The organism is Luteibacter sp. dw_328 (genome assembly GCF_018449605.1).
GTDB lineage: Bacteria > Pseudomonadota > Gammaproteobacteria > Xanthomonadales > Rhodanobacteraceae > Luteibacter.
The window spans coordinates 1-230,686 of sequence record NZ_JAAVUW010000005.1 but is presented as its reverse complement, the minus strand read 5'-3'; the positions used below and the strand labels follow the sequence as shown (position 1 = coordinate 230,686).

The 230,686-nt window shown below is 64.7% G+C and carries 204 protein-coding genes, 2 tRNA genes, 3 pseudogenes and 1 riboswitch (1 of these 210 cut by a window edge); of the genes and pseudogenes, 102 read left to right on the top strand and 107 right to left on the bottom strand.

Going from position 1 to position 230,686, the window contains the following annotated elements; translation table 11 throughout:
• The 3 genes in view from HB634_RS13795 to HB634_RS13785 are tightly spaced (at most 25 nt apart) and all read right to left on the bottom strand, a layout consistent with a single transcriptional unit that may run on beyond the window.
• Positions 1–124: the 5' portion of a TonB-dependent receptor gene (locus HB634_RS13795; protein WP_213948958.1), read on the bottom strand. It extends 2,357 nt beyond the left edge of the window; only the first 124 of its 2,481 coding nucleotides appear in the window; its start codon is at positions 122–124; its stop codon lies beyond the left edge, outside the window.
• A gap of 25 nt (positions 125–149) precedes the next feature.
• Positions 150–1,163, bottom strand: a complete 1,014-nt coding sequence (locus tag HB634_RS13790) for a FecR domain-containing protein (RefSeq protein ID WP_213948957.1) — start codon at positions 1,161–1,163, stop codon at positions 150–152.
• Entirely contained in the window at positions 1,160–1,705 is a 546-nt protein-coding gene (locus tag HB634_RS13785; RefSeq protein ID WP_157504038.1) for a sigma-70 family RNA polymerase sigma factor, read from the bottom strand. The genes HB634_RS13790 and HB634_RS13785 overlap by 4 nt, the downstream gene beginning before the upstream one ends.
• A gap of 202 nt (positions 1,706–1,907) precedes the next feature.
• Between HB634_RS13785 and HB634_RS13780 the strand changes: the two genes are divergently transcribed.
• Positions 1,908–3,665 (top strand): glycosyltransferase family 39 protein, encoded by a 1,758-nt coding sequence (locus HB634_RS13780; protein WP_255548585.1) that lies wholly within the window; start codon positions 1,908–1,910, stop codon positions 3,663–3,665.
• Here the strand turns inward: HB634_RS13780 and HB634_RS13775 are convergent.
• Positions 3,662–4,282 (bottom strand): YrbL family protein, encoded by a 621-nt coding sequence (locus HB634_RS13775; RefSeq protein ID WP_063572064.1) that lies wholly within the window; start codon positions 4,280–4,282, stop codon positions 3,662–3,664. The genes HB634_RS13780 and HB634_RS13775 overlap by 4 nt on opposite strands.
• Before the next feature lie 103 nt (positions 4,283–4,385).
• Between HB634_RS13775 and HB634_RS13770 the strand changes: the two genes are divergently transcribed.
• Positions 4,386–6,296, top strand: a complete 1,911-nt coding sequence (locus HB634_RS13770; protein ID WP_213948956.1) for a sulfatase-like hydrolase/transferase — start codon at positions 4,386–4,388, stop codon at positions 6,294–6,296.
• A 37-nt stretch (positions 6,297–6,333) separates the two neighbouring features.
• Here HB634_RS13770 and HB634_RS13765 read toward each other — a convergent pair whose 3' ends face one another.
• The 11 genes from HB634_RS13765 to HB634_RS13715 form a co-directional block, all read right to left on the bottom strand.
• Positions 6,334–8,424 (bottom strand): PAS domain-containing sensor histidine kinase, encoded by a 2,091-nt coding sequence (locus HB634_RS13765; RefSeq protein ID WP_213948955.1) that lies wholly within the window; start codon positions 8,422–8,424, stop codon positions 6,334–6,336.
• 88 nt (positions 8,425–8,512) lie between these two features.
• Positions 8,513–9,385, bottom strand: a complete 873-nt coding sequence (locus HB634_RS13760; protein ID WP_213948954.1) for a cobalamin-binding protein — start codon at positions 9,383–9,385, stop codon at positions 8,513–8,515.
• The gene (locus tag HB634_RS13755) at positions 9,382–10,170 is read right to left on the bottom strand and encodes an ABC transporter ATP-binding protein (protein ID WP_063572978.1); all 789 of its coding nucleotides are present in this window, start codon (positions 10,168–10,170) and stop codon (positions 9,382–9,384) included. Before HB634_RS13755 ends, HB634_RS13760 begins: the two co-directional genes overlap by 4 nt.
• Positions 10,167–11,168 carry an iron ABC transporter permease gene (locus HB634_RS13750; protein ID WP_213948953.1) on the bottom strand — a complete coding sequence of 334 codons (1,002 nt, stop codon included), beginning with the start codon at positions 11,166–11,168 and terminating at the stop codon, positions 10,167–10,169. The genes HB634_RS13755 and HB634_RS13750 overlap by 4 nt, the downstream gene beginning before the upstream one ends.
• A 29-nt stretch (positions 11,169–11,197) precedes the next feature.
• Positions 11,198–12,343 carry a Fic family protein gene (locus HB634_RS13745; protein WP_213948952.1) on the bottom strand — a complete coding sequence of 382 codons (1,146 nt, stop codon included), beginning with the start codon at positions 12,341–12,343 and terminating at the stop codon, positions 11,198–11,200.
• Between the two features lie 106 nt (positions 12,344–12,449).
• Complete coding sequence (mmsB, locus tag HB634_RS13740; protein WP_213948951.1) at positions 12,450–13,337, bottom strand: 3-hydroxyisobutyrate dehydrogenase; 888 nt, start codon at positions 13,335–13,337, stop codon at positions 12,450–12,452.
• Complete coding sequence (locus HB634_RS13735; protein ID WP_213948950.1) at positions 13,334–14,515, bottom strand: enoyl-CoA hydratase/isomerase family protein; 1,182 nt, start codon at positions 14,513–14,515, stop codon at positions 13,334–13,336. Before HB634_RS13735 ends, mmsB begins: the two co-directional genes overlap by 4 nt.
• Positions 14,512–15,306 carry an enoyl-CoA hydratase gene (locus tag HB634_RS13730; RefSeq protein ID WP_213948949.1) on the bottom strand — a complete coding sequence of 265 codons (795 nt, stop codon included), beginning with the start codon at positions 15,304–15,306 and terminating at the stop codon, positions 14,512–14,514. The genes HB634_RS13735 and HB634_RS13730 overlap by 4 nt, the downstream gene beginning before the upstream one ends.
• A complete protein-coding gene (locus tag HB634_RS13725) occupies positions 15,303–16,481 on the bottom strand; it encodes an acyl-CoA dehydrogenase family protein (RefSeq protein ID WP_231873993.1) in 1,179 nt (392 codons plus the stop codon). The genes HB634_RS13730 and HB634_RS13725 overlap by 4 nt, the downstream gene beginning before the upstream one ends.
• A gap of 11 nt (positions 16,482–16,492) precedes the next feature.
• Positions 16,493–18,016, bottom strand: a complete 1,524-nt coding sequence (locus HB634_RS13720; RefSeq protein ID WP_213948948.1) for a CoA-acylating methylmalonate-semialdehyde dehydrogenase — start codon at positions 18,014–18,016, stop codon at positions 16,493–16,495.
• Positions 18,017–18,138: 122 nt separating this feature from the next.
• Positions 18,139–18,358: riboswitch (cobalamin riboswitch) on the bottom strand.
• 40 nt (positions 18,359–18,398) lie between these two features.
• Entirely contained in the window at positions 18,399–19,382 is a 984-nt protein-coding gene (locus HB634_RS13715) for an aldo/keto reductase (RefSeq protein ID WP_213948947.1), read from the bottom strand.
• Between the two features lie 200 nt (positions 19,383–19,582).
• Here HB634_RS13715 and HB634_RS13710 point away from each other — a divergent pair, with 200 nt between their 5' ends.
• Positions 19,583–20,479 (top strand): LysR family transcriptional regulator, encoded by an 897-nt coding sequence (locus HB634_RS13710; protein ID WP_063574285.1) that lies wholly within the window; start codon positions 19,583–19,585, stop codon positions 20,477–20,479.
• 347 nt (positions 20,480–20,826) lie between these two features.
• On the opposite strand, the gene HB634_RS13705 is transcribed toward HB634_RS13710, so the two are convergent.
• Both HB634_RS13705 and HB634_RS13700 read right to left on the bottom strand, forming a co-directional pair.
• The gene (locus HB634_RS13705; RefSeq protein ID WP_213948946.1) at positions 20,827–22,143 is read right to left on the bottom strand and encodes a sorbosone dehydrogenase family protein; all 1,317 of its coding nucleotides are present in this window, start codon (positions 22,141–22,143) and stop codon (positions 20,827–20,829) included.
• Positions 22,136–22,579 carry a DUF2231 domain-containing protein gene (locus HB634_RS13700; protein WP_063570578.1) on the bottom strand — a complete coding sequence of 148 codons (444 nt, stop codon included), beginning with the start codon at positions 22,577–22,579 and terminating at the stop codon, positions 22,136–22,138. The genes HB634_RS13705 and HB634_RS13700 overlap by 8 nt, the downstream gene beginning before the upstream one ends.
• A 118-nt stretch (positions 22,580–22,697) precedes the next feature.
• On the opposite strand from HB634_RS13700, the gene HB634_RS13695 reads away from it, so the two are divergent.
• From HB634_RS13695 to HB634_RS13675, 5 genes are all read left to right on the top strand, one after another.
• Positions 22,698–23,249, top strand: coding sequence for a DUF2127 domain-containing protein (locus HB634_RS13695; RefSeq protein WP_331709604.1), 552 nt, complete (start codon positions 22,698–22,700; stop codon positions 23,247–23,249).
• Between the two features lie 125 nt (positions 23,250–23,374).
• Positions 23,375–24,076, top strand: coding sequence for a DUF3348 family protein (locus HB634_RS13690; RefSeq protein ID WP_213948945.1), 702 nt, complete (start codon positions 23,375–23,377; stop codon positions 24,074–24,076).
• A 10-nt stretch (positions 24,077–24,086) separates the two neighbouring features.
• Positions 24,087–26,183, top strand: a complete 2,097-nt coding sequence (locus HB634_RS13685) for a DUF802 domain-containing protein (protein WP_213948944.1) — start codon at positions 24,087–24,089, stop codon at positions 26,181–26,183.
• Positions 26,180–26,830, top strand: a complete 651-nt coding sequence (locus tag HB634_RS13680; protein ID WP_063570574.1) for an OmpA family protein — start codon at positions 26,180–26,182, stop codon at positions 26,828–26,830. Before HB634_RS13685 ends, HB634_RS13680 begins: the two co-directional genes overlap by 4 nt.
• Positions 26,820–27,200 (top strand): DUF2894 domain-containing protein, encoded by a 381-nt coding sequence (locus tag HB634_RS13675; protein ID WP_213948943.1) that lies wholly within the window; start codon positions 26,820–26,822, stop codon positions 27,198–27,200. The genes HB634_RS13680 and HB634_RS13675 overlap by 11 nt, the downstream gene beginning before the upstream one ends.
• Positions 27,201–27,215: 15 nt before the next feature.
• Here HB634_RS13675 and HB634_RS13670 read toward each other — a convergent pair whose 3' ends face one another.
• Positions 27,216–28,850: an alpha/beta hydrolase-fold protein gene (locus tag HB634_RS13670; RefSeq protein ID WP_255548584.1), complete on the bottom strand. Its 1,635-nt coding sequence runs from the start codon at positions 28,848–28,850 to the stop codon at positions 27,216–27,218.
• 352 nt (positions 28,851–29,202) lie between these two features.
• On the opposite strand from HB634_RS13670, the gene HB634_RS13665 reads away from it, so the two are divergent.
• Positions 29,203–30,783, top strand: a complete 1,581-nt coding sequence (locus HB634_RS13665; RefSeq protein WP_213948942.1) for a glycoside hydrolase family 30 beta sandwich domain-containing protein — start codon at positions 29,203–29,205, stop codon at positions 30,781–30,783.
• Here the strand turns inward: HB634_RS13665 and HB634_RS13660 are convergent.
• Together HB634_RS13660 and HB634_RS13655 are read right to left on the bottom strand one after the other, a co-directional pair.
• Positions 30,774–32,105 (bottom strand): type II toxin-antitoxin system HipA family toxin, encoded by a 1,332-nt coding sequence (locus HB634_RS13660; RefSeq protein ID WP_213948941.1) that lies wholly within the window; start codon positions 32,103–32,105, stop codon positions 30,774–30,776. The genes HB634_RS13665 and HB634_RS13660 overlap by 10 nt on opposite strands.
• Positions 32,102–32,356, bottom strand: a complete 255-nt coding sequence (locus HB634_RS13655) for a helix-turn-helix domain-containing protein (RefSeq protein ID WP_213948940.1) — start codon at positions 32,354–32,356, stop codon at positions 32,102–32,104. The genes HB634_RS13660 and HB634_RS13655 overlap by 4 nt, the downstream gene beginning before the upstream one ends.
• A gap of 195 nt (positions 32,357–32,551) precedes the next feature.
• On the opposite strand from HB634_RS13655, the gene HB634_RS13650 reads away from it, so the two are divergent.
• Entirely contained in the window at positions 32,552–33,664 is a 1,113-nt protein-coding gene (locus HB634_RS13650; protein ID WP_213948939.1) for a J domain-containing protein, read from the top strand.
• Between the two features lie 25 nt (positions 33,665–33,689).
• Here HB634_RS13650 and HB634_RS13645 read toward each other — a convergent pair whose 3' ends face one another.
• Both HB634_RS13645 and HB634_RS13640 read right to left on the bottom strand, forming a co-directional pair.
• Positions 33,690–35,927, bottom strand: a complete 2,238-nt coding sequence (locus HB634_RS13645; protein ID WP_213948938.1) for a hypothetical protein — start codon at positions 35,925–35,927, stop codon at positions 33,690–33,692.
• A 106-nt stretch (positions 35,928–36,033) separates the two neighbouring features.
• The gene (locus HB634_RS13640) at positions 36,034–36,582 is read right to left on the bottom strand and encodes an isochorismatase family protein (protein ID WP_063570566.1); all 549 of its coding nucleotides are present in this window, start codon (positions 36,580–36,582) and stop codon (positions 36,034–36,036) included.
• Positions 36,583–36,823: 241 nt separating this feature from the next.
• Between HB634_RS13640 and HB634_RS13635 the strand changes: the two genes are divergently transcribed.
• Positions 36,824–37,855 carry an SPFH domain-containing protein gene (locus HB634_RS13635; RefSeq protein ID WP_063570565.1) on the top strand — a complete coding sequence of 344 codons (1,032 nt, stop codon included), beginning with the start codon at positions 36,824–36,826 and terminating at the stop codon, positions 37,853–37,855.
• A 4-nt stretch (positions 37,856–37,859) separates the two neighbouring features.
• Entirely contained in the window at positions 37,860–38,798 is a 939-nt protein-coding gene (locus HB634_RS13630; protein ID WP_063570564.1) for a hypothetical protein, read from the top strand.
• 216 nt (positions 38,799–39,014) lie between these two features.
• On the opposite strand, the gene HB634_RS13625 is transcribed toward HB634_RS13630, so the two are convergent.
• The 5 genes from HB634_RS13625 to HB634_RS13605 all read right to left on the bottom strand — a co-directional run bounded on the left by HB634_RS13625 (position 39,015) and on the right by HB634_RS13605 (position 44,451).
• Entirely contained in the window at positions 39,015–39,446 is a 432-nt protein-coding gene (locus HB634_RS13625; RefSeq protein ID WP_213948937.1) for a DUF3617 family protein, read from the bottom strand.
• 75 nt (positions 39,447–39,521) lie between these two features.
• The gene (locus HB634_RS13620) at positions 39,522–41,558 is read right to left on the bottom strand and encodes an alkaline phosphatase family protein (protein ID WP_213948936.1); all 2,037 of its coding nucleotides are present in this window, start codon (positions 41,556–41,558) and stop codon (positions 39,522–39,524) included.
• Between the two features lie 202 nt (positions 41,559–41,760).
• The gene (locus HB634_RS13615; RefSeq protein ID WP_213948935.1) at positions 41,761–43,404 is read right to left on the bottom strand and encodes a multicopper oxidase domain-containing protein; all 1,644 of its coding nucleotides are present in this window, start codon (positions 43,402–43,404) and stop codon (positions 41,761–41,763) included.
• 77 nt (positions 43,405–43,481) lie between these two features.
• Positions 43,482–43,916 carry a hypothetical protein gene (locus HB634_RS13610; RefSeq protein ID WP_213948934.1) on the bottom strand — a complete coding sequence of 145 codons (435 nt, stop codon included), beginning with the start codon at positions 43,914–43,916 and terminating at the stop codon, positions 43,482–43,484.
• A gap of 459 nt (positions 43,917–44,375) precedes the next feature.
• Positions 44,376–44,451, bottom strand: a tRNA-Ile gene (locus tag HB634_RS13605).
• A 159-nt stretch (positions 44,452–44,610) separates the two neighbouring features.
• Here HB634_RS13605 and HB634_RS13600 point away from each other — a divergent pair.
• A complete protein-coding gene (locus HB634_RS13600) occupies positions 44,611–44,841 on the top strand; it encodes a hypothetical protein (RefSeq protein ID WP_213948933.1) in 231 nt (76 codons plus the stop codon).
• Between the two features lie 67 nt (positions 44,842–44,908).
• Here HB634_RS13600 and HB634_RS13595 read toward each other — a convergent pair whose 3' ends face one another.
• The 7 genes from HB634_RS13595 to dtd form a co-directional block, all read right to left on the bottom strand.
• On the bottom strand, positions 44,909–45,433 hold the full coding sequence (locus HB634_RS13595; RefSeq protein ID WP_213948932.1) for a hypothetical protein: 525 nt from the start codon (positions 45,431–45,433) through the stop codon (positions 44,909–44,911).
• An 83-nt stretch (positions 45,434–45,516) separates the two neighbouring features.
• Complete coding sequence (locus tag HB634_RS13590) at positions 45,517–46,032, bottom strand: hypothetical protein (RefSeq protein ID WP_063573991.1); 516 nt, start codon at positions 46,030–46,032, stop codon at positions 45,517–45,519.
• Positions 46,033–46,437: 405 nt separating this feature from the next.
• Positions 46,438–46,695, bottom strand: a complete 258-nt coding sequence (locus tag HB634_RS13585) for a hypothetical protein (RefSeq protein WP_063573990.1) — start codon at positions 46,693–46,695, stop codon at positions 46,438–46,440.
• A 117-nt stretch (positions 46,696–46,812) separates the two neighbouring features.
• Positions 46,813–47,688, bottom strand: coding sequence for a nucleotidyl transferase AbiEii/AbiGii toxin family protein (locus HB634_RS13580; RefSeq protein WP_213948931.1), 876 nt, complete (start codon positions 47,686–47,688; stop codon positions 46,813–46,815).
• A complete protein-coding gene (locus tag HB634_RS13575; RefSeq protein WP_063572389.1) occupies positions 47,681–48,739 on the bottom strand; it encodes a type IV toxin-antitoxin system AbiEi family antitoxin in 1,059 nt (352 codons plus the stop codon). Before HB634_RS13575 ends, HB634_RS13580 begins: the two co-directional genes overlap by 8 nt.
• Before the next feature lie 188 nt (positions 48,740–48,927).
• Positions 48,928–50,799 (bottom strand): RNA polymerase sigma factor RpoD, encoded by a 1,872-nt coding sequence (rpoD, locus tag HB634_RS13570; protein ID WP_046969008.1) that lies wholly within the window; start codon positions 50,797–50,799, stop codon positions 48,928–48,930.
• Positions 50,800–50,978: 179 nt separating this feature from the next.
• Positions 50,979–51,422: a D-aminoacyl-tRNA deacylase gene (gene dtd, locus HB634_RS13565; RefSeq protein ID WP_213948930.1), complete on the bottom strand. Its 444-nt coding sequence runs from the start codon at positions 51,420–51,422 to the stop codon at positions 50,979–50,981.
• A gap of 67 nt (positions 51,423–51,489) precedes the next feature.
• On the opposite strand from dtd, the gene HB634_RS13560 reads away from it, so the two are divergent.
• Positions 51,490–52,392, top strand: coding sequence for a lipid A biosynthesis acyltransferase (locus tag HB634_RS13560; protein ID WP_213948929.1), 903 nt, complete (start codon positions 51,490–51,492; stop codon positions 52,390–52,392).
• On the opposite strand, the gene HB634_RS13555 is transcribed toward HB634_RS13560, so the two are convergent.
• From HB634_RS13555 to HB634_RS13540, 4 genes are all read right to left on the bottom strand, one after another.
• Positions 52,367–52,690: a tetratricopeptide repeat protein gene (locus tag HB634_RS13555; protein ID WP_063572386.1), complete on the bottom strand. Its 324-nt coding sequence runs from the start codon at positions 52,688–52,690 to the stop codon at positions 52,367–52,369. The genes HB634_RS13560 and HB634_RS13555 overlap by 26 nt on opposite strands.
• On the bottom strand, positions 52,687–54,654 hold the full coding sequence (locus tag HB634_RS13550) for a glycosyltransferase family 39 protein (RefSeq protein ID WP_213949127.1): 1,968 nt from the start codon (positions 54,652–54,654) through the stop codon (positions 52,687–52,689). The genes HB634_RS13555 and HB634_RS13550 overlap by 4 nt, the downstream gene beginning before the upstream one ends.
• 109 nt (positions 54,655–54,763) lie before the next feature.
• On the bottom strand, positions 54,764–55,795 hold the full coding sequence (locus tag HB634_RS13545; RefSeq protein ID WP_213948928.1) for a CDP-glycerol glycerophosphotransferase family protein: 1,032 nt from the start codon (positions 55,793–55,795) through the stop codon (positions 54,764–54,766).
• Positions 55,792–56,625 carry a glycosyltransferase family 2 protein gene (locus HB634_RS13540; RefSeq protein WP_213948927.1) on the bottom strand — a complete coding sequence of 278 codons (834 nt, stop codon included), beginning with the start codon at positions 56,623–56,625 and terminating at the stop codon, positions 55,792–55,794. Before HB634_RS13540 ends, HB634_RS13545 begins: the two co-directional genes overlap by 4 nt.
• A 74-nt stretch (positions 56,626–56,699) precedes the next feature.
• Here HB634_RS13540 and HB634_RS13535 point away from each other — a divergent pair, with 74 nt between their 5' ends.
• Complete coding sequence (locus HB634_RS13535; protein ID WP_213948926.1) at positions 56,700–57,530, top strand: glycosyltransferase family 2 protein; 831 nt, start codon at positions 56,700–56,702, stop codon at positions 57,528–57,530.
• On the opposite strand, the gene HB634_RS13530 is transcribed toward HB634_RS13535, so the two are convergent.
• The 5 genes from HB634_RS13530 to def are packed head-to-tail and all read right to left on the bottom strand — an operon-like array spanning position 57,522 to position 62,554.
• Positions 57,522–58,490 carry a glycosyltransferase gene (locus tag HB634_RS13530; RefSeq protein WP_213948925.1) on the bottom strand — a complete coding sequence of 323 codons (969 nt, stop codon included), beginning with the start codon at positions 58,488–58,490 and terminating at the stop codon, positions 57,522–57,524. The genes HB634_RS13535 and HB634_RS13530 overlap by 9 nt on opposite strands.
• Positions 58,491–58,492: 2 nt before the next feature.
• Entirely contained in the window at positions 58,493–59,767 is a 1,275-nt protein-coding gene (locus HB634_RS13525; RefSeq protein ID WP_213948924.1) for an O-antigen ligase family protein, read from the bottom strand.
• A 35-nt stretch (positions 59,768–59,802) separates the two neighbouring features.
• A complete protein-coding gene (gene rsmB / locus HB634_RS13520; RefSeq protein ID WP_345777500.1) occupies positions 59,803–61,107 on the bottom strand; it encodes a 16S rRNA (cytosine(967)-C(5))-methyltransferase RsmB in 1,305 nt (434 codons plus the stop codon).
• A complete protein-coding gene (fmt, locus tag HB634_RS13515; protein WP_213949126.1) occupies positions 61,104–62,033 on the bottom strand; it encodes a methionyl-tRNA formyltransferase in 930 nt (309 codons plus the stop codon). Before fmt ends, rsmB begins: the two co-directional genes overlap by 4 nt.
• Before the next feature lie 17 nt (positions 62,034–62,050).
• Positions 62,051–62,554: a peptide deformylase gene (def, locus tag HB634_RS13510; protein ID WP_063574272.1), complete on the bottom strand. Its 504-nt coding sequence runs from the start codon at positions 62,552–62,554 to the stop codon at positions 62,051–62,053.
• Positions 62,555–62,760: 206 nt separating this feature from the next.
• On the opposite strand from def, the gene HB634_RS13505 reads away from it, so the two are divergent.
• From HB634_RS13505 to HB634_RS13475, 7 genes are all read left to right on the top strand, one after another.
• Entirely contained in the window at positions 62,761–63,918 is a 1,158-nt protein-coding gene (locus HB634_RS13505) for a LysM domain-containing protein (protein ID WP_213948923.1), read from the top strand.
• Between the two features lie 123 nt (positions 63,919–64,041).
• Positions 64,042–65,181 carry a DNA-processing protein DprA gene (dprA, locus tag HB634_RS13500; RefSeq protein WP_213948922.1) on the top strand — a complete coding sequence of 380 codons (1,140 nt, stop codon included), beginning with the start codon at positions 64,042–64,044 and terminating at the stop codon, positions 65,179–65,181.
• A gap of 100 nt (positions 65,182–65,281) precedes the next feature.
• Positions 65,282–67,795, top strand: coding sequence for a DNA topoisomerase I (locus tag HB634_RS13495; protein ID WP_213948921.1), 2,514 nt, complete (start codon positions 65,282–65,284; stop codon positions 67,793–67,795).
• Between the two features lies 1 nt (position 67,796).
• The gene (locus HB634_RS13490; RefSeq protein WP_213948920.1) at positions 67,797–68,366 is read left to right on the top strand and encodes a Sua5/YciO/YrdC/YwlC family protein; all 570 of its coding nucleotides are present in this window, start codon (positions 67,797–67,799) and stop codon (positions 68,364–68,366) included.
• Between the two features lie 22 nt (positions 68,367–68,388).
• A complete protein-coding gene (locus HB634_RS13485) occupies positions 68,389–69,747 on the top strand; it encodes an AMP-binding protein (protein ID WP_213949124.1) in 1,359 nt (452 codons plus the stop codon).
• Between the two features lie 55 nt (positions 69,748–69,802).
• Positions 69,803–71,086, top strand: coding sequence for a phosphoribosylamine--glycine ligase (purD, locus tag HB634_RS13480; protein WP_213948919.1), 1,284 nt, complete (start codon positions 69,803–69,805; stop codon positions 71,084–71,086).
• Positions 71,087–71,144: 58 nt separating this feature from the next.
• Complete coding sequence (locus tag HB634_RS13475) at positions 71,145–73,019, top strand: MFS transporter (protein WP_213948918.1); 1,875 nt, start codon at positions 71,145–71,147, stop codon at positions 73,017–73,019.
• Between the two features lies 1 nt (position 73,020).
• On the opposite strand, the gene HB634_RS13470 is transcribed toward HB634_RS13475, so the two are convergent.
• The 8 genes from HB634_RS13470 to HB634_RS13435 all read right to left on the bottom strand — a co-directional run bounded on the left by HB634_RS13470 (position 73,021) and on the right by HB634_RS13435 (position 78,033).
• Positions 73,021–73,887, bottom strand: a complete 867-nt coding sequence (locus HB634_RS13470; protein WP_213948917.1) for a beta-lactamase induction protein — start codon at positions 73,885–73,887, stop codon at positions 73,021–73,023.
• A gap of 41 nt (positions 73,888–73,928) precedes the next feature.
• Positions 73,929–74,918, bottom strand: coding sequence for an NAD(+) diphosphatase (gene nudC, locus HB634_RS13465; RefSeq protein ID WP_345777499.1), 990 nt, complete (start codon positions 74,916–74,918; stop codon positions 73,929–73,931).
• 13 nt (positions 74,919–74,931) lie between these two features.
• The gene (erpA, locus tag HB634_RS13460) at positions 74,932–75,309 is read right to left on the bottom strand and encodes an iron-sulfur cluster insertion protein ErpA (protein ID WP_078023462.1); all 378 of its coding nucleotides are present in this window, start codon (positions 75,307–75,309) and stop codon (positions 74,932–74,934) included.
• Between the two features lie 31 nt (positions 75,310–75,340).
• Positions 75,341–75,775, bottom strand: a complete 435-nt coding sequence (locus HB634_RS13455; protein ID WP_213948915.1) for a polymer-forming cytoskeletal protein — start codon at positions 75,773–75,775, stop codon at positions 75,341–75,343.
• Entirely contained in the window at positions 75,762–76,505 is a 744-nt protein-coding gene (locus HB634_RS13450) for a DUF6776 family protein (protein ID WP_213948914.1), read from the bottom strand. Before HB634_RS13450 ends, HB634_RS13455 begins: the two co-directional genes overlap by 14 nt.
• 124 nt (positions 76,506–76,629) lie before the next feature.
• Entirely contained in the window at positions 76,630–77,109 is a 480-nt protein-coding gene (gene bfr, locus HB634_RS13445) for a bacterioferritin (RefSeq protein ID WP_046966945.1), read from the bottom strand.
• A gap of 105 nt (positions 77,110–77,214) precedes the next feature.
• Positions 77,215–77,418, bottom strand: coding sequence for a (2Fe-2S)-binding protein (locus HB634_RS13440; RefSeq protein ID WP_063571184.1), 204 nt, complete (start codon positions 77,416–77,418; stop codon positions 77,215–77,217).
• A gap of 72 nt (positions 77,419–77,490) precedes the next feature.
• Positions 77,491–78,033 (bottom strand): RNA pyrophosphohydrolase, encoded by a 543-nt coding sequence (locus tag HB634_RS13435; RefSeq protein ID WP_107910717.1) that lies wholly within the window; start codon positions 78,031–78,033, stop codon positions 77,491–77,493.
• Positions 78,034–78,202: 169 nt separating this feature from the next.
• Here HB634_RS13435 and HB634_RS13430 point away from each other — a divergent pair.
• Positions 78,203–78,279, top strand: a tRNA-Met gene (locus HB634_RS13430).
• A 58-nt stretch (positions 78,280–78,337) separates the two neighbouring features.
• On the opposite strand, the gene HB634_RS23025 is transcribed toward HB634_RS13430, so the two are convergent.
• The gene (locus HB634_RS23025; protein WP_063571182.1) at positions 78,338–78,955 is read right to left on the bottom strand and encodes a LuxR family transcriptional regulator; all 618 of its coding nucleotides are present in this window, start codon (positions 78,953–78,955) and stop codon (positions 78,338–78,340) included.
• A 200-nt stretch (positions 78,956–79,155) separates the two neighbouring features.
• Between HB634_RS23025 and queD the strand changes: the two genes are divergently transcribed.
• The 13 genes from queD to glmU all read left to right on the top strand — a co-directional run bounded on the left by queD (position 79,156) and on the right by glmU (position 90,059).
• On the top strand, positions 79,156–79,518 hold the full coding sequence (gene queD / locus HB634_RS13420; RefSeq protein ID WP_213948913.1) for a 6-carboxytetrahydropterin synthase QueD: 363 nt from the start codon (positions 79,156–79,158) through the stop codon (positions 79,516–79,518).
• A gap of 112 nt (positions 79,519–79,630) precedes the next feature.
• On the top strand, positions 79,631–79,957 hold the full coding sequence (locus HB634_RS13415) for a phasin family protein (protein ID WP_063571180.1): 327 nt from the start codon (positions 79,631–79,633) through the stop codon (positions 79,955–79,957).
• A gap of 169 nt (positions 79,958–80,126) precedes the next feature.
• The gene (locus tag HB634_RS13410; protein WP_231873870.1) at positions 80,127–80,492 is read left to right on the top strand and encodes an ATP synthase subunit I; all 366 of its coding nucleotides are present in this window, start codon (positions 80,127–80,129) and stop codon (positions 80,490–80,492) included.
• A gap of 3 nt (positions 80,493–80,495) precedes the next feature.
• The gene (atpB, locus tag HB634_RS13405) at positions 80,496–81,335 is read left to right on the top strand and encodes a F0F1 ATP synthase subunit A (protein WP_213948912.1); all 840 of its coding nucleotides are present in this window, start codon (positions 80,496–80,498) and stop codon (positions 81,333–81,335) included.
• A gap of 77 nt (positions 81,336–81,412) precedes the next feature.
• Positions 81,413–81,700, top strand: a complete 288-nt coding sequence (gene atpE / locus HB634_RS13400) for a F0F1 ATP synthase subunit C (protein WP_063571178.1) — start codon at positions 81,413–81,415, stop codon at positions 81,698–81,700.
• Positions 81,701–81,781: 81 nt separating this feature from the next.
• Positions 81,782–82,252, top strand: coding sequence for a F0F1 ATP synthase subunit B (locus tag HB634_RS13395; protein ID WP_107910707.1), 471 nt, complete (start codon positions 81,782–81,784; stop codon positions 82,250–82,252).
• 2 nt (positions 82,253–82,254) lie between these two features.
• Complete coding sequence (locus tag HB634_RS13390) at positions 82,255–82,788, top strand: F0F1 ATP synthase subunit delta (protein ID WP_213948911.1); 534 nt, start codon at positions 82,255–82,257, stop codon at positions 82,786–82,788.
• 22 nt (positions 82,789–82,810) lie between these two features.
• Entirely contained in the window at positions 82,811–84,361 is a 1,551-nt protein-coding gene (gene atpA / locus HB634_RS13385) for a F0F1 ATP synthase subunit alpha (RefSeq protein ID WP_063571175.1), read from the top strand.
• A gap of 76 nt (positions 84,362–84,437) precedes the next feature.
• On the top strand, positions 84,438–85,346 hold the full coding sequence (gene atpG, locus HB634_RS13380) for a F0F1 ATP synthase subunit gamma (RefSeq protein ID WP_046966955.1): 909 nt from the start codon (positions 84,438–84,440) through the stop codon (positions 85,344–85,346).
• Between the two features lie 76 nt (positions 85,347–85,422).
• Positions 85,423–86,835 (top strand): F0F1 ATP synthase subunit beta, encoded by a 1,413-nt coding sequence (gene atpD, locus HB634_RS13375; protein WP_063571185.1) that lies wholly within the window; start codon positions 85,423–85,425, stop codon positions 86,833–86,835.
• A 40-nt stretch (positions 86,836–86,875) separates the two neighbouring features.
• Entirely contained in the window at positions 86,876–87,301 is a 426-nt protein-coding gene (locus HB634_RS13370) for a F0F1 ATP synthase subunit epsilon (protein WP_213948910.1), read from the top strand.
• 233 nt (positions 87,302–87,534) lie between these two features.
• Positions 87,535–88,611, top strand: coding sequence for a DUF748 domain-containing protein (locus tag HB634_RS13365; protein ID WP_213948909.1), 1,077 nt, complete (start codon positions 87,535–87,537; stop codon positions 88,609–88,611).
• Positions 88,612–88,679: 68 nt separating this feature from the next.
• Positions 88,680–90,059, top strand: coding sequence for a bifunctional UDP-N-acetylglucosamine diphosphorylase/glucosamine-1-phosphate N-acetyltransferase GlmU (gene glmU / locus HB634_RS13360; protein WP_213948908.1), 1,380 nt, complete (start codon positions 88,680–88,682; stop codon positions 90,057–90,059).
• Between the two features lie 26 nt (positions 90,060–90,085).
• On the opposite strand, the gene HB634_RS13355 is transcribed toward glmU, so the two are convergent.
• Positions 90,086–91,072 carry a pteridine-dependent deoxygenase gene (locus HB634_RS13355; protein ID WP_218625501.1) on the bottom strand — a complete coding sequence of 329 codons (987 nt, stop codon included), beginning with the start codon at positions 91,070–91,072 and terminating at the stop codon, positions 90,086–90,088.
• 177 nt (positions 91,073–91,249) lie between these two features.
• Between HB634_RS13355 and HB634_RS13350 the strand changes: the two genes are divergently transcribed.
• From HB634_RS13350 to HB634_RS13330, 5 genes are all read left to right on the top strand, one after another.
• Complete coding sequence (locus tag HB634_RS13350) at positions 91,250–91,522, top strand: phosphopantetheine-binding protein (RefSeq protein WP_063573251.1); 273 nt, start codon at positions 91,250–91,252, stop codon at positions 91,520–91,522.
• A gap of 102 nt (positions 91,523–91,624) precedes the next feature.
• Positions 91,625–91,939, top strand: coding sequence for a hydroxymyristoyl-ACP dehydratase (locus tag HB634_RS13345; RefSeq protein WP_231873994.1), 315 nt, complete (start codon positions 91,625–91,627; stop codon positions 91,937–91,939).
• Positions 91,936–92,889: an acyltransferase gene (locus tag HB634_RS13340; protein WP_063573250.1), complete on the top strand. Its 954-nt coding sequence runs from the start codon at positions 91,936–91,938 to the stop codon at positions 92,887–92,889. The genes HB634_RS13345 and HB634_RS13340 overlap by 4 nt, the downstream gene beginning before the upstream one ends.
• Positions 92,890–92,927: 38 nt before the next feature.
• The gene (locus HB634_RS13335) at positions 92,928–93,362 is read left to right on the top strand and encodes a hypothetical protein (RefSeq protein ID WP_063573252.1); all 435 of its coding nucleotides are present in this window, start codon (positions 92,928–92,930) and stop codon (positions 93,360–93,362) included.
• A gap of 116 nt (positions 93,363–93,478) precedes the next feature.
• Positions 93,479–93,943 carry a hypothetical protein gene (locus tag HB634_RS13330; protein WP_157504300.1) on the top strand — a complete coding sequence of 155 codons (465 nt, stop codon included), beginning with the start codon at positions 93,479–93,481 and terminating at the stop codon, positions 93,941–93,943.
• Positions 93,944–94,076: 133 nt separating this feature from the next.
• On the opposite strand, the gene HB634_RS13325 is transcribed toward HB634_RS13330, so the two are convergent.
• Genes HB634_RS13325 through HB634_RS13310 form a run of 4 tightly spaced genes read right to left on the bottom strand, consistent with a single transcriptional unit; the run spans position 94,077 to position 98,463 of the window.
• On the bottom strand, positions 94,077–95,675 hold the full coding sequence (locus tag HB634_RS13325) for a tryptophan 7-halogenase (RefSeq protein ID WP_213948907.1): 1,599 nt from the start codon (positions 95,673–95,675) through the stop codon (positions 94,077–94,079).
• A gap of 15 nt (positions 95,676–95,690) precedes the next feature.
• Positions 95,691–96,467: a glycosyltransferase gene (locus tag HB634_RS13320; protein ID WP_213948906.1), complete on the bottom strand. Its 777-nt coding sequence runs from the start codon at positions 96,465–96,467 to the stop codon at positions 95,691–95,693.
• The gene (locus tag HB634_RS13315) at positions 96,464–97,264 is read right to left on the bottom strand and encodes a beta-ketoacyl synthase chain length factor (protein WP_213948905.1); all 801 of its coding nucleotides are present in this window, start codon (positions 97,262–97,264) and stop codon (positions 96,464–96,466) included. The genes HB634_RS13320 and HB634_RS13315 overlap by 4 nt, the downstream gene beginning before the upstream one ends.
• The gene (locus HB634_RS13310) at positions 97,261–98,463 is read right to left on the bottom strand and encodes a beta-ketoacyl-[acyl-carrier-protein] synthase family protein (protein WP_255548577.1); all 1,203 of its coding nucleotides are present in this window, start codon (positions 98,461–98,463) and stop codon (positions 97,261–97,263) included. The genes HB634_RS13315 and HB634_RS13310 overlap by 4 nt, the downstream gene beginning before the upstream one ends.
• A gap of 81 nt (positions 98,464–98,544) precedes the next feature.
• Between HB634_RS13310 and HB634_RS13305 the strand changes: the two genes are divergently transcribed.
• Positions 98,545–99,288, top strand: a complete 744-nt coding sequence (locus HB634_RS13305; RefSeq protein ID WP_255548576.1) for a YdcF family protein — start codon at positions 98,545–98,547, stop codon at positions 99,286–99,288.
• A 94-nt stretch (positions 99,289–99,382) separates the two neighbouring features.
• The gene (gene hemF, locus HB634_RS13300) at positions 99,383–100,285 is read left to right on the top strand and encodes an oxygen-dependent coproporphyrinogen oxidase (RefSeq protein ID WP_213948904.1); all 903 of its coding nucleotides are present in this window, start codon (positions 99,383–99,385) and stop codon (positions 100,283–100,285) included.
• 113 nt (positions 100,286–100,398) lie between these two features.
• Here hemF and HB634_RS13295 read toward each other — a convergent pair whose 3' ends face one another.
• Entirely contained in the window at positions 100,399–101,049 is a 651-nt protein-coding gene (locus HB634_RS13295) for a hypothetical protein (RefSeq protein ID WP_063573027.1), read from the bottom strand.
• A gap of 154 nt (positions 101,050–101,203) precedes the next feature.
• Between HB634_RS13295 and gpmA the strand changes: the two genes are divergently transcribed.
• Positions 101,204–101,938: a 2,3-diphosphoglycerate-dependent phosphoglycerate mutase gene (gene gpmA, locus HB634_RS13290; protein ID WP_063573026.1), complete on the top strand. Its 735-nt coding sequence runs from the start codon at positions 101,204–101,206 to the stop codon at positions 101,936–101,938.
• A gap of 110 nt (positions 101,939–102,048) precedes the next feature.
• The gene (locus tag HB634_RS13285) at positions 102,049–102,579 is read left to right on the top strand and encodes a DUF1453 domain-containing protein (protein WP_213948903.1); all 531 of its coding nucleotides are present in this window, start codon (positions 102,049–102,051) and stop codon (positions 102,577–102,579) included.
• Positions 102,580–102,612: 33 nt separating this feature from the next.
• On the opposite strand, the gene glnK is transcribed toward HB634_RS13285, so the two are convergent.
• Positions 102,613–102,951: a P-II family nitrogen regulator gene (glnK, locus tag HB634_RS13280; RefSeq protein WP_046981907.1), complete on the bottom strand. Its 339-nt coding sequence runs from the start codon at positions 102,949–102,951 to the stop codon at positions 102,613–102,615.
• Between the two features lie 177 nt (positions 102,952–103,128).
• Here glnK and HB634_RS13275 point away from each other — a divergent pair, with 177 nt between their 5' ends.
• Both HB634_RS13275 and HB634_RS13270 read left to right on the top strand, forming a co-directional pair.
• Positions 103,129–103,383, top strand: coding sequence for an accessory factor UbiK family protein (locus HB634_RS13275; RefSeq protein WP_046981909.1), 255 nt, complete (start codon positions 103,129–103,131; stop codon positions 103,381–103,383).
• Between the two features lie 173 nt (positions 103,384–103,556).
• A complete protein-coding gene (locus HB634_RS13270; protein WP_213948902.1) occupies positions 103,557–105,059 on the top strand; it encodes a YifB family Mg chelatase-like AAA ATPase in 1,503 nt (500 codons plus the stop codon).
• A gap of 3 nt (positions 105,060–105,062) precedes the next feature.
• Here the strand turns inward: HB634_RS13270 and HB634_RS13265 are convergent, their stop codons facing one another.
• Positions 105,063–106,286, bottom strand: a complete 1,224-nt coding sequence (locus tag HB634_RS13265) for an FtsX-like permease family protein (protein ID WP_213948901.1) — start codon at positions 106,284–106,286, stop codon at positions 105,063–105,065.
• A 1-nt stretch (position 106,287) separates the two neighbouring features.
• Positions 106,288–107,607, bottom strand: a complete 1,320-nt coding sequence (locus tag HB634_RS13260) for an ABC transporter permease (protein ID WP_063573779.1) — start codon at positions 107,605–107,607, stop codon at positions 106,288–106,290.
• Positions 107,608–107,984: 377 nt separating this feature from the next.
• Here HB634_RS13260 and HB634_RS13255 point away from each other — a divergent pair, with 377 nt between their 5' ends.
• Both HB634_RS13255 and HB634_RS13250 read left to right on the top strand, forming a co-directional pair.
• Positions 107,985–109,772 (top strand): cation:proton antiporter, encoded by a 1,788-nt coding sequence (locus HB634_RS13255; RefSeq protein WP_213948900.1) that lies wholly within the window; start codon positions 107,985–107,987, stop codon positions 109,770–109,772.
• Positions 109,773–109,930: 158 nt separating this feature from the next.
• Positions 109,931–112,084 carry a TonB-dependent siderophore receptor gene (locus HB634_RS13250; RefSeq protein ID WP_213948899.1) on the top strand — a complete coding sequence of 718 codons (2,154 nt, stop codon included), beginning with the start codon at positions 109,931–109,933 and terminating at the stop codon, positions 112,082–112,084.
• A gap of 76 nt (positions 112,085–112,160) precedes the next feature.
• Here the strand turns inward: HB634_RS13250 and aceA are convergent, their stop codons facing one another.
• Both aceA and aceB read right to left on the bottom strand, forming a co-directional pair.
• On the bottom strand, positions 112,161–113,450 hold the full coding sequence (aceA, locus tag HB634_RS13245; RefSeq protein ID WP_213948898.1) for an isocitrate lyase: 1,290 nt from the start codon (positions 113,448–113,450) through the stop codon (positions 112,161–112,163).
• A 22-nt stretch (positions 113,451–113,472) separates the two neighbouring features.
• Positions 113,473–115,071 (bottom strand): malate synthase A, encoded by a 1,599-nt coding sequence (gene aceB / locus HB634_RS13240; protein ID WP_213948897.1) that lies wholly within the window; start codon positions 115,069–115,071, stop codon positions 113,473–113,475.
• A 193-nt stretch (positions 115,072–115,264) separates the two neighbouring features.
• Here aceB and HB634_RS13235 point away from each other — a divergent pair, with 193 nt between their 5' ends.
• Positions 115,265–116,239 (top strand): LysR family transcriptional regulator, encoded by a 975-nt coding sequence (locus HB634_RS13235; protein WP_255548568.1) that lies wholly within the window; start codon positions 115,265–115,267, stop codon positions 116,237–116,239.
• Here HB634_RS13235 and HB634_RS13230 read toward each other — a convergent pair whose 3' ends face one another.
• The 3 genes from HB634_RS13230 to arfB all read right to left on the bottom strand — a co-directional run bounded on the left by HB634_RS13230 (position 116,240) and on the right by arfB (position 118,359).
• On the bottom strand, positions 116,240–116,695 hold the full coding sequence (locus HB634_RS13230) for a hypothetical protein (RefSeq protein ID WP_213948895.1): 456 nt from the start codon (positions 116,693–116,695) through the stop codon (positions 116,240–116,242).
• 657 nt (positions 116,696–117,352) lie between these two features.
• Positions 117,353–117,940, bottom strand: a complete 588-nt coding sequence (locus tag HB634_RS13225) for a 1-acyl-sn-glycerol-3-phosphate acyltransferase (protein WP_255548567.1) — start codon at positions 117,938–117,940, stop codon at positions 117,353–117,355.
• On the bottom strand, positions 117,937–118,359 hold the full coding sequence (gene arfB, locus HB634_RS13220) for an alternative ribosome rescue aminoacyl-tRNA hydrolase ArfB (RefSeq protein WP_213948894.1): 423 nt from the start codon (positions 118,357–118,359) through the stop codon (positions 117,937–117,939). The genes HB634_RS13225 and arfB overlap by 4 nt, the downstream gene beginning before the upstream one ends.
• Before the next feature lie 228 nt (positions 118,360–118,587).
• Here arfB and HB634_RS13215 point away from each other — a divergent pair, with 228 nt between their 5' ends.
• Both HB634_RS13215 and HB634_RS13210 read left to right on the top strand, forming a co-directional pair.
• Positions 118,588–119,034 (top strand): hypothetical protein, encoded by a 447-nt coding sequence (locus tag HB634_RS13215; protein WP_213948893.1) that lies wholly within the window; start codon positions 118,588–118,590, stop codon positions 119,032–119,034.
• The gene (locus HB634_RS13210; protein ID WP_213948892.1) at positions 119,034–119,333 is read left to right on the top strand and encodes a type II toxin-antitoxin system RelE/ParE family toxin; all 300 of its coding nucleotides are present in this window, start codon (positions 119,034–119,036) and stop codon (positions 119,331–119,333) included. Before HB634_RS13215 ends, HB634_RS13210 begins: the two co-directional genes overlap by 1 nt.
• Positions 119,334–119,362: 29 nt before the next feature.
• Here HB634_RS13210 and HB634_RS13205 read toward each other — a convergent pair whose 3' ends face one another.
• From HB634_RS13205 to HB634_RS13185, 5 genes are read right to left on the bottom strand one after another with little or no spacing between them, the layout of a single operon-like run.
• Positions 119,363–120,094: a pseudouridine synthase gene (locus HB634_RS13205; RefSeq protein ID WP_213948891.1), complete on the bottom strand. Its 732-nt coding sequence runs from the start codon at positions 120,092–120,094 to the stop codon at positions 119,363–119,365.
• Between the two features lie 4 nt (positions 120,095–120,098).
• Complete coding sequence (ubiB, locus tag HB634_RS13200) at positions 120,099–121,748, bottom strand: ubiquinone biosynthesis regulatory protein kinase UbiB (RefSeq protein ID WP_213948890.1); 1,650 nt, start codon at positions 121,746–121,748, stop codon at positions 120,099–120,101.
• Positions 121,745–122,413, bottom strand: a complete 669-nt coding sequence (locus tag HB634_RS13195; RefSeq protein WP_063571273.1) for an SCP2 sterol-binding domain-containing protein — start codon at positions 122,411–122,413, stop codon at positions 121,745–121,747. Before HB634_RS13195 ends, ubiB begins: the two co-directional genes overlap by 4 nt.
• A 47-nt stretch (positions 122,414–122,460) precedes the next feature.
• Entirely contained in the window at positions 122,461–122,925 is a 465-nt protein-coding gene (locus HB634_RS13190; protein WP_063571270.1) for a tRNA (cytidine(34)-2'-O)-methyltransferase, read from the bottom strand.
• 7 nt (positions 122,926–122,932) lie between these two features.
• Entirely contained in the window at positions 122,933–123,127 is a 195-nt protein-coding gene (locus tag HB634_RS13185; RefSeq protein ID WP_063571271.1) for a hypothetical protein, read from the bottom strand.
• Between the two features lie 383 nt (positions 123,128–123,510).
• Between HB634_RS13185 and HB634_RS13180 the strand changes: the two are divergent.
• Together HB634_RS13180 and HB634_RS13175 are read left to right on the top strand one after the other, a co-directional pair.
• Positions 123,511–126,351: pseudogene (locus HB634_RS13180) on the top strand (pitrilysin family protein); the annotation flags it as partial.
• Positions 126,352–126,530: 179 nt separating this feature from the next.
• Entirely contained in the window at positions 126,531–126,944 is a 414-nt protein-coding gene (locus tag HB634_RS13175) for a DUF4156 domain-containing protein (RefSeq protein ID WP_063571272.1), read from the top strand.
• 22 nt (positions 126,945–126,966) lie between these two features.
• On the opposite strand, the gene HB634_RS13170 is transcribed toward HB634_RS13175, so the two are convergent.
• Positions 126,967–127,878: a LysR family transcriptional regulator gene (locus HB634_RS13170; protein ID WP_213948888.1), complete on the bottom strand. Its 912-nt coding sequence runs from the start codon at positions 127,876–127,878 to the stop codon at positions 126,967–126,969.
• Positions 127,879–127,990: 112 nt separating this feature from the next.
• Between HB634_RS13170 and HB634_RS13165 the strand changes: the two genes are divergently transcribed.
• The 6 genes from HB634_RS13165 (at position 127,991) to HB634_RS13140 (ending at position 133,638) form a co-directional block, all read left to right on the top strand.
• Positions 127,991–128,731 (top strand): SDR family oxidoreductase, encoded by a 741-nt coding sequence (locus tag HB634_RS13165; RefSeq protein WP_063573844.1) that lies wholly within the window; start codon positions 127,991–127,993, stop codon positions 128,729–128,731.
• A gap of 40 nt (positions 128,732–128,771) precedes the next feature.
• Positions 128,772–129,665: an SDR family oxidoreductase gene (locus HB634_RS13160; protein WP_213948887.1), complete on the top strand. Its 894-nt coding sequence runs from the start codon at positions 128,772–128,774 to the stop codon at positions 129,663–129,665.
• A gap of 124 nt (positions 129,666–129,789) precedes the next feature.
• Positions 129,790–130,281: a MarR family transcriptional regulator gene (locus tag HB634_RS13155; protein ID WP_213948886.1), complete on the top strand. Its 492-nt coding sequence runs from the start codon at positions 129,790–129,792 to the stop codon at positions 130,279–130,281.
• 12 nt (positions 130,282–130,293) lie between these two features.
• Entirely contained in the window at positions 130,294–132,420 is a 2,127-nt protein-coding gene (locus HB634_RS13150) for an FUSC family protein (protein ID WP_213948885.1), read from the top strand.
• Complete coding sequence (locus HB634_RS13145; RefSeq protein WP_063573218.1) at positions 132,410–132,607, top strand: DUF1656 domain-containing protein; 198 nt, start codon at positions 132,410–132,412, stop codon at positions 132,605–132,607. Before HB634_RS13150 ends, HB634_RS13145 begins: the two co-directional genes overlap by 11 nt.
• Positions 132,608–132,618: 11 nt before the next feature.
• Positions 132,619–133,638, top strand: coding sequence for an HlyD family secretion protein (locus tag HB634_RS13140; protein ID WP_213948884.1), 1,020 nt, complete (start codon positions 132,619–132,621; stop codon positions 133,636–133,638).
• Between the two features lie 27 nt (positions 133,639–133,665).
• Here HB634_RS13140 and HB634_RS13135 read toward each other — a convergent pair whose 3' ends face one another.
• Positions 133,666–134,262 (bottom strand): GNAT family protein, encoded by a 597-nt coding sequence (locus tag HB634_RS13135; RefSeq protein ID WP_213948883.1) that lies wholly within the window; start codon positions 134,260–134,262, stop codon positions 133,666–133,668.
• 10 nt (positions 134,263–134,272) lie between these two features.
• Entirely contained in the window at positions 134,273–134,479 is a 207-nt protein-coding gene (locus HB634_RS13130; RefSeq protein ID WP_063573419.1) for a DUF465 domain-containing protein, read from the bottom strand.
• A 101-nt stretch (positions 134,480–134,580) separates the two neighbouring features.
• Between HB634_RS13130 and ttcA the strand changes: the two genes are divergently transcribed.
• The 4 genes from ttcA (at position 134,581) to HB634_RS13110 (ending at position 138,501) form a co-directional block, all read left to right on the top strand.
• On the top strand, positions 134,581–135,453 hold the full coding sequence (ttcA, locus tag HB634_RS13125; RefSeq protein WP_063573420.1) for a tRNA 2-thiocytidine(32) synthetase TtcA: 873 nt from the start codon (positions 134,581–134,583) through the stop codon (positions 135,451–135,453).
• Between the two features lie 33 nt (positions 135,454–135,486).
• On the top strand, positions 135,487–136,674 hold the full coding sequence (locus tag HB634_RS13120; RefSeq protein WP_213948882.1) for an amino acid aminotransferase: 1,188 nt from the start codon (positions 135,487–135,489) through the stop codon (positions 136,672–136,674).
• A 75-nt stretch (positions 136,675–136,749) separates the two neighbouring features.
• Positions 136,750–137,658, top strand: coding sequence for a recombination-associated protein RdgC (locus HB634_RS13115; RefSeq protein ID WP_063573422.1), 909 nt, complete (start codon positions 136,750–136,752; stop codon positions 137,656–137,658).
• A 75-nt stretch (positions 137,659–137,733) separates the two neighbouring features.
• The gene (locus HB634_RS13110) at positions 137,734–138,501 is read left to right on the top strand and encodes a YgjP-like metallopeptidase domain-containing protein (RefSeq protein WP_213948881.1); all 768 of its coding nucleotides are present in this window, start codon (positions 137,734–137,736) and stop codon (positions 138,499–138,501) included.
• Positions 138,502–138,534: 33 nt separating this feature from the next.
• Here the strand turns inward: HB634_RS13110 and HB634_RS13105 are convergent, their stop codons facing one another.
• From HB634_RS13105 to HB634_RS13065, 9 genes are all read right to left on the bottom strand, one after another.
• A complete protein-coding gene (locus tag HB634_RS13105; RefSeq protein WP_255548566.1) occupies positions 138,535–139,533 on the bottom strand; it encodes an alpha/beta fold hydrolase in 999 nt (332 codons plus the stop codon).
• Between the two features lie 3 nt (positions 139,534–139,536).
• Positions 139,537–141,387 (bottom strand): M1 family metallopeptidase, encoded by a 1,851-nt coding sequence (locus HB634_RS13100; protein WP_213948880.1) that lies wholly within the window; start codon positions 141,385–141,387, stop codon positions 139,537–139,539.
• Positions 141,388–141,434: 47 nt separating this feature from the next.
• On the bottom strand, positions 141,435–142,184 hold the full coding sequence (gene ubiE / locus HB634_RS13095) for a bifunctional demethylmenaquinone methyltransferase/2-methoxy-6-polyprenyl-1,4-benzoquinol methylase UbiE (protein WP_213948879.1): 750 nt from the start codon (positions 142,182–142,184) through the stop codon (positions 141,435–141,437).
• Positions 142,185–142,235: 51 nt separating this feature from the next.
• Entirely contained in the window at positions 142,236–145,523 is a 3,288-nt protein-coding gene (locus tag HB634_RS13090) for a DUF6543 domain-containing protein (RefSeq protein ID WP_213948878.1), read from the bottom strand.
• Between the two features lie 23 nt (positions 145,524–145,546).
• On the bottom strand, positions 145,547–149,176 hold the full coding sequence (locus HB634_RS13085; RefSeq protein ID WP_213948877.1) for a DUF6543 domain-containing protein: 3,630 nt from the start codon (positions 149,174–149,176) through the stop codon (positions 145,547–145,549).
• Positions 149,177–149,254: 78 nt separating this feature from the next.
• Entirely contained in the window at positions 149,255–152,431 is a 3,177-nt protein-coding gene (locus HB634_RS13080) for a DUF6543 domain-containing protein (protein WP_213948876.1), read from the bottom strand.
• A 111-nt stretch (positions 152,432–152,542) separates the two neighbouring features.
• The gene (plsB, locus tag HB634_RS13075; RefSeq protein ID WP_213948875.1) at positions 152,543–155,137 is read right to left on the bottom strand and encodes a glycerol-3-phosphate 1-O-acyltransferase PlsB; all 2,595 of its coding nucleotides are present in this window, start codon (positions 155,135–155,137) and stop codon (positions 152,543–152,545) included.
• Positions 155,138–155,169: 32 nt separating this feature from the next.
• Entirely contained in the window at positions 155,170–156,150 is a 981-nt protein-coding gene (locus HB634_RS13070; protein ID WP_063573285.1) for a hypothetical protein, read from the bottom strand.
• 213 nt (positions 156,151–156,363) lie between these two features.
• Positions 156,364–157,272 (bottom strand): HAD family acid phosphatase, encoded by a 909-nt coding sequence (locus HB634_RS13065; protein ID WP_213948874.1) that lies wholly within the window; start codon positions 157,270–157,272, stop codon positions 156,364–156,366.
• A gap of 145 nt (positions 157,273–157,417) precedes the next feature.
• Between HB634_RS13065 and HB634_RS13060 the strand changes: the two genes are divergently transcribed.
• A complete protein-coding gene (locus HB634_RS13060; RefSeq protein ID WP_063572071.1) occupies positions 157,418–158,437 on the top strand; it encodes an AI-2E family transporter in 1,020 nt (339 codons plus the stop codon).
• Positions 158,438–158,486: 49 nt separating this feature from the next.
• On the top strand, positions 158,487–159,506 hold the full coding sequence (locus HB634_RS13055; protein ID WP_063572072.1) for an AI-2E family transporter: 1,020 nt from the start codon (positions 158,487–158,489) through the stop codon (positions 159,504–159,506).
• 9 nt (positions 159,507–159,515) lie between these two features.
• On the opposite strand, the gene HB634_RS13050 is transcribed toward HB634_RS13055, so the two are convergent.
• A complete protein-coding gene (locus HB634_RS13050) occupies positions 159,516–161,510 on the bottom strand; it encodes a UvrD-helicase domain-containing protein (RefSeq protein WP_063572073.1) in 1,995 nt (664 codons plus the stop codon).
• Between the two features lie 165 nt (positions 161,511–161,675).
• Here HB634_RS13050 and HB634_RS13045 point away from each other — a divergent pair, with 165 nt between their 5' ends.
• Both HB634_RS13045 and HB634_RS13040 read left to right on the top strand, forming a co-directional pair.
• On the top strand, positions 161,676–162,329 hold the full coding sequence (locus HB634_RS13045; RefSeq protein WP_063572074.1) for a thymidine kinase: 654 nt from the start codon (positions 161,676–161,678) through the stop codon (positions 162,327–162,329).
• Positions 162,326–163,099, top strand: a complete 774-nt coding sequence (locus tag HB634_RS13040; RefSeq protein ID WP_213948873.1) for a hypothetical protein — start codon at positions 162,326–162,328, stop codon at positions 163,097–163,099. Before HB634_RS13045 ends, HB634_RS13040 begins: the two co-directional genes overlap by 4 nt.
• Before the next feature lie 19 nt (positions 163,100–163,118).
• Here HB634_RS13040 and mutM read toward each other — a convergent pair whose 3' ends face one another.
• From mutM to HB634_RS13015, 5 genes are read right to left on the bottom strand one after another with little or no spacing between them, the layout of a single operon-like run.
• Entirely contained in the window at positions 163,119–163,931 is an 813-nt protein-coding gene (gene mutM, locus HB634_RS13035) for a bifunctional DNA-formamidopyrimidine glycosylase/DNA-(apurinic or apyrimidinic site) lyase (RefSeq protein ID WP_063572076.1), read from the bottom strand.
• Positions 163,932–163,982: 51 nt separating this feature from the next.
• Positions 163,983–164,474: a hypothetical protein gene (locus HB634_RS13030; RefSeq protein ID WP_213948872.1), complete on the bottom strand. Its 492-nt coding sequence runs from the start codon at positions 164,472–164,474 to the stop codon at positions 163,983–163,985.
• 1 nt (position 164,475) lies between these two features.
• The gene (locus HB634_RS13025) at positions 164,476–165,822 is read right to left on the bottom strand and encodes a DUF4350 domain-containing protein (protein ID WP_213948871.1); all 1,347 of its coding nucleotides are present in this window, start codon (positions 165,820–165,822) and stop codon (positions 164,476–164,478) included.
• Positions 165,822–166,577 (bottom strand): ABC transporter permease subunit, encoded by a 756-nt coding sequence (locus HB634_RS13020; RefSeq protein ID WP_063573774.1) that lies wholly within the window; start codon positions 166,575–166,577, stop codon positions 165,822–165,824. Before HB634_RS13020 ends, HB634_RS13025 begins: the two co-directional genes overlap by 1 nt.
• The gene (locus HB634_RS13015) at positions 166,574–167,305 is read right to left on the bottom strand and encodes an ABC transporter ATP-binding protein (protein ID WP_213948870.1); all 732 of its coding nucleotides are present in this window, start codon (positions 167,303–167,305) and stop codon (positions 166,574–166,576) included. Before HB634_RS13015 ends, HB634_RS13020 begins: the two co-directional genes overlap by 4 nt.
• 242 nt (positions 167,306–167,547) lie before the next feature.
• Here HB634_RS13015 and HB634_RS13010 point away from each other — a divergent pair, with 242 nt between their 5' ends.
• Positions 167,548–168,741 (top strand): fatty acid desaturase, encoded by a 1,194-nt coding sequence (locus HB634_RS13010; protein ID WP_213948869.1) that lies wholly within the window; start codon positions 167,548–167,550, stop codon positions 168,739–168,741.
• An 822-nt stretch (positions 168,742–169,563) separates the two neighbouring features.
• Here the strand turns inward: HB634_RS13010 and rpmG are convergent.
• Together rpmG and rpmB are read right to left on the bottom strand one after the other, a co-directional pair.
• Positions 169,564–169,728 carry a 50S ribosomal protein L33 gene (gene rpmG / locus HB634_RS13005; RefSeq protein ID WP_046966534.1) on the bottom strand — a complete coding sequence of 55 codons (165 nt, stop codon included), beginning with the start codon at positions 169,726–169,728 and terminating at the stop codon, positions 169,564–169,566.
• A gap of 11 nt (positions 169,729–169,739) precedes the next feature.
• Positions 169,740–169,976, bottom strand: coding sequence for a 50S ribosomal protein L28 (rpmB, locus tag HB634_RS13000; protein WP_046966535.1), 237 nt, complete (start codon positions 169,974–169,976; stop codon positions 169,740–169,742).
• 304 nt (positions 169,977–170,280) lie between these two features.
• Between rpmB and secB the strand changes: the two genes are divergently transcribed.
• The 5 genes and pseudogenes from secB (at position 170,281) to HB634_RS12975 (ending at position 175,642) form a co-directional block, all read left to right on the top strand.
• Positions 170,281–170,772 (top strand): protein-export chaperone SecB, encoded by a 492-nt coding sequence (gene secB / locus HB634_RS12995; protein ID WP_046966536.1) that lies wholly within the window; start codon positions 170,281–170,283, stop codon positions 170,770–170,772.
• Positions 170,773–170,775: 3 nt separating this feature from the next.
• On the top strand, positions 170,776–171,813 hold the full coding sequence (locus HB634_RS12990; RefSeq protein WP_063572504.1) for an NAD(P)H-dependent glycerol-3-phosphate dehydrogenase: 1,038 nt from the start codon (positions 170,776–170,778) through the stop codon (positions 171,811–171,813).
• Positions 171,814–171,934: 121 nt separating this feature from the next.
• Positions 171,935–174,946 (top strand): DEAD/DEAH box helicase, encoded by a 3,012-nt coding sequence (locus tag HB634_RS12985; RefSeq protein WP_213948868.1) that lies wholly within the window; start codon positions 171,935–171,937, stop codon positions 174,944–174,946.
• A 94-nt stretch (positions 174,947–175,040) separates the two neighbouring features.
• Positions 175,041–175,334 (top strand): annotated as a pseudogene (locus tag HB634_RS12980) (type II toxin-antitoxin system RelE/ParE family toxin); the annotation flags it as partial.
• A 23-nt stretch (positions 175,335–175,357) separates the two neighbouring features.
• The gene (locus tag HB634_RS12975) at positions 175,358–175,642 is read left to right on the top strand and encodes an addiction module antidote protein (protein ID WP_213948867.1); all 285 of its coding nucleotides are present in this window, start codon (positions 175,358–175,360) and stop codon (positions 175,640–175,642) included.
• Positions 175,643–175,651: 9 nt separating this feature from the next.
• Here HB634_RS12975 and glk read toward each other — a convergent pair whose 3' ends face one another.
• A complete protein-coding gene (gene glk, locus HB634_RS12970) occupies positions 175,652–176,692 on the bottom strand; it encodes a glucokinase (RefSeq protein WP_213948866.1) in 1,041 nt (346 codons plus the stop codon).
• A gap of 225 nt (positions 176,693–176,917) precedes the next feature.
• On the opposite strand from glk, the gene ugpC reads away from it, so the two are divergent.
• The 8 genes from ugpC (at position 176,918) to HB634_RS12930 (ending at position 187,352) form a co-directional block, all read left to right on the top strand.
• Entirely contained in the window at positions 176,918–178,015 is a 1,098-nt protein-coding gene (ugpC, locus tag HB634_RS12965; RefSeq protein WP_213948865.1) for a sn-glycerol-3-phosphate ABC transporter ATP-binding protein UgpC, read from the top strand.
• Between the two features lie 161 nt (positions 178,016–178,176).
• Positions 178,177–180,483 carry a TonB-dependent hemoglobin/transferrin/lactoferrin family receptor gene (locus HB634_RS12960; RefSeq protein ID WP_213948864.1) on the top strand — a complete coding sequence of 769 codons (2,307 nt, stop codon included), beginning with the start codon at positions 178,177–178,179 and terminating at the stop codon, positions 180,481–180,483.
• A gap of 13 nt (positions 180,484–180,496) precedes the next feature.
• Positions 180,497–181,570, top strand: coding sequence for a ChuX/HutX family heme-like substrate-binding protein (locus HB634_RS12955; protein ID WP_213948863.1), 1,074 nt, complete (start codon positions 180,497–180,499; stop codon positions 181,568–181,570).
• A 134-nt stretch (positions 181,571–181,704) separates the two neighbouring features.
• Complete coding sequence (locus HB634_RS12950) at positions 181,705–182,511, top strand: ABC transporter substrate-binding protein (protein ID WP_213948862.1); 807 nt, start codon at positions 181,705–181,707, stop codon at positions 182,509–182,511.
• Complete coding sequence (locus HB634_RS12945) at positions 182,508–183,545, top strand: iron ABC transporter permease (RefSeq protein WP_213948861.1); 1,038 nt, start codon at positions 182,508–182,510, stop codon at positions 183,543–183,545. The genes HB634_RS12950 and HB634_RS12945 overlap by 4 nt, the downstream gene beginning before the upstream one ends.
• On the top strand, positions 183,542–184,312 hold the full coding sequence (locus HB634_RS12940; protein ID WP_213948860.1) for a heme ABC transporter ATP-binding protein: 771 nt from the start codon (positions 183,542–183,544) through the stop codon (positions 184,310–184,312). Before HB634_RS12945 ends, HB634_RS12940 begins: the two co-directional genes overlap by 4 nt.
• 103 nt (positions 184,313–184,415) lie before the next feature.
• Positions 184,416–185,405: a porphobilinogen synthase gene (gene hemB / locus HB634_RS12935; RefSeq protein WP_063572911.1), complete on the top strand. Its 990-nt coding sequence runs from the start codon at positions 184,416–184,418 to the stop codon at positions 185,403–185,405.
• A 138-nt stretch (positions 185,406–185,543) separates the two neighbouring features.
• The gene (locus HB634_RS12930; protein ID WP_063572912.1) at positions 185,544–187,352 is read left to right on the top strand and encodes a monovalent cation:proton antiporter-2 (CPA2) family protein; all 1,809 of its coding nucleotides are present in this window, start codon (positions 185,544–185,546) and stop codon (positions 187,350–187,352) included.
• Between the two features lie 34 nt (positions 187,353–187,386).
• Here HB634_RS12930 and HB634_RS12925 read toward each other — a convergent pair whose 3' ends face one another.
• Both HB634_RS12925 and HB634_RS12920 read right to left on the bottom strand, forming a co-directional pair.
• On the bottom strand, positions 187,387–190,812 hold the full coding sequence (locus HB634_RS12925) for an ankyrin repeat domain-containing protein (protein WP_213948859.1): 3,426 nt from the start codon (positions 190,810–190,812) through the stop codon (positions 187,387–187,389).
• A 90-nt stretch (positions 190,813–190,902) separates the two neighbouring features.
• The gene (locus HB634_RS12920) at positions 190,903–191,205 is read right to left on the bottom strand and encodes a YcgL domain-containing protein (RefSeq protein WP_063573243.1); all 303 of its coding nucleotides are present in this window, start codon (positions 191,203–191,205) and stop codon (positions 190,903–190,905) included.
• 235 nt (positions 191,206–191,440) lie between these two features.
• On the opposite strand from HB634_RS12920, the gene HB634_RS12915 reads away from it, so the two are divergent.
• Positions 191,441–192,868 (top strand): outer membrane protein transport protein, encoded by a 1,428-nt coding sequence (locus tag HB634_RS12915; RefSeq protein WP_213948858.1) that lies wholly within the window; start codon positions 191,441–191,443, stop codon positions 192,866–192,868.
• A 130-nt stretch (positions 192,869–192,998) separates the two neighbouring features.
• Here HB634_RS12915 and HB634_RS12910 read toward each other — a convergent pair whose 3' ends face one another.
• Positions 192,999–193,721, bottom strand: coding sequence for a UPF0149 family protein (locus HB634_RS12910; protein WP_197478357.1), 723 nt, complete (start codon positions 193,719–193,721; stop codon positions 192,999–193,001).
• A complete protein-coding gene (locus HB634_RS12905; RefSeq protein ID WP_063572758.1) occupies positions 193,705–195,075 on the bottom strand; it encodes a glutamate--cysteine ligase in 1,371 nt (456 codons plus the stop codon). Before HB634_RS12905 ends, HB634_RS12910 begins: the two co-directional genes overlap by 17 nt.
• Positions 195,076–195,348: 273 nt before the next feature.
• On the opposite strand from HB634_RS12905, the gene HB634_RS12900 reads away from it, so the two are divergent.
• Positions 195,349–196,245, top strand: coding sequence for a DUF3800 domain-containing protein (locus HB634_RS12900; protein ID WP_213948857.1), 897 nt, complete (start codon positions 195,349–195,351; stop codon positions 196,243–196,245).
• A 203-nt stretch (positions 196,246–196,448) separates the two neighbouring features.
• On the opposite strand, the gene rho is transcribed toward HB634_RS12900, so the two are convergent.
• On the bottom strand, positions 196,449–198,374 hold the full coding sequence (gene rho / locus HB634_RS12895; protein ID WP_213948856.1) for a transcription termination factor Rho: 1,926 nt from the start codon (positions 198,372–198,374) through the stop codon (positions 196,449–196,451).
• A 158-nt stretch (positions 198,375–198,532) separates the two neighbouring features.
• Positions 198,533–198,910 carry a thioredoxin TrxA gene (gene trxA / locus HB634_RS12890; RefSeq protein ID WP_218625499.1) on the bottom strand — a complete coding sequence of 126 codons (378 nt, stop codon included), beginning with the start codon at positions 198,908–198,910 and terminating at the stop codon, positions 198,533–198,535.
• Between the two features lie 381 nt (positions 198,911–199,291).
• Here trxA and HB634_RS12885 point away from each other — a divergent pair, with 381 nt between their 5' ends.
• The 5 genes from HB634_RS12885 to ung all read left to right on the top strand — a co-directional run bounded on the left by HB634_RS12885 (position 199,292) and on the right by ung (position 204,496).
• Positions 199,292–201,082 carry a DEAD/DEAH box helicase gene (locus tag HB634_RS12885; protein ID WP_213948855.1) on the top strand — a complete coding sequence of 597 codons (1,791 nt, stop codon included), beginning with the start codon at positions 199,292–199,294 and terminating at the stop codon, positions 201,080–201,082.
• Positions 201,083–201,296: 214 nt separating this feature from the next.
• Positions 201,297–201,974 carry a cell division ATP-binding protein FtsE gene (gene ftsE, locus HB634_RS12880; RefSeq protein ID WP_213948854.1) on the top strand — a complete coding sequence of 226 codons (678 nt, stop codon included), beginning with the start codon at positions 201,297–201,299 and terminating at the stop codon, positions 201,972–201,974.
• Complete coding sequence (ftsX, locus tag HB634_RS12875; RefSeq protein ID WP_063571480.1) at positions 201,971–202,951, top strand: permease-like cell division protein FtsX; 981 nt, start codon at positions 201,971–201,973, stop codon at positions 202,949–202,951. The genes ftsE and ftsX overlap by 4 nt, the downstream gene beginning before the upstream one ends.
• A gap of 13 nt (positions 202,952–202,964) precedes the next feature.
• The gene (locus HB634_RS12870) at positions 202,965–203,804 is read left to right on the top strand and encodes a response regulator (protein WP_063571481.1); all 840 of its coding nucleotides are present in this window, start codon (positions 202,965–202,967) and stop codon (positions 203,802–203,804) included.
• Positions 203,801–204,496 (top strand): uracil-DNA glycosylase, encoded by a 696-nt coding sequence (ung, locus tag HB634_RS12865; protein WP_063571482.1) that lies wholly within the window; start codon positions 203,801–203,803, stop codon positions 204,494–204,496. The genes HB634_RS12870 and ung overlap by 4 nt, the downstream gene beginning before the upstream one ends.
• A gap of 212 nt (positions 204,497–204,708) precedes the next feature.
• Here the strand turns inward: ung and HB634_RS12860 are convergent, their stop codons facing one another.
• A complete protein-coding gene (locus HB634_RS12860) occupies positions 204,709–204,855 on the bottom strand; it encodes a hypothetical protein (RefSeq protein ID WP_213948853.1) in 147 nt (48 codons plus the stop codon).
• 418 nt (positions 204,856–205,273) lie between these two features.
• On the opposite strand from HB634_RS12860, the gene rpoH reads away from it, so the two are divergent.
• From rpoH to HB634_RS12825, 7 genes are all read left to right on the top strand, one after another.
• A complete protein-coding gene (rpoH, locus tag HB634_RS12855) occupies positions 205,274–206,134 on the top strand; it encodes an RNA polymerase sigma factor RpoH (protein ID WP_046968926.1) in 861 nt (286 codons plus the stop codon).
• A 78-nt stretch (positions 206,135–206,212) separates the two neighbouring features.
• Positions 206,213–206,893, top strand: a complete 681-nt coding sequence (locus HB634_RS12850) for a response regulator transcription factor (RefSeq protein ID WP_046968925.1) — start codon at positions 206,213–206,215, stop codon at positions 206,891–206,893.
• Positions 206,871–208,241: a HAMP domain-containing sensor histidine kinase gene (locus tag HB634_RS12845; protein ID WP_213948852.1), complete on the top strand. Its 1,371-nt coding sequence runs from the start codon at positions 206,871–206,873 to the stop codon at positions 208,239–208,241. Before HB634_RS12850 ends, HB634_RS12845 begins: the two co-directional genes overlap by 23 nt.
• Before the next feature lie 79 nt (positions 208,242–208,320).
• Positions 208,321–211,521 (top strand): efflux RND transporter permease subunit, encoded by a 3,201-nt coding sequence (locus tag HB634_RS12840; RefSeq protein WP_063571484.1) that lies wholly within the window; start codon positions 208,321–208,323, stop codon positions 211,519–211,521.
• A complete protein-coding gene (locus tag HB634_RS12835) occupies positions 211,511–212,689 on the top strand; it encodes an efflux RND transporter periplasmic adaptor subunit (RefSeq protein ID WP_213948851.1) in 1,179 nt (392 codons plus the stop codon). The genes HB634_RS12840 and HB634_RS12835 overlap by 11 nt, the downstream gene beginning before the upstream one ends.
• Entirely contained in the window at positions 212,673–214,118 is a 1,446-nt protein-coding gene (locus HB634_RS12830) for an efflux transporter outer membrane subunit (protein ID WP_213948850.1), read from the top strand. Before HB634_RS12835 ends, HB634_RS12830 begins: the two co-directional genes overlap by 17 nt.
• Before the next feature lie 83 nt (positions 214,119–214,201).
• Entirely contained in the window at positions 214,202–215,665 is a 1,464-nt protein-coding gene (locus HB634_RS12825; protein WP_255548558.1) for a coniferyl aldehyde dehydrogenase, read from the top strand.
• Positions 215,666–215,759: 94 nt separating this feature from the next.
• On the opposite strand, the gene tal is transcribed toward HB634_RS12825, so the two are convergent.
• The 3 genes from tal to HB634_RS12810 all read right to left on the bottom strand — a co-directional run bounded on the left by tal (position 215,760) and on the right by HB634_RS12810 (position 220,532).
• Positions 215,760–216,713 (bottom strand): transaldolase, encoded by a 954-nt coding sequence (gene tal / locus HB634_RS12820; RefSeq protein ID WP_063572621.1) that lies wholly within the window; start codon positions 216,711–216,713, stop codon positions 215,760–215,762.
• 97 nt (positions 216,714–216,810) lie between these two features.
• The gene (locus HB634_RS12815) at positions 216,811–218,985 is read right to left on the bottom strand and encodes a primosomal protein N' (protein WP_213948849.1); all 2,175 of its coding nucleotides are present in this window, start codon (positions 218,983–218,985) and stop codon (positions 216,811–216,813) included.
• 371 nt (positions 218,986–219,356) lie between these two features.
• Positions 219,357–220,532: a DUF3667 domain-containing protein gene (locus tag HB634_RS12810; protein WP_213948848.1), complete on the bottom strand. Its 1,176-nt coding sequence runs from the start codon at positions 220,530–220,532 to the stop codon at positions 219,357–219,359.
• A gap of 89 nt (positions 220,533–220,621) precedes the next feature.
• On the opposite strand from HB634_RS12810, the gene HB634_RS12805 reads away from it, so the two are divergent.
• Entirely contained in the window at positions 220,622–222,007 is a 1,386-nt protein-coding gene (locus HB634_RS12805; protein WP_213948847.1) for an MATE family efflux transporter, read from the top strand.
• A gap of 53 nt (positions 222,008–222,060) precedes the next feature.
• A complete protein-coding gene (gene sppA, locus HB634_RS12800; RefSeq protein WP_213948846.1) occupies positions 222,061–223,980 on the top strand; it encodes a signal peptide peptidase SppA in 1,920 nt (639 codons plus the stop codon).
• A 48-nt stretch (positions 223,981–224,028) separates the two neighbouring features.
• On the opposite strand, the gene HB634_RS12795 is transcribed toward sppA, so the two are convergent.
• Together HB634_RS12795 and HB634_RS12790 are read right to left on the bottom strand one after the other, a co-directional pair.
• Positions 224,029–224,247, bottom strand: a complete 219-nt coding sequence (locus HB634_RS12795; protein ID WP_213948845.1) for a hypothetical protein — start codon at positions 224,245–224,247, stop codon at positions 224,029–224,031.
• 47 nt (positions 224,248–224,294) lie between these two features.
• A complete protein-coding gene (locus HB634_RS12790) occupies positions 224,295–225,095 on the bottom strand; it encodes an ATP-binding cassette domain-containing protein (RefSeq protein WP_213948844.1) in 801 nt (266 codons plus the stop codon).
• Positions 225,096–225,185: 90 nt separating this feature from the next.
• On the opposite strand from HB634_RS12790, the gene HB634_RS12785 reads away from it, so the two are divergent.
• Together HB634_RS12785 and HB634_RS12780 are read left to right on the top strand one after the other, a co-directional pair.
• Complete coding sequence (locus tag HB634_RS12785; RefSeq protein WP_063572325.1) at positions 225,186–225,968, top strand: SDR family oxidoreductase; 783 nt, start codon at positions 225,186–225,188, stop codon at positions 225,966–225,968.
• A gap of 77 nt (positions 225,969–226,045) precedes the next feature.
• Positions 226,046–226,498, top strand: a complete 453-nt coding sequence (locus tag HB634_RS12780; RefSeq protein ID WP_213948843.1) for a GNAT family N-acetyltransferase — start codon at positions 226,046–226,048, stop codon at positions 226,496–226,498.
• 12 nt (positions 226,499–226,510) lie between these two features.
• Here the strand turns inward: HB634_RS12780 and HB634_RS12775 are convergent, their stop codons facing one another.
• Both HB634_RS12775 and HB634_RS12770 read right to left on the bottom strand, forming a co-directional pair.
• Complete coding sequence (locus HB634_RS12775; RefSeq protein WP_213948842.1) at positions 226,511–227,158, bottom strand: DUF4124 domain-containing protein; 648 nt, start codon at positions 227,156–227,158, stop codon at positions 226,511–226,513.
• A gap of 2 nt (positions 227,159–227,160) precedes the next feature.
• Entirely contained in the window at positions 227,161–228,105 is a 945-nt protein-coding gene (locus HB634_RS12770; RefSeq protein WP_063573849.1) for a DegV family protein, read from the bottom strand.
• A gap of 201 nt (positions 228,106–228,306) precedes the next feature.
• On the opposite strand from HB634_RS12770, the gene HB634_RS12765 reads away from it, so the two are divergent.
• Together HB634_RS12765 and HB634_RS12760 are read left to right on the top strand one after the other, a co-directional pair.
• Positions 228,307–229,095 (top strand): AMP nucleosidase, encoded by a 789-nt coding sequence (locus HB634_RS12765; RefSeq protein ID WP_213948841.1) that lies wholly within the window; start codon positions 228,307–228,309, stop codon positions 229,093–229,095.
• An 83-nt stretch (positions 229,096–229,178) separates the two neighbouring features.
• The gene (locus tag HB634_RS12760) at positions 229,179–230,066 is read left to right on the top strand and encodes an EamA family transporter (RefSeq protein WP_213948840.1); all 888 of its coding nucleotides are present in this window, start codon (positions 229,179–229,181) and stop codon (positions 230,064–230,066) included.
• Between the two features lie 170 nt (positions 230,067–230,236).
• Here the strand turns inward: HB634_RS12760 and HB634_RS12755 are convergent.
• A pseudogene (locus tag HB634_RS12755) lies at positions 230,237–230,686 on the bottom strand (Oar protein); the annotation flags it as partial.

Here is a 230,686-nt window from a genome sequence, read left to right as displayed (position 1 = left end):
ACGGGATGACGACATTCGTGGAACCGCCGCCGGAAGCGTCCGCGGCGCAGGCGACACGGATCGCCCACGCAAGCGCGAGAGCGCCGGTGAGTGCGCGCCGGCGCCCGCGAAGCGAGTACTGCAAGATCTGCCGTCCCAAAGGGTGAGTTTCAGCGCGGCTTCTGACTCCGCGTCATCGATGTCTGGCGAGCCAGCTCCAGCCGGTCGGCGTAGCTATCCACGCGAACCGGGAAGACCCGCGGTAACGCGGACACCCAACTGTCGATGGTATCGACCTCGACGGTACCGGTAAACGTCAGTCGGCCCAGGTCGGCGTCGGCCAGCCGGATCGGCCGTGCGCTATAGCGGTTCACATTCTCCACGACCGAGGCCAGGGGCTCGTTGACGAACTCCAGCCGGTGGCCGCGCCAGGCGGTCGCGGAGGCCGGGGTCACGTCGAGGATGCGCATGGCCTGCGTCTCGGGATCGAACGAGACTTCACGCCCTGCGCCAAGCTCCACGGTGGCCGCATCGCCATCGGTGGCGGAGGGCGATACCCGCACGCGGCCTTCCGTGACCGCCACGGTGACGCGGTTGCCCGTCCGGCGGACGTTGAAAGCGGTCCCCAGGTCGCGGATCCGCAGCGGGCCGGCCGTCACCACGAAGGGGCGCTCGGCATGGGCGACGCGAAAAAAGGCTTCGCCGGCCTCGAGGTCCACGGCACGTTCGTCGCGGCCGTACCTCGCGGTGATCGACGTCGCGCCGCCAAGCTCGATGCTCGAGCCATCAGGCAGCGCGATGTCGCGATGCCCGGCGCGCTCGCTGGCGTACTGGCGGGTCGATTCGGTGCCCGCAGGACGCAGGCCCACGTACAGCCCCGCGCCGAGCACGACGATGGCTACGCCCGCGGCCAGGCTGAGGGCAAGCCGCGGCGGCGACCGGCGGTGCGGCGTCGGCGGCACGTATCGCGCCACGAAAGCCTCGCGCGTGGCGCTATCCATGGCGGTCGCGCTTTCGGCGAGGTCGCACGCGCGGTCGAAGGCGGCGGCATGGCGCTTGTCGGCTTCGAGCCAATCGCTCCATTGCAGCATGGCCTGTTCGGGCAACGCGGGGTCGCGCAGGCGCGACCACCAGTCGGCGGCGGTGTTCTCGATATGACGATCGACGAAGGAAGCAGTGTTCATTGGGGGTTCTCCGCGCGATCGCGGCGTTCGCGGCAGTGCGCCAGGGCATTGGCCACGTGGTAGCGCACCATGCGCTCGCTCAGTTTCATGTCCCGGGCTATCGCGGCGAAGTCGCGTCCGTCGACGACATGCATGACGAAGGCCCGGCTGGTCTTCGGCGGCAGTTCGTCCAGGGACTGGCGGAGGACCTGCCATTGTTCGACCGCCGAGGCGTGCTGTTCGGGAATAGGCGTGACGTGCCAGTCGTCGTTGTCCGGATCCATCGGGGCAGAGGCACGCACGTTGCGCATGCGCAGGCGGTCCACGGCCAGGTTGGAGGCGGCGCGAAAGAGAAAAGCGCGGGGTGAGTCGATCCGGGTCGCCTCGTCCAGCGAGAGCAGCTTGAGATAAACCTCCTGCGCTACCTCCTGGGCATCGGCATGCGAATTCAGTCGCGCTCGCAGGAAAGCCACGAGCGCCGCATTGTGTTCACGGAAGAGGGCAACCACCTGCGCGGCACGTTTACCGCCCGCTGGCGTGCCCGCCGCCTGGGAGGGATCCATGGTGTGTCTGACCGCGTTCATGAGGCTGGGAGAGGGTCACTATAGGTTCGCACGGTGGGAAATCGACGCCCGTACGGGCAGAACGAGCGCCGATTTCCGCACCGGCGAACACCCTAGACGTTCCAGCTCCGGAAAAATGAAATGGAATCGACCAGCGGCCCTTCCCTCCGCTGTAAGGGACTTGTCAGCCGCCCCGATTAGCATGGCCGCCGACCTCGCCGTTTCCCCGTATCCGATGGCCCTCGACGAACGATCCTTTCGCCGTGAACTCGGCGGGTTCATGCTCTTCGCCCTGGTGGTTCTAGCGGCCGGCATCGGCATGCGTGATCCCTGGCCACCGGATGAGCCGCGTTTCGCCCTCGTCGCACGACAGATGCTCGAATCCGGCCAATGGCTGTTTCCGCACCGGGGCCTGGAGCTCTATGCGGACAAGCCGCCCATGCTCATGTGGACCGAGGCCGCCTGGATGGCGCTCACCAACGGCTGGCGCGGCGCCTTCCTGCTCACATCCCTGTTCTCCGGCCTGGGCACGTTGGCCCTGGTCGCCTGTCTCGGGCGTCGCCTGTGGAATCCGCGGGTCGGTCTGCACGCCGCAGCCATCGTGCTGACAACGATGACCTTCGTCGATGTCATCAAGCACGGCCAGATCGATCCCCTCTCCCTGTTCTGGATCACCCTGGCCAATACTGGCCTGTTGCTGCATTGCCTGCGTGGTCCGGACTGGAAGATGTACTGGCTCGGCTGCTTCGCGGCCGGCCTGGGAGTGATCACCAAGGGCGTGGGTGTCATCGCCCTGTTCATGCTCATTCCCTATGCCGTGATGCGGGCACGGCAGTGGCCCGGTCTCGCCCGGACACACGGCGACCGCTGGCGCTGGGCCGGCGGTGCCATTGCCTTCCTCCTCGCGATCTCCGTCTGGCTGCTGCCTATGCTGGTCACCGCTTATGGGTTCCGCACACCCGAGTACGTGGCCTACGTCCAGGACATCCTGTTCCACCAGACCGCCGACCGCTACGCCAACTCATGGCAGCACGAGGAGGCGCCGTGGTTCTTCCTGCTGGTGATCCTGCGCGTGTGGGCGCCGACCTGGCTGTTGATTCCCTTTCTCGTCCCTCGCTGGCGAGAGGCGCTGCGACGTCGCGAACCGCGCGTGTGGATGCCGCTGGCATGGTTCGTCCTTACCCTTGTGTTCTTTTCCATCCCGAGCGGCAAACGCGCGATCTACATCCTGCCGGGGCTGCCCATGCTGGCGCTGGCCATGGCGCCCTATCTCGGTGACCTCCTGAAGACGCGGTGGCTGCCGAGGCTCGCGTTCGGGCTCACCGTGGCATCCGGCGTGGTGTTCGTCGGTGTCGGTGCCTGGGCCTGGAAGGCCGCGCCGAAGGCGGCGCGGCGCATTGCCGAAGGTTATCAACTGGCCGATCACGGCCAGTCGCTGTGGCTGTGCGTCATCGCCCTGGGTGCCGCCTTCCTTGTGGCCGCCGCGGTATGCCGTCCGCGGCGTGGCGTGCTCGCGCTGGTGCTCGGTATCGGCCTGGCATGGATCGTCTGGCCGGTGACCACCTATCCGCTGCTCAACGCCAACCAGTCCGCGACCCAGTTGATGAGCGAGGCCGATGCACGGATCGGTCCCGGCGGCCAGCTCGGTCTGGTTTCGTGGCGAGAGGAAGTGCTCTATCAGGCGCGACGCCCGGTGACCGAGTTCGGCTTCGCGCGCGACGCCGCGTTGCAGATGGCGGATGCCCGCGTCTGGCAGCGGGCCGATCCCGCCCACCGATGGATCCTTCTGAACGAGGATGCACTGGACAGCTGCGTCATCCGCGAAAAGGTCGTGGATATGGGCGTGGCCAATCGCGTGCGGTCAGTGCTGCTGCCCGGCGACGGCAGCCGGGTGGGCTGTGTACCAGCCAGACAAAGCGAACCCAGCCCGGTAGGAGCCGATTCATCGGCGATGCTCTAACCCACAGGCGCCTCAGCCATCGTCCGCTTCACCATCCGCTCGTACTTCTTCTTCGTGCGTGACGCGTTATGCGCGCGATTCATCGAACAATGCGGCACGATATTCTTCTCGCCGAAGCCATCGATCATCACCAGTCGCGGGCCACCGCGCGAGTCCTCCCCATACACGACGTTCCATGCGTGCAGGTCGGCGGCGATGACGTTGTGGCTGAGCAGGCGTGCGTAGAACGCTTCGAGCTCAAGCCGCGTTTTCTCGGTAAAGCCTTCGGCCTGGACCCAGGCATGCAGCGTCGGCGCGAGCTGCCCATTCGGCTGCCGCACCTTCTCCACGATCTGCCCCATGCCGATATCGGTCATCTCCAGGCCGACGATGCGAGCGAGGGGCGAGGTCGCATAGGCGCCCACGTAGAGGCTCGTGACGTATTCCTTGAACTCGCGCACGAAGTCCTTGTACGGACCGCTGCGCGCGATACGGCGGTACCACGGCGCCTGGTTCCAGCGCTCCTCGATCGATGCGCTGGTGATCACTTTGATCAGCAGATCGGAGTCGTCCGGGTGCTGGTACACCTCGCGGATGTGCCCATGGGCGATCGGCTTGGCGTCGGCCAGTCTGAACATCGTCGGTCCTCGTTTGGCGCCTGAAAGGCTGCCGTAAGTCGTTCCTGGGGCGCACAGTGTAAAGTCTTCGGGTCGTTACCGCCCTGATACCGGATACTCCAACGTGCGCAAGCTCACCTGGCGTTTCATCCTTGCCGCCCTCGTCTTCCTGACGCTTTCCCGCGTCGGCCTGTCCGTGTGGCAATGGTCGCGCGTCCACAACGGTGGCGGCCTCTGGCCCGTGCTGATGGGTGGCTGGCGCATCGATCTCTCACTCATCGCGATGATCGTCGCCTTGCCGGCGCTGCTCTCGCCTTGGCTCGGCCATCGCGCATGGCCCACCCGTATAGCGGCCTGGTGGCTGCGCTTCTGGTGGCTGGCCTTCGTGTTGCTGGAAGTTTCGACCCCGCAATTCATCGTCGAATACGACACGCGCCCCAATCGCCTGTACTTCGAGTACCTGACCAGCCCGCATGAAGTGGCCTCCATGCTCTGGAACGGCTACAAGTTGTCCGTCGCAGCGGGCCTGGTGGTGTTCGCGCTGATCGGCTGGCTCGGTTTCCGCCTGCTGCCGACGCGTCAGCCGGATCGTGCACGCGTGCGCGGCTGGATGCGTCCCGTTGTCACCGTGGTCCTGTTCGCCGTGCTTTTCCTGGCCGGCCGCGGCACGCTGCAGCATCGTCCGCTCAACGCCTCGCAGGTCGCCTTCACCAACGACGCGATGGTCAACACGCTGCCGCTGAATTCACTTTACAACGTGCTCAATGCAGCGCTTGCGCTGGGCAACGAACGTTCTGCGTCGGCGGTCTACGGCAAGCTACCCGACGACGAAATGCAGGCGATCGTGCGTCAGGCCGCCGGCCTGGATGGTCCTCCACTGGACGCGACCTATCCCAGCCTGCATCGCCAGCAGGCGACCCGGAAAGGCGACAAGCCACTGAACCTGGTCATCATCCTCGAAGAAAGCCTCGGCGCGCAGTTCGTCGGCAGCCTGGGTGGCGACGGCTACACGCCCGAACTGGACAAGCTCTCCAACGAGGGATGGTGGCTGACCCGAACCTACGCGACGGGCACGCGCTCGGCGCGTGGACTGGAAGCCGTCACCACGGGCTTCCTGCCGACGCCGGCCGAGGCCGTGCTCAAGCTGCCGCGCAGCCAGCGCGACTTCTTCACCCTCGGCGCCTTGCTCGACACCTTCGGTTATCACACGCGCTTCCTCTACGGCGGTGAGGCGCACTTCGACAACATGCGTTCGTTCTTCTTCGGTAACGGCTTCAACGAAGTCGTCGACAGCGCGAGCTTCAAGACCAAGCCCGGATTCATCGGCTCCTGGGGCGCCTCCGACGAAGACATGTTCAACGAGCTGCACCAGCGCCTTCTCGATGACGGCGACAAGCCCACGCTTACCGTGGCCTTCTCCGTGTCGAACCACACGCCATGGGAATACCCGGCGGGCCGGATCACGCCCGAGGGCGAACCTGCCAGCAATGCCAACGCGGTACGTTATGCGGACTGGTCCATCGGCCGCTTCTTCGAGCGAGCCAAGCAGTCGCCGTACTGGAGCCACACGGTGTTCCTGATCGTCGCGGACCACGACGCGCGCGTGTTCGGTGCCAATCTCGTGCCCGTCACGCATTTCCACATCCCCGCGCTGATTCTCGGCGCGGGCGTGCCGGTGAAGAAAGACGATCACATCGTCAGCCAGGTCGATCTTGCGCCCACCCTCCTCTCGCTCATCGGTATCAGCAGTGAGCATCCGATGCTTGGTGCCGATCTGACCCAGCGTTATCCGGACCGCGCCATCATGCAGTACGGCGACAACTACGGTTATCTCAAGGGCGACCGCCTCATCGTCCTTCGGCCGAACCAGCCGGCGACGCAATATCACTATCTGATCGACGGCGAGAAGCTCGACCTGCAGCCGGTGGATTCCCAGTTGGAGAAAGAGGCGCTGGCGCACGCGTTGTGGCCGAGCTGGGCCTATAGCAAGCTGCGGTATCGCCTGCCGCCGGGTGCCGGCGACAAGAAGCCGTAGTACTCCGATCCCTCAGATCTCATCAGGCCACGCATGCTCAGCGTGGCCGCGACACGGTTCGATGCACGGCGTCGGCCAGCGTCGCCTGCGAGTAAGGCTTGGCCAGGCGGGGGATTTGCAGTTGCTGGCCGGCTGGCAGGTCGGCATAGCCCGTGGCCATGATCATGGGGAGATCCGGCCAGCGCTCGCGTATGCGTTCGGCGAGCTGGGTACCGGTCATCTGCGGCATGGCGTGGTCGGTGATGACGAGGTCCACGCAGGTCGCTTCAAGCACTTGCAGTGCCTCGTACCCCGAGCGCGCAGGGATGACCTGGTAGCCGAGGGCCTCCAGCATGTCGACCGTTGTCGTGCGAACCAGGTCGTCGTCGTCCACGGTAAGGATGCTGACGACGGTGTCTGGTGCGCAGCGTCCCAGGACTGGCGTAACGTGCGCCTCGCGTGACGCCGGTAGATCATGGACCTGTGCGGCGGGCAGCCAGATTTCGGCGGTGGTGCCTTCATCCACGCGGCTGCGGAGGATTAGCGTGCCACCGAGTTGCTCGGATAGGCCATGAACCATGGACAGGCCGAGCCCCGTGCCCTTGCCGACGCCCTTGGTGGTGAAGAACGGCTCGATGGCGCGCTTGAGCATGGCTTCATCCATGCCGGCACCCGAATCCGACACCGACAGGCGCACGTAGTGACCCGGGGAGAGCGTGGCGTGGCCCTCCTGCATCCAGTCTTCGTCCGTCGTGATGATCAACGTGCCCACGCCGTCCATGGCGTCACGTGCGTTGACGGCCAGATTGAGCAGGGCAGTCTCGAGTTGATTCGCATCGGCGCGGATGGTGGGGACGCGTGGCCCGAAGTACGTCTCCAGCACGATGGTGGGACCGAGCGACCGACGTAGCAGCTCGGTCATGCCTTCCACGAGCTGGCGCAGGTCGATGCTCTCGGTCGTGAGGTCCTGGCGTCGCGCGAAGGCGAGCATGCGTCGGGTCAAGGCGCTACCGCGTTCCGCGCCTGCGATGGCGGTGTCCGCCAGGCGCAGCAGCAGCGGCTCCTGCGGCATGCGTTCGCGAAGCAGGTCGAGACTTCCCTGCACGGCCATCAGCAGGTTGTTGAAGTCGTGCGCGATGCCGCCTGTGAGATTGCCGAGCGCCTCCATCTTCTGCACCTGCAGGAGGGTTTGCTCGGCCTTGATGCGCGCGGTCTTCTCGACTGCTTCGGGCACCATGGCTACCACATTGCCGGATTCATCCGTCACCGGGCGCATCGAAAAGTCGAACGAACGTACGCCCGTAGGCAGGTTCAATGCCATGCTCATGTGCTCGCTCTTTCCGGCGGCCGCTCTTCGGGTCGCCGCTTCGACAGCCTGTGGCATGCCGGGCGTGCCCCCGAACCACGGCGTAAGCCAGAACGGCAGTCCGATCACGTCGTCCAGCGTCGCTTCGACGCCGGCCAGCGCCGTGGCGTTCGCGTAGACCACGTTGCCATCGGGCGAGAGCAGGTACTGGTAGAGGTGCGAGGTCTCGAAAATGGTGCGCAGGTTGGCTTCACTGCGTTCGAGCGCGGCCGTGCGCTCGGCCACCATGGCCTCGAGGTGCTCGCGAAATCGCCGTTCGCCCTCGCGTACGTTCTGTTCTGCGCGGACACGGGCGGTGGTCTCCACCACGAAGGCGATGACGCCGCCGGGCATCCCGCTCTCATCGAGGACCGGCGAGTAATCCAGGTTCATCCACACCGGTTCGGGCTTTCCATTCCGTTCGAGCGTGAGCTGCTGGTCCTTGTACGCCAGCGTGCCGCCCGCAAGTCCTACCCGCATCACGTTGTCGTTGAAATCGGCGATCTCGGTCCAGCCCTTGCGCACCTCCGAACCCAGCAGTCGCGGATGCCGGGCGCCGGCGAAGATGGAGTACGCGTCGTTGTAGATCATGATGCCCTGCGGGCCCCACAACAGCACGATAGGAACGGGTGAGAGCAGCAGCATGGCGGTAATGGTGCGCAGGCTCTGCGACCACGTCTCGAGCGCGCCCAAGGGTGTGCGCGTCCAGTCGAATGCGCGAATCAGCGCACCGGCTTCACCACCGCGATCCAGCCACGAAAGGCCGTCGGTATCACCAGGCACGAAAGGGGGATGTGGGGTCATCGGGACCGGTCCGCAGGGCTCGTGGCGAGGATTCTAGAAAGCCATACGTGATGGCGACCACAAGACGGGGTCGCGGGCGCGCTACGGGTCAGCGCTGGTTTCGCGTACGGGCTTCGTCCAGCCGGCGGCACAGCACATCCACACTGGCGAGGATCGAGGGCGAGGGCGAGGCGAGTGTGGGGGTGTCGACGGTCATCACGTTATCGTGCTTCACCGCGCTCAGGAAACCACTCTGGCGCCATACGGCGAGGTCGTCGTGGCCGCCGCCGTCGCCGCTGATGATGACGTCGGGATCGCGCGCCAGCACGGCTTCGCGCGTGACGGTGGGCGCTGCCTGCGAGAGGTCGGCGAAGATGTTGTCACCACCGCAAAGGTCGAGCGCGTCATCGATGATCTGCGCACGGCCGATCGTCATCAGGGGACGGTCCCATATCTGGTAGAAGACCTTCAGACGCGCCTTGCCGGCATAGTCGCTGCGAAGCTTCGCCAGCGAGGCGTCGAAAGCCGCCGCGTTCCGATCGGCTACGTCCTGCGTGCCGGCGAGCGTCCCGAAACGTCGCGTGGCGGGTGCGACGTCGGCGAGACGCGTCGTCTCCGAATAGAGAATCGGAATGCCGAGCCGGCTGAGCTTCTCCACCTGTGCCGCCGGCGTGCCGCTTCGCCAGACGACGATGACGTCCGGCTTGAGACCGACGATCCGCTCCAGATCGATCATGGTGGCGTCGCCGATGATTGGCACCTTCTTCGCTTCGTCCGGATGATCGCTGAAGCGGGAGGTGCCCACGACGTAGGACCCTGCGCCGGCGGCGAAGAGTGCGTCGGTAATGTTCGGTGCGAGGCTGACGATGCGATGGGCGGGAGCCTTGAGCGTGACCGTGCGTCCCGCATCGTCGGTCACCGTCACGTCGGCGCTGGCGGCGCTGGCGATAAAAAGGGCGAGAAGGCCAAGGGCGCGAATCATGGGGAACGTCCGTTGAGGCGTCCGGCACGGAAGAACCGTTCGCCGTCGAGTGTTACGCCGTGGATGGGATGGTGGAAGGCAGCCGACAGATGTTCGCTGGTGATGACCTCGTCCTTGAAGCCGGCAAGCGCACCGCCACTGCCGTCCAGGAGCACGGCATGCGTCGCGTGCTGGAAAGCCAGGTTGATGTCGTGCACCGTATACACCACGGATTTTCCATCATGCGCCGCGGTGTGCAACAACTCGTGCAGGGTCTTCATCTGGTGATGCAGGTCCAGCGACGACAGAGGCTCGTCGAGGAGCATCACGTCGACATCCTGGGTGAAGAGTGCTGCGATGTTCACGCGTTGGCGCTCGCCACCGGAGAGGGTCGTCACGTCGCGCTCCGCCAACGATTCCAGTTCGAAGGTGCGCAGGGCACGCTGCGCCGGCTCGAGATCCTCGTCGCCCCATGCCCAGAACGGCAGCCGAGGGTGCCGTGCGGCGACCACCGCTTCCATCACGGTAAGACTGAAGGCGTCGACGATGGATTGCGGCAGGAAGCCACGCAGGCGGGCAAGCTCGATCGGCCGGTACGCCCGTATATCGCGGTCGCCCAGCAGCACGCGTCCCTGGTCGGGTTCGCGCAGGCCGGCAAGCGCACGCAGCAAGGTCGACTTGCCCGCCCCGTTCGGACCGAGCACGCACCAGACCTGGCCGGGTTCGACGCGCATGCTCAACTCGCGCACCAGCATGCGTTCTCGTACGGAGAGGCTGACGGCCTCAGTGGCGAGAACGCTGCTCATCGGCGTTTCACCAGCAGGAACATGAAGGTCGGTACGCCGATCACTGCCATGACGGCGCCGACGGGTAGCTGGATGGGATCGGCGACGATCCGCGAGATCGTGTCGGCCACGACGACAACGATGCCGCCACCGATCGCGCACGCGGGAATCAGCACGCGCTGGTCATTGCCGATGACACGGCGCAGCGCATGCGGAACCACCAGCCCGACGAAGCCCACGGTACCGGCGGTCGTCACCGCGACGGCGGTCGCCAGCGAAGCGATGACGAAGATCGCGGACTTCACTACGTTGGGGCGAACGCCAAGCGCGCTGGCGGACTCTTCGCCGCGACCGAGAAGGTTGAGCTGCCGCCCGAGCGGTACGACGCACAGCACGCCAAGCAACAGGCTGCCCACGGGGAGCAACGGATTGGCCGCGCCGCTGAGGTCGCCCATCATCCAGAACAGCATGCCGCGCAGGTTCTTGTCCGGCGCCAGCACCAGCATCATGCTGACGATGGCGCCGAAGCCGGACGCCAGCATCACGCCGATCAGGATCAGGTCGGTGGAGTCTTCGCGTTGCGCGGCACGCTGGCGGGACAACAGATCGCGATGGCCGAGCACGAACACGGCCAGGCAGGCGAGCAGCGCGCCTGACGCCGCGCCCGCGGCGATCAGCACGGCGCCAAGTCCCCCCAGCATGGCGCCCAGGGCGCCCACCGAGGCCCCGCCGGAAAGGCCGAGCGTATAGGGATCGGCCAGCGGGTTGCGTACCAGGATCTGCATCAGGCAGCCCGACATCGCGAGCAGGCCTCCCACGCCGTACGCCGCGATGGAGCGGGGCAGGCGCAGTTCCCAGATGATCGAATGCATGGGCGTATCCATCGACGACACGAGGCCCTGCCACGATGCGGCGACGGTCGAGTCCCCGCCGCCGATCAGCACGGACGCGAGTACCGCGATGACGGCAATGAGCAACATGCCAAGCCAGAGACGGATCGCGGATCCGAAGGTCGCCATGCGCGGTGCTTTCGCAGAGGGCCTCGTCGTCATCGCATCGAGCGCTCCGCCCAATCGATCTCGTAGCGCGTACTGCGGCCCCCGCCGGGGAGTCGGCGCAGTAGACCTTTTTCCGTGAGGTCGCCCAGGTGACGCGTCGCCGTGGCCTTCGAGACTTTTGCCACGGCCTGGTACTGCGAGGCGTTGATGCCATTGGCGAAGCCGCGTTCACCACCATCGAGCAGACGATTGATCACCTTGCGCTGTTCCGCCGTAAGCACGTGGTCTCCGTGCTCGCGCCAGAACCGCGCCTTGTCGAGCACGCGGTCGATGCGCAACAGTGCCTGCTCGAGGCTGTTCAGCAACGTCTGCAGGAACCAGACCAGCCATTCCGTGATGTCGAGGTCGCCCTTTTGGCTCTGTTCGAGCACGCGGTAGTAGCCGGAGCGGTCGGCAAGAATGCTGGCCGACATGGTGTAGAAGCGGATGGCCTGATGTTCCGCCTGGGCAAGTGCCAGATCGGTGATCGCGCGCGTAAGTCGCCCGTTGCCGTCGTCGAAGGGATGTAGCGTCACGAACCAGAAGTGGGCAATGCCGGCGCGCAGGAGTGGGTCGAGCGTCGATGTCCGCGCACTCGACTCGAACCATGCGAGAAAGGCGTTGACCTGGGTGTCCAGGCCCTCGCGTGGCGGGGCCTCGAAGTGCACGGTCGGCTTGTCGAGGCGGCCGGAAATGACTTGCATCGGCACGTCACCCCGGAGCTCACCGATACGGATGCGTACCGGAAGCCATGTCTCCCGCGCCGGAAACAACAGGTGGTGCCAATGAAACAGCCGCGGGAGGTCGAGCGGCTGCGTGTAGTGCTGGGTGGCGTCAAGCATCAGCTCGGCCAGGCCCTCGCTGCGCGGCGTGCTGCGTCCATCCACCTCACCCTGGAGGCCGAGTCGCCTTGCCAGCGATGACCGTACCGAGGCCGCGTTGAGTGGCTCGCCCTCGATGGCGGAGGACGTGATGATGTTCTGGAGGAGGGAATCCAATTCGGTTTCGAGACCCGCCTCGGCACCGGCCGAACCCACCGCGCCCAGTAGGCGTCCCTGAGCCAACTGGCACGCTCGCAAAAGGGCTGGCACACCGTCACCGTGCCAGCGAAAGGCCGGCCAGTCAGTGTGTTGCCAGATCCATTGGGGGTCGGTCATGTCGCCTCTCTCTGACCCGATGAGCCGAATACCGATGCTATTCGGCTCATCGAATGAGCCGAATATATCGTTTAATCGGCTCACATGCCACGCCAGCGCCCTGTCCTCAGGGCTTTGCGACGAGCTTCACGACGCTGGAGAAGTCCAGCCCGCCATGACCCGCCTGGCTGTTCATGGCGTAGAGATTGCGCGCGAGTTCGCCGAGCGGAATCGATGCGCCCACACCCATCGCCGCCTCTGCCGCGAGCCCGAGATCCTTGAGCATGAGGTCGTTGCCGAAGCCGCCGGTATAGCCGCGCGAGGCAGGTGCGTTCTCCAGAACGCCCGGCCAGGGATTGCAGACTTCGGTGGCCCAGCTGCGGGCCGTGCTCACGGCCATCATCTGCGACAACACGGCGGGGTCCAGTCCGTGGGCGACACCGAGCGCGATCGCCTCGCCGGTGACCGCCATGATGACCCCGAGCGCCATGTTGTTGCACAGCTTGGCCACCTGGCCCGCACCGCTGGCGCCGACGTGGAAGATGTTCTTGCCCATGTTGGCCAGCACGGGGCGCGCCCGCTCCAGCGCGTCCCTCTCGCCGCCCACGATGAAGGTGAGCGTGCCCGCTGCCGCACCCGCCGTGCCACCGGAAACCGGCGCATCGATCATGGTCAGCCCACGTTCGCCAGCCGCCCTGGCGACCTTCTGCGCCGACGCGGGAGCGATCGTGCTGCAGTCGATCACCAGTGCGCCATCGGCAATGTGCCGGAGCAGCCCGGACTCACCCAGGTACAGCCCTTCGACATGGCGACTGGCCGGCAGCATGGAGATCACGACCTCCGCGCCCTGCACGGCGTCCGTTGCCGTGTTCGCGGCGGTTGCGCCGTGGGATACGGCCTGTGCAACCGCCTCGGCGGCAAGGTCGAAAACATGCAGCGTGTGCCCGGCCTTGAGCAGGTTGGCAGCCATCGGGCCACCCATGTTGCCCAGGCCGATAAAGGCGATGCGGCTCATCGTTCATTCCTCGGAGCGGTGTCGTTGCCCAGGTCGCGCAGCGGATGCTCGCCGGCGTTCCAGGGCGCAATGAAGAAGGGTGCGACCCACGTCGGCGTCGCGTCGGCCAGGGTCGCCGGACGCCACCGCGGCGTGCGGTCCTTGTCGATCAGCAAGGCGCGGATGCCTTCGGCGAAGTCGCCGTGGGCGGCGCAGCGCAGGGAGACCACGTATTCGAGGCGGAAGGTGTCGGCCAGCGACAGATGCGAAGCGCGCTGCTGTAATTCAAAGGCCAGCCGTGCGGAACCGGGCGCACCCGCGTCCAGCGTCTGCCTCGCCGTGACCAGCCATAGATCGTCGCCTGGCATGGCCTGGATGGCGGCAACGACCATGCCGAGGTCGCCGTGTGCACAGGCAGACGCGATCGCGGCGCGGTGGTCCTGCAAAGGACCGGACGTCGGCGGCACGGCGAAGCGCCCGAGCACCTCCGTGAGCAGGTGCGCGTTGCGCTGGTTATCGTCCGACCATGCGGCAAGGAGCAGGGCGGCGTCGAGATGATCGCGACTGGCTGCCGGTAGCTGCACGTCAGCGAGGCCGGCATGAATGGCGTCGCCACTGTTCAGGGGCGCGCCTGTGAGCGCAAGGAAAATGCCCGCCTTTTCCGCCACCCGGTGCAGCAGGAAACTACCGCCGACGTCCGGATACAGGCCGATGGTGATCTCCGGGAATGCGAGGCGCGAGCGCTCCGTCACCACACGGTGGCTAGCGCCTGCCATCAAGCCGATGCCGCCGCCCATGACGATACCGTGGCCCCAGCAAAGGATGGGCTTCGGATATGTATGGATCAGGTAGTCGAGACAGTACTCCACCGAAAAGAAGTCACTGGCGTAGGCGTTGTTCCTCACGTCGCCGCTACCGCTGGCTTCGTAGTCGCGCATGGACCGATACAGGCTGTGCAGGTCGCCCCCCGCGCAGAACGCTTTCTCACCGGCGCCCTGCAGCACGACCAAGGCGACGGCCTCGTCGCCAGCCCAAGCGCGCAACCGCTCGTCGAGCAGCCGTGCCATGTCGAGTGAAAGACCGTTGAGGGTCTTCGGTGCGTTGAGCGTGGCAACGCCAATGCGTTTGCCGTTACCGGCAACACGTTCCTCGAAAAGCACCGGCGCTTCGGCCGAGGGCGGGAGAGTCACGTCGCTCATGCGTTCTTCCACGTCGGTGCGCGCTTTTCGAGAAAGGCGAGCACACCTTCCTTCTGGTCCTGGCTGTCGAACAGATCCACGAAGGCTTCGCGTTCGCTGACCAGGGCTGTGGCGTGGGTTTGCGTGCGCGTGGCCTGGACCAGCCGTTTGCATGCCGCGACGCTGGTCGGACTCTGCTTGCCGGCTTGCAGCGCCCAGGCGATGGCGCGAGCGCGCGATTCGCCTTTCGGCACGACGTCTTCGACCAGGCCGATGCGCAGTGCCGTTGCCGCATCCACTCGCTCACCCAGCAGGATCATTCGCTTGGCCCAGCCTTCGCCGACCAGACGCGCGAGGTTCTGCGTGCCACCCGCACACGGCAGTAATCCGACGCCAGCTTCGGGCAACGCCAGTTGAGCCTGTTCCTCGGCGATGCGCAGGTCGCAGGCGAGGGCGCATTCGAGACCGCCGCCCATGGCGTAACCGTTGATCGCTGCGATGCTCACCCCACGGAAGGCGGACAAGGCCTCGAACGCTTCGCCGAAGCGGCGAGCGGCTTCTCGCGCCACGGCCTTGTCGCCATCGGCGAACTGTTTGAGGTCGGCGCCGGCCGAGAAGAACTTCTCGCCTTCGCCCGTGACCACCAGCGCATAGATATCGCGGTTGGCGTCGAGGTCGTGGACGAGGTGGCGCAAGGCGACCAGGCTATCGCGGGTCCAGGCGTTGGCTGGGGCATTGGCCAGCGTGACGATGGCCACGTGGCCGTCGATCTCCAGCGTAAGCCCGGTGTAGCGCGTCGCGGTGTCGCTCATCGCAGTTCCTCTTCGGTATTGAGCAGGTGACGCGCGATGATAACGCGCATGATTTCGTTGGTACCCTCGAGGATCTGGTGCACGCGGGAATCGCGCAACAGCCGTTCGATCGGGTACTCGCGGATGTAGCCATAGCCGCCATGAATCTGTAGGGCATCGTTGCAGATGGTGAAACCGGCGTCCGTGGCGAAGCGCTTGGCCATCGCACACCATACGGTCGCATCGCTGCTGCCGGCATCCAGCTTGCGTGCCGCCGTATGCACCATCTGGCGTGCGGCGACGAGCTGCGTGGCCATGTCGGCAAGTTTGAACTGCAAGGCCTGGAATTCCCCCAGCTTCTTGCCGAACTGCTTGCGCTCGCCCATGTAGCGACGGGCTGCATCCAGTGCGCCCTGGGCGGCGCCGAGCGAGCATGCAGCGATGTTCAGGCGCCCGCCATCGAGCCCCTTCATCGCGATCTTGAAACCTTCGCCTTCGGCACCCAGCCGATGGTCCGCGGGAATACGCACGCCGTCGAAGCTCACGCTTCGCGTCGGTTGACTGTGCCAGCCCAGCTTCTCCTCATTGCGCCCATAGCCGATACCCTGAGAATACGCCGGCACCGCGAAGGCACTTATGCCGCGTGCGCCGCCTTCACTGGTGCGTGCCATCACCACCAGCATGTCCGTCGCTCCGGCGCCGGAGATAAACGCCTTGTTGCCGCTGATCACATACGAGTCACCGTCACGCTCGGCCCGGGTTTTCAATGACCCGGCATCCGAGCCGGCGCCCGGCTCGGTGAGGCAATACGACGCCAGCTTCGTGCCGCTGGCGAGAAGCGGTCCCCATGTGTCGCGTAGCGCCGGCGTCGCGTGTGCGGTAAGCATCCAGGTGGCCATGTTGTGGATGCTGATGAAGGCGGCCGTCGAGGGATCGATGGCAGCGAGTTCCTCGAAGACGATGGTCGCATCCAGGCGCGTGAGCCCCGTGCCACCGGCCTTTTCGTCAACGTAAAGGCCGCAGAAACCAAGGTCGCCAGCCCTGCTTATCGCCTCACGCGGGAACTCGCTCTCTGCGTCCCAGCGCGCCGCATGTGGCGCAAGCTCGGCCAGGGCGAAGGCGTGCGCGGCATCGCGAAACGCGAGCTGGTCTTCGCTCAGGTCCGTTTGTGGCGGTGGTGTCCGGGGAATATCCATGACCGCGGCCATCACTTGAGACTGATGGTGGTGTTGACGCCGACGTGCAGCGTGTCGTCGTCGAACCAGCGCTGTGTCACCGTCTTGGTCTGGGTATAGAACATGACGACCTGCTTGCCGTAGGGGCCGAGGTCGCCCAGCTTCGAGGCGCGCGAGCCGGTGAAGGAGAACAGCGGTACCGGGACGGGAATGGGCACGTTGATACCCACCTGGCCCACGTCGATGTCTTCCTGGAAGCGACGCGCAGCGGCACCGGACTGGGTGAACACGGCCGTGCCGTTACCGTTCGGATTGGCGTTGACCAGCGCGATCGCGTCGTCGAGCGAGTCGGCGGCGAGGATGACCAGCACCGGCCCGAAGATTTCCTCGTCGTAGATGCGCATGCCGGGTCGCACGCCGGAAAAGATGGTCGGACCGACGAAGTTGCCGTCCTCGAAGCCCGGCACCCGCGGTTTGCGGCCATCGAGCTCGAGGATGGCGCCTTGCTCGATACCCGAGGCAATAAAGGCCTCGACGCGCTCGCGCGCCGCACAGGAAATCAGCGGGCCGACATCGGTATCGGCGGCGTTGCCTGCGCCGACCTTCAGCGTCTTCGCCTTGGTTACGAGGTCGGCTATCCAGAATTGCGACTCGCCGACGAGCACCGCGGTCGAAGCCGCCATGCAACGCTGCCCCGCCGCGCCGAACGCCGCGCCCGCGAGCGCGTTGAGCGTCTGCTCCTTGTTGGCATCGGGCAGCACCACGGCGTGGTTCTTCGCGCCCATCATGCACTGCACCCGCTTGCCGGTCTGCGATGCACGGTGATAGACGTGCGTGCCGACGCGCGTGGAGCCGACGAAGGACACCGCCTTGATATCGGCGTGGTCGCAAATCGCGTTGACCACGTCTTCGCCGCCGTGCACCACGTTGAGTACGCCCTTCGGGACGCCGGCTTCGAGCGCCAGTTCCACCAGGCGCATCGTCACCATCGGGTCCTGCTCGGACGGCTTCAGCACGAAGGTGTTGCCGGTGGCGATCGCCATCGGGAACATCCACAGCGGAATCATCGCGGGGAAATTGAACGGCGTGATACCCGCGCAGACACCAATCGGCTGCAGGAGAGTGTAGGTGTCGACGCCGCCGGCCACGTTGTTGGCGAGTTCGCCTAGCTGCAGGTTGCCGATGGCGGCCGCGTGCTCGACCACTTCGAGGCCGCGGAACACGTCGCCTTCCGCGTCGGGAAGGGTCTTGCCCTGTTCGGCGCTGAGCAGGGCGGCCAGCTCGCCCATGTGCTCGCGAATCAGTTGCTGGTACTTGAGGAAGATACGCGCGCGTACGCCGATGGGCGTCTTGCGCCAGGTCTTGAACGCTTGCGTGGCGGCGGCAACGGCAGCGTTCACCTCGTCAGCCGTGGCGAATGGCACGCGCGCGAGGATGGCCTGTGAGGCGGGATTGACGACATCGCGCCATTCGGTGGTTCGGGATTCGACGAAGACGCCGTCGATCAGCAACTTTACGGTCGCGACATCGGCCGCAACTGAGTCCAGCTTGTTCATGGTCCTGCTCCGTACGCTCACCCGCGAAATGGGTGCTGCGGAGCAGACAAGAGGACCCGGAGCAGCGGGTGGCCGCGCCGTATCAGCCCGTCCGGTTGCCCGCCGCAACACCCGAGGAGGCACCCTAAGGCGCCTGCACAGGCCGGTCTCCGGGCTTGCGAGCGATGCGTACCGCACCACCCCGACACCTTCCCGCGCTAGCGCAGTGGTCTCTCGTCGGGTGTTCTCGCTTACCGTTGCGGGGGCAGCGCCGGAATAGGATCTCGCGATCCGCACCGGCTTCCCGTTTCACCCTGCGCGCCGCGTAAGCGACGACAGGACACCTGTGATCTCCCGAGTGTAGCCGGGTGGCCGAACCGCTCAAGCTGCAGTGCGGTAGAACTCAGCGGCCGACGAGCGCCTGCAGGTGGGCCGGATAACGCTCTCCCTGCAGCGGAATCTTCGAGACCGAGTCGTGGATGTCGCGCAGATCCTCGTCGCTGAGTGCGAGGTCGGCCGCACCGAGGTTCTCTTCCAGTCGATGCAGCTTGGTCGTGCCCGGAATCGGCGCGATCCATGGCTTCTGGTGCAGCAGCCAGGCGAGCGCGATCTGTGCCGGCGTGACGTGCTTCGCGTTTGCGATGCTACCCAGCAGATCGACGAGTGCCTGATTCGCCTTGCGCGACTCCGCAGAGAAACGCGGCACGCTGTTTCGGAAGTCCTTGCTGTCGAAGCTCGTATCGGCGTCGATCTTGCCGGTAAGAAAGCCCTTGCCCAGCGGGCTGAAAGGAACGAAGCCGATGCCGAGTTCTTCCAGGGTCGGCATCACTTCGGCTTCCGGCTCCCGCCAGAACAGCGAGTATTCGCTCTGCAGGGCCGCCACAGGCTGCACGGCGTGAGCGCGGCGGATGGTCTGTACGCCCGCTTCCGACAGGCCGAAGTGCTTCACCTTGCCTTCGGCGATCAGGTCCTTGACCGCGCCGGCCACCTCTTCGATGGGTACGGACGGGTCGACGCGATGCTGGTAGAACAGGTCGATCACATCGGTGCGCAGGCGCTTCAACGAGGCCTCGGCAACGGCCCTGATGTGTTCGGGGCGACTATTGAGTGCGCCTGGCACGCCGCCAACGTCGAAGCCGAACTTGGTGGCGATCACTACCTTGTCGCGGAAGGGGGCGAGTGCCTCGCCAACGACTTCCTCGTTGGTGAACGGGCCGTAGACCTCGGCCGTATCGAAGAAGGTTACCCCGCGCTCGACCGCCGCCCGGATCAGGGCGATGGCCGGTTCGCGTTCGGTGGCGGGGCCGTAGCCGAAGCTCAGTCCCATGCAGCCGAGGCCGATGGCGGAAACTTCGAGGCCGGTCGATCCGAGTTTGCGTGTCTGCATGTCGTGTCCTCTGTGAGCTGACCAATCTAGGGGCCCGGTGCTCACGCGAATAGCCGGTTAAACCGGCTTGGTCTCATAGCCAGAATTCATGAATCGAGCCCCAGGGGGGTGCCGGAATGGGGCGATTCCTCGCTGTAGCCCGGCACAGGTGTTCCGGATGCTAAAATCCCTGCGCCATTCATGAGTGGGTTTCACGTGTCATGCGCAAGGATCTCCACGACCTCGTCGCTTTCCTTGCCGTTGCCCGGGAAGGCAGCTTCACCCGCGCGGCCGCGAAACTGGACACCACCCAGTCGGCGCTTAGCCACACCATCCGCAAACTCGAGGGCCGCCTCGGCGTGCGCCTGCTCGCCCGCACCACGCGCAGCGTATCGACGACGGAAGCAGGGCAACGGCTGGTCACCAGCATCGGCCCGATGTTCGATGACATCGAGGCGGAGCTGACGGGTTTGAGTTCGTTCCGCGAGAAACCGGCCGGGGCAATCCGCATCAGCACCTCGGTACACGCCGTGGAAGCCGTGCTCGAACCGATGCTGGCGACCTTCCTGCCGCGCTACCCGGATATCCAGGTCGAGGTATCCGCCAACAACGAACTGGTCGACATCGTCGCCGAACGCTACGACTTCGGTATCCGTCTGGGCGAGCAGGTCGGCAACGGCATGATCGCGGTACGCGTCGGTCCGGACTTCCGGATGGTGGTGGTCGCCGCGCCGTCGTATTTCGAACGACGTTCCCGGCCGACCGTGCCGCAAGACCTCACCGCGCATAACTGCATCAACATCCGTCTGCCCACCTACGGCACCTTGTTCCCCTGGGAGTTCGAGAAGGAGGGCCGCGAGATCAAGGTTCGCGTCGAAGGCCAATTGACCCTCAACAGCACGGCGCACATCCTGCGGGCGGCGCGGGACGGCCTGGGACTGGCCTGGGTACCGGAAGATATGGCCCGGTCACACATCGAGGCCGGAGAGTTGATTGCCGTGCTGGAGGACTGGTGTGCCCCGTTCCCGGGTTACCACCTCTATTACCCCAATCGTCGGCACATGTCGTCAGCACTTACGCTCTTCGTCGACGCGCTGCGATACCGCGGATTGGCGTAATCTTGCGTCAGGCGCGCGACACGCGTGGTAACCCTGACTGAGGAGGCGATATGAGCAAGGGCCTGGATTCAAAGAAGAGCGACAAGAAAAAGCCGGAAAAGACGATGAAAGAAAAGAAAGCCATCAAGGACGAAAAGAAAAAGAACGCCAGGTAACAGCCTGAGTTTTGTGGGAGCCGGCTTTGCCGGCGATGGGGTTCGGGGCAACCCGGCTATCGCCGCTGAAGCGGCTCCCGCAGAGAGAGTAAACGTCAGCTCTTTGTAGGAGCCGATTCATCGGCGATAAGGCACGGCTACGTAGCGCGGCCTTATCGCCGATGAATCGGCTCCTACAACGGCCTGTACCGCCTATTTCGCGGCGGCCGCCGTCACGCGCCAGACCGTATCGCCGACATCGTCCGCGACCAGGATCGCCCCTTCCTTGTCCTGCACCAGGCCCACGGGGGCGCCGAAGAGTTGCTTCTCATCCTTGGAGTAGAAGCCGCTGACCACGGACACGGGTTTGCCGACCGGCGTGCCGTCCTTGAACGCCACGAAGACCACCTCGTAACCGCTCAGCGGTGAGCGATCCCAGCTGCCGTGTTCGCCGATGAAGGCGCCGCCCTGGTAGTTCGCCGGGAGCCCGTTGCTGGCCGACATCAGCAGGCCCAGTGGCGCGACATGCGAGCCGATCGCATAGTCGGGCTTGATCGCCTTGGCGACCATGTCGGGGCGCTGCGGTTTGACGCGGCTGTCCACGTTCTGGCCGTAGTAGCTATAGGGCCAGCCGTAGAACGCGCCTTCCTGTACCGAGGTCATGTAGTCCGGCACGAGGTCGGCGCCGATCTCGTCGCGCTCGTTCACAATGGCCCAGAGCTTGCCGGTGGAGGGCTCCCATTGCAGTCCGGTCGGATTGCGCAGCCCCGACGCATAGATGCGGCTCGCGCCCGTCGCGACATCCACTTCGAGGATGTCCGCGCGGCGGTATTCCACGGCAAGGCCGTTCTCGGTGATGTTGCTGTTGGAGCCCACGCCCACGTAGAGCTTGGTGCCATCCGGGCTGGCCAGGAGCGACTTGGTCCAGTGGTGGTTGATGGTGTTCGGCAGGTCCGTGAAACCGACGCCGGGCGTCTTGATCTCGGTTTCCCCGGTCACATAAGGAAACTTCACGATGCCATCGGTGTTGGCGACATAGAGCGTGTCGCCAATCAGCTGCAGGCCGAAGGGCGAATTCAGGTTCTCGATGAAGATGTGCTTGTCCCATCCACCGCTCGCGTTCTTGCGCAGCAGGGTGATGCGATTGCCGCCCTTGCCCCCCTTGCCCGACTGGTTCTTCACCATGCCGGCGAAGAGCTGCTTGGGTGTGGTCAGCGGTTCCGTGCCCGGACCGTTGGACTCCACGACGAGCACGTCGTCGTTGGGCAGCACATAAAGCTGGCGCGGGTGCATCAGGCCGGCGGCCATGGCTTCGATCTTCAGGCCGGGCGCGACCGTCGGGGTCTGGCCCTGTTTCCAGCCTGCCTTGTCGGGCACCTGCATGGGCGGCACGAGGAAGCTCTGCGCCTTGGGCAGGGGCGGGTTGTCGCCCGACTGCTGGTCGGGCTGCAACGACGCTTTCTCGTCACAGCCGGCAAGGACGGCCACGCAGGCGATGGCCAGCACGCTGCGATAAAGGGTCTTATTCATGGACGAGGCTCCCAGGAGCGGTCGGCTGCACGGCAATGACGATGTGCGAAATGGCCAGGAGCAGGACCGTCAGGGCGGAAAGCCAGACGCCTGCGGGCATCACCGCATACGCGTCGCGGCTGTGCACGAAGGCATTGATGACGGCAACGATGATGGCCAGCAGGTTCAGCCAGAAATCCAGCCGTTCGGCGGCGACCGTGCTGCGCCGGGAGGTGATCCACACCTGCACGAGGTTGACCACGCGCGGGATGATGGCGAACACCAGGCCGATGGCGATGAGCCACGCGGCGGCCTTCATCCAGAGGATCTCGCCGCTACGGCTGTAGACGACATCGAAGATCAGCGCGGCGACGAAGAAGCCGAAGGGAATGGGATTGAGGAGGCCGTAGATGGCGTTGGCCAGGACGGAGCGACGCGGTACGGGACGGTAGCTCATGGGCGGCTGTCTCGATGGGAGGGATGAAGTTCGCTCGCGGGCGGACGCTGCAAGCTAGTCCGGCCCGTGTCGAGGCTATGTCTGGGACCCGGCCGCGGCTTGTACCGAATGCACCTCCTTGTCTACTAAGATCGGCAGCATGGCCCCTGACAGCACATCGACCGATCCGGAAGCGACGCCCCACTACCCCGCCGGCCTCCGCATCATTGCGGTCTACAAGGCGGTCAAGACCATCGGGCTGATTTTCATCGCCATCGCGGCGTTCCGCCTGGATGAGCAGGAGAGCTTCCAGCACCTCGTGCAGTGGCTGGAACACCTGCAATTGACCGAAAGCAACGGCATGCGCTGGAGCCTGGTGCACCTGCTCGAGGGCATGGGCCCAGCCAAGTTCGTCGCTGTCGGCATCGTGGCGTTGGTGTACGCGGCGATCTTTGCCACCGAGGGGATCGGCCTGTGGCTGCGGAAGTACTGGGCGGAGTGGTTTACCGTCATTGCCACCGGCTCGCTCGTTCCGGTCGAGATCTACGAATGCTTCGAGCGTTTCAGCTGGCTGAAGCTGGCCATCCTGGTGGCCAACGTGCTCATCGTGATCTATCTCGTCCGTGTGGCGATGCGTCCTCGTGAAGGTCACGGGGCCCAGCCGGCCAACCCCCGCCCGACGGGCGCCTGAGCGCCGGCCACCCCATTCTCAGGCGCACTGATATTCCCGCGGCATCTGAGACCCGGCGGCCATCGACGTGCAACGGCCTTGCCTGCGTTCGCGTGTAAAATGGTCGTCTTTTAGCCGGTCAAAGCGTGCAAGCAGCACCTCAACGGTCGACGGTCCGGGGCCCGGCGTTCATTCGCCTGCTGACCCGCCTCACCGACGTCGACGCCCCACAATCCGGTGCTTCCCTTCCGGACCGGCTGAGCCACTGGCTCGACTGGAAGCAGGCGGTCGCCTTGTCGACGGCGCTCGATGGCAACCCTTCGGCACCGGACGATGACGTGCCGGCCTTCGGGCAGGCGGCGGAAGACGAATGCCTGCGCTCGCACGATGCGCTGGTCCATGCCATCAACACCGACCGCGCCTTCCTGACCTCGGCGCAGCGGGAGGCCCTTGGCATGCCGAACCTGGATGCCGCTAACGACTACGCGCCGCTTCGTCAGCGCTATATCGCCCTGCAAAGGAAGATCCAGGCGACCACGGGCAGCCTCAGGGGCAACCTGCGCGACATGCTCGCGCAGGGGTCGCCCGAGAGGGCCCGGCTCGCGGAGGTGGACGCGGTGATGGAGCTGGCGCTGAGCCCTCGCGAGCAATCCCTCCTGGGTAAGGTGCCCACGCTCCTGGGCGAGTACTTCGATGGCCTGCGCCAGCGCACCCAGGGCACACCCGCCGACGCGTCAGCCTTGTGGCTGGACGTGTTCCGCAAAGACATGCAGAGCGTACTGCTCGCCGAACTGGACGTTCGTTTTCAACCGGTCGAAGGCTTGCTCGCAGCCCTTCGTGCCAGCTAACTGGAAAGTCATGTTCAGAAATTTTCTCAACCTTGCAGTGTTCGTCGTCGGCCTCGTCGCCGTGTGCTGGATCGGCGTCGGCTACGTGGGCTCGAACCCGCTGGGTGCCGCCGTCGCGCTGCTGATCGGCGCCTGCTACATCGCGGGTGCGCTTGAACTGCATCGTTATCGCCAGGCAACAGGCACGCTACAGCATGCTGTCGCCGATCTGTCTGCCACGCCTTCTAGCCTGGGCAGCTTTCTCGATCGCCTGCACCCGAGCCTGCGCCATGCCGTCCGCTTGCGTGTCGAAGGTGAGCGCGTGGCATTGCCTGCGCCGTCGCTTACGCCGTACCTGGTCGGCTTGCTGGTGCTGCTGGGCATGCTCGGCACACTGTTGGGCATGATGGCCACGCTCCGCGGTACCGGCCTGGCGCTGGAAAGCGCTACCGATCTCCAGGCGATTCGTGGATCGCTCGCCGCTCCCGTGAAGGGACTCGGCTTTGCGTTTGGCACCTCCATCGCCGGTGTCGCTACCTCGGCGATGTTGGGGCTGCTGTCCGCGCTTTGCCGCCGCGAGCGACTGGAAACCGTGCAACTGCTGGACGTAAAGATCGCGACCACGCTGCGCATTTACTCGCAGACCCATCAGCGCGAGGAAGCATTCAAGCTCCTGCAACAGCAGACCGAGGTGATGCCGACACTGATCGATCGCCTGCAGACGATGATGGCCGGCATCGAGCAACACAGCCAGCATGCGAGCGAGCGGCAGCGTGCCGCCCAGGAAGCATTCCATGTATCGACGGGCGAGATCTACGCGAAGCTCGCGTTGTCAGTGGAACAGTCGCTCAAGGACAGTGTGACCGAGAGCGCACGCGCCGCGAGCGCAGCGTTTCAGCCGGTCATGGAATCCACGATGGCCGGCCTCGCACGGGAAACGGCGTCGCTGCATGACACCGTCACCCAGGCCGTGCAGCAGCAGCTCGAAGGCCTTTCCAGCGCGTTCGCCTCGAGCACGGCCGCCGTCGCGGATATCTGGACGGACGCTGTCACCGGGCAGCAGCAGTCGAACGAAACGCTGGCGCGGGATCTGCGCGCCTCGCAGCAACGCTTTGCCGAGACCTTCGAGCAGCGCTCGATCAGCCTGCTCGACGGCGTCACCATACGCCTGGATACGACGGCCGGCCAGGTCGCGGGCGCGTGGAGCGAGGCGCTGGCAAAGCAGGGCACCGCACACGAAGAGCTCGCCGCACGCAATGAGCAGGCCCTCGTCGCCGCATCGGCCGCATTCGAGAAACACGCGTCGTCGTTGGTCAGCGTCGTGCAGGCTTCGCACGAAGATCTGCAGGCGAAACTGCAGGCCGGTGACGCCGAGCGCCTCACGACCTGGGCCGACTCGCTCGCCGCGATGGTCGCCGCACTCGACGCGCACTGGGAGCAGGCCGGAGAGAGCGTCGCCGCTCGTCAGCAGGACATCTGCGACACGCTGGCGCGCACGGCAGGCGACATCGCCACGCAGACCCAGGCGCACGCGAACGAAACCATCGCCGAGATCTCCCGCCTCGTCGACGCCGCATCGGAAGCACCCAAGGCCGCGGCCGACATCGTCGCCGAGTTGCGCCAGAAGCTTTCTGACAGCATGGTCCGCGACACCGCTATGCTCGAGGAGCGCAGCCGCCTGCTCGCCACGCTGGAAACCCTGCTTGAGGCGGTGAATCACGCCTCCACCGAGCAGCGCGTGGCCGTGGACGCACTGGTCACCACGTCGGCGGATTTGCTGGAGCGCGTCAGCACGCGATTCACCGACCACATCGAAGCCGAGACCGGCAAGCTCGAGGTCGTGGGAACGCAGATCGCGGGCAGCGCGACCGATGTGGCAAGCCTCGGCGAGGCCTTCAGTAGCGGCGTGCAGTTGTTCGGCCAATCCAACGAGGCGCTCATGGAGCGCCTTGCCGTCATCGCCACCGCGTTGGACAACTCGCTCGCGCGTAGCGACGAGCAGCTGGCGTACTACGTGGCCCAGGCGCGCGAAGTCGTTGACCTCAGCATGCTCTCGCAGAAGCAGATCATCGAAGAAATGCAGCAACTCGCTCGCCAGCGCGCCTCCGTCGGGACGGAAACGGCATGAGCGACGATATCGAGTTCGAAGGCGAATCGGTCGCGCCGATCTGGGCCGCCTTTGGCGACCTGATGTCGGTACTGCTGGGCGCTTTCGTGCTCATCCTCGTCGGCGTGATCGGCGTGCAGCTGCAGCTGTCGCATCGGCTGGACGAAGAGGTGAAGCAGCGACAGGCCGAAGCGCAGCGTCGCATGACGCTGGAACAGGCGCTGGCCGCGCCACTGGCGGCCGGGCGCGTCACGCTGGTCAACGGGCGCATCGGCATTCGTGGCAGTGTGTTGTTCGCGCTCAATTCCGATCAATTGCAGCCGGAAGGCCGCGAGGTATTGAAGAGCCTTGCCGGCCCGTTGTCGAACTACCTCACGACGCGCGATGAGGTCCTGATGGTCAGCGGCTTCACCGACGACCAGCAGGTGCACGACAGCAACCGTCATTTCACCGATAACTGGGAACTCTCGGCGCAGCGTGCCCTCACGGTCACGCGCGCACTGATCGCGGATGGCGTGCCGGCGCCATCGGTTTTCGCGGCCGCCTTCGGTTCGGAGCAGCCGGTGAGTGCGAACGATAGCGACGAAGGCCGCGCGAAGAACCGCCGCGTGGAGATCGCGCCGATTCCGAAGCCGTCGTCCACCAACGTGACGCCCCATGCGCCCTGATCGTGGGCCGCTCGGACGTCTCGCCGACGAAATCGTCGCCCGCTCGTCGTCGTCGTATCCCGAGCTGGCGGCGCTCGATCAGTTCCAGAAGCTCTGGTCGCGCATGCGCACCGAGAGCCAGCTGCGTCAGTCTCTCGAACACGCACCGGAGAACGCGGGTCCGCTCAACTCGAGTGCCTTGGTCCATCGCTCGATCGCGCTCATGCGCGATCTCTCGCCGGGCTATCTCCAGCACTTCGTGTCCTATGTCGACGATCTCTCATCGCTGGAGCAGCTCGGTCATGGCGCCGCCGCGATGCCCAGGGATGTTCCGCAGGCCGCCACCATCGGTAAGCGGCCCCGGGCCAAGGCGCGCTCGCGTCGCGAGTGATCGCCACGGCGCCGGTCATCGGTCGTCGGACGGAGTCTCCGGTGCCGTCGACGCCGTCCCTCGCGCGACCACGTACATCTGCTGGCTCATCTCCTTGAGCAAGGCATTCGGATCGTCCCCCTTGGCATAAAGGTCCATGTGCGCCTTGTTGGGCAGGAAACGAATATCCGACCTGGCATGCAGCCCGTCGAGCACGGCCTTGAGCTTGTGCACGGCGCCGTCCAGATACCAGCTGTCTTCCGTACCCACGACGATGTGGATCTTGCCATCGAGGTCCGGCTTCAGTGTCGGCCAGTTCAGGCGAATGTATCGCGCAATATCGTAGTGCTCGATCCAGTAGGCCTGGACCTGGGGGTCGATCTGGCCTGAGTAGCGATCGAACAGAAGCATCGGTGTTCCGTCGACATTCCTCGGCGAGAACACCCACTCGTAAGATGACACTTGTCCGCCGTAGGGACCCAGGACGCGTTCCAGCTGCGCGGCATCGGCGAAGGACCCCTCCCCGTGAAAGTGAACGCGGCTGATGGGCCAGAGCATGCCGTCCGGCCTTCGATAGAAGTTCGCGTTGCGTGTGTAGATATCCACGCCGGAGAAGTCATGGAAGTCGACCGGATCGGGCGAGGTCGACCACGTGCCACCGAAGATTTTCGGATACTGCGTCTGCAGCCACAGCGTTGCCCAGCCACCCGATGAGTGCCCGGTGAGAAGGCGGCCGGAGGGCTTGGCATCCATGCGGAATTTCGCCTCGAGCTCAGGGATGAGCTCCTTCGTGAGGGCGTCTCCCCAAGGGCCATTGTTCACCGAGTTGGCGAACTCGTTCGTGCCGGTGGTGCCCGATTGGTCGAGGAACACCCAGATCATCGGCGGCATCTCGCCCTTGCTCGTGGCGAGATGCACCGTGACGACATCGTCGACAAGGCTGTTCTTGTCTCCGCCGTAAGCATGGGTGAAATACACCGTGGGATACCGTGTGCGGGCGCCGCTGTTGTAGCCGGGCGGCAGGAGTACCCATCCGCGCATGTGCGTCGGGCGTCCCGAGAAGTTCGAAAGCAGCCGGCTTGTCACATCGAGCGGTTGGGTGCTTCGTCGGGCCTCGGGCGCATCGGCGCGTATTTCCGGCGTCTCCCAGTCCAGCTGCCAGGGATCGGGATCGGCCTGCACCTGCACCAGTGCGAGGGTCGGAGAAACGACAAGGGGCAGGCGCACGCTGATGATCGGACTGACCAGATCGCCGGTGTCGCGTCCGCTGTAGTTGTAGTTGTGATCCTGGTCCAGCACGGCCTGCAGCAGATACTCGCCCGCCGGTAGTTCCGAGAAGCGGGTAGGGAAGGCAACCGCGTCCGTGTCGATCTCCGTGGTCTGCTCCGGCGCCAGCCTGACGATCTCACGCGCCGCCACGGCCGTCCGCGTGGGATGCCAGGGATCCGCGTCCACCTGGGTCACCTTGCCGCCCTTGGCCTGGGCCTTTGCGTTCTTGGCCAGGGTCGCAAAGACCAGCAAGCGACCCGACACGGGACGCTTCGCCGCGCCGTCGAGCTTTACCAGGACGATGGGCGGCGTATGGCTGGCCCGCCAGCGCAGCGTGACGGCGCTACCTAGCAGCCCTGAGAGCATCAGGGCCACGATCCATAGGGTGGTGCGCGTCGTCATGCTCTTGATTTTTCCTCATTCGGACGATCCCTTGCCCGGGGGGAGATCGTAATACCGAATCGACCCGCCTGACCGAGCCGTGTGTCGATATCTTCCCTTGCCGGCGGTGCCGGCGGCCAGCATCCATCGTCGGTCTTCACGCAGGAAGCTGCGAAGTCTTCTTCGTTTTCGCGCCTGATGCTCTCGGGCGCAGGGGTGGACCAGATGGCGCATTTTTCCGCGGCCGACTGAGCGCTGCATCGGCTTGGTCTATCGGCCCCGCGGCAGGTTCGCTATGCTGAATCGAGGCGAAAAGTGGAAAGCGTAGTGATCCAGGTGAGCTGCAACGTGAGCGACAGGATGTCCGGGCGCCATGGATGAGCGAGAGGTGGGTCCTCGCTGGGCAGTCGCCGCTTCCATCGGTTTGATCTCCCTGCTCAGCCTGGTTGCCCTTTATGTGCCGCGCTTCGTAGCGCCCATCGTGGCGGCTGCCAAAGCGGCGCCCCCGGTCCGTCAGATCATGCCCGCCGTCGACGTTTGGCTGAGCACGGCAGATCACCAATTGAAGCTGGCGCGTCAACCCGATATCGAGGTGAGCGCCCAAGATGCGGCGAGCGCCGATATCGTCATCGATACAAAGACCCGGTACCAGACCATCACCGGTTTTGGCGCGGCGATGACGGACTCCTCGGCATGGCTCCTCCACACCCGCATGAGCGCGCAGCAGCGCGACGACATTCTGCGCGAGCTATATGGCCCGCCGCCCAACCTCAACTTCAACATGATGCGCCTGACCATCGGCTCGTCGGACTTCTCGTTGAACGTCTATACGCTGGACGATATTCCCTTCGGCCAGACCGACCCGCAGCTCAAGCACTTCAACATCGCGCCCAACCTGCAGGACGTCGTGCCTGTGATGCGGGAAGTCCTCTCCATCAATCCCGGGATGCTCACCATCGCATCGCCCTGGGGCGCACCCGCATGGATGAGAACCACCCAGAATCTGCTGGGCGGGGAACTGGAAGAGCAGTTCGAGAGCACGTACGCCGACTATCTCGTCAAGTACCTAGACGCTTACGCGAAGCAGGGCATTCCGATTTTTGCCCTGACCTTGCAGAACGAACCCGCCTACGCGCCGATCAGCTATCCGGGCATGACCATGGGTGCCAAGACGCGAGCGCGACTGGTCTCGCAATATCTCGGCCCGAAACTGGCCAGTCGCAAACCGAAGACCAGCATCCTGGAATGGGACCACAACTGGACCCCTGTCGAAGAACCGTTGGCCGTGCTGGCCGATCCCGACGCCGCGCGCTACATCGATGGCGTCGCGTGGCATTGCTATGGCGGCAGCCAGCATGAGCAGGGCCGTGTGCATCGCGCGCATCCCGACAAGGACGCGTACATAACGGAGTGCACCGGCGGTGAGTGGCCCTTGTCCGTCAACGGCGAGTTGCTCTGGTTCTCACGAAACCTGCTCGTCACGGGAATAAGGCAGTGGGCGCGTGGCGTGGTCTACTGGAACCTTGCACTGGACGAGAATCACGGTCCCCACTTTGGTGGGTGCTCGCGCTGCAAAGGCGTCATCACGATCGACTCGGAAACGGGCGAAGTGACCCGCAACGATGAGTACTACGCGCTGGCGCACTTCAGCCGCTTCGTCGAGCCGGGAGCATTCCGGGTGAACTCCACGGATACCGACGTCAACGACAATGGTGTTGCGAACGTCGCATTTCAGAACGACTCCGACGGATCGATCGCTTTGGTGATGGTGAATCTCAACAAGGAGATTCGACGCGTCTCGGTCGTCGACGGGAAGAATCGATTCGAATACCCGATGCCGCCAGAGAGTGTGGCGACTTTTGTGTGGGATCCGGATCTGGCTGCTGGATGGATACGGCGGGCGCAACGGTGGTTGGGTGGGAATCGTCTCCAGCAACGACTCGATCATTTTTGACGTCCTAGAAGCTCCGAACGCCCGATCTTGATTTTTGCGTCTTCCAGTTTCGGTGGGTCGGAGAATCCAGCGAAGGCATCTCCTAACGGAGCTGCGCCCAGTGCATATGTCTTCTTGTTGCGTAGCCCGTTGATGCCTTCATCCCACGCAAGGAGCATGCGCTTTCCAATGTCCCTGAAAGCCGGGTGTTCCTCCATGGCGACGCGTACCGCCGGTGCCACCTCGCAAACCGCCTGGCCGATGCCTTCGACAATCTCCAACTGCTCTTTCGCTGAAATTCCGAAGGTGTTCGCAATGAATGTCTGCAAGTTCTTGCCAGGCGCCCACGTTTTCTTTCCCATGAACGAGATGGCTGGAGGGTTGTGCCGGTATCCGGCATAGACGCTGGTGGTTAGCATGTCGTACACAGGTGCCAGGTGGACATCGGTTCGCGAGGTGTAGAGAAGAGCGATGTTCTTGGAATGACAGTCGGCGTTTCTTAATGCATAAGTGAGCAGCAGCGTGGTCGCCAGTTGGCGAAAGGTATTGATTCGCAACGTGCCCGGGACATGATCTCGCACCGCCTTCGCGACACGCTCCCAAGTGGCGTCGTATTTCGCTGACGGGCGCATGCCGAGCAGTGCGCAGAAATCCTCCATTCCCCACCGCGGCTGGCCATGCTCGTCCACGTCAAAACGGTGCACCACCAGTGCCTGTCCATCCTGGGAGACTTCGGTTTTTGCGGCCGGTGAGACCTTAGCGGCGACCCGCATGCACAGGTGTTCGTTCAAAGCTGCAAAGGGTAATAAGCGCGAAGAGCCTTTAATGATGTGCCGGCGCGTTAGCAGCGTTGCCTTATGGTGCGGCCCCAATGCTATGCGCTCGTCCTGAGCGTCCAGGAATTTGGGCACGACGCCCGACACACCGCTGGTCGCGTGCTGGCGGACCAGTTCGGCGAACGCTTCTTCGGAATTGTCACCCTTTAGCAGCGCGGAAACTTCGATAGGCTCGGTCGGTTCATCCAACCTGGCGCCAGGCGCTGCGACTTGCAGACGCCCCACCATGTTGCGACCTACGACGGAAAGCAGGGCTGACGGACTGGCGCCGACGTGCGGCCCGAACTTTTCTTGCAGCACCTGGAGAAGATAGCCCTCGGGGAGGTTCATCTGTAGAACCGGAGGTAGCGTATCGTCCCAACCCCAGGACTCGGTGCGTACGCCCATTGTTAGCGAGACGAAATCGTTGGGTGCCGTTCTCGCGTTGTAAGTGAGCACGCTGCGGAAATCGCCCACCGACTCCAGCGTAGCCACGTCGCGCCCCAGCACGTAGACCGACAGCTTCATGTGCCTCCCCGCTCCTTGCGAAGTTCATCCAATGAGCCGGATGCACCCTCTTCGATGAAGTGCAGTTCCATGCCGATGACGGCCAGCACCGCTAGCAGCTTGCGCGAGCCAAATTCCGCCGATCTCCCGCGCTCGAAACGCGATAGCGACTCTGGGGTGATTCCTGCGCTTTCAGCGACCATGGCCTGCTTTAAGCCAAGCGCTTTGCGCCTGGTGGCAACAGCCTCGCCGAGTTCAGCCAGAGTTTGCATTTGATAAATACGTCAAGTATTGGCTAGTTAAGCCAGATTATTGATGTAAATATCAATAAGTGCAAGCGTCTCGGTTCCGGTAGGGAGCGGATGCAGCCGCGCCACTTCCACCGGCTGGACCAACGCGACAGCGAAAACGACCTCATGCCTTAACATATCCGGCGCATCATCTCGTGCTCCCGGAATCGCTTCATCGTGAAGAAAACGCTCAACCCCATCGGCGCGACTGGCGCTGGCGCCGACCGGCTCCTTTCAAAAGGCCAGAAAGCGTTCAACGCGCTGATCGCCAGAATTGAGAAGCGCCGGGCTTCGTTGGCCGAATGGGAGGCGTTCGGTCCCGAATTCCAGCGGCGATACAACGATGAGTTCGAACCCCTCAAGGCTGAGTTCGACACGGTGCGTATTCAGATGGTGCAGCGCCTCGACGGATCGTATGGCGAGAAGGCGCTTACCAAAGGCGAGCGTCAGACGGTCGCCGATCTGATCTGTTACTTCGCGGAGCTCATTCTTCCGTCCGTCGACGATCCTTCGCTCGCTGAGATTTACGAGCGCTACAAGGCGCCGGATGCTGACGTCGAAGCTGAGGCCATGGAGGACCTGCGGAATGACCTGAAGGCCACGTTCGATATCGACATCGGCGACGATGTCGATCTCAGTTCGCCCGACGACATTCTCCGGCATGTGCAGGAGCAACTCGACAAGCGAGACGAGCAAGCGCGGGCAGAGAGGGCGGCGTATCACGCGAAGCGCAAGAAGACGCCAAAGCAGGAAGCGGCCGAAGAGCGTGCGCGCGCCGAGCAGGCGGAAATCCATCTATCGATTCGCGAGGTCTACCGAAAACTGGCAAGCGTGCTGCATCCCGATCGCGAGAGTGATCCTGTCGAGCGCGAACGGAAGGTTGCCCTGATGAAACGGGTGAACACGGCCTACGCCAGCCGGAGCCTGCTCGATCTGCTCGAAATCCAGCTGGAGCTGGAGCACATTGACCAGGCGGCCCTGGAAAATGTCGGCGAGGAAAAGCTCAAGCGCTGGAACGCGATCCTGAAACAGCAGCTGAGCGATCTCGATACAGAGCTCGGTGAGATTCAACTCAGCTATCTGATGAAAAGCCGAATGAATCCGATGTCGTCCGTAACGCCGAAGAACGTCAAACGCGTCTTCACTGCTCAAATCACAAGCTTGCGCGAGCACGTCAAACTGGCCGAACGCGATATGCGTGTGTTCGACGACATCAAGCGTCTTAAGCCTTGGCTGAAGCGCATGAAGTTCGAACTGGCCGCGCAACACAACGACCATCTGTTCGACTAGCCCCTGTCGAGCGAACCACTTACCTTCACCGCCACGCGGTGGGTCGCCCCAGCACCTCGCTGACCATGCGCGACGGCTGATAAGTGAACGTAACCGTGTGCTCACCCGCCGGGACGCAGACGGCGCGCACCAGCCCATTCGCCCGGTGGTGCGGCACCTCTTGCCCGTCGATACGTGTCACCCAGCCGGGGAAATCCTGACCCGACATCACCAGCCACCCTGGCGCCGAACCGGAGGTCTTGATGTCCGTGCGGATGTTGGTTGCCTGCGATGCCCGTATCGTGAGCTGGCCCGTGCAGGTCGCGGCGTCCTGCGTGACCAGGTCAGCGTCCGCCTGATCGCGCGGGGTAAGAAAGACAGTGTGACCAAAGTCGGCGGAGGCAAACTCCGCAGGCGAGGGCAGCGATCCCAGGGGCAGCACGATAGCCTCGGTGGGCGCGACAACGCTGGGTGACGATGTCGTGCGGATGATCTCCGTTTTGTCGTCCGCGTAGACCCGTGACGCTGGCAACACCGGAGGGTGTTGCCAGGAAAGTGTGGATGTCCCCGCGGGCAGCGCGACGTAGGCCACGCCGAGCATACGGTTCATGGCGCCGGAAGGATCCGGATTGTAGACCGTGGTCGGGCGCGGACCGTCCCCGTCCGAATACGCGCCGTACAAGCGGTCGAAGATCACCCAGCGCAGCGGCCCGTAACCGTGTGTCGCCGGCAGATCGCGTAGGACGACGAGATTCTTCCATCCCGCGCCGAGGTCGGTGGCTTCGATACGGGGTGGCAACTCACCCGGTGGGATGTCGCGCAGTCGCGTCGCGAGGAAGGTCACCGCCGCGTTCTCCCTGAACTTCTTTCCCGCATCGCCGCGCTGGTTGAACTCGCCATTGAGGTTGAAGCAGCGGTAGTCGACGACGACTACCGCCAGGAGGGCGATCGCCACGTGCCGGGTATTCGTCGAGCGGCGTGCATGCCATAGCGCCGCGGCCGCAGCCATCGGCGCGACGATGCTGGCGGCCTGCCAGCCCTCGCCCGTCCCGCGCATGGCGAGGCTGGCGAGGAGGAGCCAGCAGGTCGCCGCCGCCAGCAGCCAGGTCATCCGTCGGCGATCAGCGAGGTCGACGTGCGAGGCCCCGAACGCGACGGCAGCGGCAAGTGCAAGGTTCAGCAGGTATGCCGAGTCCGAAGGCCGTCGGAACTGTTTTATTCCTGGCAACGTGTGGTAAAGCCAGCCGTAAATCGGCGTATGGCCACCCACCATGTAGACGATCGCGGCAATCGACGTTGCCCCGAAGAAAATGAGGTGACGTCGTTGTATGGGGACGGCCCATGCCTTTCTCAGGCCCATGCAGAACAGCAGCGACGGAAGGGCGCCGATGTAGAGGAAGGTCTCAATGGGGTCGACCGCGCCGGTGTACTTTCCACGCAGGCTTTGTAGCGCGTTCGGGTCGAACAGGGTGAGGAAGGTGCGCCAGTCGACGGACATCGACGTCGCCGATTCGAGTGGAAGCTGAGGGCGATTGGATACCGCCACAAAGGCATAACTCAGGAGCAGCTGAGGCAGCGCCATCGCGGTCGCGATACCACCGCCGAGGACGGCACCAGCGATGACACGATAACGCAGCTGTGGCGTCCAGGACGGCCAGCGAGCCGCCACTACCCAGGCGGCATAGGGGACGAGCATCAGCCCGATCAGGTAGGTCAGTTGCACCGGCTCAACGAGAATGGCGCCAGCGGCGAGACCCGCGATGGCACCTCGCCACACGGCTGGCCGGTCGAGAAACCAACGCAGTGCCAGCAGCGTCACGGGGAGGAAACTGTAAGCCAGAACGATCGGTACGTACTGAATGCGCGATGCGGCGACGCCGCCCGCCATGAAGACAATGGCACCCAGTGTGGCGCCAAAATCCGTACTGCCGAACCGGCGCATGAGCGCCAGGAACGCACCGCCACCCATCAGCACGTGCAAGAGCGCGGCCCATACGAACCAGGTCGTGCCCGGATCCGTGCGCAGCAGCATCCAGGCCATCAGCAGCGGAGAGAACAGCATGGCCTGGGGGTCCGCGATTTGCGGGTAGCCGCCGAAGATGAGGGGGTTCCACCAGGGTGCGAGGCCCGTCCGGATGCTGTGCACGTTGAAGTACACCATCGGGTAGAACTCGTTCATGGCGTCGCCGGGAAGGACGCGCAGGCCAAGCAGCAGCGGAAGATTGAGAGCGACCCAGGCAAGGACCAACACGCCAAACAGCTGGGCGAACGAGCGTGACTTCATGGGATCGCTTATTTCAGTGAAGAATGACCGGTCGGGTCAAGGATAACCTGACCGGCTTCAGCGAGGGCGAGCGCCAGGTTTCGGAGCGTGATCCTGAAACAACGACTTACGCGCCCAGGAAGGCCTGGGTCGATACCACGTTGGCATACCCGAACTGCAGGGCCGCCATGAAGGCGGCATGGACCTGACTGGCCGGAACCTTCACGCCGTTGAACTCGAGGTCGTGAGTGGCGCAGGCATCGTGGATCACGGTGGCCTTGAAACCGACGTCATCCGAGGCCCGCGTCACGGCGTCGATGCACATGTGGCTCATGTTGCCGACCACCGTCACGTTCTCGATGCCGTGGCTGTCCAGCATCGCCTTGAGCGGCGTTTCTCGGTACGGATTCATGAAGTGCTTCACGATCACGGTTTCATCGGCAAGGTTCATGGCCTTCGTGTGCAGTTCTGCACCGTCCGTCCCGGGGACGAAGAACGGAGCACCTTCGACCAGCGTTTCATGGCGGATATGGACGACAAGGTCGCCGTTCCGGCGAGCGGCTGCGATGATCCGCGCCGCATTGTCCGCTGCTGCTTCCACGCCATCGAGAATCCACTTCCCGCCGGGGAAATAGTCGTTCTGGATGTCGACGACAATAAGCGCTTGCCTGGTCATTTTCGAGCCTAGGAAGAGTTGATGAGCAACCAACATGGTTGCCGTCGGCCCCGGGGGGAATGCCGAAATTTCACAATGCACTATTGTGCAAAATGGATGCACGTCTGGACTGGCCGCCACTCATGCGAGACAGCCGGCTATCGAAACCGATAAAGTTGCGGCTGGACTCCAGGGCCCGGTGCTCCTCAAACAGGATGACGTCGGGAGATCGGAGAATGCATCCAGCCAAGGGGGCAGCATCATGTTCGGTTATCGCTACGTCAAAGCCAGTCCCAGTACCTACGTCATCCAGTACAAGAACGGCGTTGCCGTGCGCGAAGGCACCGGGCTCACGTTTTGGTACTTTGCACCCAGCGCGACGCTGGTCTCGATCCCGCTGGAGAGCGTGGATGTGCCCTTCATGTTCCAGGAGGTCAGCAGCGACTTCCAGGTCGTGACCGTGCAGGGACAGGTCACGTATCGCGTGGCTGCGCCGACCACGCTCGCCAGTCTGATGAACTTCACGCTCAAGCCCGATGGCAGCTATGCGTCGGAAGACCGAACCAAGCTGCCGCAGCGGGTGGTCAATGCCGTGCAGGTGAAGCTGCGTTCGGTGCTTCAGGGGCAAACCCTCCAGGAGCTGCTGCGCGGCTCCGATCACCTGGTCCAGGTGGTGCGCCAGGGCCTGCAAAGCGCCGATGGCCTCTCCAGCCTCGGGCTTGAACTGGTCAATCTGTCGGTCCTGGCGGTGAAGCCCAATCCGGAGACGGCGCGTGCGCTTGAGGCCCAGGTCCGCGAGCAGATCCTGAAGCAAGCCGATGACGCGACCTACGTACGCCGCAATGCCGCGATTGAGCAGGAGCGAGCGGTCAAGGAAAACGAGCTCAATACCGAGATCGCGGTGGAAACCAAGAAGCGCCAGATCCGAGAGACACAGCTGGAAGCCGAGCAAGCGGTGCTGGCAAAGCGCCAGGCGATCCAGGACCAGGAGTTGGCGGGCCGCATTGCCCTGGAAGACAAGAACAAGAGTCTGACCTCCCTGCGAGCGGAGAATGCGCGGACCGAAGCCGATGCCAAGGCCTATGCGGTAGCAGCCACCATGAAGGCGGTGCAGGGCATCGATCCGAAGGTACTGCAGGTCCTCATGGTCGGGCAGGCCGATTCCAGCGTGCTGATTGCGCAGGCGTTCCAGGGACTCGCCGAAGGTGCCGGGCGCATCGGCGAACTCAACATCTCGCCGGATCTACTGCAGCAACTGACGCAACCGCGAGCGAAGTCGCCGGCCAAGGCCTGACGACATGGATGCACTGAACCAGCGGATCGTGCTGGTGACTCGCAAGACGCGGCTGGAGGACTTGATCGTACGCTTCAACACGATCGAACAGGCACGCTTCTACGTCGAGCACCTGGGTGCGGACTTTTCGGACTATGAGGCGGAGCATCGTATCTATCTGGATGCGGTGCAGACGGCCGAGGCGACCCTGGGTCGATTCGGCCGTGTCCAGCGGCTGGATCGTGGATTTCTGTCCAACTACCTCTTCGCACCGGATGCCCTGGTCGTGGTACTGGGGCAGGATGGCCTGGTCGCGAACACGCTCAAATACCTCAAAGGTGCGCAGCCTGTCATCGGGGTCAATCCCGATCCCGCCCGATGGGACGGTGTACTCCTGCCCTTCGAAGTTAAAGACCTCGCCGCCCTCACGCCAGAGGCGATTGCCGGGAAGCGGTCGTTGAATCGCGTCACGATGGCGCGCGCGACGTTAAGCGACGGACAGGAGCTTCATGCGGTCAACGACCTCTTCATCGGTCCGCGAACGCACGTGTCGGCGCGGTACCAGATCCAGCAGGGCAATCGATCGGAGACCCATTCGTCGAGCGGACTGATTGTGTCGACGGGACTTGGATCGACAGGATGGTTTCAGAGTCTGCTGGCGGGGGCGGCTGGCATCCTGGGCCACAACCTTGAAGGTTCCGTACAGGACTTGCGCGAGCACGGATTTGCGTGGGATGCCGACCATTTGCAGTTCACGGTGCGAGAGCCGTTCCCCAGTCGGGTGACGCAGGTCGAGTTGGTGTTCGGACAAGTCACGCGCAACCAGCCTTTGCGGCTTGTCTCGCAGATGGCTGGCTACGGCGTGATCTTCAGCGACGGCATCGAGGCCGACTTCCTCGAGTTCAATGCCGGTATGACCGCGACGATCAGTCTTGCGGAACGATACGGGCAGTTGGTGAACTGACGAAGCCTGTCGACGTAACCCTATGGATCAAAGGATGATCAGTGGACCAACTGTCACGATTTACCTGCTTCGGCCTTGCGACAGCTGCGGAAACTCGGCACTCGTCCAGCATGCCAAGCCTGCGCTCATGGTGGTAAGGGGGCTATCTAAAGCTCAATTGTGATCGTCTACGTCCTGCACAGTGTGGACGACGGAGTTGTGGCTACCGCCGCCGCGTTAATCCTGCGGGCTGGTGCAGGCGGCGTAACGGTCGCCCACCACCTGCGTAATCTCGCCGCGGCCTTCGGTCGTGACGCTGCCTGTGTAGTGCTTGGCGCTGTCGAAATCCACATGCGCCGAAGCCGGCGGGTCCGCCTTGCAGGAGAGCTTCCACGCCAGCGACGTAGTGCGGCGTTGCCGGTCCGTGGCGGTGCAATCGCCCTCCGCCGGCGTCCACGCGGCGAAGGTGGCCCAAGGATCTGCACCTTCATCTACGCAATGCCAATGCACTTCCGGTGCACCTGCCTTGCCGTTGACCACGTGCCGCACCAGGATTTTCCACAGCCCGGGCATGGCGCCGAAGTCACCGGGATCGGCGTGGACAGGTGTGGCCGCAGTCATGGCAAATGCACACGCGGCGATAGCGGCCAGCAGGGAAAGCTTCATCATCATCTGACTCCTTGCAACCACGAAAACCCTGCCCGCTTTCGCGGGCAGGGTCGGTATCGAGCGAACCGTGAGCGATCAGTCAACGATCGCGGTGGTGTCGCTGACGTCCTTCCTGGTGAAGTTGAACATGTCCATGAGGTTGCCGATGGCCGGCGCGTTCACCGGTACATACGGATGCTCCTTGAACGACACCGGGTTAGGCAGGTTGTCGCGGCTGCGAGCGGAGATCTGGTCCTTCAGGTTCCAGTTGGCCTCGACGAATTTGTCGAACGAGACATGGTCGTAGTACGTGTGCACGACCTTGCCGCCGAGGGAGTACTTCGACACCACCAGCAGCGGGATGCGCGTGCCGTCGCCGAAGAAGTCGATCGGCTGGATGTAGCCAGAATCGTAGTAGCCACCACCTTCATCGAAGGTCACCATGATTACGGTGTCGTCCCATACCTTCGGGTTGGCCTGGGCCATTTCGACGATCTTGCGCACGTAGCCTTCGAACAGGTCCAGCTTCGACGATGCCGGATGGCCATCGAGGATGCCGTCCGGCTTGGCGATGGAAACGGCCGGCAGCGTGTTGTTCTGGATGTCGTCGTACAGGTCGTTGATGTCCTGGTTCTTGGCGCGCAGTTCCGGGTTGGTCATGACCTGGGTGGAGTACAGGAACGGATCGCAGATGTTGCAGAAGGTGCCGGCCTCGCCGTCTTCCTTGCCGCCACCGAAGCCTTCACCGTAGTACTTCCAGGAAACCTTGTGCTTCTCCAGCAGCAGCGCCAGGTTCTCCTGCGTGGTCGGCGGGATGGTGAACTGGTCGGCGCCCAGCGGAGCCGGCGTGCCGTCACCCATATAGCCTGGGTTGTAGTTGTTCACCAGGTAGTAGGCCTTGGCCTTGCAGTCCGTGCCCTTGAAAGACAGGTAAGGCAGCGAGCGCAGGTAGTTCTTGACCTGCTTCACGCCCGGCTGGCTTTCGTCAGCGCAATTGACGTACGAACCACCACCGTAGCCGTCCTGCACCCACCAGTTGTTGGTACCGAACTGCGCGTCCGGATTCTCGATCTGGTTTTCCGGCGGGGTGGCCGGATTGCCGTTGGCGTCGGCGTAGTAGATCAAGGTGCCGAAGCCCAGCATGATGTGGTTGGCACCCGTGCCGCCCATCACCGACTGGTGGAAGTTGTCGCTCAGCGCATACTTCTGGGCCAGCTCCTTGAAGTAAGGCGCGTCGCCCTGGTCCATGTTCAGGAACTGCATGGCGGTGGAGCCTTCACCGGTGGTCTGGTCGTTGAAGTTCGCCGGCAGCGGAGCGCCGTTGTTGCCTGCGCCCATGGTGGTTTCAACCCACGGGAACAGGTCGTTTCGGCAACCGCTGGGGTTGGCGGCGGTGGCTACCTTGGTGTCACAGTCGAGCTGCTGCCACATCTGGAAGAAGCGGTGCACGGGGCTGTTGGCGTAGGCGTCGTAGCTGATCGACGCATGCATATCCACCGGCGCGTTGGCGAGCTTTGCCGGGAAACGGGTATCGACCACGCCGTTCGGCAGGCCCGTGCCACCAGCAGCGAGCATGTCGTAGGTGCCATCGGGTAGGGCCGGCTCAATGGCCTGCGCCTGCGCCGCGGAAGCGAAGGGCGCAGCGGTGGGTGCGCCACCGGTGTTCATCTGCGGAAGCGTTTTGTACTTGCCGGCCTTCTTCGGCGACATGTCGTACTTGCCGGTGCTCGAGGCCATGAACTGCGTGGCAAGGTCCACGTTCGGACCCGGCGTGCCGTCGGCATTGACGATGCCCTTGGACAGAAGGTTGTCGACCGACTGCCCCTTCGGCGCCGTGTAGGTGCCAAAAACGTGGTCGAACGTGCGATTTTCGCCGATCAACAGAATCACGTGCTTGATCGGGGTGGCGGTATTGTCGCTGTTGTCCTGGCCGTGCGTCGGCTTGTGCAGCACGACGACGCCGCCGGGAAGGCCAGCCTGGTTCTTGAAGGGAGCCACGGGCACATTCTTGCGGAACTGCGCATCGTGGTCGGGCGGAGTGGTGTCCTGTGCACTGACGATGCCGGCGAGGCCGACAGAAAGCGCACCCATCAACAGCGGCAAAAGCCGCGTGCGGCGCAACGACGTAACCATTGTGAATCTCTCCCTACTGGAAGTCTCCCCCTGATGCTTGTCGACTAAGGTTGTGGGTGGCCCGTCGACTGCCGTGAGCATCTGCCCCGCATGTGACCAATCGTGGTCACGCAGGCGACAATGCGCGGGGGTGTGATGACGCTCACGTGTCAACGCAAGATATTGCGAACAATCGTTACCGCCGCCAAAAAGCAAAAGGGCTTCAGACCAGTTCGTAGGGGCGCATCATTTCGTTGTCTTCGTGCTCGAGGTAATGGCAGTGCCAGACGTATTTGCCTGGCTCGCCATCGAAGCGCGTGATGATGCGGGTGACCATTCCGGGGTCGCAGCGCACGGTGTCTTTCCAGCCGGCTTCGTGTGCGGCCGGTGGTATCGATGGCCCGGTGAACTTCAGTTCCTTGCGGGCGTTCCACGCGAAGAGGTCGAACGGACGGCGCTCCAACACCTGGAACCGCACAAGGTGCAGGTGGATGGGATGCGCGTCGCCCGTCACATTGACGAACGTCCAGGTTTCGACCGTGCCCTTCCTGGGTTTTTCGCTGATGGGATCGCCCCACATCTTTCCATCGAGCAGCATCGTCATCGGATTGCCACCCGAATCGTCCTGCTCGCCGAGTGCAAGTACGCGGTCCTGCACCGCCGTGGATGGATCGATGCGCTGGACCTGCCGTAACGCGGCCGGCACCACCGAGGTATCGCGGCGACCCTTGGGGCGAACGCGGAACTCGACGATGCCGTCGGCCTGGTGGCGTAGCTGCACCGACTGGCCTGCATAAGCACTGAAGTCGACGATCACCTCGGCACGTTCGGCCGGGTAGAGTTCGATGTTCAGGCGATCGGTGGGCGCTGCCAGCAGCCCCTGGTCGCTGCCAATCTGCTGGAACGGCTTGCCGTGTGACAGCGACAGGTTGAAGAAGCTGGTATTGGCCGCGTTGATGAGCCGTAAGCGGTAGCGGCGCGGCTCCACTTCCAGATACGGATACAGCTTGCCGTTGCACAGCACCGCATCGCCTCGGCATTCGGACACCCAGGGCGCTTCGGGATCGTCCGAAATCGGGTAGTAGAGCTTGCCGCTCTTGGCGAGCAGGCGGTCGTAGAGCATCAACGGAATGTCGAATTCGCCCGAGGGCAAACCCAGGGCCTGCTCGTCGTCGTCGTGCACATGGAAGCTGCCGAACAGGCCCGCGTAGATGTTCAGCCGCGTGATGCCCATGGCGTGATCGTGGTACCACAAGGTGGTGGCGTCCTGGTCACCCGGGTAAAGGGCGGTCACCGATTTACCGGGCACGTACCAGTCTTCAGGCCAACCGTCGTTCGGCGCGGAAACGCGCGCACCGTGCACATGGGTGATGGTGCGAACGTCGGGTTTGGATCTCTCCGCGCCATGAATACCGTGATCAATGGGCAGGAAATGCCGGGTGGGAAGCTCGTTGGCCCATTCCACGAGTACCGGCTCGCCACGGCGCGTCACAATCGTGGGGCCCGGCGTAGACCCTGCGTAACCCCATTGCGGTGTCGGCGGCAGATCCCGGTGCACCCTGGCACTGAATGCCCGCATCGGCATGCGGTAGAGCGGCAGCTCCCGGCCTCCGAACGCGGCGTGGGTACGCTTGCCCGTGGGCAAGGCGATCGGTGGCACCGGCAGGACATCGACGAACCTTGCCATGGTCACCGGGTTCACCAGCGGCACGTTCGGCGCGGCCAGGGCCGGCATGGCCATCCGTTGCGTCATCGGCATGGCCATCGGCGACTCCATCGCCTGGGCCACGCGCCATGCATCGACGAAAACGCATGCACCGGCGAATCCGCCGGCGACGCCGAGGAAACGGCGTCGGGAATTATCCATGGGAGATTACCGCTGATTGCCTGTCGAGCAACCAACCGTAGGTCGCCTGAATGACAAGGATGTTTCAGTTCAGGACATCAGTCGTCTTTGAAGCGAGGCTCCGCCAGAAAGGCAGCAATTGCATCAGCGGCCTCTACGACTTCTTCCATACCGCCGTAAGCGAACAAGGATTTTTGCTGGTCTTCTGGAATGTGCTGCTTCGTAAACTCAATACTGGAGCGAGCGGCCATCAGAAATGCCTCCAGCGCCTCTCTCGATTCCGGGGCAAGCTCCGCCTTCGGCGCGACATATGGAGTCTGCATTTCTACCGGTGCCAAACCCGGATTTGCGTGCCAGATCGGCGCGAGTACATTGGTGTAGCTGTGTCCCATGAAGTTACCAACGAGCTTCCCATAGACCTTGACCTGGCCGAGGCTTTGGTGGGTCATGACCACCCGAAGTGATTTTCCGCACTGGTCGGATGCTTCGCTGAAACGGCGTGCTATTTCTCGGGCGACATCATCGGGAAGCATGGTTACGGTCCTTGGACGAATGCGAGGTTAAGTGTCCGATCGGGTCATAAGCGGATCTCTCAGACTATAGCCATAAGCGCTCGCCCGCGCCCCTTGGTCAGCTCCAGCCGGACACTCAGCGAGAACCGGAATTGACGGTCAACCAGACCGGAGTCCGCGCCTTTTCCCATCTGCCGCATGCGGCATATTCGATCCCCAACGCGAAGCGCGCGATGAACGAGTTCCAGCTGTTCGTCAGCAGGTGCCGTATGACTGTGCGCACAAAAAAAAGCCCACGAAATTAGGGCGTAATTGCGTAGCTGGCGAAGAAGGTGGGATTCGAACCAGCTACAGGCTGCGCGTATGCCTGATTTCCAGTCGTGCCAGCGGGGGCAAACTTGGTGGACGTGCGTCGACGCTTGGCCAAATTGACCAAACTATGGTGGATCGCGCATGCGACGCCGTGGCACGCCGCGCGCTTGGTGGGCCCACCAGGACTCGAACCTGGAACCAAAGGATTATGAGTCCTCTGCTCTAACCATTGAGCTATAGGCCCATACGCGGTGCCAAGTGTAACCAATGGATGCCCATTCGACGATGGGTGAAGGCCCACATGGCGCGGAAAGGGGGCGTGACGATACGAGCCGTAAAAAAGGTCGACAGTTCAGCATGCTCCCCGCATGCTTGCCGCGTTTCCTACAAGCAAGGGGGGGTCATGAAGAAGCTTTTGATTGCCATTGCGCTGGCCGTTACGGCACTGGCGATGCCAGCACTGTCGATGGCGCAGTCGCGTCGCGGAGAAGTCGTGCATCACCCGGTGCATCACCGCCCGGTCCACCATCGCCCGGTGCATCACCGCTATCACCACCGGCCGGTCCACCACCGTCCGTACCACCGTCCGCCGCCGCGTCACCATCCGGCGCACCGCCCGGCTTACCACCGCTAAGCCAAGAGCAACAGTTCGGCCGACAACGCCCGCTCAAGCGGGCGTTGTCTCATGCGACGCCGCGGTGTCAGCGAACGTCGGCGACACCCCACACATAGGGAAAGGTCTCGGCAAAGTTCATCCTGTCCAGAACCTTGTCCTGCTTCTTCAGGATGGCCCGGCAGCCGTCGGCCATGCTGTCGCCACTGTGCGATATATCGGCAGCACGCAGTAATGCCTTCTTGAAGACGTCGCTGCTCCCCGCCGAGAGGGCGGAGATAATCGCTTGCTCGCTACCACCGACACTTCGGTAGGCAGCACGAACACGGTCATGCTCGGCTGCGTAACGGTCGGCGTAGGCCCTCTGGTAGTCGGACAGGTCGACGCCTTCCTTCTTGCAAACGGTGGGCAGCAGATTCGAACCCGACCAGTAGAAGCTGAGATAGACCCCGAGCGCCGCCGCTCGCCGTTGGGCGGCCGGGAGGGCTTCTATCTGCGCTTGTACTTGCTTGCGGAGCTCATATCGCTCATGGGCGAGGCTGATCTGGCGGAAAGCAGTCTGGCCCCCATAGACGACGACTACGAGCACGACGAAGCGGAAGATCCATTTCATCCTGGTATGTCCCTGTTGATTCCCCGGTGCACATTAGATCGCAAGAAAGTGCGAGATGCCACCCTGCTGCACAGCGCGAGCGATCAGCCTTTGCCCGAGAGACTTGAAGTGATGAACGTCGCCAGGTCCCGCCGAACGCCTCCTGTCAGCCATTGGGACAGGCGGACCGCGGCGAAACCCACCATGCTGACGCCGATCGCCACCAGCAACAGAACCAGACGTGGGTACAAGCCAGGGTTCGCTTGAGAGGCGACGATGCCCGCGCCAAGCATGCCGGCCATAGCGAAGACACAAGCCCAGGCTCTCACCACGGGCAAGACGCCGAATTTACCCACCAACACCGTCTTATCGCCTACGGCTACGAAGCGACCGACAAAGCGCGGCCGATAAACGTTGCTCACAAAGGGCGTCACCCATGTCAGACGTACGCGTCGTTGAGTGACACTCCCGAAGACACGTTGCCCCTCGTGCGTGCGCAGGCCCGAGAGGAAGCCATCTTTCTCCACGACGGAAGACAAGCGACGGATCGATTCGTCCAGCGAGAGGTCGGTCGGAAAGGCGGCCGGAGAGTCGCCAAAGAGGAATTGCGCGATTCGCATGGTGTCGGGAATCCTTATGAGCACGAACGAGCGATAGCGCTGATCACCATGACGGCCCCGAGCGCCACGAGAGTTCCCACGGGACTCGACCTCCTTCGTGGTCTGTACTCTTTGGCCGGTCGTGCCTGTCCAGGCGGCGCAGGATGAGACTGCAGCCACTTGGTATGGCAGGCCCCACAGAAGAAGTGAGTCTTCTCGTTACGCCACGCTTCAATCGTGCGCTGGTTGTGCGGCGTGAGTGCCTTACAGCGCCAGCAGTTGAAAAACGTGTCATTGGGTTGCCGGCGCGACGAACTTCCACGCATAAACACAATCACCACGAGGAAGGCGATCCCCAGGATCACGCCAACGATGTCTTTAGCCGACAAACCATCCATTGAGCCTTCTCCCGTCCGTTCGACCACCCTAGAAAGTCTTGCCAAATCCGAGCGAAAAGATAATCGGCACGACGATCCTGTAGGTCGTCTCGTCTTTTCCCCGCGGGCAAGCGGACGTGTCGAAGCGCCAGCCCTTGGACCAGGCGAGCGTCACCGAGTCGAGGACGGACGATCCGCTGGTTTTTTTACAGATGCATCTCGACAGCTTCTCGTCGTCGAGACCCCTGGCCATGAGTGCGCGGCGCGCCTGAGCGAGGCCATCGGCGTGCCTGCGTGACATATCCATAGCGATGTACCCCCTGATCCCTGGCCAGCATTACACCGCATGGCTGCAAGGCTTGCCAAGGCCCGGCCAGGCGACAGCCCCCTCCAAAAAAAAGACCGCTTACGCGGGCGTTTTCAGCTAACCAGGTGTCGCTACCGATCCAGTCAAACGCCAGTGAAAGCCCGCTCGAAACTCGCCGATAAGCGCCTGCCCGGCATCGGTCGAATCGGTGCCCCCGGCCCGAACCATGTCTAGCGCTAGCGCGTCCATGAGTCGAAAGTCCGCAAGTAGCGATGCCAGGCGCTCATGGGACGCGCCGGAACAGAGCCCTGCAACATCCCGCCCAAGCAGTCTTGGTGATGCCCGGTCCAGATCGAATTCGACCGCACCCAGGAGGTCAATGGCTTCGCCAAACAGTCTCTCGTGGTTGCCTGCGTCTCCATATTGACGAAGTATGAGGGCTAAATCGAAGGCGTCCTTGTGCGTTGTGGTTCGGCGATCGACCCATGCGAAGTACTTGAGCAAGGTGAGGCCGGGCAAGGTCACCACGTGAAAATCTAAGTCCGACGCAAGCCCAACTAACTCAGCGGCTCTCGCCGCATCTTCGTAACCAGCCACGTTCATTTCGATGTCGTCGTTCTTTGGCCAGCGGAAAACCTCGCCGCCGACCCCCGCACCGTAGGGGACTACATCGACACTCCGAGAAGGCAGTGTGTCCGAGTAGCGGAATAAGATGCGGTGGGCCATAGATTTGTCCATGGTGAACCTGGGGTCGTCAGTCAACGCCCGCGCCACGTTTTCGAATGCTTCCCAATTGGGTACGGCCAAAGCGAAGTCCATGTCCTCAGTGGCCCTGCGAGCAGGAATGTCGTGCAGGAACGTAAGCATGATGTCCCGCGCCGTTGCCCCCACGAGCATGACGGGTACATTCAACGCGTGTGCACTTGAGTTTACGGCTCTGAGAATATCGAGACTTAGCGGGTCGAGGGGGCGATCTTTCGGCAACTTACGCATGATGAAGATGACGTTCCCTGAGTTCGTCGGCTGCTTCGGCGGCTCGCGGATCCAGAAGCGCGAGCAGATCTGCATAAATCAATAACGATGGTACGAGTCCGCGTGCCGTCTGCTCGTTGTCGAAGCTCCAGAACGATTCGACAATCTCGATTGTGCCCTCGTGGTCGGCGCGGAGTTTGTGTTGCTGGACAAGCCCTGCGATGGCCGTCTTGTCCCAGTGTCGCTTCGTGTAGAGCGTCGCTGTAATCGGCTTCAAGTGTCCGTCTAGAATAGCGGCTGCTACTTCGCCGCCCCACAAGAAATCACCCCGAAAGCTTGTCGCTCGCTGCCACCAGTTCGCTACGGTTTCTGGGGCGCTGAACCGCTGTGTTTTGAGTCGAGGCTTCAGTTTGTGGGTGTAATTGGCTGCCCATTCTTCCTGAAGACGAGGCAGGTCCAGAAAGTGGCGTCGCTTGTTGCCGTCGCGTTGCGAAACGAGCCCTCGTAATTCGAGATCGTTGAAGATCCAGCCGACTGAGCCGAGGGAAATTCCTGAGACGCTGACCAGTTCCCTGTACGACGCCCCCAGCAGTTCGGGCTTGCAGATCAGGGCAAAGATGAGGCGGAGCGATCCATAGCTGGTGCCACCGCGGTAATCGGTCGGTACGCTTGGCGCGTCATCAGGTAGCTTGTTGCCTTTGACGAACACGAAGAGACCCTTGTCCTCGAGGTAGCAGTTTCCCGCCGCATCGATGACATTCAGTCCGATCTGTCGGCACTGGTCCAGCATGTTGGCGGACATGCGATGCGTGACCAAGAGGGGCAAAGCGGTTGACCGAACGGCGTCCAGTTGGGACTTCACCTGCAAGAGCATGGATGTCCTGTCGACCCGCGACTTGCATTCGGCAATGAAACGCCTGTGCCCGTCCGGAAGATCCAGATCCAGGAATGCGTCGGTTCTGTAGCCCTTCTGGGCAACACTCGTCGCCTCGGCAGCGACTACCGAGAAGTCGAGGCCGGTCGTCACCCGGACTGCGGCAACGGCACAATGGATGAGCTCATCTTCATTCATGGGGCGGCTCCGTGTTCAATAATTAATTATGTTCACGTAACGCGAACAGAGTAAAGAACTGAACAGACGGGTTGACGTCTGAAAGATGCCTGAAAAAATAAGTTATTGATAGTTCGATAAATTTCATGGGGCCAAAAGAAAACGCCCGCTTGCGCGGGCGTTTTCGTCTAACCAGATGTCAAAACCGATCAATCGATATCGAGGAACGACCGCAGGGTCTCCGAGCGGCTCGGGTGACGCAGCTTGCGCAGGGCCTTGGCTTCGATCTGACGGATGCGCTCGCGGGTGACGTCGAACTGCTTGCCGACTTCTTCCAGCGTGTGATCCGTGTTCATGTCGATGCCGAAGCGCATGCGCAGCACCTTGGCTTCACGCGGGGTGAGGCCAGCGAGCACGTCGCGCACGGTTTCCATGAGACCCGTTTCGGTCGCCGACTCGACAGGCGAGCTGGCGTTGGTGTCTTCGATGAAGTCGCCAAGATGCGAATCTTCATCGTCGCCGATCGGGGTTTCCATGGAGATCGGTTCCTTCGCGATCTTCAGGACCTTGCGGATCTTGTCTTCCGGCATCTCCATTTCCTTGGCCAGTTCTTCCGGCGTCGGCTCGCGGCCGAACTGCTGGAGCATCTGGCGGGAGATGCGGTTGAGCTTGTTGATCGTTTCGATCATGTGCACCGGAATACGGATGGTGCGAGCCTGATCGGCGATCGAGCGGGTGATGGCCTGACGGATCCACCACGTCGCGTACGTCGAGAACTTGTAGCCGCGGCGATATTCGAACTTGTCCACGGCCTTCATCAGGCCGATGTTGCCTTCCTGGATGAGGTCGAGAAACTGCAGGCCGCGGTTGGTGTACTTCTTCGCGATGGAGATGACCAGGCGCAGGTTGGCCTCGACCATTTCCTTCTTGGCGCGACGGGCTTTCGCCTCGCCGACGGACATGGCGCGATTGATTTCCTTGATGTCGGTCAGCGGCAGGTACAGGGTGCGCTCGATAGCGGCGAGCTTCTCCTGTTCACCGTCGATCACTTCACGGTAGTTCTTGATGTTCGGCGACCACTTCTGGCGCTTGCGGCCCAGTTCGGCGGCCCACTCGAGGTTGCCTTCGTTCGACGGGAAGCTCTTGAGGAACTCCGCACGCGGCATCTTCACCTGCTTGACGAAGATGTCCATGAGCACGCGCTCGTGGTGACGGATGTCGTTCACCACTTCGCGCAGCTTGCGCACGAAGCTGTCGATCAGCGCCGACGGGAGCTTCAGGTTGAGGAAGGCTTCCGACATCTGCTCGCGGATCTTGGCGAGCTTCTTGTCGTTGATCTCGGCCTTGGGCGCGGTCTTCTGGAACTTGCCATGGAGCGAGCGCAGCTCTTCCATGCGACGCTTCACTTCTTCCGGATCGGGACCGGTCGGACCGGCTTCCTCTTCCTCGGCGACCGGCGCGCCCTCGACTTCTTCCTCTTCCTCGCCATCGGCTTCGGCGGCGGCAGCTTCGGCGGCCTCGGCGGCTTCAGCCTTGGCGGCGTCCGCGGCTTCCTCGAGGTCGGTGAAGCCAGCCAGGATTTCGCTCAGGCGGCGCTTGCCTTCCACGTGCTGGTCGTATTCCTCGAGCAGCAGCTGAATGGTGAGGGGGAAGCTGGCCAGCGCGGTCTGGACCTGGTTGAGGCCTTCCTCGATGCGCTTGGCGATGGCGATCTCGCCTTCGCGGGTCAGCAGCTCGACGGTACCCATCTCGCGCATGTACATGCGCACGGGATCCGTCGTGCGGCCGACTTCGGCGTCGACGGCCGACAGCAGGGCCACGGCTTCTTCAGCGGCGGATTCGTCATCCGTGCTGGAACCCGGCGCAGCGCCGTCGGAAATGGTGTCGGTGTCGGGCGCGGAATCATGCACCTCGATGCCGACGCCCTTGAGCACCGCCATGATGTCTTCGATCTGCTCCGGATCGACGATGTCGTCGGGCAGGTGATCGTTGATTTCCGCGTAGGTCAGGTAGCCCTGCTCCAAACCCTTGGAGATGAGCTGTTTGATTTCAGACTGCTGCTCGTGAGCTTTATTAGTCATGCCGACCGCCGCGGGTTACAGGAACCGATCAGTATAGTCATTTGATGATTTTTTGACCAGTTTTCAAGTGGATCGGGCTCATCGAGGGGACGCAAGAATCGCGCCATATGGCCGTTTCCGGCCGGGCGTCAGCGTCGCGATGAGGAGGAAAAAGGGCCATGGACCCTCGTAAGGACGCCTCAGCGCACCTCCAGGCGGAAGGTGACCGGACCGTCGTTGATGAGATGTACCTTCATATGGGCACCGAAGCGTCCGATTTCCACCCCCGGGCCGTGGGCGGCGCGGGCCAGCTCGACCAGGCGGTCGAACCAGCGGCTCGCTTCGGCCGGGGGCGCGGCCGTGGTGAAGCTGGGGCGCATGCCCTTGCGCGTATCTGCGGCGAGGGTGAACTGGCTGACCAGGAGCAGGCCGCCCTCGGTATCGGCAAGGCTGAGGTTCATTTTCCCCTCGCTGTCGGAGAACACACGGTAACCGCGAAGGCGCTCGAGCATGCGGACGCACTGGGCTTCACCGTCGCCCGGCTCGACCGCGACCAGCGTGAGCAGGCCGGCGCCGATGGCACCCACGGTTTCTCCCTCGACATCGACACGTGCGGACTCCACACGCTGGATCACTGCAATCATGGGAAGGCTAACGGCGGATGGCGGCCAAGCTTAAAGGAGGCCGGCACGCGGCGGTACACTTCTCCGGATGCGTCCCGATATCTACCTCCTTTACCTCCTGCTCCGGCTGGTCAGCCTTTTTTCGCTGCGGACCGTGCACTCGGTCGGCGCCTGGATGGGCCGGCGTGCGTTGCGTGCCCACTCGCACAGCACCCATGTCACCGCCGTGAACCTGCGCCTGACCCGTCCCGGACTGACTGACGCCGAACGGGCCGCGCTCCTGGAAGAGACGATGGAAGAGGCCGGTAAGTCGGTGACCGAGGTCGCCGCCATCTGGGGCGCCGGTGCCGACCGTTCGCTCGGTCTGGTCCGCGAGGTCGTGGGGGGTGAGCTGTTCGACGCCGCGCTGGCGTCGGGGAAGGGCGTGATCGTCGCCGCCCCCCATCTCGGCTGCTGGGAGTTGCTCAATTACTGGCTCTGCAGCAAGACCCCCATGGCCATCCTTTACCGGCCGCCGCGTATCGCGGCGATCGAAGGGCTGCTCCGAAAGGTGCGCGGCAAGCTCGCGCCGGAGCAGGTGCGCGCCGAAGGTGCCGGGGTCCGCACGCTGTTCAAGCGTCTTGCCGCCGGGGGCACGGTTGGCATCCTGCCGGACCAGCGGCCCCGCGAAGGCGAGGGTGTGTTCGCGCCTTTCTTCGGCGTGGAAGCCTTAACCATGGTGCTCTTGCCAAGGCTGGCGGCGCGCACGGGCGCCACGGTGCTATTCAGCTTCGCCGAGCGCTTGCCCGAGGGCGCCGGGTTCCGCATCCACGTCCTGCCGGCCCCTGAAGGCATCGACAGTACCGACCTCGGCGTGGCCTGCGCCGCGCTCAATCGCGGTGTGCAGCAGTGTGCGGAACGCGCCTTCACGCAGTACCAGTGGCACTACAAGCGCTTCAACGCGTCCGGTCGCAATCCGTACTGGATCAATCGTTCCGCGAAAGGCGCTTGAGGAAGACAGTCATCTCCTTGGCCGCCTGCATATCGCCGCGGCCGGTCGCCGCGGTAATGCCCTGCCGCCACGCCTCCGCGGCGCCAGCCTCGTCGTCCTTCGCCAGCAGCGCCTTGCCCAGCAGTTTCCAGGCCGCGGAATAGGCGGGATCGAAGCCCAGCGCTTCGCGGAAGGCGGTGGCAGCCTCGGCATAGGCGCCATCGCCCAGATGCGCGTTGCCGATGGAGAAGCGCAACAAGGCCCCGTCGCGAACGCCGCCGACCTGGGCGCGCAATCGTTCGACGAGGGGGTCGGTCATCGCGCCGCAGTCCGCGTGCGCCAGTAATCCTGCGGATAAAGCAGCGTCGCCTGCTTCGGCTCGGGCGGCACACGGTCCATGTGCAGGGCGTTGAGCGTGGCGGCATCCCAGATCATCAGCCATCCGGTGCGCGAAGGCTGGATCAGTCGGGCGAAGCGGAAGGCATTCGCCGGTGGCTGCTTGGCGTAGGACACCACGAGGCCATCGGGGTGATGTCTGGCGAAGTCGTCGAGGCTGTCACCGTCATGGACGGCGGCGTCATCATCGTCGTCATCGGCCTGCGGGGCCGCGCCGGGCAATTCGTTGAGGCGCGCGATGGGGTGCATCAGGCGACCGGCAAAGTGGTACTGGCCGTTGTACTCGGTGCCCAGGTTGCCGATGGGACGCCCGGCGGCATCGGCCTGGGCGAGGAAGGCCGACGCCGGGGCGAGGTCGTAGCGATACCACACGCCCATCGTAAACAAGGCATTGAGCGACACCGTGCCGATCAGTCCGGCGAACGCCAGCCGGCGCATCTCACCGCGGCCGCGCAGCAGGAGCAGGGCACCGAGGACGACGAAAATGACCCCGAAGAAGCGCGAGTAGGGAGCCATCCCAACCAGCCAGATGTTGCCCGGGAAGTGCGTCGGCACCACCACCGGCATGGCGAACATCACGATGGCGAGCAGGAAGGCGCCCAGCGAAAGCGGCCACGTGCCGAGGGCGTAGCTCGCAGCGAGTCCCTTGTGGCGTTCGCGCAGGTCGGCCACGGCGGCCGCCACCAGCATGGTCACGCCAGCCAGCTCGGGCAGCAGGTAGTAGAGCTGCTTGCCACCGATCAGCGAGAAGGTCAGCAGGGCAGGCAGCAACCAGACGACGAGGAATTGCAGGCCCGACTCGAGCGGCTGGCGCACCAGCGCCACGAACAGGGGCACCAGCACCAGCACCAGCAGGATCCGGTCCACCACCCGGCGGATCTGGTCCGCATGTGCGTCAACCGGCGGGACCGCTGCTGAAACCAGCAACAGGAGCAAGGCGACGCCGGCGACAACCAGCGCCGCAACCGTGCCCACGCGCCAGGGGCGGCGGAACAGCGTCATCGGCAACGCCACGATGCCACGCAGCCAGCCGCTCAGCGGAAACACGATGACCGGCAGGTAGATCAGGTAGTACCAGGCCGGCCGCGCATGATTCTGCAGCCCCTGGGTACGTTCAGACACCACGCGTCCGGCGGTCTGCGTGAAGAACAGGCGCTGGCGATACGCTTCGCCGCCTGACTGTCCCGCGGGAATGGCCCAGGCCAGCAGGATGGCAAAGCCGAGCAGCAAACCGAGCACACCGAAGCCGTACCAGCGCGCGCGGTTGTCGCGTGCCCAGGTGTTCCACAGCGGTCCGAGCAGGAACGGGAACAGAACGTGCACCACCATCACCGGCCCCTTGGTCAGCAGGCCGAGGCCGACCATCAGGCCGAACAGCCACCAACGCGGCTCGGCGCGGGTGGTCGTGGGGGTGAGGCAGAGCAGGGCCGCCAGCACCCAGACCACGAGGAGCACCTCGTACATGATCTGCAGGCCGAACAGGAAGGCATACGCAAAGGCCATCAACAGCCACGGCGTGGCTTTGGCGACCCAGGGGCGGGTGGGAAACAGCCGGCTGGCGAGGACGGACGCCAGCACCAGCTGCGCGCCACCAAAGATCACCTCGAGGATCCGCGGCCATACGTCGTTGACGCCGAAGACGGCCCAGCCCGCATGGATCATCCAGAACAGCAGGGGGACTTTCTCGCTGTACGGATCGCCGTTGATGTGCGGCACCAGCCAATGGCCGTGCGCCCACATCTCCCATGCCACGGCGAGGGTCCGCGTGGAGAACATCGGCATCGGGCCGTGGGAGAAGATGGCGAGCAGGGCCATCACCGACCACAGCGGCAGCCAGGGCCAGAGGGCACGAAGATGTTCCGAGCGGATATAGGCGCTATTGGACAAGGGCGTCGTCACCGTTGAAGGATCATGAATTCTAAACGTACGGTCAGGGGAATGGCTGACTCCACTCCTACCGCCCCGGTCGTCGCCAGAACGTGGACGCCCCGGCCGGTCAGGCCGGGCCCCAATAGCCGATGCGTCGTCGGATCTTCAGTTTGCGCCACAGATTGAGGGGCTTACGCCGCCGGTTACGCCCGCCTTCGGCAATGAACTGGTCGATCGCATCGAGCACCCGCTCGCTGGATTTGCCGTCGCGGTAGGGGTGGATGCTGGCTCCGAAGTCGTCGATGGCCTTCATCAGCTCAGGCGAACGGGCCAGCGCGCGCTCGATGGCCGGTTCGAATTGCTCCGGGGCGTCGATGTCGATCAGCTGCGGACCGGGCGCCCGGTTCTTGAAGGTCACCACCGGTTTGCCGGTGAGCAGGAACTCACTCAGCGCCGACGAGGTGTCCGAGCACATCATGTCCGCCTGGCCGAACAGGTCGAGGATATTGTCGTCGTCGGCGAAGCGCAGATGCTCGTTCGCCAGTGCGCGGTACTTGGCCGTGGTTTCCGGGTTCATCTTCGGGTGGAAGGTGACGATGAAGCGGTAACGGCCGTCGCGCGAAAGCTCACGGACCTTGTCGTAGAGGATCTCCGCGGCGCTCCACGAGGGCGAGAACGTGGAGTGATAGAGGATGACTGGCGGCTGGCGCAGCGGAGGTACCGGTCGCGCGCCCATCTCGCCCATGAAGGGGTCGAGCTTGGGCCAGCCGGTTTCCTTCACCGCAAAATGGTCCATCTGCGCGGCGATGTCGCCAAAGGCCTTCGTGTCCTTCGGACCGGTGGTGCAGTAAAGGTCGAAGAAACCGCGGATATAAATGTGCCGGGGCTTGCCGGCATTGAAGCCGTGGAAGGTCTCCACCTTCACGCCCGGAAAGAAATGCGGCACGGCATTGCTCGAGGTGACCACCGCAATCGGATTGAACCGGCGCACTTCTTCCGTCGTGCGCAGCCAGGTCTCGCCGGCCACCAGGTCTTCGCCGCCGGGGCCGTCGAAGAACCACGCCGCCTCGTCGCCGCGTGCACGGATGGCGTCCTGCAGCGGGCGCAGGATAGCCAGCGCATAGCGCTCCGAGCCGTAGAGGAGATAGTGCTTCTTCATGTGGAGGTTTCCGAGCCACGGTCCAAGCCGTGACGGTGCAGGGCCGTGGCGGCGGATTCACGCGAGGCAGGGTTGTGCCGCATTTCGTAGTAACGCATGCGCTTGTAAACCGCGTAGCTGGCGGCGGTCTGGGCGATGATGAATCCGCGCCAGCCGTCGAACATCGCGAGGCGGAAGACATAATCCTTGATGAAGGCGAGCATGAAGACAAACGGCGTCTGCCACATGCGCGGCGACTTGCCTTTGTCGGACCAGTCGCGGCACTTCAGTTCGGAATAACGCAGCACTTTCAGCTGTTTCTCGACCAGGCTGGGGTTGTTCACGTGGTCGAACGGGGCGCGAAGCGTACGTGCGGGGCCGTCGAAACGCAGCGACTCGTGCACGCGCGCATCCGTCCAGCGGGCCCGACCGCGGTGCCACAGGCGAGCCATCTTCTCGCCCATCGCCGGGCGGTACCAGCGCATCGGTGCGCCCATGTAGATGGTGCGTCGGCGCAGGAAGGCCGCAGCGTCCGCACTGGCCTGGAGGGCGGGCAAGGCCGCTTCCAGCTCGGCGGCGAGCTCCGGCGAGAGGAATTCGTCGGCATCCAGGGCAAGCAGCCAGTCGTGGCTGGCCTGGGTGGTGGCGAAGTTTCGTTGCGGCCCGAAGCCGAGCCAGTCCTGGTGAACCACGCGCGCCCCGTGCGCCTGTGCGATCGCCACGGTGTCGTCGGTGCTGCCGCTGTCGACAACCACCTTTTCGGCCGCAAACGGCACGCTGTCCAGGCAGCGGGCGATCGTATGCGCCTCGTTATAGGTGATCACTACAAGGGTCAGGGGGAGGCTCGCCATCGGGAAAGTCTAACCGAATCGCCCGCGGGCCCGGACCGGGCAGGGTTAAGGCGTTCCCGTTATCCTTTGCCTCCATGCGTATGACCGTCGCCATCATCACCTACAACTGGCCCGCCGCTCTCGAGCGCGTGCTCGAATCGCTGGCCCGGCAGACCCGCCTGCCCGACGAGGTCATCGTTACCGATGATGGTTCGACCGACGAGACGCGTCGCGTTATCGAGCGGGTGGCCGCGACGTTCCCGGTGCGACTGGTGCACCTCTGGCAACCCGACGACGGTGCGCGCATGAGCCGCGCGCGCAATCGCGCCATCGCCGCCGCCTCGGGCGATTACATCATCATCCTGGACGGCGACATGGTGGCCGAGCCGCATTTCGTTGCCGACCACGAAGCCTTCGCGACGCGGGGCTGCTACGTGCAAGGTTCGCGCGTCCTCAGCGACGAAGCCTTGACCCGCCGCATGCTCGCCGACGAATCCGTCCGCGCCACGTTTTTCACGCCGGGCATCGAGCGTCGTCGCCATACCTTGCGCATGCCGTGGCTGGCGCGCTGGTACGCGAAACCAAGTCAGAAAACGCGCGGCATCAAGAGCTGCAACATGGGCTTCTGGCGCGAGGACCTGCTTGCGCTGAACGGGTTCAACGAAGGAATGACCGGCTGGGGCCGTGAGGATACCGAGCTGGTCACGCGTGCGTTCCATGCCGGTCTGCAGCGTCGTGACCTGCGCTTCAGCGCCCTCGCCACGCACCTGTACCACCGCACACGGAAGAACATCGTCGATAACCCGAACGACCGCATCCTCGACGAAACGCGACGGCTCGGCCTGGTTCGGTGTGAGATCGGTGTGGACCAGCATCTGGCGGAGTTCGCTACGCCGCCACCGGACGCACGCCCCGCTTCAGCGTAAGGCGTCCAGCGCCGCACCCAGGCGCGCGGTGAAGCTGGCCTCGTTGTCGAGGTACCAGCCACGCGCGTTGGCGCCGAGCATCTCCCGCTCCGCGGCGGACATGGCGATCGCACGTTCCACCGCTTGCTCGAGCGCGGATTCGTCGAACTGCCACGTGCGTGCGAGGTGGAAGGCCTCGCCTTCGGTCGCCTGCACGGGCAAGCCGCGGCTGGCGTCGATCATCTGGTTCATCGGCGCGCCATCGCAGCTCAGTACGACGGCGGCACAGCTCATCGCCTCGACCAGGTAGTGGCCCCAGCCTTCGGTCTGCGACAGGCACAGGTGAAACGCGCACGCGTTCTGCAGGCGGCGCACCTCGGCATCCGGCAGGTGTTCGCGCACGATGCGCAGGTTGGTCGCGCCGCCTTCATCTTCGGCCGTGGGGCCACCGCGAAGCACGGTGAGCATGGGCCACTCCGGGTGGCGCTTCCACACCTCGATTAGCCGTGTCGTTCCTTTCAGCTGGCTCGAGCCCGCGGCGTGCAGAAACCCGCTGGCATCCCGCGGGACCGTGGCGTCGTAACGGTCGCGGCTGCGAAAGCCGACTTCCAGCGCGCGCAGGCCAAGGTCGGTGAAGATCCGTGTGGCCTCGTGGGTCTTGGTCAGCAGGGCGTCGTATCGCTCCAGGTAGCGCCGGCCGCGCGCCGATACCCATTCCGGATTGGGCATCAGCAGGTTGCGGCGCGCCAGTCCGAAACTCGCGGGGCGCACATGTTCGAGCGAGAGGTTGATGTCGAAACGCGGGGCGCCCAACAGCATGCGCAAGCGCATGCCGCGAAGTTTCCAGGCGCCGTCATGCCGGCGCGAGCCCAGGCGGGAAACGGTGACCTCGTGACCGAGCTCGCGCAGGGCGTCTTCGACGACGCGGATGTCGTGAGAGAGGCCGCGCTGGTTGTCCCAGGCGAGCAGGTGAATGCGCACGGTCAGGCGCTCGCGAGGGCGTCGCGTCGTCCCGCCGACGGCAGTGCCGTGGCCATGACGAAGCCGAGCACGAGGAACAGGAAGAACGAATGCGGCATGGCCCGGTAGAACACGTTGTCGGTCATGGCCGAAAGCACGTACATCGTGACCACCGCGAGGCCGGCCGTGGCCAGGGTCGCCACCCATTCGTCCCGGTCACCGAGGCGACGGACAAAGTGGACCGCCGGCAGGGCGAACAGGAGCAGCACGATGATCAGCGACGGTATGCCACCGGTGGCTGCCGCCTCCAGGTATTCGTTGTGCGGATGGTCATATTTGGCGATGGCCTGGTTGGCTTCGCCATCGGCGATGCGGGCGCGGGTGTACGCGCCGAACTGATCCACGCCGACGCCCGCGATGGGATGCTCGCTGAACGCGTCCCAGGCGGACTGCCACATCGCCATGCGCTCGCGAACCGCGCCGACGTTGTTGTCCTTGCTGAAGGTGGACATCTCGCTGCTGACCTGGCTGAACCGCTGGATCACCTGATGGTCCAGCGCGGTCGTGGTGGTCGCGACCCCGACGACCAGCACGCCTACGAAGATCAGCGCACCACGCCACTGCCCGGTACGGCGCACGTGCACCGCGATGACAATGAGCAGGGAAGGTATGAAGGCCAGCATCGGGCCGCGGCTCTGGGTCAGGATCGCCCCGTAGACGCCCACGGCGACGGCGATGGCGTGCAGCCAGCGCTCGCCTGTCACGATCCGTGGCTCGATCAACCGGATAATCGAGAACAGGGTCATGCACAGCGTGACCATGGTGAACTCGATGGCGCTCCACTCGCCGCCGTTGATTCCGTAAGCGCGTTCCACGCCCATGAGGTGATGCTGGACGATGCACGATCCACCGAGCACAAGCGTGGTCACCGCGAAGAACGTCCAGATGCCGCGCCAATGCAGGCGCCCGGTAAATGCCGCTGCGGTGACGAGGAACACCAGGGTCTGCGCGGGAAGGTCGAGCTCGTTCCAGCCCAGGTGGTGGAAGCCGATATTGAAAACGGCATAGGCGAAACGCAGCAGGCAAATGGCGACGATCGTCCACGCCACCCGGTAGCGCAGACGGGTCTCCGCGCGCGACACCAGCAGGAAGGCGCCCGTGATCACCAACGCCAGGATCGGCAAGGCCTTGGCCTTCCAGGGAACGGACACGGCAATCGGAATGATCGCCACGAGAGCGCTCAGGAGAAGCGTTCGCCAGGAACGTGTCGGATCAGCGGCCGGAGTGGCTGCAGTCATGCATAACTTCCATGCGAATTACCTGAGATGTTACATCACCGCTTACGCAGCAAGGCGTAGTACATGCCGTCGAGATCGCCCTCGCCCGGGAGAATCTGCCAGCCGATACCGGCGGCACGACCCGCTTGCAGTGCTAACGGCATGACATCCACATCAGTCCGGCTGGCGACGAACGCTCCGACGACGCCTTCGTTCTCGGCGCGGAGGATGGAACAGGTCACGTAAAGCAGACGGCCGCCAGGGACCAGCAGGTCCCAGCAGGCGGCCAGGATACGTTCCTGCTGGGCGATCAGCGTGGGAATATCCGCGCCGCGTCGATGCAGGCGGACGTCGGGCCGGCGGCGGATAACGCCCGTCGCCGAGCACGGCGCATCGATCATGATCCGGTCGAACGACTTGCCGTCCCACCAGCCGGAGGCATCTCCCGCGTCGCCCACGATCACCTCGGCCCGCAGGCCGAGGCGCTCGAGGTTCTGGCGTATCCGCGGGACCCGCTTCGCTTCGGATTCGACGGCGACCAGGCGGACATTCGCCCGCTCCAGTGCGTGGCAGGCCTTGCCGCCAGGTGCGGCGCAGGCATCGAGCACACGCTGGCCATCGGCAAGGTCGAGAAGATCCGCAGGTACCTGGGCGGCGCCGTCCTGAACCGCGAAGTCGCCTTGAGTAAAGCCGGGAAGGCGGGTGACTTCGGTACTGTGCGGCAACACCAGGGCATCGGCCAGCCAGGGATGAAGTTCGACCGTGAGGCCGGCGCCCGTCAGGCGGCCGATGACTTCCTCGCGGGTCGCGCGGTTGCGATTGACGCGAAGCATCAGTGGCGGCTCCTGGTTCGCCGCCGCCATGATCTCTTCCGCCTGGCCGGGCCAGTCGCGGGCAATCGCGTCGGCGAGCCAGGCGGGGTGCGCATGACGCGTCGCCGGCGTGGCATCCAGCGCCACATTCAGGGTCTCGCGTTCGCGCTGCCAGCGCCGCAGTACCGCATTGACCAGCCCTGCAAGCCGCGGGCGGCGCAATTCGCGCACGGCCTCCACCGTGGCCGCGACGGCGGCATAGGCCGGCAACTCGAGTACTTCCAGCTGGATCAGTCCGATGACGAGGAGCGCGTGGATCACCGGATCGTTGCGCCGGATCGACTTGTCCAGAAGCCGGTCGATCGCTGCGTCGAATCGTGGCCACCAGCGCGCGCCCTCATTGAGCAGGGCGGTGAGCAGTGCGCGATCGCGTGAGTCCGGGAGACGGGGAAAGGCGCGATCGGCCACCTCGCGTAGCGAGTGGCCCCGCAAGGCGATGTCGGCCAGTGCTTCGGCGGCCAGGGCGCGAACCGAAATCGGCTTGTTCACGAGGCAGCCTGCTTCAGTTCCGGCCGGGCGTTGAGGTAGTCGGCAGCGCCAATCGGGCGTCCGCCGGGGCGCTGCACGGTCGTGAGGCGCAGCGTGCCACCGGCGCAGGCGATGTCGATGCCGTCGCGGGTCGCGGCGACGACCTGGCCCGGCTCGGCGCCGGACGCAAGATCGAGTGCGCGTGCCGACCAGATGCGGAGGCGCTCACCGGCGACATCGGCCTCGGCAACCGGCCACGGGTTGAACGCCCGTACCTTTCGCTCGAGGGCGATGGCCGGAAGCTGGAAATCCAGCCGGGCCTCCGCCTTGTCGAGTTTGTGGGCGTACTCGACGCCCGCTTCGGCCTGGATGCGTGGGGCCAGCGTTTCGCCGGCCATGATGCGGCGAAGACCCTCCGCAAGGGCGTCCGCGCCCAGGAAGGAAAGACGGTCGTGCAGGCTGCCGCCGGTTTCGTCAGCGGCAATGGGGGTGCGGCGCTCGATGAGGACGGGGCCGGTATCCAGGCCCGCTTCCATCTGCATGAGATCGACACCGGACTCGTCGTCACCGGCCAGGATGGCCCGCTGGATCGGCGCGGCTCCGCGCCAGCGCGGCAGCAGGGAGGCGTGCACGTTCCAGCAGCCGAGCCGGGGAATGGCGAGCACCTTGCGCGGCAGGATCAGGCCATACGCCACCACGACCATCAGGTCGGGCGCGTACGCGGCCAGGCGATCGCGATCGGCTTCCGCCTTGAACGACTCCGGCTGCTCCACGGGGATGCCGGCGGCAAGCGCCGCCGCCTTGACCGGGCTGGCGGCAAGCTTGCGCCCGCGTCCGGCCGGGCGATCGGGCTGGGTGTAGACGGCCACGACCTCGGCGCCGCTGGCGCGGCAGGCTTCAAGGCAGGCGACGGAGAAGTCGGGCGTTCCGGCGAACACCACGCGCAGGGGACGCACCGGCGCGCTCAGGCGCTTGCCTTGCGCTGCTTGTCCATCCGCTTCAGGAGCATGCCGCGCTTGAGCGGCGATAGGTAGTCGACGAAGACCTTGCCGGCGAGGTGATCCATCTCGTGCTGGATGCAGACGGCCAGGGGGCCCTCCACATCCACCATGATCTCGGCGCCCGAGGCGTCCTGCGCACGGACCTTGACGTGCAGCGCGCGGGTCACATCGGCGTAGATGCCCGGGAACGACAGGCAGCCTTCCTGGTAGACCTGCTGGCCGTCCTTCTCGAGGATTTCGGGATTGATCAGCACCATGGGCTGGTCGCGGTCGTCGCTCATGTCCGCGACCAGGACGCGCTTGTGCACGTTCACCTGGGTGGCGGCCAGGCCGACGCCATTGGCGGCGTACATGGTTTCGTACATGTCGGCCACGAACTGCTTCAGTTCGTCGTCGAACACGGTGACCGGGGCGGCGACGGTGCGCAGGCGCGGGTCGGGAAATTCCAGGATGGGTAGGGTGGACACGGTGTCACCTTGAACGTTTACGGGCCACTGTGGCGCGTCTTGCCTGGAAAAATGCGGGCAAGTCGGCGAAATCCAAGCAGCGCGACCCTGTAGGATGGCCCCGTATTCTACGCGCGCACCAGGGGCCGGGCGAGCATCCGGACGTATTGTGCCCGTTAACGATTCAGTTACACTCGCGACAGCACCGGGGAAGGGGGAAATCCCGCATGATCAAGAAGTTCGCCATGCTGCTGGGCGGCATGTTTTTTACCGTGGCCGTTTATGCCGCCGCGGCCCAGCTCCGTCCCAATCACCCGGACACCTATACGGTGCGCAAGGGCGACACGCTGTGGGACATTTCGGCGCGCTTTCTGAGCAAGCCATGGCTCTGGCCGGAAATCTGGCAGGCCAACCCGCAGGTCCAGAACCCGCACCTGATCTACCCGGGTGACGTGCTCAACCTTTCCATGAACGGTAGCGGCAACCCGCATCTCGGCCTCCAGCCGCGGGTGCGTACCGAGGGCGACGCCGTCACGGCCATCCCGCTTGCCGACCTGCGTATGTTCCTGAAGGAAATGCGTGTCATGGACGCCGACGCGGTCGAGCAATCGCCGTACCTGATCGGGTTCGAGGAAAACCATCTCCGCGGCACGCCCGGCTACAAGATCTACGCCAAGAACCTCGATTCGGCGGCGCCGGGTCAGCGTTGGGCGATCGTACGGCCGACCAACCGCTTCCGTGACCACGGTGGCGACACCGGCAACATCGACAATGTCGGCAATCGTGAGCACGGTTCGTTCGTGGCCGACGAGCTCGACAGCGACGCCTCCATGGCGCCGGGTCCGTGGCGCGAGGATACGGCCCACGACACCCACAACGGCCGGGGCACCGACCAGGGCGTCGAGGTCTCCGTCATCGGTACCGCCGAGGTCATCGCCACCAACGGCGAGGTTGCCAGCCTGATCCTCGTCGATTCGACCCTCGAGGTTCGCAAGGGCGATCGCCTGATGCAGGTCGACGACAAGCCGTACGACCCGTATTTCTACCCGCATGCGCCCAAGGCCATGCCGGCGGATCCCCGGGTGATCGGCTATACGGACGCGCTCAATGGTGTCGGCAGCCGTCAGGTGGTCTCGATTTCCGCAGGTACGGCGGACGGCATCGACAACGGCACGACGTTCACCGTGATGTCCCAGGGCGACAAGATCCCCGATGAAGTGTCCGGCAACTACAATCGCCGCGATACCTCGCCCAAGGTGCAGCTGCCCGACGAATACGGCGGTCATGTCATGGTCTTCCGTACGTTCGACCACGTCAGCTACGCCCTGGTCATGGACGCGCTGCGTCCGCTCAAGAAGGGCGACAAGCTCACCCTTCCCGAGTGACGTGCTCGGCCTGTGCCTACCTGTAGTGGGGGCGGGCTTGCTGGCAACGACGATGAAACGGCCGCCTCCTGGGCGGCCGTTTCCACTTCCGCGGGCAGCGGGTCGGGCCTCTACACTGGCCGGATGATCAATTCCGACGACCTCCGTGAGTGGCTGATCCTCCTGCGTACCCCGGGCATGAATGCCCGTCGCCTGCGCGAGGGCCTGGTGAGCCGGGGCGGTGCCGTCCCTTTGCTGCGCTGGCTGGTTCAGCACGGGGGTTCGCTCACCGCCGAAGGGCGTGGATGGATCGCCGCGCCCGACGAGGCCACCCTCGCGCGCGATCTCGCCTGGCTGGCAGCTGACGACCAGCGTCTGTTGCTGTGCACAGACGAGGATTTCCCGCCGCAACTGGAGGCTATCCCCGATCCGCCGGCCGCCCTCTTCGTCAAAGGCGACGCGTCGCTGCTCCTGCGCCCGCAGGTCGCCATCGTGGGGGCCCGCCGGGCCCAGGCGCCAGGCCTTGCCAACGCAAGGCGCTTTGCCGAAGCGCTGGCCGTGGGTGGCCTTCTGGTTACCAGCGGCATGGCCGACGGCGTCGACGGAGCCGCCCACGAGGCGGCACTGGACGCCGGCGAGCCCACCATCGCGGTCATCGGTACCGGTCCGGATCGGGTCTATCCGCCCAAGCACCACGCGCTGGCACAGAGAATCGCCGCTCATGGCGCCATCGTGAGCGAATACCCACCGGGCGTGGCGTCACAGCCGCAGCACTTTCCGCAGCGCAACCGGATCATTGCCGGCCTCAGTCTGGGCGTCCTGGTCATCGAGGCGGGATTGCGCTCCGGCTCGTTGATTACCGCCCGGGTTGCCGGGGAACAGGGCCGCGAGGTATTCGCCCTTCCGGGCTCCATTCACAATGCGTTGGCCGAAGGCTGTCACGCTCTGATCGCTGAAGGCGCCCGTCTGGTCCAGCGCGCCGATGAGATTCTAGGTGTGCTGGGCCCTGCAGCGGTCGAGCTGGGCGCCGAACTGCGGGCCCGGCTAGCGGGCTCCGAGGCCGGTCCGGCAGTGGGACGGCGCAAGACTGGCCCCTTCGACTGGCGCCAGGATGACGAATATCGCCGCCTTCTCGACGCCATGGGTTACGATCCCGCCTCTTTGGACGCCCTGATCGGTACGACGGGCTTCACCGCTGGCGCACTGTCTTCGATGCTTCTGATGCTTGAGCTCGAGGGCGAGGTTGCCTCCCTGCCCGGGAACCGCTATCAGCGTGTGGTCTGATCGCCGACGCTTGACAGCCGTCACGGCGATATGTTTCCAACTAAATATATACATACGCTGGGGTTCACTCGCCCCGACGGACTTCGGAACCGACTAACGCATGGCTAAGAACCTCCTCATCGTCGAATCGCCGGCCAAGGCCAAGACGATCAACAAGTACCTGGGACCCGACTTCCAGGTGCTGGCGTCGTATGGCCACGTGCGCGACCTGCGACCGAAGGAGGGCGCGGTCGACCCCGACCATGGCTTCGCCATGGCCTACGAGGTCATCGACCGGAACGAGAAACACGTCGACGCCATTGCCAAGGCGGCGAAGGTAGCGACCAGCATCTATCTCGCGACCGACTTGGATCGCGAAGGTGAGGCGATCTCCTGGCACATCAGCGAAATCCTCCGCGAGCGTGGCCTTCTTGAAGGCAAGGACGTCCAACGCGTCGTCTTCAGCGAGATCACCCCTCGCGCCATCAAGGAAGCCGTCGCCAATCCGCGCAAGCTGTCCCACGACCTCGTCGATGCCCAGCAGGCCCGTCGCGCCCTCGACTACCTGGTCGGCTTCAACCTCTCTCCGGTGCTCTGGCGCAAGGTGCAGCGCGGTCTCTCGGCAGGACGCGTGCAGTCGCCGGCCCTGCGCATGATCGTCGAGCGCGAGCTGGAGATCGAAGCCTTCACGGCCCGCGAGTACTGGACCATCCAGGCCAACATGGCCCATCCGCAGGGTGATTTCGACGCCCGGCTGGTCAAGCTCGACGGCAAGAAGTTCGAACAGTTCGACCTGACCAACGAGGCCGATGCCACGGCCGCCCGCGCGGCGCTGGAGAAGGCGGCCGCCGGCAAGTTCACGGTCGGCGAAGTCACCAGCCGCGAGCGCAAGCGTCGCCCGGCGCCGCCGTTCACCACGTCCACGCTGCAGCAGGAAGCCGCCCGCAAGCTCGGCTTCTCGACCAGTCGCACCATGCGCGTGGCCCAGGGTCTCTACGAGGGCGTGGCGCTCGGCAGCGAAGGCAACGTCGGCCTGATCAGCTACATGCGTACCGATTCGGTGGCCTTGTCCGACGACGCCGTGACCGAGCTGCGCGAACTCATCGCGCGCGAATACGGCAAGGGTGCCTTGCCCGACGCCGTCCAGGTCTACAAGTCCAAGTCCAAGAACGCCCAGGAAGCGCATGAGGCGATTCGACCCACCTCGGCCATGCACATGCCGCGCACCGTGGCGTCGTTCCTCAACGACGACCAGCGCAAGCTCTACGAGCTGATCTGGAAGCGCACCGTCGCCTGCCAGATGGTCCATGCCACGCTCAACACCGTCTCGGTGGAGTTCCCGGTCGGTGAGTCGGCGTTCCGCGCCACCGGTACCACCGTGATCGATCCGGGCTTCCTCGCCGTGTACGAGGAAGGCAAGGACCAGAAAACCGAGGACGACGACGAGCAGCGCCGCCTGCCGCGCCTGGCCCAGGGCGATGTCGTGCCCGTGGCCGCCGTCGTGGCCGACCAGCATTTCACCGAGCCGCCGCCGCGCTTCTCCGAAGCCAGCCTGGTCAAGACGCTCGAGGAATACGGCATCGGTCGCCCTTCCACTTACGCAAGCATCATCCAGGTGCTGCTCAGCCGTGAGTACGTGCTCCTGGAGAGCCGTCGCTTTCGTCCAACGGACGTCGGTCGTGCCGTAAGCCAGTTCCTCTCCGGTCATTTCGCCCAGTACGTGGATTACGACTTCACCGCCCGCCTCGAAGACGAACTCGACGCGGTGAGCCGCGGCGAAGAAGCCTGGGTGCCGCTGCTCGAACGTTTCTGGCTGCCATTCAAGACCCTCGTGGACGACAAGACCGAATCGGTCGATCGCAACGAGGCCACCGGAGCGCGCGAACTCGGCGAAGATCCCAAGAGCGGCAAACCGGTCTCGGTGCGTCTGGGCCGCTACGGTGCCTACGCGCAGATCGGCACCAAGGACGACGAGGCCAAGCCGACCTACGCCAGCCTGCGCCCCGGCCAGAGCATGCACACCATCACGCTCGAGGATGCGATGGAGCTGTTCAAGCTGCCGCGCAACCTCGGCCAGTCCGAGGCGGGTGAAGACATCACCGTCGGCGTCGGCCGCTTTGGTCCTTTCGTGAAGCAGGGCAGTACCTATGCCTCGCTCAAGCCCGAGGACGACCCGTACACCATCGAGCTGCCGCGCGCGCTCCAACTGGTGCAGGAGAAGCTCGAGGCCATCGCCAACCGCATCATCACCGACTTCGGTAACGACATTCAGGTGCTCAACGGCCGCTATGGCCCGTATATCACCGACGGCGAAAAGAACGCGCGCATCCCGAAGGACCGCGAGCCGAAGACGCTGACCCTGCCCGAGTGCATCGAGCTCCTTGCGGCCGCGCCGATCAAGAAGCCGCGTGGGGGAAAGGCGGCAAAGAAGACGGCCACCAAGAAAGCCGCGGCCAAGAAGGCGGCGACGAAGAAAGTCGCTGCACCGAAGGACGCCACGGCCAAGAAGACAGCCGTGAAGAAAACGGCGGTGAAGAAGACCGCCACCAAGAAGGCAGCGACGAAGAAGGCGGCGGCCAAGAAGGCGCCAGCCAAGACCGCCGCCGCCAAGTCGGTTTCCCCGTCCGTCGACTGACATGCGCCGCTTCACTACGGCCACGGTCGACGCCGCTGCCGCGCTCGTGCGCGGCGGTGGCGTTCTCGGCTACCCCACCGAGGCCGTGTATGGCCTTGGCTGCGATCCGCATGATCGTGATGCCTTCGATCGCCTCTTCGCATTGAAGGGTCGCCCCGCGACGCAGGGCGTGCTGCTCATCGCCGCCGACTTCGAGCAGATCGCGCCCTATATCGACCTGGCTGCTGTGCCGCCGGCCGTGCTCGACGAGGTCCGCGCCTCGTGGCCCGGGCCCCATACCTGGATTTTTCCGCGTAGCGGCCATGTTCCTGACTGGGTGGCTGGCGCGCATGCCGGCATTGCCCTGCGCGTGACCGCGCACGCCCCCGCGGCCGCGCTGTGCCGCGCCTTCGGTGCCCCGCTGGTCTCCACCAGCGCCAACCCCCACGGGGACGCACCGGCGCGAGACGTTGCCACGCTGGAACGTTACTTCGGTGATCGCCTTGACGGTGCGCTCGACGCGGCACTCGGTGACCAGGAGCGGCCCACCACCATCCGTGACGCCCTCAGCGGCGCTATCATCCGCGCCTGAGAGGGGGAGTAAGCCGTTGTCGATCGTCCATTCCGAGATTTCCGGGCGCCCGGGCGCCTCGCCGTTGCCGTTGCTTGTCGGCCCGCCTTCCCGCGTGGTCGCGTGGCGCGACGGGCATGCCGTGACGGCGGCGACCTTCCTCGGCCACGTACACCAGGTGGCGGCGAAGCTTCCCGAAGCCGACAGCGCGGTCAATCTTTGCGAAGACCGCTACGCCTTCCTCGTCGCCTTCGCGGCCCTCGTGGTGCGTGGCCAGACCAACCTGCTGCCACCCTCGCGCGCACCCCACGCCGTCGATGAAGTCATGGCGAATCATCCCGGTGCCTATGCCATCGGTGAGCTCGACCTGTCGCCCGCACCCCCCGGCTACCTCCGCATGCCGGAGCTGGACGACGTGCTGCCGGCCTGTGGCGGCATCCCGTCGGTGCCAGCCGATGCGGTGGTCGCGATCGGCTACACCTCCGGGTCGACCGGCAAGCCCAAGCCGAACGTGAAGACGTGGGGCAGTTTCGTCGCCAGCAACGCGGGCAATGCCGCCATGCTCGGTTTGGCCATCGGCGACGCGTTCCATGTCGTCGCCACGGTGCCGCCCCAGCACATGTACGGCATGGAGATGTCCGTGCTGATGCCCCTGCTTTCCGATGTGAGCGTGCATGCGGGCCGGCCCTTCTTCCCGGCGGACGTGGCGAGCGCACTGGCTTCGTTGCCCAAACCGCGCGTCCTGGTGACGACGCCGGTGCACCTTCGTGCGCTGATTGAATCCGGTGTCAGCCTGCCGCCGCTGGCGGCCTTTGTTTCGGCAACGGCGCCCATGCCGGTCGAGCTGGCCACGTCAGCTGAACAGCGTTTCGGCGCGCCGTTGCACGAGGTCTTTGGCTCCACCGAAACCTGCGTGTTCGCCAGCCGGCGCACGGCCGTCGACGAGGATTGGCAGCTCTACGACGGCGTGGTGCTGCATCCGCAGCCGGACGGCACGCTGGTCGATGCGCCGCAACTGGCCGAGCCCATCGCCCTGGCCGATATCGTTTCGCTGCACGACGAAGGGCGCCGTTTCCGTCTTCGCGGGCGCAACACCGATCTACTCGAGATCGCAGGCAAGCGGGCTTCGCTGGGCGACCTCAACCGTCGTCTGCTCGCTATCGATGGTGTGGAAGACGGCGTGCTGTTCCAGCTGGACGACGGCGATGCAGCGGGCATTCGCCGCATTGCCGGCCTCGTCGTCGCACCCACGCTGACCATTGACGCCGTGCTCAACGCGCTGCGCCACGCGATGGATCCGGTGTTCTTGCCCCGGCCCCTGCGCCTGGTCGACGCGCTGCCGCGCAACGAGACCGGTAAGCTGCCGCGCGCGCAGCTTATCGAATTGCTCGGCATTCGCTGAGCGCGCCCTCCGTGGCGCCGGGTAGAATGCCGGGTTCAAAGCCTGGAGACACCCCATGAAAGTCCTCGTTATCGGCGGCGGCGGTCGCGAACACGCGCTGGCCTGGAAGCTCGCTCAGTCCGCCCGCGTGGACGAGGTGATCGTGGCGCCGGGCAATGCGGGTACCGCGAAGGAACCGGGGCTGCGCAACGCGCGCGTGGCCGTGACCGATATCGAAGGCTTGCTGGCCCTGGCAAAAAGTGAGGGCGTCGAGCTCACGGTCGTCGGGCCGGAAGTGCCGCTGGTCGCCGGTGTGGTGGATCGCTTCACCGCCGAAGGCCTGCGCTGTTTCGGACCCACCGCCAAGGCGGCCCAGCTAGAAGGCAGCAAGGCCTTCGCGAAGGACTTCCTGGCCCGCCACCGTATTCCGACCGCGCACTACGCCGTATTCACCGAACTGGCGCCGGCGCTTGCTCACGTGCGCCAGACCGGAGCGCCCATCGTCATCAAGGCCGACGGCCTTGCGGCCGGCAAGGGCGTCGTCGTGGCGATGAGCCTGGACGAGGCCGAGGCGGCGCTGGAAGACATGCTCGGCCAGCAGGCCTTCGGCGACGCATCGTCGCGCGTGGTGATTGAGGAATTCCTCGACGGCGAGGAAGCCAGCTTCATCGTCATCGCCGATGGCAAGCACGCGTTGCCGATGGCGACCAGTCAGGACCACAAGCGTCGTGACGATGGCGACCTGGGTCCGAATACGGGCGGCATGGGTGCCTATTCGCCCGCGCCCGTCGTGACTTACGCGGTTTCTGCCCGTGTCATGCGCGAGATCATCCAGCCGACGCTCGACGGCATGGCGGCCGACGGCGCCCCCTTCACCGGATTCCTCTATGCGGGCCTGATGATCGACAAGGCCGGCGTGGCCAAGGTGATCGAGTTCAACGTGCGCTTCGGTGACCCCGAGACGCAGCCGATCATGCTTCGCCTCACCTCCGATCTCGTCGACCTCATCGAGGCGGCGCTGGACGGCGATGTCACGGCGGTACGCGCCGAATGGGATGCGCGCCCTTCGCTCGGCGTCGTGCTCGCCGCCGGCGGGTATCCCGGCAAGGTGCGTGCGGGAGACGCGATTGAAGGCGCGGATGCCGATTTTGGTGCGAACGTCAAAGTCTTCCACGCAGGCAGCGCGCTCGCCGCGGATGGGCGGGCGGTCACCGCCGGCGGTCGCGTCCTTACGGTCTGTGCCATCGGCGACGACCTCGCCGCCGCTCGCGCGGCAGCCTATGCCGCGCTGGCGACCGTGCGCTTCGAGGGCGCGTTCTATCGCCACGACATCGCCCATCGCGCTCTGGCGCGGGGCTGACCGCACCCTACGGGGGCTCGGGTACACTCACCGCGAATAAACGGTGGGTGGTCACGGAATGTCCCAGTTCAAACTTCTCGGCACGCGCCGCTTTGCGCCCTTCTTCTGGACGCAGGCGCTCGGCGCGTTCAACGACAACGCATTTCGCAATGCGATGGTCATGCTGGTCGCCTTCCAGATGGCCTTGCCCGACGCACAGGTGTCGCTCTACACGAACCTCGCGCCTGCGCTGTTCATCCTTCCGTATTTCCTTTTCTCCGCGACGGCCGGGCAGATCGCGGAGAAGTTCGAGAAGACGCGACTCATTCGTTACGTGAAGCTATTCGAGATCGCGGCGATGGTCGTGGCCGCGATAGGCTTCTTCACGCACCACATTTCATTGCTGCTCGTGGTGTTGTTCCTGATGGGCATGCACTCGACCATGTTCGGGCCCATCAAGTATTCGATCCTGCCGCAGGCCCTCCAGCGCGATGAACTGGTCGGCGGCAATGCGCTGGTCGAGATGGGCACGCAGCTGGCCATGCTGGTCGGCATGATTGTCGGCAACTCGCTGATGCTGATCGCGGGCTATGGCACGTTGGCGGCGTCGCTGACGACCATCGCGATTGCCGTGACCGGCTACTTCGTAAGCCGCTCCATTCCCGCTGCGCCAGCCACGGCGCCGACATTGAAATTCAACTGGAATCCTCTAAGCGAAACCTGGCGTGTGCTCAAGCTCACCCACGAGGACCGCGCCATCTTCAACGCGGTGCTTGGTATTTCCTGGTTCTGGTTCTTCGGCACCGTGATGATCGCGCAGCTGCCGAATTACACGCGTCACGTGCTCAGCGGCGACGGCTCGGTGAACACGCTGGCGCTCACGCTGTTCTCCATCGGCACCGGTATCGGCTCGCTGCTCTGCGAGCGGCTCTCCGGCAAGCGGGTGGAAATCGGTCTCGTGCCGATCGGTGCCTTCGGCCTGACCGTGTTCGCGGTCGACCTGTTCTTCGCGCATCCGCTCGTACCGGCAGGCACGACCCTCAGCTGGACCGCCTTTCTAATGGCGCCGGGTGCGTGGCGGGTCGCGCTGGACCTCACCATGATCGGCGCGTTCGCGGGTTTCTACGTGGTGCCGTTGTTCGCCTTCGTGCAGAGCCGCGCCCCACGGGAACGCCTGTCGCGCATCATCGCCGGCAACAACATCGTGAATGCGCTGCTCATCTGCATTGCGTCGGGGTTCGGCATTGGCCTCACGGCGCTCGGCTTCAGCGTGCCGACGATCTTCCTCGTCACCGGCCTGATCAACATCGCCGTCGCGGTGTATATCTTCACGCTGGTCCCCGAGTTCATGATGCGGTTCATCACCTGGATCCTCGTGCATACGCTTTATCGCGTGCGCGTGGACGGGCTGAAGAACGTGCCGGACGAAGGCGCCGCGCTGGTGGTCTGCAACCACGTGAGCTTCATGGATCCGCTGATCCTCATGGCCAGCGTGCGTCGGCCCATGCGCTTCGTCATGTACTACAAGATCTTCAACATCCCGGTGTTGAACTTTGTCTTCCGGACCGCGAAGGCGATCCCGATTGCCGGACGCAACGAGGACGCCGCACAGCTGGCGCGGGCGTTCGAACTCATCGACGAGGCGCTGGCCGCGGGCGAGGTGGTCTGCATTTTCCCCGAAGGGGGCCTGACCAAGGATGGGGGCATCGCGACGTTCCGTCCGGGCGTCGACCAGATTCTTGCGCGACGGCCGGTGCCCGTCGTGCCACTGGCGCTGCGGGGCATGTGGGGCAGCATCTTCAGCCGGCACGACAGCGCGCTGCGCCGCTCACGTCTGCCGCGGCGCTTCTGGTCGAGGATCGAGCTGGTGGGCGGCTCACCGCTACCGGCGGGCGAGGCGAATGCGATCGTGCTGGAAGCGCGGGTGGGCGAGCTTCGCGGCGACAAGGCCTGAGTCAGGCGACCCAGGCGGCGAGCACGATCACGGCGACGACGGCAAGCCAGACGATGAGTACGCGGCGGATCACCCGTCGCGCATCTTCGAGTTCGGCGACCGGGTCGCTGACGTCCTGGACGTAGCCGTCGCCAGCCTCGACGTCGGCATCGACACCGGCGCGAGCGACCGCACCGAGGAAATCCGGGTCAAGACGCGAACGCGGGCTTCCCGACGTGTGGTGCCACTGTTTCCACGCACCGATCACGGCGTCGAAATCCGAGACCAGGGCCATGGCGAAGACCATGAGGTGGGCGGGAATCCAGTCCAGCGCATCGCCGACGCGCTGCGCAGCCGTGCGGCTGGCGCTGTCGAGCGCGAGCGAAGCGTCGCGGCTGAGGATCTGCGCCAACCGGTAGCCGAGGCCGCCGGCCGGGCCGAGGAGAAGAAACCAGAGCAGCACACCGAACCGGCGGCGAAGGGCGCCGTAGAACGCTGCCTCGACGAGCGCTGGAGCGAACCAGGTCAATGCTTCCTCGTCGTGACGCAGACCGGCCATCGCTTCGTCGCGGCGCAGCGTATCGGGCGCGCGCAGGATGGCATCGATGTCGGTTTCGATCTCACGCGGGCCCAGTGCGTAGACCAGCACGGCGATCGAGAAGACCAGCCACGCAAGGTCGAAGAAGGGAAGGGAGGCAAGCAGGCCGGCGAAGATCGCAGCGGCGACGACGGGCACGAGCAGGATGACAGCGACGCGGCCGGGGCCGGAGGTGTCGCCCAGGCGATTTACCCAGCCGCGAAACCAGCGGTCGTCACGCCACCGCGCAAGCTGCGGCACGCTCCAGACAATGACGAGGGCGATGAGAACGGCGAGGAGACGTAGAGCCATGGCGAGCGCGATCCGCTGGTCGATGCCCCGATTGTAGGGGATCAGCCCCGGGGCGGCGCACTCGCGATGAGTTCATCGAGGCTGATGCCGCGCAGGCCAAGCCAGTGCTCGATCAGTCGGTAGGACACGGAAAGCGGCGGCGGTACGCCGAGCGCGCCCGTGGCCATGCCGGTCACGATATCGTCCACGGAGAACCAGCGTGCGTCTTCGAGTTCGTCGTCGCGCAGGTGGATCTCGCGCGTCTTCGCGGTCGCGGTGAAGCCGACCATCAAGGACGCTGGCAGCGGCCAGGGCTGTGATGAGTGGTAGGTCGCATGCAGCACTTCGATGCCGGACTCTTCGCGCACTTCGCGTCGCACGGCGTCTTCCAGCGACTCGCCCGGTTCGATGAAGCCCGCCAGCGTGGAATAGCGTCCGGCGGGCCATCCGCGCTGGCGACCGAGCAGGCAGCGATCACCGTCTTCGACGATCACGATGATCGCGGCGTCGGTACGCGGGAAATGCATGTGAGCGCCATCGGGATTCGTGCATTGCACGCGATGGCCGGCAGCGACCACGAGGGTCGGCGCACCGCACTGGCTGCAGAACCGGGTTTGGCGCTGCCAATGGGTGATGCCCTTGGCGAAGGCGAACAGGCCCGCGTCGAACGCGGAGAACACGAGGCCCGCCTCGCGCAGCGACACGCGGCGCGAGCCGGTCAGCGTCGTGAAGATCTCGGCCTGCGCTTCGTCCACGACGAGCGCGAACCATGCGATGTCCGCGGAAAGTCCGAGAAACGTGGCGGGAATATCGCCGAAACGCTCGCTGCGCACGGCGGGTGCCATCCATCGCGGCGCATCGTCGTCGCGGCACGCGAAGGCCTGGCCATCGCTGTCGAGGACAAGGAAGCGGCTGCTCGCGTTGCGTTCGAGTTCCTCGACCCAGAGTCGATCGTCACGCCGCTCCGCCATGCGGTCGATGTCGATGCCCGCGAAGACGTTCTCGCGAGCGCGCACGGCCACGGCCCGGTCACGCTCCTGCTCGATCGTCACGCCGTGCAGCCGCTCATGCGCTGAATGACGAGCCGCAACCGCAGGTCGTCTTCGCATTCGGATTGCGGATGACGAACTGGGAGCCGCTGAAGGACTCCGCGTAATCGATCTCCGCGCCCGTGAGGTACTGCAGCGACAGGGGATCGACGACGAGCGTCACACCTTCGCGCGAGACCGCGAGGTCGTCTTCGGCCTGGTCTTCGTCGAAGGTGAAGCCGTATTGGAAGCCCGAGCAACCGCCGCCGCTGATGTACACGCGCAGCTTGAGGCCGGGATTGCCTTCTTCCTCGATCAGCTGGTGCACCTTGCGGGCAGCGGCCTCGGTGAAGATCAGAGGCGCACCAGCGGACCGGTAGTCCGGGGACGGCGCCATGGGGAAGGGGTTGTTCATGCCACCCATAATGGCGCCGTTCGGCGGCAGGTCAAGCCTCGGCGGGCACCGGGGCCGCCTCGATGGCGGCCTGGGCCAGCTGCCGGACCGTGGCCGGGGCGCGATGGATCATTTTGCCGTTGACCTGGGCGCCGGCGGTCATTTCCAGCACCTGGTATTGAACGTCGCCATCGATCCGGGCCAGCGGGGCCAGTTCCAGGCGCTCCGACACCTCGATATCGCCCGTCACGCCGCCGTTGATCACGGCGTGCGGTACCTCGATGCGACCGATAACCCGTCCCGTCTCACTGATGGTGAGTACGCCGTCGCCACCAGGATCCGCGTGCACCGACCCTTCCACCACGCCGTCCAGGTGCAGGGTGCCGCTGAATTGCACGTCGCCGCGAATGGTGACGCCGCGTGCGATCAGGCTGGTGGCGGGGGCACCGACCGAGGGAGCCTGGTTCTTCCGGTTACTGCTGAACATGGTTGACCTCATCGTTTCGGGTGGCATCTTCCCAGGGAATCGTACTGGTGACCGGCTCCTCGCCTTCGGCGCTGGCGACGATGCGCAGGCGTGTCGGCTTGAACCCGGCCGGCAGGGTGAAGCTCCCCTGGATCTGCTGGAAATACTTGAAGGAGAACGCAAGGCTCTGGGAGGACGTGGCCTGACCTAAGGTCGCGCCTTCGAGCGTCGCGACCTTGTTGCCCTGGATACCTTCCACGGCCAGGGTCAGGCTGCCTTTGAGCACGTCGCCACGCCGCGCGTTCTGGGTCAGGGTGATCACGAGGTTCCAGCCATTGGGCGAACCCTTCACCGGCTCGGTCCGGGCCCCCTGGACCTTCAGGCCATCGCGTTGGCCGTTTCCGCCGACAAGGCGCGAGTAAAACGCGAGGTCTGTGCGCAGCCCGCTGATTTCTTCGTCGCGCTCGGCCAGGTTTCGCTTCAGCTCTTTCGCGGCAATGCCGGCGACCTGGCCTGCGCGCTGCAGGTTCGCGACCTGCTGGCGCAGATCCTCGTTCTCGGCGCCCAGGGCGCGGGTACCGCTCCGGTTCGCCACCGCCGCGGGGGCGTGGCCACCCAGCATCCAGGCGAGCAACCCGACGACGACCAGGCTGGCCGCCCAGCCGCCAAGCAGCATGACGCGCTTGCGGCCCTCACGAACGGTGTCGGCGAGGGTGCGCACGACGAATCGCGGCGGATGCCTGGGGGCCATGGACGATTCCGTGGAGAAGGCGTGAAGGCCGGATGGTATAGCCCGCCCCTCCCTTCAGGGTCAACCGACCCGCTCACAAAAAAGCCGCCTCACGGCGGCTTTTCTAGGATCGATCAGGCGGCGCTCAGTCCGACAGCTTCCCGACCTTGCTCAGCATGTAGCGCTCGGGACCGATGTCCGAGATAAGGCTGAACTGCGTCTCGAGCCAGTCGATGTGCTCTTCTTCCTGACCAAGGATGAACTTGAACAGGTCGCGGCTGACGAAATCGTGGATGCCTTCGCTGTAGGCAATGGCTTCGCGCAGATCCTTGGTCGCGATCATCTCGAGGTCGAGGTCGCCCTGGAGGGCCTCAACCACGTTTTCGCCGATGCGCAGCTTGCCCAGGTGCTGAAGGTTCGGCAGGCCGTCGAGGAAGAGGATCCGCTCGATCAGTTTGTCCGCATGCTTCATCTCCTCGATCGACTCTTCGTACTCGTGCTTGGCGAGTTCGTTGTAGCCCCAGTCCTTGAACATCCTGTAATGCAGGAAGTACTGGTTGATCGCGGCGAGCTCGTTGTAGAGCACCTTGTTGAGGAATTCGATGACCTTTGCGTCGCCCTTCATGAGGGGTCTCCCTGAGTGTTCAGCCTCGACTATACGTCGCCGCGAAAGGGCGTGACGAAACGAGAATGAAGACGGTTCGCGTCCGCGAATACGCTACGAAAGCGCTCAGGCAGGAGTCGGCAGGAAGGTCAGAACCGACCGCGTCTGTTCGACGGCCTCGCGCAGGCACTGGCGGGCTTCCGGTTCGCAGGCTCCGCAGCAATCCGAGCAGCCGGTGCGGGCCTGAAGCTGGGCGAACGATTCCACGCCCTCGGCCGCGGCGCGGCGGATGGCGTGATCGGTGACGGCGTTGCACATACAGATGTACATGGGTGCGCATTCGAATACGAATGCGAACGATTGTCAACTACACAGTTGTGAAGACCGGCGGATGTCCGGACGTTATTCGCCGCCGCGGGCCAGTCGCAGCGCCTCGGCTTCCTGGGGGCAGGTGCCCACCGTGACCGAGCAGGTGACTTCCACGGTGGGCGCGAACTGGCGCAGGGCCCGTTCGTAAACCTGCCGCTTGAAGTTCACGACATGGTTGGCCGGGTACCAGAAATCCACCCATCGCCATAGGTCGAACTCGGGCTTGTCGCAGGCGTCGAGCTTCAGGGCGTCCTCGCTGCCAGTCAGCCGCAGCAGGAACCACACCTGCTTCTGGCCAATGCAGGTCGGCCGCTGGTGATGGCGGACAAAGCGGCTGGGCAGCCGGTATTTCAGCCAGCCGCGGGTTTCGGCCAGGACTTCGACATGGTGGGCATGCAGACCGGTTTCTTCTTCCAGCTCGCGGTACATCGCCTCCAACGGCGTTTCGTCGCTGCGCATGCCTCCCTGGGGGAACTGCCAGCCGTCACGATTCACCCGGCGCGCCCAGAACAGGCGGCCGTCCCCGTTGAGGAGAACGATCCCCACATTCGGTCGATAGCCATCAGCGTCGATCATCCGCCCTCCGCGAACGTGCCGCGCCAGCCGGCGGTGGCCGGATTCACGCGATACGGCCGATTCAACCACACCGCGAGAAGCGTGTACAAGGCGCCACTTGAACGGAAGGCCCGCGCCGATTAAACTGCCCGGCCTTCGTGAGCCCGTCTCGCGAACGACCAGGTTCCACGGCTAGGTAGCTCAGCTGGTCAGAGCGCGGCACTCATAATGCTGAGGTCGGCGGTTCGAGCCCGCCTCTAGCCACCAGAAGAAAAAGAAGGCCGCGCCCCCTGGGCGCGGCTTTTTTCTTGCCCGCCGTCACGGGTCATGCGGCCGGAAGGGTGTGGGCCTCGGTCACGTCCTCGACACGGGGCGGATTATCCAGGACCGCCCGAGCCAGTTCGATCACGTTATGCACCCGCAACTTGGCCATGAGGTTGGCCCGATGCAGTTCGACGGTCTTCGGACTGATATTGAGCTCGCCGGCGATAACCTTGTTGAGCTTGCCCTGCATGATGCCGTCGAGAACCTGGGACTCGCGGCGGGTGAGTCCGACGTCGGGTCGCAATGAGGCCACGGAGTTTGACGCTGGCTCGTCAATGGCCGGCTCGTCCTCGGGAAGGGGCATCAGGAACACAGCCTCGAAGGCGCCGGACTGTGCGTCGATGGCCTGCCGCGTCATGCGGAAGCGCCGGGCAGGAGCGTGCCGGTCACGAAAGATCACTTCGCCAGCGTCACCACTCGGTTCCAGGTGGCTGTCGATCCACGCCGGCCCGGCGCGCCCGCGGCCGATGCCGAACTCGCTGAGGAAGGCCCCGTTGACCATGACCACGCGCCCGCTGTCACGCTGCCAGACCGCGCAGGGCCAGGGCAGGGCGGCGAGCACTTCCTCGGCCAGCCCGCAAAGAAGCGTGCTGTCCGGCGAACCACGTCCAAGGCTCATGAAGCCTCCCGGTTGCTGTGGTTGGCGAAGCCCCCCGGCTCCGCGTTTGTCGTTACCTGGTCCATGGTTATCCCATGAAAGCGGCAGGATCACGCCCGTCATAAGCAAAACTGCGAACCCGGTCGTGAAGGGCTCATTGACGGAAATCGTTTACGTAACTGTCCGTTACAATAGGCGGTCACTCCTTCGATCCGGCTCCCATGCGCATCTTCAAGACATTCAACATCGAGGCGGCCCATCGTCTGCCGAATGTGCCCGAAGGGCACAAATGCTCGCGACTTCATGGGCATTCGTTCCGCGTAGAGCTGCACGTGGACGGTCCGATCGACCCGGTTTTCGGCTGGGTCATGGATTTCGGCGACCTGAAGGCACGCTTCCAGCCGCTTTACGATCGCCTCGACCATCACTACCTCAACGATATCGAAGGCCTCGATAACCCCACCAGTGAGAACCTCGCCCGCTGGATATTCGAGCGCCTTCGCGTCGATGTACCCGGGCTGGCCCGAGTCGTGGTCCATGAAACATGTACGTCGGGCGCCGAGTTTTCCGCCGACATGGCGTAAACGCGGGAACAGTACGAGAGGCAAAAGCTGCCTACGCAGGAATTCGCTGTTGCCGCGCTGCAGCAGACGGGTCTACACTCCGGCACCTCCCCGTTCCCCAACGGTCATATCGATGTCTCACGCAAGCGGTTATGCCGATTTCGCCCGTTTCGTCGAACAGGCTACTGCCGCGCAGGCGCTTGCCTGGCGTGGGATGGAGCGGGTCGCCGATCTTCATCTCCAGGCCCTGGAGGGTCACGCTCGCGCAGCTACCGGCCTGATGGCCGACGCGATGTCCGCGACCGATGCGAGCGCGATGCGCGCGTGGATGGCGCGCGGTGGGGATCTGCAGCGTGAAGGTGTACAGCGCGCCGCGTCCGCCGCCGGCGACATATTCGATGTAGCCGTGGAGACGGCCACGTCCCTCGGCGCACTGGCAGGTCAGCCCGCCCGGGCCTGACCTACCGCGGCTCCCTCGCCAACGACGCGACGGATGTCGCGCCGGCGGGTGGTTATGGCCTTTCTTCGCTTGTCCCGCTGTTTACGGCACTGGTATACTTTTCCAGATTAAACCGTGGCCCGTTGAACCATCTGGTGCCGCCTTCGAGCGAAACCACGGGAGCCTCGCGTTGCTCAACAGTCTTGCAGCCGGTCGTCATCTCGCCATGCGCGTCGTTTTCGCGCAGCTGGTGGTGGCCGTCATTGCCGGGCTCGCATTTCTCCTGCAGGGGCGTCCGGCCGGTCTGGCTGCCTTTGCCGGTGCCCTGATCGTCGCTATCGCCACCGCGCTGCTCGCTGCGCGGGCGTTCAGTGCGCTGGGAGGTGCGGGAGCAACGTTCGTTCGCTTTCTCGTGGGCATGATCCTTCGCTGGATCGTCCTCATCGGCGGACTGGCGCTCATTCTGGTTCAGTGGAAGCTGCCACCCTTGCCCGCGATAGCGGGACTGGTAGCGGCCTTCGCGGTCAATGTATTTGCATTCAGATTCAAGGGTTGAGGCATGGCGAGCGAACCGCAAGGCGGTCTGACCGAATACATCCAGCACCACCTGAAGCACATGACGGTGAATTTCAGCACCGACCATGGCGCTTTCTGGAACCTGCGCGTCGACTCCCTCGTGGTGTCGTTCGTGCTGGGCGCTGTCTTCTGCCTGTGGTTCTGGCTGTTCGCCCGCAAGGCGACCTCCGGCGTGCCGTCGAAGGGCCAGGCGCTGGTCGAGCTGGCGATCGAATTCGTCGACACCCAGGTGAAGGACACCTTCCACGGTGACCGTCGCACGGTCACGCCGCTGGCGCTGTCCATCTTCATGTGGGTGTTCTTCATGAACGCGATGGACCTGCTCCCGGTGGATCTCGCCGGCTGGCTGGTGCACACGTTCGCTGGCGCCGAAGTCGCAGAACACGCTCCTTTCCGTATGGTGCCGACCGCTGACATCAACACCACCGTGGGCCTCTCGCTCGCCGTGATCCTCATCGTGATCGGCCATGGCATCAAGGCCAAGGGCGGCTTCGGTTACGGCAAGGAAATGCTGACCGCGCCGTTCCATGCCGAAAGCCTGTGGGCCAAGGCCATCCTGCTGATTCCCAACCTGCTTCTCAACGTCGTCGAAACACTGTCGAAACCCGTGTCGCTTGCGATGCGACTGTTCGGCAACATGTACGGTGGCGAATTGGTGTTCATGCTGATCGCCGGCCTGATGGTGAGCTGGATCGGCTTCGTGCCTGGCGTCGTATTCAACACGGCGTGGGCGATCTTCCACATCCTGATCATCGCCCTCCAGGCGTTCATCTTCATGATGCTGACGATCGTCTACATCGCCACGGCGCGGGAACACCACTAACTCACCGCACCGACGTTAGACGTTCAATCCATTCTGTTTCGTTTCACACCAACCTTTAAAGATCCCAGGAGAACACCATGGAACTCGCCTCGCTCTTCGCCCACGTCCAGGGCATGACCGCTATCGCCATCGGCGTGATCATCGGCCTCGGCGCGCTCGGCGCCTGTCTCGGTATCGCCATCATGGGCTCGAAGTTCCTCGAGTCGGCCGCCCGTCAGCCTGAGCTGGTTCCGCTGCTCCAGGGTCGTATGTTCCTGCTCGCCGGCCTGATCGACGCGGCGTTCATCATCGGCCTGGCCATCGCCCTGCTGCTCGCTTTCTCGAACCCGCTGATCAACGTCCTGCGCACCGCTTCCGGCGGCTAAGCAAGCGTTTGTCTTCGTCGCCGTGGCCGCAAGGCCACGGCGACCGTCAGTACCCCAGCGTTCGGAGTCTTTGGAGAGATCATGGAAATTAACATGACCTTCCTGGGCCAGATGATCTCTTTTGCGATCCTGGTCTGGTTCACCACCAAGTTCATCTGGCCCCAGCTCAACGGTGCCATCGAAGAACGCCAGAAGAAGGTGGCCGAAGGGCTCGCCGCGGCCGAGCGTGCTCGTGCCGAGCTGAAGGATGCCGACGCCAAGGTCGCTGTCGAGATCAAGCAGGCTCGCCTCCAGGCGACCGAGATCATCGACAAGGCCCAGCAGCAGGCCAACCAGCTTCTCGAGAAGGCCCGCGCCGAAGCCACCGGTGAGATCAACCGTCTGAAGGCCCAGGCCCAGGACGAGATCGCCTCGATGGCCCAGCGTGCCCGTGAACAGCTTCGCGAACAGGTCGGCGCCCTCGCCGTGCGTGGCGCGGAGAAGATCGTGCAGCGTGAAATCGATCCGGCGGCCCACAGGGCGCTGCTCGACCAACTCGCCGCCGAGATCTGATCATGGCCCAGGCGCTCACCCTCGCTCGTCCCTACGCACGCGCCGCTTTCGAAGTGGCGCATGCGTCGGGTTCGCTCGCCGGCTGGTCCCATGCGCTGAGCTTCGCGGCCATCGTCGCGGAGGACCCGCGCGTTGCCGGCCTGACCAACGACCCGCGCGTGTTGCCGGCGCAACTGGTTGCACTGCACCTTCCGCAGGACATGGCCACCGATACGCCCTTCGCGAACTTTCTCGCCGAGCTGGCGGAAAACGGCCGTCTCGTGCTGTTGCCGGAAATCGCGGCGCTCTACGACGACTACAAGCGAGAGTCGGAGCAGACCCTGAAGGTCAAGGTCACGAGCGCACTGGATCTCGATACGGCGCAGGCGGACCTGCTGCGCGCCTCGCTGAAGCGTCGCTTCAGGCGCGAGATCGAACTGGATACGCACGTCGATCCGGCGCTGCTTGGTGGTGTCGTCATCGACACCGGCGAGCAGGTCATCGACGGTTCCGCGCGCGGCCGCCTGCAGCGGCTGGCCAGCGCGCTGACGCACTGATACGAATTAAGGGAAGGCAACCATGTCCAGCACCACACTGAATCCCTCCGAGATCAGCGAGCTGATCAAGACCCGCATCGAGCAGTTCAAGCTCGGCGCCGAGGCACGCAACGAAGGCACGATCATCAGCGTGTCCGACGGCATCGTGCGCATCCACGGCCTGGCCGACGTGATGCAGGGCGAAATGATCGAACTGCCGAACAACACGTTCGCCCTCGCGCTGAACCTCGAGCGCGACTCGGTCGGCGCCGTGGTGCTCGGTGAGTACCAGCACCTGCGCGAAGGCGATGCCGCCAAGACCACCGGCCGCATCCTCGAAGTGCCGGTCGGCCCGGGTCTGCTCGGCCGCGTTGTCGACGCGCTGGGCAACCCGATCGACGGCAAGGGTCCGATCGACGCCGTGGGCACGAGCCCGGTCGAAAAGGTCGCGCCGGGCGTCATCTGGCGCCAGTCGGTCGACCAGCCCATGCAGACGGGCTACAAGTCCATCGACTCGATGATCCCGATCGGCCGCGGCCAGCGCGAGCTGATCATCGGCGACCGCCAGACGGGCAAGACCGCCGTCGCGATCGACGCGATCATCAACCAGAAGCACTCCGGCATTAAGTGCATCTACGTGGCCATCGGCCAGAAGCGCAGCTCGATCGCCAACGTCGTGCGCAAGCTCGAAGAGAACGGCGCGCTGGCCAACACCATCGTGGTCGTCGCTTCCGCCTCCGAAGCCGCTGCCCTGCAGTACGTCGCGCCGTATTCCGGCTGCGCCATGGGTGAGTACTTCCGTGACATCGGCGAAGACGCGCTCATCGTGTACGACGACCTCTCCAAGCAGGCCGTCGCCTACCGCCAGATCTCCCTGCTGCTCAAGCGTCCGCCGGGCCGCGAAGCCTATCCGGGCGACGTCTTCTATCTCCACTCGCGTCTGCTCGAGCGCGCTTCGCGCGTCAGCGCTGAATACGTCGAGAAGATGACCGACGGCAAAGTGAAGGGCAAGACGGGTTCGCTCACCGCCCTGCCGATCATCGAGACCCAGGCCGGCGACGTTTCGGCGTTCGTTCCGACCAACGTGATCTCGATCACCGACGGCCAGATCTTCCTCGAGACCGATCTGTTCAACGCCGGTATCCGTCCGCCCGTGAATGCCGGTATCTCGGTGTCGCGCGTCGGTGGCGCCGCACAGACCAAGATCATCAAGAAGCTCTCCGGTGGCGTGAAGCTCGCCCTCGCGCAGTACCGCGAGCTGGCTGCCTTCGCGCAGTTCGCTTCGGACCTGGATGCCGCCACGCGCGCACAGCTGGACCGCGGCCAGCGCGTCACGGAACTGATGAAGCAGCCGCAGTACTCGCCGCTGTCGATCGCCGAGCTCGGTGTGTCCGTGTTCGCCGCCGAGAAGGGTTACCTCGACGACCTGCCGATCAACAAGGTGCTGCCGTTCGAGAAGGGCCTGCATGCCTTCTTCCGCCAGAACCACGCCGAGCTGATGACCAAGATCGACGAAACCGGTGACTGGGACAAGGACATCGAGGCGACCTTCAAGTCGGCCACGGACGAGTTCAAGAAGACCGGTAGCTGGTAATAGCGAGACACGCGCGGCGGGCGACATCGCCCGCCGCGTGGAACACCTGGCGTCACCCTTTACAGACGAGTAAGCCATGGCAAGCGGCCGCGAAATCAAAACCAAGATCAAGAGCACGCAGAACATGCGCAAGGTGACGCGTGCGCTCGAAATGGTCTCGGCGTCGAAGATCCGCAAGGCGCAGGACCTGATGAAGGCCTCGCGTCCCTATGCGCGCCTGATGCGCAAGGTGATCGCGCACGTCGCCCAGGCCAGCACGGACTTCGTGCACCCGTTCCTCACCGAGCGCGAGAACGTCGCGCGCGTCGGCTTCATCGTGGTGTCGACGGACCGCGGCCTCGCCGGCGGCCTCAACTCCAACCTGTTCCGTCGCACGCTCACCTCCATTCGTGAGTGGCAGGGCAAGGGCGCCGAGATCGACGTGGTTGCCGTCGGCCAGAAGGCCGTCAGTTTCTTCCGCCGCATCAAGGGCGTGAACCTGATCGGCACGGCGACGCACCTGGGTGAGAAGCCGAAGCTCGAAGACCTCATCGGCGTGATCAAGGTCGTCCTCGACGCGTACTCCGATAACAAGCTCGACCGCGTGTTCCTGGTCTACAACGACTTCGTGAACACCATCGTGCAGAAGCCGACCATCGAGGCGCTGTTGCCGGTGTCGCTGGTGGCGCAGGAACTCGAGAACGCCGAAGGCAAGGCATCCGAAGGCGTGAAGGTCGAACAGACCCACGACTGGGATTACATCTACGAACCCGACGCGCGCACGGTGCTCGAGCACCTGATGACGCGCTACATCGAGTCCGTGGTGTACCAGGCCGCGCTGGAGAACCTCGCCAGCGAGCACGCTGCACGCATGGTCGCCATGAAGGCCGCCTCGGACAACGCCAACAAGGTCATCGGCGAACTGACGCTGGTCTACAACAAGGCACGTCAGGCGGCGATTACCCAGGAAATCTCGGAAATCGTCGGCGGCGCCGCCGCGGTCTGACCGAAACCCCAAAGCGATGGCGACGCAGCATGCGGCGCCGAAACAGAACCTTACGAAGATTCATCCGGAGCATTCCATGAGCCAGGGCAAAGTTGTTCAGATCATCGGCGCGGTCGTCGACGTCGAATTCGCGCGCGACCAGGTGCCGGAGATTTACGACGCACTGAAGGTCGACGGCACCGAGATCACCCTCGAAGTGCAGCAGCAGCTCGGTGACGGTATCGTGCGCACCATCGCGCTCGGTTCCACCGACGGCCTGCGCCGCAACCTGATCGCCCGCAACACCGGCGAAGGCATCAAGGTGCCGGTCGGCAAGGCCACCCTCGGCCGCATCATGGACGTGCTCGGTCGCCCGATCGACGAAGCCGGTCCGATTGGCGAAACCGAACAGTGGGTCATCCACCGCGAGGCCCCGGCTTACGACGAGCAGGCTGCTGGCAACGAACTGCTGGAAACCGGCATCAAGGTCATCGACCTGATGTGCCCGTTCGCCAAGGGCGGCAAGGTCGGCCTGTTCGGCGGCGCCGGCGTCGGCAAGACGGTCAACATGATGGAGCTCATCAACAACATCGCCAAGGCGCACGCGGGTCTGTCCGTGTTTGCCGGCGTGGGTGAGCGCACGCGTGAAGGTAACGACTTCTATCACGAGATGAAGGACTCCAACGTCCTCGATAAGGTCGCGATGGTCTACGGCCAGATGAACGAGCCGCCGGGTAACCGCCTGCGCGTCGCGCTGACCGGCCTGACCATGGCCGAGTACTTCCGCGACGAGAAGGATGAGACCGGCAAGGGCAAGGACGTCCTGCTCTTCGTCGACAACATCTACCGCTACACGCTGGCCGGTACCGAAGTGTCGGCACTGCTCGGCCGTATGCCGTCGGCCGTGGGTTACCAGCCGACGCTGGCCGAGGAAATGGGCGTTCTTCAGGAGCGCATCACCTCGACCAAGACCGGCTCGATCACCTCGATCCAGGCCGTCTACGTGCCCGCGGATGACCTTACCGATCCGTCCCCGGCGACCACGTTCGCGCATCTCGATGCAACGGTCACGCTGAGCCGCGATATCGCCTCGCTGGGTATCTACCCGGCCGTCGATCCGCTGGCATCCAGCAGCCGCCAGCTCGACGCCGCGGTCATCGGCCAGGAGCACTACGACATCGCCCGTCGCGTACAGGGCACCCTGCAGCGCTACAAGGAACTGAAGGACATCATCGCCATCCTCGGCATGGACGAGCTGTCCCCGGAAGACAAGGCTTCGGTGTCGCGCGCCCGCAAGATCGAGCGTTTCTTCTCGCAGCCGTTCCACGTGGCCGAAGTCTTCACCGGCTCGCCGGGCAAGTACGTCGCCCTGAAGGACACGATCCGCGGCTTCAAGATGATCCTCGACGGCGAGCTCGACTATCTGCCCGAGCAGGCCTTCTACATGGTCGGCGGCATCGACGAAGCCATCAAGAAGGGCGAGGAAATGGGTGCGAAGAAGGCTGCGTAAGCGCCTTCTTTCCCCACTCCTTACCTAGGAAGACAAACCCATGACCCACACCATTCGCGTCGACATTGTCAGCGCCGAAGCCGAGATCTACTCCGGCGAAGCCACGCTCGTGGTCGCCACCGGTGAGCTCGGCGAGCTGGGTATCGCGCCGCGTCACGCGCCGCTGATCACCCGCCTCAAGCCGGGCCACGTGGACGTGGTTGCTGCCGGCGGTGAGCGCCAGCAGTTCTACGTCTCCGGCGGCATCCTCGAGGTGCAGCCGCAGGTCGTGACGATCCTCGCCGACACGGCCGTTCGCGCGGCCGATCTCGACGAAGCCGCCGCCCTGAAGGCGAAGGGCGAGGCCGAAGCCGCCCTTTCCAACCGTGGCGAGACGCTGGACGTCGCCGAGGCCCAGGCCAAGCTCGCCGAGGCCCTGGCCCAGCTGCAGGCCCTCGAGCGCATGCGCAAGACCCTCAAGCACTAACAGCGAGCCCCCTGCACCCCTGTAGGAGCCGATTCATCGGCGATGCTCTTCAAAGGAAACCGGCGCCTCACAGCGCCGGTTTTTTTTGTTCATCGCGGAATGCCCGGAGTTAGGTGCAGAGCCGCGAGGGGCGAGGTGCCAAAGAATGCTCCGTCTGGAAGCCGTCGGCCTTCATGTGCCTGTGATCCTGAACAAGCCACACTACCCCGGTCGTCCCCCGGTACCCGACCACCATGCACACCCGCTATCGCCGCAGCCTCTGGATCATCGGCGCCATCGCCGTCGTGCTGATCGCCGCGCGGATCGCCCTTCCGTATGTGGTGCTCAACTACCTCAACGGCCGCCTGGCCAAGATGGGGAACTACGCAGGCCACATCGAGGACATCGACATCCACCTGTGGCGCGGTGCCTATACGATCGACCGGATGACCGTGACCAAGACGGACGGCAAGCTGCCCGTGCCGCTGTTCGAAACGGCACGCGCGGAGATCTCGCTGAGCAACACGTCGCTGGTCAAAGGGCGGCTTCGCGGCAAGATCGACTTCTTCGATCCGGTGGTGAACTTCGTCGACGGCAAGGGCGAGGGCGATACGCAGACCGGTAAGGGCGTCGACTGGCGCACACCCTTGAAAGCGCTGGTTCCGACGCGCCTCGAGGAGGTGAACGTCTTCAATGGCACCGTGACCTTCCACAACTTCATTTCGAGCCCCAAGGTCGACCTGAAGATGACTGACGTCAACGGCACCGCCACCAACCTGACCAACGTGCAGCGTGAAGGTGGGTCGCGCGTGGCCCACATGCATGCAACCGCCAAGGTATTGGGCGACGCACCGCTGGAGACGACCGCGGAGTTCGACCCGCTCGAACGCCTGGGCGATTTCCACTACGAACTGAGCATCCGCAACATCAAGCTGGTCAAGGCAAACGATCTCGCGCGTGCCTATTCCGGCCTCGACTTCGCCGGCGGTGAAGGCGACTTCGTCATGGAGTTGCAAGCGAAGGATCGCAAGCTCAATGGGTACGCAAAGCCGCTGTTCCATGGGCTGCAGATCTTCAGCTGGAAACAGGACGTGGAGCAGGATCACAAGGGCCCGGTCAAGCTGGCGTACGAGGCCCTGGCCGAAGGTGTCACAAAGGTCTTCAAGAACCAGTCGAAGGACCAGTTCGCGACGCGCGTGACCATTTCCGGCACCATCGGCGACAAGAACATGTCCGCCTCGGATGCGATCATCGGCATCCTGCGCAATGCGTTCGTCGAGGCCTATAAGCCCAACCTCGAACACCTTACCCATCGGCCAGACGACAAGTAGCCGACTTGGCAGGGGCGATGAAACGCGCGACAGTGCGGCCCTCTCCTTAACGCCAGGCAAGAGCCCCCATGACCGCCACGCCCCTTCATGTCCTGATTCTCGCCGCGGGTGAAGGCAAACGGATGAAGTCCGCGTCCGCCAAGGTGCTCATGCCGCTGGCCGGGCGGCCGCTGCTTTCCCACGTGATCGAAGCGGCGCGTTCGCTCGACCCCGTCGGCGTGCATGTCGTCTACGGACATAACGGTGAGCAGGTGCGCGCGGCCTACGCCGCCGACGGCGCGCTGGGGTGGATCGAGCAGCGCGAGCGTCTCGGTACCGGTCATGCCGTGCGCACGGCTCTCGAGGCCTTGCAAGCCGCCGGAAACCTGGAGGGGCGCGTGCTCATCCTCTACGGCGATGTCCCGCTGATCCGCGGCGAAACGCTTGCCGCGCTTGCGCAGGCTGGCGAGGGCCTCGCGATGCTCGCCACGCGGCTGGCCGAGCCCCGGGGCTACGGGCGGGTGGTCCTCGATGCGACGGGAAACGTGCGTCACATCGTCGAGGAAAAGGATGCGAGCGCGGCGCAGCGCGCCATCGACCTGGTCAATACCGGCATTGTGGCCGGCGACGCGGCGCGCCTGCTGGCGTGGACGCAGCGACTCGGCAACAGCAATGCGCAAGGCGAGTACTACCTTACCGATGTCTTCGAGATGGCTTCGGCCGAAGGCACGCCCGCCATATGCGTGGACTGCGACCCGGTTGAAGCGTCGGGTGCCAACGATCCGTGGCAACTGGCCGGTCTGGAAGCGTCGTATCGCGAACGCATGGCGCGTGAACTCGCGCTCGCGGGAGTGCGCCTCGCCGATCCGACACGGCTCGATGTGCGCGGCAAGGTCACCACGGGACGTGACATCGAGATCGACGTCAACGTCATCTTCGAAGGCGAGGTTTCACTGGGCGACGAGGTGCGTATCGGGCCCTTCACGCGCGTTCGTAACGCGACGCTGGCGGCGGGCACGGTGGTGCTCGCACACTGCGACCTCGATGGCGTGGTGACGCATGGTCCTTGCACCATCGGACCTTTCGCGCGCCTGCGCCCGGGAACCGATCTCGCCGCCGGCGTGCACATCGGAAATTTCGTCGAGACGAAGAACGCGGTGATCGCCGAAGGCTCGAAGGCCAACCACCTGAGCTACCTCGGCGACACGGTCATCGGTAGCAAAGTCAACATCGGCGCGGGCACCATCACCTGCAATTACGACGGCGTGAACAAGAGCCGCACCACCATCGGCGATCGTGTTTTCGTCGGCTCGAACAGTTCCCTGGTCGCGCCTGTGACCCTGCATGACGGCGCCACGATCGGCGCGGGTTCGGTGATCACCAAGGATGCCCCGCCGGAGGCGCTGACCCTCTCGCGCGCCCGCCAGACCGTGATCGACGGCTGGCAGCGTCCAACGAAGAAGTCCTGACACCCAGGCCCGATCAGGAAAGCCGATCAGGCCCGGTAGCGCCAGCCATCGATTTCAACGAGCAACTCGGAGCGGCAGATATCGCCATGGACCAGCAGCAGCGGCGCGTCCGGAAGGTGCCGCGCGGCGAAGGCGCGAACCACCGGTTCGTCCTGGGGATGTCGCACATAGACCTTCAGCGGGGCCAGTCGATCGAAACCGGCGGGAAGCCCGCTGGTCACCAGCAACATATCGAGGTTCCGCAACGTCTCGCCCAGCTGAGCCGCCATGTCGCCCGCGTGCGCCGACGCGTGGCCGACGACCGCCGCCGTCCCCGAGATTGCCAGTACGTCGTCGGCCGGCAGTAACGTGGCGCGTGCGAAGCTCGGCGGCGTACGACCGTACTGACGGGGGTAACGCCAGGCGCTGACCTGACGTGGATTCTCCACACGCGTGCCGGGTCGGTCCGTGGCGAGCAGGTAAACCTGCAACAGGCCCGGATCCCCGTGGTGCCCGATCGCCGTGGCGGCCGGAAAGCCCTGGGCGAAGACGTCACCCATGCCGCGAATCCGGCCTGTGCAGAAACGCTTGTAGCGCTCGTCGTCACCCGATCCTTCGTTGATGGCGTCGAGGTAATTCCAGATGCGTTGCACATGGCGCTCATCGCAGGCCGCGACGAACCGCGACAGCAGCCCGTAGGCGTGGTCCGCCGCCGCCTCGGTGCCACCGTGATCGCTCTCCCGGCACTCCACCGCGACGAACAACCAGCCTCCGCCCCGCGACCAGCGCAAGTCGCCATCGCGGCCGCAGGTCACCTCCGCATCGACTTCCCAGACCTCCTCCAGGCCGGAGCCCAGCGGTTCAAGGGCAACGCGCAGCCAGCGTGGATCGTCATGGTCGGCAGCTTGACGGCCGAAGCCGAAGGCGGCGAGCGTGCCGCGGGATAACGCGCCGGGAAGAGTCCGGTAGGTCACCGTGGGCGCGGGAGGGGCGGTGAGCGGCGAGCGCTCGCGCATTTCACTGCCTGGGGGCATCGGGTATTCCGGTAGTCGTCAGGGCCATCATATCGTTCCGTTGTCAGCGCGGCGTGTGGACCCGGTCGCTTCACGACGCTGAACGGCTGCGAACGGTCGGCGAACGGCTCTGTGGTAATCTGCCCGGTCGCTGCCATCCGGGGGGAGGCAGGTATATCCGGGACCTGGAAAGACCACATGGCAACGCAAACCGCAGCACAGAAAGAACTGGCAGAACTGATCGTCACGAGCCTCAACCTCGAGGCCGTGAAACCGGGTGACATCGATCCCGAGGCGCCCCTGTTCGGCGGCGACCTCGGTCTGGACTCGATCGATGCGCTGGAAATCGCGCTGGCCGTGTCCAAGCGTTACGGCTTCCAGCTGAAGTCCGACAACCCGGACAATCGCACCATCTTCACGAACCTTCGGTTGCTCTCGGAGCATATCGAACAGCATCGCGCCACGGCCTGACGGTCGTTCAGGTCGCACTCGCCCCCGACGTGTTCTGCTGCGCGCAGACACAGGGGCGGCGACCGACGCGCCGCCGTTCCCGACCAGGCCCGGAGCCAGCTGTTGACCGACACCGCCGACATCGCGTCCTACGTTCGCCCGCTGCGCTTCGACGCGGCACACCCGAGCTTTGCCGGTCACTTTCCGGGGCGGCCCATCGTCGCCGGCGTGCTCCTGATCGAGCAGGCCGCTGAGGCACTGCGTGACTGGCGCATGGCTGGCGTGCGCCAGGTGATCGACGCGAAGTTCCTGGCGCCCCTGCTGCCGGATGAAGACGCCGAGCTGGAACTGATCGCCCTGGCCGATTCACGCTATCGCTTCACGATTCGTCGCGGCGCCGACCTCTTGCTGCGCGGCACCCTGGAAGCGACCGCATGAGCCACTGGAAGCAGCGCGAAGGCGGTGGGTTGTTCGCCATCTGGGTGATTCGCACCATTGCGCTGCGCCTCGGCCGCCCCGTCGCGCGCCTGCTGCTGTATCCCATCACGTTCTATTTCTTCCTGCGTCGTGCCGACGAGCGGGATGCTTCGCGCCGTTACCTCGCGCGGGTACTCAATCGCCCCGTGACCTCATGGGATGTTTTCCACCACATCCACATGTTCGCGGCGACCCTGCTCGATCGCCTGTTTTTCCTCGCCCACGGCGAGCGCGACTTCGTTGTCGATGTCGAGGGCCTGGCCATCCTCGATAACTATCTCGACGCGCGTCAGGGCGTGCTGCTGATCGGCTCGCACCAGGGAAGTTTTGAGGCGCTGCGCGCGCTCGGTGGTCGTCGTCCCGACGTGCCCCTGCGTGTGGTGCTCGACAAACAGAAGACCCCTGCACTCACGGCCATACTCGAAGCCCTGGCGCCAGACGTTGGCGCAGCAGTCATCGACGCCGCGCTCGGCGGCACGTCGGTTGCCCTGGCAATGGCGGAAAGCACGCAGCAGGGCGGCATGGTGGCCTTGCTGGCCGATCGGGGCCATCAGAACGAGACCACGCGAATGCTGCCGTTCCTGGGCACGCCCGCGCCGTTTCCCGCCGGCCCGTGGCTCCTGGCATCGGCGCTGAAGATCCCCGTGGTGCTGTGCATGGGCATCTATCTGGGCGGTAACCGTTACAAGCTCATCTTCGAAGCGTTCTCCGACGGCATCGATATTCCGCGTGCGAACCGGAAGCTGGAGCTGGATGCCGTTATCGGTCGTTTTGCGGCGCGTCTCGAGCACTACGCTCGCGTCTATCCCTTCAACTGGTTCAATTTCTACGACTTCTGGCAAGAAACCACCCCTGCCGACGAGTCGGCTGGCGTTGGGGCCGTTCATGCGTCCGGCCAGCCAGACGCCTGATCCGGACGCTGCGTAGATCCTCTATCTTCATGGCCACCATGCTCGCCAAGACTGACTTCATCGACCTCATTCCCCATGCCGGCGATATGTGCCTGCTCGACGGCGTTCTCTCGTGGGACGACACGTCGATTCATGCGACGAGCGTCAGTCACGTGCTCGACACTCATCCCTTGCGGAGTGAGCGCGGACTGCACGCTGTCCACCTCGCCGAGTATGGCGCCCAGGCCATGGCGGTGCATGGTGCCTTGCGCGGACGCGAGCGTGGCGAGACGGCCCCTCGGCCCGGCATGCTGGTGAGTCTGCGCGGGGTGAAACTCTCCGCACAGCGGATCGATAATCGGGAAGGCGTACTCGACGTTTACGCCGAGTGCCTGATCGCTGACGAGAACGGTGCGCAGTATCTGTTTCGCGTCTTGCACAGCGGCGAGGAGCTCGCCTCGGGACGCGCTGCGGTCATCCATCCGTCTCGCTGACAGCATTCCGGTAGCGGATCTGCGCCTACAACCAAAGATATATTGCCTCCAATAAAGGGGCGACGAATACTCATGCGCGTACACGGACGCAACGCTTTCATTTCAGGAGAAATGCAATGAGCAGAATGATTTCTGGTCTGGTCTTTTCCAGCATCGTCGCTGGCGCCTTGTTGAATGGCACCGCTATAGCCAGCAGTCATGTCGACGGTCTGCTTCCATCGACCTCAGCGTCAGTCGCGCAGGCATCCGATACGTCCGACGACGCGGGGCTTTCGGAATCCGCGCAGCCTGTATGCGACAAGTTCTACAACACCATCAATGACAAGAAGAAGAACGAGGCGCTGAAACATAAGGACGCGACCGTCGCTGCCATCGAGCAGATCGAGATCATCCTGAAGGATCGAGACGCGGCGGTGGTTGGGAAGACGATGTCAGTCGCCAGGCCGACGCTCGATGAAGCGGAAAGCAAGATCGACGCCGTAGTGCCTGAAGCCGACCGCAGTTGGTACGCCTTAATCCACAAGTATCGCTATGACTACGATCATAAGTACGCGCCTGTGTGTCCAACCGCCAGTCGTTGATGCTCCACGGGTCATGCGTCGCACAGAAATTGCCGGCCCGGAGGGTCTCGCGAAAGGGGACTGATGAGGAGCCTGACCGCCCCTCCAGGCCGACCAGAGCAGTCTGTGCCGGCGCCGTCTCAGAACCCGCGACTCAGGCAACCCTCGCGAACAGTTCCGTGCGCTCGCCTTCGACGTCGACCAGATCGCCCGCCGCCTCGAGCAATGAGGGATGATCGTCCACCGCACGTTCGACAATGCTCGCGGCGAGCAGGCGCATCATCCTGACGTTCTCGCGCAGTCGTTCCGCGAGTGTGTCGTCGTCCAACGCGTCGTGCAGCGTGCTGTTCATGTCGGCGAACCACGCGAGATCGCGCTGGTCGAGCATGACCCTGCGATTGCGTCCGTCCGACACGACGTGCCACGGCTGGAAGAATGCCTGCACCTTCGTGTTCAACTCGGTCGCGGCGATCAGTTCGTCGCTCATCCTGGCGATGAAGGCGCTGTCGCCAAGGCGCTTCTGGAAGACGATCTGGCAGAGCACGCCCCAGTAGTACGCGTAATCCCAGATCACCTTGATCGGCAGTACTTCCGCGTCGCCGAAGAGGTTGTACTGACCGCGGTACATCTTCAACGTGCCTTCGTAGAAGGAGAAGAACAGCCGCTCGTAGAGACGCGCGTGCGGTGCCACGTTCTCGCCGCGACGGTCATGACCGATCAGCAACGTGATGTACGTGTTGGCGATGGCGATGAAGTCGCTGCCGGGGGAATAGAAGGGGTCGAGGAAGGCGCCGGCTTCGCCAGTGAGAGCCCAGCGATCCGAGGAGAACATACGGGAGCAGCTGTAGGAGAAGTTGCGGAAAAAGGCGAAATCCAGCAGCTTCTCACGACGCTTGACCACTTGCCGGGCAACCAGTGGCTGGTGTTCCTCGAGCCACTGCACGGCTAGGTCGAAGGTCTTCATCTTTTCGATCGGATGCATGGCTGCATCGGCGACGATGCCAACCGAATGCGCGCCGGAGGAAAGCGGAATCAACCACACCCAGTAGCCTGGCCCGCAGAGATGGTTCGTCGAACGCCAGCGCTCGGGCGGCCGGCAACGTTCCTTCCATTCCGCATCGTCACACCAGCCATCGATCTCCAGGCGGTCATCGATCCGGAACCAGACGGCGTTTGCATGATGGCCGTTGTCGCGCGTGAAGTCGAACTTGCGCCGGATCAAGCCTGCGCGACCGGAAGCATCGAGCAGCCAGCGTGATTGCAGCACGGTTTCGCTGCCGTCCTGCGCGCGAGCACGAACGGTGTGGGGTGCCTCGCCCGCGCCTATGTCGAACCCACGTACGGTCACGCCGTCGCGGAAGTCGATGCCACGACGGCGTGCCTCGTCACCGAGATAGTTCTCGAGGATACCGCGGTCGATCTGGTAGCTAGGCGTCGGCAGGACGGCGCTGACGCCAAGCTCGGTCACATCGGCGAGATCGTCCTTGCCTTCGGAGAAGAAGAACCGGAATCCGAACTTGCGGATGTGCGAGCTTTCGAGGTGGTCGCGGAGGCCAAGTGTGTCGGCGAAGTAATGCGCCGCGATCTCCACGGTCGATTCGCCCACCTTGTGCGCGGCCTCGGGCAGGGGGCGCGCCTGGCGTTCGAGCACCACGATGTCCATGTCCGGGTATTCACCCTTCAACTGCATGGCGAGGGAGAGCCCGGCAAGGCCTCCTCCCAGGATGACGGCGTCGTGCGGCTTACGATCCATGTTTCACCTCGGGTGTCAGTGTGCGGTGCGTGGCTCGGCCGATTCGGTGGCGCCGACGATCGTCGGCGCCGAACGTGAGCGTCGGTAGCTTGCAAGGAAATTGCCGTAGTGAAACACCCGGCCCACGGTGTACACCGTTATCCGGGTGACATCACGCACAGGGTTGAAATGGCTGACCCTGAAGTCGCCCTCGTAACGGGAAGCGATCGGCACCGAGACCACGCGCGTGCCACGTTCACGACAGGCAGTGATGAGCAGGGCGGCCTCGAAGACGAAATGCTCGGCGGGAATATCGACCAGGTCGAGGACAGCGCGCGGATACAGACGCTGTCCGCTCTGTGTATCCGCGATGGGTTGCGCACAGGCGCAGGAAATCCCCCAATCGGCGACCGCGTTGGCGCGGCGACGACCGGGGGGTTGCTGGTGGCGGTCGAGTATGCGAGCCCCGATGACGATGCTTCCGGGATACTCCCGGCTCGCCGCGAGGATGGCGGGGATGTCGGACGCAAGGTGCTGGCCATCGCCGTCCATGGTGACCACGGCAGCGAATCCCTGGCGAAGCACTTCACGAAAACCGGTGCGCAAGGCTTCGCCCTTGCCACGGCGCGTCGCGTGACGCAGCAGGGTGACGGGCAGGGCGCTGACGATATCGGGCGTCCGATCGTTCGATCCGTCGTCAACGACGATGACGGGTAGTCCCAGCGCGAGCGCTTCGCCCACCACCCGCCCGATCGCGCCCTCTTCGTTGAGGCAGGGAATCAGGACACAGCAGCGTTCGGCGTTTGCGTTCACGCAGCGAGCTCCACGTCGACATGGATATCGAGTTCACGCGCCGCGGCGACGCGTAGCGCGGTGGAGCGCGCCAACGCAAGGGCGTGTGCCAAAGGGATCGCCTGCGCCGATGGATTGCTGGCGGCGACGCTGTCCAGCCAGGCGTCGCCCGTGGGCTGGCTGCCGCTGTTTCCTGGCGAAGGTGTGATGTCGAGGCGTACGGCTGTCGCATCGGCTCGCGGCGAAAGCACCAGGGCGATCGCAAAGGGCCCGGTGGTGGCCGTCATCTCACCGAGCGGTCCCACGCCGGCAATGTCGTAGCTGGCAAGCAGGACGTCGCGGTCGTCGGCCACGGCGAGCGTCGCCGCCTCGAGCAATCCGGCACCGAATGTCGTCTCGCCGCCGGACACGGCACTCGAGCTCGCGTGGCAGTGCGTGGCGATCGTCCAGTAGCCGGCTGGCGCGTTGTGCACTGAGTTATGGAACTTCGTCGGCGACAGTTCGGTCGGCGTATCGGCGAGTGTCGCGCACATGTAATCGGTGATGGCCTGGTCACCGTGCGCCGAAGCGAAGACGCAGGGCAGAGCCGCCGCCTCGAGACCACTCATCCTGACCGCCTGGCCGGCGACGGCGGCGGCCAGAAGCACGCTTTCCGGTGCGCGCCGGCGTTCGTTGGGCGGAAGGACATCCGCCATCGGTCGCCCTTCCGTGCCCGGCGCATCGCGACCGGCGACAATCTCGCAGAACGCGTGCCAGTCCGCGGCGCCTGGCGCCCATAAGCCGACGCCCTTTACCCACACACTCAGCGCAGCGCTCATGCGGGCTCTCCCACGCGGGCGAACGCGAGGCAGGCATTGTTCCCTCCGAAGCCGAACGAGTTGCTCAGCGCGATGCGTACCTCGCGCTGCTCGGCTGTCCAGGCCATCTGCGGCCCGCACAGCGGATCCGGTGTCGTGGCGCCGAGGTTTGCCGGAACATGCCCGTCCCGCATGGCGAGCAGGGTGATCGCAGCCTCGAGCATGCCCGCCGCACCAAGCGTGTGACCGGTAAAGCCCTTCGTCGAACTCGCGCGTGTCGTAGCAGGAAAGCTGCGGGCGACAAGGGCGGCTTCGACATCGTCGTTCTTCTGGCTCGCCGTGCCGTGCAGGTTGATGTAGTCGACATCGCCCGCTTCGATGCCAGCCCGGGCGAGCGCATCACGCAAGGCGATCTCCGCGCCGAGGCCTTCCGGATGCGGCGTGGACATGTGGTGTGCGTCGCTGGCTTCGCCGTAGCCGATCAGAAGCGGTCCCGTACTGCCATCGGTCACACGCTCGAGCAAGGCAAAGCCGGCCGCTTCGCCGATCGAGATGCCACTGCGGTTCGCGTCGAAAGGGCGGCAGGGTTCACCGGAAACCAGCTCCAGCGAATTGAAGCCGAACAGCACGCTGTCGCACAGCGTATCGGTGCCACCGACCACCGCTGCGTCGATCAGGCCGAGTCGGATCATGCGTTCGGCGTTGCCGAAGACTTTTGCGCTCGACGAACACGCGGTGGCCACCGTCAGGCAGGGCCCTTCGAGATCGAACGCGGCGGCGACGAAGCCCGCGAGCGAATGCGGGGTATGCAGGACAGGGCGATGCAGGTCCTCCGGCATGCGGCCATGATCGAGACGCCGGTAGCCTTCCTCGGTCGCGCCGATACTGGAGGTGGACGTGCCGAGCAGCACGGCCACCCGGGACGCGCCATAGCGCTCACGTGCGTCGCGTACCGCGTCCATGAAGCCGTCCTGGGTCAGTGCCACCCAGGCCAGCCGGTTGTTGCGGCACTCCCATTGGGCAAGTTCCGCCGGCAGTGGCTCGTCCTCCAGGCCGGCCACGCGGCCGATCCAGCAGTCGAGCGGCGCCGAACTGAAGTCGTTGGGGGAAAGGCCGCCCCGTGAGGAGCGCAGGGCGTCGGCGTGGGCATCTAGCCCGCGGCCCAGGGCTGAAGTGGCGGTGTACGCGCGAATGGAAAGCGGAGGCATGGGATGGGGCATACGCGCGAGCCTATCCTTTTTGGCTGGTAGCGTCTCGTGAACGCCGGGTACCGGCTCGGCCGATTGCACCCCCGAGAGCGAATGGCACAGACTGCGGGTCTTCCCGCAACGCCATTCCCTATGTCCGGCTTGCTCAAACCCCTGCGCCGAGGCGTCTGGCGATACCTCAGCGATCGCGACATCCTGCTCGCCGCTCTCGTGACGACCCTCGTGTTCGTCGGCAGCCTTGGACTGGTGTACGTCGCGCACGCCGTCCGCGTGTGGCGACTCGCGCGGCATAGCCCGGCGCTTTCCCCGTCCCGGCGCACCTTGCTCGTCTTCGGTCGCCGCCTGGTCGACGATCGCCCCGAACACGACTTCATCAGCCGGCTCACCTGTGCTCGTGACAACGCGCGGTCCGGCCGTACCGACCGGGTCCTCCTCCTGGGTGGCATGAGTGGCGGCTGCCTCAGCGAGGCGGAGGCGGGGCGTCGCTGGCTCGTCGCGGAGGGGTGGCCGGCCGAGGTCCCGCTTTTGCTGGAACAGATGTCGATTGATTCGCTGGAGAACCTCCGCCACGCCCGCGAATTGCTCAGGCACGACGCCGGAGCCAGGCTTCCTGCGGTGGGTCTGGTCACCAGTCGCTACCACCTGGCGCGGTGCATGTATCTCGCCCGTCGCCTCGGCTTCGATGCCGCACCCATTGGCGCCGAAGCGCGTTTGCGACTCGATCGCCGCTATGTCCTGCGCATGCTGATGGAGGCCGGCTACCTGATGTGGATCGACACCGGCATGCGTTGGGCCGCGCTGATCGGCAACCGGCGCATGGCGGCTCGCATTTCCTGAACTGTCAGCGGCGCGCGGCGGCGTGCCACAGAGAGCGGTCCCGGGTGTCTTGCTAAGCTCTGCCCCATCGAACCCCGAAAGGATGCCCGCGCGCATGTCCGAACAAGCCAACCTTGCCGAGTCGTTCCTGCGTGGTCTGCAGGATCGTATCTGTGCCGCCGTCGAGGCCATCGACGGCACGGCGACGTTCGAGGAGGACGCCTGGACGCGGCCGGCCGGCGGCGGCGGGCGCACGCGCGTGCTGCGTGAGGGCGGTGTCTTCGAGCAGGCCGGGGTCAACTTCTCGCGCGTGTCGGGCTCGCCGTTGCCGCCCAGTGCGACGGCACATCGACCGGACCTGGTCGGTGGCAGTTTCGTCGCCACGGGCGTGTCGCTGGTGTTGCACCCACGCAACCCGTACATCCCGACCACGCACGCCAACGTGCGCTACTTCGAGGCATCGAAAGAAGGCGTTGAGCCGGTCTGGTGGTTCGGTGGTGGCTTCGATCTGACGCCTTACTACCCGTTCGACGACGACGTGCGCCACTGGCATACGGTAGCGAGGGATCTTTGCGAGCCCTATGGCGACGATGTCTACGATCGCTACAAGCGCTGGTGCGATGAGTATTTCTATCTCAAGCACCGCGGCGAGACGCGTGGCGTGGGTGGTCTCTTCTACGACGACCAGAATGAAGGCGGCTTCGACCGCTGCCTTAACTTCATGCGCGATGTCGGTGAAGGTTTCCTCGATGCCTACGTGCCCATCGTCGAGCGTCGCCGCGACACGCCCTATGGCGAGCGCGAGCGTGAGTTCCAGCTATACCGACGCGGTCGCTACGTCGAGTTCAACCTCGTCTACGATCGCGGCACGTTGTTCGGCTTGCAGTCGGGCGGCCGCACCGAATCGATCCTGATGAGCCTGCCGCCGCGCGTCCGCTTCGAATATGGGTTCACGCCCGAAGCGGACAGCCCGGAGGCACGACTCGCCGAGTACCTCAAGCCCCGCGACTGGGTCTGACGACCCCTCGGTGCTCGTGTAGGAGCCGATTCATCGGCGATGGGGGTGCTTGCCCCACCCCTGTCCCGCTGCCGCGGGATCGCCGATGAATCGGCTCCTACAGAGCGCCTCGCTTACGGGGCGCTGCCGGAGAACTTCTTCGCCGTCGCGCCTTCGATCTTGCCGACCGTCGCCGAATCGCTGACGTGCAGCTCGACGTCGCGCTGGAAGGAGAGGGTGCCCTGCACCACGGCGTGCGGGCCGATCACGATTTTCGGGATGCGATCGTTGCTGCTGAAGAAGCTCATCGAGGGCTTCTTGACCAGCAGGCCACCTTCGACCTTCGAGCCTTCGCCGATGGTGACATCCGCGTTCGTGGTTTCGATGCCGCCGCCGACATGCGCGCCTTCGAGCGAGATCTCGCCGTTGACGTTGGACAGCTGGCCCTTCACGTCTGCGCCGCGTTCAAGCAGGATGCGACCGTTCACCGTTTCGACTTCGTCGGAAACGCGTGAGTTCTCGTGCAGGGTCAGTCCGCCGTTGACCGACTTCACGATGGTCGCGGTGGCGCTTTTGCCCAGTTCGACCGCGCCATTGACCGTACTGGCCTTCTGCACCACGGCGTTGTCGCCGATACGGACCGAGCCATTGACGGTGTGGACGTCGCCAGCGTGCTGGCCGGCCTCGACCTGGGCCGTGCCGTTGACCTTGCTGACGTCGTCGTCGGCCAGGGCGGCGCCGGATACGGAAAGGGCGATGAGAAGCGAGATCAGGGTACGACGCATGGTGTGCTGCTCCACGGGTGGACTAGGACTCCTAGGATGCACCTGCCGGCCGCAAGGTTTAGCGTGACTGATGACACGGTCGCCAAAGGCACCAAGTTGACGGCCCCGGGATCAGGTTTCACCATGGGTTTTTTCCTCCCCATCGTTGGACGCCATGTACAAGCTCGTCATGATCCGCCACGGCCAGTCGGCCTGGAACCTCGAAAACCGCTTCAGCGGCTGGGCCGATGTCGACCTTAGCGAGCAGGGCGTGGCCGAGGCCCGCGAGGCCGGCCGCCTGCTCAAGGAAGCCGGTTTCACCTTCAACCTGGCCCACACCTCGTATCTCAAGCGTGCCGTGCGCACGCTTTGGCACGTACAGGACGAGATGAACCTGATGTGGATCCCGGTGGTTACCGACTGGCGTCTCAATGAACGCCACTACGGCGCGCTGACCGGCCTCAACAAGGCCGAGACGGCGGCGAAGTACGGCAACGAACAGGTTCACGTCTGGCGGCGCAGCTACGACACGCCGCCCCCGGCCCTCGAGGCGGGTGCCAAATCCTTTGCCGACGACGATCGCTACAAGGGCATCGACGTGCCCCTGACCGAATGCCTGAAGGACACCGTCGCCCGCGTGCTGCCCTACTGGCATGACGTGCTGGCGCCGGCCATCCGCGCCGGTAACAGCGTGCTCATGGCGGCTCACGGCAACTCGATGCGCGCCCTGGTGAAGTACTTCGACGGTATTTCGGACGACGACATCGCCGAGCTCAACATTCCCAACGGCATCCCGCTGGTGTACGAGTTCGACGCCGACCTCAACCCCGTCAAGCACTACTACCTGGGCGACCAGGCCGAGATCGAAGCCAAGATGGCCGCCGTCGCGAATCAGGGCAAAGCCAAATAAAATGGTCGGGGGTGACACCCGTCACCCCCAACACCTGTCAGTCAGCCCTCGATCGGCACGGCCCCGGACGCTAACGTAGCTCACACCGTCCCACTACCGAGACCTACGCCATGCTGGCTCCGACCGTCGTTCCCTTCATCGTCGCCCCGCTGATGGCCTTCGCCGTCTATCGCCGTGTTCGCGGCAGCTTCGGTCGTCAGCCGATTCGCACAAAGCGCATGAGCATCCGCGTCGCCATCTTCGCGGTTTTTGCTTGCCTCACGCTGACCTCCGGCCTGCAAGACATCCGCCTGGCCGAAGGCGCGCTGGGCGGCCTCGTCGTCGGTGCCGCTCTGGCGTTGGTCGGCCTGCGCCTCACCCGTTTCGAGTCGAACGCCGAGGGCGCCGACTTCTACATTCCCAATCCCTGGATCGGCGCCGCGCTGACGGCTCTGCTTCTCGGCCGCATGGCCTGGCGTTTCCTGGTGTTGGCGCCGATGTTCAGCGATGGAGCGGCCGCCGTGCCGGCCCATACCCCGGCACCGGGCAACAGCCCGCTGACCATGTTGGTGATCGGCCTGACCCTTGGCTATTACATGGCGTACTACGCGGGCGTGCTGTTCCACCACCGCCGCCACAAGCGGCTGGCCCAGGCGGCCTGAGCCCTAGGCCCCGGCCCCTCCAGGCGCCCTCGCTCAGAGGGCGTCGTTGTCCAGTTCGCCGGTGCGGATGCGTACCACCTGCTCCAGCGAGCTGACGAAAATCTTGCCATCGCCGATCTTGCCCGTCCGGGCGGCGGCCTGAATCGCCTCGACCACGCGCTCGATCTGATCGTCGGCCACGGCCACCTCCAGCTTGATCTTCGGCAGGAAGTCGACCACGTATTCCGCCCCCCGATAGAGCTCGGTATGGCCCTTCTGCCGGCCAAAGCCCTTCACCTCGGTCACGGTAACGCCCTGCACGCCGACCTCGGCAAGGGCCTCGCGGACGTCGTCCAGCTTGAAAGGCTTGATGATGGCGACCACCAGCTTCATGTATCACTCCTAGGGCGCAGCCGCTTGCCGGCGCGCGGACGGCCATTGTGCCATTCGGGTCCCGGGGCGTCTTCATGGGGTGTTTGTAGGAAAAACCCTACACTACGTGTAGGCGTAGGCCTATAGCGCCTACAAACCAATCACCTAAACTTCATTCACGACATCGGGGTGCGCAAGATGGATGTGCAGGGTATCGATCAACTCGCACAGCGGTTGGCATCGTTGGTTCCGCCAGGGTTGGCGCAAGCGCGTGAGGATATGCACGCCAACTTCAAAGATATTCTGGCGCAGGGACTACGCCGCCTCGATCTCGTTACTCGAGAAGAATTCGATGTTCAGAGCCAGGTTCTAGCGCGGACGCGTGAACGGCTCGAAGTTTTGGAAAAGCGCCTCGCCGACCTGGAAGTCAGCGCTGCGGCTCCTGGCCAATAAGGACGGCCGACCGTCCCGGGACCGCCCCCGATCCGTCACCCTCACCCCGAGAGCGGTCGGGGGCGGTTATTTTCCCAGTCGACGCAAGGAGTGCGTATGCGAGCCCGATCCCTACAGGATCACGGTAGTTCGCCAGCGATCGGGATCCGTTACCCGTTACGATATCCCCCATCATGAGCCTCGCCGTCACTCTCTCGCGGGCGCAGGAAGGGGTCACCGCGCCGCAGGTCGTCGTCGAGGTGCATCTGTCCGGCGGACTGCCTTCTACCTCTATCGTCGGGCTTCCCGACTCGTCTGTGCGCGAAGCGCGTGACCGTGTCCGCGTCGCCATCCAGAACACCGCCTTCGAATACCCCAACCGCCGCGTCACCGTGAATCTGGCGCCGGCCGAGTTGCCGAAAGATGGCGGCCGGTTCGACCTCGCCATCGCCCTTGGGATCCTCGCCGCCGGTTCGCAGGTTCCGCGCGAGCGTCTCGACGACTGCGAGTTCCTTGGCGAGCTGGCCCTGTCGGGCGAGTTACGCGCCGTCCCCGGCATCCTGCCCGCGTTGATTCGTGCGCGTCGCGCCGGCCGGCGCATCGTCGTTCCCCGCGCCAATGCGGCGGAAGCGGCCCTGGTCGGTGAAGCCGACGTTCTCCTTGCCGACAGCCTCGGCGAGGTGTGCGCCTGGCTCGGCGGCCACGCCATCCTCGGTGCGCCGGCCGCCGCGGTCGATTTCTACGACCTGCCCACCTGCGGGCCCGACATGCGCGACGTGCGCGGACAGTACCAGGCCCGTCGTGCCCTGGAGATCGCCGCGGCGGGCGGACATCACTTGCTGATGATCGGTCCACCCGGGACGGGCAAGACCATGCTCGCCGAGCGCCTGCCGGGCATCCTGCCACCGATGACCGAATCCGAGGCGCTGGAAAGCTGCGCCATCCGTTCGCTATCCCACGAAGCCATCGATCCGGATTGCTGGCGCCGCCGTCCCTTTCGCGCGCCGCACCACACCGCATCGGGCGTGGCGCTGGTCGGTGGTGGCTCGTCGCCGCGTCCGGGCGAAATCTCCCTGGCGCATAACGGCGTCCTCTTCCTGGACGAGCTTCCCGAGTTCAATCGACACGTGCTCGAGGTGCTGCGCGAGCCGCTCGAGTCGGGACAGATCGTGATCTCTCGCGCCGCGCGTCAGTCCACGTTCCCTGCGGAATTCCAGCTTGTCGCCGCGATGAATCCCTGCCCGTGTGGCTATGCCGGCGATCCGACCCACGACTGTCGATGTACACCCGACCAGGTGCAGCGTTACCGCGCTCGCATTTCCGGGCCGCTGCTGGATCGCATCGATATCTGCGTCGAAGTGCCCCGTGTTCCGATTTCCGATCTCACCGCGCCACGCGGCCCGCATGACGACGACAGCGCCACCGTTCGCCGCCGTGTCATCAATGCGCGCGAAAAGGCACTCCTTCGCGCCGGACAGCCGAACTCCGATTTGAGCGTGGTCAACCTCGAACGTGACTGCGCGCTGCCCCCGGCCGAACGCGAGTGGCTGGAAGGTGCCGTCGAGAAACTTGGCGCGTCGGCACGTGCTTATCACCGGGTATTGCGCGTGGCGCGTACCATTGCCGACCTCGAAGGCGGGGCGGGTTGCGTGGAGCAGCATCACCTTGCCGAGGCGTTGCATTACCGGCGGTTCTGATCTCTACAGGGATCGTATGGCCGCCACCGGCGGAACCGCCGCTGCTCGCATGGCCGGCGCCAGCACGGCCAGCTGTCCGAGAACCCACAGCACCAGCGCGCCGACCGGCAGATACCAGAACGGCAGCCTCGGCAACTCGTAGAAGCTCATCAGGATCATGTTGATCGCATACGCCAGGATCATGCCCAGGGCGATGCCGAACGTGACGATGAGGAAGTTCTCGATCTGAAAGTAACGCAGGATGTCTCCACGCGTCGCGCCGAGCGCGCGACGGACACCGATCTGTCGGCGGCGTTGTGCGACCCAGAAACTCGCCAGTCCCACGATGCCCAGTGCGGTCGTGCCGAGCAGCGCGACGATGACGGCGATCAGCAACCCCGTCATGACGCGGTCGTTGAGGAAAAATGTCTCACGGAGTTCGTCGACGGTCCGGCTCTGTGCCAGGTCGAGAACCGCATCCGGGGCGATCTTGAGGACGGCGGTCCGTGCATCGCGCATGACGCGTGGCAGGTCCTCGGGGCTCGCTTGCAAGAGATATTTCCCGGCGAACTGCGGACCCGGCATGGCCGGCACGAGGATCGACCAGTCCGCATCCTTCTCTTCGCCGGCACCGGGTTGCGGAATCGTCAGATGATCGACGACACCGACGACACGAAAGTGGGTGTCCATACTCCAGAGCATCTTGTCGAGCGGATCCTGGCCGGGCCAGAAATGCTCCGCCAGAACGCGTGTTATCACGATCGGGGCTTCATTCGGAACGATTTGCGCCACCGGCATGTACTCGTCCGGTGCGGGCATGCGTCCGGTCAGTGGCCGAAGCCCCATCGCCTTTGCTGCACCGGGACCCGCTACGTAGAAATCGACGACGCCACCGAATTGCTGCCCGGCCGCATCGAGGTGGACACCAGCGATGACGCCGGGCTCTCCGAAAGGTACCGCGCTTACCGTGCTGACCGACTGCACGCCGGGCACCGCGCGCAATCCAGCGACCACGCGCGCGTTGAGGTCGTTCGCCTGCTGTGGTTCGAAGCCCTCGAGTTTGATAGTACCCAGCGCATGTTCATCGACACCGCTCTGCACGTGCATGGCCTGGACGCGGCCAGCAATCAGGAAGCACGCGTTGCATAGCACGGCACACGCCAGTGCAATCTCCCATGCGATGACGATCGTCGCTATGCGGTGCTTGCGCAGTGCGGCGAGAACGGGCTGGATCTGCGGGTTACCCATGTCAAAGCACCTTCAGCTGCAGGGCCGGCTCGACCAGGCTGGCGCGCGCAGCGGGCAACAGGCCCGCGAGCAGGCTCGCTCCTACGGAGATCAGGAGCGTAACCACGAACATCGATACGTCGAGATGGACGAAGTCGGCATAGGGAAGCGGCTGTCGACGAACAAGCCAGAGCCCGAGCACGGTAAGGAGAAGGCCGCCGAGCCCGCCGAGGACACCGATCACGCCCGCCTCAACCAGGCACTGCGTGAACACGGCGCGGCGAGTCGCACCCATCGCGCGTCGCAAACCGATTTCGCCGCCGCGGCGAAGAAACTTCGCCAGTAGCAAACCAACGACGTTACACAGGCAGATCGCCAGGAAGGCGAAGGCCAGCGACGTCTGCAGCTTGACGTCACTCGGGACGACGCCGTTGAAGTCGAGCCACTCCGTCAGGCTGCGCAGCCGTGTGTTGTCCGTGCGGGTGATCCGCCCGAGCGACTGTTGCTGGGCTACGTAGCCATCGAGAAAACGTCGATACGCGTCGACTTTGGCGCTGTCGCCCAGTTGCACCCAGAGGGCGATCCACACGCACTGCGAGTTCTGCAGGTGCCCCGGCGTGATGGGCAGCACCCAGCACGTAAAAGGTTGGAATCCGCCATCGTTGATCTCCAGCGCCGTGGAGAATGGTGTGATCACGCCTTCCGGTTTGTCATAGAAGTTCGCCGTATCGCCACTGGAAAAACGTCCGCCACGCACATCGTAGAAAAGCGGGGAAGGGCGCCATGGAGCGAGTACGCCGACAACGCGCACATCGCTGTTCTTCAGTCGTACTGTCCTGCCGACGCTGTTCTCGCCGCCGAACAGACGGTCGTTGAGATCGGATGAAATCACGGCGACGCGCGCGTGCGCGGTATCGTCTTCCGGCGTCCAGCTTCGCCCGAAGCGAAAGGGGACGTCGAACATGGGGAAGAAATCCGACGTCGTCGATAGCATCGACAGCATCAGTGGTGGAAGGCGTGTCCCGGGCGCCTGCAGCTTGATGTGGCTGTTGACGACGAGCGCCTGGCGGTCGGCGCGATGTGCGCTCCAAAGATCCGTCGCGGACGGGTAATCCAGCATGTCGTAAGGCTGCCGACCCTTCGAGTCCGGATTGGCATCGAGTTGTGGATAAAAGACTTGCCCACTGCGCCCGCGCAAGGGGTCGCCCGAGAGCAGGTGCATGATCGTGAGGGTCGTCATGCTGGCGCCGATACCGACCGCGATCGCGAGGATCATCAACGCCGTCAGCACCTTGTTGCGCCTGAGGCTGTGAGCTGCCAGTTCGACGTAGTACCCGATCATTCCGCTGAGCCCCTCCGTGGCGCGACGCTCGTCCCCACGAACTGTCGGCATGGTCAGCATGCCCCGGTCGGAGGGCCGCGACATGTGCATAAGGTCAGGCAGGGCGCAGCCAGCAAAACACGGGCCAAAGTTGCCCCAGAAGAGTTAATACTTATTTCATGTACTGAGTAGTTGACGAATCCCAGGGGCGAGCGGATAATTCTGTACCAGGCGGTTCTCTAATGGGCTGCCCGCCCCGCTCCGGTGTTGGATACCCCTCCCTCCCCCCGCTCCAGCACCGGAGCCCGGCCTTTTCTTCACCTACTGCTCCTTATGCTGTCCCTATCTCGGCCCGCCTCACGGTGTTGGCCGTTTTTCTTTTTGGGACAAGGAAAGACATGGGCCTCGAACTCGGAATGTTGCTGACCCTGATGCTCGGCATGGGGTTCGTCTGCCAGTGGATCGCCTGGCGGGTCCGGCTGCCGGCCATTCTCTTCCTCCTGCTTGCCGGCATCCTGGCCGGGCCCGTCACCGGACTGCTCCACCCGGACAAGGTACTGGGCGATCTGCTTTTCCCCATCGTGTCCTTGGCGGTGGCGGTGATCCTGTTCGAGGGCAGCCTCACCTTGCGTTTCCACGAGCTGAAGGGCATCGGCCACGCGGTGCGTGGACTGGTGACCTATGGCGCGATCCTCGCGTTGCTGATGCTCGCGGGTGCCGCACACTGGATCGGTGGCTTGAGCTGGGAGCTCTCCTTCCTGTTCGGCGCGCTGACGTGCGTGACGGGACCCACCGTGATCGCACCGATGTTGCGCACGGTCCGGCCGAACGCGCGCATCGCGAACGTCTTGCGCTGGGAAGGCATCGTCATCGATCCGATCGGGGCGCTATTCGCGGTGCTGGTGTACGAAGCGATCGTGTCGCATCGCGAAGGGCATTCCATCCAGGTGTTTCTCGGCACGGTGGCCTGCGGTGCCATCGTCGGTGGCATCGCCGCTTTCGTACTGGGCCGGTTGCTGCGCCGTCACATCATTCCGGAATACCTGCAGAACTACGGCACGCTTGCCGCGGTCCTCGCCGCCTTCAGTCTGTCGAATACGCTTGCCCATGAATCGGGCTTGCTGGCCGTGACCCTCATGGGTATCGCGCTGGGCAACATGCGCGACGTGCACATGGATGACATCATGGACTTCAAGGAGCACCTGACGACCTTGCTGGTGTCGACGTTGTTCATCCTGCTTGCCGCGCGACTGGACTGGCCACTTCCGGATGGTGCGCTGCTTGCCGGCATCCTCATCTTCGTGGTGGCGCAGCTGTTCATCCGGCCGCTATCCGTCTTGTTGTCGAGCGTCGGCAGCGCACTGCCGTGGCGAGAGCGCGCGTTGATCGCCTGGGTCGCGCCGCGTGGCATCGTGGCGGCGTCGGTGTCGGCCTTGTTTGCCATCCGGCTGGAGAAGATCGGCATGGCTGGCGCGGACAAGATGGTTCCCCTCGTGTTTCTGATGATTATCGGCACCGTCGTTTTCCAGAGCGCGACGGCGCGTCCGCTGGCACGATGGCTGAAGGTCGCAGATCCGGAACCGCGCGGCGTGTTGATCTATGGTTCCGACGTGGTGGCGCTCGAGGTGGCACGCGCGCTCGCGGGGATAGAGGACTTGCGCGTGGTGGTCGCCGACGACGACTGGAATGGCATTCGCGCCGCGCGCATGGCCGGGTTGACGACGTTCTTCGGTAATCCGCAGTCGCAGGCCGCCGATCGCAACCTCGACCTGGCAGGCATTGGGCACCTTCTGGCCATGTCCACGCATCGCGAACTGAACTCACTCGCGAGCGTGCACTACAGGGAGGAGTTCGGGCGCGACAAGGTGTACCGTCTGCGCAATCTCTCGCCGGAGGAAAGTCACGGTCGCGCATCGCTCGCGGGCAGTCTCCTCGCCACGGCGCTGTTCGCCGACGACATGACCCATGCACGTTTCGCCGAGATGCTCCAGGATGGATGGCGGATCAAGTCGACGCGCCTGACCGAGACGTTCGACTGGCCGCATTTCATCGAGCAATACGGCTCGCGCACGGTGCCGCTCTTCGGTGTGGAAGAGAAGGGCGACCTCCGCATCGCCTCCGGCCACCGTGAGCTCGAACCCCGTCCGGGCTGGACCGTGATCGCGCTGGTTCCGGCGGTGCACTGACAGCCTTCCTTGACGTGGGTAGGGTTTCGCCTTGAAAATGCCGGCCGCGCTCGCGTGCGTTGTCATTTCCGCGGGCGTGGTCTCCCCCGGACCAGCCAGCCACGCTCGCCTTCGCGATCCAGCCAGCAAGCCCTCCGTTTACCTCAAGGAAGCTTGCCGTGCGTCCCTTCGATACGCTGTGCCGTCGCGCCATCCCGTTTTGTATCGCTGCGCTCCTCGCCGCACCGATGGCTCATGCCGTCGATGATGTGGCCGAAAAAGACAAGGATAAAGTCACCGACCTGCAGGGCGTGAAAGTTCGTGCATCGACCGCGTCCCAGGCCACCGTGGCCACGAAGACCGACGCACCGCTCATCGAGGTGCCGCAATCGGTGTCGGTGGTCAGTCGTGAAGGCCTTACGCTACGCAACGTGCAGAGCCTGTCCGACGCGCTGAACTACACGGCGGGCACCGCCTCCAACGCGACGGGCACCGATCAGCGCTACGACTGGCCTTACATCCGGGGCTTCGACGCCGGGTCTTTCGGTATCTATCAGGATGGCCTGAGATCCCAGCCGGGTGGCCTCAGTCTCCGTATCGAGCCTTACCTGATCGAATCCGTCGCCGTGCTGAAGGGACCGAGCTCGGTGCTGTACGGACAGAGCAACCCGGGCGGCCTCATCGACGTCACGAGCAAGATGCCGACCACGGAGTCGCTGCATGAGGTAGGCGTCCAGCTCGGGAACTACGCGCAGCGCCAGCTACGCACCGATCACGGCGGTACGCTGGACGATGCCGGCCGGTGGCGTTATCGCCTCACTGCGATCGGCTTCGACGACGACACGCAGATCGACCACACCTATAACCGTCGCGTCGCCATCGCCCCTGCGATCACGTATGCGCCTGACGACGACACGAGCGTCACGTTGCTGATGAACTACCAGCGCGACCTGACCAACAGCCTGTATCCGTTCCTGCCGGCGCAGGGAACGGTGCTGCTCAATCCGAACGGCAAACTATCCACGTCCTTGTACACAGGTGATACGAACTGGGACAGCTATCGCCGTACGCAGTCGGCCGTCGGTTACAAGATCGACCACCGTATCGACGAGGTCTGGAGCTTCCACCTCAACGGCCGTGTCGCCCGGCAGACCACGAGTTGGCGCCAGCTCTATGGCAGTGGCCCGCTGTCGCCGGACTACAGCACGTTCAATCGCTATGCGATGGATAACGAGTCGCAGACGAACAGCTACCTCATGGATAACCGGGTAACGGCCGACTTCGCGACCGGGCCGGTGCAGCATGCCGTGCTCATGGGGCTGGATGTTTCACAGACGCACAGCAGCCAGAGCGAAAGCGATGGCCTGGGCAATCCGCTGAGCGCTTATGCGCCCGAGTACAACCTGCCCATGGCGCCGCTGGGTACACCGGGCTTCCGCAATCGACAGAGCCTGAAGCAGACAGGCGCGTACGCACAGGACCAGTTGAAGTTCGGCGACGGCTGGGTGGCACTGGTCGGTGTGCGTCGCGACTGGACATCGATGGGCGGACTGGACCAGATCGCGGACACGGCTAGCCGCCAGGTCGACAGCAAGACGACGGGCCGTGTCGGCCTCGTCTACCAGACGTCTTGGGGTCTGGCACCGTATGTCAGCTGGTCGACGTCGTTCCTCCCCAATAGCGGCTTCGACTATCTGGGCCGCGGATTCCTGCCAACCACCGGTCGCCAGATCGAGGGCGGCGTGAAGTATCAGCCACTAAACGTGGATGCCTTCGTGACGGTCTCGGCCTTCGAGATCCATGAGGGCAACGTGCTTGTGACTGATGCGTTGCACGCTGGCTTTTCCCGTGCTGCGGGTGAAGTGCGTTCGCGAGGTGCGGAACTGGAAGGCGTCGCCAACCTGACCGACGGCCTGAAATTGAGAGCTGCTTATACCTACACGGACGCGGAGACCACCAGGTCGAGTGTCGTGACGGATATCGGTAAGCCGCCTGTCACCGTGCCGATGCACATGGCGTCCCTCTGGGCCGACTACACCGTGCACGAAGGCGTGGCGCGCGGCCTTGGCTTCGGCGGCGGTGTGCGTCGCGTCGGCGAGAGCTATGGCGGTACCTACCATCCCGACGTGACGACGGATGTCACCCGGGATTTCAACGTACCTGCGTATACGTTGCTCGATGCCGTCGTGCGTTATGAGATGCCGAGCGTCTCGCTGGCACTCAACGTCAACAACCTGCTCGACAAACATTTCGTGTCGGTCTGCTATGGCGAACTGGGATGTTCGTGGGGCAATCGCCGCACCGCGATGGCGAGTGCGACGTATCGCTGGTAACCCACCCAATGAACGGGCCGCGCCCCTCTGTCGGCGTGCGCGGCCCACGTGCTGCTGTTCTCTATGCGTGCGCGGCTTATGCCGCGGACGCCGGGTGGAACTGTTCTTCTTCGGTCGAGCCACTCAGCGCCGACAGCGAGCTGAATGAGCCAGAGATCACCTGGTTCACGGTGTCGAAGTAGCCGGTACCGACCTCGCGCTGGTGCTTGGCAGCGGTGTAGCCGTCCTTCTCCGCGGCGAACTCGGCTTCCTGCAGCTCCACGTAGGCCGCCATCTGACGGTCACGGTAGCCGCGTGCCAGCTGGAACATCGAGTAGTTCAGTGCATGGAAGCCGGCCAGGGTGATGAACTGGAACGCGTAACCCATCTCGCCCAGCTGCTTCTGGAAGGTGGCGATGGTCTTCTCGTCGAGATTCTTCTTCCAGTTGAAGCTCGGTGAGCAGTTGTAGGCGAGCTTCTTGCCGGGGAACTTCGCGTGGATGGCCTCGGCGAAGCGGCGGGCCTGCTCCATGTCGGGCGTGGCCGTCTCGCACCAGATCAGGTCGGCGTACGGCGCGTAGGACAGGCCGCGGCTGATCGCCTGCTCGATGCCCTGTTTCGATTCGTAGAAGCCTTCCACCGTGCGCTTGCCGGTGAGGAAGGGCTTGTCGTTCTCGTCGATGTCCGTCGTGACGAGGCCCGCGCCCATGGCGTCCGTACGGGCGACGATCAGGGTCGGCACGCCAGCGACATCGGCCGCAAGACGCGCGGCGATCAGCTTCTGCACCGCTTCCTGAGTCGGAACGAGCACCTTGCCTCCCATGTGGCCGCACTTCTTCGCACTGGCCAGCTGGTCTTCGAAGTGCACGCCGGCAGCCCCGGATTCGATCATGTGGGCCATCAGTTCGTACGCGTTGAGCACGCCGCCGAAGCCGGCCTCGGCGTCGGCGACGATCGGCACCAGCCAGTCGATGTTGTCCTTGCCTTCGGCGTGATGGATCTGGTCGGCGCGGAGCAGGGTCTTGTTGATCTTGCGAACGACATTCGGCACCGAGTCGACCGGATACAAGGACTGATCGGGGTACATGGTGCCGGCGGTGTTCGCATCGGCCGCGACCTGCCAACCGGACAGATAAATGGCCTGCAGGCCGGCCTTCACCTGCTGCATGGCCTGGTTGCCGGTCAGCGCGCCGAGCGCGTTAACGTAGGGCTTGTCGTGGATCGACCGCCACAGGCGCTCGGCACCGCGGCGCGCGAGTGTGTACTCGACCTGCACCGTACCGCGAAGACGTATCACATCCTCGGCGGAGTACGGACGCTCGACGCCGTTCCAGCGATCGTTGTTCTTCCAGTCCAGCGTGATCTGTTCGGCAGTATGCGTCTTCATGGTGTGACTCCTTGGAGAATGATCAGGACAGGTGTTCATAGGCGGGCAGGGTGAGGAAGTCGCGGAGCTCGTCGGCATGCGTCAGCGCAGAGATCAGCGCGGCAGCCTGCTCGGCGCGCGATGCGCCCGGGTGCGAGCTTTCACGAAGGCGGTGGCAGTGCGTCGCCAGCGCGTGGTCGAACAGTGCGAAGTCGATCGGTGCGTGGTCGCTGAATTCCAGTGGCTCGTGATGCAGCCACTGCCAGAGCTGCGCACGTGCGATCTCGGCGGTGGCGGCGTCTTCCATCAGGTTGTGGATGGGCACGCAACCGAGGCCTTCCAGCCAGGCGGCCGTGTAGCGGAGGCAGACTTCCACGTTGTTGTCGAAACCCGGGCGCGTGATCGTGCCGATCGCCGGCGCGATGAGTGCGTCGCGCGAGGCCACGACGTCGTCGCGCTGCACATGCAATTGGTTGGACGTGCGCATGTGTTCGTCGAAGATGGCCTGGGCAATCGGCACGAGCGCAGGATGAGCCACCCACGTGCCGTCATGTCCTGCCGTAACTTCGCGAAGCTTGTCGGCTCGCACCTTGGCCATGGCTTCGTCGTTCGCTGCTTCGTTGCCGCGAATAGGTATCTGCGCCGCCATGCCGCCCATCGCGAAGGCGCCACGGTGATGGCAGGTCCGAATGAGCAGTTCCGAGTACGCCTTGAGGAAGGGCGCCGTCATGCCGACCTGACCACGCTCCGGCAAAAGGCGGTCGCCGTGGGCGCGGAAGGTCTTCAGGTAGGAAAAGATGTAGTCCCAGCGGCCGCAGTTCAGGCCGACGATGCGATCGCGCAGGGCGTGCAGGATCTCGTCCATTTGGAACACGGCGGGCAGCGTCTCGATCAGCACCGTGGCCTTCATCGTGCCGTGGGGCAGGTCCAGTACGGTTTCCGCATGGGCCATCACCGATTCCCACAGCGCGGCCTCTTCCATGCTCTGCAACTTGGGCAGGTAGAAGTAGGGACCGTGATCCCGGGCGTGCAGCGCCTTGGCGTTATGGAAGGCATAGAGGCCGAAGTCCACCAGCGCACCGGCGACCACATCGCCATCGACCTCCGCGTGGCGTTCCGGCAGGTGCCAGCCTCGGGGACGCACCACGAGCACGGCGGGTTGCTTGCCCACGCGATAAACCTTGCCCTCCGCGTTGGTGAATTCGATCGTGCCATCGACGGCATCACGCAGGTTTCGCTGGCCCTCGATCTGGTTCGTCCAGGTCGGCGCGCTCGAATCCTCGAAGTCGGCCATGAACACCTTCGCGCCGGAGTTGAGCGCATTGATGATCATCTTCCGCTCGACGGGGCCGGTAATCTCCACGCGGCGGTCCATCAGGGCATCGGGGATAGCTGCCACCGACCAGTCGGCTTCGCGGATCGCGGCAGTGTCCGGCCTGAAGTCCGGCAGCTCGCCGGCGTCGTAGCGGAGCTGGCGGGCCGTCCGCTCGGCGAGCAGGGCCAGGCGCCGGCTGTCGAAGCGGCGGTGCAGGTCGGCGACAAAGGCAACGGCACCCGGCGTCAGGACGTCGTTGTAGGTGTTGCTGCCGTCGCCGAAGCGGACGCCCGCCAGGGGGTCGATCACGTTCTTGGGAACTGCCATGGGATCTGCCTCGGGCTGCGGGTCTGGTATCCACCCTAGGTCCGAAGCGTTGCTTTTGACAAAACAAATGTTTCAAAGCTTTACATTAACAATGCTAATGTGAGGTACAACATCCTAATTACGTGGACTAAATTCGATGGTCCGTAAGCTGAATCCGCCAAAAAAGGCCCCCGCGAAGAGAGCGAAGCCGCGCATGGCCGATCGTCCTGCCGACGAGGAAGGTGGCCGGTTCTATTACAAAGGGAACCGGCTCAAGCAGCTGAGGGCCTTCGTCTACACGACCCGGCTCGGCACGCTCAGTCGAGCCGCCGAGGCACTCTTCCTGTCTCAGCCGTCGGTGAGCCTCCAGCTCAAGGCCCTGGAGCGGGAGCTTGGGACCCACCTGCTGGAGCGGACCCGGCGCCGTATCACCCTGACGGATGCCGGCGAGGCGCTGTACGAACTGGCGCGCCCGCTGGTCGAGGGCTTCGAAAACCTGGACCGCGAGTTCCAGTCCAAGACCAAGGGCGCCCAGGCGGGCAAGCTGACCGTCGCCGCCGGCTCGTCGACCATTCAGTACCTGCTGCCGGAGCTGGTCAAGACCTACCGCGAGCGTTTCCCTCACGTCCACCTGGCCTTGTCCAACGTCACCAACCGCGACGGGCTGGCGCTCCTGCGCAACGACGAAGTGGATATCGCCGTCGGCTCGATGATCGACGTGCCGCACGACATCGCCTGGGCACCGGTCTACCACTACGACCCGATGCTGATCATGCCGCCGGACCACCCGCTGGCATCCAAGACTGACATTCGGCTGGAGGATCTTTCGCCTTACGGGTTGATCCTTCCGCCAAAGCGTCTGACCACGTATCGCCTTGTCGACATGGTTTTCCAACAACGGAAAGTGCCTTACACCGTCGCGATCGAGGTGGGCGGTTGGGACGTGATCAAGCAGTACGTTGCGATGGGACTCGGCATTTCGATCGTGACGGGGATCTGTATTACGGAGGCGGATCGCGAGCGTCTGGTCGTGAAAAACCTGCGGCAGTACTTTCCGCAGCGAAGCTACGGTGTGGTGATGCGGAAGGGGAAGTTCCTGAGCCCCGAGGCGAGGGCGTTCATCGATCTGATTCGGCCGGGCTTGCTGACACATCGCGACTATGACGAGTCGGGACATTCGGAACGCTAATCACGCGTAAACATCGACGCCCCGGCCATTCAGATAGTCAGTCAACCGTTCAATTCCGAGGAGGGCGTCGATGCTCGTTTCGTAATGACGTATCGCGAGCGCGTACATGATGTCGTCGACTCCGCGGATGGACTCACGTCCGTCCCGGGCTTCCTTGAGCGGATCGATCAATCCCTTGTAATCAAGTTGGTAGTTGCCGAGATGTGTGAAAGCCTCATGAGCGAGGTAACCCTCGTGATGCAACATGAGGATGAAGTTGCTGAGTTCCACCGGATCAATAGAGCGGATATTTACGTTACGAAGTTGCTCCTTGGTAGTTTCGTCCAGCGTCTGCGCAATCTCAGCGATGCTGCCGCCCTTGATCGGCTTATCCCGCAGCATGCAGTGGCTAGTGCGACGGCTCTGAAGTTGCCACGGCTTGCTGGTTGGTGTCGGTGTCCTGAGGACGCTCGCCATGTCCATGGTCTGCTCTCTCGTATTCGTCTGTACGACGAGACTGGCTGAGCGCACTCGCAAGTTGAGTCGGGGATCGGCGCGGTAATCAAGCGGGCGGCACCGTTTCTGCGTGCGTATCAGACGGCACGGCATGGCCCTTAGGGTAATCCTACGTCCATCGGCGAACTCGTCCGGCATCAGCCCGGTACGGTCCTCTCTAACGTGGTCGTGCGCAATGACGCGCTATCTCGGGAGCTATCATGAACTCAGCTTTGAAGGCCGCACTTTTTCTTGGAGCGCTTGTACCGCTTGCATCGGGTTCGGCGGTTCACGCTGCTCAGGCGACAGGGAAGTTACAGGACACACGAGGTCGGTGCTTCGCCTATCCGAAGGACCAGACGCTGCGGGGAGATCTTGTCGCCGGTCAAGTGTATGAATTCTTCAGTTGGACCACGAATTGTACGAGCGCTACGTCCACCTCAGTGACGGGAAGTGCGTGGCTCGAATCATCGTTGCAGCGACTTGTAAATGGCCAGTGGCAAACGCTTGCTAGCGGGTCCTACCTTTTCGCTAACATAGGCCCTGGCACGTACCGAGTGGTGGTGAAGAACACATCGCAAGCTCGTGCCTTCTACACCATTCGTCACGGGCATGCCCTCGGTTGACGCATGCCAGGACTCAAGCGGTCCGGTGCTTCCCTTGATATCCAGCGAACATGGCGCGAATGCGCGTCATGTCTGCTTCCGTATCGTTCGTCGTCTCGACGACGGGACCCAAGGTAAACGTCTTCGTCGGGTAGTCGATGAAGATGGGCAAGATGGGGACATTCGCTGCGCTCGCGATACGCAGGAAGCCGGACTTCCACTGCTTCACTGCTTTGCGCGTGCCCTCGGGGGCGATACCGAGCCACATCTTCTCGCGCGTTGCGAACCTCTCGACCATCTGGCCGACGACATCGGTCGCCGCTTTTCGGTCGATCGGCACCATGCCGAGGCGGCGCACGATCGGGCCGAATGGGCCGTTGAGCACCTCGCGCTTGATCATCACGCCCAGGTCCAGTCCCATTGCCGACTTCATCAGCAAGCCCCACACACCGTCCCAATAGGACGAGTGAGGGGCGCCGATGACTACGACCTTCGGAAGATTCGGAAGCTCGCCGACGAATCGCCATCCGCTACGGCGAATGGCCCAGCGGCTCAGCCTCATCCACCACGAATCGGGTAGCGAAGGAACGTTCGGCGGAAGATGTTCGGGATAGGGGCTCAATCGCTGCTCCAGTCGCGCGAACGCCCACGCTTGGTCTGGCCCCGCTGCGTCTTACCTACGAGACGGCGTTCCTTCGATGCGCGCGTGGGCTTCGTCGCCACACGCTTCTTCGCGACGACGGTGGCCTCGCGGATCACGTCGACCAGGCGGTCGCGCGCGTCGTCGCGGTTGCGGGCCTGGTCACGGAACCGCCGAGCCTGGATCACCATCACGCCCGCATCGGTCATTCGCCTGTCCCGACGAGCGAGCAGTCGTGCGCGCACTTCGTCTGGCAGTGATGGCGACGACGCGACGTCGAAGCGCAACTCGACAGCGCTCTCCGTCCGATTGACGTGCTGTCCCCCTGGACCATCGGCACGCATGAAGCGCTCGATCAGTTCGCTGTCGGGTATCGTAATGTTGGCTGTGACGATGAGCATGGCTGGCGGATTCTAGCAGCGCGCTTCCTGGTTGCATGGTGCGGCGCGAGACCAGAGCGAAGGGCGCGCGTGGCGCCTACATCGCGTGATGGGCTACACCCAGGTTCGGGTCCCATCCAGGCGGGCCAGTATCGGAGGCTCTTTCCTTGAGCCTCTGCATTGGAATTGACTATGTTTAACGTTAATCTTGATCCTTGGTCGCCCCTCTACGCGACCGTAGGCCCGTGCATGGACGACACAATCAAGCTGGCTCGGCTCCGCCTGTTGGCTCAGGCCGGCGCTTTATCGACAGCAACGGTTATCGGTCGCAAATCAGGTTGGACGGTGCGCGTTGACGTGGAAGAAGGCGCGCGCATGTTGTGTTCCGCCGACGGCACGCTGCGCATCTTCTCAACGACGGACAGCGCCATTGCCCAGATGGCGCGTTTGGGCGTGACCCGGTTAAGCGTCATTGCAGACGCGTACGAAGCGGGAACCCTGCGCGCCCCCCGTCCCGATCGTGCGCTAGCACTCAAGGAGACGGCGGAATACGCGGATTGGTTAAAGGCCAAGGTAGAAAAGTCGATGGCCAGGGTCGCCTCCGGCGAGTCGAAGCTGTATCCCCTTGATGAGGCCAGAGCTCGTGTCACGGAGCTGCTTAAAGGCATGGAGGCTCGTAAGAAGCGTTCGCCCTGATGCCTGACAAACGAGTCGACCTGCACCTGTCGGAAGATGCCCTGCACGATATTGAGGCGATCGCTGCTTGGTGCGAGTCTCAGTCAGCTTGGCAGGCAGCAGAGGGTGTTCTGCTAGCAATCATGGATGCAATCGAAAGTCTCGTCGCGCATCCGGAGGCCGGTGGGATGACGGCAAGCGGCAGCCGCGAGCGCGTGCTTTCGGCCGTTCCTTACCGTGTTGTCTATCATTTCGATGCAATGTACGACCACGTGACGGTTCACGCGGCGGTACACACGCGGCGCCAGTGGCCCTTGTAGGTCGACTAAGCGACCGTACTCGCGCGCCGCTAGCTCGCTGCCTTCCACGCCTCGACCTGAGCCTCGTAAGCCTCCGCCCATGCGAACCGCTCAAGCAGCTTGAGCCACGTCTCATCCAGCCCTGCATCGATCGCCATCGGGCGCCCATCGACAGGATGCTCGAACTCCAGCCGCGCTGCATGCAGCAGCAGCCGGTGCGACGAGAAGTACTGCTTGAACAGACGATTGTGATCGCCACGCCCGTGCTGGCTATCACCGACGATCGGGTGATGGATGTGCGCGAAGTGCTTCCGGATCTGGCGAAATCGCCCGGTGCGCGGTTCCGCGACGGCAAAAGCATACCTCTGCTTGTCGTAGCGACCCATCGCGATATCGACTTCCGTCGTGCCCAGCTGCCTGTAGTCCGTCGTGGCATCGCGACGCGGCCCGGTGTCCTTTGATCCCGGCAAGGGATAGTCGATCGTGCCGGCCTCGGGGTCTGGCCAGCCACGAACCACCGCGAGGTAGCGCTTGCGCACACTGCGTCCCATGAACTGCTCGCCCATCTGACTGGCTGCTTCCGGCGAGCGCGCGACCAGGAGAACGCCAGACGTGGCACGGTCCAGGCGATGCGCGAGGTGCAGTTTCCCTTCGACTTGTTCGCGAAGCAGGTCGATCAGGAAGGCGTCATCGGGACCGACGAACTTCGATCGGTGCACCGCGAGATTGGCCGGCTTGTTGACGGCGACGATGTCGTCGTCCTGATAGAGGATCTCGAGCATGGGCTCAGCCGACGCGGCGCGGCCAGCCGGCGGCGAAGGCGATCACGCCCGCCACCGCAGCCACGATGGCCGCCCACGTGCCGTGTGCAGCCAGCGTACCGACCAGGGCGGCGCAGACCAGCAGCGATGAACCCAGCAGGCTGCAGGCCACGAGTCGGCGCATGCGCCGCGCATCGTCGCGGGCCAGCGCAAGCGCGTGCGGGTCGGCCATCTGACGCAGCTGACCGCTGCCGACCTGACGCAGCGCATCCCGCACGAGCTCCGGCACCTGAGGCGCCGTTTGAATCCATTGCGGCAGGCGGCGACGCACATCGCGCAGCGTCGCGCGCAAGCTGTAGCGCTCGCGGAGGATGCGGCGAAGCACCGGATGAGCGACGGCCCAGATGTCGATATCGGGATCGAGCATGCGCCCGACGCCTTCGATATTGAGCAGGGTCTTCTGCAGGAGGATCAGCTGCGGCTGCAGCGTCAGCTCGAACTTTCGCGCGGTCTGGAACAGCTTCACCACCAGTTCGGCGATGGATATCTTCGCGAGAGGCTGGGTGAAATAGGGTTCGCAAACGGTGCGTATGGCCGCCTCGAGCTCGTCCAGCCTGAGCGTGGCAGGCATCCAGCCCGCGGCGACATGCAGCTGCGCGATGCGCGCGTAGTCGCGCTCGAACAGGGCGATGAAATTCTCGGCAAGCCAGAACTGATCGGCTTCGGGCAGGGAGCCCATGATGCCGAAGTCGAGCGCGATGAAACGGGGTTCGTCGACGCGCGTGAGGTCGACCCAGATGTTGCCCGGGTGCGCATCGGCGTGAAAGAAGTTGTCGCGGAACACCTGCTCGTAGAACAGCCGCACCCCTTTCTCGGCGAGGTACTTGCGATCGAGGCCGGCCGCATCGATCGCCGCAATGTCGTCACAGCTGACGCCGTAGACGCGCTCGAGCGTGAGCACGCCCTCGGTGCTCAGGTCCCAATGCACTTCCGGCACGTAGAGATCTACGCCACTGGCGAAGTTGCGACGGAGCAGGCTGGCGCTGGCGCCTTCCCGTCGCAGATCGAGCTCGTTCGAGAGCATTTTCTCGACTTCGGCGACCACCTCGAGCGGACGGATCTTGTCGGCATTCGGATGCCAGCGCTGGGCGAGCTCACCGAGCGCGTGGAGAAGATCGACGTCGCGTGCAATGCGCTTGTCGATCCCCGGACGCAGCACCTTGACGACGACGGCGCGGCCATCGTGCAGCGTGGCAGCGTGCACCTGGGCGATCGACGCGGAGGCCAGGGCGATTTCATCGAAGCTGGCATACAGCGTCGTCACCGATGCCTTCAGTTCGCGTTCGACGATCGCGCGGGCCTCGGCGCCGGGGAAGGGCGGCACCTGATCCTGCAAGAGCGCCAGCTCGTCGGCGATGTCGGTGGGCACGAGGTCGCGACGCGTCGAAAGCACCTGGCCGGCCTTGACGAAGATGGGGCCGAGATCGGTCAGGGCGAGTCGCAGTCGCGCCCCACGTGGCAGCGCCCGAACCTCGGCAGGCACGCCGGGAAAGAGGGGGCGCACCAGCCTCAACGAACGGAAAACCGGCGTCCCATCCGCGAGGTCGTCGAGCTGGTACTTCATGAGGATAGAGGCAACGCGCAACAGGCGCGGCAACAGACGCAGCGGCGTCATGCGTGACGCCCTTTCAAGGCGCGCTCGAGGCGGGCCAGACGGGCCTCGGCACGCTCGGTGCGTTCACGCACGTCATCGACGCCGTCGAGGAAGGCATCTGCCTCGCCGGGTGCGACGGCGACGCGCCCCTCATCACGAAGCCAGTCGGCCCCGTCCTCGGTGAGGTGGGACACAGACTCGCGGGCGTGGGCGAGGCCATCCCGTAGCGCTTTGGCCAACGGCACACCGATGGTGTCGCCAAACGTTTTCGCGAACGCCTCTTCGACGTCCGGTGCGTATTGGCGCGTGAGCTTCTCGAGCCGCCGTGCCAACTCGGCGTCACCCGCGATATCCACCTTGCCGGGAGCCACACCGTCGTCGTCGCGGCGCATGGCCATGGCCAGCAGGCTGGCCGGTGATGCCGTGACACGCAGGCTGCCACCTTCTGCCGGAGGTCCGACGCGAAGGCGTCCCTTCTCGACCGAGATGCGCAGGGCCAGGTCCGGTCCGCTTAGGTGCACCTGTACGCTGCGGCCGTCGAGCACGTCCAGACGGGCGCGGGTGTCCGGGTCCAGGTCGACGGCACGGTTGAGTGCTGCCTCCATGGCACGTCCGGCGAGGACGCGAAGCGGGCGGGGCAGGAATCGATTGGGGCCGGCGTCAGCCGAGGGACGATCGGAAGTCATGCCGCAATTGTAGCCCGCCGGCTCGCGTGCAGCGGCATCCGGGCCGTTCAGGACGCGCCGTCGAAACCCGACTGCCGCCACGCTTCGAACACGGCAACGGCCACCGCGTTGGAAAGGTTGAGGCTACGGTTGCCCGGTCGCATCGGCAGGCGGACGCGATGCTCCTCGGGAATGGCATCGAGCACGTCGTCTGGCAAGCCCGCGGTTTCGCAGCCGAAGAGAAGCGCGTCGCCTTCGGCGAACGAGACATCGGTATGGAGATGCTGACCCCGGGTCGAGAAGGCGAAGACCCGCGGATGGCCGATGGCGGCGAGGCAGGCGCTCAGGTCGTCGTGGACGGCGACGCTTGCGAACTCGTGGTAGTCCAGGCCGGCGCGGCGGAGACGGGCGTCGTCCAGCTCGAATCCGAGCGGTCGCACCAGATGCAGGGCCGCGCCTGTGTTGGCACAGAGGCGAATGACGTTGCCCGTGTTGGGCGGTATTTCGGGTCGGAAGAGGATGACGTGGGGCATGCGCCCATTATGAGGCGATGCGGGGGCAGACGATGCCATCGGGTGGCACGCCGCAGCCGTTGGTGATTGCGCCGGCTGCCGTGCCGACCGTCGCCAGCTGTACCGGGTTGCCGGTGTAGGCGAGCATGTTGCCCAGGATCAGGCCGCAGACGACGAGCGAGGCGACCAGCAGGCTGCGGAGCATCAGGAGTTCGTGATTCATGGCGTAGGTTCCGTAAATTCTTAAAGGGTGGCTATTCAGAACATCTGGCCGAGGGTCAGGCCGCAGATCAGCATCGAGGTCACGAGCAGGCCGCGCATCATCAGCATTTCGTACTTCATGGCGTTCTCCGGATCGATGTCGGGCGGGAAGTCCACCCGGCTTGGCAGGACTAGTAACGCAAACGCCGTGCCAGCTTTTAAGGGCGTGCAATCAGCTGATTCGTATGAGGTTTGTCAGGTGGCGACGCTGCGAGTCGATGTCCGCGGACACTGACCACGTGACAGCGGACACCGTCCGGACCGTGCAGGACGGCTGATTGCGTCCGATGGACCGCGCGGGCTAGCCTCGGAGGGATCGGGCCATAGAGGCCCACAGGAGCCGCTATGAAGAAACGATTCGCCCTGCTTGCTGCCGGGCTGATTTCCGTCGTTGGAGTCGCCGGAGCGGCCACCCCGTCCCCCGACGCCATCCCGGATATCCCCTTCACGCGGTTCCAGTTGCCCAATGGCCTGACCGTCGTGGTCCATGAGGATCACAAGGCCCCCGTCGTTGCGGTAAGTATCTGGTACCACGTTGGCTCCGCCGACGAGCCCGCTGGCAAGACAGGCTTCGCGCACCTCTTCGAGCACCTCATGTTCTCGGGCTCGGAGAACCGCAAAGGAACGTATTTCCAGCCGTTCGAAGTGGCCGGCGCCACCGACATGAACGGCACTACGTGGTTCGATCGCACCAACTATTTCGAGACCGTGCCGACGACCGCGCTGGACATGGCCCTGTGGATGGAATCCGACCGCATGGGCCACCTCCTCGGTGCCATCGGGCAGAAGGAACTCGACACCCAGCGCGGCGTCGTGCAGAACGAAAAGCGCCAGGACGAGAACCGTCCCTATGGCCGCGTCGATGAAAACATCCTGGTCAACACCTACCCGGCCAACCACCCCTATCACCACGACACCATCGGCTCGATGGACGATCTGGACAAGGCCTCGCTCGCCGACGTGAAGCACTGGTTCAACAGCTACTACGGCGCAGCCAACACCACGCTCGTGCTCGCCGGTGACATCACGGTGGCCCAGGCCAAGGCCAAGGCGGAAACGTACTTCGGCGACATCCCCGCAGGGCCGCCGGTGCCGCGTCAGCAGCCGTGGATCACGCCTGTCGCGACCTCCACGCGCGGCACGCAGCATGACCAGGTCGCACAGACCCGCATCGTTCGCACATGGGTCGTACCGCAGCTCGGCAGCGATGACTCCGTTCAGCTCGATCTCGCCACCACGGTGCTCGGCGGCGGGAAGACCTCGCGCCTCTACCAGCGTCTCGTTTACCAGGACAAGCTGGCCGACGATGTAAGTCTCGGCATTGCGCCGTTCGCACTCGCCAGCCAGGTGCAGCTCACCGTCGACGTCAAGAACGGCGTCGATCCAGCGAAGGTTGAAGCCGCTGTGGCCGATGTCTGGAAGGACTACATGGCGACCGGTCCGACAGAAGATGAGCTGGCACGCGCCAAGGTCAGCAATCGCGCCGGCTTCGTGCGTGGCCTGGAGAAGGTCGGTGGTTCCGGCGGCAAGGCCGTCATCCTCGCCGAGGGTCAGGTCTACCGAAACGACCCCGAGGCCTATAAGAAGGATCTCCAGCGCGCGCAGAACGCCACGATCGCCTCCGTGCTCGCTTCGTCGAAGACGTGGTTGTCCAAGGGGGACTACACGCTCACCGTGCTGCCCGCTGCGCCGGGCTTCGACCCCGCTGCCGAGGACAAGGCCGTGGCCGGCCTGAAAGACTCGGCGGGGCGTCCGGCGGCCGTGTTGCCGCAAGCCAAGACCTATACCGTCGGCAAGTCGGCGGTCGATCGCAGCAAGGGCGTGCCGTCGGTCGACAGCTTCCCCGATCTCTCGTTCCCGACCTTGCAGCGCGGCAAGCTGAAGAACGGCATCGAGGTGGTGCTCGCCGAGCGCCATACCGTGCCGATTACCCAGATCAGCCTTTTGTTCAATGCGGGCTATGCCGCAGACCAGGGCCGCAAGCTCGGCACGGCAAGTTTCACCTCGGCACTGCTCGATGAGAGCACGAAGACGCTGGATTCGGTCGAAGTGGCCCGGCGCAAGGAGCGCCTGGGTGCGATCATCGGTTCCGGCTGCTCGCTCGACAACTGCTCGATCGGCCTCAACGCGCTGAACTCCGAACTGACCCCGTCGCTCTCGCTGTTCGCCGATATCGTTCGCAACCCGGCGTTCAAATCCGACGACATCGAGCGCGTGCGCGGCCAGTGGATGGCGGGCATCGCGCAGGAGAAGACCGAGCCTACCGGCCTGGCCCTGCGTACCTTGCCGCCCCTGCTTTACGGCAAGAACCACGCCTACGGCATTCCGTTTACCGGCAGCGGCACCGAGAAGGCGATCGCGTCGCTCACCGCCGAGGATCTCGCCGGATTCCAACGGGACTTCCTGCGTCCGGACAACGTTCGCATTCTCGTCGCCGGCGACACCACGCTGGCGCAGATCCTGCCGCAGCTGGATGCCGTTTTCGGTGACTGGGCCGCGCCAACAAGTGCGCTGCCCACGAAGAACGTCGGCCAGGTCGCCGAACAGCCCAAGCCGCGCGTCTTCCTGATCAATCGCACCGATGCGCCGCAATCGCTCATTCTCGCCGGCCTGCTCGCGCCGTCGACCAAGGCGAAGAACGCACTCGACCTCGGTATCGCCAACGGCGCCTTCGGTGGCACCTTCACCTCGCGCCTCAACATGAACCTGCGCGAAGAGAAGCGCTGGGCCTATGGGGCGGGCAGCATGCTTTCCGATGCCCAGGGCCAGCGACCGATGCTGTTTTATGCGCCGGTGCAGACCGACAAGACGGCCGACTCCGCTGCGGAGATCCTCAAGGAAGCACGTGCCGTCATCGGCCCGAAGCCGCTGACCGACGACGAGATTGCGAAGATTCGGGCTCAGAAAGTCCGTGCGTTGCCCGGAAGCTTCGAAACCACCTCCGCGGTGCTCGGTGCGATGACGGGCATCGTCATCTACGATCGTCCGGACAACTACGTGCAGACCCTCAAGGGCCGCATTGAAGGTGTCGACCGCAAGGCCGCAGAGGATGCGTTGACGGCCGTGATTCACCCCGATGCGCTGACCTGGGTCATCGTGGGCGATCTGAGCAAGATCGAGGCGCCCGTTCGTGCCCTGAACCTGGGCGAGCTCCACGTGATCGATGCGGATGGCAATCCGGCAAAGGACGTGCCGCACGCCAGGACCGGCAAAGCCGGCAAGATCACAAAGGCGACCAAGCCTTCCCAGGATGCCGCCGCCCCGGCGACCGGCAAGTAACTCACGTGAGGGCGCGATCGACGAAGATCGCGCCCTCACGGTAGTCCGGCTAGCATAGGCATCGATCGAATCCCCCGGAGTTCCACATGCGCAAGGTTCTCGTCCTCCTCGTTCCCCTCGCCCTGTCTGCCTGCACCTGGGGCATCAAGCTCGATGACGGCGCGCGAAACGTTCGCACGGCCTGGAACGGCGACGTCTCAAGCTGCAAGGAGCAAGGCAAGGTCACGGTGTCCGTCATGAACCGTGTCGGCCCGGTAGATCGCAACGACCTGAAGGTTCGCGACGAACTCGAGGTACTCGCGCGTAACGAAGCCGCCAAGATGGGCGCCGACACGGTGAAGCCACTGGCCGATCCGAGCGAAGGCTCACAGCCGTGGGGTGCTTACACCTGCGGTAGTCGCAACGTCGGCCCCGCGCGTAGCGGTACGCCCGCGCCCGCCCCTCAGGGCGACAGCGCTCCCAAGGCGGGTTTTGAAACGGTCCCGCTGAAGAACAACTGATCGGACGCTGACGTCACTTCGCTCAGAGCGAAGTGACCCCGTCACGTGCTCGCGCGGCGAACGTCGCCGTCACCCAATCGATGAACACACGTACGCGTGGCGATAGCTGTCGATTGTGCGGATACAGCAGGGATACCGGTGAGGGCGTGGGAGGGTAGTCGGGCAGCACCGGGACCAGCCGACCCGTCGCCAGATCGTCCGCCAGGTGATAACGCGGCACCTGGATCAGGCCCAGTCCCATCCGGGCGAGATCGATATTGGTATCCGAACCGGTCACCGTCACGACGGACGGAAGATTGACCAGGCGTACGTTACCGTTCTCGACGAATTCCAGTGGAAGCGTGCTGCCCGTGGCCGTCGAGAGGAAGCCGATGGCGAGGTGGCCATCGAGGTCGTCCGGTGTTTGCGGCACGCCGTGGCGCTCCAGATACGCCGGGCTGCCGCAGGTCACTTCTTCCAGCATCGCGATCCGACGGCCAACCATGCTGCTGTCGGCCAGGTCGCCGACGCGAAGTACGCAGTCGACCCCTTCACGTACGAGATCCACCCAGCGGTCGCCTTCCCCCAGGTGCACCCGGAGGCCCGGGTAGCGCGCGAGAAAGTCCGGTAGGTCCGGCAGGACGAAGGTGCGGGCGAGCGTGCCGTGCATGTCCACGCGCAGCAAGCCGGTCGGTCGCGCGTCGAGGAAGGCGGCTTCGGCATCTTCCACCTCGGCCAGGATCGCTACGCAGCGCCGGTGATAGGCCTCACCGTCCAGCGTGGGGCTGACATGGCGCGTGGTTCGCTGCAGCAGCCGGACCCCGAGCCGGGTCTCCAGGCGCTTGATGGCCTGGGTCACTGTGGACCGGGGTAGATCGAGGTCGGAGGCCGCCAGGGTGAAGCTGCGCCGCTCCACGATGCGGACGAAGAGGCGCATGGTGTCAAAACGGTCCATGGCATTGTTCCGCTCGGCGGAATAGTGAAGCCATATGGTGATGGATTATCCGGAAGCCGACAACGTCCATCCTGTTCTCGCCCGGCAATGTCGCCGGTACCGGAGAACCCAGATGAACCAGAGCATCCCGAAAGTCGCCATCGTGACGGGCGCTTCGCGCGGTATCGGCGCGGCAGTGGCCAAGCGCCTCGCGCGCGACGGCTTCACCGTTGTCATCAACTATGCCGGGAGCGCCCAGGCGGCCGAGACCGTGGTCCGTGAGATCGAAGCTGCCGGTGGCAAGGCGATCAGCGCCCAGGCCGATGTGTCTAAGTCAGCCGACGTGCGCCGCCTGTTCGATACCGTGCATGAGGTCTACGGTGGCGTCGACGTGCTGGTGAACAACGCCGGCGTCATGGCCCTGGCCAATGTCGCCGATCTCAAGGACGACGACTTCGATCGCCTCTTCGCGATCAATGTGAAAGGCAGCTACAACACCATGCGCGAAGCCGCGACCCGCATCCGCGAGGGTGGTCGCATCATTAACTTCTCCTCCAGTGTGGTCGGCCTCCTGCAGCCGGGCTATGCCGCCTATGCCGCAACGAAAGCGGCTATCGAGGCGACCACCATGGTGCTTGCCCGCGAACTGCGCGGCCGTCAGGTCACGGTGAACGCCATCGCACCGGGCCCGACCGCGACCGATCTCTTCCTCGACGGCAAATCGCCCGAGCTCGTCGATCGTCTCGCGAAGCTGGCGCCGCTAGAGCGCCTCGGCACACCAGACGACATCGCCGCGGCCGTGGCCTTCCTTGCCGGCGCCGATGGCGGTTGGATCAACGGTCAGGTGCTTCGCGCCAACGGCGGCATCGTCTGATTCGCAGCCCTCTATTTTCAACCCTTAAAGAGAACCCATCATGAAGCAGGTCATCCTGATTACCGGTGCATCGAGTGGCTTCGGTCTCCTGACCGCACGCGCCCTGGCCGAGGCTGGTCACACCGTCTACGCGAGCATGCGCGACATCGCCGGTCGCAACGCGGCCAACGCCGATGCTGTTCTGAAGGAAGCGAAGGAGCGAAACATCGACCTTCGCGTGGTCGAACTCGATGTCACCTCGGACGCCTCGGCGGAAGCCGCGTTGAAGGCCATCGTCGGGCAGGACGGGCACCTGGATGTGCTTGTCCACAACGCCGGTCACATGGTGTTCGGGCCGGCCGAGTCCTTCACCGCGGAACAGTACGCCGAGCTATACGACGTGAACGTGCTTGGCACGCAGCGGGTCAATCGCGCCGCGTTGCCGGTCATGCGTGCCCAGAAGAAGGGCCTGCTGCTGTGGGTGTCGAGCAGTAGCGTCCGCGGTGGTACGCCGCCCTTCCTCGCCCCGTACTTCGCGGCAAAGGCGGCGATGGATTCGCTGGCCGTGAGTTACGCCGGCGAGTTGGCGCGCTGGGGCATCGAGACCTCGATCATGGTGCCCGGCGCTTTCACGAAGGGCACCAACCACTTTGCCCATGCGGGAAAGCCGAACGACCAGGCGCGTGAGGCCGAGTATATGGACGGCCCGTATGCAGGTATGCCGGACCGGATCCTCCATGGCCTGGCGGCGCTGGAGCCGGCCGATGCGGACGCCGGGGAGGTGGCCACGAAGATCGTCGAGGTGGTGAACCTGCCCTTTGGCAAGCGGCCCTTCCGAGTCCATGTCGACCCTTCTCAGGACGGCGCCGAGATCGTGAACGGCGTAGCCGATCGGGTGCGGCGGGAGTTGTTCTGGCGTGTGGGCATCGCGGACCTCTTGTCTCCCAAGGTGTGAGGCCTGAATGCGTCGCCGGCGTCTGCCGGCGACGCGGAGTCGCAAGAACGAATAAATAGATCATCTATTGATTATTCATCTCTGAACTATATACTTATGAGGCAATCCGCCAACAGGATCCCTCATGAGCGATTTCGCCCCCACCGAAGCCCGGCTCCAGGTCACCCGCTCGAAGTACCCTGGCTTCCCGCGCGACCCCGCCGCGCTTGTCCGGCTGATCAAGCATCTCTACAAGGAGATCCACGACGAGGCCAACGCGGTGATGAAGCCCTACGGGCTCAACCATCCCGAATACAACATCCTCATGATGATGTATGGCTCGCCGGACAACTCGCTCAACCCGTCGCAGCTGGCCGATGCTGCCGGCGAGAAATCGGCCAACGTCACCCGCCTGACCACGCAACTCTGCGAGAAGGGCTATGTCGCGCGCGCCTCGAGCGAAGACGACCGTCGCAAGGTCACGCTGACGCTGACGCCCGAGGGCATCGCGCTGATCGAAAGCTTCCTCCCGGACATCGTCGCCCTGCTTTTCCGCCAGACGCGCAAGCTCGATGCCACGGAGCAGGCCCAGCTCGAAGTCTTGCTGAAGAAGATGCTCGCCGGATACGGGGAATAAGTAGTACTCGCCATGTCTGCGTCCGATCTCACCATCACGCCACCCGTCACCCGCCAGGTCGTCGTCGAGACCCTGCGCGAGGAAGCCTCCGTGTGGCTGTTCGTCGTGAAGACGCTGATCGCATTCTTCCTCACGGGGTGGATCGCGATGCGCTTCGCCTTGCCGGCGCCTTCGACGGCCATGCTGACCACGGTCATCGTCGCGAATCGCCAGTCGGGCATGGTGCTGGCGAAGAGCTTCTATCGCGCCATCGGCACGCTTGCCGGCGCAGCGGCGGCGATCACCATCGTGGCCTCGTTTCCGCAGCAGCGCGACCTCTTCCTGCTCGCCCTTTCCTTATGGATCGGTGTCTGCGCCGGTGGTGCCACGCTCTATCGCAACTTCAAGTCGTACGCCTTCGTTCTTGGCGGCTACACGGCCGCCATCGTCGCCATTCCCGTGATCGACAATCCGCCCGGCGTCTTCGATTCGTCGTGGGCGCGCATCAGCGAAGTGCTGTTGGGCCTGGCTGTCAGCGGCGTCGTCAACGACATCGTTTTCCCGAGCCGCATGCGCGACGTGTTGCGTCGCGCCGCCCGCGAGCAGTTCTCAAACTTCGTGGGCTTCGTGCGTGACAGTACGCGCGGCGTCATCGCGCGCGAGGCGATGGAGAACGCGCATCTGCGCTTTGTGCGCGCGGCGGTGTCGTTCGAGGACCTGCGCAGTTCGGTGATCTTCGAAGACGCCGAGGCGCGCGCCCGCAGCGGCCACCTGCGCCTGTTCAATCAACGCTTCATGGCGGCCTCGACCAGCTTCCAGTCGCTGCACCATCTGATCAATCGCCTGAAGCGGGCGCACCGTGATCTCGCCGCCGGCATGCTTCTTCGTCTGTACGCGCCTATCGGAACGGCGCTCGATGCGCCGATCGAGGCCGGCGTGATCGCGCGCGAATTGCTGCCGCGACTGGTCGCGGCCCGCGATGCCATGCGCACGCAGACGGTGCCCCTCCGGGACTCGCTGACCGACGCGCAGGATATCCGCGACTTCGATACCGGTGCGTCCCTGTTGGCACGCTTTGTCGACGAACTGCACGCGTATGTCGATGCCGCAGCGTCGCTGCAGGCACCGCGCGTCATCGCCGCGTCGGGCGAGCGGGTGCGCTTCGATCGCGGCAACGATTTTCTCGGCGCCGGGCTCGCCACGGTGCGCGCCACGCTGACCATGCTCGCCCTCGGCGCCTTCTGGATCGGCAGCGCGTGGCCGCTCGGCTCAAGCGCCATGCTGCTCGCCACCGTCTTCGCCGGGCTGTTTGCGACCATCCCCAACCCGACGCGTGTCACCTGGATGGTGATGCTCGGCTACCTCTCGGGCATGGCGGCAGCATTCGTCTGCGAGTTCTTCGTGCTTACCCAGGTGGATGGGTATGCCTTGCTGGTGATCGGCATTGCGCCCTTCCTAGCGGTCGGGCTGGTCATGATGATGAGCCAGCGCCTCGCGTCGTACGGGCTGGGCTGGGCCATGGGCCTGGCTTACATCCTCGCGTTGAAGAACACCCAGGTGTACGACCCCGCGCACTTCATTAACGATGCCATCGCGCAAGTCGTCGGCCTGGGCGCGGCAGCGGTCTCCTTCGTGGTGATTCCGCCGGCGATCGGTAGCGCGTGGTTGCGTCGCCGCCAGCTTGCGCGCCTTCGCGGCCAGGTGGCACTTGCCGCCGAAGCGCCGCTGCCCGGCCTGCGTCATCGCTTTGAGAGCGTGAACCACGACCTCGTCAGCCAGGTGGTCGCGCAGACTGAGCCGGGCAGTGCCGATTCGCGTGCGCTGATCGCCTGGGCGCTGGCCGTGCACGAAACCGGCCGCGCCCTCATCGAACTACGCCATGACATGGCGCGCTCCGATCTGCCTGCCACGTTGCATCCCTATCTGACGGATGCCCTGCGCACGCTCGCGCGCTTCTACGAGAAGCCGGATGCGGCGGGCTACCTGCTGGCGCGCGACGCCGTCGCGACGGCGATCGCCAGTATCGGCGAGCACGAAGGCGCACACCATCTTCTCGAACACCTCCACCTCGTCCGCATGGCGCTGCTCGACGGCGAATCCGTCCTTGCGGCGTACATGCCGAACGCCCCGCTTGCCAAGGAGATCGTCCATGCCTCGTGAGATCGCACTCGGCGACGCCCTCGTTCCGGGGCTGCTCGTCCTTTTTGTCCTGGCCTTGCTGCTTCTCTGGGCGCTCGACGGGGTGGCAGGTCGTTTCGGTCTCTACCGGCTCGTCTGGCATCCACCGCTGTTCCGCCTGGCCGTGTTCGTTTGCGTATTCGGCGCCTGTGCGCTCTTCCTGCTCTGAGTGATCCCGTCATGAAATTCGCGACCCTCATTCGTTTTACCGTCACCGCGATCGTCGTGCTCGTCGCGGCCTTCGTCGGGCATGCCATGTGGAAGCACTACATGTACTCGCCGTGGACGCGCGATGGCCGCGTACGCGCGGAAATCGTCCGCATCGCGCCGGACGTCGCGGGGCTGGTCACCGACGTGAAGGTGATCGACAACCAGACGGTGAAGAAGGGCGACGTCCTCTTCGTGGTGGACCGTGCGCGCTACGAGAACGCCGTGGCCCAGGCCAGGGCGAACCTCAACGCCGCCGAGGCCGCTGCACGTGCCGCCGGCGCGAGTATCAACGCCGCTTCAGCGGGTGCCGAGCAGAGCAAGGCGAACTACGAGATGTACGAGGCACAGTCCGAGCGCCGGCAGAAGCTGATCAACAACGTGATCTCGGCCGAGGACAAGGCCAACGCCGCGGCCGCCGCGAACGCCGCCAAGGCCGGCTGGCAGCAGACGCTCGCCAGCACGAAGCAGGCCAGCGCCGCGCAGCAGCAATCGCTGGCGGCCGTCGCCCAGGCGCAAGTGGAACTCGCCGCGGCGCAGCTCAACCTGGACCGCACGGAGGTCCTTGCGCCGGTCGACGGCTTCGTCACCAACCTGGATGTGCGTGTGGGCGATTACGCCAATGCAGGCACGCCGCGCCTCGCACTGATCGACAGCCACTCGTACTGGATCTACGGCTATTTCGAAGAAACCAAGCTGCCCGGGTTACGCATCGGCGATCCCGTCGACATCCGGCTGATGAGCGGAGGGGTGAGGTTCAAAGGCTCGGTGGAAAGTATCGCCCGCGGTATTACCGATGCCGACAATCCCACCGGCAGCGATCTACTTGCCGACGTGAACCCGACCTTCAACTGGGTGCGGCTGGCACAGCGTGTACCGGTACGGGTGAAGATCGACACGGATCATCTGCCTCCGGGAACGGTGCTTTCAGCCGGTATGACGGCGACGCTGATCGTACATCCTTCGCATCCGGACGCAGTCGCTGCTCGATAAGGGCCAATACGAAGGCGCGGCTGCGCATCAGGCGTGCGGCGGCGCCAGCCGGTTGAGTCGCAGCTGCAGCCACTTGTCCACGTCCGGCCATTCGGTGGCGAGGATGCTGTAGCAGACGGTGTCGCGGAGCGAGCCGTCGGGGCGGCGCTTGTTGGCGCGGAGAACGCCCTCGCGTTTTGCGCCCAGCTTCTCGATCGCGCGCTGGGAATCCTGGTTATAGGCATCCGTATGGAACGCCACGGCGACCACGCCGACGTTCTGGAAGGCGTTGTCCAGCAGCAGATGCTTGCAGGCCGTGTTGACGTGGCTGCGCTGCCATCGGCGCGCATACCAGGTGTAGCCGATGGCCACGCGCGACGGATCGTCCTCGATTTCGTAGTAGCGGGTCGAGCCGACGATCTGGCCGGTCTCGTTCTCGCGCACCACCCAGGGTGACATGCGACCTTCTTCCTGGCCGCGCAGGGCGGATTCGACATACTCCGTCATGCGGCCGGGTCCGGGTACCGAGGTGAACCAGAGGTCCCACAGATTGCCGTCGGCGGCGGCCTGCTCCAGCGCCGGGATGTGCGCCAGGGTCATCGGTTCGAGGGTGACGTAGGCGCTTTCGAGGCGGATGGGCGTCATGGCGCGGGTCTCAGGCGTCGAGGTCGGGAATCAGGCGGCTTTCGATCCGGGAAATCGTGTCTTTCAACAGTAGCTTGCGCTTCTTCAGGCGGGTGAGCTGGAGCTCGTCCCGGCCGATGGAGGCGGCCAGATGGTCGATGGCGGCGTCGAGGTCACGGTGCTCGACCTTGAGCTCGGACAACCGTTTGTTCAGTTCGGCGGGATCCTGGACCTGCATGGCATTGGCCGGGCGGGAGGTGAAGGAGAGAGTGTAACTCCCGGCGGTGTCCCCCGCAGCGGCTACAATAGGAGGCCGTCCCTCCCGAACACCGCCAACGCATGTCCGCCATACCCGACGCCACCCGTAAGCAGAGCTACGAAGCCGGCAAGCTGGCCAAGCGCTTGCGCCGCCAGGTCGGCCAGGCGATCGCCGACTACGGCATGATCGAGGACGGTGACCGGATCATGGTCTGCCTTTCCGGGGGTAAAGACTCCTACACGATGCTGGATATGCTGCTTTCGCTGCAGGCGAAGGCACCGGTCCGTTTCGAACTGATCGCGGTGAACCTCGACCAGAAACAGCCGGACTTCCCCGAGCACGTCTTGCCGGCGTACCTGGCCGAGCGGAACATCCCGTTCCACATCATCGAGCAGGACACCTACAGCGTCGTCACCCGTGTCATCCCGCAGGGCAAGACGATGTGCAGCCTGTGCTCGCGCATGCGTCGCGGGGCGCTGTACCAGTGGGCGTCGAACAACGGCATCACCAAGATCGCGCTCGGCCATCATCGCGACGACATCCTCGGCACGTTCTTCCTCAACATGTTCTACCAGGGCAGCCTGAAGGCGATGCCGCCGAAGTTGCTCTCGGACGACGGCAGCCATGTAGTGATCCGCCCGCTGGCCTACTGCCGCGAAGACGATATCGCCGCCTACGCGGAAGCGCGCGCGTTCCCGATCATCCCGTGCAACCTCTGTGGTTCGCAGGAGAACATGCAGCGCAAGGTCGTCAAGCGCATGCTCGAAGACTGGGAAAAATCCAATCCTGGCCGCAGCGAAACCATCTTCCGCGCGATGGGGAATATCGCCCCTTCGCAGCTGACCGACCGTAAGCTGTTCGACTTCGCGGCGCTCGGCGCACGCGAGGGCGCGGCGCGCGCCGACACCCACGCGTGGCTTGCCGGCGGCGACGCCGGTGACGACAACGACTGATTATCTAAAACTCCGCTTCAAGGCCTGCCGACCATGACCCTTTTCTCCGCTGTCGAACTTGCTCCACGCGATCCGATCCTTGGCCTCAACGAAGCCTTCGGCGCCGATACGCGTCCGGACAAAGTCAACCTCGGCGTCGGCGTGTACTACGACGCCAACGGTCACGTTCCCCTGTTGCGTGCCGTGCGTGAAGCCGAGAAGGCGCGCCTCGAAGCCCAGCTGCCGCGTGGCTACCTGCCCATCGACGGCATCGCGCTTTACGACGCAGCGGTGCAGAAGCTGCTCTTTGGCGCCGGTTCGCCGCTGCTCGCCGAGCGCCGCGTTGTCACCGCGCAGGCCCTGGGCGGTACCGGTGCACTGAAGATCGGCGCCGACTTCCTGCATCGCCTGAATCCCTGTGTGCCGGTCGCTATCAGTAATCCGAGCTGGGAAAACCACCGCGCACTGTTCGAAGGCGCGGGATTCCAGGTCGTGGAATACCCGTACTACGACGCCTCCTCCCATGGCGTGGATGTCGATGCCATGCTCGGCGGTCTGGCGAAGCTGCCCAAGGGCGCGATCGTCGTCCTGCACGCCTGCTGTCATAACCCGACGGGTGTCGACCTCGGCACTGATGATTGGAAGCGCGTGATCGAGACCGTGCGCGAGCATGACCTCGTGCCCTTCCTGGACATCGCGTACCAGGGCTTCGGGGACGGCATCGAGGCCGATGCGATCGCCGTGCGCCTGTTTGCCGATGCGGGCTTGCCCTTCTTCGTCGCCAGCTCGTTCTCGAAGTCGTTTTCGCTGTACGGCGAACGCGTCGGCGCGCTGTCGATCGTCACCGGCTCGCACGACGAAGCGCATCGCGTGCAGTCCCAGCTGAAGCGGGTCATTCGCACTAACTACTCCAATCCGCCGACTCACGGTGCGGCCGTGGTCGCTGCGGTGCTCAACCATGACGACCTACGCGCTACCTGGGAAACCGAGCTGGGCGAAATGCGCGAGCGCATTCGTACGATGCGTCGCGGTCTCACGCAGCGTCTCTCGGCGCACGGCGACTTCGGTTTCATCGAAGCGCAGCGCGGCATGTTTTCGTATTCCGGACTGTCATCGGCTCAGGTGGATCGCCTGCGCACGGAGTTCGGCATCTACGCCGTGGGCACGGGCCGCATTTGCGTGGCCGCGCTCAACGACGGCAACCTCGACCGCGTCGCCGAGGCGATCGCCAGGGTCATCTAGCCGTCCATCGCCACCTTCGCCGGCGAACGCCTCGCGCTCGCCACGGCCCTCCATTCGCAAGAGATATCCCGATACATGTTCTTTCGAAACCTGACGCTGTTCCGCTTCTCCGCCCCCGTCGCCACCGATCTGGACCGCCTCGAAGAGGTGCTCCCCGAGCATCGCCTGCGCCCGGTGGGTCCAATGGAAATGTCGACGCGCGGATTCATCTCACCGCTCGGCCGTAAAGAAGAGGCGCTGGTCCACATGGTGGGCCGCAACACCATGGTCACCGTGGGTAGCGAAGATAAGCTGCTGCCGTCGGCCGTGGTGAACGACGAGATCGCCAACCGTGTGCAGAAAATCGTGGACGAGGAAGGCCGCAAGGTCAGCGGCCGCGAGCGCAAGCGCATGAAAGACGACGTCATGAACGAGCTGCTGCCGCGCGCCTTCGTGCGCACCTCGCGCATGTCCGGCTATGTCGACAAGAAGAATGGCTGGCTGGTCCTGGATACGTCCAGTCGCAAATCGGCTGAGAACACGCTCAGCCAGGTCCGCGAAGCGCTGGGTAGCTTCCCGGCCGTACCGCTGGCACCGGAGGAGTCGCCGCGCATCCTCATGACGCACTGGGTCGCCACGGGCGAGCTCCCGGGTGGGCTGGTGCTCGGCGACGAATGCGAACTGCGTGACCCGGCCACGGCGTCGGGAGCTATCGCCCGCTGCCGCCGGCAGGATCTCGATACCGATGAGATTCGCGAGCACCTGCGCACCGGAAAACAGGTGTTCCAGTTGGGTTTGGTCTTCGACGACCGCATCTCATTCGTGCTCGGGGAAGATCTGATCCTGCGTAAAATCAAGTTCACCGATGTGGTTCTCGACGGCCAGGCGGATAGCCCGGAGTCGGCCGCCGCGGAAATGGATGCGAATTTCGCCCTCATGGCACTCGAGTACGAGCGCCTGCTGGGCAAGCTGGAAGAGTGGTTCAAGCTGCCGCGCCCGGAGTAATCCCGGAGCGGCCGCGTCGCAGGATTCGATATGGCTTGGTGGCAAGTTCGTCGGGATCGACCAGAGACTCGCGACATGGCATCTGAAGAAGGCGAATGGCTTGAATTGTCGACCCTGACGGGCGGCACCATTCGTGTGCTCAAGTCGGCGCATCCGCGCGCCCGGCGACTGCGCCTCACGGTGACGCCGAAGGGTGCTCGCCTCACCTATCCCAACGGCACGCACACCGCGCAGATGGCGGCGTTTCTCCGCCATCACGCCGATTGGCTGGAACAGAAGCTGGGCGAGTTCCATCTGGACGCCGCGCCGCTGCCTGCCCTGAAAGTCGGTGTCCCGACGTCCTTCCCTTTTCGTGGCGAAGAGGTCGCGCTGGACTGGGCCGAGGGTGCGTATCCGCGGGTGGACCTGCATCCGGGCGGTCTCACGCTGGTGATTCCAAAGCCCCACACGCGCGCACTGATGGTAGCGAGAGGCTTGCTGGCCAGTTACTTCGAGGCGCAGATTCGCCGTGATGTCTCACGCTGGCTGCCCGCCTATATTCCGGTGATCAACGCCGCACCCACGGCACTCAAGGTGCGTCCGCTTAAGAGCCTGTGGGGTAGCCTCGACACGCGCGACAGGATCAACCTCGATCTCGCGCTTGCCCTCGCACCGCCAGCCGCCTTGCGCTACGTGCTCGTCCATGAGCTATGTCATCTCAAGGTGCGCAACCACTCGCCGAAGTTCTGGCACTGGGTGGAAACCGTCTTTCCGGATTACAAGGAGCAGCGCACGTGGCTGCGTACGCATGGCAGCGGACTGAAGATGCAGCTGGACAGATTGATCGCCGACGTCGCGGACTGAAGCGGCCACAAGAGCCGCTCCGTCCGCGGCGAATCAGTGCGCCAGTGCGAAGCCGGTGATGATCTTCGCGGTTTCTTCCGGCTTCTCGAGCATGGGCATGTGATTGCAGCCGTTCATGATCGTGGCGCCGATCGAGGGCGAGCTCTTCAGGCCGTTGCGCAGGGTGTCCAGCGCTGAGACATCAATGATCTTGTCTTCGCGGCACCAGATACCGAGCACCGGCATCTGCAGCTTGCCAATCACCGGATCCAGTGAGTAAGCCTGGGCGGGCTCCTTCAGCTGTTCGAACGTGTGCGCGATGAAGTCGTGGTCCTGCTCGTTACGCGCGAGCAAGGCGTCCTCCAGGCGACCCGGGATGTTCGGCTTCACCAGGAAGATGCGACCGAGCAACGCTTCCAGATCGGCGCGATCCTTGAACAGGAACGGATCCTTGCCGGCCTTGACGTCACGAACGAAGTCGTTTTCCTTGAAGGTAAGGCCGAGCGAACTCGACAGCACCAGGCTCGCCACCCGCTCAGGATGTTGGTCAGCGTAAACACCGGCGATCGCGCCACCCATCGAATGGCCGACCAGCAGGAAATGCTGGGCACCGACGGCGGTAGCAAAGGCTTCGAGGCGTGCCGCCTGCGCCGGAATGCCGTAGTCGCCGCCCTCATTGCGTGAGGACTCGCCCCAGCCAGGCAGATCCGGAGCGATCACGTGGAAGTGATCGGTCAGGCCCTTCGCCATCGTCAGCCAGGTTTCCTTGTTGGCCGCGAAACCGTGCAGAAGCACGATGGTCGGGCCGTCACCACCTTCGTAATACGACCAGGTCGTATCGCCCGCGACCACGGTCTTCTTCTCCATGTGTGCGGACATGGCCAGGCGTGCGGCATCCGCTTTGAGCAGCAACGATGGAGCGAACAGGTAAACGCCGCCAGCACCGATACCGAGCACCAGGGCGACCACCACGAGGAACTTGAGGCGGCGAAGAAGCAGGCGCTGCCAGAGCGGGCGGCTGTCGGCGGAAGCGATTGTCGGGATCTTGGCCATGGCTTACTTCTTTTTCGACTTGCCGGCGAGGATGGCTTCGACGGCTTGCTGGGTCATCGGGTGATAGCCACTCTTTGCCTTGGCATAGGTTTCCTTCGCAAACGCCAGGCCTTCCGGTGTGCGCGCAAACGCGCGGTAGAGCGGCGTGGTCAGGTACAGGCGACCGATGCGGGTCATGTGTTCGGCGGCTGCCGTCCACACATCCTTGTCCCCCGCGGCGATGGCGTGCGCGTACCAGCGCATGCCGATTTCCGCGTTGGGCGTTCCGGTGAGGTGCCAGGCAGCGTCGATTTCCTTCACCTTCGGCAGCGGCATCACATCGGGCATCCGATCGAGGAAGTACATCCACTCCTGGGTGTTCCAGGTCTTGGCGTCGAGCTTGTCCGCCGCGAGCTTGCCGGCAAGGAAGTCGGTGCGCTGCTTGTCGATGCCGTCGAAGCGGGCGGAGGTCGGCAGCGGTGCATCCTTCGGGATGCCCGGCTGGAAGATCCACGCGCGTGCCTCGGCCTCACTCATCTTGCCCGGGTATTTATCCAGCAGGTTGGTCTTGAGGTAGGCGAACATCGTGTCGGTATCGATGCTCTGGAAGGCGAAGTGCGCGAAGTAGCCTTTCAGGTAGGCATCGAAGGTCTCGCGACCGAAGCGCAGCTCCAGCGTGCGCAGGAACCAGGAGCCCTTGTCGTAGGCAACCGAGGACAGCGAATCGTCCGCGCCAACGCCGCGTGCGTCCGGCGTGAGCTTCTGCGAATTGGCCGGCATGTCACCGATGGTCTTCTGCAGTTCGCGTGCGGAGAGGAGGGCCTCTTCGTCGGCGAGCGTCTTGCCGTAGACCGCTTCGGTGATACGGCCCTGAACGTACGTGGTGAAACCTTCGTTCAGCCAGATGTCGCGCCATGCGGCGCTGGTCACCAGGTTGCCCGACCAGGAGTGCGCGAGCTCATGCGATACCAGTGAGACCAGGCTCTTGTCGCCGACCAGTACGGTCGGTGTGGCGAAGGTCATGTTCGGGTTTTCCATGCCGCCGAACGGGAACGACGGCGGCAGCACGAGGATGTCATAGCGGCCCCAGGCGTACGGGCCGTAAAGTTGTTCCGTCGTGGCGATCAGCTTCTCGGTGTCCTCGAATTCGTGAGCGGCCTTGCCGACCACGCTGGGCTCGGCATAGACGGCGCTGCGCGGGCCGGTTTCCTTCACTGCGATATCGCCGGCGGCGATCGCCAGGAGATAGGACGGAATCGGATGCGGCTGATCGAAGGAGAAATCGCCGTTGAGTGGATGCTTCGCATCGTTGATCGCACTCATCACCACGCGCACATCCTTCGGTGCGCTGATGTGTGCGTCATAGGTAAAGCGAATGGCCGGGGAGTCCTGTAGCGGTACCCACGACCGCGCGTGGATCGACTCCGACTGCGAGAACATGAAGGGCTGCTTCTTGTCCGCGGTCTGGTCCGGCGTGAGCCACTGCAGGCCGGAAGCCTCGGGCACCGTCGTATAGGCGATACGCACGCTGCCCGGATGGGCCGGCGCCTCGATGGTCAGCTTCGAGCCGAGTTCCTTGTCGCGCGGAGCGAGGGCGAACTTCAGCGGGGTAGCCTTGCCCGAGCCATCCACGGCGTCGACGCTGGCGATCTTCAGGTCGCGCGTGTCGAGTACGAGATCCTTCGCCTTGGCGTCCTTCCAGTCGAGCTTCAGCGTGGCATTGCCAGCCAGTTCGCGCTGCCCGAAGTCCAGCTTCAGGTCGAGATCGAGGTGGGTGACCTTGACGACGGCAGGCTGGGCATAGGAATGCGGATCGGCGGCGAAAGCCACGACGGGGAACGCCATGGTGAGGGCAAGTACGGGGAGCAGACGCATCGAGGGGATCATCCGATGGAAGGAGAGCCCCAAGTATGCCACCCCTGTCAGAGCTTGTAGGCCCGATGGATCGCGACGATCCCGCTGGTCAGGTTGCGGACTTCGACGTGGCCGAAGCCGGCCTTGAGCATCATGCCCTTCAGGGTTTCCTGGTCGGGATGCTTGCGAATCGACTCGGCGAGGTACTGGTAGCTGTCGGCATCCCCGGCGAAGAGCTTGCCCAGGCGCGGCAGGATCTTGAACGAATGCACGTCGTAGAGCTTCGAGAGCAAGGGGCTCTGCACCTTGGAAAACTCCAGCACCAGGGCGCGGCCACCGGGCTTGAGTATGCGGTGCATATCCGCCAGGGCCTTGTCCTTGTCGGTGACGTTACGCAGGCCGAAGGCGATCGTCACGGCGTCGAAGCTGTTGTCCGGAAACGGCAGCATTTCGGCGTTCATCTGCGCCCAGCGCAGACCGGACACGAGGCCGCGATCGGTGAGGCGGTCGCGGCCGACGCCGAGCATGGCGGCGTTGATGTCACCTACCACGACTTCGCCTTCCTCGCCGACCACCGGCTTGAGCAGGGCAGCGATATCGCCCGTGCCACCCGCGAGATCGAGCACCCGGTCGCCGCGGCGCACGCCGCTTACGGCGACGAAGTGGCGCTTCCAGAGGCGGTGGACGCCGAACGACATGAGGTCGTTCATCAGGTCGTAGTTACGCGCCACGGACGTGAACACCTGGCCGACGAGCTTTTGCTTGTCGGCCAGGGGAACGTCACGGAAGCCGAAATGAGTGGTTTTCTGGGAATCCATGCTGCGCATGGTACTCCGGATCATCCGCCCAGACAGCTGCCGCTATCGCGGTCAGGGTCCTGCCGGGGGCGGCAACGTGTTGACCACGTCGAACTGGCCGCTGCCGAGCTTGAGTGACGTGCCGTAACTCGGGCGCGCGAAGAACACGTTCTGCAACCCCGTGTTGGGCGCGAGCAGGTCGGCCAGGGGCTGCTGGCCAGCGAAGGGGTAGATCCGATTCCAGCTGCTCGAAATAGGCTCGTACAGGCTGTTCGGATCGATGCGCACCGAAAACGTCGTCCCGCGCACGAGGTCGGGCGCGCCCATCGCCTGCCGTATCTGCTCGATGGATGCCGTCGGCGGCACGGTGGTGACGCGAACGCCGTGGACACTGGGATAGATGGAACGAACCGAGAGCTCGGCCGAGTCCCGGTCGTATCCCTGGTTTCCGCGGTGGCGTCGCAGATCGCTTTCCTTGAACGGCATCTTGCCGTAGTACCAGAGGTCGGCGGGAGCCTGCGCCCGCGGTACCGGCCGCAGGCCACCGAAGCGCGTGGTCAGGTCCAGAGGCGCCGCCGCTGCGGAGGTCCCGGGCTGTGACGTCATCAGGAGCTGATGCCAGCGCGCCTGGTTCAGCGCCGCCTCCCAGCGGATCCGTTGCCCGGCGGAAATGAGCGGGGCCGTGACCTGCGCGCCCACCTCGGGCGCTCGTTCGACGCGCATCCGCGCGGCCACCAGCTCGCGTTCTGCCGGGTCGGGGAATGCCAATTCGATTTCGGCTTGGTACGCGTCGTAGAGGTCAGGCAAGGGTTCGGGACTTCCCGCTTGTCCACGCCCGCTGCCCCCACGCAGACCCACCCGACGGTAGGCCCAGGTGCCTGTCGAGGTCCGCTGGATCGCGGGGCCCCGGAAGGCCGGGCCCGCATCGGGACGCGTCAGTCGCCAGCTGGCGTAATCGCTGTCGTGGATCACTCGGTACAACTGCCCGTTGTGTTCGATGTAGGTCTTGCCGCCGATGGTGAAAATTCCCTCGGCATTGGCCTGGCCGGACTTGCGGATGTTCCGTGCGACGAAGCGCGGTTCGAAGACGACGACCGGTCGCACGGCCGGCCTCGCTTCCACGAGGCGTCCCGCCACGCGAAAGCGTGCGCCCGCTATCGCATGTCCCACAGATGAGGAAGTCAATGCATACACGGGTAGCGCTGCGGAAAGCGAGGTGTTGTAGAACTCCGCGAAGTCGACAACCACCTCGGCAGAGTCGCCCGCCTTGATGTCGTCGTAGATGCGCCACGCGGCCTGCGCCGCCCGTGCCGGCGCGGTGACGACGCCCTTGATCGCATCCTCGACGATCCTGTGCGTGGTCGCCGTACGCAGCCGCTCCACCAGCCACGCCCAGTGCGCATCCTCCGCGCTGCGTGTGAATGCCTGCGCGTTACGCAAGCCGAGTTGTACATCGACCTCATAGGCGGCTTCCAGAAAGTCATCGCTTACCTCGCGTTCGTCGAAGGGTGCCTGGGTGCGGGTGTAGGCCGCCGCCGTGCTGGACCCCAGTACCCAGTTCGCGAGGTTGTCGCCGGCGAACTGCCGTGTAGCGCCGTTAGCAAGTACGCGGCCATAGTCGGCCGGGAGCCGGTCGAGAAGATACTCGCGGAACGCGGGATGGTAGAAGAATCGCCGACCCGCTTCGGCTCGGTCCGGGAACTCGCGGAAAGTGATGCCATCCGGTGCATCCGGTGTATAGAGCACGATGCTGGCTACGCTCCCTGGCTGGCGCACGCCGAAGGCTAGAATGTCGCGCAGCGGCGTGCCGAGATAGGTGATCTGTCGCACGACGATCTCGTGTCCTTCGACGCGTGCCCGGCCTGCTGCCGTTGGCGTGTCGAGTGCCGCGCGGACCCAGTGGTAACCGCGCTCTCCACGATCGGTGACGAACGAGCGCGGCGCGTCGTCCATGTAGTACGACAACCGTGCCTCGGCCGCGAGGAACCTCATGTGTGCCCGCTGCAGCGCTGCGGCGTCTTCGCGACGGACCGATGCCTCGCTACCCGAACGGAATACCGATTCCACATACGCCTGAAAGCGTGTCGACAGGTTGAGATCCCGCACGAGCCGGCGAATCGCTGCATCGTCCAGGTTGGCGATCGAGGTGCCATCGCTCGCGCTGGCGCTCAGCCTTACCGGCTCGAAGGGCGCCAGGTTCTGGTAGGCAAGGTCGATCAGCTTGATACGTTCTGGCGTCGGCCCCTCGAACAAGGCTTGCAGTGACTCCAGTCGCGTGGCGACATCGGCGCTGCGGTCGATGCGGATCTGGATGTCCGAAGGGTCCTGGGTAACACCGAGCGCGCGCAGGCGCTCGCCGAGCATGGTCGACGCATACGTGGGCAGGTCCATCGGCACGCGCAGGCCCGCTTCGGTTTCACGTCGGGCAACCTGCCCAAGCGTGTCCACGTAGCGATCGCTCGCGTCCCGCCAGTCGGCGGCCACGATCGCAGGGACGTGCTCGAGCCGCTGTGCGTTGAATGTCTCCAGCAGCGCCGCATGACGTGCGGCGAGAATCGCTTCGACATCGAAAGCACGGTCAAGCTGCAATGCGCGAAATGCCGTGTCGACGAAGAGCTGCGCGCGCGACGTGGTCTCGTCGGCCAACGAATATTCGAACCATGCCTGACGAAGCTTGTCGCGCTGCACGGCGATCAGCCGATCGGCGAGGGTGCCGAAGGGATCGCTGCCGATCTCCCGGGAGTCGACGAAAACATTCGGCCCGACCGACGCGAGATGCTGACGAGCGATACCGGGAAGATCCGATGCGTGGACGAGTGCAAGGCGTGCGCGCCGCTCCAGCTCGGCATGAGCGTCACGCAGTCGCGGGAACGACTCCCACCCTCGGTCATGAGAGAACACCAGGGTGCGTTCGGGAACCCGTTCGTCCTGGATGAGCAATGCCCCGGCATAAGCGTTGGGTCCGAACATCAGCTCGCGAACCGTCGTGCCGGGTGGTGGGCTGGCACCGTCGGCCGACGTGATGGAGCGGACCAGGGCCATGGCGATTTCATCGAGGCGACCGTCTTCGCGGGCGAGCACGGCCAGATCGCGTGCCGCGTCGGCGAGCCGCCCCGCAAGAGCGGCACGCCGCGAGCTTCCGGCGGTGCCCCCCATGGGCGGCGAGTTCCAGTAGGCATCCACGGCGACGAGATAGGGCGACAGGGTCTCGGGCCCTGCGGTTTCGGGAAGGCCCGGCATGCCGGCTTGTTCGGTGGCCAGCCAGGCCTGCAAGCCGACGAGACGATCGAAGGCGTTCGAGGCCTCCTGGTGAATGCTTTGCACCTGTGCAGGCGGAGCCTGCGGCGGAGTGATATCCATGACGATTTCCTTGTCGTGATGAGTCAGTAGCGAACGGGCACGAGTGGCGCGGGCTGTTCGCCACGGCGCCCGGCGTTGACGATGTAGTTCGAGGGGATGCGAATGGGGTCGCTGCTCGTCAGCTGGTATTGGTATTCCCCGTTGGGAAGCAGGCGTCGACGCATTTCAAAATTGCCTCCCGGCCCCCGGACAACGTGCTGGTTGCCGACCGGACGCCAGGGATCGCGGAGGCTCGCCGTGTCGATCTGGATCGCGTACCCGAGCGGATCACGCTGCCCGGCCTGTTGCATGGGCGACGTACCCAGCGCCTCGGCCAGGCGGCGTGTCGGTGTTTCCGGCGGAAGGACGGACACGGGATACGTGCGCGGTCCTTGGGGCGTGTCGATCCATGCCTCGTGAGGCCCGAGCGTGATGCCCTCACGGTTCGACCCGGGCCAGAACTCGGGCTCGAAGTGACGGTCGCTGAAATACCAGACACGGCTGGGCCATTCGTCGCGAGGGACGAGCTGAGTGGCCGGCAAAGACTCGGTCGTCGCCCGACCGGTGGAGGCGCCCGAGCGCCGGGAAGGCACGCGTGGCATCTGCCGCGCAGTGGCGAGCGCGTCGTCCCACCGTGCTTGCTGGCCTGGTGATAGCGTCGGCGCGGGAGCCGGCACATGGTCCGTGGACGAGGAGATTTCAGGAAACTGGATGTCGATACGCGGCGCCGAGCCTGGCGACGACGGTGGGGACGGGATGCGGCGACCGTCATGCTGGGCCCACCCACGGATGTCCAGCACCTCGGCACGCTCGGCGCGCAGGGGGAACCGCGTTTCCAGTTCATGCAGGAACACGCGCCGCTGATGCGCACTCAATTCGGCGATGTCCGGATGGAGGTGCGGGTCTACGATGAGGGCGCTGCGTGGTGGGACGACGACTTTCATGTGCGTTCCATCGGTCCTGACCAACGCGAGCGCACTCGGATTGTCGGTGAGCGCCGCCGCGATCTCGGCGCGCATGGGTGCGATCACGGCAGGCAAGGCCATCAGCGGCGGCGCGTTTACGGCCGGGGCGGCGACCGGCGCAACAGGTGGCGCGCCACCCGGCGCCGCAGCGGCGACCGGAGCGGCATGGTCACGGACGGCGAGGCGATGCAATCGCTCGCGGAACCGACGCATCCCGCCTTGCAGGCCGACACCTTGTGCATACACCCATCGACCATCCATCCGTTCGATCAGCGGCCCGGTGAAGCGGGCATCGAGAACGCTGCCCCGGGCCGGCGCAAGACGCCAATGGCCGTAGTCGTCATCGTGGCGCACGGCGTACAGGGTGCCGTCCTGCTCGACATACGACCGGCCGCGAAGCCGGAAAACGCCTTCGTTATCCGGCTTGCCCGGCTTGCGAATGTCGCGCATGGCGTAGCGTTCGTCGAAACGGACACGCCCGGGCGACATCCGTACCGGCGTGCTCGCCACGCCGCGTGTCGCGGCTTGCGAGCGTACGATCGCGCCGGCGACATGACGCCCGCCGATGAAGGGCGGCACGGTAAGGTTTAGCGCGTTCACGTAGCCCTCGGTAAAGGCGATGACGGCTTGACCGGTATCGCCCGCCTTTACGTGGTCGTAGAAGCGCCAGGATGCCTGGGTCATGCGTGCGAGGCTCGCGGGTACGTCGGCGAGCGCGGTGGTGGCCATTCTCGCCACCGGGTCGATCCGGAAGCGGTCCTGCACGTAGCCGAGTAACGCGTCGTCATCCGCATCGGCCGTGGAGCGGGCGAGGAATCGAGTGTCGCGCCGGTGCTTTTCCACTGCTGTGTCGTATGCAGCGGCGAAGAAGTCTCCATGGACTTCGCGTTCGTCGAATGGTTCGGCGGTGAGTGTGTACGGGGCCTCCCTGCTGGCGCCGAGCACCCAATGGGCGAGGCGATCGCCGGCGAACTGGCGGGTGATGCCATTGGCCGACACGGTGGCGAATTCGGCAGGTAGACGATCGAGCAGGTATTCGCGGAAGGCTGGGTGGTAGAGAAAGTATTTCGCGGCATCCTGCCGGTTTTCGAATTCGCGAAAGGTGAGGCCATCCGGCGCGTCGGGCGTGTACATGACGACGCGAGGCGCACTGTTCGGCGTGCGTGAGGCGACGATGAGGATGCCGTCCAGCGGCACCTGCCGATAGGTGAGTTGGGAAACGGCGATCTCGTGCTTGTCCACGCGGCGTTGCCCGCCTGGCATGCTCAACACCGCTTCAATCCAGCGGAATCCCCGTTCGTTGTGATCGTCGATAAACGAGCCGGGTTGGTTGGGGATGTAATACGACAGCCGTGCTTCGGCCGCCTCCAGGCGCATTTTCGCCGCCTGCACGGTCGTCGCGAGTTTGCGGGCGAGGACGCCCGCGGCTCCCTGACGAAGTCGCGCTTCGACGTGGGCCTGGTAGCGGTTTGCGATGTCGAGGTCACGAACGATGCTGATGATCGCGACATGGCTGAGGCGGTCACGAAGGGAGGTGCCCTCGGCATTGACGGCACGCAGGGTATCGAGGGAGAAACGACCGATGTTCTGGCAAGCAAGATCGACCAGCGACATGCGCCGCGCCGTCGTCGAGCCCGGCAAGGGGTCGAGGGGTTCGAGGAATGTCGGCAACACCTTGATGCGGGCAATCTCGACGGTGATCGCCTCGGGCGACTCATCGACGCCAAGGGCCGCCAGCCGTGCCGCCAGCTCGCGCGAGGCGAAGGCGTGCAGGCTCAGCGGTGGCCGCATGCCGATGGCTGCGCGAAGCATGGCCGCTGCTGCCAACGTCTCGTTGTAGGTATCGCGTGCCTCATACCATGCGGCGCGGACCTCGCCAGGGACATTCGCCAGGCGTAGGGCGACGACCGACTCAAGCAGCCTGGCCTCTCGCAGGCTTTCGATCGCGTCGATGTCGAGCATCGCCGCCAACGACAATTCGTAGCGGATGCGATCGCCAAAACGGGTTGCTGCATCAGGCTCGTCGCTGTCGAGGACATAGTCATCCGCGGCGAGCGCGATACGGCCGAGTTGCACGTCGATCATGCGGTTGGCCAGCGCGTCGGCGAACGGGCCGGTGATATCCCGCCAGCCGACGGCGCCCACGGTCTTAGCTTCGGCGAACTCGTCGTTCTCAAGGCCGGTGGCATCCGTGGCATCCACCGACTCCAGCAGTCGGCGACGGGTCGACTCGACAAGACGTTCCGGAGAGTCGAACGCCTCCCATCCGCCGTGGGCTGTGAACAAGAGGGCCAGGTCCGGCAAGCCGTCATCGACGATGATCAGCGAGCCCGCATGCGGCACACCGCCGAGCATGAGTTCGCGTACATGCACGCCCACGGGAAGGCCCTGGCCGTCCGCGGCGATGACACGGGCGGCGAGCGCCGCCGCGTTATCGCTCAGCGTGCCGTCGAGCCTGCGCAGCGTGGCTTCTTCCTTCATCACGCTAAGCAGGTGCTGGCCAAGCGTGGTGGCACGGGTCGCCCAGAACCCGGGAAGCGCGTCGACCAGCTGTCGTGCGCCCGTGGCGCTCGGTTCGGTCAGCGACGGTTGTGTCTCGTACATGCTCATGAGCGCATCGCGCGTGGCAGCCAGGCGACGTAACGCGTCGACAGACGGCTGGCTTTCTGCCTGCACGACCTCATGCGGCGGTATCGTTTGGACATCCATATCGTTCTTCCTTGTCACGGTGAAGGGCCGGCTCTGTTGGTGCCTGGCGCCCGGGAATGGTGCGGGGATGCGGCGGCGCTACGGCGACACCCGGCCGCTGGTGCTGAAGTCGCCGGCGTCGAGGCCGAGGAAGCTGACCGGGAAGCCCACGTCGGGCTGCACCACATAGGTGGGCTGCGGACCACGACGGTCCTCGATGATCCTCAGGCCGGGAGACTCAGGGGTGCCGTGCCGGCCTCGATAACGATCCAGGTGCAGCCGGATCCACGCTGGACCGCCTGTAGGTCCCGGCGCTTGCACGGTGGCGGGCAATCCGGTGAGTCCCGAGCCGGGAACGGCCTGAAGAGGTAGCGCCAGATCGGTGCCACCGTTCAGAGCGATCCCACGGCCGAGGGGGTAGTGCCAGAGCTGGGCGGGCCATTCGCTCGGCGGCAGAACGCGCCACGTGGCCCCTGGGCCGGGCTGCGTGCCGATGGGTAGCGGCTCTGGCGGGGTGGCACGGGCCGCACGCAACGCATCGTTCCACGCCGTGTGCTGGCGCAACGTCACGAATCTCGGACGCGCCTGCGAAGTCGCCTCCCAATAGATAAGGCTCGCCTCACCGCCATTGCGCAGACGCTCTCTGAACGACTGCTGGAACGTCCAGCGCTGGAACTCGCTCAGACCAGCGAGCGCCTCGCCGGTGACGCCGCGCGTGCGCGGTTGGGGAAACGCCGTGTCGTCAGTCCAGCCGCCACGCAAACCGATATCGGTGCGCACGCGCCAGTCTCCGCCCGGCACACGCGCTACCGGTGGCCCGGGACGCGCGGCGTCCAGCGCATTCGGGTGCGCGAGGCGCCAGGTGGCGGAGGCAGGGTCGTGCCTGAGTTCGAAGACGAAGCCCCGCTGGCGAATGTATCGACGGCCGCCAAGTCGGTGCACGCCAAGGGCATCGGGCTGCAAGCCGCTCAGGTCGACATCGCGCGCGGCGTAGCGCGAATCCAGCCAGTGCCGCGCGTCCGGCAGACGAATGCCGCTGTCTGTGGCGCGTAGCGCGCCGACATCCGGACGCAACGAGAGTCGGGCTCGCCTTACGCCAGGCAAACCTGCGCCCCAGCCTGTGAAGCTCAGCGACGCGGTATAGGCCTCAGCAAAATCAATGAATGCCTGATGGACGTCGTTGGCCTTGACACTGTCATAGAACCGCCAGGTCGCCCGCAATGCCTGGCCGACCGCGCCGACTGTGTCCACCACCGCCGTTTCCGGGCCACGTGCGCTCCGCATGACGGTGCTGACGACGCCGGTGACGGACTCGGTGTCAGCCTGGGAGGTACTACGCCCCAGCCACGTGACGTCGCGCGCCTGTCGGACGATCTCGGCATCGAACAGTGCCGTACGCAGGTCGCCATCGACCAGGCGCTCCTCGAACGCTTCCTCGGTGAGGGTGCCGCGTCCTTCGCCGGGGGCGGCGAGCACCCAATGGGTTCGCCGCGTGGCTTCTGAGACACGGAAACGCCGGCCGCTTCCGTTGGGAAGCGCTTCGCCAGATTCGGCCGGCAGGCGCCGTAGCAGGTAGTCCTGAAAAGCGGGTGCGTAAAGAAACTGCCGGCCTGCCGCAGCGCGGTCGCTGAACTCGCGGAAGTCACGGCCGTCAGGCGCTCCCGGCGTGTACAGCACGACCCGCGATGAACTGCGTGCGTCGCGGACGCCGATGACCAGCACATCACTCACTACGGCGCCCCGATAGACCAGTTGGCGCACGGCGGTCCTATGATCGCCGACGGTACGGCGGGTCGCCGCTACCGGGCTGTCCAGCACGGCTTCAACCATGCGGTATCCGCGTTCCTCGCGATCGTCGATGAAGGCTGGTAGCTCGTCGCTCAGGTACATGGTGCTACGCGCGGCAGCGGCTTCGACGCGCATGCGCGCTTGTTGCAGTCGCATCGTCGTCTGGCGGAAGGTTCGGCCCTGTGGATCGCTCACGCGCGCACGCAGGTAGGCTTCGAAGCGAGGGGCCAGGTTGAGCTCGCGAACCATCTCGCGCAGGCGCGGCATGCTCGGGGTGGTCGAACCCGAGGGTAGTCCCCTCGTGACGATCTGGAGCCTTCGCCCATCGAAGTAGCCGATGTTGCGCAAGGCGAATTCCGCGAGGCTAAGGTGGGTAGGAGGTATCGCTGGCGCCGAGCCGATCGACGGCGGGATGAGGCCTTCGCTTCCGCTGGCTTCGATCCGAATATCATCGGGGTCTGCCTCGATGCCGCGGCTCGCCAGCGCGGCCACGAGTTCCTTCCGGGTCCATGCCGCCAGCGTGAGCGGGGCGTCGTCGTGATGTCGCGCCGACGACGCGGCGCGCATCCGAGCCAGCCGGTAGCCTTCCATGGCGTCGCGCCAGCCTTGGGCTACCTGCGTGGGTACAAGGCGCATGCGTTGTTCAAGGAGGGTGGCGGCAAGGCGCTCTTCGCGTTCGGCGAGCAGGGCGAAAACGTCGAGCTTGTCGTGCAGGTCGAGGGCCGCCGTGGCGTCGTCGATGAACCGGGAGGACGACACCGTGTCGCCGGCCGACGGCCACGCATCCTCGACCTTTTCTCTCTGCAGTCCGGCGATCCGCCGGGCCATCGAGCGAAACACGTCGGCTTGCTGCGGCAGCGAATCGACGAAGCGATCGTTGGCGAGTACCTGGGCGGTGTCGTCCGCGCGAATTCCCGGCAGTTCGCGGCGGCGCGCCAGCGCCTGCCGCAACCATAACTCTGTCTCGCCATGCAGGTGGTCGAGGCTGTCGAAAGCGTCCCAGCCGCGATCCGGCAGGAAGCGAAGGACGACGGTAGGATCGTCGCGGTCGTATACGATGACCGCACCTGCGTAGTCCACCGGTCCGATGCGCAACGAACGGACTTGCACGCCTGGTGGCAAGTCGCCGCCGTGCGAGCGCGCGAAACGCTCGGCGAGGTTCGCTGCGACGCCGTCGAGCGTGCCGTCGCTGCGGCGGACGAGGGCGTCGTCGCGCATGACAGACGCCAACCGCGTGGCCAGGGCATCGATGCGTGGCACGGGTGGCGCGCCCGGGGCGTCTTCTACCGGTCGCTGCCAGAACGCATCCAGGGCGGCGAGCAGGTGCGTGCGGCCTTCGGCGACGGGATAAGCAGGTAGCGCGGGTAAATCCTGTTGCTGGGCGGCCAGCCACGCATGAACGGCGACAAGCCGACCCAGGGCGTCGACGGTCTCCTGCTGCGTGCTGTTGACGATCGCCGCCGGCGCCTGCGGGGGATGCATGTCCATGCCGCGTCCTTTGCGTGGAAATCCAGCGCAAAGGTTAGGAGGTCGTCAGCGGGAGATATGTCCCCGCCAACGACGACATGGTGTCAGCCTTACGACAGCAAAGATGTCAGCTCAGGGATGATTCTTGTGCCGCGTCTCTTCGTTGGCGACATGCCGGTCATGTAGCGACTCCGCCGCCGTCTCGCCCGGATCGTCCGGTGGACGCGCTTCGAGGTCGCGATCGTTCTCGCCGCCCGGCGTGATCTTGAGGATGGAGTGACGCACCTCGCGCGCGAGGATCACTCGCGCATCGCGCACCATATCTTCCAATGCGTCGCTGAAGTCGAGTTTGCCGTTCGTGTCGGTCCAGACCACCTTCACTTCGCGCAGCTTCTGGATGAAGCCGCGGAACAAGGCCTTGTCGAAGAACTCCGGTGCCGAGAGTTCGTTGAGCAGGCCGAGGCGCTGCGCCGTGAGCGTGCAGGCGGTTTCGAGTTCGCCCGAGCTCATGGTGTGCGGGCCGTTCTTCACCAGCGCGGCGATGGCGATGTAGTAGCGCTCGAAAGCCTGCAGCATGCTGCGGGCGATCACGCGGAGCTGGTACGCGCCGTCGTCCTGGCCGGGTCCACGTTCGAGGACGCGGCCTTCGCTGCTGGCCTCGAGGATGCCGCGGCGAACGAAGAACTCGATCGTTTCCTGCACCTCGTTGGCAAACCCATCCTGGTCCCAGGGCAGGAACAGCTCGCCCTGGATGAAGGGATAGATCAGCTTGCCCAGGCGCAGCACCGACGATCGCGACATGCGGCGGTTGTTGAGGAAGCAGGCTGCCACCCACGCGGCAGCCGCGTTCAGATGAAGCACGTTGTTGCGGAAGTACGACAACAACACCGCCTGTTCGCCTTCGGTAACGAGCACGTCGCCAAGCGGGTGACGGATGCGGCGGATCCAGCCCATCTGCTCGCCGTACGCGACGATGCCCTGCGGGTTCATCGGCGTGATGGTTACGCGGTCCGAATACGGCAGTTCCTGGAACATCGACTTGGTAAGTTCGAGCTGGGCGAGCAGGTCGTTCTCGGCCATCGCATGCTTGGGCGTGGCCAGCAGGGCGAGCGCGATCAGGTTGATCGGATTGACGTCGGCCGCGCGGTTGATATTGATCTGGATGCGCTCGGCGAGGTCGTCGACCAGGTTGCTCATCCATTCCGGCTTGGCGTCGTGCTCGGCCGTCGTCACGCGCCAGTCCGGCGCGACCGAATCGAGCATGGGGGTGAGCAGGATAGGCTCGCCGAAGTTCAGCGTGACGTGGCCATAGCGCTGGCGCAGCACCTTCAGGCCGCGAATGAGGCCGAGGAGCGATTCCTTTTCCTTCGGCTTGCCGGAAAGCTCGCCTGCGTACGACTTGCCTTCCATCAGCTTCTCGTAGCCGATGTACACGGGCTGGAATAGCACCGGCCGGCGGGGCGCGCGAAGGAAGGCGCGCAGCGTCATCGCCAGCATGCCGGCACGCGGTGCCAGCAGGCGTCCGGTACGCGAACGGCCGCCTTCGATGAAGTACTCCAGCGGCACGCCGCGATCGACCAGCTGGGCGAGGTATTCGTTGAAGACCACCGAATACATCGCATTGCCCTTGAAGCTGCGGCGCAGGAAGAACGCGCCGCCACGACGGAGGATGGGGCCGACGCCGGGCAGATTGAGGTTCACGCCCGCAGCGATGTGCGGCGGCACCACGCCGGAGTAATGCAACTGATAAGACAGCAGCAGATAGTCGGTGTGGCTGCGATGACAGGGCACGTAGACCACTTCATGACCCGGCGCCGCGGCGCGGGCCTTGTCGAAGTGGTGCATGGCGATGCCGTCGTAGAGCTTGTTCCAGAAGTTGGAGAGCAGGAACGAGGTCGAGCGGACCACGGGGTGCGAATAGTCCGCCGCGATCTCGAGCGCGAAATCGCGCGCGCGCCGTTGAGCCTTCGCCAGCGTGATGTTTTCCTTGCTGGCCGTCGCCGCGATGGCATCGCGCACCGGTTCGGTGTTGAGCACCGCGTCGACCACGGTACGGCGGTGCGACAGGTCGGGGCCGATCACGGCTGCGCGAATGCGGCGGAAATGGGTGCGCAACACGCGGGCGATCTTGCGCGTGAGGCGCTCCGGGGACAGGCCGTTCGAGTCGGCCAGCACGCTACGCAGCGACACCGGTGCGGAAAAATGCACGACGGTATCCCGGCCATTGAGCAGGAGGGCGAGCATGCGGCGGAAGCGGCCGACCACCAGCCAGTTCTCGGCGAAGAGCACGCTGAACCAGCCGCTCTCACGGTTGGGCGCCCGGCCGACATAGATGGAAACGGGGACGACCTGGATATCGCGCTCCGGATCGTCCTCCAGTGCGCGGATGAGCTGGCCGATCGGTTCTTTCGGTCCACGCGCATCCGTGCGTCCGAACAGCCAGCCATGGCGGCGGCTCAGGGAAAACACCGAGCGACGACGACGGCCGGGTAGCTCCAGCAACTGCATCGGACTGGGCAGGCCAGCCTCGCGACAGGCACGTTCGAGGATCAGCGCGTCGGAAGCGCCGTCGCGCTCGATCGCGTAACAGACAGCCGCGCCGCTCACGAGGAGGGCGGTAGGCTCGGCGGGCTCACGCTTGATCCGCACCCAGGGTTCGAGAAGCCGACCCAGCAGCTTGAACCACCAGGGCGAACGGGCGACAGGGACGTGCGGATCCGCACTCATCGGAATTTCGGGCATCGTGGGATTGTACGGCTTCAGCGGGGCCGGGCGGCCGCGACCGGTGCGCCATCGTTATGCGGCGGCGGTGCGGCGGTACCGGGCAGGGCTGGCGCGCTGCCCGACGGAGCGGGTTGCGCGGGCGGGTTGAGCTGGAGGTGTTGCGCGCGGACGCTTTGCAGCAGGTCGCTGTCGTACCAGCGGCCGTCGAGCAGCACCAGGGTGGCATCGGTCTGGATGGGCTTGTCCAGCAGGATGTAGGTGATCTTCACGTGCGCCGAACCGCCGCTGTTCTCGATGGTGTCGATGCTTATCGACTCGAAGCTCTTGTCGATGGAAAGGCCATAAACGGCGAACAGGCGCTTGAAGCCCAGCCAGGCAGTCGACCAGGTGGCCATGGACTGCTCGAAGTTCATCGCATGCAGCGCGTCGGGGGTCGAAAGGTTGGCCTTGCGCGCGGTGTCCACAAGAATGCCGATCGCCTCCTTCGCCTTGGCCTGATCGCCCCAGGGTACGGTCTGCGTCCACGGTGCGACCACGTTCGCGGCTTCGCGCAGTTGCCGCTTCTGCGACGCCGTGAGCTCCTTGGCCTGGTCGATCGCCGTGAGTGCCATCGACTGCCCGACGCCGGACAGCAGTGGCATCTGGTCCTTATAGTCGCGATCGAAGCGAACCAGGGTCGGACGCAGGTCGGCGAACAACTTCTTCTCCGCATCCGGCTCGGTCAGCCGCTTTACGCCGGCCTCGAACTTGGCGCGGTCGTCGTCATCGAGCGGCTCGGTGGGCGCATTGCGTTTTACCCAGTCGGCGCGCAGCGCGGCAAAGTCCGCCGGCGGCAGCGCGTGCCGCCAGAACATGTCGAACTTGCCGTCGCGAAGCAGATCCAGCGAATCGCGCATGGCGTCTTCGGGGGAGCCGCCGCCGGGCGTGCCGGGGGCATCCTTCGGCTTGTGGTTGCAAGCGGAAAGCAGAGCGACTGCCAGCAGGAGGATCCAGGCCAGGTGCGATAGGCGGCGCATGGGGGCTTCGACGTCTTCGGAAGGCGGGGACGGGGAGCGTACAAGAAAAAACCCCGGAGGCTCATCGCCTCACGGGGTTATCCAGCCCGAGGCCGGTAAGGGAAATGGCCTTGCCCGCATTGCTTTTTGGCGCCACGGGTTTTGGCGAGGCCATAATAGTTAAATAACATTGCTAAAGCAATGCCTTAACTTAACCCATATAAGTGCATGAATTTATTGAGTACGCAGTGACTCGATCTTCTTCTGCCGGCGCTCGCCACGCGGCAGGCTGAAGTCGTTGTCGAAGAGCGCCGTCTCCCAGCTGCCGTAGGTCGGGTTCGGCAGGACGAACCAACGCTCGCCGATCCAGGCCGTATAGGGCGCCATGGCCCTGGCGCGGCCCTCGGCGTTGTTACCCAGAATATTGGCGAAGTCGCCGATCTGGTCGCCGAATTGCATCAGCACGCGATAGTTCTTCGCGACCAGCTGGCGACGGCAGCCCTTCTCGCTACCCACCTGCTCGCAACCTTCGACGAAGGTGCCCAGGCCCAGGAAGGACTCCTTGCCGGCCACCGGGAAGCCTGCCGAACGCAGGTTACCCAGCGTCGCTTCGTCCAGGTCCTTGGCGCGGTTGGAAATGTAGATCACGGCGATGCCGTGCTCGGCGGCGAACTTCGTGAAGGCGAGGGCACCGGGCATCGGCCGCGCGATGCCTTCCTTGCACCACGCTGCCCAGTCGGCTTCATTGAACTCGCCACCGGCGCGGATCAGGCGTGCCTGGTAGGGCGAGTTATCGAGCGCCGTCTCGTCGATGTCGAGTACCACGGCGGGCTTGAGGCCCTTGAGGGACGCGTGAGCCGCGCGGTCGTCCTTCGGCAGGGCGTCCCAGTTCGGATCCTGCTTCGCTTTGAGAATTTTCTCCTGCGCATCTCGGAAGGTCTGCAGGTAAATGAAGTCGTGCTCACTGGCGTTCTGCGACCAGGCCACCGCATTCAGGTTGTCATCAGCGGTGGCGCCGGTGATAGCGGGAGCCGCGACAGGTGCGGGCGGGGCGGGTGCCGCAGCAGGCCCGGCATGGGGCGTGGCTGCGCAACCGGTGAGCACCAGTGCCGCGGCGAACGCGGCCGGAACGAACTTCATCATGAAAACCCCTTGCGAAACAGGCAACGTCGCCCGTGGGCCGGCGATTGTCCGGGGAGTTTACGACAGCGTGACGACGGGACGCACGCCTCTGGCGCAACGACCCTGCGTGCTGACAGACTGCGGCCTCATTCACGACGAGGTCTCTATGGACGTCGCCAGTCCGCGCACTCACGCCATCCGCATCGCCAGCTACATCGCGATGGGGCTCGGTCTTTTCCTCGTGCTTTACTTGCGGCTGCTGCCGGCGCTGCTCGCTGGCTTGCTCGTTTACGAGGTGGTGGTGTCCGTGGCACCCCTGATGGGTCGTCGATTGTCAGGCGATCGTGCGCGCGTGCTCGCCGTCGCCCTGGTCGCCGTCATCGTCGTCGGCCTGCTGACCCTGCTCATCCTTGGTGGGATCAGTTTCTTCCGCAACGAAATCGGCAATCCCGAAGATCTGTGGCAGAACAAGCTGATGCCCCTGGTTGAGCGCGCTCGTGAGCAGATGCCCCAGGCGGTCGTCGCCCGCTTGCCGGAAAGCGTGGACGCGCTGCGCGTGACCGCGCTCGACTGGGCACGCAGCAATGCGGTGACCCTGCAGCTTGCAGGCAAAGAAGCGGCGCGAGTCCTCGTGCACATTCTCATCGGCCTCGTGCTCGGTGCGATCGTGGCGTTGAGTCGCACCCGGCCGTCGCACCAGGTCGGCCCGTTCGCGGCGGAGCTGAGCCTGCGCAGTGCCCGCCTGGCCGACGCGTTCCACAACATCGTGTTTGCCCAGATCAAGATCTCGCTGGTCAACACCCTCCTCACCGCCATCTACCTGCTCTGCATCCTGCCTTTATTCGGCGTGCACCTGCCGTTGACGAAAACGCTGATCGTGATCACCTTCCTGGTGGGCCTCTTGCCAGTGATCGGCAACCTGTTGTCCAACACGGCGATCACCATCGTCGGCCTGTCGGTGTCGCTGTCTGTCGGCATCGGTGCGCTGGCCTTCCTCGTCGTCATCCACAAGCTCGAGTACTTCCTCAATGCCCGCATCGTCGGCAGCCAGATCCGGGCGCGTGCCTGGGAACTCCTGGTCGCCATGTTGCTTTGCGAAGCGGCTTTCGGGCTTCCGGGCCTCGTGGCGGCGCCGATCTTCTACGCGTACCTGAAATCTGAACTGGAAGCCGAGCGCTTGATCTAGCGTTCATCGCCGGCCTGCTGGAATCCCGCCAACTTCAAGGAGTGACAGCATGGTCAGTACGCCGGGCGATTCGCGCCTCATCCGCATCGCCACCTACGTCCTTGCGGCGTTGGCGCTCTGGGGCGTGCTCATGCTCCACCTGGTATCGGCCCTGCTGGCCGGTCTGCTGGTGTACGAGGTGGTCGAAGCGCTCACGCCGCTGATTCGTCGCGTCGTTCCCGGTGAGCGCGCGCGGCCGATCGCGGTCGGTTTCGTGGCGATCGTCGTGGTTGGAGCACTCATCCTGATTGTCGTCGCCGCGCTGGGCTTCTACCGCCGCGACATCGGTGATCCGCAGGAGCTTTGGGACGCCAAGCTGCTGCCGTTGTTCGACAAGGCCCACGAGCAGCTACCGGCCTGGCTCACCTCACGCCTGCCGGATAGCTTCGGCGACTTCCGCGAACGGGGAATGGGCTGGGCCCACGAGCACGCGGGCGATCTGAAGTTGATGGGCACCACGGCGGCGCGCGTCTTTGCGCACATCCTCATCGGCCTGGTGCTCGGCGCCATCGTCGCCATTTCGCATGGCTCAGGCGGACGTCCGGCGCGGCCGTTGTCGTTCGAGCTGTCGACCCGGGCGATGCGTCTTGCCGAAGCCTTTCACAACATCATCTTCGCCCAACTGAAGATCTCGGCGATCAACACTACGCTCGCCGCATTGTTCCTGTTGGCTGGCTTGCCGATGTTCGGCATCCACGTACCGCTGGCCAAGACCCTGGTCATCCTTACCTTTGTCGTCGGGCTCCTGCCGGTGGTCGGCAACCTGATCTCCAACGTATTGATCACGATTGCCGGCCTGTCGGTGTCCTTGTGGGTGGGTGTCGCCGCGCTCGGCTTCCTGATCGTGGTGCACAAGCTGGAATACTTTCTCAACGCGAAGATCGTCGGTGGGCAGATCCGTGCGCGTACCTGGGAGTTGCTCATCGCAATGCTGGTGTTCGAGGCAGCGTTCGGGCTGGCGGGGTTGGTTGCCGCGCCCATCTACTATGCCTACCTGAAGAGCGAGCTCGAGGCCGAAGAGCTGATCTGAGGGGCGGAATCAGGTGCCGCCGGCGAGCATGGCGCGGATGCGCGCCATGTGGGTGGCGGCGGTTTCCATCTTCACTTCGGCATCGGCTTCGGGATCCTTGCCGTCCCAGTGGAGATCATCCTGCGGCAGTTCCTCGAGGAAGCGACTCGGATCGTTCGAGAGGACCTCGCCGTACTTGCGCGACCGGGCCGAGAACGACAGCGTCAGCATCTCCTTGGCGCGCGTGATGCCGACGTACATCAGTCGTCGCTCCTCGTCCAGGCGGCCTTCGTCGATCGCGCCTTCGTGCGGCAACGTGCCGTCTTCGCAGCCGACGATGAAGACGAAGCGAAACTCCAGGCCTTTGGCCGAGTGCAACGTCATCATGCGCAGGGCGTTGCCCGGATCGTCTCGGTCGGCATGACTGAGCAGGGCGAGCTGGGCAGCGATGTCGCCGGTACGGCCGCCGTCCTTGCTCATGGCACGGAACCAGTCGGCCAGTTCGCGCAGGTTGCCCAGACGGCGCTCGCGCAGCACTTCATCGGGCGTCGAGGCTGCGATCTGTGCGCCGTAGCCGGTCTTCTCGATGATCGTCTGGACCAGATCAGCGGCGCTGAGGTGGTTGGCGTCGCTGCGCAACTCGTCCATCAGGCGTGAGAAGTTCGCCAGGGCGGACGCGGGACGCGAGGAGATCGTCTTCAGTACGGTATCGCTGCGTGTCGCCTCGAGCAGCGAGGCATTGCGTGTCTGCGCCATCTGGCCGAGTTTCTCGAGCGATGTCGAGCCGATTTCACGCTTCGGCACGTTGACCACGCGAAGGAAGGCAGCATCATCGGTGGGGTTGGTCAGGAGACGCAGGTAGCAGAGGATATCCTTCACTTCCGCGCGATCGAGAAAGGACAGTGCACCACTGAGGTGATACGGCACCTTGGCCAGGCGCAGCGCCTTTTCCAGCACGCGTGCCTGGAAGTTGCCGCGATACAGGATGCAGAAGTCGTCCCATCGCGCGCCCTTTTCCTTGTACTTCTCGTGCAGGCTGGAGGCGATCGCGGCGATGCGTTCGGCCTCATGGTCGTTGTCCTTGCATTCCAGCACGCGGATCGGCGGCCCTTCGACGTGGTCGCTCCACAGCTTCTTGTCGTGGACGTGCGGATTGTTCGCGATCAGCTGGTTGGCGGCGCGCAGGATGCGCTTGGCGCAACGGTAGTTCTGCTCGAGCTTGATCACGCGCAGGTTGGTGAAGTCGCGCCCGAGCTGGTCGATGTTTTCCGGGTTGGCGCCGCGCCACGCATAAATGCTTTGATCGTCGTCGCCCACGCAGGTGAAGCGTGCCTTGGGCCCGGCAATCGCCTTGAGCAGTCGGTATTGCGCGTCGTTGGTGTCCTGGTATTCGTCCACCAGCAGGTAGCGCAGGCGTTCCTGCCAGATGGCGCGCGCGTCGTCGTCGGTTTCCAGTATGCGAAGGGGCAAACGGATGAGATCGTCGAAATCCACGGCGTTGAAGGCGGCCAGGCGCTGCTGGTAGAGGTCGTAGATCGTCGCGGCTTCGATCTCGCGCGGGCTGCGTGCCGCGGCCATCGCCTCTTCCGGCGTGAGACCGCCGTTCTTCGCCTTGCCCACCAGGTTGCGGATGCCCTGGATCACTTCAGGCTTCACGCCCTTGGGCGAGAGCTCCTTGAGCATGTTGGCGCTGTCGTCGGCGTCGAGCACGGAGAATCCGCGGCGCAGCTGGGCGCGTTCATGCTCGATCTGCAGGAACTTCAACCCGAGCGCGTGGAACGTGCAGACGGTAAGCGCTTTTGCCGATTCGTCTGAAATCAGCTTGCTCACGCGCTCACGCATTTCCTTCGCCGCCTTGTTGGTGAAGGTGATCGCGGCGATCTTCTCGGCGGCCAGGTGTCGGCGCGAGATCAGGTGCGAGATTTTTTCCGTGATGACACGGGTCTTGCCGGAGCCGGCGCCGGCCAGCACGAGGAGGGGGCCGTCGCAGTATTCGACAGCCGCGTGTTGCTGCGGATTGAGCATAGGGGATCGGCCGGACAGGGCAGCGGACGAGGTCACGGATGGTAGCAGGTGGGAACCCGTCGGCGGGGTTCCGGAACAGGCTCACGGGCCACGAGACCGACCCTCGGGCCCCAGCGGTCGGGGGCTTGGCGGTACCATGTGCGGTCACGCACCGGAACGATCCGCATGGCCAAGCTTTACTTCTACTACTCGGCGATGAACGCCGGAAAGACCACCACGCTGCTGCAGAGCGCGCACAATTATCACGAGCGCGGCATGCGTACGCTCATCCTCACGCCAGCGCTGGACAATCGCTATGGCGAGGGCATCGTCGCCTCACGTATCGGCCTGCAGGCGCGGGCCATGCGATTTGCCGGGGACGAGAACCTGCTGACCATCGCGGAGCGGGACATCGACAGCCGTGGCCCCTTGCACTGCGTGCTGGTGGACGAAGCCCAGTTCCTCAGCAAGGCCCAGGTCTGGCAGCTCTCCGACGTGGTCGACAAGCTGGGTATCCCGGTGCTCGCCTATGGACTGCGCACGGATTTCCGCGGCGAACTCTTCGAAGGCAGCAAGTACCTCCTGGCCTGGGCGGACAACCTCGACGAGATCAAGACCATCTGCCACACCGGCAAGAAGGCGACCATGGTGGTGCGCGTGGATGAACATGGCCGGGCCGTGACCCAGGGCCCGCAGGTTGAGATCGGCGGGAACGACCGCTATGTCTCCGTGAGCCGCGCCGAGTTCAAGAGCATCACCGGCGGCGATGGCCGTATCGAGCTGCAGCAATCCGTGCTGCCGCTCGGCGAAAGCGACCCAGACCAAGGAAAAAGCACGTGACCGAGACGACGAATACCGCCGCCGCATGGCCGCGACCGCACTGGCAGCCCAGCAGCGAGGAAGCCGTGCTGCTTTTCTTCGTGTTCGGCGCGTTCCCCGAAGATCTCGTGATCCCCGCGGCGCGCTACGGTAGCCCCGGTCTTCCTGAAGGCGTGGAGCTTCAGCGCTTTCAGAACGCCGTGCTGGCGCGCTGGGAGGGCTACCCCCTCTCCGGCGCGCTCGGTGAACTGCTGAAGGAAGACAGCCCGGAAGCCTATGCCGCTGCGAAGGCGGCGCCGCACGTGATTGCCATTCGTGGACGTTTTCCCGATAGCGACCATCTCGACTATCTGCGCGACACCCTGGGTGTCGTGGCGGCGCTGACCGATATCGGTGGCAAGGCCGTGGTCGATCCGCAGATCCTCTCGCTCTTCGACGCCGCCACCTGGCGCGAGCACTACCTGGTACAGGGCGGCGCCCCCACGCGACATCACGTGCTGATCCTGTGCAGTCCCGAGGAGACCAAAGGCCGCTCGTGGATCCGTACGCGGGGCATGCGCAAGTTCGGTCGTCCGGACATCAGCCTGACCAACGTGCCTGATAACCAGATCGATCGCGCGGGCGCGCTATCGGAACGGTTTGTCGACCTGGGTGCCCTGGGCGCGCACTTCGAGCACCACCAGACGGTGGAAGTGGATGGCGTGAAGGGTGGCCTGACGGTCGAGCTGTCGGGTGACGAGAACGATCCGATGTTCAACAACTCCCACGCCGCCATGCGCTGGCCCGACTGAAACGTTTTGGGTCGCGTGGCTAGCGCTGGCAGCTCGGGCAATAGAACGATGCGCGCTGCCCGAGCGTCACGACACGGACCGGCGTCCCGCAAACCTTGCAGGGCTCGCCGGTCCGCCCATAGACGAACAGCTCCTGGAAGAAATAGCCCGGCGCGCCATCGGGTGCGAGAAAGTCGCGCAGCGTGGTGCCGCCGCGCGTGATGGCGTAGGCAAGGATGCGCTTCACCTCGTCGGCGAGCTTTGCATAGCGCACGCGCGACACTTTTCCCGCGGCGCGGCGCGGATCGATGCCAGCGGCGAACAAGGCTTCGCTCGCGTAGATGTTGCCCACGCCGACGACGACGGCGTTATCCATCAGGAAGGTCTTTACCGAGGCGGTGCGGCCACGCGAGAGCTTCCAGAGCAGGTCGCCGTCGAAGTCGTCGGTGAGCGGCTCCGGCCCGATACCGTCGAGCAGTTCATGGGTTTCGCCTGGCATTTGCCAGAGCAGGGCGCCGAAGCGGCGTGGATCGGTGAAACGCAGGACGCGGCCCGTGTCCATGGCGATGTCGACGTGATCGTGCTTGCCGATCGGCGTTTCCGCCGGCAGTACGCGCAGCATGCCGGACATGCCCAGATGAAGCAGGGCCGTGCCGACCTCCGTGCGCAGCAGCAGGTATTTCGCGCGCCTGTCCACGGCATCGATAACCTGGCCGGGAAGGAGGGTGGATATCTCCGCCGGGATGGGCCAGCGCAGGTCCGGACGCCTCAGCACGACGCCGGTCACGCGGTGTCCCTCGAGGTGCGGAGCGATACCGCGGCGGGTGGTTTCGACTTCGGGAAGCTCGGGCATGACCGGAAGATGGGGTGTTTCAGGTCGTCGGGCAAGCGCCAGCACGTGCGCTCATGGCACCGGCGTCAGGGTTGTCGGCAAGGCCTGGGTGCGTGGCGCACGGGGAAGTGCCTGTGCCGGGACGAAGGCGATGCGCTTTCCTACGCGCGCGTAGCGTTGCTTTCCCAGGGCGGTCATTTCGCCGAATTCGACGCGCGTGCCGTCGATCGTGAGCACGGCGATCGGTGGCGCCAGGCCAATCTTCACGGGATCGAAATCGCCAGCGGGCTTCCAGTCGGCTACGGGCGTCGCCGCCAGCGAGACCAGTTCCTCGGCGCGGCCTTCGTCGGTGGCCGTGGCATCGAGACTCACCCAGCGTCCGTTCCTGCGCTCGAACCGTTGATCGGGCAGGCCTTTGAGCGCCACGGCCATGTGTGTTGCCGCATCGGGATCGACCGACGTGAGCGTGTGCTCCTGAGCTTCCGCATTGTCGGCATGCCATTGCCAGCCGACGGCGGCGAGCAGCAGCACGAGGACCGCGATGGCAATGATCCGTCGCGTCACGTCAGCGCCTCCTTCGGCGCCATGCGATGCCCGCGCCGAGGCCTACGAGCAAGGCGGGCAGGGCGACCAGAAAGCCTAGGGTGATGGCATTGAGCCCGTCCTGCGAGAGCGAAATGACCCGGTCAGGCGCGCCGCGCGTTGGCAGGTCTACCAGAACGTCGTCGCCGAGCAGCCAGTCGACGATCCGCTCGCCGAGGGCGCGATTGCCGCCGTTCCCCAGGTAGGTGTTGGAAATGAAATCGCCATCACCGATGACGACGGCACGCTGTTCGCTTTTCGCCGGGCTCGGCGAGAGGCGGTTCAGCGCGAAGCCAAAATCCAGCGGACCTTTGAGCTCGCCGGTTTCCGGATGGAAGGCGATGGTCGAGGGCTTGTCGTTGTCGATGCCATCGAAGGCCGTCCAGCTGCGCTCGCCCGAGCGGAGGAAGGGCACGACGGCCCAGTCGTGGTCGGATACCTGGGCCAGCGCGGCGACTTGCGGAAACAGGCTGGTATCGCGGAAGCCGCGCGTGATCGCGTGGAAGGGGTAGTCACCGACCGCGACGAGGCGAGGGTCCTTCACGTTGAGCGTGCTGCCTTGTCCATCGACCAGTACGCCGGGAAGGACGCGTATGCCGAGGACATCGGCAAGTGCGCCGGTACCCAGATCCGCATTGCCCGGTTCGGTCAGCCAGAGCAGGTTGCCGCCGGAACGGACGTAGTCGACCAGCGCCGCGATGCTGCCTGCCGGCAACGACGCCGTGGGGCTGGCGAGCACGACGAGATCGGTGTGCTCGGGAACGCCCTGGGTCTGGCTGAAATTAAGGGGCACCGCGCGAATGCCGCGACGTTCTACCTGGCCCATGAAGGTGCCGAGATCGGCGTTCGCTTGGCCGTCGGCCTGACGCTCGCCGTCGCCGGTGACGAAGGCGACGACGCGCTCGCCGCCGCGCGCGAGGCGCTCGAGTGCGTTGGAAAGGTTGCGTTCGTTGATCGGGCTTTCCACACGCTGTTCGCGCCCGGCATAGCGCACGAACAAGGCACCGTTACCGGCGATACCCATCTGGCGCGACGCGACGGGATCCAGGTCCGGGTCGACGAACGAGAGTGTCAGGTCCTTCTTTTCGCGTGTGTAGCGTTCCATCACGGCGGCGACCTGCTCGCGCAAGGGGCCGGTTGGCGATAGGTAGCCGACGACGTCGACGCGCCCCTTCAGCGTGTCGAGTACGGCAACGCTCTCGGGCGCGAGGCTCGCACGCGCCCCTCGCGTCCAGTCGGCGGTCCATACGTGACGCGAGCTGAGGAACCCGAGACAGCCTGTCGCGACGACCAGGGCCAGCAGGATGAGCCAGCGATCGAGACGGCGCATTACTGACGCTCCCTGTCGCCGCCGAGGCGGCGCGTGGCGAGGATAAGCGACAGGGCGATCGCGAGTACGAACCAGATCAGGTCACTGGAGACGACGAGGCCGCGCAGCAGGTTCTGCAGATGCGTGGCCATGGTCAGCCATTCGAGGAAACCGCCGCTGATACCGGCAGCCTGCGCACCACGATCCACTGTCCACAACACCAGGGTCACGATGAGCGCCATGGCCGCCGAGATGGCCGGAAATGAAGTGGCCGCGGAGCAGGCCACGCCGATGGCGGCGAGTGTTGCCAGAAGCAGGGCTGTCCCGAGCGTCGCGGCGGCGAGCTTCCCCCAGTCGGCGGTGGATTCCGCACCGACCACCAGAGGCATCGCCAGGGTGGCCAGGAGCCAGAGACTCAGCCAGAGGAGGACGGCAAGGTATTTACCCAGGACGATCCGCCACGGTGCGAGTCCGGTCGAGGCGAGCAACGCAAGCGTACCGGTGCGGCGTTCGCCGGCCAGCAGCGACATCGTCATCAGCGGAACGACCAGGAAGGCCAGCTTGGCCAGTTCGGCCAGCAAAGGTATGGCGACCAGATCGGTGAAGCCCGGCGCATCCGCCATGCCAGCCAGTTTCACCTGATCGCCGAGGAACTGGCCGAGGCCGAGAACGAAGCTCCAGGCAAGCCAGGCAATCGTCAGGGCGGCGATCGCCCAGGCCAGAGGGCGCACGGCGAGTCGGCGCAATTCAAGTCGGGTCACGGCACCAAGGCTCATGGGCCTGCTCCCGTCGCGATGGCGAAGAAGGTGGCTTCCAGCGTCTTGCCGCCTGCCTTGTCGTGGAGCGGCGCGTCGTGGCGAAGGCGTCCCTCGTGCAGGATCGCCACCCGGTCGCACACAGCGACGACTTCACCGAGTACGTGGGTCGAAAGGATCACCGCCGCCCCGGCTGCCGCCCGCTCGCGAACCAGCTTGCGCAATTCGCCGGTCTGAACAGGGTCCAGCGCGTTGGCGGGTTCGTCGAGGATGATCAGTGCCGGATCGTGGACCAGGGCGCAGGCCACGCCGAGGCGCTGCCGCTGGCCCTGGGAGAGAACCCCTGCGAGGCGTCGCCGCAGGTCGCCCAGCTGGAGGCGGACGATCATCGCATCGGCAGACTTTCGGGCCGCCGTGCGGGAAAAGCCGCGGAGGCGGGCAAAGGCCAGGAGATGTTCCTCCACTGACAGTTCGGGCCACAGGGGCGCAGCCTCGGGCAGCCAGCCGACCAGGGAGCGGGCAATGCCGGGATGCGTCACGAAATCGCGACCGTCCAGGGTGATGCTTCCCGCTTCCGGGCGGAGCGCGCCTGCGAGCATCGACAACGTGGTGGATTTCCCGGCGCCATTGACCCCTAGCAGGCCGAGGACTTCACCACGGTTCAGGGAAAACGAAAGGTCGGTCACGGCTGCGCGGCCGGCGCGGCGACGGGAGAGACCCGCCACGTTCAGGAGCGGAAGGTCGGTCATGCGCCTACGTCGCCGAACGGCGGGCTATTTGCAGGATTCCGTGCCCAACGTGCGGGCGCGAGGGGTGGCTTCTGAACGACGGGGAGGAATCTCATGGCGCGATTGTGCGCAAACGGCTCCGTTTCCCACAACCGCCGGCTTCACATTTCGCCGAAGAACGTGCTGGTGGGTATGGAAACAGGCGGTTAGACTGCCGATATACACTTGTACTTTCCCTTCACTCCCCGCGCGGTACCGACTAAATGCTCGACACCCTGCTCGATTTCCTGGCCAACGGTCTCTCCCGCGCAAGCTGGGGCGAAATGGTGGTCTATCTGCTCGTGCTGACGCAGCTCACCATTTTCACGGTGACCCTGTATTACCACCGGAGCGCGACCCATCGCGGCGTGGATTTCCACTGGACCCTCAACGGCTTCTTCCGTTTCTGGGGCTGGCTGACGACGGGCATGGTCGTGCGCGAGTGGGTCGCTATCCATCGCAAGCACCACGCCAAGGTCGAGACCGAGGAAGATCCGCATAGCCCGCAGGTGTTCGGGATCAAGAAGGTCTTCTTCGACGGCGTCGCCCTCTACCGTGAGGCCAGCTACAACAAGGCCGACATGGAGAAGTACGGTCGCGGCACGCCTGACGACTGGTTCGAGCGCAAGCTGTTCGGCAGCCACCCGTACTGGGGCCCGACCTTGATGGCGATCATCAACGTGTCGCTGTTCGGCGTGGTCGGCCTGGCGATCTGGGCCATCCAGATGATCTGGATCCCGTTCTGGGCCGCTGGCTTCGTCAACGGCATCGGCCATTGGTGGGGCTACCGCAACTTCGAGAGCTCGGACACGGCGACGAACATCTCGCCCTGGGGTTTCTGGATCGGCGGCGAAGAGTTGCACAACAACCACCATGCTTTCCCGAGCTCGGCGAAGTTCGCACTGCGCAAGTGGGAGTTCGACATTGGCTGGGCCGCTATCTGCACTCTCCGCGCCGTAGGCCTCGCCAAGGTGCTGCGCGTCGCACCGACCCTCAATATCCGTCCTAACGTGCACCTGCCGGACGCCGAGACCCTCAAGGGTGTGCTGGCGCTGCGCTTCCAGGCCACGACCGACTACTACCGCAACGTGATCCTGCCGACCATGCGCGAAGAAGTCAGTCAGGCGGGGGACAGCGTGAAAGCCGTGCCGCGTCGCGTGCGCCGTGCACTGGCCGATGGCGGCCGCTGGCTGGACAACGATGCCCGCGAGCGCATGCATGCCGCGCTGGCCAATCGCCCGACGCTGACCACGGTGTGCGAGTTCCGCGCCCGTCTGGTGGCGCTGATGGAAGAGCGTGGCGCGGATAAGGCGCTGAAGTCGCTCCAACAGTGGATTGTCGAAGCGGAACAAAGCGGGATTCGCTCGCTGCAGCAGTTTGCTGAAAGATTGAAGGGATACTCGGCGGTGGGCGCGTAAGCGGTTCGCTCGCAGGTAGACAAAAGGCCCGCCACTGGCGGGCCTTTTTTTGGTTCATCTCGCACCTCGCGGGCTCGGCTTCGCCGTCGCTTCGTACACTTGGGCGTCTCGCGGGGAGACCTTGGTGTCCACCCTCGCTGCTCAGACACGTCCTCCGCGTTCGACAAGGAAAGGCCGCTCACGCGGCCCATGTACCTACTGGCCTACGGCCGCTCCACTTGTGCGGAACTCGCCTCGAGGGTGGACACCAAGGTCTCTCACGACGCGACGGTCAGCGGGAAGGAGAGCCGTTGGTGTGGATGTGGCCGCCCAAGCGGACCGTTACGGCGGGCGTGCTGGTACGGACGCTCCGGCTCGGTGAGCGCCTTCCTCGCCGCTGCGCCAGCTCGCGCGGCCGATCGCGACCAGCGCGCCAGGGTTGACCGTCTGGCGACGGCGACGAACCAGCAGCCGAAGCAGCGTTGCTTCGGCTCGACCCACACGAACCTCAGGGATGGGAAGAGCCTTCGGTGCCCACCCTCGAGGCGAGTTCCGCACAAGTGGAGCGGCCGTAGGCCAAATAAGTACACGGCCGCGCAGCGGCCTTTCCGGTACGAAACGCGGAGGACGTGTCTGAGCAGCGAGGGTGGGCACCGAAGGCTCTGCGCCTCGCCGCCGCGCCCCGTGCCGCCCGCGCCGCCCGCGCCCGCCCGCGCCCGCCCGCCCGCGCCCGCCTCGGCGTAAGCCGCTGATACCAGGCACTCGCGAAGCGAGATTCTCGCAGACAACAAAAAACCCGCCTTGCGGCGGGTTTCCTGAAGATCTGCAAGGCGCGAGGCGCTCTTACTTGATCTTGCCTTCCTTATATTCGACATGCTTCCGGATGACGGGGTCGTACTTCATGAACACCATCTTTTCCGGCGTGTTCTTCTTGTTCTTGTCCGTCGTATAGAAGTGCCCGGTTCCCGCGGTGGAAATCAGGCGATGCTTATCACGCTTACCAGCCATGTTCGATCTCCTTAGATCTTTTCGCCACGGGAACGGAGGTCGGCGAGCACGGCGTCGATGCCGTTCTTGTCGATCGTGCGCAGCGCGTGGTTCGAGATGCGCAGCTTGATCCAGCGGTTCTCGCTGGCGACCCAGAAACGACGCTCGTGCAGGTTCGGCAGCCAGCGGCGACGGGTGCGGTTGTTTGCGTGCGAGACGTTGTTACCGGTCTGCACACCCTTATTGGTGACTTGGCATCTACGGGCCATGGCGACCTCCTTTAGATAATTTGACCGCCCTTTGGCCAGGACGGCATCGGCCCAGCCACGACCCATGAATACGGGGCGCCACGCGATGGCTGGAGGGGGTGGAGCGTTCCCGCCGCTTGAGGCCCGCATCGCGTGACGGACCTGCCCGACGAATCGGGTCGGCATAGGGAAGCCGGGCATTCTCTCAGAATTCCACGTGTTCACGCAAGCCGGACTGTGCGGCGCCGGGGGTTGTGTGAAACAATCTCCGCTTTCGTGCCTCCGCACGAAGCCGCCTACAAGACGCCTTTCCGAGGAACACGCAATGGCAGACATCACCCCCAACGGCCAGGCCGGCCAGCCGCAGCTCGTCCTGCAGAAGATCTACGTGAAGGACGCTTCCTTCGAAGCGCCGAACGCGCCCCAGGTCTTCCAGGAGATGGGCGAGACCGAGGCCCAGCCGCAGGTCCAGCTCAATCTGGGCCACAAGGCCGTCGACCTCGGCAACGAGCAGTTCGAAGTGGTCCTCAGCCTCACGCTTACCTGCAACCTGGGCGAGCGCACCGCGTATCTCGCCGAAGTGCATCAGGCCGGCATCTTCGGCATCGGCGGTTTCACCAGCGAAGATCGTGACGGCATTCTGGGTTCGTACTGCCCGAACCTGCTGTTCCCGTACGCCCGCCAGATGGTCTCCGCCATGATCCAGGAAGGCGGCTTCCCGCCGTTCCTGCTCCAGCCGATCAATTTCGACGCCCTCTACGCCGAGCAGCAGCGTCAGCAGGTCGAGGGCGCCGGGGCCCATACGCTCAACAGCTGAGTGATGACCTCCGTCTCCCGACCCACCGTCGCCGTCCTCGGCGCCGGTTCCTGGGGCACCGCGCTGGCCGCGCTGCTGGCGCGCAACGACGTCCCCACGCGGTTGTGGGGGCGCGATGCCGACGCGCTCGCGGCCATGGCCGCGTCGCGCCGTAACCTGCGCTACCTGCCGGACCTCGATCTGCCGACCGAGCTCAGTTACGAAGCTGACCTGGCGACGATCCTGCGCGGCGTGGGCATCGTCCTCATCGTCGTGCCGAGTCACGCCTTCGCGTCGATGCTCGACGAAATCGTGCCGATGCTCGACCCGGGCACAAAAATCTCGTGGGCTACCAAGGGTTTCGAGACCGGTACCGGTCGGTTCCTGCATGAACTGGTGAATGAGAAGCTGCCCGGGCGACCGGCGGCCGTCATCACCGGGCCGTCGTTCGCCCGGGAAGTAGCCGCCGGCCTGCCCAGTGCTGTCACGGTACACGCGACGGACGACGCCTTTGGCAAAGAACTGGCCGTGCTGTTGCACGCCCCGGATTTCCGCGCCTACACGGGCAACGACATCCTGGGAGCCGAGCTGGGCGGTGCGATGAAGAATGTGCTGGCCGTGGCCACCGGCGTGGCCGATGGCATGGAGCTCGGACTCAATGCACGCGCCGGCCTGATCACCCGCGGCATGAACGAGATGCTTCGTCTGGGCGTGGCGCTCGGTGCCCGTGCCGAGACCCTGATGGGTCTGGCCGGCCTGGGTGACCTGGTGCTCACCTGCACCGGCGACCTCTCGCGCAATCGTCGCCTGGGCCTTGCGCTCGGTCGTGGCATATCGCTCGAGGACGCGGTACGTGAGATCGGCCAGGTCGTCGAAAGCGTGGTCACGGCGGACGAAGTAGCCCGCCTGGCTGGGTTCCATGGGCTGGATCTGCCCATTGCGGCGGCCGTCCGCTCCGTCCTGCACGGCGAAGTGACTCCCGTCCAGGGCCTGCGCACCCTGATGGGGCGCGAGCAAAAGCCCGAGTATCCCGTCGACTTGTTCGCCAACCGTCGCGGCTAAGGCCGCGGCGCTTCTCCCGCTTCGCTGAACCGGGGCGATCCTCAGGAAAAAAGTCTTACGGGCACGTTCTGCTGCCTTTGCTAAGCTTCCTGTTTTGATCGTGCGGGCGGGATCGATACGGATGCATCAACCGGACGACAAGCGCAAACGAAATGAAGTGGCGCCGCCGCCGCTGCCGCTGGCGTGGCAGCGCGTGCTCGGCCAGGCCGAGCCGGCCGTGGCGGGCGAGCGCAGCGTGCTCGGCTTCTTCCTCGAGGCCATCAACGATGACCACGAGCCGGCGGCGCGACTGGACGTGGCGCCCGTGCTGCTCACGCTCGGCGCCGATGGCCGCTACTCGCGGCCGATTCCACTCGATAGCCGCCATCTTCCCGATGCCCCGCTGACGGACACCGAGCGTCGCCTTGCGGCGACCCTGCTTGGCCTGCCGCAGACGCTACGCAAGAGCCGAAGCTACGCTCGCTTTGCCGGCTCGCTGGGCGACCATCTTCTTGCCGACATCCTCGACGCCGCGCCCTGCTTCTTCGGTGGCGTGGCGGGCCTGCATCTCTCCCGCGGGAAGCCGCACCCGTTGAAGTGGCGCTGGAACCTGGAGAAGGACGGCGGCCAGAAGCTGGTGCCGGCCGTACCCGCGAGCCAGCGACTGTTCCGCATCGGTTCGCTCTGGTTCCTCGACGCCGAGCACGCGGAAGTCGGTCCGCTCGAAGCCGATGTCGGCGAGAGTGCCTGGCTCGACCTGCCACCGCTGGCGCCCGAGAACACGGCCGTGTTTCGCGCCGAGCTGGCATCGACGCCGATGGGTCCGCGCGTGCCTGCGCCGCAGGTGTTCGGTGAGATGCGTCGTGCCGAGGTGTCGCCGAGGCCTGTCCTCGTCCTGCATGCGCTCACACGCCACGCGCGCCTGGCCGCTGGCACCCCTCCGCTGGCGTACGGCCGCCTCGCGTTCGACTACGCGGGAGAGCGCTTGCCCGGCCGCGGGGGCGAGCCGCTGGTGCGTCGTGTGCGTAACGGCGTGCTGCTCGAGATTTGTCGTCGCCGTGCGGAAGAACTCTCGACGATGGAAACCCTCGAGACGGCGGGCCTCAATCCCGCCGTGGACACTGAGGGCCTCCCGTGGGACATGGCCGACACGTTGCCCGATGACGCGTGGCTGTTTCCCGGCAAGGGCTACGCTGGCGCCCTCGAAGTCAATACACCTGCACGCTGGCTGGCGCTGCGACCGAAGCTCGAGGCCGATGGCTTCCTGCTCGAGTACGCGCCCAGCTTCCCTTTCGAGGTGCTCGAAGGACCGGTGCGCTGGTATGGCAAGGCCAACGAAGACGATGCCGATCAAGCGTTCGATCTGGAAATCGGCATCGATGTCGAAGGCAAGCGGGTCAACCTCCTGCCCGCCGTTGCGCAGGCGCTGGCCGAACATCAGCTCAGCCTCAGCCCCGCTCCGGGTGAGGCAGAAGATTCCGTCTGGTATGCGCCTGTCGATGAGCGGCGCCGGGTGCCTGTAAGGCTGAAGGAGTTGCGTGGTCTGCTCGCGCCTCTGGCCGAGTACCTCGAAAAGCCGCGTCAACAGCTGCATCTGCCGCGCGTGCAGGCGGGCCGTCTCGAAGAACTCGTGCAGGCGTTGCCCAGTGGCGGCTCATTCGAAGCGCCTGAGCGACTACGTGGGTTTACCAAGCGCCTGCGCGAAGCCGCCGAACGCGCAAGCGACGCCGTGCCCGCCGGCCTCAACGCCGAACTGCGCGGCTACCAGCGCGACGGCCTGCGCTGGATGAATGCGCTGGCAGAAGCCGGCACCGGTGGCGTGCTCGCGGACGACATGGGCCTGGGCAAGACCTTGCAGCTCATCACGCATCTGCTTGCTCTCAAGGAGGCAGGCTCCCTGATGGCGCCCGCGCTCGTCGTCGTGCCGACCAGCCTCGTTCCCAACTGGGTTTCCGAAGTTGCGAAGTTCGCGCCGAGCCTGCGCCTGCTGGCGCTGCACGGTCCGCAGCGTGCGGAAACGTTCGCACACATGGGTGAGTACGACGTCGTCCTGACGACGTACGCCTTGTTGCCGCGCGACGTGGAGACGCTGAAGAAACAGCCGTTCTCGCTGGTCGTACTCGATGAAGCCCAGCAGGTTAAGAATCCTCGTACGCAGGCACGTCGTGCGCTGCTCACGCTGAAGGTGCCGCGCTGCCTGTGCCTCACAGGCACACCGCTTGAGAATCATCTGGGCGAACTCTGGTCGCAGGTGGATCTCGCCGTACCGGGTTTGCTGGGCGACGAGGGTGCGTTCCGTCGTCACTACCGCGGCCCGATCGAAAAGCACCAGGACGTCGAATGCCAGGAGCGGCTGAATCGCCGCATCGCACCCTTCATCCTGCGTCGCACGAAAGCCCAGGTCGCGTCCGAATTGCCGGCAAAGACGGAGATCACCCGTCGCGTCGTCATGGAGCCGAAGCAGCGCGACCTCTATGAAAGCCTGCGCCTGTCGCTCGCCGAAGAGTTGCGCGAGGTCATTGCACAGCGTGGCATTGCGCACAGCGGCATCATCGTTCTCGATGCGTTGCTCAAGTTACGTCAGGTCTGTTGCGATCCACGGCTGGTGAAGCTCGAAGCGGCACGCGGTGTGCGTGAGTCGGCCAAGTTCGAACTCTTGATGGACATGCTCCCGGCGCTGCTCGCCGAAGGCCGCCGTGTCCTGCTGTTCAGTCAGTTCACCGAGATGCTCAAGCTGATCGCCGTCGAGCTCGACCGTCGTCGCCTCAGCTACGTCACGCTCACCGGTGAGACGCGCGACCGCGCCGAACCCGTGCAGCGTTTCCAGGATGGCGAAGTGCCGCTGTTTTTGCTTTCGTTGAAGGCCGGCGGCGTCGGCCTCAACCTGACCAGCGCCGATACGGTCATCCACTACGACCCGTGGTGGAACCCCGCCGCCGAAGCACAGGCAAGCGACCGCGCGCATCGCATCGGCCAGGACAAGCCTGTCTTCGTCTATCGCCTGATCACCGCCGGCACCGTCGAAGAACGCATCGAGGAGTTGAAGGCTCGCAAGGCCGAGCTTGCCGATGCCGTGCTCGAGGGTGGTGGGAGTCGAGAGCGCCTCAGCTTCGACGAGAGTGATCTGGACGCGTTGCTCGCGCCTTCGGCGTGACGAAACATTCTCGACCATAAGGGTGCCATGCGCCCTTCATTCGCGTCGGTGTCACACGCGCAACTTGTAATCCATGGGTAACATAACGTAACTTATGGGTTACGTTCGCTCCATGTACGAGATTATCCATAACGAGACATTTCGCCGCTGGCTTTGCAGCCTTCGCGACCGCGAGGTGCGGGGGCGAGTAAATATTCGACTTCGTCGCATGTCGCTCGGTCACTTGGGCGACGTAAAGCATGTAGGCGAAGGTGTTCGCGAAATGCGCATCGACTACGGGCCTGGCTACCGCGTGTACTTCATTCGCCGGGCGACGGAACTTATCGTCCTTCTTTGCGGTGGCGATAAGCGTACGCAGCAGGACGACATACTGCGGGCAGCGAAGCTCGCAAAAGCATGGGACAAGCAAGCATGCAAGAGAAGTTCACTCGCTGGGATCCCGTCGATCATCTCGTCAGCGAGGCCGATCAAATGGTCTATCTCAACGCGAGCCTCGAGGAGGATCCGGGCGACGGCAGCCTCATTCGTGCTGCTCTGGGCGACATCGCGCGTGCACGCGGCATGAGCCGCGTTTCGCGCGCAGCGGGCATTTCCAGGGAAGGTCTCTACCGCGCACTTTCCGTGGACGGCAATCCGGAGTTCGCAACCGTGATGCGCGTCATGCGCGCGCTAGGTCTGCACCTGCGCGCGACATGATGTTTTCACTCAACGACGAAGCGGCGTACCACCAGCTTCCACGATCGCCAGCGCGGCACCACCGATCAGGCCCGGCTCCGGGTTCATGATCGCCTGCGTGGGCACCTGTTCCATCGTGTCGCGGAAGCGGCCCTTGGCTTCGAAGCGCTCGCGGAAATTGCCCTTCTGGATCCACGGCAGGAGGATCGGGGTCATGCCACCGGTGAGGTAGACACCGTCCCACGCGCCGAGCGTCAGCACGAGGTCGCCTGCGACGCTGCCGAAGATACCGGCGAAGGTTTCGACCGCGCGCTCGCACATGGGGCAGGTGGGATCGGCGGCGCGCTTGGTGATTTCTTCGGGCGTGATGCCTTCCTGCGGCTTCTGTCCGGAGATCTCGCAGATGGCTTCGTAAAGGTTCACGAGGCCCTGGCCGCAGATCAGGCGCTCATTGGAGACGCGGCCGTAGCGCAGGTTGAGCACCTTGAGGATCTCGATGTCTTCGGCGCTGTGCGCAGCGAAGCCGGCGTGACCGCCTTCGGTCTGCAGCACGCTGACCTTGTCACCGCGGATGAGCAGGCCACCCACGCCCAGGCCCGTGCCCGGGCCGACGACGACGAAGGTCTGCTCGTCCTTGGCACCGATCTTCGGCACAGCCAGCTTGCCGACCGGCACCAGGTCCTGGTGGCCATCGGCGGTCTTCTCGTCGGTCATCAGCATCACCGCCATGGACTGGGCGGCGAAATCGTTCACGAGGTGGACCCACTCGAGGTCCAGTTCCTTGGCGAGGCTCTTGGCCGAGATGGCCCAGGGATTGTTGGTGACCTTGACGGTCTCGCCGTTATCGATGCGGCCAGCGGCGGCGATGATGGCGCGCTGCGCCTCATGCCCGGCATCCTTGAAGTACTGCTTGGCGGCGTCACCGAGGGAGGCGTAGTCCTTGACGTGGTACTTGCGCACGCTCTCCTGGATAAGCGGTTGATCTTCATCCGGATGCGCGATGCCGAAGCGCACGTTGGTGCCGCCGAGATCGGCGAGCAGGGTAGGCGCCTTGGCGCTTACGTTGGCCATGTTTGGGAAACCTGTCATGTCACGGAAGCTCGCAAGGGTGCCTCGCGAGGGGGCTGGCGTCTAGTGACGGTTTGCTCTGCATTGCGTTGACGCGCGCAGGGCTTCCAGGGTGTGAGAGGCTAACCGACACTTTGACGTAAACGATTACGTCGGCAGAATACCGCATTGCCCGGGTCAATGGCAGGCAGTTGCCTGACAGACCGGGACCCAACGGGAGAGTTAGTGATGGCAGCGGTCCGCCTGGACAAGGTGCGCAAGGTTTATCCGAACGGCCACGTGGCACTGAAGGAGGCAAGCTTCGAGATCGCCGACGGTGAACTCCTGGTGCTGGTCGGTCCGTCAGGCTGCGGCAAGACGACGCTGCTGCGCATGATCGCCGGCCTCGAGTCGATCTCCGGGGGCACCATGATGATTGGTGACCGCGTGATCAACGATGTCCCGCCGAAGGACCGAGACATCGCCATGGTCTTCCAGAACTATGCGTTGTACCCGCACATGACAGTGCGCGAGAACCTTGGCTTCGGCCTGCGCCTGCGCGGCACCGCCAAGGAAGAGATCGATCGACGCGTGGCAACAGCGTCCGGGATGCTCGGTCTCGATGAGCGCCTCGATCATCGGCCCGCAGCGCTTTCGGGTGGACAGCGACAGCGCGTCGCCCTTGGCCGCGCCATGGTGCGCGATCCGTCGGTCTTTCTGCTCGATGAGCCGCTATCCAACCTCGACGCGAAGCTGCGCCTGTCGACCCGTGTGGAAATCGCGCGCATCCATCGCCGCGTCGGCGCCACCATGGTCTACGTCACGCACGACCAGATCGAGGCCATGACCCTGGGCCAGCGCATCGTCGTGCTCAACGGCGGCGTCATCCAGCAACTCGACACGCCGATGAATCTCTACAACAAGCCGGCCAATCTGTTCGTGGCCGGTTTCCTGGGTAGTCCGGCGATGAACCTGTTCCACGGTACGTTGCGCCGCGCCGATGGGCTTCGCCTGGAGATGAAGGAGGGCACGGTATTGCTCGGCACCGACGCGTCCGCGCTTGCGGCGTATGTCGACAAACCGCTGGTGGTTGGCATTCGTCCGGAAGATCTGCTTACCGTGGCGGATCATCCCGCGGTGGAAGAGCGCTTCAAAGCGCATGTCGACGTCGTCGAACCCGTGGGTAATGAGGTTTTCCTCAACATGCGTCACGCAGGCGATGAGCTTGTGTCGCGGGTTCCGCCGTACTCCACGGTGCAGCCGGGAAGCGACATCGCGTTGGGCTTCCACGCCGAGCGTCTGCATTTCTTCGACCCCGAATCGACGGCGCGCATCGACATCGCATGATCTTGTTGTGAATAAGAACCATTCTTATTAAGATGCTCTCACGTCGCCCCTGAGGCGGCGCGAACTCTCCCCGAACCGGCCGCCAGCCGGAGGCACGATGCCTCCTTCGCAAGCTCCCGAACCGTGTCTTCACGGCCACGACCTTGCGAAGGAAGCACCACGTGTTGCCAAAGAATGTCCTCGCTGCGCTCATCGGCGCGGCTATCGCCTGCCCGCTCGCCGCCCTTTCCGCCGATGCAGTCGTTCCCACGACGAACACCGACGACCTGCCGCGGATCACCGTCACGGCCATCGGATCGGCCTTCAAGTTCGACGTGCCGGCCACGGTGTCGGTCATCGACCGGCAGAAGATGGATCGGCACCTCGTCGCCGACATCCGTGACCTCGTGAAATACGAGCCGGGCGTTTCCGCCGTCGGCACGGCCGGCCGCTGGGGCCTGGACAGCTTCAACATCCGGGGCCTCGACGGCAACCGCGTCGCCATCCTTACCGACGGTGTGTCGGCGTCGAGCTCGTTCGGCTTCTCGACCACCGGTATGCGTGCGGGCCGCAGCTTCGTCGATCCCGACACGCTGAAAAGCGTGGAAATCATTCGGGGGCCGGCTTCGGCACTGGACCCCTCCGACGCGTTGGGCGGCACAGTTCGCTACGTGACGAAGGATCCGTCGGACTACCTTCGCGACGGCAAGGACGTCTATGTCTCAGTGAAGGAACGCTATAGCAGCGCGGATCGCTCCCTTGGTACCTCACTGACGCTCGCCGGGGGTACGCCGACCAACGGCATCGTGTTCGTTGCCGATCACCGTGAAGCCAGCGGCCTGAACAACAAGGGCGATGTCGACACGTCGAACTACCTGCGCACGCGGCCGGACCCCCTTTCGCAGAACACCACCAGTGTGCTCGGCAAGTACGTGCATGTGGCGCCATCCGGTCGGGAAGACCGGGTCACCGCCGACCTGTATCGCAATAACGTCAACACCGATGTACTCAGCGCGCTGGGCCAGGCCGGAACGACGCGCCTGCTCAGCGACCAGGCGAATGATCGCGCAACGCGTGCACGCATCTCCGTGGGTCAGCGGTACGCGAACATCGATCTGGGCGTCGCCGACCGCCTCGAATGGGACGTCTACTGGCAGAAATCCGAGACCGAATCGACCACGCGTACGCTTGCCTACGTGCCGTCTCGCAACGCTACTTACGACCGTCTCTATCTCAGCAATCTCGACGAACGTCTCTTCGGCGGCAAGCTGACCCTGTTCAAATCGATCACTGGTGGCAGTGTCGAGCAGCGGATCGCCTATGGCATGGAAGTGTCGCGCACCACGCCCACGGGCGACCTCGGTGGTGAAGGTCGCGACGTTCGCACGGGCATCGTCTCCAGCAATACGCCTTACATGCCGGAGAACTACCCGCTGCGCTTCTTCCCGAAGAACGACACCGACCGTTACGCGTTGTTCGCGCAGGACGAGATCGCCCTGCTGGATGGCAAGCTGCGGATCACTCCGGGTGTGCGATGGGATCACTATGCATTCAAGCCGGACATGTCCGACCCCTACTACAACAGCTCGTTCGTACAGGGTGGGCTGGGCGATGTGAAAGCGAGCCGGTTCTCGCCGAAGCTTGGCGTGTCCTATGCGGTCACCGACGCGATCGAGATCTACGGCCAGTATGCGCAAGGCTTCCGCCCGCCGCTCTATAACGAGCTCGCCGTCGCATGGGGTACTCCGCGTCTTTACGGCATCGTGCCCAATCCGTCGCTGAAGCCCGAAACGAGCAAAGGTCTGGAATTCGGCATTCGCGGCAATGGCGAGCTGGGTTATTTCTCAGCGAGCGCGTACTACAACCGTTACCGCAACTTCATCTATGGCGGTTACACGCTGGACCGCAGCCAATGGCCGCAATGGGCACTCAATCAGAACCTTCTGATCGTGATGCAGGCGGTGAACTTCCCCAAGGCAACCATCAAGGGCGTGGAAGCGTCCGGCGGCCTGCGCCTCGGTGCACTCAGCGATGCGCTGCAGGGCTGGCGCATCGAAGGCAACCTCGCCGCCTCAAAGGGCGACAAGCAGGTGATCGGCCAGTCAGGCTGGTCGCCACTGAATAGCGTCGATCCCCTCAGTGCCGTGCTGGGTCTCTCGTACGACGCGAAGAACTGGGGGCTCGAGTTGCTTGGCAAGGGGGTGCGTCGCAAGTCGCGTCTGGATACCACGACGACCTTCCGTGCGCCGGGCTACGCGACACTCGACCTCTACGCGCATTGGAAGCCGGTCGAGTCGCTGGAACTGATGGCCGGTTTCACCAACCTCGCCGATCGTAAGTACTGGGACTGGGGGTCCCTGCATGGTGGCGTACTCGCCAACGTCGCCACGGGTGGCGGCGTCGACGATGCCCAGGTACGCAACGCCCAGATCGAACGCCTGACGATGCCGGGTCGCGCCGTCACCGTCTCGGCCCGCTACACCTTCTGAGGAGTCGACAGCCATGCAAGACATGCCCACCCCATCCGCTCCCCGTATCGATATTCCCGCACTGATCAGCGACTGGCGTCGGCTACGGGAAACCGAACCCGGGCTTCGTGCACGGGACGCCGCAGAACGCCTCGGTGTGAGCGAAGGCGCACTCGTGGCGAGCCGCGTCGGCGACGGTGTCACCCGGCTCGAAGGCGAGCTCCCCGAGCTCATTCGCGAACTGCCTGGCCTGGGCCGCGTGATGGCCCTGACGCGGAATGCTTACTGCGTTCACGAGAAGAAGGGTGCTTACGACAACATCGACATCGGTGGTGTCATGGGCATCGTGCTGGCCGAGGAAATCGACCTGCGCCTGTTCCTGCGGCACTGGCGTTACGGTTTTGCGGTGCGCGAGGCCTCGCGGGGGCGCGAACTGGAAAGCCTCCAGTTCTTCGACGGTGATGGCCGAGCCGTGCACAAGGTGTACGTCACCGACGCCACGAATCGTCCGGCCTGGCGCGCGCTCGTCCACCGCTACACGGCGGCCGTGCAGTCGCCACTGATCGACTGCGTTGTCGTGGAGGATCCGCTGCCCGCGCGTCTGGACGATGACGCGGTCGATGTCGACGCATTGCGCGATCACTGGCGCGCGCTGCGCGACCCGCACGATTTTTTCGCCTTGCTCAAGAAGCACAAGGTGACGCGCACGCAGGCGCTACGTCTGGTGGGTGGTGAGTTCGCCACGCGTGTCGACGACGGGGCCATACGCCAGGTGCTCGAGACGGCGGCGCTGGGGGGCGAGCCCCTGATGATCTTCGTCGGATCGCCCGGTGTGGTGCAGATCCACACCGGTCCCGTGCACACGGTGAAGATGGCGGGGCCCTGGCTTAACGTGCTCGACGACGGCTTCAACCTTCATCTGCGTAGCGACGCCATCGCAAGCAGCTGGATCGTACGCAAGCCGGTGCCCGAGGGCGTGGTGACCTCGCTCGAGCTTTATGCGGAAGACGGCACGCAGATCGTGCAGGTGTTCGGTAAGCGCAAGCCGGGTGTGCCGGAGCGCGAGGACTGGCGCGCACTGCTGGCGAAGCTGGAGGAATGGTCGTGAAGATAGTCACCTTCGTGCGACGCAGCTCTGTAGGAGCTGCTTCAGCGGCGATCCGCCCGCGTAGCGGGCGGCCAGCGCACCGTGCACACCCATCGCCGCTGAAGCGGCTCCTACAAAAAGCAGGCTGGCTGGGATTGGTTGCCTCCTTCGCGTCGCCGGCCGCGTCGCGCATCGTTTCGCTCGGCGGCGATGTCACGGAGACGATCTACGCCATCCATGCCCAGGGTGAACTCGCCGCTGTCGACAGCACGAGCACGTGGCCTCAGGCGGCAAAAAAGTTACCGGACGTCGGCTACGTGCGCCAGCTCAGTGCCGAGGGAGTTCTCGCGCTGCGCCCCGACCTGATTCTCGCCACCCACGATGCCGGTCCTGCCTCGGTCATGGCGCAGTTGCACGATGCAGGCGTTCGTATCGAGACCTTGCCGCCATCGCGAAGCGCGGCCGATATCGAAAGCAAGATCCGCACGATCGGCCGGTTGACGGGGCATGAGAAGGAGGCCGATACGCTTGCGTCCGAGGTCGCGCGCCAGTTCGCGTCGCTGGCCACCGCGGTGGCGGCGATGCCGTCGCATCCCCGAACGGTGTTCCTGATGTCGACGGGGCAGGGCAGCCCGATGGCGGCTGGCCGTGAAACGGCGGCGGACCGTGCGATCGCGTTGGCAGGAGGGCTCAATGTCGCCACCGGCATGGAGGGCTATAAGGCGGTGTCTCCTGAAGCGCTGGTGGCAATGAAGCCTGACGTCATCCTGTTGATGAGCGAGCGCGAGGAGGGCGTTGGTGGCGTCGACGGCGTACTGCATTTGCCCGGCGTAGCCGATACACCCGCAGGCAAGGCGAAGCGCATCTATTTCGTCGAGGGCCAGGCCCTGCTCGGCTTCGGACCCCGGACGCCCGCTGCGGCGAGTGAGTTGCAGCGCCGCTGGGCCAGCGTGGCGCCATGAATGCCGTGACCGCCGCGCTGCCAAGGCCCCACTCGCGTCGTCGCGCCGCGCTGGTCGCGCTGGCGGCATCGCTCGTCGCCTCGGCACTGTGGAGCCTGTCGCACGGGGCGATCGACATTCCCGCGGCCCAGGTCGTCGGCGCGATCGCCCGATGGTTCGAGGGCACGGCGGCGCACGGCGACGACAACGTCGTGCTGATGCTGCGTGCGCCCCGCCTGTTGCTGGCGATGCTGGTCGGTTCGACGCTGGCGTGCGGTGGCGCGACGATGCAGGGGCTGTTCCGCAATCCGCTGGCCGATCCCGGTCTGATCGGCGTCTCGGCGGGTGCGGCGCTGGGTGCCGTTGCCGCCATCGTGCTTGGCGGCTCATCCGGATCGTGGCTGGTCGCCGCGCTGGCCTTCGCTGGTGGCCTGACCGCGACCTCGCTGGTCTTCGTACTTGGTCGTCGACGTCCTGGCGTCGCCAACCTTTTGCTTGCCGGGGTGGCGATCAACGCGATCGCCATGGCCGGTGTGGGTCTGTTGACCTTCATGGCCAGTGAGAACCAATTGCGCGACCTGACGTTCTGGTCGCTGGGTAGTCTCGGAGGCGCCAGTTGGGCCCGCGTAGCGACGGTGGCGCCGTGGGTTCTGCTGCCCCTGCTGTGCCTGCCCAGAGCGGCCCGCGCGTTGAATGCCTTGTTGCTGGGGGAAGGCGAGGCGACGCTGCTGGGCTTTCGGCCGGAGCGCCTGCAGCCGCTTCTGGTCGGGATGGTCGCCCTCGCCGTGGGCGCATCGGTGGCGTTCACCGGTGTGATCGGTTTCGTCGGGCTGGTCGTGCCGCACCTCCTGCGCATGGTGTTCGGTCCGGACCACCGCTTCCTCCTGCCGGCGTCGGCTCTGGGCGGCGCGATCCTGTTGGTGGCTGCCGACGCGTTGGCGCGTACGGTCGTGGCCCCCGGTGAATTGCCGCTTGGCGTGCTCACGGCGCTGGTCGGCGGCCCGTTCTTCCTGTGGCTGCTGTTACGGCGTCGTATCGGGGAGGGCGTGCGATGAGCACGACCGGTGTGCTTCGCGCCCAGAGATTACGCGTGCGGCGCGGTGACAGACTGATCCTGCGCGATATCTCGCTCACGGCGACGCCGGGCCGGCTGCTTGTCCTCGTAGGCCCGAACGGCGCAGGCAAGAGCACGCTGCTTTCGACGATGGCGGGGTTGCTCAAGGCGGATGAAGGACAGGTCGTGCTTCACGGCAAGCCTTTGGGAGAGTGGGCGCCGCGCGACCTTGCCAGGCGTCGCGCGATGCTCTCCCAGCGGGTCGACCTGGAGTTCGGCTTCCGTGTCGAGGAGGTCGTTGGCCTCGGTCGTAGTCCGCATGTGCCGGACCTCGTGCGGGACGACCGCATCGTCGATGCGGCCCTCCGCGCCGCGCATGCATGGGGCCTGCGTGGAAGGCGCTATACGGCTTTGTCCGGTGGCGAAAAGCAGCGCGTGCAACTTGCGCGCGTGCTCGCCCAGATATGGGAAGGCGGCGCCGCGGGCGCATGGCTGTTGCTGGATGAGCCCGAGGCAGGACTCGATATCGCCCATCAGCACTTCATCCTGCGTCGGGCCCGCGCCTGCGCCGCGGCCGGCTTCGGCGTCATCGCCGTGCTCCATGACCTCAACCTGGCGGCCCGCTATGCCGATGAGATTGCCGTCCTTGCCGATGGGGCGCTTCTGCGGCATGGGGAGCCTGACGAGGCGCTGGACCCGGCGCTCCTGTCGGCCATCTACGGCATCCCGTTGAAGCGTCATGCCGGAGGCGTCATCGACGCCCTCTAGGGCCATTCGGCGGCGCGACGACGGGCTGCGACGCTTTGGCTCCCCGGCAGGGATGCGCCGGGGAGTAAAATGGAGCGATCGCCACCGAGCAGGCAACCGTCCCATGACCTTCCCCGCCGTCCGTATGCGCCGCATGCGCCGCGACGCCTTTTCCCGTGCGCTGATGCGCGAGAACGTGCTTACCGTATCCGACCTGATCATGGTCGCCTTCATTGTCGAGGGCGAGGGCGTACGCCAGCCGGTGCCCTCGATGCCGGGCGTGGAGCGCCTGTCCATCGACGAACTGGTGAAGCTCGGCGCCGAATGCGTCGCCCTGGGCATTCCCGCGCTGGCCCTGTTTCCTTCGGTCGATGCTTCGGCCAAGACCGAAGATGCGCGTGAGGCGTGGAACCCGGATGCGCTGTTCCAGCGCGCCACGCGCGAACTCAAGCGCCGCTTCCCCGATCTCGGCCTGATCGGTGACGTGGCCCTCGATCCCTACACGACGCACGGGCAGGACGGCCTGATCGACGACGATGGCTACGTGATGAACGAGCCCACCGTCGAGGCCTTGATCAAGATGTCGCTGGCCCAGGCGGAAGCGGGCATGGACTTCGTGGCGCCGTCGGACATGATGGACGGCCGCATCGGCGCCATTCGCGAAGCGCTCGAAGACGCCGGCTACATCCATACGCGCATCCTGGCCTACTCGGCGAAGTACGCATCGAGCTTCTACGGTCCCTTCCGCGACGCGGTGGGCTCGTCGGCCAATCTCGGCAAGGGCAACAAGCACACCTACCAGATGGACGTCGGTAACAGCGACGAGGCCATCCGCGAGGTGGAGCTCGATCTGGCTGAAGGCGCCGACGCGGTGATGGTCAAGCCGGGCCTTCCCTACCTCGACATCGTGCGCCGGGTGAAAGACACCTTCGGCGCGCCGACCTTCGTCTACCAGGTCAGTGGCGAGTACGCGATGATCAAGGCCGCCGCGCAGAACGGCTGGCTCGATGAGAAGGCCGTGGTGATGGAGTCACTGCTGGCGATGAAACGCGCCGGCGCGGACGCGATCCTTACCTACTTCGCTGTCGATGTAGCTCGGTGGTTGAAGGGATAGACAATGTGGGAGCCGCTTCAGCGGCGAAAAGCCAACAAAGCGGTGAAGCGGTAACCAAGGTCCCGCGATAGCTGTTTCGTCCAAATGACGGACACGCACCCGTGACATAATCGAAGGCGGTCTTTCGGGAGTCACGGGATGGATGGACATCATTTTCTCGAGACGGCAGTCGTCTTTCTGCTGGCGACGGTGGTCGCCGTGCCACTTACGAAGCGATTCCGTCTCGGCGCCGTCCTCGGCTACCTGCTGGCCGGCGTGGTCATCGGTCCGTCTGTCCTTGGCCTGGTAAGCGATACCGCAGGCGTCGCCACGATCTCCGACTTCGGCGTGGTGCTGATGCTCTTCGTTATCGGTCTGGAACTCTCGCCATCACGGCTTTGGGTGATGCGTCGCGCCGTCTTCGGCAGCGGCAGCCTGCAGGTACTCACCTGCGGCCTGGCGCTCGGTGCGATGGGTTATTTCCTGTTCGGCCTGACCTGGAAGGCCGCCGTGATCATCGGCGGCAGTCTTGCCCTGTCATCGACCGCCTTTGGGCTGCAGATCCTGGCGGAGCGCAAGGAGGCCGGCACCGTCTACGGTCGGCAGGCCTTCGCCATCCTGCTTTTCCAGGATCTGGCCGCGATTCCGTTGATCGCCGCCGTCCCCCTGCTGGGCGGCGCGCTGGCGCGCGATGCGCATGCGCCCGACCTCATGAGCGTGGTTCGCGTGGTGGGGACGATCCTCGCCGTCATTATTGGCGGCCGGTTGTTGTTGCGTCACGTTTTCCGATTTGTTGCGCGCGCGAAGAGCACCGAAGTCTTCACCGCCACCGCCTTGCTCGTGGTGATGGGTACGGCGTGGCTGATGGAGCTCGCCGGCATCTCGACGACGCTCGGTGCCTTCCTCGCGGGCCTGCTTCTGGCCGATTCCGAATATCGCCACGAGCTGGAATCGAACATCGAGCCGTTCAAGGGGCTGCTTCTGGGCCTGTTCTTCGTCAGCGTCGGCATGTCGGTGGATCTTGCACTGCTGGTCGCACAGCCTCTGCTGGTGCTCGGCATGGTCGCCCTGCTGCTGACGGTGAAAGCCTTGCTGATCGTGCCTCTCGGCAAGCTGGTCGGCGGGCTCACTACGGCGGACTCGGTCCGTCTTGCCGCCGTACTCGCCAGCGGTGGCGAATTCGCCTTCGTCATTCTCAACCTTGCCCAGCAGAAGAGCCTGATCGACGACAGCCAGCGCAACCTGATGGTGATGGCCATTTCGCTGTCGATGGCGCTGACCCCGCTGCTCGTGCTGGCGGCATCGCGACTCGTGCATGAACGTGTGCGCAAGCCAGACCGCGCTTTCGACACGATCGAGGCCGATACACCGCGCGTGATCATCGCGGGCTTTGGCCGCATGGGTCAGATCGTCGCCCGTGTGCTCCGTGCGCAAGGCATCCAGTTCGTGGCCTTGGAAAGCTCGGTGGAGCAGGTCGAAACCTCGCGTCGCTTTGGCGGCACGTCGCTGTTCTTTGGCGATCCGGGGCGTCCCGAGATGCTCCGTGCGGCTCAGGCCGACAAGGCAGAAGTGTTCGTCATCGCTACTGACGACCCGGAGGCGAACATACGTACGGCACGTCTGGTGCGCAGGCAATACCCGAACCTGAAGATCGTCGCCCGCGCGCGTAACCGCCAGCACGTATTCCGACTCATGGATATCGGTGTGGAAGATCCCGTACGCGAGACCTTCTACTCGAGTCTCGAGATGACCCGGCACGTGCTCGACTCACTCGGCCTGCCGCCGGAGGTCGTCGAGGCGCGCATCGCTCGTTTCCGCAAGCACGACAGTCAGGTATTGCGCTCGCAGTACCTCGTGTATGACGACGATGCTGCGCTGGTGCAGAGCACGAAGGATGCGCTCCACGACCTGCAGCAGCTGTTCGAAGCCGATGCGGTCGAGGAGCGGGTTCGCGAGGAAGACCACTGAGCACGCGCGTAGAGCCGGCCGGCTCCGCGATGTTTCAGTCGGGCTGAGCCGGCTGGCGAAGGGTCTGCCTCACGCTCGGAATCGCGCCGACGCGCGTGCCCAGTTCGTGTGCGATATCCACGAAGCCCAGGTGACGTGCGACATCGCCCGCCGTGCGGCCGAAGGCATCGGCTGCATTGCGGTTGGCACCACGGTGCAGCAGCACACGCGCCGGCGGAAGCAGGGCGTGCATGGCACTCGCATGCAGAGGACTTACCCCGCGATGATCGGCGTGCTCGAGCTTCGCACCGGCGTCGAGCAGTACAGGGACGAGCGCCCCGAGGTGGGTCGCATCGGCCGCGCTCCCCGGACGCATATGTGCGCCAAGCAGGAGCAGCAACGGCGTGGCGCCATCCTTGTCAGCCTTGTTCACGTCCGCGCCCTTGCCGATGACGATGTCGAGTAGACGGCGTGCACGAAGGCTGTCGCTTCCGCCGAAGCAATACTGGGCTGCCGCATGCAGGGCCGTATGGCCGTGAGCGTCTTCGGCGTTCGCATCGGCGCCATGCGCCAGCAACATGTCAGCGATCTCGGGATACCCCAGCGTCGCGGCGATCATGAGCGCCGTGGCATCCCCCGGCAGGCGCTGGTCGGCGTCGACACCGCGTGCGAGCAGGAGCTCGACGACGCTTTCGCGGCGTGCGTTGACGGCGGCGGCAAGCGGTGTGATGCCTGATGCCGCCGTGACGGCTGAATCGGCGCCGGCCGATAAAAGCTGCTCTGCGACATCGCGCTGGCCAGCGCCGGCGGCGCGCAACAGGGCAGTTGCTCCCTGCGCGTCGCGCGTGTCGACGGCGAAGCCTAGTTCGAGCAGGCGATCCACGGCGTGCGTGTCGCCGGCGGCAGCGGCAGCGGGGAGGTCGTCGGCGCGCAAGGCACGGCGCGGCAGTGGCCACGCGGCCCAGCTGAGCCAACGTTCCACATCGCCATGGCCAATGCCCAGTCCATACGGCGTCTCGCCGTTGACATCGGCGGCCTCGGGGTCGGCGCCGTTCGCGACGAGCAGGCGCACCAGGGGCAGGCTCTCCCCACCCTGTTCAAGGGCAGCGTGCAGCGGCGTACGACCGCCAGCGTCACGCACGTTCGGATCCATGCCGCGGGCAAGGAGTGCACCGAGTAACGCGACACGACCTGTTGCGGCCGCCATGTGTACGGGCGTGCGGCCTCGGCCGTCCGCACCGAACGGGTCGGCGCCGGCGTCGAGCATGGCCAGCGTCAGGCGCTCGTCCGCGCCATCCAGTCGGCAGATGGCCTGGCCGAGCAGGCCGGCGCCCGCCGGGGTGGCCCCTGTCCGCATCAGTTGCAGGAGGGCATCGGCGGCCTGGGGCAATTGCGGTAGCAGGGCATCGAAGAGACGGCGGCCTAGCGCGTTCGGTTCGTCGGCCGGTGCCGCGAGGCGTGCTTCAGCGCTCAGGCCGTGGTCGAGCAGCCACGCGCGTGCGGACTCGAAGCCGGCGCCTGCGAGGTCGACATACAGCGCGGCGAGTTCTTCCGCGGGCCATTCGCGCACCTTGGCGGCAAACGTGGAGGCGACGGCCCAGTGACCGAAGCGAAGCGCGTCGTAGAGATGCATCGGCGAGTCGGCGCCGGCTTCCGGAACGACCGACTCGCTCAGCGATGTCGGCAGCGGCGTGTCCGGATCGAGCAGGGCGACAAAATCCCAACGGCCGGCGGAGGCCGCGTGATCCAGTGGGCTGCGGCCATCGGCGCCGGGCTCCTTCGGTTGTGCGCCCAGGGCGAGAAGGGCACGCACCGTAGCTGCCTGAGCGCGGGGCGACTGGGTGGCGAGCGTGAGGGCGTCACGCCCGTGGCCATCGCGTGGCGACGCATCGGCGTTGGCTTCGGCCAGCAGCTGCACGATGCCGTGGGCGCCTGCGCGTGCGGCCTCCATCAGCGCCGTGGTGCCGTGGCGGTCGGCGAGATTGGGATTGGCGTTGGCTTGCAGCAGAGCGCGCGCGATCTGTTCGTGCCCTTCGGCGGCGGCGGCAATCAAAGCTGTACGGCCCTGTGCATTGACGGCGTTGACCGGACCCTTGTGCCGCAGCAGTACCTTCACGCCTTCGGCATCGTCGTCCGCGATCCCGGCGGCCGCCACGAGGGCCGGTTCGCCGCCCACCGGCGCAGGTTTTGCGCCGTGCTCCAGAAGGAAGCGGGCAAGTGCCCAGTTGGCTGCGCGGCAGGCGATCGCGAGCGGCGTATCGCCAGCGGCGTTCGCGGCATCGACGGCTGCGCCTGCATCGAGCAGCATGGCGGCGACGGTCGGTTCGGCACCGAGTACGGCGCCGTGCAGTGGCGTATTGCCCTCCGTGTCGGTCCCGGATGCATCCGCGCCGTTGGTCAGCAACGTGAGGACGGCCTCCGGCCGGCCATGCCAGCTGTCACGCGTGGCGGCAAGCAGCGCGGTCACGCCGTTCTGTGCGCGGTTGACCTGCGCACCGCGTGCAATGAGCGAGCGGAGCAAGCGCATGTCGGGCGACAGCGCGGCGAGAGTGAGTACCGGGCGCTGATCCCGTTCGCCCGGCTCCGCCCCTGTATTGGGATCGGCACCGGCTTCCACGAGCGCTACCGCGCGGGCGATATCGCCGTCGCGCGCGGCAGCAAGCAGGGCGCGTTCACGCACACCGGGCTGACTCTCTTCGCTGGAAAGGACGGGAATCGGCGCAGGTGCGACCGGTGTTTCGAAGGCGGGCTCGCGACGCGGTTCCGTACGTGCCGTGCGGATGTGCCCGCGGCGATCGCAGAGAAGGGCGCGCAGCGTGCGGTTGGCGATCACCATGCCGCAGACTGGCAGCAGCACTACGCCATAGATGGCCAGCGCGGCAATGCGCATCTCCGATGGGAAAACACCATAAAGGCCGGACAACGCCACGGCGCAGAAGGCCAGCACCAGCAGGCCCAGGGCCGCCGGAACGAAATGTGAAAAAAAGCGATCTTCGGCCGAAAGGTGGCGGCCGAACGAGACCGATCGCGCCACGGCGGTGAAGATCCACGAGCCGGTGTTGCTGTCTTCCGGGTACGCGTCATCCCAGAGGAAAAGCAGGCCGAAGGCCGGCCACACGCGCCACAGGACGGCGAGAGCGGCAACGAGGGCCGCGGCGAGTAGCAGGGCCGAACTGAGGGTGGGCGCCTGGGTCAGCTTGAGGACCGGGAAAGCGACCAGCACGAAGACGACGAAGGTGTAGACGGTAAACATCACTACGTGGGCCGAGCCGCGGCGTAGCGTCGTGCGCAGGTAACTCTGCTCCGGGTCGAAGCCGATCGCATGGCACACAGCGCCCATGGCCAGGGCGTTGGCGAGCAGGAGCGGTATCAGCGCGAGCGGCGAAGCGGTCAACCCGGCGCACGCGACAGCGGCGAGGGCGGGGAGGAACCAGGGCAGTGCCTTGATCAGCGGTGGTCGTCGACGTTTGGGATTGGCCATGCGCGGGAGTATACGGACGCCACAGGGGTGGCGCGGTAACGCGGCGTTAACCCGCGTTACACGACGCACCTGTGTGCGTATTCGGCTGGGTCAGGCGCGGACGAGCGTCTGGTCTGGATCGATCTGCCGATTGAAATTGGGCTGATTGCAGACGGTGAGCGTTTCGTTGGACGGTGTTTGCAGGTGCCATCCGCACCCGCCGAGATTGGTCAGGATCCGGTCCGAATCGTCGTGGGGCAGCTTCCGCTGCGGCGTCAATTCCACCTCCAGAACGAACCGAAGTTCGCCCAGCAACAGGACGAGCGGCTCGGGAAGCATGTCGAACCCGTCGCGGCGGGTCATCCAGACGTAGGTGTCGGGTTTGCGCAGGCTGGCGTAGACGTAGCAGTGCATGACGGCAGTCTCGCTTGCGATTCGGCGTACCACCCTACCAAAAGAGGCGGCCCCCGGGCAGTGCTGTAAACCCCCGCCGTTACAGCTTTGTTGCATTAGCACTTGCAAATTTCTCGTCAAGTCGTCCAGAGTTCCACCCCAGATTGTTAAACGCGCGTATGAAAACGGATAAATTTTAGGTTTTCCGCGAATCTGACGTCGACCCAGAGCAGAACAAAAGCAGGAGCCACCCCGAATGTCGAAGCTGAACCTCAATACCCGTCCGCTGGCCATTGCCGCCCTTTCGCTGGCCATCGCCGGCGCGCTGGTGGTTCCCCAGGCCGCTCACGCCAGCGCCTTCCAGCTGAAGGAAAACAGCGCCGCCGCGCTCGGTCGTGCCTTCGCCGGCTCCGCCGCCGCAGGTGACGACGCTTCGGTGATCGTGAACAACCCGGCCGCCATGTCCCTGCTCAAGGGCAATGTCATCCAGGCCGACGTCACCGGCATCAATTTCAGCACCAAGTTCAACGGCACCGCGACCGACGCACAGGGCCGCCCGATCTCCGGTGGCAACGGCGGCGACGCCGGCACGACCATCCCGGTCCCGGCGATGTACTTCGCCACCCAGGTCGGCGACCGCACGCACATCGGCTTTGGCCTGACCGCGCCGTTCGGCTTCAAGACCGACTACGACTCCGACTGGAAGGGTCGTTACAACGGCATCAAGTCCGACTTCAAGTCGTTCGATGCCACGCTGTCCGGCTCGTTCGACGTCACGGACACCTTCGCCATCGGTGCCAGCATCATCGCGCAGAAGACCAGCGCCGAGCTGACCAGCGCGATCAACTACAACACCGTCGGCCTCGGCCTGATCCAGCAGGCCGCTGCGGCCGGCGAGATCTCGCCGCTGGTTGCCCGTGGCCTTGCACAGCAGTACGCCACCGTGGTCCCGCCGGGCAGCGACGGCATCGCCCGCATCAAGGGTTCCGACTGGAACTTCGGCTGGCAGCTGGGCGGCCTGTGGCGCCTGACGGACTCCGATCGCATCGCGCTGAACTACCGCAGCAAGATCAAGCACTCGCTCGACGGCACCGGTAACTTCACGCAGCCGTCGAACGTGACTGCCGTGCTGTCGAACCCGGCCGTCGGCGCGCTGCTTGGCAGCGGCCAGCCGCCGTTCACCCACACCGAAGGCACGGCAGGCTTCACCACGCCGGCCGTGGCGACTGCCAGCTATTGGCACCAGGCAACGAAGTGGGGCTGGGGTATGGACGCCTCGTGGACCAAGTGGGATTCCTTCGAGGACCTCACCGTCAACTTCGCGAACCCGAACCAGCCGACGAGCAGTGAACATTTCGGCTGGCATAACAGCTGGTTCGTGTCCGTGGGTGGCGAGTACTACGTCACCGACAAGTTCACGGTGCGTGGCGGTGTCGCCGTCGATACCACGCCGACCGAAGACCAGAACCGTGACGTCCGCGTGCCGGACTCCACCCGCAAGTGGCTCGCTTTCGGTCTGGGCTACAAGGCCACCGACCGTCTCGAGATCAATGCGGGCTTCGCCCACATCTTCGTCAACAAGGCGCACATCGCCGGCGGCGAAAGCGCCACGCTGGACCGCATTGCTGGCGAGAGCGATGACAAGGGCAACCTGCTCAGCGTGTCGGCCAAGTACGCATTCTGATCGTCTGATCAGTAAGGCCTGAAACGAAAAAACCTCCCCGGCGACGGGGAGGTTTTTTTATGCCAGAAACGTGTGACTGCCACTACCTGCGCGAACCGCGCCCTGTGGGAGCCGCTTCAGCGGCGATGCTTCACCCCTGGCTACCGCAGCACTTCTTGAACTTCTTCCCGCTCCCGCACGAACACAGATCATTCCGGCCGACTTTCGCCGGGTCACGCCGCACCGTCTGCCCGTGTCCCGGATGCCGCCGCCGATACAGCGCCGCCAGCTGAAACGGAATTTCATTGAGCAGGCCCATCCGCTCTTCGAACGACGGCAATGGCAACGCCGGCATATCCGGGGTCGGCTCGGTCTGATCCGCAGACAGCGTCATCAGCATGCCGATGAACGGAAAGAGGCTCTCGTCCGTCCACTCGGACCACTCCTCGCCCCACTCATTCATGGCAAAGCGAAAGCCGACGGCCCAGTCACTGGCGATCGGGAAGTCGCCCGTATACGTGCTGATGTCCTCAATCTCGTCGAATTCTTCCGGCGAATCGATGAAGGGCAGGGACTCCTCGCCCAGCACGACCGGGTCCGCGGCCACGCGATCGGCGATGACCTTCCAGAACTCCCGCAGCAGTACGCCTGCCTCGTTCGCCTCGGCTTCCGAGGCCCAGGGTGTCGCGCCGCCCAGTTCGAGGACCGCCATGCAGGCGTCGACGTCCACGTCGGCCGGTCCGACGAGGGCGGCCGAGAAGAGACCGTCGAGCGTCTCGAGCGAGTAGCGGTTGGTCGACGACAACAAGTCGTCGAGACGGCCGAGTCGGGTTTCACTCATCTGCATAGGAAGGGGCTCAGTACGCGTATTCACGGAAGATCGGATCCACACTGCCGTTCCAACGGCCATGGAAGAGTTCCAGCTTGGTGTCGGCCTGGGTCTTGCCCGACAGCGCGATCTCTTCCAGTGGCTCGAGGTAGATCGACTCGTCGGTGCCGCGATGGCCCTGCACGTTACGACGCTTCAAACCATGCGAGGCGATCTTCACGGCTTCGAGCGCAAGTTCGCGCACGCTGTGATTGCGGAAAGGTAGCGCCAGGGCGTCCTTCGGCACGCCGTCACGCAGGGCGTGGCGTTCGGCCTTGGTGAAGTCCTTGACGAGATCCCACGCCGCATCGAGTGCGACGTCGTCGTACAGAAGGCCAACCCAGAAAGCGGGCAGTGCGCACAGCGAGTTCCAGGTGCTGGTGTCGGCACCGCGCATTTCCAGGTACTGCTTGAGGCGCACTTCCGGGAAGGCCGTGGTCAGATGATCTGCCCAATCCTTCATGTTGGCCTTCTCGCCCGGCAGCGAGGCGAGTTCGCCCCGCATGAACTTCTTGAAGTCCTGGCCGGAAAGGTCGACGTACTTGCCGTCGCGGTAGCTGAAGTACATCGGCACATCGAGGATGTAGTCGACGTAGCGCTCGTAACCGAAGCCGTCCTCGAAGACGAAATCGAGCATGCCGGTGCGATCGGCATCGGTGTCGGTCCAGACGTGCGAGCGATAGGACTTGTAGCCGTTGGGCTTGCCTTCGGTGAACGGTGAGTTGGCGAACAGTGCCGTCGCGATCGGCTGCAGCGCCAGCGCCACGCGGAACTTCTTCACCATGTCCGCTTCGGTGGCGAAGTCGAGGTTGACCTGCACCGTGCAGGTGCGGGTCATCATGTCCAGGCCGAGCGAACCGACCTTGGGCATGTACTCGCGCATGATCTTGTAGCGGCCCTTGGGCATCCACGGCATCTGGTCGCGACGCCATTTCGGCTGGAAGCCCATGCCGAGGAAGCCGATGCCGAGTTCCTCGGCGACTGAGCGGACTTCCTTCAGGTGTTCGGTCACCTCGTCACAGGTCTCGTGGACCGAGAGCAGCGGCGCGCCGGAGAGCTCCAGCTGCCCGGCCGGCTCCAGGGTGATGTTGGCCATGCCCTTGGTCAGCGCGACCGGCGTGTCGCCCTCGCGGGCGACGTCCCAGCCGAAGCGCGTGGCCAGCGTCTCCAGAAGCTGGCGGATACCCGGGCGGTCGCCGTCGAAAGGCGGCGGGGTGAGGTCGTCCGTATAGAAACCGAATTTCTCGTGCTCGGTCCCGATGCGCCAGGCTTCACGCGGTTTCTCGCCAGCGGCGAGATAGGTGACCAGATCGTTACGGTCGCCGATAGGCGTGCTCTTGGCGGCGCTGGGTATGGACACGGACTTTCCTTGGACGAGAGCGGCAGGGCCGGATGTCGGCACACATGGGGGCGTATGCCCGCCGGGAAAAGGTGTTATGCCCGGCGGCGCAGGTTAGCAAATGACCCGACTGCATTGTGCATGGGCAGATCTTGAAGGTGCCCCGGAGTCAGTCCGGTACTTCTGGGTGGCGTCTCCATAAGACGCCGGTCATCGCACAGCTCGAGACATGTGCTTCGTATACTGCCGTTCCACGAGGCATTGCGCCTCGACCAGGATGGTCAGAGGCTATTGATGAGCAAGCGGAAGACAGGTGGGGTGCACGAGAAAGAGCAGTCCCCGGCGGGCCAGTTTGCCTTGCCGCTAGTACCGCAGAGCGATAGCGCGCTTTCCATTCCCGTCCTTTCGGCGCCGACGGAACGGTTCAGCAATTACGTCGTCTACGTTGACGAGAGCGGGGATCACGGCCTTGAAACGGTGGATCCCAACTATCCGGTCTTCGTGCTTGCCCTCTGCATCTTTCACAAAGGGCACTACGCGCAGAAAGTTGTTCCTGCTATCGAATCGTTCAAGTTCAAGCACTTCGGTCACGACATCGTGGTCCTTCACGAGCAGGAGATCCGCAAGGAGAAGGGGAGCTTTCGGTTCAATGACCGATTGGAGAAGGAAGGCTTCGTCGACGAACTGACCGGAGTAATCGAGACGAGCAAGTTCATTCTGGTCAGCTGCGTGATTGACAAGGCAAGGTTAAAAGAACGGGCCCTGCTGGAGAGCAACCCATACCACGTGGCTCTGGGGTTTTGTCTTGAGACTCTCTTCGAGTTCATTCAAGAGAAGCATCAGGAAGGCTACCCGACTCATATCGTCGTCGAGTGCCGAGGCAAGAAAGAGGATCGCGACCTCGAGCTTGAGTTCAGGAGGATATGCGACGGCGCGAACCGCTGGAGTCGACAGCTTCCGTTCGCAATCAAGTTCGCCGACAAGAAAACCAATTCATCCGGTTTGCAGCTTGCGGATCTTGTGGCTCGTCCGATCGGACTGTCGGTGCTTCGGCCGGGCAGGCCGAATCGCGCCTTTGAGGTTCTTAAGCGCAAGTTCTTTTGCAAAGGAGGGCGGCAGAAGCTCGGCGTGGATTTCGAAGGCTGGGGTCTGAAAATTTTCCCTGGCGCAGAAAGCGAAAAGCCCCGGTGAACTCACCGAGGCTATAACGCCGACCGGGAACCCCCAATCCACTTAGTTAAAGAGTCTAGATCGGCGGGCCATGCAACACAAGATGTGATGTTTCGGCAACTTTAGTAGCCGGTCAGCAACGAGCTTCGTCAAAATCTCTGCTGAAGATCGAAAACGAAAAGGCCGCCCGGAGGCGGCCTTTCGCTGGATTCTACGAAGCGCGGTCAGCGCTTCATGGAATTGAAGAACTCGTCGTTGGACTTCGTGTTCTTCATCTTGTCGAGCATGAACTCCATCGCGCTGAGTTCGTCCATCGGATGGAGCAGCTTGCGCAGGATCCAGATCTTGGCGAGCAGGTCCGGTTCGATGAGCAGGTCTTCGCGACGGGTGCCCGAGCGGTTGATGTCGATAGCCGGGTAGACGCGCTTCTCGGAGATACGACGGGACAGGTGCACTTCCATGTTGCCGGTGCCCTTGAACTCCTCGTAGATCACTTCGTCCATCTTCGAGCCTGTGTCGGTCAGCGCCGTGGCGATGATCGTCAGGCTGCCGCCTTCCTCGACGTTACGTGCCGCACCGAAGAAGCGCTTGGGGCGCTGCAGGGCGTTGGCGTCGACACCACCGGTGAGGACCTTGCCGGAGCTCGGAACCACGGTGTTGTAAGCACGGGCCAGGCGGGTGATGGAGTCGAGCAGGATCACCACGTCCTTCTTGTGCTCGACCAGGCGCTTCGCACGCTCGATCACCATTTCGGCGACCTGCACGTGGCGCACGGCCGGCTCGTCGAAGGTGGAGCTGATGACTTCGCCGCGAACGGTACGGGCGATTTCCGTGACTTCCTCGGGGCGCTCATCGATCAACAGCATGATCAGATGGACGTCCGGATGGTTGTACTGGATCGCCTGGGCGATGTTCTGCAGCATCATCGTCTTGCCGGATTTCGGCTGGGAGACGATGAGGCCTCGCTGGCCGCGGCCAATCGGCGCGACGAGGTCCAGGATGCGGCCCGTGATGTCCTCGGTCGACCCGTTGCCACGCTCGAGCTTGAACGACTTGCGCGGGAACAGCGGCGTAAGGTTCTCGAACAGCAGCTTGTTCTTCGACGCCTCCGGCGGATCGCCGTTGATGTCGTCGACCTTGAGCATCGCGAAGTAGCGCTCGCCTTCCTTGGGATGGCGCACGCGACCGGTGATGTAGTCGCCGGTGCGCAGGTTGAAGCGGCGGATCTGGCTGGGCGAGACGTAGATATCGTCCGGACCGGCCAGGTAGGACTCGTCGGCCGAGCGCAGGAAGCCGAAGCCATCCTGCAGGATCTCCAGGACGCCTTCGGCCCAGATGCCACCGCCGGAACGGGCGTGGGCCTTCAGGATATTGAAGACGACGTCCTGCTTGCGCTGGCGGGCCACGCCCTCGCGCACACCGAGCGATTCGGCGAACTCGAGCAGCTGGATGGCGTTCTTGCGCTTGAGCTCGGTCAGGTTGATCAGGCGATCGTTGCTGCCGGCGTCGGCGTTCTCGTCGTCGTCGACCGGATAGCCGTTGTTGTTGCGCTGGCTTTGGTAGTTGTTGCCGCCGCCGTTGCCACCACTGTTGCCCGGATTGCCACCGCCGCCACCCTGGCGCTGCTGGTTGCGCTCATTGCGCCGGCGCCGGCCGCGACCTTCGCGTTCGGCGTTGTTGGGGTTATTCGGGTTGTTCGGGTTGTTCGGGCTATTCGGGTTATTCGGATTGCTGTGGCGGTTCTGCGGCTGGTTCGGGTTTTCGACCCGGCTCATCTGCTGGTTCTGGCCGCCCTGCGGCTGGCCATTACCGTTGCCGTCGCGGGCTTCGTTCTGCGGCGGACGCGCCTCATTGCCCTGTTGCGGATTTCCTGGCTGGCTGGCTGGCGGCTGGCTGTTGAGCTGGAGCTCAGCCTGCGGCGCCGGCGAAGGGCTGGGTACCGGTGCCGGGGTGGGCAAGGGAGGAAGTGCCGGCACGGGCGCCGGCGGACGGGCCGCGGCGGGTGCGCGAGCCGGGGCGGGCGCGCTCGTCTCTACCGCGGGTGCTTCTGCGGCGGGTGCCTTTCGGCGAGTACGGGGACGCGGTTCGGTCGCAGGCGAGTCGCCGGCGCCCTTGGCGTCGTTGGGATTTTTGGTTTCGATATCAGACACGGGCAAACCTCACGGGGCGCCGTTGAAGAAAAAATGGGAGAGGGTTCGCAGCGTGGGGGACAAGGCATGTCCCGGCGAACCTCTGAAGCCTAGCATCGCGTGAGGCGCGGCGTAAAGCGCCTCACGCGGCGGCTTGGTGGAACCGTACAGCGAAACGATCAGATGGACTTGTCGATGAACTGGGTCAGCTGGCTCTTGCCCACGGCGCCGATCTGGGTGCCGGCGACCTTGCCATCCTTGAAAATCATGAGGGTGGGGATGCCGCGAACGCCGAACTGGCGCGGGGTCTGCTGGTTCTCGTCGATGTTGATCTTGACGATCTTAAGCTTACCTTCGTACTGGCCAGCCAACTCATCGAGGACCGGGGCAATGGATTTGCAGGGGCCGCACCACTCCGCCCAGAAGTCGAGCAGGACGGGGGTGTCGGAATCGAGAACTTCTGTCTGGAAGGCAGCGTCGCTCGTATGGGTGATCTTGTCGCTCACCGTGATCTCCAAAAGGGGGTGAAAGGGGGTTGACGACCGTGACGCCAGCATCGGCTACACTAAGGAGCCCCATGTCGCGGGTCCAACCGGAACCGAAGGTCTTGGCTATTGCAGCCGGTGGCCCTCATTCCAACGCAACTAGGGGCGCGATACAAGCGATTCAAGGGCGCCGACGGGATGGCTTCCGTTGACATAGGTGAACAGGCTCGGCGCAGAGCCCCTTCACCTATGCCAGCGGGAGTCGTCGGGTCGCGCGCCGCCGCCTCCGGCCATCGTGCGCCGGGCGCGTCGTACGGCCGCCGGCATGGCACCGGCCGCCCCCGACTCTCCCGTGACGCCGGCCGGATCCCCCACCGTCCCGCGGCTCCTTCTGTTGCCGCCGGGCCGCTGCCGCGCATTTGCGGCGCGAGACTTCCAGGTCACCCACCCATCATGTCCCAAACCGTTCTCACCGACGTCTTCTACGAAAACTTCGACCTTCATCCGCTCCTCCAGCAGGGCCTTGCCGCCGCCGGCATCACCCGTATGACCCCGATCCAGGCGCTCACCCTCCCGGTCGCCCTGCTTGGCCGCGACGTGGCCGGCCAGGCGCAGACGGGCACGGGCAAGACCTTCGCCTTCCTGGTCGCGCTGATGAACCGCCTGCTCAACAACCCGGCCGCGCCGGACCGCAAGGACGCCGATCCCCGCGCCTTGATCATCGCGCCGACGCGCGAGCTGGCGATCCAGATCGAGAAGGACTTCCAGGTCATCGGCAAGGCCACCGGCCTGCGCAGCGCCCTGATCTACGGCGGCGTCGACTACGACAAGCAGCGCCAGCAGCTGCGCGATGGCTGCGACATCATCATCGCCACGCCGGGTCGCCTGCTCGACTACTACAAGCAGGATGTCTTCGGCTTCGGCAGCGTCGAAGTCATGGTCATCGACGAAGCCGATCGCATGTTCGATCTCGGCTTCATCAAGGACGTGCGCTTCATCTTCCGTCGCCTGCCTGCCCGGGAAAAGCGCCAGGTGCTGCTGTTCTCCGCCACCCTCAGCCATCGCGTGCTGGAGCTCGCCTACGAGCACATGCACGAGGCCGAGAAGATGGTCGTGGAGACCGAGAACGTCACCGCCGACCGTGTGCGCCAGGTCGTCTACTTCCCTTCCAAGGAAGAGAAGCTGCCGCTGCTGCTCAACCTGCTCGAGGAGAGCAAGACCGAGCGCAGCATCATCTTCGTCAACACCAAGGCCGCCGCCGAGCGTGTCACGGACCGTCTCAAGCGCCACAACTTCCGCGTCGGCGCCATCTCCGGCGACGTGCCGCAGGTGAAGCGCCAGAAGCTGCTGCAGCGCTTCCAGGACGGCCAGATCGACCTGCTCGTCGCGACCGACGTGGCCGCCCGCGGCCTGCACATCCCGGCCGTCAGCCACGTGTTCAACTACGACCTGCCGCAGGATGCCGAGGACTACGTCCACCGCATCGGCCGTACCGCGCGCCTGGGCGCCGAGGGTGATGCGGTCAGCTTCGCCTGCGACCTGTACGCCATGGGCCTGCCGGACATCGAGACCTACATCAACCAAAAGATTCCGACCGCCTCCATTGAGGCCCGGATGCTGGTGATGCCCGCCCCGCGCCCGCGCGCCGACGGCGTGCAGGACGAAATCGACGATCCGAACGACAACGACGGCCACATCCCGACCCGCGGCGCGCCGCCGGAGAAGGGTGGCCGCAGTGGCAGCCGTGACGGTGGCCGTGGCGGTCCGCGGTCCGGTGAGCGCTCCGGCAGCCGCGAGCGTTCGGGCAGCGCCGAACGCCGTCCGCGCACGCCCCGTCCCGACGCGCCCGTCGTCGCCACCGGCGCCGCGCCTGTCGAAGTGCCGATGAAGACGGTTGTCGTCGCCGAGACGGTCGCCGATCTCCCGGCCGCTGCAGAGGCTATGGCCGCCGATGGCGCACCGAAGAAGCGTCGCCGTCGCGGTGGCCGTGGTCGCGGTGCCCGCGAGGGCGCCGAGAATGGCAACGGTGCTGGGGGCACCCCGACGAACGTTCAGGGTGAAAAGCCGAACGGCTCCGCAGCGCCGCGCCAGACCGCCGAGGGGCAGGGCAATCCGAACCGCCGCCCGTCGCGTCAGGTGGCGGCTAACCGTCCGTCGGCCAGCGGCCCGGCTCCGGTTGCCTCGGGCGGCCAGGAAAAGGTGGGTTTCTTCCGCCGCATCGGTCGTCTGTTCGGCGGTAGCTAAGAGCTCGCCGATGAATCGGCTCCTGCACAGAGCGCGGGCCCCCGGGCGAGCGCAGGCCCCCGGGGTTTCGGGGCTTCTTGTGGGAGCCGCTTCAGCGGCGACGGCCCTGTAGGAGTCGATTTATCGGCGATCAGCGCGAAGCGCGACCCAGCCGCCGCAAAACCCACACCACTTCCCTTATCCTCTGGGGTTCAACGGGCCAACGGGTAACGCGGTGATCGGTTTCGATCTGGTGAGTAAACGGTACGAGGGCGATCACCAGGCCCTTACCGATGTGTCGTTCAGTGTCGAAGCCGGCGAGATGGCCTTTGTCACCGGTCACTCCGGCGCGGGCAAGAGCACCCTGCTCAAGCTGTTGGCCATGATCGAGCGCCCGACCAACGGCGTCGTCACCCTCGACGGCCAGAAGCTCAATACCGTCCGTCCCTCCGATATCCCGCGCATCCGTCGCAAGCTGGGCATGGTTTTCCAGGACCACCGGCTGCTGATGGATCGCACCGTCTTCGCCAATGTGGAACTGCCATTGGTGATCGCCGGCGTGGCGCCGGCCGACCGTGGGCGTCGCGTGCGCGCGGCCCTGGAGAAGGTCGGCCTGCTCAGCTATGAGAAGCAGCTGCCCGGTTCCCTTTCCACGGGCGAGCAGCAGCGCGTCGGCATCGCCCGCGCCATCGTGGCCAAGCCCGCCGTGCTCATTGCCGATGAACCGACAGGCAACCTCGATCCGCAGCTGGCCATGGAAATCATGGGTCTGTTCGCCGAATTCCAGCAGGTCGGGACCGCGGTTCTTGTCGCCAGCCACGACCTCATGCTGATCAAGCGAATGAAAAAACGCGTCGTCGTCCTCGACCACGGCAAGCTGGTTGCCGATGTCCCCGCCACGGAGGTGGTATGAACGCCGTTCGCGAGCAGCGCCGTCAGCCCGAGCCGGAAAAGACGCGTCGCAGCGGCCCTCGTCACGTGAGCGCCTGGCGCGAGCACCACGTGTGGAGCCTGTCTATCAGCCTGCGTCGCCTGGGTGCCCGGCCGCTTGGCACCTTGCTGACGGTCGCCGTCATGGGCGTGGCGCTGGCCCTGCCGTTGGCCTTCTACCTGCTGCTGGGCAATGTTCAGCGGATGGGCGATGCCCTCGGCCGGAACCAATCCATCAGTGCGTTCATGAAGCCCGGGCAGAACGGTGCCATGGCGGAGACCGCCGCCTCGGCCCTGCGTGGTCGCCCCGAGGTCGCCGAAATCGTCGTGCGCACGCCGAAGGATGGCCTCGACGAGCTGGCGGAAGTGCAGGGGTTCTCCGGATCGCTGCAGTCGCTCGATGTGAATCCGCTCCCGTACGTTCTATCGGTGCAGCCGAAGCCGGGTCTGCCGGTCGAGCAGGTCGACCGCCTGGTCGAGGCCATGAAGGCGACACCGGGTGTCGACATGGTCCAGGACACGGGCGCCTGGCGACAGCGCCTCGATGCGCTTCTCGGCGTGGGAAGCCGGGCGGTTTCCCTGCTGGCCCTGCTCCTGGGTATTGCCGCTCTCCTGGTGGTCGGCAACACCATTCGTGTGGATATCCAGAGCCGTAGCGCCGAAATCGGCGTGCTGCTCCTCATCGGCGCCAGTCGCCCCTTCGTTCGTCGACCCTATCTTTATGCAGGCATCTGGCTCGGCTTGCTCGCGGGGATACTGGCCGTGGTCCTGGCCGTCGTCCTCGAACTGGCCATGGCCGGCCCAGTGGGGCGCCTCACTGCTGCCTACGACGGCAGTGTCAGTTTCGGCGGACTCCCCGCATGGCTGCTGCTTTCGGTACCCTTCGCTTCGGCGTTGCTTGGGTGGCTGGGCGCGCGGCTCGTCAGCGCTCGGCAAATTCGCCGCGCGGCGATGGCCTGAAGGGGAGACAGGGGTGGGATCTCACATCGGTTCGGGTGTCGCCGGCGCTGCGCCGCGAATCCTGTTGGTCGACGGCTCCAAAGTCGTTCGCCAGCTGATTTCGCGCGTGGTCGCGGCCGAAGTGCCGGGTGTCGAGATCATCGGCGTGGCCACAGGCGCCGAAGCGCAGTCTGAACTGCAACGCGGCGTCTTCGATTTCGTCACTGTCGCCCTGCGCCTGCCGGATATGGACGGCCTCGACGTCGCCCGTTTCGTTCGCGAGTCCGCTCCGCAGATCTACATGCCTATCGTCGTCGTCTCGGGCGACGTCGAAGCGCGCCTGCACAAGCGCGAGTTGGGTGAGTTCGTCACCGACTACTTCGACAAGTCGCTGGGTTTCGGCGCGCTCGCGGAATTCATTCGTGGCTATGTTCGGCCCGAAGGCGGTGCCGAGGGCGACGTGTTGTACGTCGAGGACAGTCGCGTGGTCGCATTGGCCACGCGTCGCATGATGGAGAAGTACGGACTCACCGTCCGTCACGTGATCAGTGCCGAAGATGCCATCGCGTACCTGCATGAAGCCAGGTCGCGTGGTGAGGTGGGCGCCGACATCGTGTTGACCGACGTGAGCCTCAAGGGAGAACTCACCGGTGGGGATCTCGTCGAGTGCATTCGCAACGAATTCGGCTACGGGAAGGGGCAGCTGCCCACCCTGATCATGACCGGTGACGAGAATCCGGCGAACCAGGCCGCGCTGCTGCGCGCCGGCGCCAACGATCTCGTCGAGAAACCTGTCGAGGAGAAGCTGCTGATCACGAAGCTGCTCTTCCAGCTGCGCGTTGCGCTGCACCTTCGCGAAAGGGCTGCCGGTTGAACGAGCGCGTGCGACTGGAAGCCTCGTGGAAGCAGCGGATCGGCGACTACCTCGATCGGCCGGAGATGCTGGCGCTGTCCCAGTTCCTGCGTGAGGAAAAAGCGCACGGCAAAGACATCTATCCACCTGGGCCGGACATCTTCAATGCCTTCGAGCACACGCCCTTCGACAAGGTGCGCGTGGTCATCCTCGGGCAGGATCCGTATCACGGCCCCGGTCAGGCGCACGGCTTGAGCTTTTCGGTGCGCCCGGGCGTGCGCGTGCCGCCGTCGCTGCAGAACATGTTCAAGGAGATTGAGGGTAGCCTCGGTATTCCGCGCCCCGATCATGGATGCCTGACGCCGTGGGCCGACCGCGGAGTGCTCCTGCTCAACGCCGTGCTCACCGTGGAAGCGGCACAGGCCGCCTCGCATCAAGGCAAGGGCTGGGAAGGTTTCACCGACGCGGCGATCAATGCATTGAATCGCCAGCGCGAGGGACTCGTATTCCTACTGTGGGGAAGTCATGCGCAGAAGAAGGGCCAGTTGATCGACGGCAATCGCCATCTGATCCTGCGCAGCGTGCATCCGTCGCCGCTATCCGCGCACCGCGGCTTCCTTGGTTGTGGCCACTTCGCCAAGGCGAACGCGTACCTCGAATCACGGGGTGAAGCGCCGATAGACTGGTCGCTGCCGCCGCGCTCCGAGCTCTGAAGAAAGCATTCTCCAGAAGTGACAAAGCCCGCGAGCCGAAGCTCGCGGGCCAGTTTAGGATCCGAGGCGCTTGTCATCGCGCATTCGGCCTGCCGCGGCTGCCACCCGAAGGTCTCACCGAGGTCTTGAGGTCGGGCGAACCGACTGACGGGTGCAAAGTTAGATGTCCACGGGTCTCGGGTCAACGACCCAGCGATCGATACTTCGATTTTTCAGAAAACTTCGAAGATATAAGCAAGTGCTTGCCGGATGCGGTGTAGCGCCTGTGCATCGATCTCGGCGGAACGGTATCTGAGCCTCCCATCGTGATGACGCGCGTCGGCCATGCTGAGCCGCTCGAGACTGACGGTGGTCACCATGTCGCACTTGGCCCAACGATCCCCCGTCTTCTCTCTCCATAACGGGCCGAGCCTTCACCATCTCGGCGCCCACTGCAGTGCCCGGCGATGGGAATCGACAGATCGCCAGGGTGCCGGCTCGAGGGGAAAAACGCAGTGCCATGTCCCCAGCCTAGGCGGGACGACGCCCCTTTAAAGCCAGCCCTCGGCCCCAATAACTGTAGGCACGACGGCTACATAGCCTCGTCGACGACCCTGCTGCCGCGCCCTCCGCGGCCGGGGAGCCGTCTGCCTCCTGAATCCCTTTGGACCCCCTCTGGACATGCCAGGGGTATTTCTGTACCATAGCGTACAGTTAACCGATATGAACTTCGGCATGGCTTAGCACTCTCACTTCGGGACTGCTAATCTGCACACCAGTTTTCAGGAGGTTCCACACATGTCTCAGGTCCTCGCCACCCGTAACTACGGGCTCCCGAGCGTCGTTGGCAGTCTGGATTCCTACATCTCGGCGGTCCATCGCATCCCGGTGCTCAGCCTTGACGAGGAGCAGTCGCTGGCGCGCCGCTTCCGTGACGACGCCGATCTCGACGCCGCCAAGCAGCTCGTTATGTCCCACCTGCGTTTCGTGGTCCATGTGGCTCGTGGCTACAACGGCTACGGCCTGCAGCTCTCGGACCTCATCCAGGAAGGCAATATTGGCCTGATGAAGGCCGTGAAGCGCTTCGACCCGGATCAGGGCGTTCGTCTGGTCAGCTTTGCAGTGCATTGGATCCGTGCCGAAATGCACGAATTTATCCTGCGTAACTGGCGCATCGTGAAGGTCGCTACGACCAAGGCCCAGCGCAAGCTGTTCTTCAACCTGCGCAAGAGCAAGAAGCGCCTGGGTTGGATGAATGCCGAGGAAGTCCGCGTGGTTGCCCAGGACCTGGGCGTGCCCGAGGCGACGGTTCGCGAGATGGAATCACGCCTGTCCGGCCGTGACGTTGGTTTCGAGGCTCCTGCCGACGCCGATGACGATGACAAGCCGGCCCCGGCCGCCTTTCTTGTCGACGAAGGTGCGGATCCGTACGACAACCTTGCCGAAGAAGACGCGAGCAAGAACCAGATGGGTGCGCTGTCCTCGGCGCTCGGCAACCTGGATGCCCGCTCGCGTGACATCATCCAGCGCCGCTGGCTGGCTGAAGACAACAAGGCCACGCTGCAGGATCTTGCCGATGAATACGGTGTTTCCGCCGAACGCATCCGCCAGATCGAAGCGAACGCCATGAAGAAGATGCGCGTCGCCATCGCCGCCTGAGTGCGTCGTTGGGCGTAAGATCCGGAACGGCCCCCTGGTGGGGCCGTTTTCCGTTGTTCCCCCTACGGAGTGCAGAGGATGCCCAGGGCACTGGTCATCGAAGATGATGAAGTCACCGCTCGCGACATCGTCGCGGAGCTGGGTGCGCACGGCCTAACGGCCGAGTGGGTGGCCAATGGGCGCGACGGTCTCGCGCGTGCCCTTGAAGATGGCTTCGACATCATCACCCTCGACCGCATGCTTCCGGGCATGGACGGGATCGACGTGGTGCTTGCTCTTCGCGAACGCTCCGTGGACACGCCCGTGCTGATGATCAGCGCCTTGTCCGATGTGGACGAACGCGTCCGCGGCCTGCGCGCCGGCGGCGACGATTACCTGACCAAGCCTTTCTCGCCGGACGAACTGGCCGCACGCGCGGAAGTACTGCTGCGCCGTCGGCAACCCAATGCCAACAGCAACAGGCTGCGGGTTTCCGATCTCGAGCTCGACCTTGTGCGTCACAACGCGCTGCGCAATGGACAGCCGCTGACCCTGTTACCTACCGAATTCCGCCTGCTCGAATTCCTGATGCGCAACGCCGGCCAGGTGGTCACGCGCCAGATGATCTTCGAGCACGTGTGGGGTTTTCATTTCGATCCGGGTACCAACGTGATCGACGTCCATATCGGCCGCCTCCGTCGAAAGATCGACGGCGCCGGCCAGGTGCCGCTCATCCGTACGGTGCGCGGCTCGGGGTATGTCATTGCGCCCGCTGATTGATGCCTGGCGTTCCGCCACGTCGCGCCTGATCCTGATCTACGGCGCGCTTTTCGCCATCTGGTGCGTGGTGCTGCTGGGCGTCGTCCAGTGGGAAGCCTCGCGCTACCTGTCCAACGTCGTCGACGGCATGCTCGCCGCGCGCATCCACTATCTGGAAACCTCCGATCCGCGCCGGCTCCCCGCGACGGTGGAGGCGGCCAGCCAGATCGATGTCCAGGGCTACATGTGGGTCGGCCTGTTCGACCCGCAGGGCAGGCGCATCGCCGGCAACATCGAAAGTGTGCCGGCCGAGCTCACCGACGAAGACATGGTCCAGTCGATACGCGCGAGCCTCGTGGATCCCAAGCGCAATACGCCCACGCGCGCTCGTGGCGTCACGCGCGTGCTGCCCAATGGCGATCGGCTGGTCGTGGCCAAGGAGAGCACGACGATCGACGGCGTAGGCGCGATCATTCGCCGTGGCCTGCTCTGGGGGCTTTCGCTGACCCTCATCCCCGGTGTACTCGGCGGCATCCTCATCGCCCGTGGACCCGCGCGTCGCATTCGTGCAATCCAGCAGGCGATGGAGCCGATCCGCGAGGGCGACCTCAGCGTGCGCCTGCCCGTGACACGTGGCGGCGACGAGGTCGACCTGCTCGCATCCACCGTGAACACGACACTGGGTGAGATCGAACGCCTGCTGGGCGAAGTGAAGGGCGTCACCGACAACATCGCCCACGATCTCCGCACCCCGCTCACCCGGATGCGCACGCGTCTCCATCGCTTGCAGCAGCAGTTCGACGGCAAGCCGGAAGGCGACCAGCTGGACGCCTGCGTGGCCGAGATCGACACCGTGCTGTCACGCTTCCGCGCCCTGCTAAGGGTTTCCGAACTCGAAGACCGCCAGCGCAGCGCGTGTTTTGAAACGCTCGATCTGGGCGACGTCCTCCGCAACGTCCACGAGTTCTACGCCCCGCTGGCTGAAGACCGCAGTCAGGTGTTCGAACTCGAGGTGGGCCGGCTGCCGCCACTGCGCGGTGACCCGCAGTTGATGTTCGAAGCCTTCGCCAATCTCGTCGGCAACGCCATCAAGTTCACGCCCGACGGCGGTGCTGTCCGCCTGGTGGCCAGTACCGACCCGACGGGTGACGCGCGTATCGATATCGCCGATACCGGGCCTGGAATCCCGCCCAACGAACGGGAAGCGGTGTTTCGCCGGTTCTACCGGAGCGATGAGACGCGCGCAAAGCCGGGCTGTGGCCTGGGCCTTGCCATCGTCAGCGCCATCGTGCGCCTGCACGGGTTCTCGCTGTCGGTGGGTGGAACCGAGAAGGGCGCAGTCATCTCCGTGGTGTGTCCGGCCACCTAAATAATTCTTAACTACGTTGTACGAAGGTACGGGCGCAAAATCCGCTGCGACGCAACATCACGCCCGGAATCCGTCCCTCATGTTTGACATCGTCCGGATCGCTTTAACGCGGCCGTATACATTTGTCGTCCTCGCCTTGCTGATCCTGATCGTGGGACCGCTTGCGGCCCTGCGCACGCCGACGGACATCTTCCCCAACATCAACATTCCCGTGATCGCGGTGGTCTGGCAGTACACCGGGCTGCCGCCGGACCAGATGGCCGGTCGCGTCTCGTCGCCCTTCGAGCGCGTGCTGACCACGACAGTGAACGACGTGGAGCACATCGAAGCCAGCTCGATCAACGGCTTCGGTATCGTCAAGATCTTCTTCCAGCCCACGGTCAACATCCAGACGGCCAACGCGCAGGTGACCGCCGTCTCGCAGACGCTGCTGCGCCAGCTGCCCCCGGGTACCACGCCCCCGCTGATCCTGAACTACAGCGCCTCGACGGTTCCGATCATCCAGCTGGCGTTGTCTGGCGAGGGCCTCACCGAGCAGAACCTCGGCGATCTCGGCCTCAACAACATCCGTCCGCAGCTGACGTCGGTGGCGGGTGCGGCGATCCCGTATCCGTTTGGCGGCAAGACGCGCCAGGTGCAGATCGACATCGATCCGCCGGCGCTGCAGGCGCGTGGGCTATCGGCGCAGGACGTGGCCAATGCCCTGGCCGCACAGAATCTGATCACGCCGGTCGGTACGCAGAAGATCGGGCGGTACGAGTACACGCTGCAGCTCAACAACGCACCGTCCGATATCAACGAACTCGGCAACCTGCCCATCAAGAGCGTCAACGGTGCCACCGTTTTCGTGCGCGACGTTGCCCACGTGCGCGATGGCTCGCCGCCGCAGACCAACATCGTGCACGTCAACGGTGATCGCTCGGTGCTGATGACGGTGCTGAAGAACGGCTCCGCGTCCACCCTGGCGATCATCGCCGGGATCAAGGATCGCGTGAAGGCGATGAAGGACGGCCTGCCGCCGAACCTGACGATCGTGCCGATCGGCGACCAGTCGCTCTTCGTCAGCGCCGCCATCGAAGGCGTGATCCGCGAGGGCATCATCGCGGCAGCGCTCACCAGCCTCATGGTGTTGCTGTTCCTTGGCAGCTGGCGTTCGACCCTGATCATCGCCACGTCGATCCCGCTGGCGATCCTCGCTGCGATCGCCGCGCTGTCGGCTATCGGCGAGACGATGAACATCATGACACTGGGTGGTCTCGCGCTCGCGGTCGGCCTCCTCGTCGACGACGCCACGGTGACCATCGAGAACATCAACTGGCACCTGGAGCAGGGCAAGGACGTCGAACCGGCGATCATCGATGGCGCCGCGCAGATCTTCGCCCCGGCCTTCGTGGCGCTGTTGTGCATCTGCATCGTGTTCGTGCCGATGTTCTTCCTGACCGGCGTGGCGCGCTTCCTCTTCGTGCCCATGGCCGAAGCGGTGATGTTCTCCATGACGGCCTCGTTCATCCTCTCGCGTACCCTGGTACCGACGATGGCGAAGTACATGCTTCACAAGCACACTCACGACGATCCGCATGGCGAAGGGAAGAAGCCGTCGCGCAATCCGCTGGTTCGCTTCCAGCGCCGGTTCGAGGCGGGCTTCGAGAGGACTCGCGAGAGCTATCACGACCTGCTCAAGCTGGCGCTGCATCACCGCAAGGTGTTCGCTGCCTGCTTCCTGGCTTTCGTGATCCTGACCTTCGCGCTGGTGCCTATGCTGGGCCGCAACTTCTTCCCATCGGTGGATGCGGGCCAGATCCTGATGCATGTGCGCGCGCCGGTCGGAACGCGCGTGGAGGAAAGTGCGCGTCTCTTCGCCGACGTGACCAATGCCGTGCGCCGGATCATCCCGAAGGAAGAGCTGGGCACCGTGGTCGACAACATGGGCCTGTCGTCGTCGGGCATCAACAATACGTACAACAACACGGGAACGATCGGCTCGCAGGACGGCGATATCGAGATCGCGCTGAACGAGGGCCACGCCTCGACACCGGATTACGTCCGCAAGCTTCGCGAGCAGCTGCCGCGTGAGTTCCCGGGCGTCACGTTCTCCTTCCCGCCCGCCGACATCACCAGCCAGATCCTCAATTTCGGATCGCCGGCACCCATCGACCTGCAGATACGCGGTCCTAATCTTGCCGCCAACTTCGCCTACGCGGACCGCTTGCTTCGCGACATCCGTCGCGTGCCCGGCGTGGCCGATGCACGTATCCAGCAATCGAACGCGGTGCCCACGCTGAACATCGACGTGGATCGCAGCCGTGCCCAGGAAATCGGAATCAACGAGCGTGACGTGACCGCCAGCCTCGGCGTGAACCTCGCGGGCTCGAGCCAGATCGCGCCGACCTTCTGGCTGAACCCGCAGAACGGCGTGTCGTACCCGATCGTCATGCAGACGCCGCAGTACAGCCTCGACACCTTGCCCGATCTCGAGAACGTGCCGATCAGCCCGAGCTCCGGCACGGGTGGATCGCAGATCCTCGGCGGTATCGCGCATGTTTCGCGCACGGCGACCAATGCCGTGATCAGCCAGTACAACATCCAGCCGATGGTCGAGATCTACGCCACCACGCAGGATCGTGACCTCGGTGCCGTCTCCGCCGACATCCAGAAGATCGTGGAGGCGAACAAGAAGTTTCTGCCGAAGGCATCGTCCACCGCGTTGCTGGGCCAGGTGCAGACGATGAACGATTCGTTCTCCGGCCTTATCTTCGGCCTGCTCGGCGCCATCGTGCTGATCTACCTTCTGATCGTGGTGAACTTCCAGTCGTGGAGCGATCCGTTCGTGATCATCACGGCATTGCCTGCCGCCATCGCCGGCATCATCTGGATGTTGTTCGCCACCCACACCACCTTGTCCGTTCCCGCGCTGACGGGCGCGATCATGTGCATGGGTGTGGCGACGGCCAACTCCATCCTTGTGGTCAGTTTCTGTCGCGAGCGTCTCGACGTACTCGGCGACGCGACCGCCGCGGCACTCGAAGGAGGCTTCGTTCGCTTCCGCCCGGTGTTGATGACCGCGCTGGCAATGATCATCGGCATGGCGCCCATGGCCATGGGCTTCGGTGAGGGCGGCGAGCAGAACGCCCCGCTCGGTCGCGCCGTGATCGGCGGCCTGCTCTTCGCTACCACTGCCACGCTGTTCTTCGTCCCCGTCGTTTTCAGCATGATCCACGCGCGTCGTGGTCACCCGTCCCACAGCCCGGTGAATCCCGGGGAGCCCGTCCATGTCGCCTGAAACCCTGCACACTCCGCCGCCGCGCCGACTCCGTCTGGCCGGCATCATCGCCGCCATCGTGGTCCTTGCCATCGTGGTGGCCGGCGTCGCCACCCGCGCGAACGATTCGCGCAAGCTGCGTACATGGACGGACGACCAGGCCACGCCAACGGTCAACGTCGTGTCGCCGCAGAGTGGACAGGGCGGCGGTGACCTGAACCTGCCGGGCCGCCTCCAGGCATACGCCCGCGCGCCTATTTTCGCGCGTACCAGCGGCTACCTGAAGTACTGGAAAGTCGATATCGGCCAGAAGGTGAAGGCCGGCGATGTCCTCGGCGAGATCGAGACACCCGACCTCGACCAGCAGTTGCTCCAGGCGAAGGCGGACCTCGCCAGCGCACGCGCCAATGAATCGCTGGCACAGACGACGGCCACGCGCTGGAAGGACATGCGCGACTCCGACTCGGTGTCCAAGCAGGAGGTCGATGAGAAGATGGGCGATTACGACGCCAAGCACGCGCTCGCCGCGGCCGCGGCCGCGAATCTCGAACGCATCCAGGCGCTGAAGGGCTACGCCAAGCTCACCGCGCCGTTTGACGGCACGGTGACGGCCCGCGAGACGGATGTCGGCGCTTTGATCAATGCCGGCGGGGTGGGGCAGGAACTGTTCGTGGTGTCCGATACGCGCAAGCTGCGCATGTACGTGAACGTGCCGCAGAACTACGCCCCGGCGATCAAGCCGGGCGAGCCGGTGAAGCTCACGGTGCCCGAGTACCCGGGCCAGACGTTCACCGGCACGATTGAATCGTCGTCCGCCGCGATCAACGCAGCCTCCGGTACGACGCTCGTGCAAGTCTCGGTCGATAACAAGGACGGCAAGCTGCTTCCGGGTAGCTATGCGAGCGCCACCTTCGGCCTCCCGGCGAATGCCACCTTGTTCAGTGTGCCCGCGAGCGCGGTCGTGTACGACGATCGCGGCCTTCGCGTCGCCCTGGTCGACGCCCAGAACAAAGTGAAGTTCAAGGACGTCACGATCACGCGCGACTTCGGCAAGACGATCCAGCTGGGCTCGGGAATCGCCGCGGGTGATCGCCTGATCGAAAGCCCGCCCGATGGCCTGGCCGACGGTGACACCGTGCGCGTCAGCGCGCCGAAGAAGGTGGAAGGCGACCATGCTCCGAAGGCCTGATTCCGCCAGCGGCCTCCGCGTGTACCGGGCCGGTGCGCTTGCCGCCCTCGTGTCGCTGGGCATCTCGGCCTGCTCGCTCGCGCCCACGTACAAGGTCCCCGACGTACCGGTCGCCGACCAGTACGCCAACGCGAATTCGCCCTGGACCGAAGCGAAGCCGGCTGACCATCTCGACCGCGATGCCTGGTGGAAGCTCTATGGCGACCCGCGCCTCGATGACCTGCAGACGAAGCTGATCGCGAACAACGCGAGTCTCGCCGCCGCACTTGCGCATTACGAGCAGTCCGAGGCGTTTACCCGGCAGGTGCGGTCCGCGCTCTTTCCGACGCTCGGCCTGAATGCCAATGGCCAGCGGGACCGTGAATCGGATACGCGTCCGCTTCGTGGCACCACCTCGCCTTCCATGTACAACTCGTACACGATCGGCGCGCAGGCGGACTACGAAGTCGATCTGTGGGGTCGCGTGCGTGACACTGTCGCCGCCGGCACCGCCGAGCAGGCGGCCGCGGCGGGGGATCTCGCCTCCGCGCGTCTCAGCCTGCAGGCCCAGCTGACCGACAGCTATCTCCAGCTCAACGGTCTCGATCGGCAGGTAAAGGTGCTTAACGAGAGCATCGTCGCGTTCAGTCGCGCGCTGGAGCTCACTGAATCGCGGCACGAGGGCGGGATCTCGTCCGGTCTGGACGTGGCCCGCGCGCAGACACAGCTGTCCAACGCGCGTTCACAGTTGACCCAGGCACAGGCGCAACGTGCACTGATCCAGCATGCGATTGCGGTGCTCGTCGGCGATTCCGCATCGACCTTTACCCTCGCCACGAACGACGCACAGGTGACGGTGCCAACCATTCCGCTCGACGTACCGTCGGTGATTCTCCAGCGTCGCCCGGACATCGCGGCCGCGGAACGGCGTACAGCGGAGGCCAATGCGCGTGTCGGCGTGGCACGCTCCGCTTATTTTCCGCAGCTCACGCTGGACGCCCAGGGTGGCTGGCAAAGTAGCGCGTGGGCCAGCATCGCCACCGCGCCGAACCGCTTCTGGTCGATTGGCCCGACCTTGCTGCTGAGCGTGTTCGATGGCGGTCGCCGCAAGGCGGTCGTGGATGCCGCGAAGGCGGCGACCGACGAGGCCGGCGCGACGTATCGGGACGTGGTGCTCAACGCCTTCGCCCAGGTGGAGGACAACCTCGTCCTGCTGCGCGACCTCGGCACGGCGCTCACGGATCAGCGCGCCGCCGCCGACGCCGCGCAGCGTTCGGTGGACCTGTCGATGAATCGTTACCGTAACGGTGCGGTCGGCTACCTCGACGTGGTCCAGGCACAGACCGATGCCCTCACGGCCCGCCGCAGCGTGATCGACCTCGAGACCCAGCAGCTTCGTGCCAGCGTCCAGCTGATCCGCGCCCTTGGCGGTGGCTGGTCCCAGGGGTAGAGGCTCGCTGCCGTTGTAGGAGCCGATTCATCGGCGATGGGTGCTCGCGTCATTCCCGATGCCCCTCTCCGCAGGAATCGCCGATGAATCGGCTCCTACAAAAAAGCACTGCCCGCCACGGCCACCCCCGGCGCCGTACACTCGGCGCCATGCATGTCATCCTCGAACGCCAGAAGCTCGCCCAGCTGACCGATGGCTCGCCGTCGGTAGCTGTCCGTATCGATCGGCTCGATCGCGCCATCGGCCTCCTGGTCGATCACTCGGCAGACATCGCCGACGCCCTGCGCGATGACTTCGGGCATCGCTCCGTGCAGGGTTCATTGATCACCGACGTCGCGGCGTCCATCGATCCCCTCAAGCACGCGAAGAAGCACGTGCGCCGCTGGATGCGACGTGACCCGCGTCCGGTCACGCCCGCCGCACTCGCCTTGCTCGGCGCACGCGCCTGGGTCGACTACCAGCCCAAGGGCGTGGTCGGTCTGATTTCGCCCTGGAACTTTCCTTTCAATCTCACCTTCTCGCCCCTCGCCGGCATCCTTGCTGCAGGCAACCGCGCGATGATCAAGCCGTCTGAGTTCACGCCACGATCGTCCGCGCTGATGCAGCAGATGATCGCCAAGGGCTTCGACGAGAGCGAGGTCGCCGTGATCACGGGTGGCAGCGATGTGGGCGAACAGTTCTCCGCACTGCCGTTCGACCACCTGATCTTCACCGGCGCGACGTCGGTCGCGCGGCATGTCATGCGCGCCGCCGCGGCGAACCTCGTGCCTGTCACGCTGGAACTGGGCGGCAAGTCCCCGGCCATCATCGGCCGCGACGCGGATCTCGATCTCGCCGCGAAGCGACTGATGTTCGGCAAGACGCTCAATGCGGGGCAGGTGTGTGTCGCACCCGATTACGCGCTGGTTCCGAAGGATTGCGTGGAAGCGTTCGTCGACGCGCTGCAGCGCGCAGTGACAGGCATGTTTCCGACGCTGCGCGACAATCCCGATTACACATCCATCGTCAACACACGTCATCACGAGCGGCTGCTCGGCTATCTCGACGACGCGATGTCGAAGGGCGCGACCGTGCGTTCGCTCGGATCAGCTGCGGAGACGTTCGTCGATCGTCGTATCGCACCGACCGTCGTGCTCGGTGCCAACGACACGATGGACGTGATGCGCGAGGAAATTTTCGGGCCGATCCTGCCGGTGATTCCGTATGACGGGATAGACGTCGCCATCTCGCACATCAACGCGCACGAGCGGCCGTTGAGTCTCTACTACTTCGGCAACGATCACGAAGAGCAGGAGCGTGTTCTCGCACGCACGGTGGTCGGCGGCGTGACGATCAACGACACGATTCTGCACCTGACGATGGACGACCTGCCTTTCGGCGGCGTCGGTCCGTCGGGCATGGGTGCGTATCACGGCGTCGACGGCTTTCGCACTTTCAGCCATGCCCGCTCGGTGTATCGGCAGGCACGCTTCGACGTCTCGGCGATGCTGCGACCGCCCTATGGAAAGACAGTCGATCGATTGCTCGGCTTCAAGATCCGTAGGTAAAAAGTGGTGTGGGAGCCGGCTCCCACACAAAGCCGGTCGCACAAACAAAAAAAGGGGCCGTGAGGCCCCTTCTCGTGACACCGTTTAGCGAGACTTACAGCTTCGCGCCCAGCAGTTCTTCCAGCTTGCGCTGGTCGACCGCGAACTTGCGGATGCCTTCGCCGAGCTTGTCGGTGGCCATCGCGTTTTCGTTGTGGCCCCAGCGGAACTTCGCTTCGTCGAGCTTGGCCGGCTTGTCTTCCTTGGCGCCGGTGTCCTTCAGGGCGACCGGCAGGTCGGTGGTGTTCTCGTCCAGTTCCTTGAGCAGCTCCGGAGCGATCGTCAGGCGGTCGCAGCCGGCGAGGGCCTGGATCTGGCCGATGTTGCGGAAGCTGGCGCCCATGACGACGGTCTCGTAGCCATGCAGCTTGTACCAGTCGTAGATGCGACGGACGGACTGCACGCCCGGATCTTCAGCCGGTGCGTAGGTCTTCTTGTCGGTGTTGGCGACGTACCAGTCGAAGATGCGGCCAACGAACGGCGAGATGAGGAACACGCCGGCTTCGGCGCAGGCCACGGCCTGTTCGAAGCTGAAGAGCAGGGTAAGGTTGCAGTTGATGCCTTCCTTCTGCAGCTTTTCCGCGGCGCGAATGCCTTCCCACGTGGAAGCGAGCTTGATCAGGATGCGTTCTTTCTTGATGCCGAGTTCGTCGTAGAAGCCGATCAGGCGCTTGGCCTTGTCGATCGAGGCGTTCGTGTCGAACGAGAGGCGGGCGTCCACCTCGGTGGAGACCTTGCCCGGGACGATCTTCAGGATCTCGCGGCCGACCAGTACGGCCAGGCGATCGCTGGCGTCGACCAGCTGCTGCTCGCGCTTGTTGCTCTGGCCCTTGGCCCACTGCACGGCTTCGTCGATGTAGCCCGAATACGTCGGGATACCGGCCGCCTTCAGCAGCAGCGACGGGTTGGTGGTCGCGTCTTCCGGCTTGTACTTGGCGATGGCCGAGATGTCGCCGGTGTCGGCTACGACGGTGGTGATCTTGCGCAGTTGCTCGAGCTGAGTGGTCACGTTGGGGTTTCCGTTACCTGGGAGACCTCTATTGTCGCGCCGATTGCCCCCGGCGTGTAGGCATCCAAAGGTTTCGGTTCAGCAATGCGGCGTTCTGTCAGTACAGATCGATCGGATCGACATCCAGCGACCAGCGTACTTTTCGTGCCTCGGGCAGGCCCACGAGCGCGTGCTGCCACGGCCGCAGGAACGCGTGAAGGCGCGCGCGCGAGCCGGCCTCGACCAGCAGCTGGCCCCGGTGGCGACCGGCACGCAGGGGCATGGGCGCGGGCATGGGCCCCGCGATTCGTAAATCGCCCGGCGGTCCGATGGCGGCATGGGCCTGGGCCAGGAAGGCGTCGACCTCGGTGCGACCCAGTGCGTCGGCGCGAAGCAGCACCTGGTGGGCGAAGGGCGGCAGTTCCAGCAGCCGGCGCTCCTCGAGCAGTTCGGTCGCCACGGCGGCGTAACCACCACGCAGCAACGAGTGCAGCATGGGGTGATCGGGATGGTGTGTCTGCAACAGGACGCTGCCCGGCTTGCTCGCGCGCCCCGCGCGGCCCGCCACCTGCACCACGAGTTGGGCGAGGCGCTCGCCGGCGCGGAAGTCCACGCTGTGCAGGCCTTCGTCGACGCCGACGATGGCCACCAGGGTGAGGTTGGGCAGGTCATGTCCCTTCGCCAGCATCTGCGTGCCGACAAGGATCGCCGGCTTGTCTTCGCGCAGGCCGTCGAGGATCTCACCGAAGGCATCGCGCCGGCGGGTGGTCTCGCGGTCGATGCGGACCACCGGCACCTCGGGAAAACGTGCCGTGAGCGCCTCTTCAAGGCGCTCGGTTCCCTGGCCCTGCGGGCTGATGTTGGCCGACTTGCACGACGGACAGGCGGTCGGCACCGCCATGGTGTTGTCGCAGTGGTGACAGATCAGCCGACGGCGTCCGGCATGCAGGGTCATGGGCCGGTCGCAGCGCGGGCAATCCGCATGCCAGCCGCAGTCGTAGCAAAGGAGTACGGGGGCGTAGCCACGTCGGTTGCGGAACACCAGCGCCTGTTCGCCGCGTCCGACACAGGCCGCCACGGCATTCATCAGGGTGGGCGACATGCCATGGTCGAGTCGCTGCGCCCGCATGTCGACGATCTGCACGCGAGTGGATTGCGTGGCACCGGGGCGGCCGCGCAGGACCAGCCGCTGGTAACGCCCGGCCTCGACGTTGCCCAGTGTCTCCAGCGACGGCGTGGCCGAGCCCAGGACCACCGGCACGCCATGGGCGCGGGCGCGGACGAGGGCCAGGTCGCGAGCGTGGTAACGAAAGCCTTCCTGCTGCTTATAGGAGGCGTCGTGTTCCTCGTCGACGATGATCAGGCCGGCATGCGGCAGCGGTGTGAAGACCGCCGAACGCGTTCCGAGCACCACCTTCGCCGTACCGTTTCGTGCTCGCAGCCAGGCGCGCGCACGGTCGCCTTCGGCGAGATTGGAATGGAGTACCTCGATCGTGACGCCGAGCCGTTCGCGCAGGCGCCGCACCGTCTGCGGTGCCAGGCCGATCTCCGGCACCAGCAGCAGGGTCTGCTTGCCATCGGCCAACGCCCGCTCGATCAGGGCGAGATAGACCTCGGTCTTGCCGCTGCCGGTGACGCCGTCGAGGACATAAGGCTGGAAGCGGCCGAATCCTTCGCCCATCGCGGCGACCGCGGCGGCCTGCTCTTCGCTCAGTGCCGGGCCCGGAGCCGGGCTGGCCGGTAGCGACGTTTCCTCCAGCTCCATTTTTTCGACGAGGCCGGCCTCCACCAGGCGCCGCGCCGCAGCGCGCCACTCCGGCAGGGCGAAGCCGAGTTCGTCGGCCGCGCGCGGGCCGTCGACGAGCGCCTCGAGCAAGGCGGCCGAACCACCCTTGCGGCTGCGGGCATCGCGGGCGCTGCGGCCCTGGGTGGTAAGCGCCCAGACCTCCCGGCCGGTCGCCGGCAAGGGCCGCGGCTCACGCAACGCCAGGGGTAGCGCGTTGGCGAAGGCCTCGCCAGGCGCGCCGGCCCAGTAGTCCGCTGCCCAGGCCAGGGTGGCCAGGAGTTCGGCATCGAGCAGGGGGGCGTCGTCGAGGACCTCGCTCACGCGTTTGAGGCGCTTGACACCCACCGCTGCTTCGGCCGCCGGATCGATCACCACGCCGACCATCTCTCCCCGTCCGAACGGCACGCGCACGCGCGATCCCGCCTGCGCGATACCTGCCTCGGGCGGCAGGTAATCGAACAGGGTCAGGAGGGGCACCGGTAAGGCGACACGGAAGACGGCGGTCATGCGACCCCTAGTTTAACGACCTATGCCGATTTCGCTGGTCAATGATTGACCAGTGCGCCATAGGCTTGGGCTGATATGAGATCCCCCAAAAGAGGAATCGAAGGTAAGTGCCCGCCCCAAAGGGGGTTTCCATGTTATCCACAAGACCTGTGGATAAGTCTGTGGATGAGCTCCGGATGGGGGGCATCCAAGGCGCATGGTTGGGCCCTTCGGCTTACCTTGGGTAGATTTTAACCATACTGAAATATTCCATCATTTCAATAACTTAAAAATGAGGCTGCCGCGCCGTTCATCTGGCATCTATAAAACCTTGACAAAAGCGAAGGGGTCTTCGGGCCTGTGCACAACCGCCTGCGCGGTAGGAAAAAATCCTAGTGGGTCATGCCCACGATGGCCGCTATGACCACCGCGAACAGGAGCAGCCAGAAATAGGCGCTGCCTATCAACCAGTACTTCAGGATAGTCATGGGCCATCCCTGCCGGTAAACGCGCTTCTGCATCATCAGCAGGTAAATCGGTATCCACACCCACATGGCGAACTGCACGAAGCCGATAGCGGTTCCCGCCAGGGCGAGCCGGGGGGCAATGGCCTCCCGCGCGAAGCTCAACAGGATCAGTCCCATCAACGAGATGAAAATGAAGGCGTGGCTATGCAGGCTGACGATGAGGTGCTCCATGTACAGCCGTCGGCGGAACACATAGAACAACTTCAGGATCAGGGCGAACACCGGGATCATGAAGAACATCGTCTGTGGCAGGACAGAGAAGAAGCCGTCCAGGATGCGACGGACCGCTTCATCCTTCCCCGGTCCTTTGTTCATGATCGGAATGAGATTGGCTTTCAAGTGGCCGAAGGCGACGTTGAGCCGGTGATTCAGCGCATCCGGAAACCAGCCAACATCAATTTTGGAATCGCTGCCGAACCATTTCTCGACCCTGGCCTCGCCCCGGCCAGGGTGGTCTTCAGTCGGTGCGGATTCGCCCGCCTCAGCGGGGATCGGGGTTGCCTTGAGCGCCACCAGACGGGTGTTTGCCGCCTCCCGGATCAGGCCCGCGGCGGCGCCGAGGCCGGCCTTTGCGGCGCCCGGTAGCGAGGGGTCGTTGCGGGCCGTACGCACCTCGTGGATCTGGTCGTCGTAGAGCGTGTGGACCTCTTCGGCCGTCTTCGCGCTGGCGAAGGCGTCGATCGAATCGCGCGGTGCCGTGCCTTCGGATCCGCCGACCTTGAAGTCGCCGATGGCCAGATGCATGAAGAAGAAGGCGAGCAGGCAGAACACGAACATCAGCCGGAAGGGGGCGATATACCGTACGCGCCGTCCGGAGAAGTATTCCAGGGTGAGGAACCCCGGCTTGGTGTAGAGCGGCGGCAGCGTATGCACGATGCGTTCGTCGAGATGGAAGAACAGGTCTCCCGCGTCCTCGAGCATGTGCGATACCGGCTGGATCACGCTTTTCACGGACTGGCCGCAGTCGTGACAGAAGGCGCCCTGGAGTGCCGCGGTGCAGTTCGCGCACAGCAGGACGGGCGACGGCTTCAGTTCGTTCATCCTTACAACCCCGTGTTTTCCCCTTACGAATTCGGATGATGGCATGGGAGGTGGCTACAATGGGCGGCCCTCCCTGCGTGCTTTCCCCCATGTCCTTCGACCGTGCCCGCGCGCGTCGCGAGATCGGCGCCACCGTCCGGCTGGCCCTTGCGATGATCTTCGCGCAGCTCTCCGCCATGGCGCCCAACGTCGTCGACGCGGTGCTCGCCGGACACCAGGGCGCGCATACGCAGGCTTCAGTGGTTACCGGTGTGAATATCTGGGTGCTCGCGCTCGTGTTCGGCCTCGGCACGATGATGTCCGTGCCGCCGACAGTGGCCCAACTCGACGGCGCGGGGCGGCGCGGCGAAGTTGGCCCGATCTTCCATCAGGCGCTCTATATCGCCTGGGTGCTCGGCGCGCTCATGACGTTCGCCGTCTGGCATGCCTCGCCCTTGATGGCGCTGTTCGGCGTGGTGGAATCGATGCGTGCCGACGTGACGGCCTTCCTGCACGCCATCTGCTTCGCGGCGCCAGCGATCACCACCTATTTCGCCTTGCGAGGTCTTTCCGAGGGCTTATCCATGCCGCGCCCGTCGATGTACTTCAGCTTCGGCGGACTGCTCATTCTGGCGCCGCTGGGCTATGTCCTGATGTACGGCAAGCTCGGCTTCCCCGTCATGGGCGCGCGGGGCAGCGGCATGGCCACGGCGATCGTGCTCTGGCTGGAGACGATCGGTTTCGCGATCTACATCTTCAACCATCGCAACTACCGTGACCTCAATCTTCGCCAGCGCATGGCGAAGCCGGACCTCCGCAAGATTGGCCAGCTGCTCAATATCGGCCTGCCGATGGCGGTTACCCTGTTGATGGAAGCGGGCATGTTCGTCGCCGTCGCCCTGATGATCGGCCGCCTCGGTGAGACGGTAACGGCGAGCCACCACGTGGCGCTCAATGTCGCGTCCGTGGCCTTCATGATTCCGCTGGGCCTGTCCATGGCCATCACCGTGCGTGTCGGCAACGCCGCGGGCCGACGCGATATCACCGGCGTGCGTTACGCCGGCATGTCGGGCATCGCCCTGGTGCTGGTCACCCAATTCCTCTCCTCTGGGACCATGCTGCTCCTGTCCCGCCCCATTGCCAGTCTCTACACCAACGACCCCGCCGTGATCGCCATGGCCTCGCAGCTGTTGATCCTGGCCGGCTTCTTCCAGTTCTCCGACGGCATCCAGGTCGCCTCCAACGGTGCCCTGCGTGGGCTGAAGGACACACGGGTGCCGATGGGCATCACCATGTTCGCGTATTGGGGCGTGGGCGTACCGGTGGGCTGGTGGCTCGCCTTCCCCCACGACCTGGGCGCGCGTGGCATGTGGATGGGTCTGATCGCCGGGCTGAGCATGGCTGCCATCCTCCTTTTCCTGCGTTTCTGGCGAAGCAGCGCCACCGGCCGCTGGCCGGACGACGCCGGATCCGCGCCCCTGCCAATCCACACGTGATGCCGCCGCGCCGACGCGCTACGCTCGACACAACCTTCGAGGAACCCGCTTAGATGCCGGACCGTCACGACGTCACGCCGCCGCCCCTGCCAGGTCGCCCGCAACCCGTTCCGCCGCCGCGGCGCGGAGGCGGTTTCGGCCGGTTCCTGCGCGGCCTCGGTCGGGGCATCAACATCACCCGGCTGGTCATCATCAACGTGATCTTCTTCGGGCTGCTTGCGGTTTTCCTGATCGCGCTTATGGTCAGTGGCCATACGAGCGCGGTGCAGGACAAGACCGTGCTGGTCCTGGCGCCCGAGGGGGCGCTGGTCGAGCAGTACAGCGCCGATGGGCTCTCGCGAGCCATCTCGCGGATGTCCGGCGATGGCGTGAAGCAGGTGCAGGTGCGCGACCTGGTGCGTGCGATCGATGCCGCCACGAAAGACAGCCGGATCAGCCAGATCGTGCTGCGTACCGACAAGCTGCAGGCAGGCGGATTCGCTGCGCTGCGCGAAGTGGGAGCGGCTCTGGATCGCTTCCGTGCCGCAGGCAAGCCGGTGCTCGCCTGGGCCGTGAGCCTTGAACAGGGCCAGTACTACCTCGCCGCGCACGCGGACAAGCTATACGTCGATCCGCAGGGCGGCGTGATGGCCACGGGCCTTGCGAACTACCGCCTGTTCTACAAGGACCTCCTCGACAAGCTCGGCGTTGAAGTGCACCTGTTCCGCGTCGGTCAGTTCAAAAGTGCGGCCGAGCCATTCATCCTCGATCACGCCTCGCCTGAGTCGAAGGAAGCTGATGCCTACTGGCTCGGCGGACTCTGGACGACCTGGATCGACGAAGTGGCGAAACTGCGCCATATCGCGCCGGCCACGCTGCGCGGCGATGTGGACAACCTCGCCGAACGCGTGCGTGACGCCCATGGCAGCCTCGCCGATCTGGCCGTGCAGGAAAAACTCGCTGACGGCATCGCCACCGAACAGCAGTTCGTGCAGATGCTGCGCGAGAGCGGCGTGCCCGCCGGCAAGAAGGACCAGGGCTTCCGACAGGTCGAACTCGACGGTTACCTCGCCGACCGCGGACTCTCCACCACCGACATGCTGCAGACCGATCCGGGCGTCACGGTGGTCGTCGCCGAAGGCGAGATCACCGGCGGCAAGCAGGCGCAGGGCAGTATTGGCGGCGATACCACGGCCGCTTTGATCCGTACCGTGCGTGCCGATCGCCGCACCCGTGCACTGGTGCTGCGCGTGAATTCGCCGGGCGGCGAAGTCTACGCCGCCGAACAGATTCGCCGTGAAGTAGAGCTGACACGCGCGGCGGGCATTCCCGTGATCGTCTCGATGGGCGATGTCGCCGCAAGCGGCGGTTACTGGATTTCCATGAATGCCAATCGCATTTATGCGGAGCCGAACACCATCACCGGTTCGATCGGCATCTTCGGCATGTTCTATACGGTGCCCGATACGCTGGCCAAGATCGGCGTGAAGAGCGACGGCGTCGCCACGAGTCCGCTTGCAGGCGCGTTCGATATCACGCGTCCGCTCGATCCGAAGGTGAGCATCCTCATCCAGAGCATCATCGACAAGGGTTATCGCGACTTCGTGGGCAATGTCGCCAAGGCCCGCGGGAAGGATTTCGCAGCTATCGATGCGATCGCGCAGGGTCGCGTGTGGACAGGCCAGCAAGCGCTCGATCGCGGCCTGGTCGATAAACTCGGCAGCCTCGACGATGCCATTCGCGATGCCGCGCAGCAGGCCAAGCTCGGCAAGGACTTCACGGTGCGCTACGCCGAGAAGCCGATGGGTGCCTTCGAGCGCTTCCTGACCAACGTCGGCGACAGCTCGGAAACGCACGTTGCGTTGTCGTGGGGTCTGCGCCTGCCGAGCTGGGTCGCCGAGCTGCCGCGCCTTGCACCGGAGTTCGCGTTGTTCCGCACGGCCGAGGCGGGCAAGCCGCACGTTTACGCTTACTGCTTCTGTTCGCCGCGCTAAAAGCTTCGCCGATGAATCGGCTCCTACCGGGCAGGGTGCAACAGAGCATCACAGCGTCTGCGCATCGACAGCCTCACGTTGCTTCTTCGCCTGTTCGTCGACGGTCTTCTGCACGTCCTCCGCTTTCTTCTTCTGCGCCTCCATGGCATCCCAGGGCGTCGAAACGCGGGCCTGCGGCGTCGGCGGTTGCTGTGGTGTCGGTGCCGCCGGTTTTGAACAGGCAGCACAGGCGAGGAGGAGCGTGAGCAGCAAAAGGGTGCGGGTCATGGCAGGTCAGCCTTAAGAGACATACCGAGTCTCTCTCGCGTTGCCGGTCAGCGCAATCGCGCACCGTAGAAACCGTTGCCCCGTTCCACTTCCATCTCCCACCCGAAGAGTTCCGAGAGGCGGTCGTCGGCGAGCAGGCGTTCCTTTGGGCCCTGGTCGAAGAGGCGGCCCTCTCGCAACATCACCACGTGACCGATCTCCGGCACGATTTCCTCCACGTGATGGGTCACCAGCAGCAAGGTGGTGCCCTCGCGCGCCAGTTCGCTGAGCAGGTCGAGGAAGCGGCGCCGGGTACCCGGATCGAGTCCGGCGCAGGGCTCGTCCAGGAGCAACGCACGCGGGCGATGAACTAGCGCCCGGGCAATCAGCACCCTTCGGGCTTCGCCGGTGGACAGCGTCGACACATCCCGTTCGGCGAGGTGCACCGCACCGACGCGTGCCAGTGCCTCGGCGGCACGGTGGCGCATGGCCTCGTCCACGATATGGTCGAGGCAGAGCGTCATGGACGCGAAGAATCCGGAAAGCACGGCATTCAAGGCTTGTTCGTTGCTGGCTTCGAACTCGCGGCGCAGGTCGGACGACACCACGCCGAGCAGGGAGCGCAGTTCGGCCACGCTCCAGCGGTCGCGCCCGAACACACGGACGACCGGCGAGCCGTCCGCATGGACAATCGGATACAACCGTCGTTCGACCAGCTTGACCAGGGTGGATTTGCCCGAGCCGTTCGGGCCCAGGATGGCTGTGTGCTGACCGGGTGCGATCGACAGCGAGAGGGCGTCGAGCAGCCTCCGGTCTTCACGCAACACCGTGGCACGGTCGATGGAAAGCAGGGTGTCGTGATCGTTCATCGGTCCATCCTGTCGTAAGGGCGTGTTGCGCTCAACCCTTCGTCGCAAGGCAGGCACGCGGTACGATTCGCTCATAGACGGAGACCACTCATGCACCCACGACTCAGTAGCTGGCGCCTCGACGGGCGTACTGCCCTTGTGACCGGAGCCAGCAAGGGCATCGGTTACGCCTGCGCGCGTGAGCTCGCTGTTCTCGGTGCCGACGTGTTGCTAGTGGCCCGCGACGAGCTTCAACTGGAGGAAGTGCGCGACGAACTCGCCGAGGAGTGCCCCGATGTCGAGATTCTCGCCATGGCCGCCGACCTGGCCGACGAGGAAGACCGGCTTGCCGTGTTCGACTGGGTAGCCGACCTGGAGGTGAATCTTTCCATCCTGGTGAATAACGTCGGAGGCAACACACCGCGCGCCACGCTCGACTACGAACCGGAGGAATACCGGCAACTCTTCGAACTCAATGTCTTCTCGGCGTACGAGATGTGCCGCTCGGCGTATCCCCACCTGGTGCAGCATGCGAATGCGGCCATCGTAAACATCGGCTCGGTCTCCGGCATCACGCATGTGCGTACCGGGTCTCCGTACGGCATGACGAAGGCCGCGTTGCACCAGCTGACGCGCAACCTTGCCGTGGAATGGGCGGAAGACGGCATTCGCGTCAACGCCGTCGCGCCGTGGTACATCCGCACGCAGCGCAGTGAGCCGGCGCTCGCCAACGCGGAGTATCTCGAAGAGGTGCTCGACCGCACGCCGATGGGACGCATCGGTGAGCCCGAGGAAGTGGCGGGCGCCGTGGCCTTCCTCTGCATGCCGGCGTCGAGCTATGTCACCGGTGAGATCGTCGCCGTGGACGGTGGTTTTCTTCGTTACGGATTCTGACCGGCGTTTGTCACGGTCCCGCCCGGACAACGCCAGACGATGCGGGCATCGTTACGAAGGTCTACGGGGAGTCGATAATGAACGATGAAACGATGTCCTTGCGCATTCGTCGGGCGGAAATGGCCGATGCAAACCAGGTCGCGATCTGCCTGCAGTCGCTCGGCTATGGCGCCTCGGCCGACCTGGTCCGGGCAAAGCTGGCGGCATTCGGCGAACAGTCCGATGCCGTTCTCGTCGCGTGCCATGGGGTGCTCATCGTCGGTGTCGTCAGTGTTCACATCACGCCACTCTTCCACGCGCCGGGGCACCTCGCACGCGTCACGGCGCTGTCCATTCGTGACGGCCACCAGCGTCAAGGTATCGGCACGGCACTCATGGTCGCGGCAGAACAATGGAGCTGGGCATCCGGCGCGGCACGAGTGGACCTGACCAGCGGAAACCACCGCCCCGAGGCGCATCGGTTCTACGAATCGCTGGGCTACGGTACGGACTCGCGCCGCTTCGTAAAGCATCGCCCCGTCGAGGCGTGACGGGGCGTCGCCTCAAGGGCACGACTGCAACTGGCTGCGAAGGCGTGCGTCCTTCGCGTCCAGCGGTGGACGGTCACTCTTGAACGCGTTGCGGATCTGCCGTTGCGTCGCTTCCGACTCGCTGCGCAATGCCTGGCAGGTTTCCGCGGGGCTGAGTTCCCGACACTGGTCCTGCACCCAGACGTAGTTGCTCGTCGCGATGGCGCCGACATTGCCCTTGCCGCGGTTGAGCTCCGGGGCCGAGGCCACGGCGGAGTTGGGGTTACCGTAGGTATCGGACAGTGACCCGCCAGCGACACCGAGCACACCGAGGGGCGCGAGGTAGGGCTGCGGATTGCCATCCGCGCTGGTGTACGGTTTGCCGTCCGTTGCACGGATGCAGCCGAACATCCGCGGCGGAGGCGGCAACGGCTGGGATTGAGGTGGCGGAGGATCTGAAGTTGCATCGTCTCGCCGAGGCGCGTCGGGCATCGGCGCGACCTGGCCACTGGCCGGCGCGGAGTCCTCCAGTTGGAGTGTCTCCTGCCGCTGGCTTTTCGCGCACGGCGTCTGCTGGTAGATCGTCTGCCCGCCAGCCAGGCACTTGTAGACGGTCTCCGCGCTCACGCCACTCGTGGCCGCGAAGGCCAGGGCGGCGAGCGCGTACACCGTGCAACGCATGCTCAGAAGTCCGCGACGTGGTCTTCGGACGCAAACCCGAGGGTCATGGCGCCTTCGCCGACGTTGACCATGCCGGTGATGCTCATCGGGCTTTCCAGGATCTCGACGCCGGCATCGCCGCAGACGCGCGTGAGGGCGTGGTAACCCGTCAACGCGCGCATCTCCTCGAGGTCGCCGCCGTAGCTCAGCGACAGCGAGGGCACGAGCAGCCCGGCCTGGACGCGCTTGGACGCATAGTCGAACAGCACCTGGGCGCCGTGGTCGAAGCCGCGCACCTTGCCGACCGGGCCGGTCTCGCCGCGATGGGCGCGCAGGATCGGCTTGATGTCCAGGGCGGTGCCCAGCATGGAACTCATGAAGCTGACGCTGCGGTCACCCTTGCTGCGGGCTCGGGAACGAAGGTAGTTGAGATCGCGGGGCAGCATGTAGCCGTAGGAGCAGTCGGCGATGTGCGCCACCCGTTCGCGTACCTCGGCCGGCGACTTGCCGGACTGGATCATGCGCACGGCTTCGGCCACCACCGGGCCGGAGCCGGCGAAGATGTTGCGCGTATCGACCACTCGCATCAGGAACGGTCCGGTGATCCCCGCCGCCTCGCGGATAGGGCGGTAGTTCTTCAGGATGGCGAAACTGGCCTTGATCACGTTGTCGTGGATCGGACTGCGCGTGGCCATGATGGTCAGGCAAACGACGCAGTCGTAATCCTTGACCAGGCGGTCCAGGAACAGGTTCTGCACGTCCTCGACCGAACTGGGCTCGGTTTCGCCCGAGTGGCTCTTGCTGCCGAGCTTCTGGTCGCGGAAACGCTGGATCTCGACCGGGTCACGGTCGTCCTTGAACTTCTGGCCGTCGACCTTCACGGTAATCGGCATCACGGCGATGCCGTTGCGTTCCAGGAAATCCTGCGGCACGTCACAGGCCGCATCAATCGCTACACCGATTCGCATCGGGTACTACCCCCGTCGAAGGCCTTTGGCCCAGCGGCACCCGAAACGCCCGCTGCGTTCCATCTCGCCCCGCTTGGGCCGGATGCTACACTTGCCCGAATGAATTTGGCACTCCGCCGGCGTGGCGTCGCCGGTAACCGCGCCGTCGGTCCGTGAAGGCAGCCCTCCGCCTCCGCCGGCGCTTGCGCAACCGGGCTCCCCATGAAAACCAAGAACGAGATCGTCTCCAACTGGCTGCCCCGCTATACGGGCACCCCCCTGGAGGCCTTCGGCCAGCACATCCTGCTGACCAACTTCGGCCATTACGTCGAACGCTTCGCCCTCGACCATGGCGTGGAAGTGCGGGGCCGCGACCGTCCCATGCCTAACGCCACGGCCGACGGCATCACCCTGATCAACTTCGGCATGGGTAGCCCCAACGCTGCCACGGTGATGGATCTGCTCAGTGTCATCGCGCCGGAGGCCGTCCTCTTCCTCGGCAAGTGCGGCGGCCTGAAGAGAAAAAACTCAATCGGCGACCTGATCCTGCCCATCGCAGCGATCCGCGGTGAGGGCACCTCGAACGACTACCTGCTTCCCGAGGTGCCGGCCCTCCCGGCCTTCCAGCTCCAGCGTGCCGTGTCGACGATGATTCGCGACCTTGGCCATGACTACTGGACAGGCACGGTCTACACGACCAATCGCCGGGTCTGGGAACACGACGAAGCCTTCAAGGACTACCTGCGTCGCACGCGCAGCATGGCCATCGACATGGAAACGGCGACGATCTTCGCCGCGGGCTTCGCCAACCACATTCCCTGCGGCGCCCTGCTCCTGGTCTCCGACCAGCCCATGATTCCCGAGGGCGTGAAAACTGAAAGCAGTGATGCGGTCGTCACCGCCAACTATGTCGAGCGGCATATCAAGGTAGGCATCGAGGCACTGAAGCTAGTGCGGCGCCATGGCCGGAGCGTGAAGCACCTACGGTTCGAAGACGATTCCGCCGACTGAGAAAGTAGGGTAACTCGCGCATTCTGTAGGAGCCGCTTCAGCGGCGATGGGTGCTGGCCTCGTCTCATCAGACAAGGAAGTAAATGAAACCACGTGATCTCATTCTAGGCATCGTCGTCACCCTCATCTGGGGCAGTAACTTCTCGGTGATCGAGGTCGGCTTGCGTGACCTCGATCCTTTTCTGCTCACCGGGTTACGGTTCGCCTTCACGGCATTCCCGCTGATCCTGTTCCTGCCGCGGCCGCGCGATGTGCCGCTTCCCTCCCTCGCAGCGTATGGCCTGCTCTTCGGCGTCGGCCTGTGGTGGGTCGTGAATCTGGCGATGTCCAAGGGCATGTCGCCCGGACTGTCATCGCTGGTGCTGCAGTTCAGCGCGTTCTTCACCGTAATCTTGAGCGCCGTGGTACTGCGTGAACGGATGCGTGCGCCGCAGCTGGTGGGCATGCTTGTTGCCGCCGCCGGATTGCTGGTGGTCATACATGCCACGAGCGGAACATCGACGACGCTCGGTGTCGTGCTCGTGTTACTCGCGGCCGTCAGCTGGAGCGTCTGCAATCTCATCGTGAAACGGCACAAGCCGAAAGACATGATGGCCTTCGTGGCGTGGTCGAGTGTGTTCTCAGCGCCCGTATTGTTCGTGCTGACCTACGTGAGCGAGGGGGCGGCGCCGTTCGTCGCGCTGTCGCACGGCGTGTCATGGGCAGCGATCGGTTCGGTGCTTTTCCAGGCGTATGTCACCACGGTGTTCGGCTATATGGTCTGGAATAACCTGATGAAGAAGTATCCCGCGGCCAGTGTCGCGCCGCTGTCGCTGATCGTGCCGGTATCGGGCATCGTCACTTCTTATCTCGCCTTCGATGAGCACTTCGCAACGGGTGTGTGGATCGGGGCGGCGGTGATGCTGACGGGTGTAGCGATCTTCGTCTGCGCACCCTATCTCCGGAAGCAGCAGACCATCGCAGCACGGTAGGAGCCGATTCATCGGCGAACCCGCGGCAGCGGCCCATGTTCCGGTAAGCGCCCATCGCCGCTGAAGCGGCTCCCACATGATGCAAAAAAAAAGGCCGCTCCATCTAGAGCGGCCAATATCCGGGGAAATGCTTTGCTGTTGTTGTTATGCGATATAGCTAAGCGTTTTCGTTACAGCGTGAAGTCGTAGCGAGCTCCGAGGCGGATGGTGCGCGGATCGGAGAACGAACGGGCACGCTTGTATTGCGGATCCGGCGTGCCGCTGTCGGTTTCGCCGTACTCGTAGTACTGGGTAACGCGCTGCTTACCCAATGCGTTGAATGCGTCGGCCGAAAGCGTGAGCTTGTGGTCGGCGAAGGCCGGCTTCCAGGCGACGCTCAGGTCCACGTTGTACGTCCACGGTGTCCGGCCGAAGCTGCCGCGCGGGGCGGGCTGGCCATTGCAGTAGAAGTAAGCGGCGCCATACTGGTACGGATCGCCACCGACGGAGTCCGGGCGGGTACCGATGCAGCTGACCGGGTAGCCCGAGGCGATACGGGTAACGGTCGAGAACGCCCACTCATCGTTCGGCGCGTAAGTACCGTAGATGCGCAGCTGATGCTTCTGGTCGTTCGGCAGATC

Coding starts and splice junctions, on each gene's coding strand:
- HB634_RS13790 (WP_213948957.1), bottom strand. CDS start 1,163: ATGAACACTGCTTCCTTCGTCGATCGTCATATCGAGAACACCGCCGCC.
- HB634_RS13785 (WP_157504038.1), bottom strand. CDS start 1,705: ATGGATCCCTCCCAGGCGGCGGGCACGCCAGCGGGCGGTAAACGTGCC.
- HB634_RS13780 (WP_255548585.1), top strand. CDS start 1,908: ATGGCCGCCGACCTCGCCGTTTCCCCGTATCCGATGGCCCTCGACGAA.
- HB634_RS13775 (WP_063572064.1), bottom strand. CDS start 4,282: ATGTTCAGACTGGCCGACGCCAAGCCGATCGCCCATGGGCACATCCGC.
- HB634_RS13765 (WP_213948955.1), bottom strand. CDS start 8,424: ATGACCCCACATCCCCCTTTCGTGCCTGGTGATACCGACGGCCTTTCG.
- HB634_RS13760 (WP_213948954.1), bottom strand. CDS start 9,385: ATGATTCGCGCCCTTGGCCTTCTCGCCCTTTTTATCGCCAGCGCCGCC.
- HB634_RS13755 (WP_063572978.1), bottom strand. CDS start 10,170: ATGAGCAGCGTTCTCGCCACTGAGGCCGTCAGCCTCTCCGTACGAGAA.
- HB634_RS13750 (WP_213948953.1), bottom strand. CDS start 11,168: ATGGCGACCTTCGGATCCGCGATCCGTCTCTGGCTTGGCATGTTGCTC.
- HB634_RS13745 (WP_213948952.1), bottom strand. CDS start 12,343: ATGACCGACCCCCAATGGATCTGGCAACACACTGACTGGCCGGCCTTT.
- mmsB (WP_213948951.1), bottom strand. CDS start 13,337: ATGAGCCGCATCGCCTTTATCGGCCTGGGCAACATGGGTGGCCCGATG.
- HB634_RS13735 (WP_213948950.1), bottom strand. CDS start 14,515: ATGAGCGACGTGACTCTCCCGCCCTCGGCCGAAGCGCCGGTGCTTTTC.
- HB634_RS13730 (WP_213948949.1), bottom strand. CDS start 15,306: ATGAGCGACACCGCGACGCGCTACACCGGGCTTACGCTGGAGATCGAC.
- HB634_RS13725 (WP_231873993.1), bottom strand. CDS start 16,481: ATGGATATTCCCCGGACACCACCGCCACAAACGGACCTGAGCGAAGAC.
- HB634_RS13720 (WP_213948948.1), bottom strand. CDS start 18,016: ATGAACAAGCTGGACTCAGTTGCGGCCGATGTCGCGACCGTAAAGTTG.
- HB634_RS13715 (WP_213948947.1), bottom strand. CDS start 19,382: ATGCAGACACGCAAACTCGGATCGACCGGCCTCGAAGTTTCCGCCATC.
- HB634_RS13710 (WP_063574285.1), top strand. CDS start 19,583: ATGCGCAAGGATCTCCACGACCTCGTCGCTTTCCTTGCCGTTGCCCGG.
- HB634_RS13705 (WP_213948946.1), bottom strand. CDS start 22,143: ATGAATAAGACCCTTTATCGCAGCGTGCTGGCCATCGCCTGCGTGGCC.
- HB634_RS13700 (WP_063570578.1), bottom strand. CDS start 22,579: ATGAGCTACCGTCCCGTACCGCGTCGCTCCGTCCTGGCCAACGCCATC.
- HB634_RS13685 (WP_213948944.1), top strand. CDS start 24,087: ATGTTCAGAAATTTTCTCAACCTTGCAGTGTTCGTCGTCGGCCTCGTC.
- HB634_RS13680 (WP_063570574.1), top strand. CDS start 26,180: ATGAGCGACGATATCGAGTTCGAAGGCGAATCGGTCGCGCCGATCTGG.
- HB634_RS13675 (WP_213948943.1), top strand. CDS start 26,820: ATGCGCCCTGATCGTGGGCCGCTCGGACGTCTCGCCGACGAAATCGTC.
- HB634_RS13670 (WP_255548584.1), bottom strand. CDS start 28,850: ATGACGACGCGCACCACCCTATGGATCGTGGCCCTGATGCTCTCAGGG.
- HB634_RS13665 (WP_213948942.1), top strand. CDS start 29,203: ATGGATGAGCGAGAGGTGGGTCCTCGCTGGGCAGTCGCCGCTTCCATC.
- HB634_RS13660 (WP_213948941.1), bottom strand. CDS start 32,105: ATGAAGCTGTCGGTCTACGTGCTGGGGCGCGACGTGGCTACGCTGGAG.
- HB634_RS13655 (WP_213948940.1), bottom strand. CDS start 32,356: ATGCAAACTCTGGCTGAACTCGGCGAGGCTGTTGCCACCAGGCGCAAA.
- HB634_RS13645 (WP_213948938.1), bottom strand. CDS start 35,927: ATGAAGTCACGCTCGTTCGCCCAGCTGTTTGGCGTGTTGGTCCTTGCC.
- HB634_RS13640 (WP_063570566.1), bottom strand. CDS start 36,582: ATGACCAGGCAAGCGCTTATTGTCGTCGACATCCAGAACGACTATTTC.
- HB634_RS13635 (WP_063570565.1), top strand. CDS start 36,824: ATGTTCGGTTATCGCTACGTCAAAGCCAGTCCCAGTACCTACGTCATC.
- HB634_RS13630 (WP_063570564.1), top strand. CDS start 37,860: ATGGATGCACTGAACCAGCGGATCGTGCTGGTGACTCGCAAGACGCGG.
- HB634_RS13625 (WP_213948937.1), bottom strand. CDS start 39,446: ATGATGAAGCTTTCCCTGCTGGCCGCTATCGCCGCGTGTGCATTTGCC.
- HB634_RS13620 (WP_213948936.1), bottom strand. CDS start 41,558: ATGGTTACGTCGTTGCGCCGCACGCGGCTTTTGCCGCTGTTGATGGGT.
- HB634_RS13615 (WP_213948935.1), bottom strand. CDS start 43,404: ATGGATAATTCCCGACGCCGTTTCCTCGGCGTCGCCGGCGGATTCGCC.
- HB634_RS13610 (WP_213948934.1), bottom strand. CDS start 43,916: ATGCTTCCCGATGATGTCGCCCGAGAAATAGCACGCCGTTTCAGCGAA.
- HB634_RS13600 (WP_213948933.1), top strand. CDS start 44,611: ATGAAGAAGCTTTTGATTGCCATTGCGCTGGCCGTTACGGCACTGGCG.
- HB634_RS13595 (WP_213948932.1), bottom strand. CDS start 45,433: ATGAAATGGATCTTCCGCTTCGTCGTGCTCGTAGTCGTCGTCTATGGG.
- HB634_RS13590 (WP_063573991.1), bottom strand. CDS start 46,032: ATGCGAATCGCGCAATTCCTCTTTGGCGACTCTCCGGCCGCCTTTCCG.
- HB634_RS13585 (WP_063573990.1), bottom strand. CDS start 46,695: ATGGATATGTCACGCAGGCACGCCGATGGCCTCGCTCAGGCGCGCCGC.
- HB634_RS13580 (WP_213948931.1), bottom strand. CDS start 47,688: ATGCGTAAGTTGCCGAAAGATCGCCCCCTCGACCCGCTAAGTCTCGAT.
- HB634_RS13575 (WP_063572389.1), bottom strand. CDS start 48,739: ATGAATGAAGATGAGCTCATCCATTGTGCCGTTGCCGCAGTCCGGGTG.
- rpoD (WP_046969008.1), bottom strand. CDS start 50,799: ATGACTAATAAAGCTCACGAGCAGCAGTCTGAAATCAAACAGCTCATC.
- dtd (WP_213948930.1), bottom strand. CDS start 51,422: ATGATTGCAGTGATCCAGCGTGTGGAGTCCGCACGTGTCGATGTCGAG.
- HB634_RS13560 (WP_213948929.1), top strand. CDS start 51,490: ATGCGTCCCGATATCTACCTCCTTTACCTCCTGCTCCGGCTGGTCAGC.
- HB634_RS13555 (WP_063572386.1), bottom strand. CDS start 52,690: ATGACCGACCCCCTCGTCGAACGATTGCGCGCCCAGGTCGGCGGCGTT.
- HB634_RS13545 (WP_213948928.1), bottom strand. CDS start 55,795: ATGAAGAAGCACTATCTCCTCTACGGCTCGGAGCGCTATGCGCTGGCT.
- HB634_RS13540 (WP_213948927.1), bottom strand. CDS start 56,625: ATGGCGAGCCTCCCCCTGACCCTTGTAGTGATCACCTATAACGAGGCG.
- HB634_RS13535 (WP_213948926.1), top strand. CDS start 56,700: ATGCGTATGACCGTCGCCATCATCACCTACAACTGGCCCGCCGCTCTC.
- HB634_RS13525 (WP_213948924.1), bottom strand. CDS start 59,767: ATGACTGCAGCCACTCCGGCCGCTGATCCGACACGTTCCTGGCGAACG.
- HB634_RS13505 (WP_213948923.1), top strand. CDS start 62,761: ATGATCAAGAAGTTCGCCATGCTGCTGGGCGGCATGTTTTTTACCGTG.
- dprA (WP_213948922.1), top strand. CDS start 64,042: ATGATCAATTCCGACGACCTCCGTGAGTGGCTGATCCTCCTGCGTACC.
- HB634_RS13495 (WP_213948921.1), top strand. CDS start 65,282: ATGGCTAAGAACCTCCTCATCGTCGAATCGCCGGCCAAGGCCAAGACG.
- HB634_RS13490 (WP_213948920.1), top strand. CDS start 67,797: ATGCGCCGCTTCACTACGGCCACGGTCGACGCCGCTGCCGCGCTCGTG.
- purD (WP_213948919.1), top strand. CDS start 69,803: ATGAAAGTCCTCGTTATCGGCGGCGGCGGTCGCGAACACGCGCTGGCC.
- HB634_RS13475 (WP_213948918.1), top strand. CDS start 71,145: ATGTCCCAGTTCAAACTTCTCGGCACGCGCCGCTTTGCGCCCTTCTTC.
- HB634_RS13470 (WP_213948917.1), bottom strand. CDS start 73,887: ATGGCTCTACGTCTCCTCGCCGTTCTCATCGCCCTCGTCATTGTCTGG.
- erpA (WP_078023462.1), bottom strand. CDS start 75,309: ATGAACAACCCCTTCCCCATGGCGCCGTCCCCGGACTACCGGTCCGCT.
- HB634_RS13455 (WP_213948915.1), bottom strand. CDS start 75,775: ATGTTCAGCAGTAACCGGAAGAACCAGGCTCCCTCGGTCGGTGCCCCC.
- HB634_RS13450 (WP_213948914.1), bottom strand. CDS start 76,505: ATGGCCCCCAGGCATCCGCCGCGATTCGTCGTGCGCACCCTCGCCGAC.
- bfr (WP_046966945.1), bottom strand. CDS start 77,109: ATGAAGGGCGACGCAAAGGTCATCGAATTCCTCAACAAGGTGCTCTAC.
- HB634_RS13440 (WP_063571184.1), bottom strand. CDS start 77,418: ATGTACATCTGTATGTGCAACGCCGTCACCGATCACGCCATCCGCCGC.
- HB634_RS13435 (WP_107910717.1), bottom strand. CDS start 78,033: ATGATCGACGCTGATGGCTATCGACCGAATGTGGGGATCGTTCTCCTC.
- HB634_RS23025 (WP_063571182.1), bottom strand. CDS start 78,955: ATGAGCCTTGGACGTGGTTCGCCGGACAGCACGCTTCTTTGCGGGCTG.
- queD (WP_213948913.1), top strand. CDS start 79,156: ATGCGCATCTTCAAGACATTCAACATCGAGGCGGCCCATCGTCTGCCG.
- HB634_RS13415 (WP_063571180.1), top strand. CDS start 79,631: ATGTCTCACGCAAGCGGTTATGCCGATTTCGCCCGTTTCGTCGAACAG.
- atpB (WP_213948912.1), top strand. CDS start 80,496: ATGGCGAGCGAACCGCAAGGCGGTCTGACCGAATACATCCAGCACCAC.
- atpE (WP_063571178.1), top strand. CDS start 81,413: ATGGAACTCGCCTCGCTCTTCGCCCACGTCCAGGGCATGACCGCTATC.
- HB634_RS13395 (WP_107910707.1), top strand. CDS start 81,782: ATGGAAATTAACATGACCTTCCTGGGCCAGATGATCTCTTTTGCGATC.
- HB634_RS13390 (WP_213948911.1), top strand. CDS start 82,255: ATGGCCCAGGCGCTCACCCTCGCTCGTCCCTACGCACGCGCCGCTTTC.
- atpA (WP_063571175.1), top strand. CDS start 82,811: ATGTCCAGCACCACACTGAATCCCTCCGAGATCAGCGAGCTGATCAAG.
- atpG (WP_046966955.1), top strand. CDS start 84,438: ATGGCAAGCGGCCGCGAAATCAAAACCAAGATCAAGAGCACGCAGAAC.
- atpD (WP_063571185.1), top strand. CDS start 85,423: ATGAGCCAGGGCAAAGTTGTTCAGATCATCGGCGCGGTCGTCGACGTC.
- HB634_RS13370 (WP_213948910.1), top strand. CDS start 86,876: ATGACCCACACCATTCGCGTCGACATTGTCAGCGCCGAAGCCGAGATC.
- HB634_RS13365 (WP_213948909.1), top strand. CDS start 87,535: ATGCACACCCGCTATCGCCGCAGCCTCTGGATCATCGGCGCCATCGCC.
- glmU (WP_213948908.1), top strand. CDS start 88,680: ATGACCGCCACGCCCCTTCATGTCCTGATTCTCGCCGCGGGTGAAGGC.
- HB634_RS13355 (WP_218625501.1), bottom strand. CDS start 91,072: ATGCCCCCAGGCAGTGAAATGCGCGAGCGCTCGCCGCTCACCGCCCCT.
- HB634_RS13350 (WP_063573251.1), top strand. CDS start 91,250: ATGGCAACGCAAACCGCAGCACAGAAAGAACTGGCAGAACTGATCGTC.
- HB634_RS13340 (WP_063573250.1), top strand. CDS start 91,936: ATGAGCCACTGGAAGCAGCGCGAAGGCGGTGGGTTGTTCGCCATCTGG.
- HB634_RS13335 (WP_063573252.1), top strand. CDS start 92,928: ATGCTCGCCAAGACTGACTTCATCGACCTCATTCCCCATGCCGGCGAT.
- HB634_RS13330 (WP_157504300.1), top strand. CDS start 93,479: ATGAGCAGAATGATTTCTGGTCTGGTCTTTTCCAGCATCGTCGCTGGC.
- HB634_RS13325 (WP_213948907.1), bottom strand. CDS start 95,675: ATGGATCGTAAGCCGCACGACGCCGTCATCCTGGGAGGAGGCCTTGCC.
- HB634_RS13315 (WP_213948905.1), bottom strand. CDS start 97,264: ATGAGCGCTGCGCTGAGTGTGTGGGTAAAGGGCGTCGGCTTATGGGCG.
- HB634_RS13310 (WP_255548577.1), bottom strand. CDS start 98,463: ATGCCCCATCCCATGCCTCCGCTTTCCATTCGCGCGTACACCGCCACT.
- HB634_RS13305 (WP_255548576.1), top strand. CDS start 98,545: ATGGCACAGACTGCGGGTCTTCCCGCAACGCCATTCCCTATGTCCGGC.
- hemF (WP_213948904.1), top strand. CDS start 99,383: ATGTCCGAACAAGCCAACCTTGCCGAGTCGTTCCTGCGTGGTCTGCAG.
- HB634_RS13295 (WP_063573027.1), bottom strand. CDS start 101,049: ATGCGTCGTACCCTGATCTCGCTTCTCATCGCCCTTTCCGTATCCGGC.
- gpmA (WP_063573026.1), top strand. CDS start 101,204: ATGTACAAGCTCGTCATGATCCGCCACGGCCAGTCGGCCTGGAACCTC.
- HB634_RS13285 (WP_213948903.1), top strand. CDS start 102,049: ATGCTGGCTCCGACCGTCGTTCCCTTCATCGTCGCCCCGCTGATGGCC.
- glnK (WP_046981907.1), bottom strand. CDS start 102,951: ATGAAGCTGGTGGTCGCCATCATCAAGCCTTTCAAGCTGGACGACGTC.
- HB634_RS13275 (WP_046981909.1), top strand. CDS start 103,129: ATGGATGTGCAGGGTATCGATCAACTCGCACAGCGGTTGGCATCGTTG.
- HB634_RS13270 (WP_213948902.1), top strand. CDS start 103,557: ATGAGCCTCGCCGTCACTCTCTCGCGGGCGCAGGAAGGGGTCACCGCG.
- HB634_RS13265 (WP_213948901.1), bottom strand. CDS start 106,286: ATGGGTAACCCGCAGATCCAGCCCGTTCTCGCCGCACTGCGCAAGCAC.
- HB634_RS13260 (WP_063573779.1), bottom strand. CDS start 107,607: ATGATCGGGTACTACGTCGAACTGGCAGCTCACAGCCTCAGGCGCAAC.
- HB634_RS13255 (WP_213948900.1), top strand. CDS start 107,985: ATGGGCCTCGAACTCGGAATGTTGCTGACCCTGATGCTCGGCATGGGG.
- aceA (WP_213948898.1), bottom strand. CDS start 113,450: ATGAAGACGCATACTGCCGAACAGATCACGCTGGACTGGAAGAACAAC.
- aceB (WP_213948897.1), bottom strand. CDS start 115,071: ATGGCAGTTCCCAAGAACGTGATCGACCCCCTGGCGGGCGTCCGCTTC.
- HB634_RS13235 (WP_255548568.1), top strand. CDS start 115,265: ATGGCCGATCGTCCTGCCGACGAGGAAGGTGGCCGGTTCTATTACAAA.
- HB634_RS13230 (WP_213948895.1), bottom strand. CDS start 116,695: ATGGCGAGCGTCCTCAGGACACCGACACCAACCAGCAAGCCGTGGCAA.
- arfB (WP_213948894.1), bottom strand. CDS start 118,359: ATGCTCATCGTCACAGCCAACATTACGATACCCGACAGCGAACTGATC.
- HB634_RS13215 (WP_213948893.1), top strand. CDS start 118,588: ATGGACGACACAATCAAGCTGGCTCGGCTCCGCCTGTTGGCTCAGGCC.
- HB634_RS13210 (WP_213948892.1), top strand. CDS start 119,034: ATGCCTGACAAACGAGTCGACCTGCACCTGTCGGAAGATGCCCTGCAC.
- HB634_RS13205 (WP_213948891.1), bottom strand. CDS start 120,094: ATGCTCGAGATCCTCTATCAGGACGACGACATCGTCGCCGTCAACAAG.
- ubiB (WP_213948890.1), bottom strand. CDS start 121,748: ATGACGCCGCTGCGTCTGTTGCCGCGCCTGTTGCGCGTTGCCTCTATC.
- HB634_RS13195 (WP_063571273.1), bottom strand. CDS start 122,413: ATGACTTCCGATCGTCCCTCGGCTGACGCCGGCCCCAATCGATTCCTG.
- HB634_RS13190 (WP_063571270.1), bottom strand. CDS start 122,925: ATGCCCCACGTCATCCTCTTCCGACCCGAAATACCGCCCAACACGGGC.
- HB634_RS13185 (WP_063571271.1), bottom strand. CDS start 123,127: ATGAATCACGAACTCCTGATGCTCCGCAGCCTGCTGGTCGCCTCGCTC.
- HB634_RS13175 (WP_063571272.1), top strand. CDS start 126,531: ATGCGCAAGGTTCTCGTCCTCCTCGTTCCCCTCGCCCTGTCTGCCTGC.
- HB634_RS13170 (WP_213948888.1), bottom strand. CDS start 127,878: ATGGACCGTTTTGACACCATGCGCCTCTTCGTCCGCATCGTGGAGCGG.
- HB634_RS13165 (WP_063573844.1), top strand. CDS start 127,991: ATGAACCAGAGCATCCCGAAAGTCGCCATCGTGACGGGCGCTTCGCGC.
- HB634_RS13160 (WP_213948887.1), top strand. CDS start 128,772: ATGAAGCAGGTCATCCTGATTACCGGTGCATCGAGTGGCTTCGGTCTC.
- HB634_RS13155 (WP_213948886.1), top strand. CDS start 129,790: ATGAGCGATTTCGCCCCCACCGAAGCCCGGCTCCAGGTCACCCGCTCG.
- HB634_RS13150 (WP_213948885.1), top strand. CDS start 130,294: ATGTCTGCGTCCGATCTCACCATCACGCCACCCGTCACCCGCCAGGTC.
- HB634_RS13145 (WP_063573218.1), top strand. CDS start 132,410: ATGCCTCGTGAGATCGCACTCGGCGACGCCCTCGTTCCGGGGCTGCTC.
- HB634_RS13140 (WP_213948884.1), top strand. CDS start 132,619: ATGAAATTCGCGACCCTCATTCGTTTTACCGTCACCGCGATCGTCGTG.
- HB634_RS13135 (WP_213948883.1), bottom strand. CDS start 134,262: ATGACGCCCATCCGCCTCGAAAGCGCCTACGTCACCCTCGAACCGATG.
- HB634_RS13130 (WP_063573419.1), bottom strand. CDS start 134,479: ATGCAGGTCCAGGATCCCGCCGAACTGAACAAACGGTTGTCCGAGCTC.
- ttcA (WP_063573420.1), top strand. CDS start 134,581: ATGTCCGCCATACCCGACGCCACCCGTAAGCAGAGCTACGAAGCCGGC.
- HB634_RS13120 (WP_213948882.1), top strand. CDS start 135,487: ATGACCCTTTTCTCCGCTGTCGAACTTGCTCCACGCGATCCGATCCTT.
- HB634_RS13115 (WP_063573422.1), top strand. CDS start 136,750: ATGTTCTTTCGAAACCTGACGCTGTTCCGCTTCTCCGCCCCCGTCGCC.
- HB634_RS13110 (WP_213948881.1), top strand. CDS start 137,734: ATGGCATCTGAAGAAGGCGAATGGCTTGAATTGTCGACCCTGACGGGC.
- HB634_RS13105 (WP_255548566.1), bottom strand. CDS start 139,533: ATGGCCAAGATCCCGACAATCGCTTCCGCCGACAGCCGCCCGCTCTGG.
- HB634_RS13100 (WP_213948880.1), bottom strand. CDS start 141,387: ATGCGTCTGCTCCCCGTACTTGCCCTCACCATGGCGTTCCCCGTCGTG.
- ubiE (WP_213948879.1), bottom strand. CDS start 142,184: ATGGATTCCCAGAAAACCACTCATTTCGGCTTCCGTGACGTTCCCCTG.
- HB634_RS13090 (WP_213948878.1), bottom strand. CDS start 145,523: ATGGATATCACTCCGCCGCAGGCTCCGCCTGCACAGGTGCAAAGCATT.
- HB634_RS13085 (WP_213948877.1), bottom strand. CDS start 149,176: ATGGATGTCCAAACGATACCGCCGCATGAGGTCGTGCAGGCAGAAAGC.
- HB634_RS13080 (WP_213948876.1), bottom strand. CDS start 152,431: ATGGACATGCATCCCCCGCAGGCGCCGGCGGCGATCGTCAACAGCACG.
- plsB (WP_213948875.1), bottom strand. CDS start 155,137: ATGAGTGCGGATCCGCACGTCCCTGTCGCCCGTTCGCCCTGGTGGTTC.
- HB634_RS13070 (WP_063573285.1), bottom strand. CDS start 156,150: ATGCGCCGCCTATCGCACCTGGCCTGGATCCTCCTGCTGGCAGTCGCT.
- HB634_RS13065 (WP_213948874.1), bottom strand. CDS start 157,272: ATGATGAAGTTCGTTCCGGCCGCGTTCGCCGCGGCACTGGTGCTCACC.
- HB634_RS13060 (WP_063572071.1), top strand. CDS start 157,418: ATGGACGTCGCCAGTCCGCGCACTCACGCCATCCGCATCGCCAGCTAC.
- HB634_RS13055 (WP_063572072.1), top strand. CDS start 158,487: ATGGTCAGTACGCCGGGCGATTCGCGCCTCATCCGCATCGCCACCTAC.
- HB634_RS13050 (WP_063572073.1), bottom strand. CDS start 161,510: ATGCTCAATCCGCAGCAACACGCGGCTGTCGAATACTGCGACGGCCCC.
- HB634_RS13045 (WP_063572074.1), top strand. CDS start 161,676: ATGGCCAAGCTTTACTTCTACTACTCGGCGATGAACGCCGGAAAGACC.
- mutM (WP_063572076.1), bottom strand. CDS start 163,931: ATGCCCGAGCTTCCCGAAGTCGAAACCACCCGCCGCGGTATCGCTCCG.
- HB634_RS13025 (WP_213948871.1), bottom strand. CDS start 165,822: ATGCGCCGTCTCGATCGCTGGCTCATCCTGCTGGCCCTGGTCGTCGCG.
- HB634_RS13020 (WP_063573774.1), bottom strand. CDS start 166,577: ATGAGCCTTGGTGCCGTGACCCGACTTGAATTGCGCCGACTCGCCGTG.
- HB634_RS13015 (WP_213948870.1), bottom strand. CDS start 167,305: ATGACCGACCTTCCGCTCCTGAACGTGGCGGGTCTCTCCCGTCGCCGC.
- HB634_RS13010 (WP_213948869.1), top strand. CDS start 167,548: ATGCTCGACACCCTGCTCGATTTCCTGGCCAACGGTCTCTCCCGCGCA.
- rpmG (WP_046966534.1), bottom strand. CDS start 169,728: ATGGCTGGTAAGCGTGATAAGCATCGCCTGATTTCCACCGCGGGAACC.
- rpmB (WP_046966535.1), bottom strand. CDS start 169,976: ATGGCCCGTAGATGCCAAGTCACCAATAAGGGTGTGCAGACCGGTAAC.
- secB (WP_046966536.1), top strand. CDS start 170,281: ATGGCAGACATCACCCCCAACGGCCAGGCCGGCCAGCCGCAGCTCGTC.
- HB634_RS12990 (WP_063572504.1), top strand. CDS start 170,776: ATGACCTCCGTCTCCCGACCCACCGTCGCCGTCCTCGGCGCCGGTTCC.
- HB634_RS12985 (WP_213948868.1), top strand. CDS start 171,935: ATGCATCAACCGGACGACAAGCGCAAACGAAATGAAGTGGCGCCGCCG.
- HB634_RS12975 (WP_213948867.1), top strand. CDS start 175,358: ATGCAAGAGAAGTTCACTCGCTGGGATCCCGTCGATCATCTCGTCAGC.
- glk (WP_213948866.1), bottom strand. CDS start 176,692: ATGGCCAACGTAAGCGCCAAGGCGCCTACCCTGCTCGCCGATCTCGGC.
- ugpC (WP_213948865.1), top strand. CDS start 176,918: ATGGCAGCGGTCCGCCTGGACAAGGTGCGCAAGGTTTATCCGAACGGC.
- HB634_RS12955 (WP_213948863.1), top strand. CDS start 180,497: ATGCAAGACATGCCCACCCCATCCGCTCCCCGTATCGATATTCCCGCA.
- HB634_RS12945 (WP_213948861.1), top strand. CDS start 182,508: ATGAATGCCGTGACCGCCGCGCTGCCAAGGCCCCACTCGCGTCGTCGC.
- HB634_RS12940 (WP_213948860.1), top strand. CDS start 183,542: ATGAGCACGACCGGTGTGCTTCGCGCCCAGAGATTACGCGTGCGGCGC.
- hemB (WP_063572911.1), top strand. CDS start 184,416: ATGACCTTCCCCGCCGTCCGTATGCGCCGCATGCGCCGCGACGCCTTT.
- HB634_RS12930 (WP_063572912.1), top strand. CDS start 185,544: ATGGATGGACATCATTTTCTCGAGACGGCAGTCGTCTTTCTGCTGGCG.
- HB634_RS12925 (WP_213948859.1), bottom strand. CDS start 190,812: ATGGCCAATCCCAAACGTCGACGACCACCGCTGATCAAGGCACTGCCC.
- HB634_RS12920 (WP_063573243.1), bottom strand. CDS start 191,205: ATGCACTGCTACGTCTACGCCAGCCTGCGCAAACCCGACACCTACGTC.
- HB634_RS12915 (WP_213948858.1), top strand. CDS start 191,441: ATGTCGAAGCTGAACCTCAATACCCGTCCGCTGGCCATTGCCGCCCTT.
- HB634_RS12900 (WP_213948857.1), top strand. CDS start 195,349: ATGAGCAAGCGGAAGACAGGTGGGGTGCACGAGAAAGAGCAGTCCCCG.
- trxA (WP_218625499.1), bottom strand. CDS start 198,910: ATGCTGGCGTCACGGTCGTCAACCCCCTTTCACCCCCTTTTGGAGATC.
- HB634_RS12885 (WP_213948855.1), top strand. CDS start 199,292: ATGTCCCAAACCGTTCTCACCGACGTCTTCTACGAAAACTTCGACCTT.
- ftsX (WP_063571480.1), top strand. CDS start 201,971: ATGAACGCCGTTCGCGAGCAGCGCCGTCAGCCCGAGCCGGAAAAGACG.
- HB634_RS12860 (WP_213948853.1), bottom strand. CDS start 204,855: ATGGTGACCACCGTCAGTCTCGAGCGGCTCAGCATGGCCGACGCGCGT.
- rpoH (WP_046968926.1), top strand. CDS start 205,274: ATGTCTCAGGTCCTCGCCACCCGTAACTACGGGCTCCCGAGCGTCGTT.
- HB634_RS12850 (WP_046968925.1), top strand. CDS start 206,213: ATGCCCAGGGCACTGGTCATCGAAGATGATGAAGTCACCGCTCGCGAC.
- HB634_RS12845 (WP_213948852.1), top strand. CDS start 206,871: ATGTCATTGCGCCCGCTGATTGATGCCTGGCGTTCCGCCACGTCGCGC.
- HB634_RS12840 (WP_063571484.1), top strand. CDS start 208,321: ATGTTTGACATCGTCCGGATCGCTTTAACGCGGCCGTATACATTTGTC.
- HB634_RS12835 (WP_213948851.1), top strand. CDS start 211,511: ATGTCGCCTGAAACCCTGCACACTCCGCCGCCGCGCCGACTCCGTCTG.
- HB634_RS12830 (WP_213948850.1), top strand. CDS start 212,673: ATGCTCCGAAGGCCTGATTCCGCCAGCGGCCTCCGCGTGTACCGGGCC.
- HB634_RS12825 (WP_255548558.1), top strand. CDS start 214,202: ATGAATCGGCTCCTACAAAAAAGCACTGCCCGCCACGGCCACCCCCGG.
- HB634_RS12815 (WP_213948849.1), bottom strand. CDS start 218,985: ATGACCGCCGTCTTCCGTGTCGCCTTACCGGTGCCCCTCCTGACCCTG.
- HB634_RS12810 (WP_213948848.1), bottom strand. CDS start 220,532: ATGAACGAACTGAAGCCGTCGCCCGTCCTGCTGTGCGCGAACTGCACC.
- HB634_RS12805 (WP_213948847.1), top strand. CDS start 220,622: ATGTCCTTCGACCGTGCCCGCGCGCGTCGCGAGATCGGCGCCACCGTC.
- sppA (WP_213948846.1), top strand. CDS start 222,061: ATGCCGGACCGTCACGACGTCACGCCGCCGCCCCTGCCAGGTCGCCCG.
- HB634_RS12795 (WP_213948845.1), bottom strand. CDS start 224,247: ATGACCCGCACCCTTTTGCTGCTCACGCTCCTCCTCGCCTGTGCTGCC.
- HB634_RS12790 (WP_213948844.1), bottom strand. CDS start 225,095: ATGAACGATCACGACACCCTGCTTTCCATCGACCGTGCCACGGTGTTG.
- HB634_RS12785 (WP_063572325.1), top strand. CDS start 225,186: ATGCACCCACGACTCAGTAGCTGGCGCCTCGACGGGCGTACTGCCCTT.
- HB634_RS12780 (WP_213948843.1), top strand. CDS start 226,046: ATGAACGATGAAACGATGTCCTTGCGCATTCGTCGGGCGGAAATGGCC.
- HB634_RS12775 (WP_213948842.1), bottom strand. CDS start 227,158: ATGCGTTGCACGGTGTACGCGCTCGCCGCCCTGGCCTTCGCGGCCACG.
- HB634_RS12770 (WP_063573849.1), bottom strand. CDS start 228,105: ATGCGAATCGGTGTAGCGATTGATGCGGCCTGTGACGTGCCGCAGGAT.
- HB634_RS12765 (WP_213948841.1), top strand. CDS start 228,307: ATGAAAACCAAGAACGAGATCGTCTCCAACTGGCTGCCCCGCTATACG.
- HB634_RS12760 (WP_213948840.1), top strand. CDS start 229,179: ATGAAACCACGTGATCTCATTCTAGGCATCGTCGTCACCCTCATCTGG.